The sequence below is a fragment of the Paenibacillus sp. J22FR21 genome, assembly GCF_056269135.1.
The window spans coordinates 1-230686 of record NZ_JBWDNJ010000007.1; the positions used below are offsets into that span (position 1 = coordinate 1).

Sequence of the window (230686 nt, forward strand, 5' to 3'; positions counted from 1 at the left end):
CAGGTTGATAGGTTCGAGGTGGAAGTGCAGCAATGCATGCAGCTGACGAATACTAATCGGTCGAGGGCTTATCCTACGAACATCTGCTCGGATGTTCAACTTCGGACAACAATCAGCTAATGAAAACCTTCGCAAAGGTTCGTATCCAGTTTTCAAGGCGTAAGCTTTGAACAAGGTTCCTGAATAACACTGTTCCCTGATAGCTCAGTTGGTAGAGCACTCGACTGTTAATCGAGTTGTCACAGGTTCGAGTCCTGTTCGGGGAGCCATCATGCTCTCATAGCTCAGTCGGCAGAGTGCATCCATGGTAAGGATGAGGTCACCGGTTCGATTCCGGTTGAGAGCTCCAGTGATTTTTTGCAAGATGGCCCGTTGGTCAAGTGGTTAAGACACCTCCCTTTCACGGAGGTAACAGGGGTTCGAGTCCCCTACGGGTCACCATTTTTTCTCTCTATCTCGGAGGCTTAGCTCAGCTGGGAGAGCATCTGCCTTACAAGCAGAGGGTCGGCGGTTCGATCCCGTCAGCCTCCACCAGTATACTGGGGATTAGCCAAGCGGTAAGGCAACGGACTTTGACTCCGTCATCCCTAGGTTCGAATCCTAGATCCCCAGCCATTTTAGTTTGAGTCATTAGCTCAGTTGGTAGAGCACCTGACTTTTAATCAGGGTGTCGTAGGTTCGAATCCTACATGACTCACCATTTTCACCTATTGAGAATGGAATTGGATATGCGCGCGTATGGCGGAATTGGCAGACGCACCAGACTTAGGATCTGGCGGGCGACCGTGGGGGTTCAAGTCCCTCTACGCGCATAACAAACAGAAGACCCTCGTTGAGGGTCTTTTTGTGTATAACTCTGTAGATAACTATCGCATAATCGGTGAAACACTTGCTATGACTGCATTACTTATCCACAATTTCGCCGAATGTTGTGACAATTTGCACGATAATAAACGGTTCTTCACAGAGTTGTGCATGGTGTGGGGATATAATTTCAATGGGCTCACGCTAACACTTGACGGATCTAGTGAGAATGATTATCATGATATAGTACAATAATGAGAAATATTATCAGAGCAGGACGGTTTGTTCTGCAAGGAGCTGTAAATAGATGAATTCATTCATGACTTCCAAACTCAATATCGGCTATGAGGAACGCCTTATTGTCGAGAATCTAAATATAATCATCCCTAAAGGTAAAATCACTGCGCTTGTGGGAGCCAACGGATCTGGTAAATCGACGATTCTGAAGACGATGGCTCGATTGATGTCCCCTTCTGCAGGAACGGTGCTCCTGGACGGCAAATCGGTGCATAAACAATCCACGAAGGAAGTGGCGAAGCAGCTTGCAATCCTGCCCCAGAATCCAACGGCTCCGGATGGACTGACAGTGGCTGAGCTTGTCTCTTACGGGCGTTTCCCTTATCAGAAGGGTTTTGGCTCGCTCAGCAAGGAAGACCGATCTGTCATCCAGTGGGCAGTTGAGAAGACGGGGATGACGGAATTCGCCGATCGACCAATTGACCGTCTATCTGGCGGTCAGCGTCAACGTGCGTGGATTGCGATGGCACTGGCTCAGCAGACAGATATGCTATTCCTTGATGAGCCTACAACATTTCTTGATATGACGCATCAGCTTGAAGTATTGGAGCTCTTGCAGCATTTGAATGAAACGGCTGGCAGAACCATTGTTATGGTCGTTCACGACTTGAATCATGCTTCGCGGTACGCCCACCATATGATTGCCATCAAGAGCGGTAATGTGGTTGGGGAAGGTACACCGGTTGCCGTTATGAACAAGGATGTCCTCCGTGAAGTGTTCAGCATCGAAGCGGATATCATTCTGGATCCTCGATCTGGCGTACCGCTGTGTTTACCGTATGCACTGGCTCGTACAGGAGCTCCTGCGGCGGTTCAACAAGAGATTCCACAGCCGCTCAGTATGTCGGTATAGCAGCTGTGAGAGCAGCGTCATAAGCGCGATACATCGCTGGTCATAGCAGTATGGCCGGCGATTGCAAAGGAATCATATTTTTTTTAATTAAAGGGTTGCTTTTCATAATTCAGCATGATATATTATTACTTGTCGCGCTTGAGATAAAGCGACTGCCACTATGCGGAAGTGGCTCAGCGGTAGAGCATCGCCTTGCCAAGGCGAGGGTCGCGGGTTCGATTCCCGTCTTCCGCTCCATTAGTGCCCTTAGCTCAGCTGGATAGAGCGTTTGACTACGAATCAAAAGGCCGGGAGTTCGAATCTCTCAGGGCACGCCATTCTTTAATTGCAGCATTACATAACGGGATGTAGCTCAGCTTGGTAGAGCACCTGGTTTGGGACCAGGGGGTCGCATGTTCAAATCGTGTCATCCCGACCATCTTCTTCTGCGGGTGTAGTTCAATGGTAGAACTTTAGCCTTCCAAGCTAATAGCGTGGGTTCGATTCCCATCACCCGCTCCATACAATTGATAATCAAAGCCTTGGTACTCCAAGGCTTTTTATTTTTATATAGTTTCACCCTTATTCTTCCATGCAGGAAAAAGCTTCAACCGACTGTTAATTTGTAGTATGATGGTTAAAGTTAAAAACCGACAATACGGGTTAAATGGGCTTATGTTGATGATTTTAAGACCTGAAATCTGAGAGTAAGTCGTATAAATACACATGGCAAGTAGAATTCATGCGTTAAATCCGAAGATTTGATTACGAGTGTTTTTGCTCCGTTACACACAAAGACTATGCTTACGAGGTGGTTTTGCATCATGCGAAACCTGGAGGAGGATTAGGGAATGTCGGAACATGCTGGAACGACTGTCACAAGCACAAGGCCGCAATCAAACAATTTACTTCGCCGAGACGTTCGGTTCTTGGGGAACATTCTTGGGGATGTACTTGTCCACCAAGGCGGTCACGAGCTGCTGGAGAATGTAGAGAAAATCCGTGAGATGAGTAAAGCGCTGCGTGCGCAATTCCTGCCGGAGCTGTATGAAGAATTCACTGCAGTTATTGATGCTTTGAATCCGGAGACGCGTCATCAGGTTATTCGTGCGTTTGCGATTTATTTTCAACTCGTTAATATTGCGGAACAGAATCACCGTATTCGCCGTAAACGCGATTACGAGCGTTCTGCCGGAGAAACGGTACAGCCAGGATCGATCGAGAGCGCCATTCAAGTGCTTAAAGATCAAGGAATTGATGTAGACAATGTTAGAAGCATTATTGAAGATATTTCACTTGAGCTCGTAATGACGGCTCATCCAACAGAAGCTACTCGCCGCGCCGTGCTTGATATTCATCAGCGCATTGCAGCGGATGTCGTGGAGCTGGACAATCCAACGCTGACTTACCGTGAGCGTGAGAAATTACGTGAGAAGCTGCTTAATGAAGTACTGACGTTGTGGCAAACGGACGAGCTTCGCGATCGTAAACCTACGGTTATCGATGAAGTTCGTAATGGCATGTACTATTTTGACGAGACCTTGTTCGAAGTGCTTCCAAGTGTTTATGAAGAGCTTGAGCGCTGCTTGGACAAGTACTACCCAGAAGAGCGCTGGCATGTGCCTACGTATCTCCGCTTTGGTTCGTGGATCGGCGGCGACCGTGACGGTAACCCTTCGGTAACGGCAAAAGTAACTTGGGAGACTTTAACGCTGCAGCGCGGACTTGTACTGGAAAAGTATGAGGAGCTGCTGAAAGAAGTTATGAGTCAGCTCAGCTTCAGCACGAATATCATTGAGGTTTCACAAGAATTGCTGGATTCGATTAAGAGTGATCGCGAGAAGATCGACACGCGCAGTGTGGATCTATGGCGTAACGATAAAGAACCTTACCGGGTTAAGCTCGGCTATATGCTGGAGAAGCTCGCTAATACATCGAAAGATGCACTTAAAGGCTCGGTTAAGCGCTATAACAGCGCGGATGAGCTGAAAGCGGATCTGTGTATCATCGATAGAAGCTTGCGTAATCATTTTGCTGATTATGTTGCGGATACGCACATTCGTAAACTGATTCGCCAAGTTGAATTGTTTGGCTTTCATCTTGCTGCACTGGACGTTCGTCAGCACAGTAAAGAGCATGAGAATGCGATGACTGAAGTGCTTGCGAACATGAATATCGTGAATAATTATGCGTCATTAACAGAAGACGAGAAGATCGAGCTGCTGCATAAGTTGCTGAACGATCCGCGTCCGCTGACTTCGCCGCATTTTGAATATTCCGATAGCACTCGCGAGTGCTTGGATGTTTATCATACGATTTATCGTGCGCAAGCAGAATTCGGTGTGAACTGTATCTCCAGCTACCTGATCAGCATGACGCAGGGCGCGAGCGATATGCTTGAAGTAATGGTGTTTGCCAAAGAAGTCGGTTTGTTCCGTAAGGAATCAAACGGCAACGTTCGCTGCACGCTGCAGGCAGTACCTCTATTCGAAACAATCGACGATTTGCATGCGGCACCTGGCATTATGGAGCAGCTGTTTGCACTGCCGATCTACCGACAAGCTGTTGAAGCGCGCGGAAATCTGCATGAAATCATGCTCGGATACTCCGACAGCAACAAAGACGGCGGCGTGGTTACGGCGAACTGGGAGCTGCGCGTAGCGCTTAATGCGATTACAAGTGCAGCGAAGAAATTCGACGTGAAGCTGAAGTTCTTCCACGGTCGTGGCGGAGCGCTCGGACGCGGCGGTATGCCGCTGAACCGCAGTATTCTTGCACAGCCTCCACATACGGTTGGAGGCGGTATTAAGATTACGGAGCAAGGGGAAGTACTGTCGTCCCGTTACTCGATGAAGGGCATTGCTTACCGCAGCTTGGAGCAAGCGACTTGGGCGCTGGTTACCGCTTCCCGTTTGGCGAAGTATCCGGAACAAGAAGCCGGAGCAACTGCAGAGTGGGAAGAGATCGCACGCGGCATCTCGGAGACGGCGCTCACGAAGTATCAGGATCTGATTTTCCGTGATCCGGATTTCATGACGTTCTTCAAGGAGTCGACACCTCTTCCGGAGGTTGGCGAGCTGAATATCGGTTCCCGTCCGGCCAAACGTAAAGGCAGCGACCGTTTCGAGGATCTGCGCGCTATTCCGTGGGTATTCGCTTGGACGCAAAGCCGCTACTTGCTGCCTGCATGGTATGCAGCCGGAACGGCACTGCAAGGGTATGTCGCAGGTGACGAGAAGCGTATGAACACGCTGCGCGTCATGTACGAGAAATTCCCGTTCTTCACCACATTAATTGACAACTTGCAAATGGCGCTTGCGAAAGCCGACCTGCAAATTGCCAAAGAATATGCCTGCATGATTTCAGACACGACGATCCGGGACCGCATCTTCACTCAAATCGAGGAAGAGTATGCCATGACATCTTCGTTCATTCTGCAAATCACAGGCCAAGCGGATATTCTGGATAACGTACCTGTTATCCAAGAGTCGATCCGTCTGCGTAACCCGTACGTAGATCCGCTGAGCTACATGCAAGTGCAGCTTCTGAAGGAACTGCGCGAGAAACGTGCCAACGGCGAAGCCGATGATCCGGAGCTGCTGCGTGAAGTGCTGCTCACAATCAACGGAATAGCGGCAGGACTTCGCAACACGGGCTGATGCACGACCATTGGTTTGGGTGACCGGTAGGTCACACAGCATTGGTCGACGACCATTGGTTTGGGTGACCGGTAGGTCACACAGCATTGGTCGACGATCATGGTTTGCACTAGCCTTCGGCTTGGGCAGCATTGGTCGAGATGTTTGTCCCCGAAGGGGGACAGTAGCATCCCTTTATCATATCGTGCATAACATTCATAAAAGGGGCTGGACGCCCGGACAGCTGTTGTCCGCCCGGGGTCCGGCTTTTTTTCGTTGTTATCCGGTCATCTGGTAAGGGAGGCGGCTGCGCATGAAGCGGGATCCGTTGTATTGGTTGTCCTTACTCTGCGTACTGATGGGGGCTGCGAGCTATGGGCTGCTGCCGGTTATTATTAAGAAGGCGTATGAGGACGGCTTTACGCAGGGGCAAGTGACCGTTCATCAGACGGGCATTGCGATGGTGTTGTTATGGCTGATTGCACTGGTACGGTGGAAGCGGTGGCAGAATCCTCTTCGAGGATCGTGGCTGAAGCTTGTTCTAATCGGTACATGCGGACTCGCGATGACGACGATTCTATATAATGCGGCGCTGCAGCGCTTGGACGCATCGCTCGCGATAGTATTGCTTTTTCAGTTTACATGGATTACCATCTTGCTAGACAGCATTCAGAAACGGACATGGCCCGGCAAGCTGCGTTTGCTTGCGATTGTTATCGTTATGATGGGTACCGTGCTTGCCGCCCAGCTGCCGGAGAACGGGCTGACCAAGGTGAGCGTCACCGGTGTGCTGGCAGGATTCTTGTCCGCCGTGTCTTATAGCTTGTTTATTTGGTGGACGGGGCAGCTTGAGGGGCAACAGGATACGGTTATACGCTCCGCTGTCATGGTCAGTGCGGGTTTTATACTCATTACGCTTCTCTATGGCTCTGGGGCCTTCCCAGCAGGTCGAGAAGCAGCACTGGTTGGCTGGGGATTGCTGCTTGGTACATTGGCCCAAGTCGTACCCACATTGCTGTTTAATATCGGGATTCCCCGCATTGGCAGCAGCATATCTGCCTTGCTCGGCGCTGTAGAGCTGCCGGTAGTGATCTTGACGGCATGGGCTATCCTTGGAGAGCCGCTCAGCTTAGGGCGGGTAGTTGGTATCTTGCTTATTGTAGCAGGGATCGGAATAGCCGAATTGTCGACCGGTAAACGGAAGGGGAACTCGGCGCGTTTGGAGGAGAAGCATTGAAATCAGTTGAGGCGAGATTAGCCAAGTTAGCTTTGAAAGGCGACCAACGGGCTTTTGCAGAGCTCGTGGAGCTTTATCAGGACAAGCTTTATCATATGTCATACCGAATGCTGTACAACCGCCAGGAAGCGGAGGATGTCGTACAGGATGTCTTCCTGCGTGTATACAAGAATCTAGAGCGTTACGATGACACGATGAAATTCTCAACCTGGATTTATCGGATCGCCACGAATTTATGTATCGACCGATTGCGCAAGAGGAAGCCGGTGTATTCCTTAGATGCGGAATCAGGTGAACACGAGGGTCTTGATGGTTACGCCATGATCCCAAGTGATAACCGTACGCCGGAGAGCGAGATGCTGTTATCGGATACGCAGCGAATCATTCATCAAGCCATTGAGACGCTGCCGGCTAAGTATAAGTCGGTTATGGTGCTTCGCTACTTAGAGGAGCTGTCCTTGCAGGAAATCGGGGATGTGCTTGATATGCCGGTAACGACAGTGAAAACCCGTGTCCATCGCGGACGGGAGTTCCTTCGTAAGAAACTGGAGCATAAGCTGTAGGCAGAAGCGGATGAAGCCGGCTGTTAAATTCTGGTCAAGCGCGGATATTCAAAAAAAGTGAAACATCGCCGCCTTGCACACGTAACGTATATTACTGTAACTAATGAAGAAAGGAATGGCTGCTATGAATTGCAACGTCGCCGTCATGCTGATGCATGATTATTTGGATGATGAGCTGCCTCACGATGATCTGGCTGAATTGAAACTTCATATAGATTCCTGTGAATCATGCCGCGTAAGGCTTGAGCAACTGGAACGGACGGAAGCGCTGACACATTCGATGATGGACACTCGCGTCACGATTTCGCCGCACCAATCCGCGCAGCTCACGAGTCGCATTATGGGCTCGCTGCCCGTGAAACGCCGTAGAATCGGTTTTGCCAACTGGATTCGGAATCATCCCGCCGTGTCGGTTGCCGCCGTATTTGCCCTTGTAATGTTCTCCAGCTTCCTCGCTATGTGGCAGCAGGATAACGATCTCACCGTACGCGGTGCGGATCTCGCACAGGTTATTATTGAAGGAGATACCGTTACTGTACCGGAAGGCGCCCATGTGAAGGGAGACCTTACGGTTGAGAACGGCAAAGCAAACGTACTTGGCGATGTAGAAGGCGATGTAACCGTGATTTCAGGTAAGTTGTATCAAGCCTCTACCGCACATATATCCGGAGAAGTGAAGCAGATTGACCAGGCGCTGGACTGGTTTTGGTACAAAGTTACGCATTCCATCAGCAGTTTGGCCTATTGATTTATGACTGCCTCCTCTTGCGGGAGGTTTTTTTGTGAAAAAAAAAGGATTTGCATCCCCGGTTCTAGAAAATAATAAAGTTAGAAATCCGATAAAAGAATTAAAATGCCCAGGCATTTGGTCTTTGGGGGTTGGCAGATGAACTATTTTGCAGATTTGACTTGGAAAGAATGGATCAAAGATCTTATTGATATTTCCGTTGTTAGCTACATTATCTATAAATTGATTCTGCTTGTCCGAGGAACAAGAGCAGTTCAGCTGTTGAAGGGGATCATTGTCCTGGTTGCGACATGGGCCATCAGCACCTGGTTCAATTTGTATACGCTCAAGTGGCTTATGAATCAAATGTTTACGTTCGGGGTCGTTACGATTCTGATTATTTTTCAGCCGGAGCTTCGCAGAGCGCTGGAGCAGCTTGGACGGGGCAGTCTGTTTAGCCGGTCCTCTGTAGTGGAGCGGGATATTAGTGATCGGATCGGAGAGATCATTAAGTCGCTTAATTATATGGCCAAACGCAAAATCGGCGCATTGATCGTCTTTGAACGCAATACCGGGTTATCCGACTACATCGAATCCGGAATCCAAATGGAATCCATCGTGAGCTCGGAGCTGCTTATTAATATCTTCATCCCGAATACGCCGCTTCATGATGGAGCCGTTATTATTCGAGGTAGTCAAATTATGGCGGCGGGCTGCTATTTGCCGCTGTCGGAGAACCCTTTTATCAGCAAGGAATTAGGGACAAGGCATCGTGCCGCAATCGGCGTGACCGAGGTGTGCGATGCCGTGTCGATCGTCGTCTCGGAGGAAACGGGTCAGATTTCACTTGCAGTCGGCGGGATGATCGTTCGCGACATTAAAGAAGAATCATTGATCTCGAAGCTGTTCGAGGAGCTGAACCCGAACTCCAAGGCGCGTGAGCGTCAAGGTGCGAAGAAACCTTTCTGGAAACGGAAAGGAGGCAATCAGCATGGATAAATGGTTAAGCCATCCGACGGCGATTAAGATCCTCTCGCTGATGATCGGAATCCTGATGTGGGCCGTTGTGCATTTCGATTCGGAGAAAACGCCCAATACGGTGGCTAATCTGACGGAAACACAGGAAATTGATGCGGTTCAGGTCACGCCGATTGGAATGGATGATAAGAATTATGCGCTTCGGCTGCTTGATCCGGAAGTCGTTCATTTGACGGTACAGGGCTCGAAGTCGGATTTTCTGATCGCTTCACGCAACAATGATTATCAAGTCACGGTCGATCTCAGCCAAGCAACGGAAGGACGAAAGGTGCTTCCGGTTAAGGTGAATTTGCCGCGCGGACTGGAGCTCATTGAAGTGCGACCAAGTAACGTGACGGTCGTATTAGAACGTATCGTTACGAAAGAATATGAAGTTACGGTTAAGACCGACGGTATTCCGGGTAAAGGGTACAAGATCGGTCAACCTGTTGTGAAGCCGAACAACCGCGTGCATGTGACACTGCCGAAGGATCAGATGGATTTGGTCGCATCAGTCGGAGGAACGGTATCGGTTGAAGGTGAAGAAGAGACGGTTAACGATAAGAAGATGAAGCTTATAGCTTACGATAAGGAAGGCAATGAGCTCACGGACGCAGTCATCAACCCGAGTGTGGTCGAAGTGGAAATTCCGATAACAAAGCCGTTTAAGAAGCTGCCGCTGCAGATTGGATTTACCGGAAAGCTTACGGACGGTTACGCGATTGCCTCCTTTAAACAGAGTGTGGAACAGATTACGGTATACGGACCTCAGGACGTGCTGGACAAGTATGATTATTATGACGGCATTACAATTGACTTGTCGAAGCTGACAGAATCAGGTACGATGGAGCTCGATGTTCCACAAATAGAAGGAATTGCCACAGTAGATCCGCTGACAGTCAAGTTCGAGTATTTGATTGTACCTGCCGAGACTAGAGTAATGTCACATTTGCCGGTGAAGATGATTGGTCTGTCGGAGGGCTTGAACGCCAAAGTGACGATGCCGCCAAACGGCATGGTTGATGCGATCGTGAAAGGGGCCTCGAACGTTCTGGCTCAGCTGCAGTCCAAGGATGTTCAGCTCATCGCAGACTTAAGCGGATTGGGGCCAGGCAGCCATGATGTTCCGCTTGAGGTACATCTGCCGCGGTTCGTCGATCAAGCACCAAATGCGCCGATAACGATTACGGTGGAGATAACAGACAGTACGGAGACGATTACCGATCCTGGCGGCGGGGGAGACTCCGGAGGAGATCCGGCGACGAACACGCCTGATTCCGAGGCAGTGAACGGCGGAGAAAATGCGATAACCGGAGATGAATCTGCCGGCGAGACTAAAGGTAATAGTGGCGGCGCAACGAATTCGAATGCAAACTCCAACACAGGAGCATCGGTGCCGTAGCGTGGTCAATGTTGAATGATGCCTATTTGAGAATAGATAAAGGGGATTTCAGTATAATGGGAAAATATTTCGGAACAGACGGTGTACGCGGTGTAGCAAACCGCGAGCTCACGCCTGAGCTTGCTTATAAAATCGGTCGCTGCGGCGGCTACGTTCTTGCCGGTCAGGCTGAGAAGCCGAAGGTTGTTATCGGGCTCGATACCCGTATTTCAGGTCCAATGCTGGAGGCATCGCTGATTGCGGGTCTGCTGTCCATTGGGGCAAGCGTTGTACGAATCGGGGTTGTATCGACTCCTGCAGTGGCTTACTTAACACGTGTGCTGGGTGCGGATGCGGGTGTCATGATCTCCGCTTCGCATAACCCGGTTGAAGATAACGGCATTAAATTCTTTGGCGGAGACGGCTATAAGCTCTCCGACGATACAGAGCTTGAAATCGAGCGTTTGATGGATGCGGAAGTGGATGAACTGCCGCGTCCGGAAGGCGGAGATATCGGTACGGTTACGGTGGATGATACGGCAAAACGCCAATTTATCGACTTCTTGAAGACGACGGTTACGCATTCTTTCACAGGGTTAAAGATCGTGCTCGACTGTGCGAACGGTTCCGCGCATTCCATTGCGCCTACTGTGTTCCGTGAGCTTGGTGCAGAAATCATTACGGTCGGCGCTGAGCCGAACGGCCTGAACATCAATGATGGCGTAGGTTCGACGCATCCGGAATATCTGCGTGAAGAAGTGCTGAAGCATGGCGCGGATTTCGGACTTTCCTTCGACGGTGACGCGGATCGGTTGATCGCGATTGACGAGAAAGGCGAAGAAGTCGATGGCGATTACATTCTGTGCATCTGCGGTGATGCCATGAAGCGGGCCGGCAAGCTGAAGAACGATACGGTCGTAACGACAGTTATGAGCAATATCGGTTTCTTCAAGGCTGCTGGCAAAATCGGTCTGAACACGGCACAAACGGCGGTCGGTGACCGTTACGTGATGGAAGAGATGCGCCGCGGCGGATTTAACTTGGGCGGCGAGCAGTCCGGTCATGTTATTTTCCTCGATTACAATACGACCGGTGACGGTATTCTCACTGCCTTGCAGTTGACGGACACGCTCGTTGGTTCCGGCAAGAAACTTAGCGAACAGCGAACATTGATGCGCAAATATCCGCAAGTGCTGATCAACGTGCGCGTTGCAGATAAGAGCACCTACAAGGATAATCCGGCGATTGCCGCGGTTATCGCTGAAGTGGAACAGGAGCTTGGCGACAACGGCCGCGTGCTTGTGCGTCCTTCGGGCACAGAGTCACTTATCCGCGTTATGGCAGAAGGTCCGGATAAAGAGCAAGTTGAGGCTTACGTAGCTCGTATCGTAGACACGGTGCGCGCAGAGCTTGGTGCAGAGTAGTAAATTGAGGCATTATCGTTCATAACTATTGGTGATCGGGCAACCCTAGACATACGCAGTTACTGCGAACGTCTGGGGTTGCTTTTTGCAAGGAATGGGATCATGCGAAGTAAGATAGGCTGTTGGATAATATGTGCGTTTTGTAAACGGTTACCTCAATTATTAGTTGCACCTCAGCATAAAAATGAATATAGTAGGAGAAGTATCATTCAGGAAGCGAAAGTGAGGATAGAGGTTGTAAGCATCGCAAAGCGCCAGAGCTTGCAAGGGTTTATACAACTGCTGCACGGTCCATTCGGAAATGGCCATGCAGGTAGTCGGGTGTATAAAGCGGCAAGCTGACGAGGTGGAGGTGTTCGGAATGTTCGGCGGGGACCTCCCGGTATTGCATTTAACCGTAAGCCGATACTCAAATAGACCGGGCGACCGGGCTGACAAAGGGTCGGTAAAATGCTCCATAGGATTTGTGAAGCACCTGCGGCAACGGAAGCCGGAGTGTGTCGATTTGAGATTGTAGATGTACACGGCAGTGGCAGCAACCCACAGAGGGGCTGTCTCTATTGCGTTGTGTTTTCGGACTTATTTCTTGTTATTTTTCAAAACGCACGGATGGTGCGCTTTCTTTCTTATTGTCTTTTTTTGATATTTCGAACCTTAGCAGGGACGATGCCGGCGAACGGAGGCGGCTTTGTGCCGACCCATTCTGTATTCATGGCAACCGTTGAAGCGGGGTAAACTACCCAATACGGAGGTCTATTCATATGTGTGGAATTGTAGGATATATTGGTAAACGGGATTCGCAGGATATTTTGATCGAGGGCTTGAAGAAGCTGGAATATCGCGGTTATGACTCGGCGGGTATTGCTGTTTTCACGAAGAACGGTCTTGAAGTGCGCAAGTCGATCGGTCGCCTTGCAAACCTGGAGCAGAAGTTAGACGGACAGCCGCTTGAAGGCTCCGTTGGTATCGGTCATACGCGCTGGGCTACGCATGGCAAACCGTCGGATGCTAACTCCCATCCGCATACAGACAACTCGCGTAAGTTCTCTGTCGTGCACAACGGCATCATCGAGAACTATCTGGATTTGAAGGATGAGCTGATCGCCAAAGGCTGCAAGTTCGTATCCGAAACGGACACAGAGGTTATTTCCCACCTGGTTGCCGATGAGTACGATGGCGATATCGTGAAGGCGGTACAACGTGCGGTTAAACGGATGCGCGGTGCTTTTGCACTTGGCGTATTGACCGAATATGAACCAGAACGTCTGGTTGCTGTACGTTTCGCTAGCCCGCTCGTTATCGGCGTTGGCGAAGGCGAGAACTTCATCGGATCGGATATCCCGGCTATTCTGGAGCATACGCGTAATGTGTACATTCTGAATGACGGAGAAATGGCGATTTTGACGAAAAACGGTGTCGAATTGATGACGACTGAAGGCGAATTTATTTCCAAGGAAATATTCCATGTCGATTGGGACCTGGTAACGGCGGAGAAAGCCGGATTCGATCACTTCATGCTGAAAGAAATATATGAGCAGCCAAAAGCTTACCGCGACACGATGATGGGCCGTATTTCGGATGATGGCCGTTCCGTGGAATTGAACGAAATCGGCATGACTGCAGACGAGATTCGTGCGATCCGTAAGATCCATATCGTAGCTTGCGGTACGGCGATGCACGCTGGTTTGGTTGGTAAAACCGTTCTTGAGAGCCTGGCTCGCATTCCGGTTGAAACGGATGTGGCGTCGGAGTATCGTTACCGTTCCCCAATCATTACGCCTGACACGCTTGTTATCGTAGTTAGCCAATCTGGTGAGACAGCTGATACATTGGCTGCCCTGCGTGAAGCTAAACGCTGCGGTGCACGCGTCTTGGCGATTACGAATGTCGTAGGCAGCTCGGTTTCCCGCGAAGCGGATGATGTGATCATCACGCAAGCAGGACCTGAGATTGCGGTTGCTTCGACGAAAGCTTACACATCTCAATTGATCGCGTTCTACCTGCTCGGTCTGTTCTTGGCGGAAACGCTCGGTACGAAGGACAGCGCGTTTATCGCTGAAGTAGTTACGGCGATGCACCAGCTGCCTGAGCAAGTGGAAAGCATTCTGGATAACGCGCCTGTACTGAAGCAAGTGGCAGAGAACCTTTCCAAGCACAACAACTTGTTCTTCATCGGCCGCGGCGTTGACTTTGCAGTGGCGCAAGAAGGCTCGCTGAAGCTGAAAGAAATCTCCTACATTCACTCCGAGGCTTATGCAGCGGGTGAGCTGAAGCACGGTACGCTTGCTCTGATCGAAGAAGGCATTCCGGTGATCTCGCTGATCACGCAAGAAGATCTGTACGAGAAAACACTTAGCAACATTAAAGAAGTGAAAGCTCGCGGCGCGCATGTGCTTGGCGTGATCAATGAAGGTTTGGAAGTAGAAGTGGCGAAGTCGGTTGATGAGCTCTTCGCGATTCCGAAGACGCTGCCTCTTCTCTCGCCGGCATTGTCGGTTGTTCCACTGCAGTTGATCGCGTACTATGCGTCGCTGGCACGTGGTAATGATGTGGATAAACCGCGTAACTTGGCGAAGAGCGTTACGGTGGAGTAGTGTTTAGCAGTAAGGTGACAACAATTACAGACTAATATAAAGGGCAACCAGAGGAGCATCACTCTGGTTGCCTTTTTTAATGGGGTCAAGTTTATGGCGGACTCTAAAAGTCAGCTTCTAATTTCTACAAAGTAATTTTACCGGCAGCCGTCACCGCCTCGTCAATCGTAAAGCAGGGCTTCATCCGGAAGGGCCGGGATCGAGTTCAGAAACTATGTTTAAGGTGGTACCGTTTGGTCTAGGTTTTAAAGATACGAGTCCGCCGACTACAGAAGTAATGAAGCGATCCCGTGCGGTAATGATGCGAGTACATCGGTTTATGAAAGCCAAGGACTGCTTTTGTTGTAATATACAATACAAATAAATAAAAAAAAATACATAACATATTGTCATCACCTTTTACATTTGTTATCATAATAACAACGCAATACAATTTATTACAAAACAATACAATTTTCGAGAGGATGATACTATGTTAAGTAAGTCGATACGATTAACAAAGGGGGACGTAATCGGTCTTCAGGAACTCATAAATCATGATCCTAGAATTGAAAAGGGAAAAAGTGAAGCGCTATATTATGCATTTAAAGATGCAGCTGCAAAGATTCCAGATTGGCGAGAAGTAGCAGCAACTAAATTTGAAGGTGATAACAATGTTGAACTTGATCCGAATGAATATTCAACTATTAGGACGTTTAATATTGAACAGGGGGATTTCAATGTAGTTGTGAAAAGCTTCAGGGATCAGTTAGATTTATCAAAGCCTAGAATTAGTTATATGACTAGGCTTTGTATTCTCGCCGCTAGAATGAGATTGAATGTGAATAAAACAACTGTACCCGTAGAAGTTATAAAGCTCAAGGTCGATGGCATTTCTCTAATTCGAAAGGTAGCCGAGTTATTAGAAAGTGATACCGAAGAAGCATGGGGGAAAATTACAGCTATCAAGAAAATTGTAGATGGAGGATTGGAGTGACAAATATAAATGAAGTGAGAGCTACCGTCCAATTGTTAGCAAAGCATGCCGATTATATTGCGTGGACAGAGTTTGGTGATAAAGGAAATTCTTGTTGCGGTCCATACAGATTGGATTCAGAGGATGAGATCAATAAAGATGCCCTCGCTTTAGCTGCGGTAAAAATGGTTGTACCGAAAGGGTCGTCAATTCACCACGATTTGACCAGATCTGTGGCCCGGGTTATTGGACTCAAGCGCGTTAAATATGACTGGCTAATTAAGCTTCTTGGAAGAATCGTTGCTGTGTCTGGTTCTTTTAATGCGTTTCTTGACATGCTTAAGCTTTCGATAGCAGTTAAAACTGCTATGTAACAACGTGGGCTAACCACAATAAGCAGTGTTGCTGAGGAAGTTTCTATGTCACCTCCAAGCATAGCCCCAATCTGAAGCCATTTCTGGAAGCGAGGAGACTTGATGTGGATAATAAAAGAGCAGAAATCACTTGCAATCGTTGTGGGAAAGCCAAGGAAGTTACTGATTATGGTTATGAGGACGACCAGTTTCATGAAATTGAGTTCGTATTCGGATATGGCAGCAAATTTGACACTGAGAGATGGAGCTTCAAGCTTTGTGAAGACTGTATCATAGAATATGTAAAGGCATTCAAGTACCAACCAACGAAGACAGCATATCTATAACATTAAGAAATTGTCATATCATGTGCGCAGCGAGACTATTGAATGCGGGGATGACTATGAAAAAAGAACTAGAAGAACACTTGGCGAATCAATTTTTTTTCATGAAAAGAGGAGAAAGTTATGAAGAACAGGAGGAAAGTGGCCAAATACACGATTTATTTGGTGCTTACGGATGTGAAGTTGGCAACGGGTGGTATGAGGTGCTCCGCGGACTTTGCACTGAAGTCAAAAAGTCATACGAAAGCGCGGGGTTGCCTGTAGACATTGTTGTTGATCGGGTAAAGGAAAAGTTCGGGAAGTTACGTTTCGATTACCATCTGATAGATAGTGGTATTAAAGCCGTTGATCCCTTTGATGATGGCGGTCTTCAGGCAAAATCCAAGCGTTCCGAGCTTCATCGGGATGTTAAGAATATTGTACGAAAATGGGAAGATGCATCAATGGCGGTATGCGAATCTTGCGGTGGTGCCGGCGTGTTGCGAAGGGATTTAAGGTGGGTACAGACCCTATGCGAACAGTGCTATTCACCACGGAAACAAAAAATCGACGAGTTGCGATCGAGAAAGGAGTAAAGTAATGGACAAAGTAAATGAAGAAGAAGTAGAAGTACAAGTTGATCAGGAGGCATTTGACTATTTTTATGATGAAGCCTTGTGTAACCTAAGTGAAGAGGATAAAGGTGAAGTGTTCGACGGCTTTGATGACTAATTAGGTTAGAGAGCCAAAGGATAGTCTAATACTATTTTTCTTTTAGATGATCACACTTAAGGGCCTGGGAGAGAATTCCCAGGTCCTTGTTGTATGCTGCGCTTATTTTTCGGAGTTGTTCCTAGTTTAAAATACTAGCAATATTGAACGATTAGCTAGTTTATACGAACTACAATTCGGTAACTCTAGTAGTACTACCAAAATGTCATGAGAGGAGCGCTAACTATTGAAATGTATCAATTGCAATTCGATAGATATCGGAAAGATTGGTCCTCATCAATATTTCTGTTGGAATTGTTGTATCGAAATGAGTCTCGTCGGTGAGAAGCTAGATGTGTATCAGGTAGAAAAGGATGGATCGCTTAGTTCATTGAATGATTTGTTCACGGCAGAAGAGGTTATTAATCCTGAAAATACAGAAACTCAGGATAAGATCGTTTTGTAGCGGAAGTATCCCCCAATCAGTTTGCTTGGTATCACGGCTTGCAACAAGCAGAATGAAGCTGTCGAACCGCTGCCTGTAAAAGCTACTTACACGGGTTATATCACCCAAAAAACCTCTGATCCAATTCTTGTAGCATCAGAAACAAAAATGACCGGTAGCGAGATGTATGGGGCCATATGGCTGGGGCCTCCGATATGTACTGCACATTTAAGGGCCTGGGAGAGCAGCATTCCCGGGTCTTTTTTTGTAATTTAGAAGACGATACTAACTTATTCGTAAAACAGCCCCGGCGAGAGGAGGGCTCGTGCAGAAGACCTACCCTTGGGGCGACGAGCTCGAGCCCGGCGGCGAGCACCGCTGCAACATCTGGCAGGGGACGTTCCCCCCACTTAAACGAGGCGGCCGACGGATACGCGGGAACCGCGCCAGTTCATACCTACGAGCCTGCGCGACAAGCGTTGAACCGGGCGCCTGTCTAGGCACATGCTCAAGAGTCCGACTAGAACTTCATGTTATAACGCCTATAAGTAAACCTAATAAGCCGCATAAATACTAACGTTCCAATAACAAACATTAATTTCCCTCATCAACTGCCATTATTGTGGAATCCGGAACGTCGAGGGTTTGAATGTGTTGTATGATTTGATCTTGTCTAACGACCAATCTTCTTCTATAATAAATCGTGTATGATACATTAAAGGGTCGGTGATCACTGTGAAAAAGGGTTTAAGCCGATATGTGCTTACCGATGAGATTTATGCTTTGCTCAAGAGACAGATTATGAATCACGAAATCCCTCCTGGCGAGAAGATCAATATTGATCAATTGGCTCGCGAGCTGGAGGTCAGTAATATCCCAATTCGAGAAGCGCTGTCCCGATTAACAGCTGAAGGATTAGTTCACATGGTGCCTTTCAAAGGCATGTACGCGACTGAGATGACGCTGCAAGAGTTGGATGAAATTTTTGAAATTCGAATGAACCTGGAAACGCTTGCTCTATCTAAAGCAGCACCTCTCATCCCCGACAACAGAATTAGAGATATCGTCCGGGACATGGAAGAATGGTCTACTAACAAGCCAACGGAAAACGAAGAGAAGCTTCAGCGGATTGCGGAAATGAATCGGAACCTTCACGGTTTACTTTTGCAATACTGCGATAACGAAACGCTAAAAAATCTAATCAACATGTATATTGAGCGCATACATAGATATTTATCGTTTATCCATAAAGAGATGGAGCTTCAAGTCATTGAAGAAGAGTGGGCGGAGCACATGCTTGTCGTCAATGCTTTGGTTTCCCGCGATTTTGATGGTGCAGCAAACCACCTTCTTCAGCATTTGAAAAACTCGCATATACGTACGAGAAACTTCTTCCTATAATTTTTTTTTTTTTTGAAATAAATCATACATGATTAATGATTAATTATTGTTGGGCGATTAGACGAGTTAGTGGGGAAAACGGCTATCGTGACCCGGAGAGGTCCACTCCTCAATTCGGTTTCATTACGGGCGTAACTCTTCCAGTAGATGGGGGAGCGTCACTCGGTTACTAATAGTTTCATACTTTCATATCCAATGAATGGAGCGGTTACAAATGAAAATTACGAATGTAGAAACGTTTGTCCTGCACGTACCGATCACACCTCCGATTACTGATGCCATTAACGTCGCGACGCATTGGGGCTTAGCTGGTGTCCGCATCTATACGGATGAAGGCTTTATCGGTTATGGATATACGGGAACTTGCGCCCATGGCGACGATATGATCGCCGATACAATTGAAAAGTATTACAAACCTCTATTAATCGGTAAAGATCCGTATATGGTAAAAGAGCTGTGGGACGAGATGCGCTTTGGTAAAATGCACTGGATTGGCAGAGCTGGAGTTACGCACATGGCACTCGCGGCGGTGGACATTGCGCTGTGGGACATTATGGCAAAAGCATCGAATAAGCCGCTCTGGCAACTGCTTGGCGGAGCGAAGTCCAAGCCGATTAAAGCGTACAACACGAACGGCGGATGGCTCAATTGGTCGAAAGAGCGCCTGCTGAAGGATGTGGCAGCGATCGTCGAGTCGGGCTTTACGGGTGTCAAAATTAAGGTCGGAAAGCAGGATCCGCGCGAAGATTACGACCGCTGTAAAGCGGTTCGCAAGTTAATCGGTGACGACATTATATTTATGATCGACGTCAACCAACAATGGAACATCAATACAGCGATGACGTGGGGCAAGAAGCTTGAAGAATTCGACCTGTTCTGGCTCGAGGAGCCGCTCAATCCGGACGACATCATGGGTCATAAGAAGTTGGCCGATGAACTGAACGTACCGATTGCGCTTGGCGAGCATGTTTATAACAAATACGCCTTCCGCGATTATATTCATCAAGGTGCCGTAGAATACTGCCAAGTAGATGTGACGCGCGTAGCCGGAATTACCGAGTGGCTGCAGGTTGCGGGACTGGCTGCATCTTACGATGTACCGATCTGTCCGCATGTCGGGGATATGGGTCAAATCCATCAGCATCTCGTTGCCTCCACTCAGAATGCGATAATGCTGGAGTATATCCCTTGGATTCGTCACATCTTTGAAGAGCCGGCTACCGTCAAGGAAGGATTCTACGTGCTGCCTGAAATGCCAGGTGCTTCAACGACTATATTGCCGATGTTCTTTGATGAATACCGTGTAAGGTAAAACGAAAGAAAAATGGATGAGTTCCCGATGGCTTCCTTCATCGGGAACTTTCCTAGATGGAAAGAACCCGAACAATGGGAAATTGTTCCGGGTTCTTTTAGTTACCTAATGGTCTTATTCAGCTTTTTCTGATCTTCCGGCAGCTTTGCGAACTTCTCGCGGTACATGTCCAGCACGCGCTGGTAGCCCATTCTGCCAAGCTCTTCTTGAAACGAGTTCCAGTCGCTATCCATGTTCAGCTCGCCCGTGACGAACTTGATCAGCTTCCCCGTTATCAATTTGTCTAGCGGGGTCATAATCTTCGTAATCGTGTTTAGCTCATCCTGCTTGAACGGAACAGCCGGCCCATCGAAGAATCCGATCCGGCTTGCGTTTTCGTTATAGGACTGCTGCGCTTCGAGCCCCAGTGCTCCCCAGCTTCGCTTATACTCCGCATCTTGATCGTAGGGCACCCATATACCGGTTCGGCCGTCGATACCTGGCTGCTGCGGCGGAACTGTCCCCGTCGGGTTCAATTTCGTTTGAATCTTGGACGTATACGTACGCTCCCCGTTAGCCCAAACGAACGTATCTCCTTCGATCCCCCAATTGACAAGCTCCATCATTTCAGCCGAATATTGAGCATCAAGCAAGCGGATCAATTCGTCGATATGTTTGGATTTAGCGTTGATCGCGATGACCCACGTTCCCTGCGTATTCGGGTACTGAACTTTCTCGAGTGCTTGAAGGCCGGTATCGGTAATGAAAGGGAGGACTGCTTTCAAGTTAAAGAAGGAATCTTGTTTTTTTCCTTTTTCCTGCCACCCGTCCATCTCTATAAAATAATCGTTAAATATAGCGAATGTTTTGCCCGATGTAATGTTTTCGAAATACTGCGACTCCGCGGTCGTTGCAAAATCGGGATCAATCAGCTTCGCCTCGTAAAACTTCCTGGCAAGCTCGACCGCCTTCTTGTAGTTGCTCTCCACAGGTCCGAACTTATAACTCAAATCTTCGTTATTGAAGTAAATGCCGTAATGCGTGTGATAGGCCATGAAGAAGCTTTCCAAGAGCCGGTTCGGCCCCCACCGATTCGAAATCGGCTTCGAATCCGGATACATGTTCTTGAGCTGCTTGAGCGAATCGTATAACTCATCGAACGTCTTCGGTAGCAGCATTCCGTTGCGATAGAAGATATCCGCACGCAGCATATAGCCGACCGGCATTTGCCCATACGTGTTGAAGCCGTCAATCCCATACAGCTTGCCATCCTCGGTGACGATGCTGCGGTAGATTTGCGGGTACTTGCTTATCCAGCGCTGCAAATTCGGCATCCGATCCAAGTAGGGCTGTAGATCGAGCAACATCCCTTGCGGACCGAACCGCTGCACCATTTCTTTGTCGATGATGAAGATATCCGGTTTCTCTCCGGACGAGGCCAGCAGCTGCTTGATGCGTTTGATATAATCGTTCACCGGAAACTGAATCCAATCGAACTTCAACTGCGTAAGCCGCTCGTACTCGAGGTCGATCATCGTATTTCGTTCCCTAGCGAAGGAAGGGACGGCCGCTTTAATTACGATCGGCGGCTCAGCTTGCTTGCCTTCAGCCTTCTTATCGAATACGACGAACAGACAAGCAGCTGCAAGCAGAAGTATCGCGGTCAGTAAGGGTACTAGGATGATTGTTCGATGTCTGTACAGCATATATCTCATCACCTCTCTGCTGCTGCTTGCTGATGCAGCGCTTGGTTGCCCTTGCGGTACTCGTTAGGCGTCACGGCTTCGAGCTTCTTGAACATGCGAATAAAGGCGTTCGCATTATTGAAGCCAACCTGTTTGCCGATGTCATTTACCGTAAGCGCCGAGCCAACCAAGAGTTTCTTCGCTTTATCGATTCTTAGTCCATTAATGTAGTCGGTAAACGTAACGCCTAGCTGCTTCTTGAAATATTGCGAAACATAGTTGGCATTCATGCTGAAACGATCGGCAATCATCGTCAAATTGGCCTCCGGCAAATGCTGCGCAATATAATCCAGCATCCCATTAATCGTCTTCGACGATTGGAGCTGGTTCTGGATATGAACGGATAGCGCGCGATAGATATCTCGGCATAAGGACTCCATGATCCGGGGATCTTGAACGGTGCCGATGTAAGGGATGACTTCGTCGGCAGGCATGTCAAATAAAGATTGATCGTCTATGCCGCGAACATAGACGATCTCGACCGCGAGATAGACCAGATCGCTCGCCAGCTGTTTGAGCGATTTAAACGGCATGTCCTGATTGTGCGCCTCCCCAAGCAGCTGTTCCAACAAATGAGCGGCGCCTTCCACATTTCCGTGATCCAAATGCTTGTATAGCATTTCTTTCTTGTCTGCCGCGAGATAAGCGCTAGCTCTGCCGCCTCGGGATTCATCCGCGTCCGTAAATAGGACGCCCTCTTTATTCACGCTTCGCAAATCCAAGACAGCACAAGCTTCTTTATAGGCCTTCGAGGTTTGCTCTAATTGATGAAATATCGGGCTGATGCCTACAGCTAGATTTACGCTTACAGGCTGATCCTCTAGGAATGCCGCGAATAAATCGCCTAACCGCTGAACACACGCATGTATGTCCTCCGCGTTATGTTCCTGTAAGAAGAGAATGCTCTCATGCTCTGAAATATCAAGCGCAGGTTTGTTGAAGTCGGCTAAACGCCGTTTCAAATCTGCAGGTGACCGCTCGCTCCAAGCGGAGAAGCCGACTCTGACGACCGCAAGGGCGAAGCAGTCCCCGCCCCGAAAAAAATCGTATTTCTGCTGCAGGCGGTCAATGTCTGCCTGATCAATCTGCTGATTCAGCGCACGGTAAAGCAAGATTTGCAGGAGCGAGGGCATGCTTTCCTGATGAAACTGCTGCAATGACGTCATATTTTCTTTTATATAATCGTATTCTGATCCGCCATGCTCGAAAGGGGACATTGCAAAGCGTTTCATCTGAATGACGATCTCCGCCAGCGGCGAATAGATGCCCCGCGTGAATACGGCCGAAATGAACGTCCCGATCAGCATGAACAAGACCATTACACCGATGGTCCAATATAGAAAATGGTTCGTTGGGCCGGTCAGCATGTGCTCCGGAGTCACGATCAGGAATCCAAGATTACTCCAGGTCGAATGTTGAAAAGACAGCATGTACCGTTCACTGCCGATTTTCACGGTCGATTCGGTGCTGCCGTCGGTCGCATTCAAGCGGAGTGACTTTGCATCGAACGTTTCGCCAAGCTTTTTGCGGTCTGTTGTGCTAATAAATCGGTTATGAAGCGTATCGACGAGGTAAATATCTCCCTTTTTCGTAATGTTCATGTCGTCGATCAATCGATAGATTTTTTGTTCGTCTATATTAATGGCCATGTAGCTGCGCGCATGAGCAAGGCTTTCGATGTTGAGAAGAAGCGGAACGATGCTCTTATATCGTTTCTCTCCGGAGTCGCCGCTCTGCGTCGTTACGTCGGTAGCGGGGAAGATGGAAGAATCGCTGCCACTCTCGGGCGCGTTGTTCCAGAAGGCTTGCGGGTAGTCCTTGTAGCGATAATGACGATTGAAATAAAAAGTCGGATCGTATGATCCGGAACCGGCCAGTACAGTATTAAGGTTCTGGAAATAGATAAAGGCATCATCGACTACATCATCGCTAATATACAGACCGTACAGCTTATTGCTCAATTCGTAAGAGGCGGAGCTATAGTTCTTTTGCGATTTGTCCGTCATGGCAACCAGATTGAGAAAATCGGTATCGGAGGCAATGCTATAGCCTTTGTCTTTAAGCTTGTTGAACAAGCCATCAAGCGACGAGGAGACAGCGCGCAAATAGTTCCGGTTCGATTCTTTCGCGTCGCCGATCATCCGGTAGTTCGAATAAACAGCTATCGTGGCGGACGAAACCATCAGCAGCACAGTCAGCACAAAAAAGCGCAGGAAAATGCTAACCAACGTCTTCTTCTTCATGCTAGCCGTCGCTTTGCGCGGAATCGACTTCAACAGTTGTATCATGATTTCCTCCTAGGACGAATAAAGGACAGACATGTAGGTCTCACCTTACATGATAAGAACGGATAGCGTCAAGAAGCTTATTTCGCCTAAGGTACCTAACAAAAGTTATATGGCCGAATCTAACATTTTGATGATGATCTAACATCTTTTAAATTGCGGTTGAAAACGGTTTCTCCTATCGTTAGGTCAGACAGCGGACGTTCGAAATGAACGATAACGGGTCTAAGCATAAAGAAGGAGGAATCGCGTCGTGAATCAGACGGCATCTGCGAAAGGCATAATGAAAGCGCGTTCCGGCACAAGCGGGCCAAACCGATTTTTGAGTGAATGCATGCAGCAAAAATATTTGTACCTCATGGTACTCCCCGGCTTTTTGATCGTGCTGGTGTTTGCCTACTTTCCAATGTACGGCGTGCTTGTAGCATTCAAAGATTACAACGTGGCAAAGGGAATATGGGGGAGCGAGTGGGTCGGTCTCAAATACTTTAAGCAATTTCTGGACAATCCAATGGCCTTGCGAACGATCAAAAACACGCTCATTCTCGGTGCGTACGGACTCGTATTCGGATTTCCCGCACCTATCATTCTAGCGCTGCTCCTTAATGAGATCAGGCATACGGCGTTAAAGAAGTTCGTGCAGACCGTCTCATATTTTCCGCACTTCATATCTACCGTCATTATCGTGGGGATGCTCAAAGAGTTTGCATCGCTCGATGGCTTGTTTAACCAGATTACGGGGCTATACGGCCTAGAACCAATTAACTTTATGACAGAATCGAAATACTTCCGCACGTTGTTCATCGGCTCGGGCATCTGGCAGGGGATTGGATGGGGAACCATTCTATACTTAGCCGCTCTCAGCAATGCGGATCCCACGCTTTACGATGTGGCATCGATCGATGGAGCAAATCGGTGGCAGAAGATCAGGAATATATCGATTCCGGCTATTATGCCTACGATTATCATTTTGTTCATTTTGTCCGTAGGTGGAATTCTAGGTACCGATTTCATGAAGGTGCTGCTCATGTACAACCCGAGTACTTACGAGAAGGCTGATGTAATCGATACCTATGTGTACAGATTAGGGATTGAAGGTGGACGATTCGAGTATGCGGCAGCCGTCGGATTGATGATATCGGCGGTATCCTTCCTATTCGTCCTCATTACGAATCGACTGTCACGCAAATACTCGGAAACGAGCTTATGGTAGGTGAATCGCATGGTATATAAATCAAGTTTGGGATCCCGTATTTTTGATGCGGTTAATATCGGACTCATGCTGTTGCTAGTGGTTGTAACAATATACCCGCTGCTCAATGTAATTTCGGTTTCCTTAAGTCACTCCGATTATATTTCGCTAGGGAAGGTAACATGGTTCCCAAGAGGGTTTAACACGATGGGATATAGCGTCATCTTCGAGAAGCCGATGCTCTACATCAGCTATCGCAATACGGTGCTTTACGCCGCGGCGGGTACACTGTTGACGCTGTTTCTGACATCGCTGATGGCGTATCCGCTCACGATTTCAAAATTTCAGCTCAAGAAAAGCATTACCGTATTTCTAGCCATTACGATGTTCTTCAGCGGGGGCATGATACCGACCTACTTGATCATCAAACAGCTGCATATGCTGAATACCTTCTGGGTTATGGTCGTGCCTGGCTGCATCAGCGCCTATAACGTTATTATTTTTCGGACATTCTTTCAAAATATTTCATCGGAGCTTCGGGAATCGGCTTATATCGACGGAGCGAATGACTTGGTCGTACTGTTCCGCATCTATTTGCCGCTGTCCAAGGCGCTGCTAGCCACCTTCGCCTTGTTCACTGTCGTGGCGCACTGGAATGTATGGTTTAATGCGCTGATTTATTTGAAGGACGAGAATCGGTATCCGCTGCAAATGTTCTTGCGCTCCATCATTTTCACGCAGCAGGAAGGGCAAAGCTCGCGTGTAAAGGAGATGATCCTGAACCGGCAGATCAATCCGAAAAACATCCAGATGGCGGCGATCGTCATCACCATGGCTCCGATTCTATGCATCTATCCGTTCGTGCAAAAGTATTTCGTCAAGGGCGTCATGGTAGGTTCTATCAAAGGGTAACGAGCTTCATCTCTGATTCTGTTGCATGCCCTATGAAGGGAGGTGAACGTTTCAACGAGCTTTGCGGCAGGGATAGAGAGTTGCATTTGCATTCCAATCCATTTCGTTCAACCTAGAGGGGGATCTAGTATGAAAAAATCGTTTTCGATCTTGAGAGTACTGATACTGATTACGCTTATATCGACTGTATTTCTAAGTGCATGCAGCAAATCGAATGATGGGAATACCGCTTCATCCAATAATTCCGAAGCGAACGCTCCCGCGAACGAAGCTTCCGCACCCGAAGAATTGAAGCTCAAGGTTGTGATCCCGCACTTCGGAGGCGATCCGACGGGAACGCTCATCCAGCAGCAATATGAGAAAGAAATCGAAGCCTACATGGGGACTAAAGTCTCGATCGAGTGGACGCGCATTCCATGGGGCGAGTACAGGGAAAAAACGCAAATCATGCTGACAAGCAGCGATATTCCGGACGTTATGCTCGTGCTCGGCAACGATAATATTGTCAAATACGGCGTGCAAGGTCTTTTCCTTGACCTGAACAAATATATCGATCAAGAAGAGAACTACAAAACCTTCGTCGACGCTACCGAGAACAAAGAACAATACTTGATGACCGAGAACAATCAATTGTTTGCCTTCTACGACGGTTATTCGAATCCTTCTGATGTAGAGCCAAGCCAATACGCTGCCGCCTACCGTCTTGATGTATTCGAGAAAAACAACATCAAAGTGCCGGCTACGCAAGAAGAAATGTATGCGGCCGCGAAGCAGCTGAAGGCGTTGTATCCGGATTCTTATCCGATCGGTCAAAGCGAACAGTATTTGGGCTACGACGGCATTCTGAACGCCAACCATACGTCGAGCGGCATCTACTGGAATGGCACGCAGTATGTATACGGACCGACTGAAGATGCGTACAAAGAGGGGCTCATGTTCCTTAACAAGCTTTATTCCGAGAAGCTGATCGATCCGGCCTTCTGGTCGGACGAGATCGATCAGGCGAAACCGAAAGCAACGAGCGGCAAAACGTTCATTTATCCGCAGCTGTGGTCTGGTTACGTTGCTGATTTCAATGCGAATAAGGAAGCGGGCGTAACATGGACGCTTGCGATGACGGCAGATAATCCAACATACGGTAAAGCGTGGAAGTACGACAGCGAGCCTAAAGGAAAAGGGCTGCGAAACGGCACTGGCCTCGTCATTTCCGCGAAGACGAAACATCCGGAGCAGGTCGTGAAACTGCTTGATTATCAATACAGCGACCAAATGATCGAGCTGTTGATGTGGGGGATCGAAGGCAAATCATACGAAGTGAAGGACGGACATAAGCAGTATCTTTCAGCGCTCAAATCCGCTCCGGACTTCGTAGACCAGCTCGCGAAGATGGGGGTTTCCGCATCCATGAGCACGCGTCCTGGCATCGTCTTTACGCCGCAAGAGAGAATCGCCGTTTATACTTCCATTCCGGATGTGCTGTTCTACCACGACGGCAAGGCGCAATTGGAAAACTATTATATGGCGTCGAATAACTATGGCGGCAGCGAATCGATCTCGCCGAATGACAGAGCGCCGAAGGTGATGCTGTCGAAAGACGAAACCGATGAAGTAGCGAATACGATGACGCCGATCGACACGTATGTCAAAGAATCAGCGGTCAAATTTATTAAAGGCGAGATGGGCTTTGACCAGTGGGATAACTACCTGGATACGATCAAGAAAATGGGAGACTTGCAAGCGATTCTCGATTTGCAGAATAGTAAAGTGAAGAAATAATAAGGCAAATAAACCATTTCCTCCTTTGATGCTTCCGAACAAGGGGGGATGGTTTATTTATACCGGGAGGCTGAAGCGATGAGCAAGCATGACTTGATAGTTGATCAACCAATCGCCAGATGGGATGAGGCGCTGCCTCTAGGCAACGGATTGACCGGTTGCCTCTTATGGGGAAATGGGAAGCCGCTCCGATTCAGCTTGGACCGCGGCGATATTTGGGATTTACGGCTGGCGCCTGAGGCGCTGGATAACGGGTTCACCTATGCGGAAATGATCGATTGCGTGCGCCGCGGTGATCAAGAGTCGCTTCTTAACCGGTTCGACAGCTTCTATGAGACTTATCCTTACCCGACGAAATTGCCAGCGGGCAGTCTGGAACTGCGCTTCAGCAAGCACGCTGACAAGATGAGGAGTTATCTTGCCTTAGAAGAAGCTTGCGCGCATGTCCAGCTTACGTTCGACGATCAGATTGTCGGTGTATCCAGCTTTCTGCACGCCTTGAACGGACTCGGTTATATCAGAATGACCGGGGCTGCGGAAACAGATGGACTTTTGGAAGTTCTGCCTCCGGATTACGCGGGTGCGTTTCAGGAAGAAAGCAACGACCCCGTCTTTGCTACAAGCCTTACTCGGCTGGGGTACCCGGCTGCGGCTAAACACTCGGAAGGCAGCTTGCAATGGTTCTATCAGCGAACGTGCCATGAGCTGGAATATGCAATTGTCGTTGCGCAGCGGAAGACCGATGACGGTACGCGAGAATGGGTTTATGCGATAACGGCCAATCATGACGGAGAGAATTGGTTAGAGAATGCCAAGCGTAAAGTAACGGACGCGAGTATGGATGGATTCGATCTTGCGTTCCGCGAGCATAGTGCTTGGTGGGGGCGTTATTGGGCGAAGAGCTCTATCTCGCTGCCGGACGCGGAAGCGGAGAAGCAGTGGTATTTGAACAACTATTTATTTGCTTCATGCTCGCGCAAAGGGGCGCCGCCGATGCCGCTGCAAGGCGTATGGACGGCGGATGAAGGGCTTCTGCCGCCGTGGAAAGGCGATTATCATCACGACTTGAATACAGAGCTTTGTTACTGGCACTATTTGAAGGCGAACCATCTGGAAGAAGGAGAAAGCTTTATCGATTTCTTGTGGGATTTGCGGCCTCAGGGCCATCGGTTCGCGCAAAGCTTCTTCGATGCCCCGGGTCTCAACCTGCCTTCGGTCATGACGCTTACTGCCGGAGCAATGGGCGGTTGGGCAATGTACTCCATGAGTATCACCAATATCATCTGGGTGTGCCAGGCGTTCGATCATTACTGGCTGTATACAGGAGACCGTGATTTTCTGCGCGATAAAGCTTATGTCTATTTCAAGGAAACCGCTGACTGCGTGCAGCGATGGCTAGTACCTGGCGAAGACGGCAAGCTGCGTCTGCCTGTATCGAGCTCGCCCGAGGTTCACGACAATTTGCTTGAGGCTTGGTTTGATCCCATGAGCAACTACGACCTCGCGCTTCTGATTTACTTGTTCCGTCGATTGAAGGATATGGCTGATTGGCTCGATCATGAAGCTGATGCCCACAGATGGGCGAACGTGCTAGCGGGTCTTCCAGAGCTTGCCGTTAATGAGCGTCATGTGCTGATGCTGAATCCGAAAGAATCGCTTCAAGAAAGCCACCGGCACCACTCGCACATGATGGCGATTTATCCTTTGCAGCTGCTTGACCATCGAGGATCTGAGCGTGATCGCAAAATCACCGATGCAACGATTGCGAACCTAGAGCGTCTCGGCAAAGGTCAATGGGTGGGCTATAGCTTCGCTTGGGCAGCTGCTTTCTATGCGCGGCAAGGCAACGGAGAAGCGGCGATTTATCATCTTCGTCAGATGTGGCAGCATACATGCTCGCCGAACGGTTTTCATCTGAACGGGGACTACAAGCGAGCAGGCGTCTGCATGTTTCATTATCGTCCTTTTACACTGGAAGGCAACTTCGCTGCCGTTAGTGCACTGCAGGAAATGCTTTTGCATACGGATGGAGAAACGATTCGCCCATTTCCGGCTATTCCACGCGATTGGGCAAAGCGAAGCGTCGAATTCCGCGATTTTCGCGGCGAGATGGGCGTGCTTGTTTCGGCTAGGCTTCATGCAGACAAGCTTGAATATGTCGAACTTCGTGCCGAACGCGAAGGAATCTTCCGCGTACAGAATAGTTTCGCTGGAGAAAGGCTGATGTTGCGAATTGGCTCTACCGATCAAGAGGTTCATTGCAGCAGGAACGAGATATTCTCGATCGCGCTGGTAGCGGGCGAAACGTGCATGATTACTTCACTCTAAGAGCGTTTGGACTATTTTCAAAGGAGTGGTGGGAATTATGATCAATCTGTTGGTCGTTGACGATGAACCGCTTGGTCGGATTCCGTTTTACATAAGTTCAAAAGAGGAAATAGTGGTAAATTCTTGAATCTCTACAACCGATAACAAGGTATGTGGTTCAATATCATATACTACGAATAGGACGTGTCATATGGTCAGAAAGCTTATCGGTTTGTTGCTTGTCTTCTGCTTGGTCGTAACTACCCCGCTTGTAGCGGGCGCTGCTTCTGTTAGTAAGCCGATTCAACTGGTAGTGAATAATAAACAGATTGCCGGCGTCAATCCGATTGTCAAATCGGGCGTGATGTATGTACCTTTTCGCAAATTATTTGATGCTATGGGGTATAAGGCGAAGTATGATCCGGGTACAGGGCAAATCTCTGGGACCGTTAACGGCGCTAACATTCTATTCTGGTCCGGCGATAATGTTATAGAATATGACGATGGCAGCTACCATTTAGACCATGTCATTCCTGTCATTAACGGACAAGTGTATATCCCTCTTCGCCAGTTTGGACAAATCGCGAAGTACTCGGTTTATTATAATCAATCGAAGCTCACCGTGAGTTTAAAGTCATACGGCTACGGTCAAGAGGCTGCTGTGAAAGAGCTCGTTACGAAGTATTACGAAACCTTTAGTCCCAAATTACTGACATCTGACAATCTAACATTGGGCTATATGAATCTAGAATACGATTATGAAGCGAATCAAGCAGTCAGCGAAATCCCGGTCCGCGACTTCAAAGTGAACATTGATCGAATTGAATATACTTCTGACAATGAAGCAACGCTTCAAGTCACTTATAGCAAGCGTACGGAAGAATTGAACCGTGAAGATGTGTTCGGGTACAACATTCGCTATGAAGCAGGACAATGGAGAATCGCGCACGAGGGCATGATCTTTAATAACATGGAAGCTCCGGAGGACATCGACCAGAAAGCTGAAGCCATCATGAAGAACCGCTTTAACGAGCAGAATGCCGTTTTGTCGGATCTAAGAACTTACTATATAGCGTACAACGCAGAGGACCTTAATCGAACGCTGCAATACACAGCTCCTTCGTTTATCAAACATTGGAACGACTATGTCTTGGGTCCAGAAACATGGGAAGACAGTCTGAAAGGGATTTTTGACCATAGCGAAGAGAGGTACAAGTTATCCGATGAACGAGTCGTCTTCCTTGGACAGAAGGAGGCTGTCGTCCAAGGGATGCTTAGTTGGAGCGATGTGACAGAAGACATTATGGAAGGCGACGATATATACGAAGCGCTTATTTATTTGGAATATGCCAATGGTCGCTGGAATTATAAAGAAGATATTAGCCTCGATCAAGACTTCGATCGTCGCGAAGAGGTTGTACTGTTCAAGTGATAGGGATAGCGAAAAGAGCAGAAGAGAACTTCTGCTCTTTTCTATACTCCAATTATTTCTTAACCACAGGCACCCAGAATTCGCCGTAGAACGTACCGTCCCCGTTATCTTTGCGATAAGTCGCATTTGGACCGCCGATGTAAGCATAATCAGTAACTTGGGCCAAGACTTCGCCAAAAGCGCGATAAGTCAGCTGATCAAACAAGGTTTCTTTGTCACCGTTTCCTGCAACCACGATGTACTCGCTCTCCGGAAACTCGATGGTGCGCGTTGCGTCAGCCACTGATTTTCTAGCTTCTACCGCGAAATAATTCCACGGTTTGCCTTGATAAACCTCGTTGACTGACCATTCGCGATCGTCCTTTGCGGCGTCTTTGAGTTTATTAAAACGTCCGTCAGCCTTAAGTTTGTCCCAAAACTCGGCTTTTTCTTGCTGCATCGCCGGCATGTCTTGGAAATTGGATTGGATGGAAAAACCATAAGCGGTCAATGTGAATGATTTTTTGTGATCAAGTGTGTAAGCTGTCATGTGCATGCTCCTTTTTCCAGAGATTAGCCTTCGACTTTTTTGACACGAAGCCACATTTCGCCGTAGAAACCACCGTTTTCATCTGTTTTGACGAAGGTTGAGTTACCGGGACCAACGTATTTGTAGTCTGTGATTTCTTCCAACATGCCGCTGAAAACTTTGCCTGTGATTTCATCAGCAAGGCGTTCTCTGTCAGCGCCTGTGCCAGGAACGACAAGGTAGTCGCCAGCTAGGAAATCGAGGACGATCGCGCCTTCCACGTCGAACTCACCCATCACGCCGAATCCGCGCCAAGCCTTGCGGTCGATGGCGAAGTTGATTTGATATTCTTGCCCGTCTGCGAGCGCGAGAAGTTCAGCAAGCTTGCCGGTTTCAGTGATTTCAGCTTTTTTCGCTGCCGTTTTGGCTGCATTGCCTGCCCAGTCGTTGTAGTCTTCAAGTGTAACACCGAAAGCAGTCATTTTGTAGTTTTCTGAGATGGTTTGGATGGAGTAGTTAGTCATATTATTCTCTCCTTTGGGGGATGTAGTTGTTTACAAGATTGATTCTAGATGCTGAATGTATCAAAAAATGATACCTTTTATTGCAGCATTTTTGATACACTAGAAGCATGAAAAAAACAGAACGAGTGAACCTAATCATGCGCTATATCAATAACCGTGCGCATTTTACGATTGCCGAGATCCAGCGGGAATTCAAGATTTCCCGCGCGACAGCGATTCGCGACATTAACGAGATTCAGGCTTTAGGTTTTCCGCTGACGACCGAGCTTGAGCGAGGTGGCGGCTACAACGTGCTGCAAAACCATTATCTGCCCGCAGCGCGCTTCACTCCGGATGAGCTGAAGGCGATTTTTATCAGCTTTATCGCCTCCAAAAATTCACAGCTGCCTTATCTGCAGAATCGCCGTTCCATCACGGAGAAACTCATCGGCATCGCGTCGCAATCCCAACAGGACGAGCTGATCGAGCTGAATAACATCTTGCTATTTGAGAATACCAATCCCGCCAATCCGAATCTGTTGGAGCTCGATGATGCGGCGCCTGCGGAGCTGAACCAGCTGATTTCGCTTGCTGTGCGGGATAAGCATTTGCGCGTGACGTATGAGCTGAGTCTCGGCTGGCCGCAGCTGTTGGATGTATATTTGCTGCATATCTTTAACTCGAACGCGCAGTGGCTGGTCGAGATTTATGATTTGGATACGGATGAGTTTCGTTATTTGCCTGTCGACATGCTGCGGGATTCGGCCATTTCGGAGCAGGCGATGAAGTTATCTGAGCAAGAGATCCTAAGCAAGAAGCTGCTTCGTGCACGCCAGTCCAATCTTGTTGTGAAGCTTGATACGACCGGGATTCAGCGCTTTAAGCGTATGCACCCGCCGGGGATCATTTTGTCCTTTACCGGGATGTTCCAGTCGAGTGGGATCTTCAATGTGCAGCTGGATGTGACCGATGCCGAAACGCTGGCGTATTATGCGGATTGGCTTTTGTTTCTGGGGAAAGGGACCGAGTTTGAGCGGATTCCCGATGAACTGCGCGTGATGTTGGAAGCGCGTTTAGCAAATTTAAGATTTTCATGAGTTTTTATCTGAAGGTTATTAATAATGTTCAGGTCCCGATGATGCGTTATGAATTATCGGGACTTTTGCTGCTTCTATTGGGTTAGGGAACGTTCTGGGGCTTGTTGGTATCGTATGTTTGATGACAGTTGAAAAAGTTGAAATCCTTCGGCAACTTTTACGTATACCTATTGCACATATGTATTTTCTAAAAGGGAAACTTACTGGCGTAGGGGGCGAATCAAGTTGGAATCATTGTGGTTGGAGTATGCATGGGCTTTACTTATTCTTATCGGTTTGGAAGGGTTGTTGTCGGCCGACAATGCGCTCGTGCTGGCGGTCATTGCAAAGCAGTTACCGGAGGAACAGAAGAAACGAGCGATCAATTACGGGATCATCATGGCCTTTGTCTTTCGCTTTGCCGCCCTGTTCGCGATATCCTTTATTGCGAATGTGTGGCAGGTGCAGGCGATCGGCGCCGCCTATCTTCTTTACCTGGGCCTAAAGCACATTATTCAAGAGCGATTCGGCAAAAAGAATAAAGATACGCACGCGGAAGAGAAGCAAGTAGCAGCAGGCAAAGGCTTCTGGCCAACTGTCGGCAAGATTGCGCTGGCCGATCTCGCTTTTGCGATTGATTCCATTCTCGCTGCGGTTGCGCTCGCGCTTGGCTTGCCGGATTCCCCGCTGAGAGAGTTCGGTGGCATGGACGGGGGGCAATTTATTGTTGTGGTGCTTGGCGGGGTTGCCGGATTGGTACTAATTAAATACGCTGCTGCTTGGTTTGTACAACTGCTCGGACAACGACCGGCACTCGAGACAACGGCTTATGCGATTGTTGCTTGGGTGGGGGTAAAGCTTGCTGTGATTACGCTTGCTCATGAGGATATCGGCGTTTTTGATCATCATTTTCCTCATAGCACGGGATGGACTGTAGTCTTCTATTCTGTCTTGGTTGCAGTTGCCGTTCTTGGTTGGTTTGCGCCCAGCAACAGAGTTTCAAAGACGAGCACTTTTTAATAAGGACGCATGGCAAGAATCCGCTGCTGCCGAGGACGGCTGCCGATGACACCTGTATAGGAAGGAATTAAATAGAGCTATGCGTAATACACCTACCGTTTCGAAGGAACTCCTTCAATCCTGCTTAAAGGAGCAGTATGAATGGACTCCTGCGACACTTGAGTTTCTTCCGCTGGGACTTGATTACAGCTCTGCGGTGTATCATGTGGTGAGCAAGCAGGGAACTGACTATCTGCTCAAAGTCACGTCTAAACCTTTATACGAACCTCAATATCGGGTTCCCCGATATCTTGGCGATCAGGGGATTACAGGTGTCGTGGCCCCCATTTCGACCAAGAGCGGTACCCTGTGGTCCTGTCTAGAGGATTTGATTGTCGTGGTCTACCCCTTTATCAAGGGGGATTCAAGCTTCGAAGGAATGTCGGCGGAGCAGTGGAATAAGCTGGGGACTACCTTACAACTAATTCACAGGATTAATTTACCACCTAAAGGATTGCAATCGCTCCGACAGGAGGCCTTTGATGCCACGGAATATGTTCGATGGATAAGTACCCTTGAGGATCAACTTGAACGCTTCGAAGGCGGAAGTCCATTGGATCGTACACTGCATGCTTCTTGGGTAGAGCATAGGTTGACGATACACTCGAAGTTGACCGCATTAGAAAAGCTGGCTGGGACGCTCCAATTGCGAAAGATCCCGCATGTCATCTGTCATGCGGATCTGCATCCGGCCAATGTGATTAGAGATCAGGCAGGGCAAGTGTTTGTTATCGATTGGGACGAGGTGATGCTCGCTCCCAAAGAGCGTGATTTCATCTTTGTCAGTCATCCGCATGACCAAGCATTCTTCCAAGGGTACGGAGCCGTAGAGGTGGATGAGGAAGTGCTCGCCTATTACCGCTTAGAAAGGGTCCTTCAGGATCTAATAGAGTGTGCTCGGAACGTATGGATCATGGATGATTTAGGAGAAGAAACGAAGGCCGAAGCCCTCAAATTGTTTCAAGATATCTTGGCGGCGGAGGAAGCTGCTAGGTAGGCCGCAGTATTCATCATATAAAAAACAGAACCTCCGGGACACCGTCGTCCCAGAGGTTCTTCTTTCTTCACTAAGTTATTCGACGGGTACCAAGCTGTCCAAAATCTCCTGCAGGCTCAGCTCGCAGGCTGCCATGGACGTGTCCGCGACGCCATAATACATCTTGACGACATCGCCTTCCACAAGCGCTCCGCAGGCGAAGACGACGTCTCCGAAGAAGCCTTTCTTCTCATAATCGGCGTCCGGCTCCAGAATGGGTTTACCCGAGCGGGCGATCACTTTGGACGGATCGTTCAAATCAAGAAGCACGGCCCCCATGCAATAGCGATGCTCGAGCGTCGCACCGTGGTATAGCTCCAGCCAGCCGCGCTCAGTTCTAAACGGTACGCAGCCGCCGCCAATGCGGCCGCTGTCCCACATGCCCTGGCGAAGACCGATCAGATGCTTGTGATTGCCCCAGTACAGCAGGTTGTCCGACTCGGCGATCCACATTTCCGGGTTGCCGGTGCTCTTGGTCGTCGGACGGTGAAGCGCGTAATATTTGCCGTTTACTTTCTCCGGGAAAATAAGCACGTCTTTGTTATCCGGCCCGAAAATCATGCCGTGGTAAGTGACGTTCACGAAGTCGGTCGTAGAAATCATCGACTCGCCGACGCCGACCGGGCTTACGGCTGAGTAGTAAATGTAATACGTGTCGCCGATTTGCGTAATGCGCGGATCCTCGATCCCGAACGTCTCTAGCGAGTTCGACGGATAATGGAACGGCTTCTCATCGACAGTGAAGCTATGGCCATCCTTGCTGCGCGCGATCCGCAGGTAGGAAATCGAGGTTAAATACTCGAAGGTTGCGCTATGCGACTTGTTCTTGATGACGCGCGGGTCCGAGAAGTCGTAGCGCTCATCATCAAGCCGAAGCTCGATCAGGTCCAGATCTTTCGTGGCCGTATTGTAAACCGGCGCCAGCACAGTGCCCGGGACGGAACTGATTGGCCGTTCCGCCACGCGCAGCAGCATAATAATTTCATTATTGTAAGACGCGATGCCGGCGTTGAACGCGCCGATGACCTCGAAATTGTCACGGTGCGGTTTCACGTCGAGCGGCGTAATTAGTGGATTTTCTTCATAACGGTATACGTTCATAACAATCGATAACTCCCTTATCAAGCAATTTCGTGTTCAAACCGCGCAAACGGATCTGCAATGGTTATCCGCTGCGCATCGGCGTCGCTTATGCCGGCGTACAGGACGGCCGTTCCATCCCCCTTGCGGACAAGACCGCCGCTGAAGACAACGTCCTGGAGATCCGGACGCTTCGACGGGCCGGGCAGAAAGGCGGAGCGAACCGCGATCAGCTCGATATCCGAGAAGGTTCCGTCGGCTGGATCGAAGACAAACGCCATCGGGTAATAGTGACGGTCCCCTTGATCGTCGAACGAGGCAATGTGGCCGAGTACGCCAACCAGACCGTTATGAAGCAGGTGGGCTTCATTAGCGCCGCCCCACTCCTCGTCGGCGAATTGTCCGTCCAGCAGCGGTGCTTCGTTGATTCGATCGACGGTTAGCTCATCCAGCGAGGCGATATGGGCGTAGCCGATTTTGCCGCGGCCGCCTTTGGTGCCTTGTGGACGCGTGAATACGCCGATTGAACCGTCCGCAAGCTCGACGAGACGGATATCCTTCATGCCGTCAGGCCCTTTAAAGAATGGCTGCAGCGCGGCGATGCTCTTGCCGCGGTAGAAGACGGTTCGCCATTTCAGCGCATCCGGCTTCATGGGATCCGGAAATATCTCCACGCCGCCGAGCACGAGCTCCCCGGCAATTCGCGTGAAGAAAGGATCTTGCAAGCGGAATGACGGCGCGCCGGCTCTAGGCGACCAGCTTCCGCCCTGCTGCGTGAAGAACAGGATATCCGAATGCTCGCTGTCGCGCGACTCTACGCGTCCTGCAATGACTTGTTCGCCTTCGTCCGTGAACGGTGCGGTAATATTGTAAACGTCCTTGCCTTCTAAGTCGTCGCCGCCTGTAAAGACGATCTTCTGTGCATCGCGCACCGAGGCTTCCGAGGATTGAAACGCTCGTAGAAGCTCTTCGCATGTTTTTGTAGCCGTTTTGTTCAAACTCAAGCTCTCCGACTCCTCTCACCCAAATAATTGCTATTTCAAGTTGAATTGCATGCCTTCTTGGAATTTCTTACCGAAGAAGATGAACAGAATGATGATTGGGATCGTCAGCAGCACGGATGCGGCGTAGAGCGGCCCCGGGTAGGTGCCGTACGGGCCGAACATTTGCGATAGCAGCACGTTCAGCGTTAGCTTATTGTCGCTGCGCACGATGATCATATCCCATAGCAGCTCCGTCCAGCGTTCCATAATGAGGAACAGGAAGATGACGGTCGTGATCGATTTGGACATCGGAAGCATGATGCGGTACATGATTTTGAAATCATTGGCGCCGTCCAGTTTGGCCGCTTCGATGAATACCGACGGGATTGCCTTGAAGAAGTTCGTGTACATGAAGATCGCCCACAGGCTGACCGCCTTAGGGAGAATCATCCCCCAGTAAGTGTCGTACAAGCCGACCTTCTGAACGATCAGAAACGTCGGAATGAGCAGAATAATCGCCGGGAAGAACATATGGAACAAGACGAAGTTGTTAATCGTGTCCCGCCCGCGGAAATTCAGCTTGGAAAGCGCGTAAGCAACCATGATGCCCGACATCATCATCAGGGCAGTCGAAGCGATCGACACGAGCACGCTATTGAAGAACGAGCTTACCCAAGGGCGTGTAATACCTGTCTCGCCGCCGGAAAACAGCCAATTGTACGATTTCGTCGAATACGAACTCGGTATGAATTTCTGGTCGACCTGGCTCCAATCCGCGAACGAATTAAGCACCATGTATAAATACGGGTAGACCATAATGAACAGAAGGATGACAGCCAGCCCATAGCGGACAGTCAGCTTGCTTTTACTGTTTCGGTTAGTCCCAACCATAGCGTTTCCCCCACAGTTCCAGCAGTTTACGGATGATGAAGATCGAGATGAAGGTTGCAATCGATGCGAGCAGCGCCACGGCGGATGCGTAGCCGGCTTTCAAGTTTTTGAAGGCTTGGTTAAAAATCTCCATCTGCCACGTGTTCGTAGCAAAATTCGGTCCACCGCCGGTTAATTGATACACTTCCGTGAAAATACCAAACGTGACGCCGAACGCTAAAATGAGCGTCGTATAGAATGCCGGGTAGAGCAGCGGCAGCGTAACGCGCCAAAATCGCTGCCGTTCCGTGATGCCGTCGATCGCGGCGGCTTCGTAGATCTCAGCGTCGATGCTATTCAGTCCCGAAGTCAGAATCAAAGCGTAATATCCCGTGAATTTCCACGCCAAGATCAAGCCGACGACGAACAACGCTGACATCGGAGTGCCGAGCCAGTCGATGTTTATGCCTGCCTTGCGAAGAACCGTATTGAGCGGACTCGAATAGGACAGGAATCCTTTCACAATCAGAGACGATACAACCCCGGAAGACAAGTAGGGCAAGAAGAAACCGATTAGAAACAGGCTCTTAAATCGTGGCAGGTTGTGCACGACGACCGCAACGCACAATGCGAGAACCGTTACGAGCGGGACGAAAATCATCATGAATTTGTAAGTCACCCAGAACGCGGCGTGCACGCCGGGCGATTTCAGGGCATCCGTAAAATTCTTAAGCCCAAGAAAGTTGTAATCCGGCGCGATCAAGTCCCAGTCCGTAAAGGAAAGGTAAAACGACCAGATCAGCGGGCCGAAGAAGAATATCAACGAATAAATGAGGTAGGGGCTGGTAAATAACCAGCCCAACCGATTGTTTTTTTGATCCATTAGGACAACTCCCTCTATTGAAGAGCGGCTTCAATGGCTTTCTTCATATTAGCCCAGCCCTCAGCTGGCGCGATTTCACCGCGTACCACCTTGTTGAAGGCTTCTTGACCGATAAGCGTTTGTAGGTCGTTATATTTTGCATTGTCCATCGGAGGCACGGCATTCGGCACATTCTCCGCGTATGGCTTCAATTCCGGATTCGCATCGAGCACGGTTTTGAACGATTCATTTGTTGTTAAATCGTCGCGTGCCGGCGGCAGTTTTGTTTGCTCCAGCCATTTCACGTCATTCTTCGGATCGGCGTAGACCCACTTGATGAAGTCAACAGCCGCTGTTTGCTGCGCTTTCGAAGCTTGGGCGAAGATGACGAGACCTTTCGTATCCGCGAACGTCTTGCTTGCAGCCGGGTCAGTACCATCTGGCACGATAGGCATGCTCAGCGCGAACGTTTCGTTTATTTTAAGTTTAGGGAACTTCTCTTTCCACATGTTGAACGTCCATGGACCGATATCGGTAAAGACGCCAACGCCGGTTTCGAAAGGATCTGTAACGGTTTGCGACAGAATGCCTTTTTCCTTACGCAGGTTATCTACGAACGTCAATACTTCCGTGCCTGCTTTGTCGTCACCGACAAATTTGCTGCCTTCGACGAAGTGGTTGCCGCCAGATGCTGCATTGTACAGCATGAAGAAGTCGAACCAACGTTTCCAAGCGGTCGGATCAGCTAGATCCGGTTTAGCCCATACGTATTTATCCGGGAATTTAGCTTTCAGCTTCTTGGTCGCATCCAGCATTTCACTATAGGTTTTCGGAACTTCATTAACGCCCGCTTGCTTTAGAATGTCGATGCGCCAGCCGAACAGCATCGGGTTGGAGTAGATCGGAAGCACATATTGATGGCCATCGGAAAACTTCCAAGGCTCAATCGTGTTTGTCATGTTACGGCCTTTGATGACGTCCTCGAATCCCGGCATCGATTCTAATGGAAGTAATGCTTTGCTGTTAGCCAGCTGAGCCGCGAATCCGCGGTTAATGTTCTCCGATATCGTAGGCGCGCTCTTACCGGCAATAGCCGATTGAATGCTCGCCTCAGAAGTAGGTGATTCTTTAATGGCACTAACGTTGATTTTTACTTTGTCATTGACTTTCTCGTAAGCTTTGGCTAAATCAGCCCAGTATGCTTGCTGAGTCGGGTTGGGAGCAGCCCAAAACTCGATTGTGGTTACGCCATTTCCTGAATCAGCGCCTTGATTTTGGTTATCGTTGCTTTTGCTGCCGCAGGCTGCGAGCATCGAACCGGCTATTGCGGTGATGAGTAGGGTGGAAGCGAGCTTTTTCATTACGTGAAATTCCTCCTTTGATGTGTAAACAAAATAAGTAATGAGGTTTGTCATGACTAAAGTAACGTTACATTATTTTTGTAAGCGCTTGTGTCATCAATTATTGATTATTTGTAACGCAAAGTCAAGTGATTAATTTGATTTCCAGATGCTCTGTCAAAGGACAAGATATTTACAATATTATTTTGTAACGTTACAATATAAGAAAGTGCTGCGCGGTAGGGAAGTCTAACCATTTGCTATGCTGCGTCGAAAGGGTGTTTTGGTCATGAAACCGAAAGTAACGATGCAGAATATAGCCGACGAGCTTAATTTATCCAAAAACTCCGTCTCGCAAGCCTTGACCGGAAAAGACGGCGTCAGCGAAGATACTCGCAAGCTGATTATCGAGACGGCCCAGCGGATGGGCTATGTATATAGCAAGGGCAAGAAGGAGATGAGCAACCTCCCGATGAGCGGCAAATTTGCGCTGATTGCCTCGGATTTTGCCTTTAGCATGCACAGCTTCTTTGGGCAAATCTATTTGAGCGTGGAGAAAGAAGTGAAGCAGCAGGGCTATGAGCTGGTCATTCAATCGATCGGCCCCGATGCCGTCAAGGAACTCCTTATGCCGCCAATCGTGCAGAATCGATCGGTAGATGGCATGATTATCTTGTCCCATATTACGACTGATTATATTAATGCCCTTCTGGATACAGGCATACCCGCCGTTCTGATCGACCATCATCACCCGCAAATTAAGGCAGACAGTATACTTACAAACAATCGTTTCGGTGCTTATGAAGCAGTCAGCCATTTGATCGGGTTAGGACACTCCGACATCGGTTTTGTAGGCGATATCGCTTTCTCGCCGAGCTACTACGAACGATTAGACGGCTATCGTATGGCGATGTATGAATATGGGCTTCCTATAAAGGAGGAATGGGTCCATACCTCGGCGCTTGAAGACGGCTCGTTCATTTGTTCCTATATAAAAGAGATGAGTGAACGGCCGACAGCTTGGTTTTGCGTCAATGACGGTCTCGGCTTCTTCCTAAACGCCGCGGTACAGCAGCAAGGTCTGTCGGTACCGGAGGACGTATCTATTGTAAGTTTCGATAACGGCTATCTGTCCCGTATCTCCACGCCGCCATCCACGACGGTGGAGGTTGACCTGAAGCTTTACGCTGTCAAAGCTGTTGATCGGCTGATAAAGCGCATTAATAATCCGGACGATCCCTATACGGAGCTGCTCCTGCCGACGCGATTGATTGTGCGTGGGTCAACCGGTGGGGTCCGCGCGGAGTGAGAGGTGAATGTGATGAACCCTAACAACACTCAAACGATAACACTCGGTATGGGGTGCTTCTGGGGCCCCGATGCTTTGTTCGGACAACTTGCGGGTATCACGAGAACGCGTGTAGGTTATGCCGGAGGAACGACCGATAACCCTGCGACGCGGCATACGGGAGATCACACCGAGATGGTCGAAATCGAATTCGATCCGGCTGTCGTAAAGTTGGAGACGATCTTGGATCTGTATTGGAACAGCCATAATCCGGCTAATATCAATAATTACAGAGATCGTTTGTACAATTCCTTGATCTTGTATCGCGACCCGGCACAGCTAAGTGTCATCCAGAAGGTTATGAAGAACAGAGGGGAACAAGGAAAAGGAGTGCCGGACACCGAGTTAACTCCATTTACCGTTTTTTATCCTGCTGAGGATCGAAATCAGAAGTTTTATTTGAAAAGATACCCGGATGCTGTAGACAAGCTGCGAACGCTCTTCAAGGCCGAGGATGACCTGACGAATGCAGCATTGGCTGCCCGGTTAAACGGAATTGCGAAAGGCTTCGCCAACATGGATACCATTGTCCAAGACATCCGGACTTGGCAGATCAGTAACGAGGAACAAGAGGAGATCATCCGGCTCATTAAGCAAATTAAATGGTAAATGTTGCAGTGAGCTAGGAGCGAAGAAAATTCTTTATTTCGGAGCGGGAGTATCCCAAGCGGTTTTCCAGTCATTAATGTGCTGAAATACACTCGAGAAGGATGCTCCCTTCTCCGTGATTGAATATTCGACGGACACAGGTACGGTCGGAAATACTTGGCGTTTGATCATTTGATGATCTTCTAAATTCCGTAAGGTATCGGTTAAACCCTTCGTATTGACGTTACCCAGATTTCTTCGCAATTGATTAAAACGTTGGGGCTCCTTCAGCAGCTCCGTTATGACTAGAAACGTCCATTTGCCTGAGAGAAATTGCAACACTTCAGAAATCGACTTGATGCAAGTTATCTCGAATTTCGTGGATTCCAAATGTATCAGCTCGCAATATTTTTTAGCTATTATCGGGTTTTTGTTGGGTTCTTATGTGACCGATTAATAAAGGGACAGCGCAGAAAGTCTGCGCTGTCCCTTTTAGATTGCAGATTATTACCCAGCTATAGGAGCTCCGGTCACAGGGTCCGTACTCGGATCCCAGTTCGGAAGAGGATCCATGCGGAATCGCGTCAGAACCGTACTGCTGATTTTCCAAACACCCTGTTCTTTTCTATATGATTCGCGGTATTGACCATACCCGTGATGTCCCGGATAGGCATCCTTCGCGTCAGGGAAAGTCAGCAAGTCATCCATAGCCCAAACGGCTGTGGCGTTATCCTTGTCGATGATCTCGATCTCGGGCATATAGCCGTGGTGAACCGTAGGAGCTCTATCCACTAGTTCCCCGATCATTTTCCCGTACGCTGCGCCGCCGCCTTTAGAAAAATCTTGGCCTTGTGAAATAATGAGGGCATCGGAAGTGAAGAGCTCCCCAAATTCCGTCCATTTCTTCTCATCAACATAACGGAAATAACGGGCTTTCAATTGTTTGATTTGTTCCCTATTCTCCAAACGCTCATATCGCTCTTCTAGTTCTGCGATTTTCGCAGCGAGTTGCTGATTGTTTTCCAACATATGAACACGTCCTTTGTTTGTTTTGTAGAAGCTTCTTCTTATATGAATTGAACGATATCCGCCATGGGACGTCTTGTCTTCGCGCGTTTCGGTTGGCTGGCCCGATAACCGAAAGCCGTCATCACGCTCAAGCCGAATTCGTCGTTACCGAGTAGTCCTTTCTTGCGCAGCAGCTCATTGACGGCATCCATATCGAAGCCTTCAATCGGACATGAATCGATGCCGATGTGCGCCGCTGCCGTCATCATATTGCCCATTGCCAAGTACGTCTGCTTCGAAGACCAGTCCAGCAGCTCGCGTTCCGAATTCAAATGAAGGTCGTCGTAGAACTGTGCGTAGGCTTGCTCCATGCTTTTATAAACTTCTATAGGCATACCCTTCACTCGGGTCATTTGATCCATGACGTAAGAATGATCATGAGTAAGTCCTTTTCTGGCCAAAATAATAACGAAATGGCTCGACGTTGGCAGCGATCGCATCGCACCCGATACATGCGGCGCGAGTTCTCCTCTGAATTCCGAATCTTGTACGACTACGAATTTCCAAGGCTCATTGCCTCCCGAGCTGGGAGAGAGACGGCCCGCCTCGAGTATGAATTGAAAATCCTCATCCGCTATTTTTCTCGCCGGATCGAATTCTTTGGTTGCATGCCTGAAATTAAAAGTAGACATCAAATCCGTTTTTTTTGCCTCGATATTCATTGCTAGAATTCACCTCACGAGTTGTTTTTTTAAGCTGGGCATTGAAGCTTCAATTGCCTTGGAGACCACTATAGCAGGTATAAATCTGTTGCATAAGGAGGCTATTATTATAAATCTAGTTTATAAAAGTAAAGCCAAGAGTCTATCTACCATAAGAAAGAAGGAGTGAAAATCGTTTTGCAGCGGAGGAGGAGGCATCGCACACGAAAAGGCCGAGGGAGAGTACCCACGGCCACTTAATAACTTAGGTTGTCTAGCGATCTTAGCGATTCGTTTTTTTGGTGACTACGCTGTCTAGCTGACAAAGGAATGAGGTGGGAAGGATCACCTGTCACGCCGATCGAAGATGACGAGTAAGGCGTACAACACGTTCGCTGCTTTCTGGTCTCAAATGACATATGACGTGTACTTCGTACAATTCATACGTTTCTTTCTCATGAATTTAGTGGGTTATGCGTATTTCAAATGCATGTTATACACGTTAATTACCTTTTTTCTCGGAAGGCTTCAGTTTGTCGTGCAGTTTGTACAACTCAAGGAGGAAGCCGGTCTTTTGTTAGGTTCGAAAGAATTAGTAGAGTTAATTAACGGGGTTTACTTCGTCGCGTTTACGATCCGGAAGAACGCGCGGATATCATCGATCATTAAATCCGGAGCATCAATTGCGGCAAAATGTGTGCCTCTGTTAAATTCGCTCCAGTGTACAATATTGTGGTTCTGCTCCGCATAACGACGAATCGCAACGTCGGATTGCTCAAATACGGCAACGCCTACAGGTGTTGGACTTGAAGCCTTAGGTGCCCAGGCACCGGGATCATGTGCACCTTCATAATACATGCGAGCAGAAGAGTTGGCCGTTCCAGTGAGCCAGTATAACATCAGATTGGTTAAGAATCGGTCTCGGTCAACAGCCCCCACAGCATCGCCGAATCCATAGAACATCTCGGATGTCCAGGCGAGCAGTCCGACCGGGGAGTCATGCAGCCCGTAAGCAAGCGTCTGCGGTCTGGTCGATTGAATCATGTTAAAGCCGAAGCGCTCGCTCATAAATTGACCCAGACGCGCGAGTCGGGCTTTTTCTGCATCAGTCAGTAACACGAACACGTCCTCTTCAACCTGTCCCATAGGGATGAACCCCATCGTGGCAGCATTGACATGCACACCTGTAACATGAGTTGCAGCTATCCGGCTTATTTCTGGGGCGATCATCGCACCCATATCGCCGCCTTGTACACCATAACGTTCATAGCCCAACCGATTCATTAATTCCACGAAGGCTTGGGCAGCGCGTCCGGATGTCCATCCTGCTTCCGTTGTAGGACCGGATAAACCAGAGCCAGGAATGGATGGTATGACTAGGTGAAAGGCGTCTTCTGCATTGCCGCCATGAGAGGTCGGATCGGTGAGCGGTCCGATAAGATCAAGAAATTCGACAGGTGATCCGGGCTACCCGTGAATGAGCAAGAGCGGCTTGGCATGGCTCTCTTGGGATGTAATATGGAAGAAATGGACATGGGCACCGTCAATAGTAGTCGTAAATTGCGGGAGTTTATTAAGACGTGCTTCCTGCTCACGCCAGTTGAAAGCTGTGCTCCAATAGTTCGACACGGCTGCGTGCCGTCACAGCATGCGTCGTAGATCGAACATTACGCCAACCAGAACCGCCAGCAGGAGCAGCAGGCCGACGAACCGCTTGTCCGCTCTCCCTCGGCGAAGACAGAGCAGCGCTTCAATCCCCGTCACGGCCATGGCCGTATACAGGATCGTATGAATTACAGGCACCAGCAGCAGGTAGGCTGCATACAGTCCGCCCAGCTGAATCGCCAAGAGCAGCAGCGGTAATGTGAGCAGCAGTCCGCCTAACTTTACCTTGAGGGAGTAGCCCTTTCGGTAAGCCCACAGCTGGAATATGCCGTGGCCGATGAACAGTACAGCATAAATGACAACGTGGTAAATACTCATATAATGCCGAGGCGCTTCAATGCTTCCAACGTGACCGTCTTGGCCGTCGACCCGCTGCTGTCTACATTGGCGGCGAACACCCAGTCGGTCTTCCCGAGCTCTACATAGCCCACATACCAGCCGAGGCCGTTGTCGGACAGCCGCGTCCCCGTCTTGCCATGTACCGTGTAGTTGTCCTGGTCGTTATCGATCATGATGCGCTTGACGGTTTTCTGCGTTTGCTCTTGGAAGGGCAGCGTCTCTTCCACCAGGTCTTCTATGAAGTCGACTTGCTCCTCCGCCGAGATCTTTAGCGAGCTGCTCAGCCAGAAGGTATCGATGCCCCCGCTAATATCCATATTGCCGTAATGAATTCGCTCCACATAACTCATCATCCGCTCGGTTCCGATGTCCCTGGCCATCGCCTGGTAATACCAGATTGCGGATGACCGCATTGCCGAGGCTAGTGAATGGTCTCGGTTCCATACCTCGAACGGACGGATGACGCCGTCCCACCTCTTAACGTCATATTCGTCCCGAACCGCTCCTACCTCGAGACCGATGAGAGCGTTCGGCACCTTGAACGACGACTCTGGCGTGAACCGCTGCCGGCTGCGCTCGGCATTGCAGACATAGACTCGGTCCGTCCTTAGGTTCTTGATGATCACGGTGCCCTGCACGTCATGGAACAGCTCCTGACAGGGGAGCTTCATCTCTTTGGGGGCAGCATGTACTGGCAATGCGGTAATGCCTATTGCACCCATGAACAGTAAGATGACGAGCGCCAGGACGACGTGGCTCAACTTGTTCCAAGTTATCAAATTGAATTCCTCCTTTGGCTTCCTCATAATGGAATAAGAGGAAGGCTCATGTCGACAACACTGAGTATAGAGGAATTAACGGCGGTGCTGCTTCGCCGTTTGCAGCGACTGTACCCATACAGTTGGCTGAGAGGAGTGCATGTGGAGATGCTGTATGAAGCGATTGTGGAACAGCTTTTGCAAGAGATGAAGGCCGGGAAGCGAAGGCCGGGGGACAAGCTGCCGTCGATCCGGGAAGGGGCGGAAGCGTTCGGCTGCAGCCGAAATACGATGATTCGGGCGTATAGGGAGCTCGAGCAAAACCACCGGATCTATGCCGTGCCGCAGAGCGGCTATTATGTCGCGCATCGCCGTCAAAGTGGGGAAGAGGCAAGAAGCTCAACTGAGGGGAAGGATGCCATCGATTTCGAATGGGCGGGTCCGGACCGAAACGCCATGCCGTACCGGGATTTCCAGCACTGCATGAACGAGGCCATCGAGAGGTACCGCGAGGACATGTTCACGTATTCGGAGGGGCAGGGTCTCGCTTCGCTGCGATTCCAGCTGGCCCGGCATTTGCGGGAACTGCAGGTGTTCACCATCCCGGAGCACATTTATGTGGTGACCGGCTCTCAGCAGGCGCTGCATCTGCTGGTGGGACTGCCTTTTCCGAATGGCAAGAGGAATATCGTCTTGGAACAGCCCGTGCATGTCGGCATGATTGAATCGCTGCGGGGCTATGATGGCGAAGTGTACGGCATCCCGTACGAGGAAGGCGGTATGGATTTGGAGCGGTTGGAAACGTTGTTTCGGGAAGGTGACGTCAAGTTTTTTTACACCGTTTCCCGTTTCCACAACCCAACCGGGTACAGCCACACGAACGAAGCCCGCAAGCGCATGGTGGAGCTGGCTCAGCGGTATGACGTGTATATCGTCGAGGATGATTATATGGGGGACCTCGATGACGATTCGAAGAACGATCCCATGTTCGCTTACGATCCGTCCGGAAGGGTTATCTATGTGAAAAGCTTCTCCAAAGTCATGCTTCCGGGCTTACGCCTTGGTCTGGCAGTGCTGCCGGATGGACTACGGAAGGATTTCCTGCGGGCGAAGGCTGCAGCCGACGTGCATTCGCCGCTGCTGACGCAGGGGGCTCTTGAGGTGTACCTCGAGAGCGGTATGTTCGCCGCCCACATCGGCCGGATGCGGAAGATTTACCGCCGTAAGGCGGTGCTGCTGCAGGAAGCGTACCGCAAGTATCTGCCGCCGGGAACCGCCTATACCAGATCAACCTCCGGCTTCTATACCACGATCGGCCTGCCGGCACCACTCCGGGCGCAGCCGACGGCCGAATACTTGCTGCAGCTCGGCGTGCGGGTCAATCCTGCTGCGCACATGTACCTGCCGGAGTTCCGGCAAGACGGTATCCTCCGGCTGAGCGTCTCGCAGGTAGAGGAAGGACTCATCCAGCCCGGCATCCGGGCAATAGGTGACGGCATTCGAGAGCTGCTTCGGCAACGCATGGAAGTAAGGTTTGTGAATCAAGGATAGGCACAAGCAGGAGATTCGGAGAGAGTAAATCAAATCTTATTCAAATTCGACAAAACTCATCGTATTCTCGCAGATAGTATGACACTCTTTTTTCACCGGACATCATAAGATGTAGGTACGCATAAGTTCCTACTTTCTCTATGAACAACATTGGGGGGATGGGCCGGTGGACGAGCAGTTTCTGAAGAGGTTGCATACATTGAATCGACGCGACGAGTTGAGATCCAGACTATTGATTGATGGAGCTAAGTTTATACTGGAACGAAACAAGAAGATGAGTTGGTTTGGGAGATATCTGAAAAATAAAAAGAAAGCCGCTACCCCAGTCAAGTACTAACGGGGAAGGCCGTATATGGTTCAAATAGAGAAACCCCGAAACGGCTGCTCATGCCGTGTTTCGGGGTTTTCTCATGCGATTATCGTTTAAGCGCGGCCCATCAGCTTATCGTCCGTTTGATCAACTTCGCCATACCGACACGGAGGTTGACGGTGGAAGAAACTTCGATGCCCTAGCGCCCATTGAGGATGCAGTGGCGAACATCGTCGATGGTCAGGCAATCGTCCCGCAGGATGTTGCGCACGACGCCGAATTGGACGGGGAGATGCGAATCGCTGCCGGCTACTATCGGTTTGCCGAGGCGTGCGGCGAAGACTTCAAGCTCCCGCCTTGTTCCTGTCTCACGTCCCCGCAATTCGCAATTTGCATTCCGTATCTCACACCTCACACCTCACACCTAGTAACCCAGTAATTCACATTCCGCATCGCGCATTCTGCGAAAATCTAACGAACCGTGGGGGCCTTATTTGGCCGAATTTCGGGACTTCGAAATTCTAACGAACAGTAGGGGTCTTATATTGGGATTATCGGCTTCGAAATACCCACATACGGTCAAATAAGGCCTGTACGATCCGTTAGAGATTTTTATGGAGGCATTATCGGTCAAATAAGCTTCGTACGGTTCGTTAGAGCTCTTCCGCATATAGAATCTCAAGGCTCAGCCCCTTAACAACCGCATTTTATATTGTAAGGGTTGTGACAGTGGTTATTTTTCATCAAAAGCCCTTGTTCATTCTCTAGCGGTTGCCAGAGAGCTTATTTGGGCATTTATCAATTGGAATCCACCATTTTACTGGAGATAACGTCTCTCACAACCGTTACCGTAGGAAAAGTCGATTTTTCCATGAAGTAGCCACGCTGACAACCGTTAGACTTTCTCGGGCAGCCTCCGGCAAAGATGCCGAATAGGAGCAAATGTACGGGAGCAGGATGGCGGGGAAGTGGGCATTGGGCATATGGCATTGGGAAGTGGGCATTGGGAAGTGGGCATTGGGCATTGGGCATAGGCAATGGGAAGTGGAAGTGGGTTAATGGTTCATATCGTTAATAAAGCAAGGCTCCTTCCTTTACAGGCAGGAGCCTTTGGTATGTTCGCTCGAAATAGTAAAGAATTGTAGATTCGAAGTCGGCAACGGATGATATTCGCGAGCCGAGCCCTCCCGTAAGATTAAGTTATCGGCGTTCAGGGCCCTGAATGCCGATTACCTTCTAAGGAGAATGGAGTGGTCTTTACGCAATGAAACGGCAATCCGTACTCATCAAATGGTTCTCTATGGCAGTAACCTTAGGTTTGATCATAAGCTGCTTTCCGATTCTGCCGGCGGCAGCCGCAGGGGATTCCGCAGCTTCGCTAACGGCATCTTACACGTACCACGGTGACCGTCTGGAAGATGCGAACGATGGCATTGTATCCTATGACGACGACCCCAAGAGTCGCTGGACTTCTTATGAATCCACCAACCCGCAGGATTGGGTACAGTTTGAATATGCAAGTCCCACATCCAAAAACACGGCGGGCGTTTATATTTTCGACGACGGCGGGGGCATCAAGGCTCCGAGCTCGTACGACGTCCAGTATTGGAACGGAACAGATTGGGCGAACGTTCCGAACGAAACGAAATCGCCGGCTGCCCCTACGGGCAATGAGCTGAATCTGGTTACTTTCGACTCCATAACCTCTGCGAAATTCCGTGTGCTCTTCACGCATTCCGGCTCGAAGAGCGGCGTGACGGAAATCGCCTTCGTTGATTCGAACACAGAGCCAATTCCCGGTGCGGAAGTATCGCCGCTTGGCAATGCATCGGCATCCTATACGTTCCGTCTCGATCAGGTAAGTCACGTTAACGATGGTATCGTGTCCTACGAAGCGGCTCCCGCGAATCGCTGGACTTCCTACGAATCTCCGAACGAAACCGACTGGGTGCAGACGAACTTTGGCACGTCGAAGCGGAAGGACGCGGTCGGCATCTATCTCTTCGCAGACGGAGGGGGTATCAAGCCGCCTGCTTCGTACGACGTTCAGTATTTAAATGGGAGTAATGAATGGGTGAGCGCTGCTAATCAAGTGAAAACGCCTGCCGAGCCTGCAGGCAATGCGCTTAACCTGGTTACGTTCACTTCGGTGGAAGCGCAGAAATATCGGATTCTCTTCACGCACAGCACAGCTAAGACCGGCGTTACCGAAATTCAGTATGTCGATTCCTCCACACAGTCGCTGCCGACGGAGCCTTCCGCGGGCACGGCGACGGCTTCTTACTCAAACAACGGCGATGACGCTGGCTTTGTCAATGACGGTATCATCTCGTTGAATGATTTTCCGCGTAACCGCTGGACGGCATACGGCTCTCCGAATAGTTCGGATTGGGTGCAGACGGAGTATGAGAATGCACGCTCCAGCAATATGGCCGGTGTCTATCTCTACGATGACGGCGGTGGTGTGAAATCCCCGGCGTCGTTCGATGTTCAATATTTAAGCGGCGGTGAATGGGTGAGTGTTCCCGAACAAGTGCGCACACCAGCCGAACCGGTTGCGGGCTTAAATCTCGTTGCTTTCAACACGGTGATTGCAAGCAAGTATCGCGTCGTGTTCACGCACCAAGGTGACGCCAAATCCGGGGCGACCGAAATCTCGTATGTCGACACGAACAAAGAACCGGTACCGACGGCACCTCCTGTTGTGATAGTCGAACCTGCGATCGAAATCATTTCCCCAACGATTGGTTCGAATGTGTCGGGCAATGTGACTATCGACTTCAAAGCCCCGGAGATGAAGAATGTATGGGCGAGAGTCTGGCATCAACCGGATGAAGCCAATCCGGATCCCAATGGCTATGACGCCTGGATCCAGAACGTTGCACCGGATGCGGAGGGAAATGGCTCGATCCAAATCGATGCCGACACCTTGCCGCATGGTCCACTGACCGTCATCTTGAATGCTTGGAATTCAGCGGAAGGTGATCCGAACTTCACAAAGTCCACAACGAGCTACTTGCAGCTGTATAACGAAGGCGGAGTCGTGTGGAAGCAAGGACTTCCGGCAGCGCCGCCGCAAACGGCAGGCATGCATGTACTGTTCGAGGATGATTTTACGGGCCCGTTGTCGGTATCCAAGACGGGTGAAGGCACGAGGTATGCATCGCTGAAGCCGGACTGGCCGAATGGCTCGGAGTTCGGCGAGGCGATCTTCGCAGATCCGACTGATGCGGTTAATCCGTTTGCCATTCTCGGTGACGATCATTTGCGTATTCGTGTAACGAAGGCTCCGGATGGTTACGTTGATCCGCAAGGCTGGAACCGCAAATATATCGGCGGATTGCTCTCTTCCGTCGGATTAGATGGAACCGGCATTGCCGCGACGAATGGTTATTTCGAAGCGCGAATGCAAATGCCTGCAGGCAAAGGAGCATGGCCGGCATTCTGGTTAATGTCCCAGAACAGTTCAGGTCCGGATCATCTGCCATCGACGGCTGAGCTCGATACGGTAGAAGCCTACGGTCACGATCCCAGCGGTGCATGCCAAGCCAAGCATTGGTGGTCAGGCAGCCCGGAAACGCATCAAACAAACTGCTCGGACGACAATTTCGCTTACGGCGACAACGCCTCGACATGGCACACGTATGGCACGCGAATTACCGATTCGGAAGTCATCTATTACATCGATAACGTCGAGGTATGGAGGCATGCGTCCTTCGAACAAGCCAATACGCCGATGTACTTCATGCTCAATCTGGCACTTGGCGGAGGCTGGCCGATCGATCTGGCGAAATACGGCGATCAAATCGACTTGTACGTGGATTATGTGAGGGTGTTTGAACCGAACGCAGTTGTTCAGCCTCCAACGTCCGGTTCATCTGCGCCTGCGCCAATTCCGGAAACGAAGGTAGTCGGAGATACGGTCGTAGTCGAACCTAGTGTATCGACGAATGCAACTACGGGAACGACGACGTTAGCCGTGAGCAAAGACGTATGGAAGCAAGCCCAAGACCTTGCAGCAGCAGCCAGCGGTATCCATAAAATCGTACTCGAAGCGCCTGCAGCATCCTCATCTCAACAAGCAGCTCCAACCTATGAGCTCAAACTGCCTGCCGACGCTTTATTGGGCGGTTCGTCGCTAGCGATTGAAGTGAAAACGCCGCATGCATCGGTCGAGCTGCCGGGCGATATGTTGAAGGGCCAGTCCATCGCTTCAACCGAGGTTTCCATTCAGATTGGCCGCATAGATACCGATACTTTGCATGCAGAGACGAAACAACTAATCGGCAATCATCCCGTTATCGAGCTGACCGCCCTGGATGGGGATAAGGCAATTTCGTGGAATAACCCGCTGGCTCCGGTCCGGGTCCGTATTCCTTATGTGCCGACGGCGGAGGAATTACGGAATCCCGAGCATATTGTCGTGTGGTACGTGGATGGATCGGGCCAAATCCATGCTGTGCCAAACGGACGTTACGATGCCGAAGCGAAAGCGGTCGTCTTTACGACAACCCATTTCAGCGCGTATGCCGTTGCTGATGTCCGGAAGACATTCGAAGACATAGGCTCATCGCCTGCGAAGCAAGCCATCGAAGTGTTAGCTTCCAAAGGCATTATTAAAGGAACGTCAGATCATCAATTCAGTCCGGAACTAACGATTTCCCGCGCGGATTTCGTCGTGCTGCTTTCGCGAATTCTGGAATGGAAAGGACAGAAGTCAGACGACAGCTTCTCCGACGTGTCCGCCACGGCCTACTACTCGGATGCCCTGCGCACCGCCAGAGCAGTAGGTATCGTCTTGGGCAGCGGAAATAACAAATTCAATCCGTCCGCTTCCATTACGAAAGTCGAAATGACGACAATCGCGAAGCGGGCATGGGCAGCTTCTCATCTCGATGCTGCAGCGATCGGCGGCCTGTTCGACCAGCTCGGCAATACGCCGACTCGCGCGGAGACAGCAGCGCTGCTCTATGATCTCTACCGCGCAAGAAGTTGAAATCGGTCGATCCGATGTCAACAACGGACGATAGGCTTGAGCATAAAGCTGTTTTATCATTAAGTATATAAGGAACGATCCCTTACGACACACATATAATCGGGGAGGCACAGTATGAACAAGAAGCTGCGCAACAGAAGCTTGACCGCATCCGTTGCTCTATTGCTGGCAGTTACGACCGCATGCGGCAATAATAGCGACAATGGCGGGACTGACACGAAGAACAACACCGCGACTACAGCTGAATCCACAACCACTAACGAACCGGCACAAGCCGAGAACGAAGCTCCGGCGGCGATCGATCCGAACGCCAAATACGATCCGCCGATCGAAGTAGCGGCTGTCCGCTACACAGACCCTACTTACAAATTCAAAGACGGCGACACGATCGAGAACAACGTGTGGACGAGAGCTTACGAGAGCGAGCTCGGCATCAAGATCAAGTACAAATGGATCGTTAATGGCGACCAATATGGCCAGAAGATGAACCTGACCATTACGTCGAACGATCTGCCCGACATCTTCCAGGTCGATTCCGTGCAATTCCGCCAATTGGCAGAAGGCGGCCAGCTTGAGGATTTGACGCAATACGTCGCGGACTACGGTTCCGAATTGACGAAAACCATGATTGACCGCGGAACCAACGCCAAGTCGGCGGCTATGTATGACGGCAAGCTGATGGGTATTCCGCCTGCCGAAGATTACCTAGGCGGAGCTCCGCTACTGTATGTTCGAACAGACTGGCTCAAGAAGCTTAGCCTGCCTGAACCGAAAACAATGGATGACTTCATTGCAATTGCCGAAGCCTTCACGACAAAAGACCCGGACGGCAACGGCAAGAACGATACTTACGGCCTTGCTGCTTCGAAGGACTTGTTCGGCGGATACCCGGACTTCTCCGGTTTCATGAACGGCTTCCACGCTTACGCGAACATCTGGATTAAGGACAGCTCCGGCAAGCTCGTCAACGGCAGCACGCAGCCGGAAATGAAGAACGCCCTCGCGAAACTGCAAGAGTTGTATAAAGCTGGCTTGATCGACAAAGAATTCGGCGTCAAAGACGGCGGTAAAGCAGCCGAGCTGCAAACGGCCGGCAAAGTAGGCATGAGCTTCGGCGCCATGTGGAATCCGCTGTGGCCGCTGCAAGACGGCGTGAACAAAGATCCGAACGCCGAGTGGGGCGTATTCCCGATTCCTTCCGTGGACGGAACGCCTGCCATGGCGCAATCCAAAGCTGATTTCAACGCCTTCTGGGTCGTCAAGAAAGGCGCCGAGCATCCGGAAGCCATCGTGAAGCTGTTCAATTTCTACAATGAGAAGATCATCGGAGAAACGGCTGAGCCTGCTAAATTCCACAGCGCAGACGGTATCGAATTCTTCAAATATGCACTGCTGCAAGGCGGCTTCGGAACACCGCAAGGTCTGCTGTCCGTGCATAAGAACGTGGTTACAGCGTTGCAAGCCAATGATGCAGCCAAACTGACGCCGGAAGAGAAGAGCTACTACGACAAGATCGTGCTGTTCAACGGCGGCGACAGAACGAACTGGGCCACGAACAAAGTATTCGGAGCCGGCGGCTCGTGGGATGTCATCGGAGCGAATTACGTCGATCAAAACTTGCTGATGAAGAGTGAGTTCTTCGGTGCTCCAACGCCGGGCATGACGGACAAACAAGCGATTTTGGATAAATTGGTATTGGAGAAGTTTACGAAAATCATTCTAGGTGCGCCGATCTCTGATTTCGACCAATTCGTATCCGATTGGAACAAACTGGGCGGCGAGCAAATTACGCAGGAAGTAAACGATTGGTACGCCAAAAAATAATAAACACCATGAATCATTAATCCTCATAAGTAATACACGCAATCGGGAGGTCGGGACTTGCTTCCGGCCTCCCTTCCTTATCTTGTGCCGGGAAGGCGGTGTCCGTAGATGTTGAAATCGAAAATGCGCCGACAGCTGCCTTTGCATCTGATGGTGGCTCCCTCGTTCCTGCTGGTGCTGGTGTTTAGTTACGGCCCGATCGCAGGACTCGTTATAGCGTTCCAGAAATTTTCCGTCGTGAAGAGCTTTGCCCACTCCCCGTTCGTGGGATGGGACAATTTTGACTACATGTTTAAGCTGCCGGACATTTGGCAGGTCATTGGCAATACGGTCTTCATCGCCGTGATGAAAATCGCAGCAGGGTTAGTTGTGCCGATTGTGGTGTCACTTCTGCTGAACGAAGTGCGTAAGCACACGTTTAAGCGTTCGATTCAAACGCTGATCTATCTCCCTCACTTTCTATCGTGGATTATTTTGGGCGGCGTTCTTATCGATATTTTGTCGCCGACTTCAGGTATTGTGAACCAATTTCTCGGCGTGTTCGGCGTCGAACCGATCTTCTTCCTTGGCAATGTGCATTGGTTTCCGGCCGTCGTTGTCATCTCGGACGTGTGGAAGGAGTTTGGCTTCAGCACGATCGTCTACTTGGCTGCGCTTGCGGGTATTAATCCGGCGCTTTACGAGGCAGCTGTTATCGATGGAGCAAACCGCTGGAAGCAGATGGTGCATATCACGCTGCCGGGCATGGCGCCGGTCATCGTACTTCTGGCAACTTTGAGCTTGGGCAACGTCTTGAATGCCGGGTTCGATCAAATCTTCAACTTGTACAGTCCGATCGTTTACGAAAGCGGAGACATCATCGACACGCTCGTGTACAGGCTCGGTCTTGAGCAAGCGCAATACAGCCTGGCAACGGCCGTAGGGTTGATGAAATCAGGCGTATCGATCGTTTTGATATCCGTTTCCTATTATCTCGCTTATCGCTTGGCCAATTACCGAATCTTCTAAATAAGGAGCGGAACAATGATGAAGACGACTTCCGTATCCGGAAAAGTATTCAATGGCTTCAATGCCCTATTTCTGATCTTGCTTGCCTTTCTCTGTTTGTTCCCGCTCGTAAACGTGCTGGCGGTATCGCTCAGTTCGAGTACTGCGGCGAGCTCCGGCGAGGTGTCGCTGTGGCCGGTGGACTTCACCTGGCAATCGTACAATTTCGTGCTGCAGAAGCCCGAGTTTATGAAGGCCCTCGGTGTCAGCGCAGAGCGGGTGCTGCTCGGGACGGCGCTGAACATGCTGCTGACCATTACGCTCGCATACCCGTTGTCCAAGGAATCATTTGCATTTAGAGGTAGATTGTTCTACGTCTGGTTCTTCGTCTTGACGATGCTGGTCGGTGGCGGAATCGTGCCTTGGTACCTCGTCATTCAGAAGCTTCATTTGTTAGGCACGATGGGAGCACTTATTCTGCCCGGAGCGGTGAACGTATTTAACGCCGTATTGCTCCTTAATTTCTATCGTGGTTTGCCCAAAGAGCTGGAGGAAGCGGCTTTCGTCGATGGAGCAGGACATTGGACGATTTTATGGAAAGTATATGTACCGCTGTCGATGCCGGCAATCGCCACGCTGATCTTGTTCTCCATGGTGGGGCACTGGAACTCATGGTTTGACGGTCTCATCTTGATGAATTCACCGGACAAATATCCACTGCAAAGCTATTTGCAAACCGTCGTCATTAATCGCGATCTCAGCCTCGTCTCGATGGTGGATGCGGAGGCGCTGGCGGACATCTCGGATCGCACGTTGAAAGGCGCGCAGATTTTCCTGGCTGCCTTGCCGATCATTTGCGTGTATCCGTTTCTGCAGCGATTCTTCATTAAAGGCGTTATCGTAGGCAGCGTGAAAGAGTAGAAGAGTTGAAGGTGAGAGGAGCTCCGGAGCGTATGGCAGGTTTAGCGAAAGGTGAATTTGAGCATCTGCGCACCCCGTATAAACGGGAAGTGCCGGTGCTTCAAGGTTCAGGCGAGGCAGGCACCTATAATGCGATGTCGGTGGATTGTCCGTTTGTTTTCTACCACAACGACAAGTTTTATATGATTCATATCGGCTTTGATGGATTAGGGTATCGGACGGCGCTTGCTGTGAGCGACAACTTAGTGGAGTGGAAGCACGAAGGCGTGATTCTGGACCGGGGGGAAGATGCCTCGCGCTGGGATTATGTAGGTGCGGCGTACTCTTGGGTACTGCTGGAGAATAATGATTTATACGAGCTGCCTCGCTTGAAGCAGGTCGACGGCAAGTACTGGATGATCTATCATGCCTATCCCGAGTTTGGTTATGAGGCCGGGGGAGCGAAGATGGGGCTGGCCTGGTGCGAGAGCGAGAGCCTGCTGGAGTGGCACCGTCTCGAAGAGCCGATCTTCTCGTATGAGAACGGCGGCAGCTGGGAGCGGGCAGGATTGTATAAGTGCTGCTTCGTCGAATTCGAGGGACGGTATTGGATGTTCTACAATGCCAAGGATCAACCGAATTGGCCATGGACGGAGGAGACGGGGTTGGCAGTGTCAGATGATCTGCTGCACTGGACGAGACTCGCCGGTGGAGAACCTGTTATGGGTGCGAAGCCGGGTTCGTTCTACAGCCAATACGTGAGCGACCCCCATATCCGGTTCGACAGCCGGACGGGCAATTGGCTGAACTTTGGTTTCGGGTTCGACGGCAAGCATGCGCAAGGGCTGCTTGCGGCATCGAAGGATTTAACGGACTGGGCCATCGTGAATGAGCCGTGGATTCCGCATGGCGAGCCGGGTGAGGTGGATGAGACTCATGCGCATAAGTCCTCGGTGATCTATTGGAATCATCGCTTCTATCACTTCTACTGCGCATGCCGCCCCGCTAAGCCCGGGGACGCGTCCATTGTAGCGGAGGGTGAAGGCGAATTCCGATGCATCATGCTTCGGACGAGTCTGCCCATAGCGTAAACTAGAAGCGCAGCCCGCTCAGGGCTGCGCTTTCAGCTGCCTGGAAAACCGCGAAAGCCTAGAAAGTCTGGAAAGTCTGGAAAGTCTGGAAAACCGCGAAAGCCTCGAGTCCTTCCCTGTTTGTAGAGTACCCCACGTTTCATTACGCAGGATTTCTTCATTTTCGGTTTATCTGAGAAGGGCAATATTTGTAACGGTTGTCAGCGTGGCTATTTCATGAAATGAACGACTTTTATTAATCTAACGGTTGTGAGGAACGTTATTCACTGCATAATGGTTGATTTCTATTGGAAAATGTCCAAATAAGCTCGCTTACAACCGTAATAAAATAATAGCGGGCATTTGAGGTCAAATAACCACTGTCACAACCGTTACAGGTTGGAAGATGAGTAAGCGCAGTCCGCCAAGGGCTGCGCTTTATTTGAGCTTGACCGGCCCGACCCCAAACAAGTAGAAAACGGTAGAGCGAAAGTAGCGAACGGCTGATGGCAGCGGCGCGCGGCTTCGCTATAATACACTTGCAGCCCAATTTAGCGAAAAGGTAGTGATGATTAATGACAAAGAAGAGATTAAGGCCCAAGCGAGCGTTCTTATCGCTCATAATTGTAAGCGTTCTCTTGTCTACGCTGTTCTCCGGCATGCAGGTTTTTGCGTATGACACCGGGGCCACTGTCACGGCGTCTTACACGTTCTTCATGGACGCGACGAGCGAGGTGAACGACGGAATCGTGTCTTACGATGATACGCCGAGCAACCGTTGGACAGCGTACGAATCACCGAACGCCACGGACTGGGTACAGACGGACTTCGGTTCGGCCGTAACGAGAAGCAGCGCCGAGGTCTATTTGTATGACGACGGAGGCGGCGTGAAGGTACCGGGTTCCTACAAGGTACAATACTTAAACGGCAGCACGTGGACGGACGCTGCCAGCCAAGTGAAATCCCCGGCTTCTCCGACCGCCAACCAAGTCAACACGGTAACCTTCACGTCCGTGTCGGCAAGTAAATTCAGAATCGTCTTCACGCACCAATCGGGCTCCAAGTCCGGTGTAACCGAAATCGCTTATGGCACGGGTTCTTCCACGCCTCCGACTGATCCACCAACTAACCTGCCATCATCGCTGCTGGCCGGAACATCCACGGCCTCCTATACGTTCCACATGGATGAGGTGGACGATGTCGATGACGGAACGATCTCGTATGTAAATTCACCGCATAATCGCTGGACCAGCTACCAGTCACCGAACGCAACCGACTGGGTGCAGAAGGATTTGAGCGCAAGCAGCGCCGTATCCCAAGCTGAAATTTATATTTATGATGACGGAGGCGGCGTGAAAGCTCCGGCTTCCTATAACGTTCAATACTGGAACGGGACAGCATGGACGAATGCGGCAAGCCAATCCAAGTCGCCGGCTGCACCGACAGGCGGTCAGGTGAATACGGTCACCTTCACAGCGGTTACGACCTCCAAGATGAGAATTGTCTTCACGCCGCAATCAGGTTCGGCATCCGGTGCGACGGAAATCAAGTATTTCGGCACCGGAGGTGGAACGACGCCTCCAACGGACCCGCCAACCAACCCGGGGACTTATCCGAATTACCAAGTGAGCGTCGTTTCGCCTTCCTACGGCGCTTCGATTAACGGCACAATTACGATTAAATTCTACGCTCCGGGCATGCAGAACGTATGGGCCAGGTCCTGGCACCAGCCGGACACCGCGCATCCGAACGCGAACGGCTACGATGCCTGGTTCCAGCGGGTAACACCTGATGCGAACGGTTATGGCGAAGTAACATTCCCGGCCGCTGACTTCCCGCATGGACCGATCTCGGTCATCTTGAGCGCATGGGATTCGCCTGAAGGCAATCCGAACTATGCGCACTCGGACAACTGTTATGTCCAGCTGTATAACGAAGGCGGTGTCACATGGAAACAAGGCATACCGTCCGCGCCTTCCCAAGCTTCAGGCATGAGCGTGCTTTTCCAAGACGATTTCACGAGTACATTGTCGGCATCCCGCACAGGCGCCGGAGCCACCTATGCAACCTCTAAACCGGACGCGCCGAACGGCACCGAATTCGGTGAAGCGATATTCGCCGATTACGGCAGTGCGAATGATCCGTTTGCGATCCTCGGAAGCAACTACTTGCGCATTCGAGCTAAGAAAGCGCCGGCCGGTACGGTTGATCCGATGGGCTGGAACCGCACCTACACCGGCGGCTTGCTGTCTTCCGTACGTACCAACGGTACGGGCGTCGCTGCAACTTACGGTTACTTTGAGGCTCGCATTCTGATGCCGGCAGGCAAAGGGACATGGCCGGCGTTCTGGCTCATGTCGCAGAACAGCATTTCGCAAAGCGTGCCATCGACGGCGGAGATCGATACGGTCGAAGCCTACGGACAAGATCCGAACGGCGCTTGCCAGGCGAAGCACTGGTGGGCCGGTAATCCGGAAATGCACGACACGCATTGTTCTTCCTCTAATTTCGCGTTCGGTGACAACGCGTCGACCTGGCATATATACGGAACCAAGATTACGCCGACCGACACGATCTACTACATCGACAACGTAGAGGTATGGCGCCATACGACGTTCGACCAAGCCAAAACGCCGATGTACTTCATGCTCAACCTGGCGCTCGGCGGCGGTTGGCCGATCGATCTCGCCAGATATAACAATCAAGTCGACATGTTTGTCGATTATGTCAGGGTGTTTCAATAAGTTCCAATAACTAAGAAAGCCGACGGTGATCGATCACCGGCGGCTTTCTTCTATGATGCGGATGCGCTCTCCCGATATTCATGAGGCGTCGCGTTCATTTCTCTCTTAAAGAACCTGCCGAAGGATGTCGCAGAATCGAATCCGACCTTCAAAGCGATATCCTGTATCTTCAGATTCGAGAACTTGAGCAGATCGCAGGACTTGGTCAGCCGAAGCTCGGCGATATATTCGGAAATCCCTTGACCGGTTTGCTGCTTGAACAGGCGAGACAAGTAGGTCGGATTCAAGTAGACGGTTTCCGCAAGCCGGACGAGCGACAGGTCTTCGTTCAAGTGGCTGTCGATAAAGGATTTCAGCTTGGCAATCAGCAGATGAGCACCGGCCTCACTCTCTTGATTGCGAATGTCGAGCAAGCGTCGGATGATGTCCCGCAAATAATCGAGCGCCTCTTCCCAAGAGGAGTGGGCATCCAGCGAAACGAGCTTGGTCAGCCAATCGGATGGAAACTCTTCCGTCCGTGGCTGGTGATTAATGGCGGATAACAGCATATAGGCGATGCCGTTGTACATTTCGTACAGAAAAGGATGATTGCCTGTCAGCTTGCGGGAGAGCGCGGCGAGCTCATCGAAATCGGCGAGCAGCCGATTCTCAAGCGCCATCTCGGAGGATAAGAGCTGCTTTAACCGACTTTGGGCTTTGATGATCGTCTCGTTGGTTTGCGGGCTTCCCGAGGAGAAGTTGCGATTGACGCCATCCGTCAGCAACATCTCGGTACGCTGGCCGAAGCCGTAGAACAAGATTTGCTTAAGCTCGGCGTATTTTAAGTGAATGTCGTCCCAGAGGACGGTCTCCGAGCTGGCTACGAACGAGACAGGAAGCTTCAAATATTGTTTGCAGGCGGCTTGTATGGTTTCCAGCTGGCCATGCACGAACCGAATCCATCGCGGACTGAGCGTCTCCCACTGACTGCTTGAAACAGGCTGGATAAACGTCACCATCGCGGACGAATCCAGCATGACGCTGAAAGCCCGGCATCCTGCCCAGAACTCGCCGGCAATATTTTGCAGCGCGTAATACATGAGCGTTTTATCCGAATCGGAATGAGACGAGGCAAAACGATCGACGCGCGAGATTAGAAGAAGCGGCGATACGGATGCGTCCATCGCCATCTTCAGCTCATCCATTCGCTCTTGCTTGGCAGGCGCTAAGCCGTGAATCAGCTGGCTCACGTAATCTCGCTGCAAGGGGGTAAGCGACTGCTGCAGCTTATGTTTGGCTTGGTCAATCCATTGGTTCATGGAGCTTGCACGCGACAGCTCGTCAATCGCCTTCTGAATGGCAGCTATGATCGCTTCATCGCCGTCCATCTTGAGCACATAATCGACGCCTCCGTTGCGGAAAGCGGTCTGGATATAAGAAAAGTCGTCGTAACCGGAGAGGAAGACGATTCTGCAGTCCGGCCACTGCTCCACAATCTTGGCTTGCAGCTCAAGGCCGTTCATCCCGGGCATGCGGATATCGAGCAAAGCGATATCGATCTTCATCATACCGAGCAGCCGCAATGCTTCTTCGGCCGAATGTACGCCATAGACGTCGAGCTCGAACGGTGCCTCTTCTCCCAATAGCTGCTGAAGCCCTCTTACGATAATCGGTTCGTTATCCACGATCAACAATCGGTACATCTCCTTATGCCGCCTCCTTAAATGGAATGATGATGGTCATTCGCAAGCCTCCGAGCGCACCCCGAGCCGCGAGCAGTTCGGCATTCTCGCCGAAATTCAGCCGAATGCGCAGCTGAACGTTACGCAAACCTTCGCTCTCGGACTTATATTCCGCGTCGGTCAATAGAGCAACAATATGCGCCAGTTCTTCTTCGTCCAGCGCCCCGTTATCCTCCACCGCGATTTCGGCATGGTCCCCGCAATCCTCGAAAGCGACAATGACGAGCCCTTCTTCCACTTGATCCTCTAATCCATGCTGGTAGGCGTTCTCGACAAGCGGCTGAAGCAGCAGCTTGGGCACGGCCAGCGAGCTGACGCGTTCCGGGACTTCGCCGAATTCGACGCGGACATGATCGTCGAACCGAATGCCTTGAATAGCCGCATAGGATCGGCAGAACTTGATCTCTTGATCGAGCGGCACGAAGTCGGCGTTCTTGGTAACGTATTTGAAGTATTCGCCCAGATGCTTGGAGAAGGCGACGACTTTGTCATTCTCTTGAAGTTTCGCCAGCCGGTGAAGGTTAAAGAAGCTATTGTACAAGAAGTGCGGATTAATCTGCGATTGCAGCTGCTTGAGCTCGGCAACCTTGATTTGGTATTGATGGACGTACGCTTCGTTGATCAGATCCTGGAGTCTGGACACGGTGCGGTTGTATTGCAAATACAAGTAATTGAATTCGTCTCTTGAACGGTAATTCAGCTGGGCGGAGAGATCGCCTTTCTCCAGTCCTTTAAATGCGCCGACAAGTCGCTTCAACGGCGTATGGATAAGCTGGTAGAGCCGATAGGAAAACAGCAGGATAAGAATCGGAGCGGCAATCGAGATGGCCCATAGCCATATCGCGTATTGTTTAAGCGGACCGATGAAGCTGCTTTCTTCCACGAAAATCGCGAGCGTAAGCCCCAGCTTCGATGACTTCTCGAAGAACCCGTAATACGTGGAGTCTCCATCCTCGATGATTTCGTAGCCGCTCTTCTGCCCGGCTTGTAGTTGTGCGTGAATAAGGGCTTGCAGCTTCTTGCGGTCGGAAGGCACGTTGCCGCTCGTCTCGCTCCAGGATAAACCCTCATCCATAAGCATAGCGCCGCCATTGCCGTCGATGAGGAAACCGGACAGCGAATCCTTGATGGCAAGGCTCGATATTTCGAGCGCAATGGTGAACCCGCGGCCGATGGCTTGGCTGTTCGGGTAGGGCAGACTCATCCATAGCCGGTTCTGGTAGAGAAGGAAGGGCGATTCGAACGTATCGGCCATTTGATTCAAAGCGGCTGCTTCCTCGTGGTTCAATTCATTGAAGGATAATGCTGATATTTTACGATCGAGCACGGGGAAGTTGACGAAGGCGTCCTCTACGTAAGGGCTCATATTCTTTAAAATCTGCAGTTTCTTCTGGACATTCCTGACCGCATTCGTATACTGCTCGCTGGTCATGATGATCGAAGAGTAGGCGAGGTTAAAGATGTCATCGTCGAGCGTATATTGCTGCTCCAATGTGACAAGAGGTCCGAAATCATCCTCAAGCGCGTTGATATAATAATTAACCTTGGCTTGCATCGAGCTGGTTATTTCGTTACGCACGAGACGCTCGCTGCGGATATTCATGAGAAGGCTGATGGTTACTAGCGGAATGATGATGACCAGAAAGGTCAGAACGAGCTTGGGGTAGAGGGTAAGCCGGCGCAGAAAGCTCATTCGGAACCTTCTCCTTTGGTGGATTTTCTCTTAAGTATAGCGTGTAAACGCTATCTTACAACGAACATTCCGAAAGAAGTTGAGGATGGTAGAGCGAAAGTAGAGAACGGATGATGACTTGGGACTTCGGCTCCAATCCGGCCGTCAGGATTCCTTTATTTTGCCGTATGTTTCGTAAGATATTGGGATTGTACCGCTATTCGCGCTGCATTAAATTGATAGATGTATCCAAATAAAAGGTTGGAAGGAGTTCATTATGAAAACGCTAACAACTTGTTTAGCACTCTTCATGCTTGTATGCAGTTTGTCCTTCGGCACGTCTACGCGCTCCAATGCAGACGCCACAGCAAGCTCCGCGAACGAAGTGGTTTACAGCTACGAAGCGGAAGCAGCGGGGAACACGATGACGGGGAATGCATCCATTGCCGACTGCAGCGTCTGCTCAGGCAGCAAGAAGGTGGGGGGCTTGTACCAAGGAAGCAGCATGCGGTTTACCAATATTGAGGTGCCGGAGGCCGGCTCGTATAACGTTGTATTCTCCTACATCTCCGGAGATCCGAGAAGCGCGGACATTAGCGCAAATGGCGGCACCTCCCGTCATATCGACTTCGACAAGACGGCAGACTGGAATACGTTAGGCACGTTAACCATTCCGATGACGCTTGTGCAAGGCAGCAACTACATCGACATTTCGGATGGCAGCGGGTACTCGCCTGATTTTGATAAAATCGAGGTTTATCCGATCGCACAAGGCTATGAGGCGGAAGCTTCCGGCAACACCTTGACGGGGAATGCGCAAGTATCGAATTGCGGTGCTTGCTCCGGCGGGCAAAAGGTAGGAAATCTCTATCAAGGTGCATCCTTGCAATTTAATGCTGTTAATGTCCCGGCGGCGGGCAGCTACAATGTTACCGTATTTTATATTTCCGGAGATCCGCGTGCTGCCGATGTGAGCACGAACGGCGGTCCGGCGCAAAATATTCTCTTCCAGAGCACGAAGGATTGGAATACCGTAGGCTCACAGACCATCAGCGTCAATCTGGCGGCCGGAAGCAACACCATTCTGTTCTCGGATGGAGGCGGGTATTCACCGGATATGGACAAAATCGTCGTAACGCCTGTAGAAGGCGGGCAAGTGCAGCCTTGTGAGCAGGTAACCACAGAAGCAGCGGCGCTTGGCGAACAGGTAGCCAAGAAGAAGTTCGGGTCGATCAAACTCTCTGAATATGCAGACGCGGTTGTCATCCAAAATGGCGACTATGCCGTTACTTACCGCACGGATAGCGGGATGGCGGATTATGCTTGGAAGGATAAGACGATCGCCAAAGGGGTATACAGCAAATTCGCAGAAAAGGCGAGCAGCTGCTACGACAGCCACAGCTTCTCCATGGCGGATGTGACCCCCGTGAAAGACGGCTTCGGCAAAGGCATAAAGGTGAAATTCGTCAACAGCCAAGAAGGCAGTCCGACTTTGAACCAATGGTACAGCTTCTATGAGGATAAGCCTTATTTCTTCACCAGAACAGAAGCGGTATCCGCTGCAGAATTGCAAACGAACTATATGGCTCCGCTCGTAACGAATTCAACCGGCGGCATCGATATCGGCAGCTATACGGACGGGCGGGTATTATCCGTTCCTTATGACAACGATATGTGGATTCGTCATCAAGCTGTGCCGATCAATTCAGCAGATACAAGTTATGAAGTGTCCGCGATCTATGATAATGCCAGCAGGAGCGGTCTTATTGTAGGTTCGGTGACGCACGATACTTGGAAAACGGGAATTCGCTTCACCGGCGAAAACAATCGCTTGAATCAGTTGGAAGTATTCGGCGGCGTGTCGACCGCGAAAACGCATGATTCGGTTGCTCACGGTAGCATTAAGGGAACCGTACTGTCATCGCCTACGGCATTCGTCGGCTTTTATGGCGATTATCGGAAAGGCATGGAAGAGTACGGCAAGGCAAACGCAGTGATTGCTCCGCCGCTTGCATTCGGCAAAAAAGTTCCCGAAGGCGTGCCTGTCGGCTGGAACAGCTGGGGTGCTTTTGGCAGCAATCTGACCTATCAGGATGTGCTGGATACGTCCGATTACGTGAAGCAGCATCTGCAGAAGGAAGGCTTCAATAATAAGAAGGTTACCTATATCAATTTGGATTCGTACTGGGATAATCTAACGGAAGCGCAGTTAGCGGACGTTGTGGCCAAGGTCCGCAAGAACGGGCAGAAAGCCGGCATCTACTGGGGACCGTTCGTCTATTGGGGCGACAATATGGAGCAGCAGGTGGAGGGATCCAGTTATAAATACGGAGATATCATCCTGCGTGATGAATCAGGCAACCCGCTGCCTAAATTGGACGGCGCTTATGCGATAGATCCGTCTCACCCGGGGGCTAAGGAGCGGATCGCGTATTTCCTTAACCGCTTTAAGAATCTGGGCTTCGAATATATCAAGCTGGATTTCCTCACCCATGGTGCCTTGGAAGGCAACCACTACGATCCTGCGGTCCAAACCGGAACGCAAGCCTATAACCAAGGTATGGCTTATGTAGATAGCCTCATCGCGGATAAAATGTTTATCAGCGCCTCCATTGCGCCGCTGTTCCCAAGCCAATACGCGCATAGCAGACGGATCGCTACCGACACGTTCGGCAGCATCTCCGATACGGAGTTCCAACTGAACGCATTGACGTATGGCTGGTGGCAGAACGGAACGATCTATCATTACACGGATCCCGATCATATGGCATTGTCCAGAGCGGGGTCGTTAATCGAGGCTAGAAGCAGAGTCAACTCCGCTGTTATTTCGGGTACGGTGTTTATGGATTCGGATAACGTTCACGATGCAAAAGCGCAGGAATACATGACGGCCCTGCTGACGAATAAGGCCGTGCTGGAAGTCGCTCAAATCGGAAAAGCATTCCGCCCGATCGAGGGGAATACCGGTGCTAAAGCTGCGGATGCCTTCGTGCTGAAAGATAAAGGCGATTATTACATCGCGCTCTTTAACTACGGCAGCACGCCTGTCGAGAGAACCGTAGATTTAGCAAGGGCCGGTTTGGACAGCGGTGCGGCTTATAAGCTGAAGGATCTCTGGACGGGCGCAGTTACCGGCGACGTTCAAGGCTCCCTGCAAGTGACGCTTGAGCCGATGGAATCGAAGCTATTCCGACTGACGCCTAAGAACTAAACGGAATTGGTGAACGATAGCGGATATGCCGCTCTCACGATCGTTGAAGCTCCAAATTTGCTCTATTCTCGCACGGGAGGGTCTTGGGTTTGATGATACTGAGAGTCGGGTTTCGCGACTCTCAGTTTCTTTTTGCGGCGTTTTTGCCGCTGAGAGTCGCTTTTTGCGGCTCTCAGCCCTCGGCGGGATCAGAGTCATGGTTTTCTTAATGCCTTTTTATAAAGCTCCTCTTAACGGAATCAGAATTTGAACTGCAGTGCCGATGCCCAGCCGGCTATAGATATGGACGCCATAGCTGTCTCCGAACGTCAGCTTAATGCGGCGGTCCACGTTGCGTATGCCGTAGCCGGAAGCTCCGTCACCTTCCTCATCACCGAGTATCCGTTGGAGCTTCTCCGGCCGCATGCCCATGCCGTCGTCGATGACATGGAGCACGAGCGTGTCCTCATGGATGCAAGCTTTTATGATCACGTTGATGCCGGCCTCGTCGTCCCATATCCCGTGATTGATGGCATTCTCGATAAAAGGCTGCAGCATCAGCTTGATCACCGGATAAGGCAGTGCGGCTTCTTCAATGTCATAGTGCACATGAAGGAGTCCTTCGAAGCGCAGCTGCTGGATGGCAATGTAGGACTTCGTCAGCCGCAGCTCCTCAGCGAAGCCGACAATGGTTTTTCCTTTGTTCAGCGAGATCCGATAGAACTTCGCCAGATGGGTAACCATGTCCTGAATGCGATTGTCATCGCTGCGCATCGCAAGCGAGGAGATGGAGGCCAGCGTGTTGTAGAGGAAATGCGGATTAATTTGCGCCTGCAGCATGCTCATTTCCGCTTCTTTCTTCGCAATCTCCTTCTTGTACACCTCATTAATCAGTTCCTTCATGCGCCTGGCCATCTTCGTCATGGCGAAGGATAACAGCCCGACCTCATCATGCCATGTCGATACGGCTTGGACATCAAAGTCTTCCGACTCAATTCGGCGTGTGAGCTGCAGCAGCTTCTCGATTCGAATCGTGAACCACCTGGCCGTTATGTAAATGAGGATAATGGATAGGATTAAGCTTGCGATGGCAATCGTGAACAACCGAGAGAACGCAATCTTCACATTCATTAGCAGGCTGTTATAGGACACGATAGAGACGGTTTTCCAGCCGTTATCAATGGAGTTATAAACGACAAAAACACGCTCGCCCTTATACATCCCAATAAAGCTGCCTGCCTTGCTGTTCCCCCAATCGCCCCGCACAAACTCCTTTAGATTGTGGTTAATCTTGCTTTTGTCCTTGCCGGAAATGATGGCTCCATCCTCAGAAACGATGAATAGCTCTTTGTTATTGTTTTCTTTTGCCATCAGGGCGTAAATGTCGACTTCAGGAATATCCATGGTCAGGATTCCGTAGGGATAGTTCAGGCTGTTGTTGTCCAGCAGACGAGCGAGCACGATGCGGGACGGTTTGCGCTCCTCGATGCCTTGTGTCACTTGATCGCTGGACGGATTGGTGGCCGGCATAACGGTGAACGTAACGCTGCCGTAAGACTTACTCGCCAAGCTGAACCAGGGGTAACGCATGAGGTCATTATCGGCGCGTTTAATAAACACCTGATCGGTGGGCAAAGTCAGATTGGTCGTGTAGACGGTCACACTGCTCAGATCCGTGTTGGTGACGAGCAGATTTCGGAACGAGCTGTTGATATATTCATAAGCATCGACGTATTGGTTATTGTTGGAATAATCCATGGTCAGGAAGTCGCGAAGACGGCTGTCCAGATACAAGGAGGAGGAGACTTTGGAATAGGAATCGAGCTTCATCTTCAGGTTGGAGCCAATCTGATCGGTCGTGGAGAGCATGTTGGAATACATCTGTCTGGTCAATTCGCTCTTCATCGTTTCGTAGGAATAGATGGCAAAGAAAATCAGGGGAATAACGGATACGAGCCCGAAGACGACGAACAGCTTGTTGCGCAAGTGCATGTTGAGAAAAGGTCTTATCAGCAGGCGATGAATGAGGCCGGGCACGAGCGTCCCTCCGAATCAGTAAATTTGTTTGCGATAGTGGTTGGGAGTCATGCCCGTTGTCTTATGAAAAATAGAACAGAAATAAGAGACGTTCTCATAGCCGACCAAGCCGGCGATTTCATGGATTTTGAGCGACTTATCGGCGAGCAGCGCGGTTGCTCGTTCCATTCGTGTCCCCGTAATCACCTCAAGAATGGTGCGTCCGGTCTTCTCTTTATAGATGGTGCGGATATAATTCGGCGATAAGTAGACTTCCTTCGCGATATCCTCGACAGTTAGCGGCTTGTGATAGGAACGTTCAATAATATCTTGAATATGCCGGGCGATATGCTGATGGCGGTCTTTGTCCTTCTCCGACAGGGCCATGATTAAGCTGTGGCAGACATGCAGGACATGCTCCCCGATCTCGTCCAGCGTTTGGCAATGGCTCATAATCTCCCATTCGCTGCTGAACGGGCCGACCTGAAGCTCATTAATCGCGCCGCTGAAATGCTGCTCCACAGCCGTGATGAGACGAACAGCCGCGGAACGGGCAAGATGAGGGTGTACATGTTTCTCTCGCAGCTTATGGATGAACAGGGCAACCTCCTGCTCCGTTTCCTCCGAGCGCTGATGCACGATGGTCCGGCAAAGTGCGGCTCGGTGCTCTTCGACCTCGACCTCTTCCGTAGACGGCATTTGGACGTCTTCCGCAGCTAACAATGCCCCGTTGCCGAAATAGAAAGCCTGCTCCGCAGCGCTGCGCGCCTCCTTGAAGAGGTGATAGGCATCCTCCAAACGATCGCTTGTTCGGGATAGTCCGATTGTAAGCGACACGGGGAAATCCGCCTCGATCAGCTTCTGTAATTGCTGCCAGTTCTCCCGTTCCCCGTCAAACAGAGAGTCCGGGAACACCCCGGCGAATGTGCGGTACTCCCAATCGATCAGCTCACCAATATAACCGAGCGCCATTAAACGGTTATGCACCGCTTCGCCAATACTACGCTCAAGCGGGTCCGGCATGCTCGAATCCACGGCAGCCCCGTCGTTGCGGCTCGGGCGGTCAATCACCAAGTAAGCGACTTTGAAGGGACCGCGCAATGGAGGCGTGGCAATGGAGTCCAGCTGCAGCAGCCTTTGCACCAATTCGGCGCGCCGATCCGGCGTTTCCTCCATGAGGAGCATGCGCAGCAGCTTCTCTTTGGCCATCTCTTCCGAGCGCTCCGTTAGTTTGGCTTCCTCGCATTTCTGTTTGACCTTCTCCATGAGATGCCGCAGCTCTTCCATGTCGATGGGCTTGAGCAGATAGCCGGATGCCTCGACGGCGAGTGCGGCTTTAATATATTGAAACTCATCGTGACCGCTGAGAAATACGATCTTGACCCGCTTGCGAACCTGCTTCGCGCGTTTTACAAACTCGAGTCCATCCATGATGGGCATGCGAACATCGGTCAGAATGATATCGGGATTAAGCTGCTGGGTTAACTCCAGTGCTTCTCGGCCGTTGCGGGCGGTCCCAATAACCCGTATCCCCATCGCTTCCCAAGGCACATAACTAGTAAGCGTTTCCAATTCTATCTTCTCATCATCTACGAGCAGTATCGAATGCATAGGTGAGCCACGTCCTTCCTATGTAAGAGCGGGGTGATCATTACTTGTTTTATTGTAGTCGGCCTACGGTATTTCAACAATGGCACAATATGAAATCCGGTGTTTTGGCGTATGAATTGGCGGATGTTTGCATGGAATGGCTGCGGAAAGCTCCCCTATAATGAGGATATTCCAGACGATAAGGCAGGGGGAGAGCTTAATTGAAAGCGCATATCGAACAACCGTTGCAGCGTGCGCCGCTGCTCGGAAAGACTAACGGAAAGTGGAAGCGTTTCCGTCAGCAGAAGTATTTATGGCTTATGATCATGCCCGCGTTTATTTGTACGCTGCTGTTTTCATATACCCCGATGTTCGGACTCTATATGGCGTTCATTAATTACCAGCCAGGCGGATCTTTCTTCGGATCTTTCTTTCACAGCGAGTTTGTCGGACTGCGGTGGTTCCAATACTTCTTCGACAACGGCGACTTCTGGCTGATTATGCGCAACACGCTGGCCCAAAGCTCATTAAGCTTGCTGTTCGGATTCCCGGCACCGATCATTCTTGCCATCGCGATCAATGAAATCAGCAGCGGGGCGTTCAAACGGATCGTGCAGACGATTTCGTACTTACCGCACTTCATCTCCTGGGTTATTGCAGCGAACATCATTGTCACGCTGTTGTCGTCGCAGGGGCTTGTGAATAAAGTGCTGATGCTGCTGCACCTCACCGATAAACCGGTCGGATTCTTCCAGAACGGGCATTATTTCTGGTGGATCATCGCTTCCTCTAATATGTGGAAAGACATGGGCTTCAACGCCATCATGTACCTTGCGGCCATTGCTTCCATTAATCCCGAGCTGTTCGAGGCGGCCAAGGTGGACGGCGCATCCCGTATGAAGCAGATGCTGTACGTGACGTTGCCCGCGCTTCGCCCGACAATCGTCATCCTGCTCATTCTGGCGGTTGGCGGCATTCTGAATGCCGGGTTCGACCAGCAGTACTTGCTGCAGAACAACCTGGTCTTGAAGTATTCCGATGTTATCGACACTTATACGTATAGGTACGGTTTGCAAAATGGGATGTTCTCCTATGGCGCGGCAGTAGGATTATTCAAGTCGGTGGTCGCTTTTATATTAGTGCTGCTGGTGAATAGGCTGGCGAAGAAAGTCAATGATCAATCGCTGTTCTAACATAGGGGTTTAGGGAGGAAAAGAGAGCATGAAAAGCAGGGAAATGGGAGACATGCTTTACTCCGGCGCGGTATACGCCTTTCTACTGGCAGTCGTATTCGCAACGTTCTACCCGTTCTGGAATGTGCTGGTTCTATCGGTCAACAGTGCGTCGGATACCATCAAGGGAGGCATCTACTTCTGGCCGAGGGAGCTTTCATTTACGAGCTATAAAGAGATTTTAACCGATGGTCAAATCATTCACGCCGTGTGGGTAACGGTAGCACGAACGTTGATCGGGACGCCGCTTACGATTCTGGTCATCAGCTTGCTGTCCTATCCGCTGAGCAATCGTGATTTGGTGCTTAGAAGGCCGATAACGTTGTATTTCATCTTCACGATGTATTTCGGCGGCGGATTGATTCCGTACTATATGGTGCTCAAGAATGTACACTTGATCGACTCGTTCTGGGTGTTTATCTTCCCGGGGCTGATGAATGTGTTCTATATGATTCTTGTGCGGACGTATATCGAACAGCTTCCGCAGGAGCTGACGGAGTCGGCTAAGATTGACGGCGCTAACGATTTGCAAGTGTTCATCCGTATCATTCTTCCTTTGACGACGCCGGTGCTAGCGACGATCGCCCTGTTTACGGCTATCGGTCATTGGAACGCTTGGTTCGATTCGTATGTGTTCACCTATAAGCCCAGCTTGAAAACCCTTCAAGCAGTGCTAGTTAAGATACTTAATCAGTACCAGACAGGCAGCATGGTGTCCGAAGCCCAGCAGCTGGCAGATTCCTCGAAGAGGCTGGCGGTATCGTCGGATACGATCCGTATGGCAGCGACTATGGTCGCAACACTTCCGATTGTGCTGGTTTATCCGTTCCTGCAGCGATATTTCGTTAAGGGCATGACGCTTGGCGCAGTCAAAAGCTGATTTCTCTCAAGTTATGAAAGGAGTGTGAGTGGAAGGCGGCTATTATGACGCACGGGCAGTAAATTATCGTTTTACCACGGAATGTCTATGGAAACGCTCATGAATCAACTATCATGTATTTGGGGGGAGCAACACGCTATGAACAAGAAACGTATATTGACAGTCATGCTCACAATCATGGTCTTTACGACGCTGCTTATCGGCTGCAGCAGTAAAGATAACAACACCGCAACGAACGAGTCCAATGATACCGCGGCTACTGCTGATTCTACTAATTCCACGGATGCGAACAATGCGGCGGCGGAAACGAACAGTAAACCTTCGGAGCCGATTACGCTTACCTTCTTCGATAAAAATACGGGCGATGCCTTCACGAACCCTGTAGCGCAAGAGGTTACCAAACGCACAGGCGTCTCTGTCGAAATTCAACAGCCGAGCGGCAATCCGTCTGAGAAGCTGAATCTGATGCTTGCCAGCGGCGACTTGCCGGATATTATCCTCATGGACCGCGGCAGCGATATCGTGAACAAATATATTGCAGCAGGCGCCATCATTCCATTGGATGATCTGATCGAGAACTTCGGAGCTGACGTCAAATCCCAATACGGCGAAGTCTTGCAAAAGACGCGTTATACGGACGGCAAAAACTACTATTTGTCCAATTGGTATGGCATGGATAACAGTCCGGTATTCGGCATTCAGATGCGCAAGGATCTATTGAAGGAGCTCGCGCCGGACAAAGCGGAAGGCGGCCAGCCGTTCACGACGGATGAATTCGAGCAGCTGCTGAAGGATTTTAAAGCGAAATATCCGAACATTGACGGCAAAGCTTCGATACCGCTTACTTTGAATGCGGAGAATATGGGCGCAGTCCTTGGCACATTCAAAGGCATGTGGGGGATGAAAGCTTACTACGAAGACGGGGGAAGCCTGAAGTTTGACGTCAAGGACCCGAAATACCGTGAAATGATACTCTACATGAACAAATTGTACCGCGAAGAGCTGATCGATCCGGAATGGGCGGTCAATAAATCGCAAACCTGGGAACAGAAGCTATCTAACGGTTATGTCTTCGCAACCGCTTCGGCCTATTGGGATCCGGGTAACGCGAACAACGCTTTGCTGAAATCCGGCGGCGCGGATAAACAGCTATTCTCCTATAAAGTAATTGCACCGGGCGTTGATCCGGGAGCGACAACGTTCGGTCCGCGCAGCCCACTCGGCTGGGATGCGATTGCCATCTCCAAGAACAACAAGCATCCGGAAGAAACGATGAAATTCATCAACTTCCTTGCCAGTGAAGAAGGACAGTATCTCCTCATGTGGGGGATTGAAGGCCAAACTTGGGATATGAAGGACGGCAAACATACGCCGAAGCCGGAAGTTCTTCAAGGCTTGAAGGAGGACTGGGCTGCTGAACAGAAGAAGACCGGTCTTCAGAAATGGACGTGGTTCGTCAAGAACGGACTGGGCAGCGACGGCACGCCTTATCACATCGGTGACAACAATCGCGGCGAAATCGACCTGATGGCGTTCAAGAATCTATCCGATACGGTATGGGATACTTCTCCATACGATAATCTCGGACCAGGGGGCGGTACTCCGGAATCGCTCAGCTACCAGAAGGTTCAGGATATCATGAAGCAATCGATCACGAAGATCATCATTGCGAAGAGCGAGCAAGAGGCAAACACCGGATTCGACAGCATGCTTGCGGAGATGAAGTCAGCCGGCGACGAGAATGTGGAAGCGATTATTACGGATAACTACAACAAGCGCCAAGAGCTTTGGAAGTAAACCGATTCGTGCGGGGGCTGAGTAACCCCCCGCTCAGGCTAGCTGAGAGTACGATAATCGTACTCTCAGTGATCCAAATTAAAATGCTGTTAAGAATTCGAAGGGCTGCCGTTTTCGGCGGCCTTTTGGCGTGCGCGGAACCGACGGACTTTCATCAGATTGCCGCAAGCTCTCTCATCGCAGAACCGTTTGGACCGGTTTCGAGTTTCGTCATAGTAAACCGCTCGGCAATCCGGATTATCGCAAATGCGCAAGCGGAAGGGTTCGCAATCTGTGAGTAGGTGGCCGAAGGAAGCGGCAACCTCCGCTTCGATGCGGGGCCAGCCTTTGTGCAACGGAGTACTCTCCAAACGAAATTGGGAGTTCGATTCCGTGATGTGCAGAATCATGGGGCCGCTCGATAATGCACGGTTCAGCCCTTCGAGATTCACGGGGTCCACGGCTTCGCGCGCCGTCAGCTTCTGGACGATACGGAGGATATGCCCTCGTAATTTCTTCAACTCATTTACTTCTTTGGCAGTCGGTGCTCCCGGATAAGGAAGGTTGTGAATCGTCAGCCATTGCTCTAACCATTCCGGCTTATCGAGCAGTTCCTCGGTATGATCGCTGCCTCTCCAGTCACGATAGTCGCTCCTCAGAAAGTCCTCCCATAATTGAAACATTCGCGTATACCCCCTCTTCATGTGAATTTTTCTTTATTGTAACACTCAAGTTTGCACTTAGCTAGTTACTAAATGTTCATCACCTATATTTGGATCCGATATTCATAGTTATTCTAAACCATGTAAAGTATAAATAACGGCTATGTTACGAATAGGCATTGTTATGGAGTAATAGGTGTGATATAAAGTGAGTTCCGGAGGTGTATCATGCAGAAGGCGATCGTCGTTTATTATTTTACCGATAAAAAGAATAACTTAAGCGAGTTGAATCAACTTCTTCAAGAAGGATGGAAGGTTGTATCTCAGAGTGCAATGTCAGGCGGGACAATGCCGACTGTTTATTCACTTGTTATAGTGGAGAGAAATTAGAACGAGAGTGAGTGATTCAACATGTACCCCATGCGCAATCAGAACCGCAGCTGTACGGATACAGACCAAATTCAGGCTTTTCTCCAGCAGGCTCAGACTGGATATCTAGGCTTATCCTCAGGCGATATTCCCTATGTCATTCCGCTCAATTATGTTTGGTTAAACAACGCCATTTATTTTCACGGGGCAGAAGAAGGCAGGAAGATCGATTATATCACACAGAACCCGCGAGCCTGTTTCACTGTCAGCGAGAGTTATGGGACGATCACGAACCCGGTACCGGCCGATACAGATACGGCCTATATGAGTGTCATTATCGAAGGAGCGCTGCTTCCGGTTCCGGATGTGAACGAGGCGATGGAGGCGATGCAGCTAATGCTGGATAAATATGTGCCCGGTTATTACGATCGACCGCTTGGGCGGGTTCATCTGGAACGGTATGTATCCAGCTTAGGCAGTAAAACCGCGATCTATAAGCTGCCTGCAGACTCGTTGTCGGCCAAAGAACAAGCAGCACCTTTGGAGCGTATGTTCTATGAAGGTAAAACCGTTCATCATGACCGGGCATAAGGAAGCGGGGGGTTAACGGTTGTCAGCGTGGCTATTTTATGAAAAGAAGCCCTTTTCAAATTTTAACGGTTGTGAGCGTCGTTATTCATGGTATAATGGCTGATTTCTATCGGAAAATGACATCATAAGCTCGCTGGCAACCGTTAGAAAATAAAGCGGGGCTTTATCGGCCAAATAGCCACTGTCACAACCGTTACAGGTTGGAAGATGGCTCGGTCGGCTCTTGATGGGTGTCGCGAGCGTTTGCGGGGCAGATAGAAATATCTGCCCCGTTTGAGTTACTTCGAGAGGGGGAGCTTGACCTCGAATGAGGTTCTCCCCTCGTCGCTGGCTGCGGAGATCGTACCCTGATGAAGCTCGACGATGTTTTTGGCGATGGCAAGGCCAAGTCCCGAGCCGCCCGTATTCCGCGAGCGGGATTGTTCGCTGCGAAAGAAACGTTGGAACAGCAGCGGAATGATGGAAGCCGGCAAAGTCTCGCCATAGTTTGCGATTTCGACGACAGCTTGTCCGTTGCCGCTCCAAGTCGTGATCTCGATACGCCGGCCGCTCTTGCCGTATTGGATGGCATTGACGATTAAATTCTCGAATACCCGAACAAGCTTGTCCCCGTCCGCATGGATGACAAGGGGATGGTCGGGAAGTATCAATTGGCACTCCATCCCCGCCTGTTCGAATTGCAAACGAAATTGACCTGCCAATTGTCCCATCAGCTCAACGAGATTGATCGGTGACGGTCGAAGCTTCATCCCGCCGCTTGTCCGCGTAAATTCGAACAGATCATCGATCATCGACTTCAGGTGCATCGATTTATGATGTGCGATTTGGACGTATTGCCGCAGCTCCACTTCATCCTGATAACGATCATCATTAATCAGACCTAAATACCCGACGATGGACGTCAGCGGCGTGCGTAGATCGTGGGAAACGTTCGTGACCAGCTCGGCCTTCGTTCGCTCGGCGCGCCGTTCTTCCTCGATGGACAGCTTCAGCTGTGCCGTCATTCGATTGATATTGTCGGCCAATGCGCCGAGCTCGTCCTCTCTGCGAATCGGAAGGCGGAAATCGAAATTCCCGCCGGCGATCCGTTCGATGCCTTGCGAGATTTCCATCAGATAGTGAATGGTGGAGCGGCTGAAGACGAAGAAATAGATAATCGTAAACAATAGGCCGGCTAAAGTAAATGAGATCGGAATGCCGAGCTGAGATCTCACCAAGTCCACGAGATTGGCGATGAAAGGGATATTGGTTTGGTAGGCGGCGATGGCGATCAAGCTTAGAAAAACGACCGTCAGGCTGGACGCAAGCGCGCTTAAGGCGAACAAATACAACATTTTGAAACGAAGGCTCTCCCACGGATTTTTACGGATCAATTTTGTACCCCACTCCCCAGACGGTCTGGATGAGCTTAAAGCCGCCCAGCTCGCTCTCCAATTTATCGCGAAGCTTGCTTATATGAACCATAACCGTGTTGTTGGACTCCATGAACTTGTCCTTCCACACCGCTTCGAATATCGCCTCCGCACTGAACACCTGCCTGGGATGACTCGCCAGCAAATACAAGATATCGAACTCCGTCGACGTCAAACTCACATTCCGATCCTCCACGGTCACGGCATGCAGCTTCTTGCTGATTTTCACCGATTGGATGAGAATTTCATCTTGCTCCTGTATCGGTTGTGTTTGCGTATTCAAATGCATGGACCTGCGCAGCAGCGACTTTACTCTGGCCAGCAGCTCAAGGGCGTTGAATGGCTTGACCATATAATCGTCAGCCCCCGTAGTCAGCCCCATGATCTTGTCCATATCCTCAGCTTTGGCACTCAGCATCAGTATCGGAATATTATCGTACTCCGCTCGAACCGTACGAACGACCTCCAGCCCATCCATCTCCGGCATCATGACATCGAGGACGAGCAATTGGACCGATTCCTTGGCGATCAAGTCGAGTGCTTCGCGACCGTTGCTTGCCGTCAGCACCTGGTAGCCTTCGTTAGTCAGGAAGATTTTGATCAGCTTGGCGATTTCCGGGTCATCGTCTGCGATCAGAATTTGAATCGATTTCATAGAAGAATCTCTCCGTTTGAATGAAGTTAACTACCGTGTTTGTAGCATTAGCTTATCAGATATCGTCTCCGCAACCTACCGCATGAATCCACAAATAAGAAAAACTTAAGGTTTCTTTTAAGGCGTTTTATGAACCTCTCCGGCTCGGGACGTTATCGTAGAGTGGCAAGACCATTTAACGATAACGAGGAGGTTCGTGCGAGATGGAACGACTACAACAAGCCGAACAACATATAGACGGTTATACGAAAATCAATGCCGTACGAGCCGCTAATGATGAGATCCACCAGGGGCATCTGGTCTTAATTAACCGTGAGCACCCAATCCGGGAGGAAGTTTCTACAGACCGTTTGCTGCCGCTGCGTTCGTTCCCGGCCATCCATACGCTTAGCGAGGATATGCTGCTGGATCGGACCTGCTTGCACCATTTGGCTGATTTAATTGAGGCTTGTGAAGGGATAAACGATATTATCGCGGTCAGCGGATATCGGACCCGAATGGAACAGGAGCAGATTTATCAATCCTCGCTAGTCGAGAATGGCGCGGAATACACGGCCTGTTATGTGGCATGGCCCAATCAGAGCGAGCATCAGACGGGACTGGCTATCGACGTCGGCAAGCGGAACAAGGACGACAAAGACGTGGATTTCATTGCACCGTCTTTCCCGGACAGCGACGTTTATTTGACCTTCAAGCAGCTTGCTGCCCGGTATGGGTTTATCCAACGCTATAAGGAAGGCAAGGAAACCATTACGCATATTTCTTGCGAGCCGTGGCATTTCCGTTATGTCGGTTATCCCCACGCTGCCATCATGGATCGCAACGATTGGTGCCTGGAGGAATACATCGATCAGCTCCGAAGCTACCCCTATGATGAGGGCCATCTTGTATTCGAGGATGAGCGTACTTACATTGAGATTTATTATGTACCGGAGGAAAGAGAGGGGCCGACGACGAGCATTCCCCTCATACCTTGCGAGCGTTACACGGTTTCGGGAAATAACAGCGATGGATTTATTGTGACGGCATTCCGGGATAAAGGAAGCCAAGCTTATGTCTAAACCAAATTTCGGCGGACTCGATTGGCTTAAATTTATCGTCGCTCTAATGGTCGTGGCTAATCATACAGGTCCGTTTCTCTCCTACAGCGCCACGGCTGATTTTGTTCTAAGCAATTTGCTTACGCGCATCGCCGTTCCGGTCTTTTTCATGACAGCCGGATATTTATTTTATCGCAAACTAACCGGGGATCCGGCGAAGGACCGTAAAACGCTGTACGGTTACATGCGAAGAACCGGGAAGTTATATCTGATCGCGATCGTGCTGTACATTCCGCTGAATGTGTATAAGGGTTATTTTTCGGATTCCTTCACCGTTTATTCGCTGATCAAGGACATTGTGTTTGATGGCACGTTCTATCACCTGTGGTATTTGCCGGCCTTAATGCTGGGTTTGTTGATTACTTACGTGATCTATCGGATGAAGTCCATGAACGCTATGCTGGCTGTCGCGGGCGGCTTGTACATCGTGGGACTGCTGGGGGATAGCTATTATGGAATCCTGCCAAGCGGCAGTGGAATCACTCAAGTGTACGCGGGCATGTTCACCGTGTTCGATTACACGCGTAACGGGTTCTTCTATGCCCCGATCTTCTTGGCGCTCGGCGCTTGGGCTGCCAAGCATCCGGCTCCGGCCAGATCGTCGATGGCCAATGCGACCTTGTTTGCCTGTTCGCTCGCCATGATGGTTCTCGAAGGCTCGGTGCTGCGCGCATATGATATTCCGAGGCATGACAGCATGTATATATTTGCGCTGCCCGCGACGTATTTCTTGTTCCATTGGGCGATGCAGTGGAAGGTACAGTCGAGCAAAACATTCCGAGAGTGGCGAGTATGGGTCTACATTCTGCATCCTATTGCGATCGTGCTCGTTCGCGGCGGGGCCGAGGCAGCGCATCTGGAACGGCTGTTTATTTCGAACAGTTTGCTCCATTTTGCCGCTGTGTGCCTGGTGTCGGTCGGGATGTCCGCCGCTGCGGTATGGGCAGTGGAGTACCAGCGGAAACGGAAGGACAGGCCAAGACGCTTTGTGCTGGAGCAATCCTAATGGGCTTGACTACAAATAAGAAATATTTAAGGAATCCTTTATGGCATGTTATAAACCTCCCTGGCCCGGGGCGTTATCTTAGAGATAGAGCAACGGACAAGAAACTTAGGAGGCATTACACATGAAAACAAAGCTGTACCTACTATACGGCGGTAAATCCGTCGAGCATGACGTGTCATTGAAAACGGCAGTTACCGTACTTCTTTCCATAGATGAAAGCCGCTTTGAGGTGTATCCGATTTACATTACGCGCGATGGCTTATGGTGCTCGCCCGGACATCTTTCCAAGGAAGGTTTAACGGTTGAGCAGTTGATCGCGCGGCCCTCGTCTACAGACACAGCCCGTTCAATCGGCGAAATATTGACGGGCGTGCTGGCACTTCCCGGACCTAAAGTCGTCATGCCGCTTCTGCATGGCCCGAACGGGGAGGACGGCACGGTGCAAGGTTTGATGGAGCTGCTGAACATTCCCTACGTGGGGAACGGCGTACTGTCGGCTGCCCTTACGCTGGACAAGGCGATGTCGAAGCAAGTATTGGCCCAAGCCGACATTCACCAAACCGAATATGTCGTATGCCGCTTCGAGGAGTGGAGAAGTGATGAGAAGGCGATCCTCTCCGGCGTCGAGGAGAGCATTGGTTATCCCTGCTATGTGAAGCCGGCTTCTCTCGGATCAAGTATCGGCATCAGCAGATGCTTAAACCGTCAAGAGCTGCTGGCCGGCATTCGGGAGGCGTTCTCTTATGATAAGAAGCTCGTGTTCGAACGCGAGGTGGCCGGCAGAGAAATTCAAGTGGCGGTCATCGGCAATGAAAGGCCGCTTGCATCGCTGCCAGGGGAATTCATCCATGACCATAGGTTCTTCGATTACGAATCCAAGTACTTCGATAAGCAGCTCCGAATGTCCATTCCCGCTGAGCTGCCGAACGGCTTGACCGAGCGAATCCGCGAGCTGGCGATCCGAGCCTATCAAGCTCACGGCTGCGAGGGTCTTGCTCGTGTCGACTTCTTCCTGGACAGAGAAGGCGATTTGTTCCTGAACGAGATTAATGCTTTGCCCGGATTCACGAATTTCAGCATGTATCCGGTGATGTGGGAACGTACCGACGGAACGACGTATGCGCAGCTGGTCGAGAAATTGATCGACCACGCGATTGACCGTCATGAGAACAAACAAACGATTCGATATTCGAAATAAGCGAGGTGGAAGGGATGCTAAGAGACACATGGGCTGAAATTAGTTTGAGCCGCATTCGCGAGAATATGCAGACCATTCGCCGTACCTTACATCCCTCCGTCAAGCTGATGGCCGTCGTGAAGGCGAACGGCTACGGACATGGCGACCTTGAGTCAGCCGCGGCGGCGGAATCGGCAGGGGTGGATTATCTGGCCGTCGCATACCTTGAGGAAGCCCTTCATTTGCGTGCCAGCGGTATTAAATTGCCGCTGCTCATATTGACTCCTATTAAACCTGAGTTGGTGCAAATGGCGCTCGAGCATGATTTAACGTTAACCGTAACCAGTGCCAAATGGTTTGCGGAGCTGCGGAAGCTGATCCCGTACGCCGCTTCGGCAAAGCTTCGTATTCATGTGAAAATGGACACGGGCCTTGGGCGGATCGGAATTCGAACGCAACAAGAATGGGACGAGCTCGTTCCGTGGCTGCGCGCGGAAGATGTCGAGATGGACGGCTTCTATACGCATTTTGCAACGGCAGGGCAAGCGGACACCGACTTTCTGGAGCAGCAAGTCGCGCGCTTTATAGAGATGAAGGAATGGGGCCGCTCGTCAGGCTTGGCGATCCGGCATTATCATTGTGCTGGCAGCGCCGCGGCATTGCGGTTTCCGCAGCTGGCGATGGATATGGTGCGGATCGGGGCGGCCATGTACGGCTTCTATCCGGAGAAGCTTGTGCGCTCCGTGAAGCTGGAGCCGGCACTAAGCCTGCATAGCCGCCTGATTCAAGTGAAGCAGCTGGCCAAAGGCGAATATCTCGGCTACGACAATTCGTACCAAGCCGAGGAAGACGAATGGATCGGAACGGTGCCGATCGGATATGCGGATGGCTGGAATCAGCGGATGCAAGGCTCGGATGTGCTCGTTGAAGGCCGGCGTGCCAAGATCGTCGGCAAGATCTGCATGGACCAGCTGATGATCAAGCTTCCGCGGCCTTGCCCGGAAGGTACACTGGTGACGTTGATCGGACGGCAAGGAGCGGAGCGCATTACCATCGCAGAGCTGGCGGAACCGCTTGGCTGCGCGCAGCAGGAGATATCCACGTCACTGTCTTCGCGCGTCACAAGAACGTATACCGAATACGAAGAAACGCGGACATTAGTGGACAACATGACGCTCGGACTATGGAATGAGCACATGGTCATCGGTCATGCTGAACATCAAATATGTAACCTATAAAAATATTATAGATAGTTACTTGCATTCGCTCTCGGCACATGATATAGTACTCCACGTAACCAATTAAGTTTATTTAAGTGGTTACATCGTGGTGTGGTAATCGTGTAAACCGAGTGTGAATGTTTTGCTATGAAGATTCGCTCTAACGCTTGACGACAATTTAATGCAGTTGATATTTCGTTCCCTCAAGAACTTTACTCTCCTGAGATTCAGGCCTGCGAAGCTGGGCTGCGCGTAGTTATCACAAGCAAATTTACATCAAGTCACTGCGCTAGTTTGCTCGGCCACCCACAAACTCAAATCAAAAGGAGATTATCAAATGACTATTCCACAAAGCATTCGTCCGTTTCACGTGAACATTCCGGAAGCGGAACTAACTGAATTGCGCAATCGCATCAACGCAACAAGATGGCCGGAGAAAGAAACGGTCTCCGATCAATCGCAAGGCACGCAGCTTGAAACGATGCAAGAGCTTGCTCGTTATTGGGCAAACGAATACGACTGGCGCAAAATCGAGGCGAAAATCAACGCCGTTCCTCATTTCCTTACGGAAATCGACGGTCTGGATATTCACTTCATCCACGTTCGCTCGAAGCATGAGAACGCAATGCCGATTCTCATTGCGCATGGATGGCCGGGCTCGATCATCGAGCAGATGAAGCTGATCGAACCGCTGATCAATCCTACGGAGCATGGCGCAAGCGCATCGGATGCTTTCCATGTCGTGATTCCATCGATGCCCGGATACGGGTTCTCAGGTAAGCCGGCAGCAACCGGCTGGGATCCGGAACGCATCGCGCGCGCTTATGGTGAATTGATGACGCGTCTTGGCTACGAGAAATATGTTGCACAGGGAGGCGACTGGGGTGCAATTGTTGTTGATGCTATGGGCGTTCAAGAGCCTAAGGGCTTGCTCGGCATTCACACCAATATGGCTAAGGTAATTCCGGCTGATGTTGATGCGGCGATCTGGTCCGGCAACCCGCTGCCGGAAGGTCTGTCCGATGAAGAGAAGAAAGCATGCGAGCAAGTTCGCGAGAATAAGTTCTATTATGCCTTCATCATGGGAACGCGTCCGCAGACACTGACCGGTCTGGTGGATTCGCCTATCGGTTTGGCAGCGTTCATGCTGGATCACGACTGGAAGAGCCTTGCCCTCATCACAAGAACGTTTGCCGGTATCCAAGAAGGGTTAACGCGCGACGATGTTCTCGACAACATCACGCTCTTCTGGCTGACGAACTCCGCGATTTCCGCGGCTCGTATTTACTGGGAGAACAAGACGTCCTTCTTCGCCGTACAAGGCGTCAAACTTCCGGTTGCCGTTAGCGTCTTTCCGGACGAGCTATTCGAAGCGCCGAAGAGCTGGACAGAGAAGGCTTACCCGAATCTGATTCATTACAACAGACTTCCTAAGGGCGGGCACTTCGCTGCTTGGGAGCAGCCGGAATACATGACGGAAGAAATCCGCGCAGGACTGCGGTCGTTGCGATAAACGAAGCTATATATGGAAGTAAAGGAGCTTGCCGCAAGGCAGCTCCTTTTTATTTTAACCCTGTATAAATAGGACATCACGTTATGGTTAAGACTAATTTCAAGGTTCGGTTAAGACAAGGAGTGCGGGATAGGGAGTTACAGACGATGCTGAAAGTAACAAACCGCTTGTGGATGAAATCTGTTTCGTTAAGATGGCTCTTCGGGCTAAAGCTCGTTTACGATCTCGTCCTGACCGGGATGTTTTATTTCGAGAACTCCATTACGGTCGTTTGGAAGCTAAGCTTCATCGTATTTTCTGTACTGGTTTTTTTATTCGTCAATTTCTTCTATTCCAGTTTGAAAAAGCATTGGCTATTATACCTTTTGGTCATCGATTTCTTGGTGTCTGCTTCATACGGCTATATCTACATCGGGGGCAAAATCCCCAACCATCTGTTTAATGGCATTACGGCACTAGCCATATTCATGTTCGTGAAGAATACGCGGCTGCTCATCGCATCCGGCGTGCTGCTGCTGTTTCTCTACTTGGCTGCAATGTGCACCATTGATTGGACGTTGTATCAGCATCTGAATGTATCGGGTTATTTCATATCCTCTTCGTTTATTGTGTTTGCGTGTATTGTGAGCTTTATGATTCATTTCTATAAAAGAGCAAGCGCAGATACGATGCAGCTGTATGATCAACTGAAGCAGTCCCACGAGCAGTTGAAGGAATATGCCCTCCAAACCGAGGAATGGGCGGCCGCCAGGGAGAGAGTAAGAATTACTCGGGAAATCCATGATACGGTCGGCCATAAGCTGACGGCATTGCTGGTTCAAATTCAAGTGGCTCATAAGCTCAGCAAGCTTGATGCCGTACGCAGTGAGCAAGCCTACCTGGAATGCGAGGGGTTAATCCGATCTGCTTTACAAGAGGTACGTCTATCCGTAAGGGTGATCAGAGATGAGTCTCATAGCTTGACTTCCTTCAATGAAAAGCTAACCAGCTTAGCGGAAGAGTTTACTAAATTCGCCAAGGTTCACACGGTCCTGGAGGTTAAGGGGACGCCGGTTGCGCCACTTCCGGGAAATCTTCAGTTAACTGTTTATCGCATCATTCAAGAATCCCTTACCAACGCTCAGAAGCATGGCCACGCGACGAATGCCGTCATTGTGTTAACCTATGCCGAAACTGGATTTTCATTGACGATACGTAATAACGGAGAGCGGCCTGTTGAACTCAAGCCGGGGTTTGGGTTAATGAACCTGCAAGAACGAGTGATGGAATGGAACGGAGAAGTCCATTTTAGGATGGATCCGGGCACGGACTTTGCTGTAGAAGTAACGTTTCCTTATTCCAAAACAGAAACGGAGCAACGAAGTTGAAAATCCTCATTGTCGACGACCAGCGCCTGATGAGAGAGGGGCTTGCGACCATCATTGGTCTGGAGCCGGGAATGGAAGTGATCGGGACAGCCGAGGATGGCAGGGATGCTTTTGCCCAAGTGGTGGAAAAGCAGCCCGACGTTGTGTTGATGGATATTCGTATGCCGGGCATGGATGGCGTGGAAGGATCGGAACTGATTCTCAAGCACTTTCCGGAGACGAAGGTGTTGATTCTGACGACGTTCGATGACGCGGAACTCATTTTGCAGGTTCTGGAGAAAGGCGTTCATGGTTACTTATTGAAGGACATGCCGTCGGAGGCAATCATCTGTGCGATCCAATCGGTATATAACGGCGGAACGGTGCTTCAACACGATATCACGGCTATGCTGCTCAAGGAATTAAAGAAAGTGTCGGATATGAGCCCTGATCCGGCGCATCCGCTAAGTAAATCGGAGCCTCATGAGCTGAGTCAGTTGACCGAGAGAGAGAAAGAGGTGATCGCATTATTGGGGAAAGGTATGAATAACCGGGAAATTGCCGGGTTGCTGCATCTTTCGGAAGGTACCGTGAAGAATCATGTATCCAATTTGATCGCGAAGCTGGGACTGCGCGATCGGACACAGGCAGCGATCTATGCAGTACGTCATCTTTTATAAGGAAGGGGCATGACTTTTGGCAGGTAAGCATGGAATTGTTCATGCGCCGTTCCTATGGGAGGGCTCTTGTCAGTTGCATTTCATGACTTTTCACAGCATTGCTTAATCCCCTTTCTTGATATAATACCTGGATGTTAGCAGAGAGGAAGGGACGTAATGAAAAAAGGTTGGTTTGAACTAGGCAAGGACAAGTGTGAAAAAGGTTATCTCCACGATGGCTCGGGCAGCTCGAAGACGTGGAAAATCCATATTTATTCGTATGAAGACGAAGACGATTCAACACCGGATGCCACTTTGATCTTGAATAAGACCGAAGGAAACGGCAATGGATATTTCTTAGTTGAGCTTTCCGTTACATATATAGGCCGAGCCACCATGTTTGATGAGGTCGTTGCGTTGGTCAATAAGCTGGATGCGCTCAGCAGCGATAACGATTCCCTTAGTTTGACGGAACATTTGATGGTTTGTCATGAGTTCTTTGATTGCGGGCGAAGAATGGAGCAATCCCATAATTGGAGTATTAGTATGCAGTCCCACTAAGCGGGGGCTGCATTTCTCGTTATCCAACATTAACCATATTATTTGATATGGATAGTTACTTGCTTTTCGTGTGTGCCCATGATATATTGTAACCAGCAAAACTAATATAGATAGTTACTTTATGAGGAGGATGTTGAATATGTACAGAAAAATTATCACTTGGACTCTTCTCGTTGCTCTTGTCGGCGGATCTATTTATGAAATAAATTGCTTCTTGAACTATTAAGATCCAGGCAGAGGTGAACGAACATTGTCATTCAAAAAGAGCATGTTGATTGTATTGGCGATGACCCTGGTATTGTTTATTGGTTATTCCGTCTATATGTCCCATCACAATAAAGAACTGGCGAAGGAGCAAGAGCTGTTAACGACGTATATTAAAAACTCGAATACGCCTTACGAAATCGCTGTTTTTGCCGGTGGATGCTTCTGGCCGATGGAAGAGGTTTTCGAGAAGGTGAATGGCGTCTTGCGTGTCGAGTCGGGATACACAGGAGGACATACGAAGAATCCCACCTATAATGAAGTGGGCTCTCAAACTACAGGTCATCTCGAGTCGGTAGAGGTACTCTATAATCCGCATCAACTGACTTATGAAGACCTTCTGCAGGTTTATTGGCGCAGCATTGACCCTACGGATGCGGAAGGCCAATTCGCCGATCGCGGCAGTGAATATCGAACCGCTGTGTTTTACAGCAGCAAGGAGCAGAAGGAACTGGCTGAAGCATCACGAGATGAATTAGCGGCATCCAAGAGGTTCAAGCAGCCGATTGTTACGAAGATAGCAGCTGCATCTACCTTTTACAAAGCTGAAACCGAACATCAGGATTATTACAAGAAAAATCCACTCCAGCATGGGCTGACCGAGCTCGCTTCCGGCCGCGACGCTTTCCTGAATAGCGCTTGGGGCAAGGATCGGGAAGTGAAATTGCATGCCAAGATCGGATTCAATCAAGCGTTCGATAAAGAGCAGAAGCTGAAAACGTTGACTAAGCATCAATTTAACGTCACTCAGAGGGATTTCGAGGATCCGCCATTCGAGAACGAGTATTGGGCCAATGAAGCGGAAGGGATTTACGTCGATATCGTTTCGGGCGAGCCTTTATTCAGCTCTCAGGACCAATTTGATGCCGGTACGGGCTGGCCTAGTTTTACTAAGCCGTTAGAGTCGAACAATATTGTCCTGAAACCGGATCCCGGGTTATTCTCGACTTCGACCCAAGTTAGAAGCCGGTACGCGGATTCCTTTCTGGGGCATATATTCGATGACGGGCCCAAACCAACGGGACTGCGATACTGCATAAACTCATCGTCGATGATCTTTATTCCGGCAGCTGAGCTTGATAAAAGCGGGTATGGCGATTATGCCGCACTCTTTGGAGAGGAGAAGCTGCCCAGTGAGACCTGAATTCGCTCTTCGCCAATTGAACAAACACATCAAGAAATTCATTCGTGTACTTCATCAATGTCCGCCGGAGAAACGAACCGTGATACCGGCAGGCTACAGCAACAATATCCACTGGCATTTGGGCCATGTTCTGGTCATCACGCATTTTGATGTTCTTGTTCTTTCGGGGGCGTCGGGCTTCTTCTCCTTGCCTGACCGCTATCAAGCTTTATTCGCCTATGGCACGAAGCCCGCGGATTGGCAGGGACAACCGCCAGAGTGGGACGAATTGATCGCCAAGCTCAAAGAATTGAACAAGCATATTCACGAGACATTGAAGGACAAACTGGACGAACCAGTGAGGGAGAACGTCCTGCACGCCGAGAATATCGGCGAGCTCCTCTACTTGTCCGCGATGCATATGCACTATCACCAAGGTGTTGTGTACGGCATGCTGAATTCGTTGAATGTTGATAAATAACGTACGGGGAGATGGCGAAATGAAAACGAACGCTAAGCAAGGCGAAGCTGTGAATTTTAATAAAGAAGAGAAGTTAAAGCAGCTAACCAAACAACAATATGACGTAACGCAGCGCGGTATAGACGAGAGACCGTTTGCTAACGAATACTGGAACAACGAAGAAGATGGCATTTACGTAGATGTCGTTTCCGGCGAGCCTTTGTTCAGCTCCAAGGACAAATATGATGCGTGTACAGGCTGGCCCAGCTTCTCCAAGCCGTTGGAGTCCGATAATGTCGTGCTGAAACGCAAAGGTTTCTTCTCCGGAACGGAGGTTAGAAGCCGGAATGCGGATTCCTTCTTGGGCGACGTGTTTAACGATGGGCCCGCGTCGACCGGAATGCGGTTCTGCATGAACTCCGCAGCCATGGAATTTATTCCGAAAGCCGATCTGGAGAAAAGAGGCTACGGCGCGTATGCTGCGCTGTTTAGTGAAGAATCCTAATTGTGATGCAGCCCCTATTCAATAGAGGCTGCTTATAGATAAAAGGCGACCGAAGTTCCTGACAAGGAATGAGGTCGCCTTATTGTCTTTCAACTAACATCCCCGCGGGGGCGAAGAGCGGGCCTCTAGGTTATCGTGCGAGTCGCAAAGCGGCGAGCACCTGATAACCATCCCATCTCTTCCGCGCGCCAAATGTAAAGCGTGTCCCGAATGGGACGAAAGCGATCCTACGCGCCAAACAAACTCGCGAGCGCTTCTCTGTAGCACCTACGTTAGTCAAATTCCGGGTGTCCAGAGGGACGGGTCCCTCGGGGTCCCCCTTTTAGGGGATTTAGGGGGTCATTTAAGTATTGACATCACCCAAAAAATAAGATATCTTTAATTCAAGATAATTAAATCAAAGACATCTGAGGGAGGTGAACGCTAATGTCATTCCAACTCGATGACGACCAAGCGGTCTCGCTTAAAACTTTCGTCGTGCTTTCCAAAGCCTACAGAACGGTGATGGATAAAGCCGTTAAAGATATGAAGCAATACGAGCTGTCATCTTCCGAATTTACGATACTTGAGGTGCTCTACACAAAGGGAAGAATTCCGCTCCAGCAGATTGGGGAGAAGATTCTGGTTACAAGTGGAAGCATCACGTACAACATCGATAAATTGGAGAAGAAAGGGCTACTTAAGCGAGTTCCATGTGAAGACGATCGCAGAGTCATCTTTGCGGAAATCACGCAAGCCGGGAACGACTTGTTTGATGACATTTTTCCCAAGCATGCTGCTTCCATCCACATGATGTCACAAAGTTTATCCCATGAAGAAAAGCTGACCCTTATTGAGCTTCTGAAGAAATTAGGGAAAGGCGTAGATAGTTAGAAGCTCCGTGCACCGCTTTTTTTTGCTTAATATCTTTAATTAAAGATTATTAAAACCAAAACATAATGGAGGTTGAACTTTAACATGTTAGCATTAGGATTGTTAATTATTCGCGTAGTAATTGGTTTGTTGTTTATCGGACATGGCGCACAGAAGTTGTTTGGTTGGTTTGGCGGTTACGGTCCGAAGGGAACGGGCGGTTGGATGGAATCGATAGGCATGAAACCCGGCGTTCTGATGGCTGTGGCAGCAGGGCTGATGGAATTAGTCGGCGGGGCACTCTTCGCAGCAGGGTTGTTCACACCGCTGGCAGCCGCGCTTATCGCATTAACCATGCTTGGCGCAATTGTAAAAGTACACGGGAAGAATGGTCTATGGGTAACGGCGAACGGTTATGAATACCCGCTTGTCGCACTCGCAGTTGTAGTCGGTGTTGCTTTTGCAGGAGCAGGTTCGTATTCGCTGGACGCCCTGTTGTTCAACTAATGCGCAGGTTAAATATCTTTAATCAAAGACTATTAAAATAAAACTATATGGAGGTATTAAGAAATGTTAGCATTAGGATTATTGATTATTCGCGTAGTAATTGGTTTGTTGTTTATCGGGCATGGTGCACAGAAGTTGTTTGGTTGGTTTGGCGGTTACGGTCCGAAGGGAACTGGCGGTTGGATGGAATCCATCGGGATGAAACCCGGCGTTCTCATGGCTGTCGCAGCAGGGCTGATGGAATTAGTCGGCGGTGCGCTCTTCGCAGCCGGATTGTTCACTCCGCTGGCAGCCGCGCTTATTGCACTTACCATGCTTGGCGCAATCGTTAAAGTCCATGGGAAGAACGGGCTCTGGGTAACGGCTAACGGATATGAATACCCGCTTATGGTTCTTGCGGTGGTGATCGGCGTAGCTTTCGCCGGAGCAGGTTCATATTCGCTGGATGCACTTTTTAACTAATCGCGTACACCTCATTATTTTCGAGAAATTGGCGGTATACTAACTGCAATAGCTACGGATTGTGCACGTCATTACAAATTAATCCAATGGGAGTGATTGTTCATGTCATTACAAACTGCCGGTATTCACCATATTACAGCCTTTGCAAGAGATCCGCAGGCGAACGTCGATTTCTACGCAGGTATTCTTGGCCTTCGACTTGTGAAACAGACGATTAACTTTGATGCTCCCGATGTGTACCATCTGTACTTCGGCGACAAAGCCGGAACTCCGGGCACAATCATCACCTTCTTCCCATGGCCGAATTCCCGTAAAGGCAAAGTTGGCGGCGGGCAAGTGGGGATTACCACCTATGTAGTTCCTGTAGGAGCGTTAAGCTTCTGGGAAGATCGTCTGAAAAGCTTCGGTATAACGACGACAACCGTTACGCGATTCAACGAGAACTATCTGCAATTCTCGGATAACGAAGGGCTGCAGCTTGAGATCGTGGAGCGTGAAGCGGGAGCAAACAACGAATGGTCCTTTGGCGGCGTTACTACGGATAAAGCGATCAAAGGTTTTGGCGGAGCCGTACTGTTTAGTACGAAATCAGCGCAAACGATACATGCTCTTGAGCATATTATGGGCATGACCAAAATCGGCGAGGATCAAGGGTATGCACGCTTCCAAGCCTCTGCAGATCTCGGCAACCTAATCGACGTACCTGTAGCGGATATGGAGTGGGGCGCAAGCGGCGCAGGTACAGTGCACCATATTGCATGGAGAGCGAAGGATTTCGAAGAGCATGCGCAGTGGCAAACGGAAGTGCTCAATTCCGGCTATCAGCCGACTCAGATTATCGACCGTCAGTACTTTAACGCGATTTACTTCCGGGAAGCCGGCGGCATACTGTTCGAGATCGCTACGGATCCACCGGGCTTCGCGAATGATGAGTCAGCGGATGCGCTGGGCGAGAAGCTGCAGCTGCCATCTTGGTTCGAACCGAAACGCGAGCAAATTCAAGCCAATCTGCATCCGATCAAGGTTCGTGAGTTGGAGGCGAATAAATAATGAAGCATATTTTTGAACAAGGAACATCAGAGGGTGCACCGACCTTAGTGCTGCTGCACGGAACAGGCGGAACGGAGAGAGACCTGATTTCACTGGGGCAGAGAATTTCTCCGGGTTCATCCTTGCTAAGTATTCGCGGCAATATTCTGGAGAACGGCATGCCACGCTTCTTCCGGCGATTGGCGGAAGGCATCTTCGATGAAGAGGATCTTGTTTTCCGAACGAAAGAGCTTTACGACTTCCTGGATGAAGCCGCAGCTAAATATGGCATTGACCGCAGCAGCTTCGTAGCAGTCGGATACTCGAATGGCGCTAACATCGCCGGAAGCCTTCTGTTCCATTATTCGGATGCTTTCAAAGGCGCGATCCTGCATCATCCGATGGTTCCGCTGCGTGGACTGGAGCTGCCTGACTTGTCAGGCACTCCGATCTTCATCGGTGCCGGAACGAATGACCCGATCTGCTCGGCAAGGGAAACAGAGGAATTGCAGCAGCTGCTCGGAGGAGCAGGAGCCGATGTTGCCGTCCATTGGGAGAACTACGGTCACCAGTTGACCGCCTCCGAAGTTAATGCGGCTACGAAATGGTTTCAAGTACATTTTCCGGCATGAGGAACGATATGATCTCCATAGATCCGGCAGCTCAAGGTGATCGAGATAATTATAAGCTCCTGATCGGCAGTGTCGTTCCGCGTCCCATCGCGTTTGTGACCACGCTATCGGAGCAAGGGGTATTGAATGGCGCACCATTCAGCTATTTCTCCATCGTTTCCAGCAATCCACCGCTGTTATCCATAGCTGTTCAGCGTAAGAACGGCGTGATGAAAGATACAGCACGAAATGCTGTTGCAACGGGAGAGCTTGTGATTCATATCGTGGATGAGACCAATGTGGCTGCCATTAATGAAACTGCAGCGAATTTGCCTCCGGATGAAAGTGAGATTTCATTAGCAGGGCTCACGGCGATTGAGAGTGAAACGGTTAAAGTACCGGGGATTGCAGAGTCCCAAATCAGAATGGAATGTGTGCTGGAACAGGCTTTGGAGCTAGGTGGAACGGGCGGAACACCTGGATGTGACCTGTTGATTGCGCGAGTGGTTCGTTTTCAGATCTCGGAGGAGATTCTGGAGAACGGAAGAATTGATGCGCAGAAGCTGGCACCTGTGAGCCGGATGGCAGGCAACTTCTACTCGTCGCTCGGCAGCCTGTTTGAGATTGAACGTCCGCAATAAAGGAGTGAGCCATCATACTGAATATCCTTAATCGAATTAATGAGCTGTCCAGGAAGCAAAAAGTTTCCGGCTTAACGGAAGCCGAGAAAGCAGAACAAGCCGATCTGCGCCAAGAATATCTTCGCATCTTTCGCGGCTCTGTAGGCAGTCTGCTGTTGCATTCCACGATCATCGATCCGGACGGCAATGATGTTACGCCGGAGAAATTAAAGCAAGAACAGGCAAGAAGAGCAGCGCACTAATTTATAATAAGGGGAGCAGCGAATCGCTGCTTCCCTTATTTATTTGGAATGCTTGTGTATGATTGTTGTGACTATTCTGTATGTTTATTATATGTTATAGGAAGAAACTCATGGAGGTGGAGGAATGGAAGCTCTGCAACGTAGCTAGGTATGAGCGGGGCTATCGAACGTACAAGCAGCTTTATGAGCGTAATCGGGACTTATTTCTTCCACCTATAGAATCGGAATAGAACGGAGTGTATCATTCATGAGCCAGCCCGTAGAGGTACCATGCGATTTGTTTCTAAACAGCCGTGAGAGCGTCCAATTCAATTGGGGTCATGTTCAGCGTTTGTCGTTGCAAGTTGCGATCGCGCAAGTGCCTGACGAAGAAGACTACGTGTCCATTGTTCAGCAGGATCAAGATCAAGATCATCATGAGCAGGTGCATAAGGAAATTATTCGCGTTTATTCCGGAACTTCGGCTGCCGTACAGCAGTCTTCAATTATCGTGGAATTTCGTACAGACGCACGTCCGAATCCGTTAACCTTATCTGTTCCGTGGGATGCAGTCGGTCGCGAGGGACATTCATTATTCCTCAGCTATAACGGTCACTCGGTTCGCTTCTATGTCGATGGCGTTCTGGTGGACGAAGATTGGCCGATGGGTACACTGCCGCTCGCGAATGTGGAGATCAGGACCGGTCAGGCCAGCGATAAACTCTATGTATGGAAGAATGCAATCACCCCTGAGAAACCTGCGGCGCAGCTCGAGGATCAATATCTTGGCGTGGAGCCAACGTCGATCCAGTATTGGAGGCCGCGTGGATACAATACCGGAGTCGGGGATTGCATGCCGTTCTTTGATGGTGAACGATTCCGTTTGTTTTACTTGTACGACCGTAGAGGTCATGCGAGCAAATGGAGTCTTGGCGCGCATCAATGGGCTCAGATAAGTACGCGTGATTTCAAAACCTGGGAGCATCATCCCATGGCCGTGGCCATTACAGCGGACTGGGAAGGTTCGATCTGCACGGGTTCGGTCATCGTGAAGGATGATAGGTATTATGCTTATTATGCCGTTAGGGCTACGGATGGTTCCCCGGCCAAGTTAACGTATGCAATCAGCACCGATGGATCGGAGTTCCACAAAACAGAGCAGTACATAGGGCTGTCCAATAAGTATTCGCTGGCATCTGTTCGGGACCCGCATGTGTTTCAGGATGAGGATGGCGTGTATCATATGCTGATTACAACGAGTCTGCTCGCGCCTTCTCGCAATCAGGGCTGCTTAGCCCATTTGACGTCAGAGGACCTCGTGAGCTGGACTGAGCTGGAACCGTTTATCGTACCGGGGTATCATGATGAGCCGGAATGCTCGGATTATTTTCAGTGGAATGGCTGGTATTATCTGATTTACAGTAATGACGGCGTTGCGCGGTATCGTTATTCCCGGGAGCCGATGGGGCCTTGGCTGCGGCCGGCGATGGATGTATTCGATTGCGTGCAATGGCGCGTGCCGAAGACGGCCGCCTATCATGATGGGAGAAGAGTTGTGGCGGGATTCCTTTCCACACCGGATAGGTACGCAGGAGAACTCGTTTTTCGTGAGCTTGTGCAGCATGCTGATGGTACATTAGGGTTCAAGCCCATGCCGGAACTGGCGACGGAGCCGGTTGCTACGCATGAGATTGACCAGGTAGCATTAAACGATTTCAACGGATTTATCGATCGCGATATTGATTTCGATGGGTTCGAAGGGGATCTGATCTTTTCTTGTCAGGCAACCCCTGGAAACCGCAACTTATATTACGGCTTATCCATTGCCGGACCAAGCGGATTCGAAGACGGTTATGATATTCGATTCGATCCTTCCCGCAGCAAAGTCGGCATTCACCGTGCCCATTGTTCCTCTTTGCTCGAGAATGAAGCTGCTTCGATCTATGGCGTCCAAGCCTTGCATGAAACCACCTCGATTGAGGTCGTGATCAAACAGAATTGGATCGACCTCTGTGTGAACGGCAATCGGACCCTAATTTCGAGATTTCAAAGACAGGCTCAAGCACCACTGAAACTGCGGTTATTCGTTCAATTCGGCAGCGCCACATTCGATGATATTCGGATTGGGGAACTCGCTTAGACCGTTGAACGTAAAGGAACAGGCGAAGTTTAAGAAATCCTTTAGATTTTCCCCCACTTCTTCTTAACAAGTTTTCTTTATCCTTAGATACATAAAGGGGTAAGGGGGCTTGGGAAATGAAGAAGTGGGTTTTTTGTTTTGTAATACTCGTATCGCTGTTGTTCGGCTACGGTGTCCGGGAGACCAAATTGAGCGCCGATAACGAAGTTCAACTGAATGAAAGCAAGCAAGCTCAAGAGGCATCGTCTCCAATGAGTGAGCTTCATATAGACGTAGATCAAATTTATAAAGGCGACTTATTGCTTGTGAATAAGGATCATCCGGTGCATCCGGAAAGTGAGGAGACCGGGGCGGTTAATTTGTCTCAGCATCTGGAGCTGGTGAATGGATTCCGTTTATTGGATAATGAGATTGAGCTGTCGCCAAGTTTGGCACGTAAATTTGCGGATATGGTCAAGGCTGCAAAGAACGATGGCGTGAGCCATTTTATCATCAACAGCGGTTATCGAAATCATGAGGAGCAGAATCTGCTTTATAATCAGAAGGGTGCTGATTACGCCCTGCCGGCAGGCTACAGTGAACATAATTTGGGGCTATCGCTGGATATCGGTTCGACCCAAGCGGAGATGAGTCAAGCGCTTGAGGGCAAGTGGCTGAAGAAGAATGCATGGCGATATGGGTTTATCCTGCGGTATCCTGAAGACAAAACGGAGATCACGGGCATTGAGTTCGAGCCGTGGCACTTCCGTTATATTGGTTTGCCGCACAGTGCTGTGATGGAGAAGAAGAACTTTGTCTTGGAAGAGTACTTGGACTACTTGAAGGACAAGAAGCGAATTACGATTACGATCGATGATGAAATCTATGAGATCTCTTATTATCCGATCACCGGGGATACCACCATTCCCGTACCGGCCAATGGCAGGTATGAGCTGTCAGGCAACAATAAGGACGGGGTCATTGTGACCACACAAATCAAGTAATGGAAGTATGAAACTTACGAGCATGCCTCATGCTAATGGAATCCAGGGAGGAACGAATGAAGTCGATCACAATTCTGATAGCAGATGATGAGGCGGAAATTGCCGATCTTATCGAGCTGCATTTACACAAAGAGGGCTACAACTGCATAAAAGTGACGGACGGGCATGAGGCGGTCGCTGCGATCCAGAAGCATCCCATTGACTTGGCGATTATGGATATTATGATGCCGAAGCTGGATGGCTACGAAGCAACAAGGCAAATTCGCGCTCATTATAACCTGCCGATCATCTTCTTAAGCGCCAAAACGACCGATCTCGATAAGATTACCGGACTCGTCAGCGGAGCGGATGATTATGTCACCAAACCGTTCAACCCCATGGAGCTGGTGGCTCGCGTGAACGCGCAGCTGAGACGATCCATGCTGCTGAATCAGCCTGCAGCAGCGAATCCACTGGTAGTGGAAGCAGGTGGTTTGCTGATCAATCCAGAGCAACGCAAAGTTGTTCTTTATGGGGAAACGATCGAGATTACGCCAAAAGAGTTCGATATCCTGTACCTGCTGGCCAGTCATCCGAAGAAGGTGTTCAGCGCGGAGCAACTTTTTCTCCAGGTGTGGGGTGAAGCTTATTTTGAAGGAAACAATACGGTCATGGTTCATATTCGTACCCTCCGGAAGAAGCTTGGTGAAGATGTTCGCAAGAACAAGCTGATCAAGACGGTATGGGGAGTGGGGTATTCCTTCCATGGCTGAGATGGTCCGCAGCTTCCGATTTAAGATGCTTCAGTACTTTGGACTGAGCATGGTTTTGTCAGGCGGCATTACTTATCTGCTCTATAAAGTGCTGCAGCTTTATTATTCGACTACCAAGCGGGAAAGCCCGCTCTTTAGGGTACGGACTTTTATCGGCGAAATCGGGGATATCAACTTTTTCATGATCGTTTTTATCCCGCTCTCCATTCTGTTTTTCTACCTCTTCACCAGCCGTTATGCGTCTTATTTTCGTGAAATATCCAGCGGAATCAATCAGCTTGCCAAGGGAGACTTCAACAATCGTGTACAGCTCTCATCCAATGACGAATTCGAGGATATCGCGCGGGACATTAACCTAGCCAGTGAGAAGTTGCAGGAAGCGCTGGAAAGAGGCGATTTTGCAGAGAACAGCAAGGAGCAGTTGGTCTTAAACTTGGCGCATGATTTGCGCACGCCGCTGACTTCGGTGCTTGGTTATCTGGATTTCATTCTTCGGGGCGATCAGCTGACAGCGGAGCAAATCAACCACTATACGAGCATCGCGTACACGAAGTCGCAGCGACTTGAGAAGCTGATTGACGAGCTGTTCGAAATCACGCGAGTGAATTATGGCAAGCTGCAGGTGGAGAAGAAGCCGCTTGATCTGAGCGAGCTGCTCATTCAGCTGAACGAGGAGCTCTATCCGGCGTTGGAGAAAAACAATCTAACTACGCGCCTGAATGTGGCTCCGCATTTGACTGTCATGGGGGACGGCGAGCTGCTGGCGCGCGTGTTTGAGAATCTGCTGACCAATGCCATTCGCTATGGCAGAGAGGGACGGTTTGTCGATCTCAACGGCCACATGGAAGCGGAGGAAGCCATCATTCAGGTGGTTAACTACGGCACCAGCATTCCTCCGGAGGAGCTGCCGTACATCTTCGATATGTTCTATACCGGCGATAAAGCGCGTACCCATCGCGGCGAAGGAAGCACAGGCCTTGGCTTGTCCATCGCGAAGAACATCGTGACGCAGCATCAAGGGACCATCACGGCACAGAGCGATGTCATTCGCACGCTGTTCGAGGTTCGTTTGCCGCGAAATATGGGAGCCGACGCGGGCGGGGAAGCTGAGTCTTTGTAGGAGGCGCGGTTGCTGGGCCTTGGGAAAAATCGCTTGATGAGCTCATTTCTACCCGAGGACCGACTCGATAAGCGGTATATCCGCTATCGGTGCCTCCAACTAGCTGGTTTTGATACTTTAAGCGGCATATCCGCATAACGGCTTCGGGAGAGACAATTACCCGGAATCCGTAAGCTGAGAGTTTGATTTGCGAACCCTCAGCCTTCATCGCGAGGGAGCTTGCTCCTGCAGAATTACGAAGGCGAAGGTTAATAGCATAGACACGCTCGCTCGCTTATGGGTGGGCTTTTTTTTATTTCGGAGAAGGACCATAAATTGACAACGCTTACATATAAATATGGTACAATCTAGTTGCTTGCCGCTCATTGATGAAATGGGTTTCATTGCTGTAGCGGGCGAGTTTATTGCTCTATTCCTGCTTATCGATTTGATTTGATCGTAAAGGGGGTGAGGCGAAGCGAAGGGACGGACGGAGAGCGGTCCACCTGAGTTACGTGATCAGTTACCTGATGAACATTCGAATGATGAGAGGAGCAATGGCGTAATGTTGAAACGAATTGGTTTGTCCATTTTCAGCTGGGTGGTGATGGTGACGATGATGGGATCGGGCTTGGGAGGCATGCATGTTCCCAAGGTAAGTGCAGCTGCTTATACAGCTGTCGTTAATCCAAGTGTTCAATATCAGACATGGGAAGGCTGGGGCACGACGCTCGCTTGGTGGGCGCACCGTGTCGGAGGTGCATCGGATTCGGTACGCAACGACTATGCGGATCGGCTGTTCAGCACGAGCGGGCTGAATTTGAACATCGTGCGCTACAATATCGGTGGCGGTGAGAATCCCGCCTATCCGAACCATATGGACTTGCGGGCGCGGATACCCGGCTTTAAGGCTTCGGCTACCGCTAGCTACGATTGGACGCAAGATGCCAATCAACGCTGGGTATTGAACGCCGCTAAGTCACGAATCAGCCCGAGCGAGTTCATTGCTGAGGCGTTCGCCAATTCACCTCCGTGGTGGATGACGAAGAGCGGCAGTGTTACCGGGAATAACAACGCCGACGAGAACCTGAAGGTGGATATGTATGATGATTTCGCGGACTATCTGACGACGGTTACGCAGCATTTTCAGACCAGCTGGGGCATTAATTTCCGCACACTCTCTGCCTTTAACGAGCCAAGCTCCAATTATTGGACGTTCGGCAATCGCCAAGAGGGCAACCGCATGTACGCCGCTAATCAGCAGATCATGATCGGTGAGCTGTACAACTCGCTGACTGCCAAAGGATTAACGACGGGCATCAGCGCGCCGGAAGAAACGAGTATCGACCTTGCGAGGGATACGATTAACAGTTACTCGGCGGCGACTAAGGCGAAGCTTGTGCAGTACAATTCGCATACGTACGGGGGCAGTGACCGTGTAGGCTTGAACACCGCAGCCGGCGGCAAACGGATCTGGAACTCCGAGCACGGTGACGGGGAAGCGAATGGAATCACGATGTCTCGGAATATTTTGTGGGATATCAAGTATATGAAAAATTCAGCATGGGTCTATTGGCAAGCGGTAGAGACACCGGGCGGCTGGGGGATGATCGAAACCGATCTGAATAATGCCAGCGCGAACCTCGGCACCTTCACCGTGAAGAAGAAGTACTATTCTATGGCTCAGTGGAGCAAGTACATCCGCCCAGGCTACAAAATTCTCTATATCGCCGATGGGGATTCCATCGCAGCGTATGACAGTACGGGAAGCAAGCTCGTCATCGTTACGGTCAACGACTCCTCTGCTTCCAACACGGTGACGTATGACCTGTCGCAGTTTACGAACGTGACGGGTTCGGTGACAGGGACTCGGACCAGCGGCACGGAGAATTTGGCTGCGGTTTCCGGTCTTACGCTCTCGAACAAGAAATTTACGGCGACGGTTCCGGCCGGTTCTGTCAGTACCTTCGTCATCACCGGCGTTTCCGGTGTCACTACGCCGACAATCGATACGTCAGCCTACTACAAGCTGGTGAACCGCAACAGCAGCAAGTTGATGGATGTTAGCCAAGCATCGCAAGCGGACGGAGCAGATGTTATCCAGTGGACAGACAACGGCGGCACGAACCAAATGTGGCAATTCGTTTCCGTCGGCAGCGGTTACTACAAGCTGGTAAATCGCAATAGCGGTAAGGCGCTCGATGTGTCGGGGCAATCGACTGCGGATGGCGGCAATATCATCCAGAATACAAGCGGCACCGGTCTTAGTCAGCAATGGCAGCCGGTGCTCGTCGGAAGCTATTACAAGCTGATCAACCGAAATAGCGGCAAACTCGCGGATGTCAGCGGCGCATCAACCGCGGATGGCGGCGACGTCATCCAGTACTTCGACAACGGCGGAACGAATCAGCAGTGGCAGCTCGTGAAAGTGAATTGATAGCGGAATGCCTTAGTATGGCTTCATCGTAACCATGCAGCCAGCAGCCGGACCTGATAAGGGTCCGGCTCAGCTAGGTGAGAAGCTAGCGTTTAGTATCTTATCGTTCTTCTACTAGATTCGGCCCACGTTTAATGCGCCTCCTACAAATAGAGCAAAAGCGAGCAACTCACACTCCGCATCTCGCGCTTCTGCAACTCATACTCCGCAACTCGCAATCCACATCTCACACTCCTGCATTTCACACTCAGCATCTCGTCTACCACATCCATAATTGCGCATCTAGCCAACCGCTTCTGACACCCCTCATCTGATTCGCGAACATCTAACGAACCGTGGAGGCCTTATTTGGCCGAAAACCGGGGCTTCAAGAATCTAACGAACTGTACAGGCCTTATTCTGGGAAAATCGGCTTCCAATTGCCTCGATACCATCAAATAGAACCTGTACGGTTCGTTAGAATTTTTTGGGAGCTATTTTCGGACAAATAAGCCCCGTACGGTTCGTTAAAATATTTCGCACTTCCCAAAATAGCAAAAACAGGCTGAGCATCTCAAAGCTCATGCTCAGTCAGGCACAGCTTGCGGAGAAACTCACGAATGTTCGTAAGACAGCAGCCTCGAGCTGCAAGGGGAGTCCCCTAACCAACACATGATGGTTGGATGGTTGTGACAGCCGGCCCCCAATTAAGCCGGAAGGGTTACTTTTTGGCTGCAGTGATGTTGCTGATTGCCTACCAATCAGAGCGGTAGTCTACCTTGAGAGAGATAGAGTCTCAGACTAGCGAATGATCATCTAAGCGGAGTATGATGGGAATATTGTGTGGAACGATCATAGGTTTTCAATAGGGGGAAGAATGCGTGTATATCGGTGTTGACGGCTCCAAAAATCAATGGGTAGCAGCTCTATTGGATGGTACAGAGGAAGAGACGACAATCCGCTATGTTCAGGTAGAACGTTTGGAAGAGCTCTGGGCCGAATTCGGCACGACCTGCCGGAAGCTGCTGATCGATATGCCGCTCGGGCTTAGCAGCAGCGGCAAACGTCGGTGTGATGAATTAGTTATGGATATGCTGGGTCCTGCCAATAAGAAGAGATGCTTCCATGCGCCAAGTTACAATGCGTTAGAGGAGTGGCGGCGCCTTACACGTGCAGAATCGGATGGCGAACCAGCACGATCGCCAAGAGAGAGGTACAACGCGATTAATGGCATTAATGTTACAGAAACGCAAATTAATCTGACCCCTCCCGGCTATGCATTGGTCCCCAGAATTGCGAATGTACGTGACTTCGTATTAAGCATCGCGGACCGTTCCGTGGTTTCGGAAGCACATCCTGAAGTTTGTTTCCTGGCTTTATCGAATCGTGGAAGCTTCTCGAGCAAGCATCATCTCCCAGGCTTATTCGAACGGCTCGCGGTTATTCAGGCCCATATCCCGAATTATATCAACGATGTCGCTAGTGGCGGAGACCCGGTCTGGAACAATGTTTCAGCTAAAATGGACGATGTCCTGGATGCGACAGTCCTTGCGCTGACCGCTCGATTGATGATGGAGAACCCGGCAAGTACAAGGCGTATCACGAACGAGCCGCCACTAAACGATCTGTCGGGCATTCCGATTGAAATCGTTTATGCGCAGCAGTAACAACAATCATAATTCCAATAGAACAGAGGTAAAAATCTTCAATTGACGCCTATTTGGCTGTAAAGTACGATATGCGCAAAGCACAATAGAGACATTGTGCTAATCCACTCACAAAGGGGGAAGATTGGTTACCTGTCGTGCAACGCAACGCAACGCAATGCAAGAAAGCTTCTATCCACCACGGGTCGACATGATTAAAACTCGATTGGGAGGTTCTATCATGAAAAGAAGCAGCAGGATCTCGGTTGTACTGATTATCGCCATGCTGGCTATGTTGATCTCGACGTTAGCCATGCCATCAAGTGTTAGCGCTTACAGTACGCCGAATACAAGAGGCGGAATAATGGGGCAATGGTATTTTGGGACGCAAGCAGAACTCAATACGGCCGCAGATAATGTCGTAGCCGCAGGCTTGAAGTGGGTGCGGTTGGATTTGAAATGGGACATTGTGCAAGCAGGCGGAGCTACCTCCTATGACTGGAGCTGGCCTGACAAAATGGTCAACACAGCGCTTAGCAGAGGGCTGAAGGTAATGCTCGTAGCCGGCTACACGCCGAGCTGGGCGAATGGCGGAAATTCGGATACCCGCTACTATCCGAATGCGGCGAACATCAACGCGTGGAAGAACTTCCTCGATCTTGCCGTAAGACGCTACTTGCCGCTTGGCGTAACGACTTATGAGTTATGGAATGAGCCGAATTACTCGGTGCAATCCAGTCCTTCTTTATTCGTCAGCAATATTCTCATTCCGGGATCGACTGCCATCCGTGCAGCTTCTACGGACTTGCAAGTACCGGTTACGATCGTTAACGGCGCACCGGCAAACCTCATCAATACATCGGGAATCGTGGATCCGTATGATTGGGTGACTGGGATTTATGCGAACGGAGGAAAGAACTATTTTGATGCGCTCGCGATTCATCCTTATTGCTGGCCTGCGGCTCCGACAACGCCGAGCGTATGGAACGCCCTTCTGCGGGCGAATGAAATTCATACGATTATGGCCAACAACGGAGACGGAAGCAAGCAAATATGGGCAACGGAATTCGGATACCCCACATCCGGTCCGAATACGGTAACGGAGCAGCAGCAAAGCGACTATATCGTGTCTGCCTTCCAAGTGTGGACGCAGTCTGCGTGGGCAGCTTGGACGGGGCCGATGTTTCTGTATACGTACAAAGATGGCAGCACCAATCTGAATGATCCGGAATCCAACTTCGGATTGCTGCGCAACAATAATACGTTTAAGCCTGTCATGAGCCAGCTTCTCTCGATTATGACGAACTCGCCTCCGCCACCTGCTCCGGCCACCTCAGGTTATGGCGGTACGACGCCGCCGCCTACGGGAGGAACGACGGTCTACGAAGCGGAGAACGGAACCTATGCCGGCGGCGGGCAGCAGCAGAATGCAACTAATGCGTCTAATGGCAAGGTTGTCGGTAATTTGAACAGTGTAGGCGCGTCTTCCCAAGTCAACAGTGTAAATGGCGGCGCAGGAGGGAATGCGACTCTAGTTGTCCGCTTCTCCAACGCGAATACGAATGCGAGAACGTTAAGCTTGTACGTGAACAATGTGAAAATCCAGCAAACCAGCTTCGCGCCAACGGGCAGCTGGAACACGTTCTCCAATACGGGCTCCATAACGATACCGTTGAATGCGGGTACATCGAATACAATTAAGATTCAGCGAGACTCCGCCGATAATCCGGCAGCGGATATCGACAGCTACACAGTTACAACGACGTCTTCCTCTTCGGGCCTCTTAATTAGCGGCTTTGAGAATACGGCGCAATGGGCAGGAGAGGCTACGCGAACAGCAGATACTACGAAGAAAACCGAAGGCGCTCAATCCATCAAGTTCCATTACACGGTGCCTTCGAGCGGCTGGGCTAACGGCTACTACACCATTAGCAGTCCTTATGTAGATATTGCTAACGCTACCAGTTTGAAGATCGATGTGTATCCGACAACCCAATCACCATCGGGGCAAACCGAACCCATTGTGTTGAAGCTCCAGGATCAAACAGGCGGCGTCATCTATGAGAACCGGCTGCCTAATTTGACGGCCAACCAGTGGAACACCGTGACCATCAGCTTGACCGGAATCGCCCAGGCCAATCGCCATCAAATCAACAATGTGAATTTATATGTGTGGTCCGGCTTTACCGCTCAACTTAACGGCAGAACGACGCTGGATTACTACTTCGATAATTTGAGAGTGCAGTAAGCAGGCAGGGTACAAAGTGTCATGAGTGGTGAGGGGCAATCTTCTTAATGTTCTGTCCTTTCGTGAGCAATGAGCGCATGCATTGTTGCATTCCAACTTTAACGGTTGTGACAGCGGTTAAACGGTATAAATTTAACCTTTTTATTTTCTAACGATTGCGAGCGAACTTATTTGAACGTTTTTCACTAGAAATCGATCATTTTGCTACAGATAACGTCTGTCACAACCGTTAGCGTTTCCAAAGGGCTCATTTTCATGAAATAGCCACGCTGACAACCGTTAAAGTTTTATTCAAGTTGTATCGACAAAAAAGTGGCTGTCGAGACGTTCTCGACAGCCTGAGAAGGTACAGTCCCTCAATAACGCTGAGGGACTGTACCTTTTATTCGATGCCCATTCTTTTCGCTTCGGCATTAACTTCATTAATCATCCGATCCAGCCCTTTGGCCTTGTAGCCGTCGATGATGGATTTCCATATCACCTCAACGGGCAGCTTGCTGATCATGACGCGAATCATATCATCGTTGTCGAAGATGGTGAACGTATCCTTCGCCCTCGTGGATAGGTTCGTCAGCCGCGGCTCGTATGCCTGCTTGCTCGTCATGCGCAAGGAGTAATCAATCAGTTCCTGCTGCGCATCGTAGGCTTCGGGCGAAATGCCGGAGAAATTGGGATCCAGCCCGAACATGCCATCCCAGTTGACCAAATTCGCGAAGGCTGTGAACGATGGATATTTTAATAGAATGTTGGTATTCGGATCGCTCTTCTGTATGGCATTTCCACTCTTTGTGTAATCGACATCGATCAGGCCGTAATGCCGCATCTCCAGAAATTCCGGAGAGTTCATGTAGTCGAACAGCTGCAGGATGCGGTCCATCTTAGCCTCGCTCACCTTAGACGAGATGTAACTCTCGGACCAGAAGGTTTTGAACACCGCACCGTATCTGTTGCCGTCCGTGCTCGGAAGAGGCTTGAGGAACCGGACACTATCGTAGAAGTCCTCATCCTTCGGGTGCAGCTTCTGCCAGCGATTCTTGTTTATATTGGAGTCCACGGAGCGGAACATCCCGGATGTGATGAGTGCCGCCACCTTGCCTTCGGCAAACTTATCAAAGCCCATATTGCCCCTGGTAATCGGCAGATCCGGATCAATCAATCCGTCCGTATAGAAATCTCGAAGCAGCTGCAAGGACTCGACAGCGTGTTTCGAGAATACGGCTGGAATAAAGCGCCCATCCTCCTTGATCCATTTAAAATCACTGCCGCTGCCGTCGCTTGTTGCAGCAGGCGAGCTGTACAGCCAGAACAATCCGCCCAGCAGCAGCTTGGAGACGGAGGTGAGACCTGTAATACGCTTGTTCTCCGGATCTTTATCCACAATCGCTCTTAGCATGGCCCGGAACTCATCCCATGTCTCAGGTTCTTTGGTAATGCCTGCTTGCTGAGCCAGATCCCAACGATAGGCAACCAATCGGTCCAGAACGTTATAGTCGGTGCTGTCGTAGGTTTTGCGCGGGATAAAGTACAGCTTGCCGTTGTCCTTCAGATCTTGAAATTCAGGCGTTGCCAAATACTTGGCCAAATACGGATAGGCGGATAAATCGCGGGGCAGCGGCTTAATGACGCCTTGATCTCTCCAATTGCGGTAGTACTGGGAATTCACGGCATCCACTGCGAAGATATCAGGCAACTGGCCCGTGGAAGCCCACATCTGAAACTGCTGCACGTAATTTGCGGTAGTAATGGCAATCGGTTTTATCGTGATGTTGAGCTTCTTCTCTAAGCGTTGGATAAGCGGGTCCTCTGCAAGCGAGTTATCCGTCAGCTCCCAGATCGCAACGGAAATATCCATATGCTCAGGCGGAGCAGAGGAAGCGGGCTGCGCCGGCAGTCTCTGCTGGCTGGTGTCGCGGCAGCCTACAGCAGTGGCAACCAGCAATACGATTGCCAGCAGAAGGGACAGCCGTCTCGTCACAATGTTCATCTTCATGACTCGCCGCCCCCGTTGCTCAGCATTCGATATTGCTTCGGAGTTTGCTGGGTGTTCTTCTTGAAGATGCGCGTGAAATAGAAGTAATCTCGGAACCCGATCGTTTCCGCAACCTCGCCAATCGGCAGATTCGTCGTACGCAGCAGGTTCTTCGCTTCTTTTAGTCGCACATTCGTTAAGTACTCCGTAAACGTCACTTTGATCTCACGCTTGAACAGCTGGCTTAAGTAGTTCGGATGCAGGTAGAAGATGCGCGAGATGCTCTGGATGGAGATATGATTGCGATAGTTTTCATTCATATATTTAATGATTTCCTTCAAGTTCGCGTGTTCGGTTTCGCCCTTCACAGGGCGGGATGCGCTTACAACAGATTCAGAGGCCCACTCAAGCTCGTCGTTTAGGCTCTCCTTCAAGCTTTCGATCATCTGATCGAAGCTCGGATAGAGATGATGCAGCTGCTCCTTACTGAAGATGTAATCGTCCTCGGACGAATGAGAAGCAGAATGAAAATAAACGATATTATAGATTCGGAGCGTATGGTAGATCGTGAGGCATAGCTTATTCGAAGGCAGACACATCTCATCCAGCAAGTCGTTGGCAAGGGTGAATTCACGCTTCGCTACCGCTCGCTCAAGCCTTCGGATCAGAAGCGCTGCTGTATCCTCCTTCGACTGCTGTTCCTCCCAATACAGATCCCGGCGATTATGAATAAAGAAATCCCAGGCACGCACCGTGCATTGTTCGATTCGCTGCATCATGCCCTCTAGATTCCGGTCTGACTGCTGGATGCCTATGCCAAGAATGCCGCCCTGCAAAGGCAATTGGATCGCTGCTAATAACGCATCCCGATCAGCCGCCTGCACCCAATAGACACTGCGGGAATTACCAAGATTAAGGCCGACATAATTCGTCTCCGCAAGGAACGTTAACCGGCCTTTGCCGCCGACGGTAACGAGAAGATAAATGGCATCTGAAGTGACGCCGGCATCCGTTAAGATTTCATGAAAAGAGGATTGTGCCCTTGCCGTAGCCGGATCATCGAGCAATTCCAGCAGCTTGCCTTCGCGCTTGTGTTTGATCTCATCCAGATTACCGGCTGCCGTTTGAAGCAAGGTATGGATTTCATGATCGTCGAAGGGTTTGAGGCAGTAGCCCAGCACGCCGTAATTCAAGGACTTCTGAACATAGGCAAATTCAGCGTAGCCGCTAATGACGATAATTTGAATATCCTTGTCCAGTTCTTTAATCTGCTTAATTAACTCAAGGCCCGATAACCCCGGCATGCGGATATCGGTAAACACGACATGCGGCTCGAGCTCTTGAATCAATTGAAGCGCTTTGGTGGCATTATTCGCTTTGCCCGCAACAGAGAAGCCGGACTTCTTCCAATCCACGCCTGCCGCCAAACTCTTCAGAACAAGATTCTCATCGTCCACGAGAAGTACTTTATACACGGATATCCCCTCCCTGTTGTACGTAGTGACTTGGCATCGTAAGGGTTATGCATGTTCCATGACCGGCTTCACTTTCGAAGGTGAGCCCATATTGAAAGCCATAAGCTAAACGAAGTCTATTATTCACGTTAAGCAAACCTATGCTGTCGCTGTCCGATGAATCCTGACCGTCACGGCTCAATGAGGAAGGTTTCTCCAACAATTTGCTTTGAATACGGTGCAAGGTTTCCTCATCGACGCCCATTCCATCGTCGGTGATGCGGAGCACGAGCGTCCTGCCATTCTCGACTTCACCGACGATCGTGAGGTTTCCTTTGGAGGTTTTCGGTTCAAGTCCGTGGAAAATCGCATTCTCCACGAGCGGCTGCAGAATCATTTTGAGCACCGATACTTGCAGGGCTTCGTCCGTGAAATGATAGGTAACGTCGAAACGATCCTCGAAACGAATCAATTGCAGATATACGTAAGACTTGACCGCATTCAGCTCCTGATCGAGCGTGACGTAACCGGAGCCTTTGATGCTGTAATGAAACAACTTGCCGAGTGCCTTAGTCATTTCGACGATTTGAGGAGCCTCTGCTTCCAGCGCAACACCTTTAATCGATTCTAACGTGTTATACAGAAAATGCGGATTGATCTGGCTGCGCAGATAAGCCGTGGCGGCTTTCTCCTTCTCGATCTCCGCCTCCAGCAGATGGGTGTTTGTCTCGACGAGGCGATGCGTAAGATTGTCGATCTCACTTAACATCCCGTTCAAATTCTCGGCGACCACGTTCATTTCCACATTGCCTTCCAGGTGAATGGTTGTTTTCAGATCTTTGATGCTGCCGGATTTGATGCCGTTAATGAATCGCACGAGCCGCTGAATGGGCTGCACGATATTATTCGTAATCACCGCGAAAGGCACGGCCATGAGTAGAATCGATAGGATAACGATGAGAATGCTGCGGTTACGCACGGAGTCGAGCTCCGCTAACAGCGCTTCTTGCGGAACGAAGCTGAGCACGGAAGCATTGATCTGGTCGAGCCGCTGGATCTGGATGGCACCCTTGACGCCACCGATAGAATCGGTCAGCTTCTGCTCACTATTATGCTGGCTGCTTAACGTACTAATTGTTCTGGTGATATCGGGCGAATTCGTCTCCGGATAGACACTGCCGAAGTGGTCGATGAGATAGAATCCGACGCCGGGCTCCGCCTTGCTCCTGTCGACATCGAAGAACATCGCCTCCACGTCGATAATGACGGCTATGTAGCCGATTCTGTTGCCATCCGTGCCGTTGCCGAGGTCGCTGGAATAGATATTCTGAGCGAACAGCATGCTGTTCTTTGAAGCGGAGCTGTAGTCATAGGCCTCCAAGCCGCTGACATACACGGTCTTGCTGGATTCGATTGCTTGGTTGGAGCGCTGCACGAAATCGATGCTGCCGTTAAGACTGTAGCGCATCCCGCTGGTACCGATTAAGACGATATCCCGGAAGCCTGTTCGGCCTGCCTTTAATGAGATGATCTTGCGGTCCAGTTCATTACTCATCTCGTACAGTAAGCTGGGGTCGTTCTGCGTCATGAATTTCTGCACGAAGGGATCGAACCCTAGGCTGAGAATAATCTGACTGATTTCATCGGTCTTCTGCGAGAGATTAAGCTTGAATTTACGAATGGTATCTTCGGTATATTGATTGTTGTTCTTAATTACAATTTGAGAGGTTTGGGTGTACAAGGAGTAAATAATCATCAGCATGATGATCACAATGAGTGCAACAGCCAACTGAAGCTGCGTCTTGATGCGCAATCTCGTTAAAATTCCCATGATAGCACCTGTCCGTATCGAGAGTGAAATGGAGTTTATGTAAATGAGTATACCATCATCGATTTCGAAAGAGTCGGTTTCAAGCAAAGCTCTTAGATTAATCCATATTCTTATAATTGGTTTACATACTTTTTGCTCTTCAAGTTGCCTATAGGAGGGGGCCGGTGTCTCCTCTCTGTTTGTTTGCGTTCCAAAGCAGGCTTAGTTTAATCCAGTTTTATCTAATCCGCGGTCATACTTAATTCGGAATAATGCGCCTATAATCACATTTGTAAGCCATTACATGCCGGGGGGAATTCACTTTGATCAGAAAGAAACCATTAGCCGCATTAACGTTAACGACGATGCTGGCGCTGTCCGTATTGTCGGGCTGCGGGAAATCAAACAACGATAACGCGACAACGAATGCTTCTGCGAATGACAAGGAATCTACGAACACCGCTGCAACTGCAAATACGAGCACGAATACGAATGCTGCCAATGCGACTACAGACGAAAGCACCGCAGCAGGCCTGGAGGGGAAGGTCGTCTTCTGGTCGATGTGGAGCAATGCGGAGCCGCAGGCGAAAGTCATTGATGAGGCTGTCAAAGAATTTGAGGCTGCAAACCCGAATGTGGATGTCGAAGTGAAGTATAACGGTCGTGACATTAATAAACTGATCAAGCCGGCTCTCGAAAGCGGAGAGCAAATTGATATCTTCGAGCAAGACCCGGGCTCGGCGCTCGGCAATCTGAAGGATCATGTATTGAAGCTTGACGAGCTCTTGGAGCAGCCGTCGATCGGTATCGATGGCAAGTCCGTGAAGGATTCCCTGCTTCCATCGCTGATGGACTGGGTCAAATCACTGGCTGCGCCGGCAGGTCTTGAAGAAGGCTACTATGCCATTCCTCAGCAGCCTTACGCGGTTCTGTTCTTCTACAATAAAGCCCTGTTTGCGCAAGCAGGCATCACTGCGGTTCCTACTTCATGGGAAGAGTTCCTGGCGGATTGCGAGCTGCTCAAGAAAGCAGGCGTAGAGCCGTTAACATTCGATGATGCTTACCGCGATCTCTTCATCGGCGGTTACCTCGGAAGCGCGATGGGCAGCGATTGGACCGACAGTCTGGTCAAAGACAAAACAGGCGAGATGTGGAAAGATCCGATCGTCCTCCAGTTTGCGAAAGACATGCAAATCCTGAATGACAAAGGATACTTCTCCAAGAAAATCGCAGGTAATAAGTATCCGGCAGGACAGCAAGATCTGGCACTGGGCAAAGTGGCCATGTACTTGAACGGCACTTGGCTGCCGAACGAAGTAGCGGCAACAGCAGGTCCTGACTTCCAATGGGGCTCCTTCCAATTCCCTGTCGTGGCGAACGGCAATGACAAGGGCGGCCAACAAGGACTTTCCTTCGGCGCACAAGGCTTGTTGATGAATAAGAACAGCAAGAACGTTCCTGCTGCATTCGAGCTAGTGAAGTACCTTGTCGGCAAGAAAGCGCAAGAGGGCATGTCGGCGCAAGCACTTGCGATTCCGGCTACGATTGACTCGACATGGCCTGCTCCGCTTGCGGAAGCTGCAGTTGCTTTCGGCAACGCGAAGGTTAACATGCCTTGGGGCTTCGGTATCGACAACGGCGGCGATTTCTCGAGCGGCACGGTTCTCCCGACATTCATGGAGCTGGCAACAGGCAAGATCAAGCCGGAAGCGTACGTGAGCAAAATGGCAGACCAAGCGAAAAAGTTCTATGAAGGCAAGTAAGGCTAAGTAACGCTATTGCAAACGGAACGCGGCGTTCGTGGGAGCGCCGCGTTTTACGAATTTGAGGGCTGACATGTTGCGGGGGTGCTGTCATGAGAATGAAAAAATCGATTATCGCGCTGTTCTTAGCGCCGGCCGTCATTATATATTTGGCTATTTTTCTCTATCCGACTTTGCGTACATTCGCTATGAGCTTCTATAATATCCCGACTCTCTCCAGCCGTATTGCGGAGTGGAAGTTTGTTGGCCTCCTGAATTACAAGGATGTAACGAGCAGCACTTATTTTATCGGGTCCGTCAAAAATGTTCTTGGCATATGGGCGCTTGGTGGCGTGCTGATCTTCACCTTTGCATTCCTCTATGCGGCCATCCTTACATCCGGGGTAAAAGGGAAAAACTTCTGGCGGTCGCTTATTTTCCTGCCGAATACGGTCTCCGCGGTGGTCATGTCCGTTGTATGGCTGCAGTATATCTACAATTCGAGTTTCGGATTGCTAACCTCCGTATTTAATCGCCTGGGCTTAACGGCGCTTGCCAATATACAGTGGACGGATAACGAGCATATTTACTATGCCATGATTATGGCGTTCAGCTTTGGTTCGATCGGTTATTTCATGCTTATCCTGAATGCCGGTATCAACCGCATTCCCGGCGATTTCTACGAAGTGGCTACGTTAGAGGGGGCGAGTTCGTGGACGAAGTTCTTCAAAATCACCTTGCCGCTGCTGCGGGATGTGTTTCGTACGACGCTGGTCTTATGGACCATCACGGCGTTCAATTTCTTCGTATGGTCGGCGACGTTCGGGCTCGATGATCCGCATACCGTTACACCGGGGTATTACATGTACCAGAAGGTGTTCGGCATGGCCAAAGGTAACTCCGTGCTGACCGATGGCGGGGCATTCAACGTCGGATCAGGAGCTAGTGTAGGCATCTTGATTACGTTAGCGACTCTGGTTGCATCTGCACTCATCAGCCGACTTTTCCCGAGGGACCGTTTGGAATATTAAGAGGAGGAGGAATCTTCATGCGTAGCGTAGCAATGCGAAAGAAAATGAATCTATTACCGGCTTACATTCCGCTCTATGGCTGGCTGATCTTCTCCGTCATTCTGTTCGGTTGGGTCATCCTGGCATCGCTGAGTTCAACGAGAGATATTTTCACGAATTCCTTACTGAAAAGCGGCATCCATTTCTCTAACTATACGGACTTGTTCAAGCAGCAGGACATTGGGCGATATTTTGCGAATAGTGTTATTTATACGGTTACGGCCTGCATCGGCATCGTCGTCGTTGCGGCTCCGGCTGCGTACATGCTGGGCCGAGCTCATTTCAAGGGACGCGGGCTGCTGAACATGATGTTCATGTCCGCGCTTGCGATTCCGAGTATTCTCATCTCGATTCCGCTGTTCTCGATCTTCGTGGAATTGAAGCTGACCGGCTCGATCATTACGCTGATTCTCGTTTATATTTGCACGAACGTACCGTTTGCCGTGTTTTTTCTCACCAGCTTCTTCTCCTCGGTTCCCAAAGAGCTTGAGGAATCTGCCGCAATGGATGGCTGTGGTCCGATTCGAGCGTTCATCCAAATCATTCTGCCGGTGGCACAGCCGGGCATCATTACGCTATCGATCTTCAACTTTCTAGGGGTGTGGAACGAATACTTCTTCGCGCTGATCTTCTCCAATGATGCCAATTCGCGCACACTCGCGTTATCGCTGCAATCCATCGTGTACGGGTATGCCAATACGGGCAATTACGGCGGTATCTTCGCGGCCTGTATGGTCGTGTTTCTGCCTAGCTTTATCGTGTATTTGTTCGTATCCAAGCGAATTATCTCGGGTTTGACTGTAGGCGCTGTAAAAGGATAAAAGCTGGGGAGATGATGGACCGCCATGTTGGTGACGACCGCAAGTCTGACGATTGAGGGAGCACGGCCGGAAGGGGAGAACCCCCTGCCGATGTTCAGAAATAAGAACGCGCATCGCGAAGTAACGGATAACGGCAGTCTGACGCCGGAACATATGCTATATATGGGGGACAATACCGGCGAGCGGTATTTGCCGTATCGGATGCAGGATCGGTATTCGAGGAAGCGCGATACGATTGAACTGAAGACGATTGTGCTGGAAAATGACATGCTGAAAGCTGTGTTTCTGCCGGAATACGGCGGGAGGCTGTATTCGCTGCAAGAGAAGGCAACGGGGCGTGAGATCCTGTACCGGAATCCGGTGTTCCAGCCGGCTAATTTAGCCATTCTGAACGCGTGGTTCTCGGGCGGGATCGAGTGGAATATCGGTCATGTAGGACATACGTTCACGACCAGTTCGCCGATGCACGCAGCCAAGCTCACCGATGATGCAGGAAACGAGTTTCTTCGCATCTACGAGTATGAGCGATGCAAGAATCTGTTCTGGCATATCGATTTTCATCTGCCGCCGGGTGCCAGGCAGTTAGGGGTCTATGTCCGTATCGTGAATGATCAAGCGGCGGCCGTGCCTATGTATTGGTGGACGAATATCGCGGTAGAAGAGACCGAGCGATCACGGGTGTTCTCGGGGACAGGCGATGTTATCTATATCGACCCTGCGCAGAAGGGCTATGGCGCTGACCGCATGCCGATTCTTCCATCTGTTCCGGGTGTGGACGTGTCCTATCCGATGGGATTCCCGTATGCGAGCGAGTATTTCTTCCAGACGCCTGCAGCCGAGAAGTCACCGTGGGAAGCTGTCGCCTATGAGGATGGCCGCATGTTCTTCGAGCGATCGACTTCAAGGCTTCGGTATCGGAAAATGTTCTGCTGGGGCAATCACGCAGGAGGCAGACGGTGGTGCGACTTCTTGGCGAAACCGGGCGAAGGCAACTACATCGAGGTGCAGGGCGGGTTCGCGCCAACGCAGCTGCATGACATCGAGATGCCTGCGCATTCCGTCTGGGATTTTACGCAAATGATTGGCATGCTGAGCGGTATCGATACGGAAGCGGCTTATCGGGAGAATTGGGATCAGGCACGTGAATATATAGAAGAGCAAGTCAGTCAGGAGCTCAGCGAGGAAGAGGTGTATGCCGCGCATGCGAAATATCAGGCGCTGGCGGGCAAAACGCCGGAATTGTCGCTGCATACGGGCTCAGGCTGGGGCGCGTTAGAGCGATTGCGGAGGGAGAGCGAGGGCGGTGTTGGCGTCCCGCAAGGCTTCCTCTTCACGGATGAGACGCTCGGGGCGGAGCAGGAGCCTTGGCTTGTCCTACTGCGGGAAGATTATCTTCCGGAGCAGGATGTTGAAGAGGTTCCGCCGTCTTGGATGATTCAAGACGCATGGATGGACAGGCTGAAGCGCAGCCTGGAGCACGCTGATAATCGTACGTGGACGGCACTCTTGCATGACGGAGTCATGCGTTATGAGAAAGGGCTGGACGCGGAGGCGATCGAAGCTTGGGAAGCATCGCTTCGTATGAAGCCTTCGGCATGGGTATACCGGAATTTAGCCGTGGTGATGAAGCAGCGTGGCGAGACGGATCGCGCGCTGGCTTATTATGAGCAGGCGTATGGTGTTTCCGGTCGTTTCCCGGACCGGGCATTCGTGGAAGAGTACCTTAATCTCGTGATTCAGAACAAGGATTACGAGGGGGCGTGGCGCGTATACAAATCGCTGCCGCCGGCATTCGCGAGCAGCGACCGCATTCAGATTATTGTAGGCGCTGTCGCGCTGGAGCTTGGGCATGATGCATTTATGGAGAAGCTGTTCGCCACCGAATTCGCCGTCATCCGCGAGGGCGAAACCTTGATCATCGAGCTGTGGTTTAAGTACAACGCCAAGAAGCTCGCTGCACAAAGGAACGTCGAGCTGACACCGGAGCTGATTGAAGAAGCGATGCAGCTTTGTCCGCCGCCGACCCATATTGATTTCCGGATGATCGGTTAAGGCTGGTGGGGGAGCAAGTGAGAAATGTTGCCGGAAAGGCAACATTTTATCCCCTCCTGGGGGCAAATACCGTGAAATGCTGCGTAAACTGCAACATTTCAGCGTGAATTTGATCCTAGGCGGCTGCAGAGACGAAAATGCTGCCTAACGGGCAACATTTTCGTCAACACAGGACCTTATCCTCGGAAATGCTGCACATTCTGCAACATTTGTGCAAACAAGGTGGGGCTAGGAACTGTAACGGTTGTGACAGCGGCTAAATGGCCTGAAAAGAACGTTTTTATTTTCTAACGGTTGCCAGCGAGCTTATTCGGCCATTTTCCGATAAAAATCAACCATTATGCAGCATATAACGATGCTCACAACCGTTACAATTTATAAAGGTGTTAATTTCATGAAATAAGCGCGCTGACAACCGTTAGAGATTCAGTAGGTGTTCTCACGTTCTCACACAAAACAAAAAGCAAATAGAAACCCGGCGTTATGGCTAACGTTGGGTTTTTCTAATCCGAGAACCCCGCGGCATGCACGCATTGGGGTTCTTTTCGCTATCTGCGCGTAATCTTATAAACCGCCTTAATAAACCCGCCAAACACCTCGTGGCTGTAGGTGAACCCGCGACTGAGGTAGAAGTTCAGCGCTGCATCATTACCATTGGATATATAGATGAAGATGATGTCCACATTCGGGGAGCTTTCCAGCCAGGCGATCGACATGTCGAACAGCCTGGAGCCAAGCTTCATCTCTCGGTAGCCGTCACGGATATACAAATTGTTCAAGCAGCCGACCTTAGTGGGCAGATCATCCCAATCCGGATAGAAGCCCTTGCCTCCGCGAGGAGCCCAGTCGGGGTAAGCATTCCTGCTGCTTTCGTCGAGCTGACCAATGGTCGAGAATACATAGCCAATCGGTTCACCGTCATCCTTCGCGACGATAACCTGACTTTCCGGCGCACGGTCATAGCTTCGCTTCATGCGGGTATCGAAATTCATCGCATCAAAAACTTCCGGCAGCATCGTTGCTTGGGTCTGCTGAAACGCCATCAGTTCATCGCAAAGCGCCCGGCATGGCTCAATATTGCCATCTTCTATCACTTCAATCGTTATGTTGCCCATCATTTCACCTCATTAATAACTTGACGGTTGTAGCCCAAATCCCTAGCCTTAGAGTATCACAGAACAGGTAATAGAACGCAATCGGCACCATTTCTTTAGAATACAAAGTAAAATCTATACTTCTTTACGTTTACGAAAACAACATGTCTTAGTAAAATGGATTAACTTTGAAAATACTACAGGAACAGAAACTTTCTGGTGACACGACTTGTAAGCGATTACAGTGATAGATAAACCAAAATCGGAGGCATTCCTATGAGAAAAGCGATTCTGGTTGACGATGAAATGTTTGCGCGCAAAGGGCTTGTAGGACTTATCCCTTGGGAGAAATGTGGCTTTCAGATCGTTGGCGAGGCTGAAGATGGGGAAGAAGCGCTCGCATTAATTGAGCGGCTGATGCCGGATCTCGTCATTACCGACATTCGTATGCCTGTGCTGGATGGGCTTGAGCTTATTCAGACGGTTCAGGAGCGAATCAGCAAGGAGATCAAATTTATTATTATCAGCGGATATGGCGATTTCAAATATGCACAACAGGCCGTTCGTTACGGCGTTCATGATTATTTGCTCAAGCCAATTGACGAGAACGAGCTTATGGAAACCTTAGGGCGGATTAATGAGATGCTCAATGAGCGACCGACGTGGCAAGAAGGCGGCAAGCTGCTTTTTCAAATCTCGCTGTTTGAACAGCTTCTCTCGGGAAAATCAGATGAGAAGCTGCTTGCGGATGCATCGCAATACTTGGGGCTGCCAATCGATAAACCGCTGCGATACATTGCGCTTGAGCTCAATAACGTCCCTTCCCGCTTGAGTGAGGAAGAGAAGAACGAACAGATTGGCGAGATAAAGGAAGCCGTCATTAAAGTAGTGAAGCGGCATGCGCCGGATCAAGAACCATTCATCTACATTCCGAGTCCCTACGGCCTTGGATTTCTGATTCCATCGGATCCAAGGCCGGATGGGGTGATGCGGCTTGCAGATGATCTGATCAGGGGGACGGCAGGAAGAGGCGAAGGCGTCACCAGTGTGTATGTTGGCGAGCGAACTGTCGGTCTGGATCAGGTGAAAGCTTCTTATATGACCGCGATGGAAACGATGAAATATAAATTCGCGCAGGCGCCTAAAGCGGCGATCCTCTATGACGACATCAAAGGCACGGCTTTGCAGTACAAGGAGATTGAGCAGACGCAATACACCGAGCTGATGGAGCGCTTGGAAGAGCATGACAGCGAGGCCATTACGAAGCTTGTGGATGCGATGTTTGCAGCCTTTCGCGAGCAAGGCTTCGCCTTGGAATCGATGCGCGCTTCGATCTCCAGATGCGTGCACGGCGCAACTCGGATTATCCAGACGATGCAAGGCGACGTGAATAAACTGGTGGCCTTCAATCCCATTATGCATTGGGATAACGAGCCTCGAACCCTAGAGAGTGTTAAGGGGCTGCTGATGGAATTCCTAACGGAATGTACGGCTTATATGGCGTCGCTGCGCAGCAAGATCGGGAAAGGCGAGATTGGCAAAATCAAAAGCTACATCGAGAGCCACTATGCCAGCAATATCAGCCTGAAGAGCATTGCCAAGCTCTTCTATATGAATCCGGTTTACTTAGGTCAACTATTCAAGAAGTCATATGGCATGTACTTCAATGAGTTTCTGCTGCAGATTCGGATTCAAGAAGCGAAGAGTCAGCTTCGTCAGACGGATAAGAAAATTTACGAGATCGCGGCTAATGTCGGATTCGGGAATGCGGATTATTTCGTCTGCCAATTCGAGAAAGTGGAAGGGAAAACCCCGACCGAATACAAAAATGCGATGATCGCAAAAACATAGAAGGCGCAGGAGGATTCACGTTCATGAGAATAAGCAGCGCCTTCCACAACATCAGGCTTCGAAGCAAGATGCTGATGATCTATTTTCTATCCGTGTTAATTCCGGTCGTGCTCACGAACGTCATCTTCTACAACATTACGACGAATAACGTGAAGAATCAGAAGATGAAGGATTTGTCGCTGGCCATTGAGCAGATGCGCAACGAGTTCATGTATCAGATCGATGCCGTAGTGGGCATCTCGTCCGTCCTTTATAACGATTCCATCATGAATGACTACTTGGATCAACGCTATGTCTATTCATCGGATTACGTCATGAACTACCACTCTTATATTACGGACATGCTGGAGAAATACGCACCTGTATACAGAGCGATTCAGAACATTACCATCTACACGAATAACGATACGATTATTTATGGCGGCTATGTTTCGCCAATCTCACAAATTAGTCCTGATGCAGAGTGGTATAAGCGGTTGGTAAGCTCAGGTACGGCCAATCCGATCCTCGTTCGCAATAACTTGTCGATCTCGATCACTGATCCCGGGATCAGCATTGTCAGACGAATGAGCAGCTCTGCGGGGCAGAATAATTTTGATAAAATCATCAAGATTGACCTGGATCCCGGCCTCATCAAGCAAGTATTAAGCAATGTAACGCTGGAGGGCAGCGTGTATCTGCTCGAAGGGGATACCGTTCAGTATTCGTCAGGCAAGAAGTACAGCGGAGAGGACTCGGAGAATGATGGCATTATTTTCGATGAAGGCTTTGCGAACAAGGAATATCTAATGAATTGGCATGTTGTGGGGAAATTCCAGGAGCGTGAGGTCTTAGTAGAGGTTCGGAAGTCACGGGAATTCGTTATTTATATGGCGCTCCCGAACATACTTGTTCCTACGCTCATTATCGTCTGGTTTACGCGCTCGCTCAATCAGCGGCTATTTCGCATCTTGAGGCAGATGAAGCGGGTGAAGAACCACAGCTTCGAGCTGATCGACAACGAAGAGACGAATGACGAAATCGGCCAGCTGACAACGGAATTCAACCGGATGACGATGCAGATCAAGAGTCTGATTCATGATGTTTATATGGCCGACATTCAGAAGAAGGAGCTGGAGCTTAGCCGCAATCAGTCGCAGCTGCATGCGCTCCAAAGCCAGATCAATCCGCATTTCCTGTTTAACTCGCTGGAGACGATTCGGATGCGGAGCTTGATGAAGTCCGAGGAAGAGACAGCCAAAATCATTCATCATATGGCGAAGATCTTCCGTAAATCTCTGTCCTGGGGCAGAGATATGGTAACGGTTAAGGACGAGCTCGATTTGGTCGAGAGTTTCCTGCAGATTCAGAAATACCGATTCGGGGACAAGCTGGATTACAGCATTGAGGTAGATCCGGACGCAGCCACAGAGAAAATTCCGAAGATGACGCTGCAGCCGCTTGTCGAGAACTCGAGCATCCACGGTATCGAGCCCTTGAAGAACGCCGGTTTCATCACGATCAGCGTGCGCAAATCTCCGGAGGGACTTCTCTGCGTGGTCAGTGATAACGGGGTGGGGATGACGGAAGAGAAACGAAAAGAGCTGCTGCAAAACCTGTATTCGACCGAGGAAGAGAGCGGGGAAAGCATCGGCATTCGCAATGTGTATTTGCGGCTGAAGATGTTTTATGGCGACCAGGCGACCTTCGACTTGGAGAGCAGCAAAGGGGCGGGAACGTCGATTCGGATCGAAATACGATCTCTTTAATTTACTAAGCGCGATATATAGTTTACCTGGTAAACAAAGATTGCTCTGCTTTGTATACTGAAGATGTTCAATTGAAGCGCTTACAAATTATAGAGCAGGAAGGGGACTTTTCTTTGAAAACGAGAAAGAAATGGCAACTAGGCATCATGTCGCTCACGCTGATGATGAGTATTGTCGGCTGTTCCAGCGGCAATAACAATGCAAATGAAAACGCTCCAAAGGAAACAGGCAATGCTGCTACGACTAACACAGACACAACTACGAACACAACTGAGGCAGCTGAGCCGGAGAAAGCGGAGCCGGTAACCTTCACTTATTTCAATGCTACGGCAAACAAAGACACAGATACGAATAAGACGGAAATCGGTAAAATCCTGGAGGATCAAACGGGCGTCAACTTCAAGATGGAGCATCTTGTAGGCGACTTGAATACGAAGATCGGAACGATGATCGCAAGCAACGAATATCCGGATATCCTGGCTCCTGATTCAGGCATCGATAAAGTGTTGGAAGCAGGCGCATTCATTCCGCTTAACGATCTTATCGATCAATACGGTCCAAACATTAAACGCGTTTACGGCCCTTACATGAACCTGATGAAAGCGGAAGACGGCAACGTTTACTTCCTGCCATTCAGTGCCATCGTAGGTGAATATAAACCAAACCCAACGATTGACCAAGGCGCATTCTGGGTGCAAAACCGCGTTTTGAAGGATGCCGGCTATCCGAAAATCAAAACATTCGACGAGTATTTTAACCTGATTAAAGATTATGCAGGCAAACATAAAGACGACAAATTGACGGGCTTCATGTCCCTGACGCACGACTGGCGCTTCTTTGCAACAACGAACCCGCCGAACCATCTTGCGGGCTTCCCGAATGACGGCGAAGTTCAAGTCGATATGACTTCGATGGATTCCAAAATCTACGCAGCTAACGATGATACCAAACGTTGGTTGAAGAAGTTGAATGAGTTTAATGCTGAAGGTTTGTTCGACAAGTCCTCCTTCGTAGACAACTACGATCAATACTTGGCGAAGCTGACTTCCGGTAAAGTACTTGGCTTCTTTGATTACGGCTGGCAGGTGAACCAAGCGCTGCAAACGTTGAAAACCGAGACGGTGAAAAACGGCGGCAACGACGATCTGGAGTATTTCCCGCTGCCAATCGTATTCGATGCAGGCGTGAAAGACCAATACATCGATCCGGCTTCCTTTGTTAACAACCGCGGAGTGGGAATCACGACAAGCGCGAAAGACCCAGTTCGTATTATTAAATTCTTCAATAACCTGCTTACGGACGAGAACCAGAAGATGGTACAGTGGGGCATTCAAGGCAAGAACTATGAAGTGGACGACAAAGGCAGATTGTACAGAACACAAGAAGAAATAGACAAGCTTAAAGATAACGACTACAAACGTCAAGTCGGTATCGGCTACTTCGAGTACTACTGGCCAATGTACGGTCAAGGCTCCACCTTCCCGGATGGCAATGCTGTAAACCCAGGCAGACAACCGGAAGTTGCACAAGCATCCTTTACGCCTGCTGAGAAAGATCGTCTTGCGAAATACGGCGTTCAAACGTACGCAGAAATGTTCGCCGCTCCGGATGAGCGTCCTTGGTACCCAGCATGGAGTATCGCACTTGAGCAAGGTTCGGATGCACAAATCTACACGGCTAAGAAACCAGACGTACAACGTAAATATTTTGCGAAAATCGTCCTTGCATCGCCGGATAAATTCGACGGTCTGTGGAACGAGTATGTAGGCGAAATTAACAAGCTTCCTGTAGGTGAGTACGAGAAAACGATGACTGAAAAAGTCAAAGAAAAAGTGGCAAAGATTAAAGGCTAATCAAGTGTAAGGGGGAAGGCCGGAGCTCGCATGCAGTACGGGGCCGGCCTTTCCTAATTTAGACGTATAGAACCGGGTAGGTATGGAGAGGAGTGATCGCAATGATAGAAACCAAGCAGCAGGAGATGACTGCCGATCGGATCCTTCTCGGTCAGAAATCCGGGATCGGATTATTTCTGCAGAAGCTTGTGAAGCAGCGGGCGTTGGTCCTGATGTCCGTTCCGTTCCTTATTTGGCTTGTGATCTTTAAATATATTCCGCTATGGGGCTGGTCGATCGCGTTTCAGAATTATAAGCCGGCGAAAGCCTTCAGCGATCAGAAATGGGTAGGTTTGAAGCAGTTTAAGTTTATGTTCTCCGATGACCGGTTCCTGGTGGTGCTTCGCAATACGCTTGCTATGAGCTTAATCAATTTCGTTCTCGGATTTGTAACAGCCATTATACTAGCCATTCTATTAAACGAATTAAGAAAAGTAGCGTTCAAACGGGTCGTACAAACGATCAGCTACTTACCGCATTTTATATCTTGGGTTGTCGCAGCTACGATTATTCAGACCATTCTCTCTGCTGATGGAGGGGTCCTCAATGAAATTTTGATGGGTCTTGGGTTCATCAAGGAACCGATTCTATGGCTTGGAGAAGGCAAGTATTTCTGGGGTATTCTAGGCGTTTCGGAAGTATGGAAGAACGTAGGCTGGAACACGATTATTTATTTAGCCGCTATGACCTCAATCGATCCTGCGCAGTATGAAGCTGCCGAGATTGATGGCGCTGGACGCTTCCAGCGTATCTTCCATGTTACGCTTCCCGGAATCAAACCTGTTATTATCATTCTTATTATTCTTAACCTTGGACAAATTCTAGAGACTGGCTTCGAGCCGCAATACTTGCTTGGCAATGGACCGAACCTCGATTATTCCGAGAATCTTGAAATCTTCATCCTGAAGTATGGTATGAACCTGGGCAACTATTCATTGTCCGTCGCAGCAGGGATATTCAAGACGGTTATCAGTGTCGTGCTATTGTTCTCGGCGAATTACCTTTCAAAACGGCTAGGCCAAGAACGATTGTTTTAAGGAGGAGAACAGCATGGCTAAATCGCAAGGAACTATGGCCCGTCATTCGTCGACAGGAGATCGGCTGTTCGATATCGCCAATTACACGTTCATGGTGATCCTCATGATCGTGACACTATATCCATTCATCAACATGCTGGCTGTTTCGCTCAACGATGCCGGAGACTCCATTAAGGGCGGCGTCTACTTATGGCCCAGAGTATTAACCTGGGAAAATTATGATTATGTGTTCAAGCAGGGAGAGATTTTGCACGCGACTATGGTTTCTGCTTCGCGGACAATTCTCGGGACGCTCATCTCTACCTTCTGTTCGGCGATGGTAGCTTATACGATCAGCCGTCCGGAATTTGTATTACGCAAATTCGTTACGCTGGCCTTCGTGCTGACGATGTATTTTAACGGTGGATTGATTCCGAACTTCTTGCTGATTCGCGAGCTTGGCCTTATGGGCAACTACTGGGTCTACATCATTCCGGGTATTGTCGGCGTATTTAACATCATCGTGATTCGTTCCTTTATTGAGACGCTGCCGGAAGGTATCCTGGAATCGGCAAGAATTGACGGGGCAGGCGAGTTTACGACGTTCCTCAAGATCGTCATGCCTTTGTCGATGCCGGTGCTTGCGACAACATCCTTGTTCACAGCAGTGTACCACTGGAATTCCTGGTTTGATGTGTTCCTGTACAACTCGTCGCATATTAACCTGAGTACGCTGCAATACGAATTGATGAAGATGCTCCAAAACTCGAATGCTTCGATCAGCTCTTCCGGCGGCAATATGGATGGCTCGGGCGGAACGGCAGCAAACTTCGTCACGCCGACATCCATTCGAGCTACGATGACGATTGTCGCGAGCTTGCCGATTGTAATGGTTTATCCATTCCTGCAGAAGTACTTTGTTAAAGGGATGACGCTGGGAGGCGTAAAAGGCTAATGGCGGCACATCACAATCTACTGCTTGCTTATGGTTATGACGCGAAGGATATCGAGGCAAAGGTTGAGCAAACGTGGGAGCTGCTGTTCGGCGATCATGAAGCGACGAGAATGTATTACCCGTCCGGTGACGATATGGGTTATATGCTCGATACCGGGAACCTCGATGTTCGGACGGAAGGCATGTCCTACGGCATGATGATGGCTGTACAGCTGGATAAGAAGGATGTATTCGATCGGCTTTGGAGATGGAGCTATCAATACATGTATATGACTTCCGGCGAGAACAAAGGTTATTTCGCCTGGTCCTGCAACACGGATGGAACGAAGCGCTCGAACGGACCGGCGCCGGATGGCGAGGAATACTTCGCGCTTGCTTTATTGTTCGCCTCCCATCGGTGGGGCGACGGCGCAGCGCCTCTGGATTACGGCGTAAAGGCGCGTGCATTGCTGCATGATTGCATACACAACGGAGAAGACGGCATCGGCTATCCGATGTGGAACCCGGACAATAAATTAATCAAATTCGTGCCTAACTGCGAATACTCCGATCCGTCGTATCATCTGCCGCATTTCTATGAGCTGTTTGCTCTTTGGGCTAATGAAGCGGATCGCCCATTCTGGAGAGAAGCGGCGGAAGCCAGCAGGGCGTTTCTGTTGCTGGCTTGCCATCCGGAAACCGGCTTAGCACCGGAATATGCCCATTATGACAGAACGCCTAACGATGATCGCGGGTATGGGCATTTCTTCAGTGATTCCTACCGGGTCGCAGCCAATATCGGACTAGAGGCGCTGTGGTTTGGCGCAAGCAAATGGATGACTCGGGAGGCAGAGCTTATTCAAGCCTTCTTCGCGGATAAGCATCCCGATGACTACCGGCGGTATACGATTGCCGGTGAGCCGTTCGAGGAGAAATCGCTTCATCCGGTTGGGCTGATTGCTACGAATGCAGCTGCATCGTTAGCGGCACCGAACGGCCTATATGCGAGAGAGAGTGTAGCGCTGTTCTGGAAGACGCCTGTTCGCGAGGGTGACAGGCGTTATTATGATAATTGCCTCTACTTATTCGCCTTGCTGGCGTTAAGCGGGAATTACCGAATATGGTCGGCAGAAGCAGCTGAATAAATGGATATGTAGTAGGTAGGGTCTCCTGTTACAGGAGGCTCTTTTCATTTCAGCGAATGAGAGGCAGGTTGTCGCAGCCATGAATAGAAGAAGAATAGAGAGCGGCTATGCATGTTGGCTTGATTATCAGCTTATCCGGAATGAAGCATTACGCAGTGAATATAAGAAGCGCTGCTCGCAGCTTGTGGTGATCGGTGATTCACCGCTGCTGCAAGCGGCGCGCAGAGAGTTGAAGCTTGCACTGGGCGTGATGCTTGGGGAAACGCCTGTTGAGGTCGAGGATGATGCCGTTGCTGAGGAGCTGAGCCTGCCGGTAATTGTGGTCGGTACAATCGGCAGCTGCGAGCTGCTGAACCCGCTTGCAAGTATCTATAATTTCAATGAACTAGGCGAGGAAGGTTATGTCATTCATGCTTCGGGTTCGGATGAGAATCGGATCTATCTGTCAGCTGATGCGGATAAAGGCTTGCTGTATGCGGTGTTCCATTTGATGCGGCTGTTGCAAACCGGGGAGAGTATCGAGAGGCTTGCCATTTGCGAGCTGCCGAGCAATGGTCTGCGTATGATCAACCATTGGGACAATATGGACGGATCGATTGAGCGCGGCTATGCCGGGAGAAGTATTTTCTTCCATGAGGGTCGATTTATCGGGGATCAGGAGCGTGTGCAGGACTATGCTCGGCTGCTGGCATCCGGTGGCATTAATGCCCTAACGATTAATAACGTTAATGTGCACAGCCAGGAATCGAAGCTCATTACCGACGAGTTTCTGCCGGATGTGGCGAAGACGGCGGCTATTTTCCGCGAGTATGGTATTCGTCTGTATTTGAGCGTGAATTATGCGAGTCCGATGGAGCTTGGCGGACTGAACACGGCGGATCCGCTTGCGCCGGAGGTAGCGGAATGGTGGCATGGTGCTGCGAAGAATATTTACCGCTACATCCCGGATTTCGGCGGGTTTCTGGTCAAGGCTGATTCCGAATTCAGACCGGGGCCGTTTACGTACGGACGGAATCATGCGGACGGCGCGAATATGCTGGCAGATGCGCTGGCGCCTTTTGGCGGCGAAGTGATTTGGCGTTGTTTTGTGTACAACTGCCTGCAGAATTGGCGAGATCGCAGCACGGATCGTGCTCGTGCTGCCTATGACCATTTCATGCCTTTGGATGGAACATTCCGTGACAATGTCATGCTGCAGATTAAGAACGGACCGATGGATTTTCAAGTACGAGAGCCGGTTTCACCGTTGTTCGGCGGGTTGCAGGACACGAACCAACTGCTTGAGCTGCAGATTACGCAGGAGTACACAGGTCAGCAGCGGCATGTATGTTTCTTGGTGCCGCAGTGGAAGGAAGTAATGGACTTTGATACGCATGCCCGTGGGGAAGGTTCTACGGTTGCGGAAGTAGCTGGCGGGCGGCTGTTTGGGAGAGCGCGCGGCGGCGTTGCGGCAGTCGCAAATATCGGGGATGATGCGAGCTGGACCGGACATATTTTGGCACAGGCGAATTGGTACGGCTATGCACGGTTGGCATGGAATCCGAAGTTAAGCGCAGAGCAGATTGCACGGGAATGGATTGCGATGACCTTCGGATTGGATTCAGAGGTGGAGCGTGTCTTGTTAGGCATGCTGCTAAGCTCGTACGGCATTTACGAGGACTATACGGCCCCGCTTGGTGTGGGCTGGATGGTCAATCCGAATCATCATTATGGCCCTAACGTTGACGGCTATGAATATTCCAAGTGGGGCACGTATCACTATGCGGATTGCCATGGCATGGGCGTTGATCGTACCGTGCGCAGCGGCACTGGTTACGCGGGACAGTATCATTCTCCGGTGGCGGAGCGGTACGAATCAGTGGCGTTATGCCCGGATGAGCTTCTGTTGTTCTTCCATCATGTTCCGTATTCGCACCGGCTTAAGAGCGGCAAGACGGTGATCCAGCATATTTACGACACGCATTTCGAAGGTGCAGCGCGTGCGGCTCAGCTGGTAGAGCAGTGGAATTTGCTAGCCTCGCTGGTTGGAAGCGAACGGCACGAGCAGGTACTTGATCGACTCACTCACCAAGCGGAGCATGCGGAAGAATGGCGCGATTGTATTAATACGTATTTTTATCGCAAGTCGGGGATTGCCGATGAACGTGGGAGGTTGATTTACTAGCTGTGATGCGAAAAGCTAATGCTGCAGGGATCAGGGATGTGCCTTCGGCCGCTGTTGATTGTGTGTTCTCTAGGATTAGAATTGGAGGTAACAACACACTATCAAAGGCGGCACGTAAACTCTACGGCACAATCCCTTTCACCCTTCCGCGGCTTTATAAATAAAGCCTAGAAATAAACCTTGGAGGAGAAGGGTGAGGAAGAAATGAAAATGGTGTTCCGCTGGTATGGGACCGGCAATGATACGGTTACGTTGAAGCAGATCAAGCAAATTCCAGGTGTGGAAGGTATTGTCTGGGCACTGCATGATGTGCCTGCAGGTGAAGAGTGGCCGATGGACAAAATCCTCGCCTATAAGGAACAAGCCGATGCTTATGGCCTGCATCTGGAGGTAGTTGAAAGTGTAAATGTCCACGAGGATATTAAGCTAGGGCTGCCAACTAGGGACCACTACATTAACAATTATAAGAAGACAATCGAGAAGCTGGCAGCGGTTGGCGTCAAAACGATCTGCTACAACTTTATGCCGGTATTCGATTGGGTGCGGACGGAGTTGTTCAAGGAGCTGGAGGATGGCTCGACGGCGCTTTTCTATGAGAAGGCTAAGGTCGATAGTATGGATCCCGGCGAGCTTGTGAGTCGTATCGCTAATGAGGTGGATTTTACAATGCCGGGCTGGGAGCCGGAACGATTAAAGCTGCTTGCGCCGTTATTTGAGCAATACAAGCAGGTGTCGGCAGAAGATCTGTGGAGCAATCTGCAGTATTTTCTGGAGCAGATTATCCCAACCGCGGAGCGTCATGGCATCCAAATGGCCATTCATCCCGATGATCCGCCTTGGCCGATCTTTGGCTTGCCGCGCATCATTAATAGCCGAGAAAGCATCCGCAGGTTACTGCAGCTTGTCGACAGCCCTTGCAATGGCGTGACGCTGTGCAGCGGATCGCTTGGCGCTAATCCGGCCAACGATATTGTGGCAATGGTGCATGAGTTTAAGGGCCGTATCCCATTCGCGCATATTCGGAATGTGCGCGTCTATGACAATGGGGATTTCATTGAAACCTCGCACAGGACCTCTGATGGAACGGTAGATATTGCAGGCATCGTGCGAGCCTATTTCGAGACAGGATTTACAGGTTATGCCCGTCCGGATCATGGCAGGCATATCTGGGACGAAAAATGTCGTCCGGGTTATGGGCTGTATGATCGGGCCTTAGGCATTATGTATTTGTGGGGCGTTTGGGATTCCATGCGTGCAGGCGAGGTGACGAAATGATAGGCATGAGTATACCGAAGCACGAGCATTTGCAGGGGAAGGTAGCTGTAGTGACCGGCGGTAGCGGCGTCCTGTGTTCCGCGATGGCGAAGGAGTTAGCGCGGCAGGGAATGAAGGTGGCTATCCTCAACCGTACGGAAGAATCGGGCCTGAAAGTGGTGGAAGAGATTCGCCGTGAAGGTAATGAAGCGATAGCTGTTGTCTGCGACGTGCTCGATGCTGCAAGTGTGGACGCGGCGGCTGTTGTCGTTAAGGAACAGTTGGGCTCGTGCCACCTGCTCATTAATGGAGCAGGCGGCAACCATCCGGAGGGTAGCACGACGAATGAGATTTTTAAAGCAGATGATGTAGGAGTCGAGGGCATTCGTACCTTTTTCGATTTAACGGAGAAGGGCTTCGGGTATGTGTTTGATTTGAATTTTAAAGGCACGCTGCTGCCTACGCAGGCTTTTGCGAAACAAATGCTTCAAGTCGAAGGAGCATCGATTATCAATATTTCGTCGATGAGCGCACCAAGCCCGATGACCAAAGTGCCTGCTTACAGCGCGGCAAAGGCAGCGATCGATAACTTCACGCAGTGGCTCGCGGTTCATATGGCAGAAGCGGGCATTCGGGTCAATGCGATTGCGCCGGGTTTCTTCCTGACGGAACAGAATCGGAAGCTGTTAACCCATGAGGATGGTTCGCTGACCGAACGTTCTCATAAGATCATCACTCATACGCCAATGCGTAGATTCGGAAAGCCGGAGGACCTGCTTGGTGCACTTGTTTGGCTGGCGGACGATACCGTATCCGGATTCGTCACCGGGGTCACGGTCCCGGTGGATGGCGGATTTATGGCGTATTCAGGCGTATAGGAGGAGGCGGCTGGGATGACGCTCATTGTTCAGGATGTGCTTGATGTTTTGGAGGCGACGGGAGTCGGTGAAGCTATTGGTTGTGGTGCGGATCAACTGCTCTTCGGTGATGCCGGGCAGGCTGTCAGTGGAATCGTCGTCACCTTTATCGCATCGCAGCAGGTGTTGGAGCAGGCGGTTTCGTTAGGTGCGAACTTGGTGATTTCGCATGAAGGGATCTTTTACAGTCATCATCATGACGGAGATAAGGTCGCGTCTATGGAGGGCACGGTGTACGCTGCTAAGAAACAGTTGATTGCCGAGCACGGCCTTGCTGTCTACCGCTTGCATGACGGATTACATCGGCAGCAACCCGATGGCATTATGGAAGGATTGCTTCAAGAGCTGGGCTGGGAGGCGTTCGTCGCGGAGCATCTCCCTGCTGCCTCGATTGTTGAGCTTCCTCCGCATACCGGCCTCGAAATTGCGGCACATGTGAAGAAGCGGCTCGGGATAGAGTCGCTCCGTGCCGTAGGTGATCTGTCTGATTCGTGTAGACGCGTCGGCTTGCTCGCTGGTTACAGGGGAGGCGGAGAGCTGGCGATTCCGCTCTATGAGCAGTACCAGCTGGATCTGATCCTGTACGGCGAAGGACCCGAGTGGGAAACGCCGGAGTACGTGAGGGACGCCGTTCACATGGGAGCGGCGAAGTCTCTCCTCGTTCTCGGCCATCTGGAGAGCGAGCAACCGGGTATGCGGCTGCTGGCAGATCGGCTTGGTGAATTGTTCGCGGCCGTACCGATTCACTATGTGAATGTGGATCGAGTGTTTGATGTGGTTTAGATGTGGGGCTGTCTCAAAAAGTGCGCAGGTGACTTTTGGGGCGGCCTTGTTTTTGTTGTGTTTGGTAGGTTAGCAAGGAAAAGAGTTGCTCCCTACCTGAGCAATGCGTTGTTCAAACGGTGGGCTTGGCGGAAGTATCGCGAATTTGGTGAAAGAGTGGCACCTATGACAACACAATGGTGGAAAGGAGGGGTACCGGCTACCGCACATGTGCGGTAAAAGCTGGTACTTAGCTAAAGAGAGGTACCGTCTACCGCACATGTGCGCCAAAAGCTGGTTTTCAGTGTAGGAAAGTTTCATCTAACCCTCCCATTTGGAAAAAAATGCAACACAGACGCTTGGAAGTTTGTTACTGTGTGAATAGGACACATCAAGGACTGATTGGGAGGGAAATGAATTGAAATTGCATTATCCGGGACCTGCACGAGTTTGGACGGAAGCGCTGCCAATTGGGAATGGCCGTTTGGGAGCTATGATTTATGGCAGTGTGGAACACGAACAGCTGCAGCTTAATGAAGACACGCTTTGGTCGGGGCCGAACCCGAGCTGGAACAATCCGGAGGCGCTTGCTGCCCTGCCGGAGGTTCGCCAATTACTGGCGCAAGAGAAGTATGTAGAAGCAGATCAGCTGTGTAAACGAATGATGGGGGCATACACGCAAGCGTATTTGCCGCTTGGCCATCTGCACCTTCTGTTCGAGCACGGTAATAATACGAGCGATTATCGCCGGGAGCTCCGCATCGATGAAGCGATTTCGGCGGTGAGCTATCGGATTGGTAATGTGTCGTATACGCGTGAATATTTTGCCTCACATCCGGATCAAGTGATCGTGATGAAGCTGACAGCCAGCCAGCCAGGCAAGATCTCCTTCCATGCCAAGCTGAGCAGTCCGCTTCGTCACCGTATGGAACAAGACGGAGCGTCCGATCTCATTCTGAGCGGCATCGCTCCCGAGCATGTTGCGCCGAGCTATCAATCTTCCGATAACCCGATTCGGTATGGCGATGAGTCGACGTCACAAGCCATCCGGTTTAACGGAAGGCTTGCAGCATCCGCAGAAGGCGGTACGGTGGAGGCAAGCACCGATGGACTTCGTGTAAGCGGCGCAACCTCGGTTGTCTTAGTCTTCGATGCGGCGACGGACTACGCGAAAGACGAGCAGCCTGCGCTACTCACCTCGCAGCGCGTTCATGCGGCACTGAGCCGTTCCTATGAGGAGCTTCGCGCTCGGCATATCTCGGACTACCAAGCATTGTTCAATCGTGTAGAACTGGATCTGGGCCCAGCATCGGAGTCGGACGAGCTGCTTCCGACGGATAAGCGGATTAAGCAAAACGGGGCAAATGACCCCGGACTAGTAAAGCTGCTATTCGACTACGGTCGTTACCTCATGATTGCTTCATCACGGCCGGGAACGCAAGCGACGAATCTGCAGGGCATATGGAATCAGGAAACAAGACCACCATGGAGCAGCAATTATACGATTAATATTAATACGCAGATGAACTATTGGCCGGCAGAAACCTGTGCGCTCGCGGAGTGCCACGAGCCTATGATCGATTTAATCGAGAAGATATCGAAGAGCGGCCGGGAAACGGCACAAATTCATTACGGTGCTCGCGGCTGGACGGCTCATCATAACACGGATATTTGGGGACACACTGCGCCGGTTGGTGATTTTGGAGAAGGTGACGCGGCATGGGCATTGTGGCCAATGGGCGGACCTTGGATGGCCCAGCATTTGTGGGAGCATTACGCGTTCAGCAGAGATAAAGCCTACCTGAGAGACAAGGCGTATCCAATCCTGAAAGAATCGGCTATGTTCTGCCTGGATTGGCTCATTGACGACGGTCAAGGAAGACTTATTACGTCACCATCCACATCGCCGGAGCATAAATTTGTGACACAAGACGGGCTATCCGGTGTTAGCGTGGCTTCCACGATGGATCTATCGATTATATGGGACTTGTTTACGAACTGCATCGAAGCATCCGAGGAGCTGGAGATCGATGCGGAGTGGAGAGTGGAGCTGGAAACAGCCCAGGAGCGCTTATTCCCCTTGCAGATTGGCAAGTATGGCCAGCTTCAGGAATGGTATAAGGACTTCGAGGATGAAGATCAATTCCATCGTCATGTCTCGCATTTATTCGGCGTCTACCCCGGCCGTCAACTGACCGAAGCAGGCACACCGGAGCTGTTTGCAGCAGCCCGCCGCTCACTGGAGCGTCGCGGAGATGAAGGAACCGGTTGGAGCTTGGGGTGGAAAACAGGACTATGGGCACGTTTTGGAGATGGCAACCGAGCGCTCAATTTAGTGAACAACCTGCTACAACTTGTCGATGAGTATGCCCAAGAAAACTATCACCGGGGCGGCGTATACGCCAACTTATTCGACGCGCATCCGCCATTCCAGATCGATGGCAATTTTGCCGCAACGGCAGGCATTGCGGAATTGCTGCTGCAATCCCATCAGGAGTATGTATGGCTGCTTCCGTCGCTGCCGGATGCATGGCGAAACGGGTCTGTTAAGGGCTTGCGGGCTCGCGGGGGATTCGAAGTCGGCATGATCTGGAAGGAAGGCAAAATGCATTCGGCCAGTGTGAAATCGCTTGTCGGTGGCAGCTGCACCCTGCGTTCTGAGTCGCCAATTACGATCACGGATGCAGAAGGAAACCTTGTCGCTGCCGAACAGGTAGACGGAGGTTTGTATCGATTCACAACTCATATAGACGGAAGCTACTCCATTACCGGGTAAGTTTCGAAGCCGCCGCGGGAGGAGGAAATGCCTCTTCGCCGGCGGCTTTTTTTAGCTGCGTCGCTGCCGATAGACCGCAGGCGTCATGCCGACAATCTGCTTAAACACCCGGTGAAAATAAGGCATACTCTCGAAGCCGCATGCTTCAGCGATGACTGCGATGGTATCATCCTTGCCTTGCAGCAGCTCCTTGGCTCTCACAATTCGTTTAACCGTAATAAACCCGGTGACGTTCATCCCTGTGCTCTGCTTAAATACACGGCTGAAATGCGCAGGGCTGACGGAGGCCATCTGACTTAGCTTGCTGAGGCTGACAGCATCCGTAAAATGCCGGTCGATATACAGTAAACTATCCTTCATCCAGCTTGGACCGATAAAGGCGGAGCTGGCTCTATGCTTCCTCTCGCCATCTATCTCCCGATTAACCGCCAGCAGCAGCTGCTCTAAACACAGAACAATAGCATGGCGATAGCCTGCTTGCGCTGTCCGCAGCTCAGCTTCAACCCCATCCAGTGCTCGCTCAACATGTTGTTGAAGCGCCGGAGTACATTCCATTTTGAAACTATGATGGGTACGGCTTTGCTCGAAACACGCCATATATGAAAATGATTCGCCCAGCGATATCCGGTCCATCAGAATGGGATGAAAGAACATAGCAGTGGACGTAACGGGATCCTCTTTGTCCGGGAATGCACGGTGAATGGTGTTGCCCGGAATGATGAAGAGATCACCTTGATTCATGTCATAAATCGTTCGGTCGATGAAGAAAGCACCCTTACCGCTGTACACGTAGACAAGCTCAAACCAATCATGCAAATGATCAGGCAGTTCGCGCTGCAGCGTCTTCCGATCCTTGAACGTGAAGGCGAAAGGGAATGAAGGCTGGGCATCGAACTGTTTGCGTATAGGCTTCATGTGCGAGCGCTCCTTTGTTGTCCGTATCTTTTCTAAGGATATATCAAATGAGGGTATAAATCTGCAATAATATGCACTTTTATGATCTCATCAGGGTGTTACATTTAGGTTAAGACCAAACAAGCAAAGGGGTTTGAATCGATGGGAACAAAGTTGGGGAGCGAGACTTTACCTGCTAAGCAGCGGCAAGCATACGAGGTTATGGAGCAAAGCCCGGTCACGGTGCTGCAAATTGGCGAAGGTAACTTTCTGCGCGGCTTCTTCGATTGGATGATTCATAGGTGCCAAGAGCAAGGCTTATTCCATGGAAGTGTGGCGCTGACGCAGCCAAGGCCGGGAGGTCGAGCGAAAATCAATACCCTGCAAAGCCAAGACGGTCTCTATACCTTAGTGACGCGGGGGCTGGAGAATGGGGAGCGAGTGGAGAATAAGGAGATTGTATCCGTATTCTCTACGGTATTCGACCCTTACAGCGACTGGCAGCAGCTCATCTCACTGGCGGAGAGTCCTGCCTTACGTTTTGTCGTATCCAACACTACGGAAGCCGGACTCGTCTACAATCCGGAGCCGCTTGTGGAAGGCGAACCGATTCAGTCATTTCCGGGCAAAATCGCATGGCTGCTCTATCGCAGATATTTGGCGCTAGGCGGCAACGGAGCCGAGGACAATGGACTTATATTCCTGCCATGTGAGCTGCTTGAACGCAATGGCGATGAGCTGAAGCGCTGCGTGCTGCAATATTGCGAGGATTGGTCGCTGCCGGAGCCGTTCCGGGAATGGGTATCGACGCATAATCGCTTCCTCAATTCACTAGTGGATCGCATTGTAACGGGCTATCCAGCAGGTGAGCAAGCGGATGAATGGTTCTCGGAATGGGGATATGAAGATGCGATGCTGACTACTGCAGAGCCGTATCACTTCTGGGCGATCGAAGCGGAATCGAAGCTTGACGAAGAACTGCCGCTGCGGCAGGCAGGGCTGAATGTACGTTGGGTTGATGATTTGCGTCCGTATCAGCTAAGGAAGGTACGCATTCTTAATGGCGCTCATACGCTCATGACCCCGCTTGCCTTGCTGCATGGCGAGCAATATGTCAGAGATGTCATGGAGAATCCGCAATTCGGAGTCTTCGTAAGGGAAGCCGTTGCCGCTGAAATCGTGCCGACGGTTGCCATGCCGGAAGAGGAATTAATGGCTTATGCGGAGGCCGTGTATGAACGGTTTCTGAATCCATTCATTAACCATCGTCTCGCGGATATTGCCATGAACAGCCTTAGCAAGTTCAGAACGCGGCTGCTGCCTACGCTGCTTTATTATACGGATCGCGGAGAGTCGCTTCCGCCGCGAATCGTGAAGTCGTTAGCCGCACTGCTGCGATATTACCAAGTCGTTCGAGAAGGTGAAGGTTTCACAGGTCGCACGCTTAATGGCGCTCCATATACGGTCAGGGACGATGCGGCATCATTGGAGCTTCTAGCCGGGAGCTGGTCTAGTAAACGCCCGCTTGAAGAGATTGTCGCTCTTCTGCTCAGCCACAAGGAGATTTGGGGCAGCGATTTATCTGCCATCAAAGGGCTGGCGGATGGAGTTACGGTATTCATTCGAGAGATGGAAGCGAGTCACGCAGCAAATAACGCGAAGTTAGGCAGGGGGCAGTTATGAAGGGAATCATCTGTGCGGAAGTAGACCGTTTCGAATGGACGGAGAGTTTGCCTGAGCCGGTACTGGAAGCGGGACATGCCATTGTCAGCATCAAACGAATCGGCATCTGTGGGACGGATCTCCACGCCTTCAAAGGCAATCAACCTTTCTTCTCTTACCCGCGTATTCTCGGGCATGAGCTTGCGGGCATTATTGAAGAGGTTGGCTATAATGAGCAGGGACTTACGGTCGGTGATCAAGTCAGCATTATCCCGTATTTGCATTGTGGCAGTTGCATCGCCTGTCGCAGCGGCAAAACGAATTGCTGCACGGATATGTCGGTGCTCGGCGTGCATCGCGATGGCGGCATGCGAGAGCGGATCTCGGTTCCGGTCGCTTGTTTGATCCCGGCGAATGAACTCACGCTGGACCAGACTGCTGTGCTGGAGCCGATTGCGATCGGGGCGCATGCTGTGCGCAGGTCAGGTCTTGCTGCGGGCGAGACGGCGCTGGTCATCGGGGGCGGACCGATCGGCCTCGGCGTGATGGCTATTGCCAAGCACATTGGGGCGAAGGTCATCGCGATGGATATCAACGATGATCGGCTTAGCTTCTGCGAGCAAGGGGCTGGGGCCGACGCGCTTGTAAACGCGCTGCAGGAGGAGCCGGTTCAGCGAATCATGGATGCTTGCGGCGGCGAGCTGCCCGCCGTCGTCTTCGATGCAACAGGCAATGCCAGATCGATGGGCGACTCGTTCCGTTATGTGGCCCACGGCGGCAGACTTGTCTTTGTCGGGCTGGTCAAAGCAGATATCACCTTCAGCGATCCCGAGTTTCACAAACGCGAGCTTACGCTGATGGCAAGCCGCAATGCAACGAGAGAAGACTTCGACAATGTCTTGGACGCGTTGTCCGCAGGTGCCGTTGATGTCAACCGCTACATCACGCACCGTGCACCGCTGGCCGAGATGATCGAGCAATTCCAAGGCTGGCTGAAGCCGGAATCGAAAGTGATCAAAGCGATGGTGGAGCTTTAGGTTATACAAAGCATGAACATGGGTTTTCCTTATATGACCTCCCCTAAATCAATTAGAAAAGGGGAGGTCATCTTGCATAATCACTCTATTTGCGGAGGCGATTGTTCTATGAAGAGAAAAGGGGCTAACGGTTCACGGGTTTTCCGTAAATTACTGATTTCTTATCTTATTGTGCTGATTCTCCCGCTAATTGCTGCCTACGCCTCTTATCGCACCTCAATTGATGTGGCCAAATTCGATTCCATCGAGAATAGCAGAGTAACCTTGAATATGAGCAAAGAGATACTAGAGCGGCGGTTGGCAGAGGTTGCCGGCTTTACGAAGCAATTAGCGGTGAATGCCGAATTAAATCAGCTCATCGTCGACCCGAAGCCGTATGATCCCAACAATGTGTATGGACTGGGACGCATGCAGCGCAGCTTAGTCAATTACAGCAGCACCAACGATTATTTGTCTAACTTCTTCATCTATCTGCGCAATTATAATGCCATTCTGACACCGAATTCCGTCTTCTTCCGGCCCGAGCACTATTATGAACTGAACCAGTTCGACGACATGAGCTTCGATGAATGGGAGAAGTCGTTCCTTATGCAGCCCCATTTTAATGAAATTGTGCCTCTACACACCTATGTCCGCAATGACGGAAACACAGCGCTGCGCAAAACTTCGGCCATTACCTTCCTCCAAACGCTTCCGATCAACAGCTTCAAAGAATCGATGGCTACCGTTGCCATTATTATTGATGAGACGAAGCTAGGGGAAACGCTCGATCATATTGTGCAGCAGTATGGCGGTTGGGCGGTCATTACGGACAATAAAGGGAAAACCATTATCGCCAAAGGAATTGATGAGGCCGACTACAAGAAGGTTTCGGTTATCCCATCCGGAGTGGAGGCGGATACCAGCCGATTCGATAATGGCAGGCTGCTTATTTCCATCCGATCGAATACGAATGGCTGGCTCTATACGGCAGGTATTCCGGAGCAAGCGTTAATGGGCAAAGCGAATACCATTAAGAAAGTAACGGGAATTTACACGTTGGCCGCCTCCATTATTGCCCTCGTCAGCGGACTGTTGCTCGCTTATCGTAACAGTGCTCCGATTCATCGGCTGCTGAGTACGTTTCGTGATCAGAATGGCCATTTCAGCGGCAGCTCCAAGAACGAATATGATTTCCTCGCAGGTAACATCTCCAATCTCATCAATGATAATCAAACCCTCAAGGCGGATTTGCATAACCAGCTGCCTTTGCTTCGCGATGCGTTCATTAAGCGGCTGCTAAACGGAGAATTCAGCTCCGTGCGAGAAATCGAAGCGATTTCGCTGCAAACCGGCATCAAAATTGAAAGTGATCAAGGGTATGTCGGACTACTGCGAATCAACGGCTATGGCGGGATGGAAAATGCAGATATCGTTCAAGAGCTAAGCGTGGCACGTTTAATTCTGAAGCAGTCTCTTCTGGAAGCTAGTCCGGAATTGCTTGTGACCGATATGGGCTTCGATAAGATTGCGATCATCTTCCCGCGAATGAACTATGATTTCGAACAGTTGCTGCTTCTCATGGATACGGTTTATACCCAATATCGCCTTTCGATTAAGGTCGGCCTTGGCTCTCTCTATTACAGCATGCTGCATGAGATGAGCCGATCCTTCAATGAAGCCCAGCAAGCGCTGGAGTTTGCTATCTATACCGGTGCGGAAGATATCACCCACTACAAGGACACGATCCGTGAGACGGAAATGTACGATTACTCCATCGAGGCCGAGCAGCGTTTGATGAATACGGTAAAAGCCGGTGATTCCGAGAAGGGGCTTGCTGTGCTGACCCAGCTGTTCACGAGCAATTTTGAAAAACGGGATCTCTCGTATGAGATGATGCAGCAGTTCACCATGGAGCTAAAGAGCACGTTACTGAAGCTGGTGGAGCAGAAAGTGGTGCAGGATGAGGTTGCAGCCGAAGAAATTAGGCATCGGATCATGCATGTCCAGGCAACAGGTGGAGCCAAACAGCTCAAAGGGCAATTAGAAGCCTTAATTACGGATATGTGCCACGATGTCGTTCGGAAAAAGTCGGTCATGGATCAAGAGACAATCGATGAGGTTATTCAATACATTAACAATCGGTACCCGGAATCGAATTTAACCTTGTATCAGGTTGCCGAAGCCATCGGTCGACCGGAGAAATATATCTCGCAGCTGTTCAGGGAATACACCGGCGAGAACCTATCGGACTACGTGGAGCTTATACGGATTGGCAAAGCGACCGAACTGCTTAATGAGCGGACAATGACGATCGATGAGATCGCCGTACATGTCGGTTACAACAGTACACATTCGTTTCGAAGAGCGTTCAAGCGGGTGAGAGGAATCTCGCCAAGTGCGTACAGACAAACCGCCGAAGCCCCGATATGACTGGGTTTCGGCGTGAAAACGCAAGTGTACGGTGCATGAAAGAAGTGAACCTTTACGTCGTTCGCCGCTAAGGGATATGATCAATCCCATAAAGTAAGCGGTTACAATTTAGCTTGAGAGGAAAGCGAGAGGAGAGGACAATTTGAGCATCGCGGCTCGAAGTTTTAGAAGACACTGGCAATTGTATCTGCTCGTGATTCCGCCGGTCGTTTATTTTATTCTATTTAAATATTTACCCATGGCGAACGCAGTGCTGGCTTTCAAGAACTATAACGTGATGAAAGGCATCTGGGGAAGTCCGTGGGTCGGTACCAAATACTTTGACCTGTTCTTCGGTAACCCGGCCTTCAAGACGCTGATCAAGAACACGCTCTACATATCGTTCTATCAGCTTGCTGTAGGATTTCCGATTCCGATCCTGCTCGCGCTTGCTCTGAACGAAGTGAAGAGCATGAGGTTCAAAAAGATCGTTCAGATGGTCACGTATGCGCCTTACTTTATCTCAACGGTGGTCATGGTATCGATGGTGATGCTGTTTCTGGCCCCGCGTCTTGGCATTATTAACATGCTTGCCAACCGTATGGGATTCGAATCCATCAATTACTTAGGTGTTCCGCAGCTGTTTCGCTCGGTGTTTGTCTTCTCTGATGTGTGGCAGTCCATGGGCTATGCGGCGGTCATCTTCCTAGCTGCCTTAGCGGGGGTAGATCCCTCCCTCTATGAAGCGGCGAAGGTGGATGGTGCATCTAGGCTGCAGAAGATCATCCATGTCGATATTCCCGGCATCATGCCCACGATGGTCATTATCTTAATCTTAAATGTTGGCAGCATTATGGCCCTGGGCTTCGAGAAAATGTATCTGCTGCAAAATCCGCTTAATCTCTCCGCCTCCGAGATCATCTCAACGTATGTTTACAAAATCGGTCTGCTCAACGCCAATTACAGCTTCGCCACAGCTGTCGGGTTGTTCAACTCTGTCGTGAATATGATTCTTCTGGTCTTCGTTAACACGATCGCAAGACGAATCTCCAGCACCAGCCTGTGGTAAACAACTGACACGGAAGGAGGGACATGGGTGATTACCGAGAGCCAGAACGCATCTCGCCGCATCGCAGCCGTATCCCGCAGCAATAAAATTATGGAATCCCTGGGTGACCGCATATTCCTGTCTCTGACCTACCTATTCCTGCTTGTTATTCTGATTGTGGTGCTCTATCCGCTGTTGTTCATTATAAGCTCTTCCTTCAGCAGCCCTGCCGCCGTATCTTCAGGGGAAGTGTGGTTATGGCCGGTTCACCCGACGCTTGACGGCTATATCACTGTATTAAAGAACAGCCAAGTCATAAGCGGATATGGGAACTCGATCTTCTATACCTTCTTTGGAACGCTAATCAGCGTGTCGTTAACGATTATGATTGCTTATCCATTGTCGAAGAAGACGTTCTTTGGCCGCAGCGGACTCATGATTTTCATTACATTCACGATGCTGTTCTCCGGCGGACTGATTCCTAGTTATCTGGTCGTCAAAGCACTCGGACTTATCGATACACGCTGGGCGCTGCTCATTCCTAATGCGATCTGGGTATGGCAGGTCATTATAACTCGGACGTTCTTTCAGTCCTCCATTCCCGAGGAGCTCTCGGAAGCGGCAGAGATTGATGGCTGCAGCGATATCCGATTTATTCGCAGCATTGTCATTCCACTCTCGAAGCCGATTATCGCCGTTCTTGCGCTCATGTATGCGGTTGGGCAATGGAACGCCTACTTCGATGCGCTGATTTATTTGAAGACGCAGGCACTCTATCCACTGCAGCTTGTTCTTCGCAGTATTCTGATTCTTAACAACGGTACAGGCAATGTAGATGCCGGTGAAATGGTGCTTCGTCAGCAGATGACCAACCTGATGAAATACTCGCTTATCGTGGTGGCAAGCTTGCCGGTGCTGGTGATTTATCCGTTTGTTCAGCGTTATTTTGTCCAGGGTATACTGATTGGCTCAGTCAAAGGTTAAGTACGGTACGTGTATTTCAATTAGGGGGGATGACGATGTAACGAGGCAGGCTTATCACATGTATAGGGGCATGGCAAAGAGATGAAGAAGAAAGGGAGAGGTTATTCATGAGAAAGAAGAAATCATGGTCGCTCTTAGTTGCTTGTGTCGTTATTCTTAGCTTGGTTGTGACTGCTTGCTCATCTTCCAATAACGGGAACGGAAATGGAAATGGAAATGGGAGTGGGAATACCTCAGATTCGGGAAGCGGGAATACCAATACAGAAGCAAATCAAGACACCACTACTGCCGGCCCGCCCGTGAAGATTAACGTATTTGCTCAACAAGGCACGGACATGGATCTTAAAACCAACAAGTTTACGAAGGAAATCGAAAGTAAATTCAATATCTCGTTCAACTGGACGACGGTACCGTTCGATGGGGCGGCGGAGAAGAGACAAATCTCGCTTGCATCCGGCGATTATCCGGACTTATACTTGCTCATTCCTTGGGTAGACCGGTTCTCGCAATCCGATCTGCTCAAGTTTGGCCAGCAAGGTGTTATTCTTCCTTTGAATGATCTCATCGATAAATATGCACCGAACATTAAGAATACACTCGACAACAATGCCTATTACAAAGCGATGAATACAGCGCCGGATGGCAACATATATGGATTAACCGGATTAAATGAATGCTACCACTGCTCATTCCCGAACAAAATGTGGCTCAATACCAAGTGGCTTGATAAGCTAGGACTGACGATGCCCAAAACAACGGACGACTTCAAGAAAGTGCTGGAAGCGTTCAAAACGAAGGACCCGAACGGTAACGGTAAAGCGGATGAGCTTCCGCTTAGCGGCTCGATTGAGGCTTATGGGGTGCACATTATCCCTTACTTTATGAATGGTTTTATTTACGACGATGACCGGACTTATCTGCAAATGAATGACGGTAAAGTTGAGACAGTAGCGAATAAGCCGGAGTGGAAAGAAGGGCTTGCTTTCCTCAAGTCGATGTATGGAGAAGGTCTTATCGATCCGGGCGCGTTTACGCAAAATGCGGAAGCCTTCAAGAAAATCGGCGATAATGCGGATGTGCAAATTTTAGGTGCCGGAGCGGGGATGCATCCTTGGATCTTCGTGGAATCCGCGCCTACTGCGCCTTATGTGAAGGACTACAATCCGGTGCCGCCGCTCCAAGGTCCTCATGCCAACTATGCGACGTACAACTATCCAATTGATCCGGGCGGAACCTTCGTCCTGACGAGCAAAGCAAGCGAAGAAGTACAAGTTGCGGCTGTCAAAATGCTGGATTATCTCTATACGCAAGAAGGAGCGCTACACGGCATCTTCGGCGAAGAAGGGAAAAGCTGGCGTCAACCGAAAGAGGGCGATGTTGCGCTGAACTCGGACGTGCAGCCGCTTTATGCGACAATTCCACTTGCAAAAGGGGAAGCACCGCGTAATGATCTATGGGGAGCAATGGCGCAGTACAACCAATTCAAAGCTTTCCGCGACTCCGAGGTGCAAGGTGTCGATATTTATGGCGAGAATGGCTACGAACGCCGCCTGTTCGAAGCAACGAAATTATATGACGGCAAGCAGCCGACGAATACTTTCCCGCACTGGGCGCTATGGGTGGATCCGGCCAGCGCTGACGAAGCCGGCATGATCCAAACGAACATTAAGAACTACATCGATCAAAATGCGCTGCAGTTTGTGACAGGTGCTAAGAGTCTAGATAAGGATTGGGACGATTATGTAAAAGGGTTGGATGACCTGAACCTGAAGCGTTACCTGGAGCTGATGCAAGCGTCTTACGATTCATCTACGATTGATAAGTAGTAGACACGCCTACGTTTGGCGCATGGTGAAGCCGTCTCAAAAGTGCGCGGAAACGCGCCTTTTGAGGCTTTTTTTGACGATGATTACAATCGAAGTCTCTCGAAAGAAGATTTCTCCAAAACGGTCATTATGGAGATCGGGCAGGAGCGATTTTTTATAAGTGGCAATGAAGCCAGCGGCGATAAACCATTTGTTGGGCAGGGCCGTACGATGGTGCCGCTGCGCACAGTCGCTCAAGCTTTTGGTGCTAGCGTAGATTGTGAGAAACGGACACAATAAATATTAAGAACATCCTCTGCATAGGTATGTAACAGAGGAGCGTGAATCAGGTGGACAAGAAGGTTAAACGCTATTTCCAATTGAAGCAGAAGCAGAAAGAAATCGAGCAGGAGCTGACCGAGCTGCGCGGAGAGATTTTGGTACACTGCGAGGATCAGGGTGTTTCGGAGCTGGAGACGGGGAAATACCGGGTGAAAGTCGTTCATCAGGAGCGCAAGGAATACGACGACATCAAGCTGTATGAATCGCTCGGTGATCCAGAAGTATGGCGGTTGCTGTCTAGGCCGGATTCTTCTAAGATAGCGGGCTTAATCAAATTAAACGTACTAAACGAAGAGAAGCTGAAGGATACGTATGCGGTGAAGAACGTCTCGCTGCTTCAAGTGGATAAGAAGTGAGCCTCGCCATCACCTATCAGGATAAGAGCCGGAGCCTCCAAGAACCACTTTAACTAGTGGAGCTGGAGGTTTTTTAACGCACCGCCAATGATTCGATTTCTCCCCCAATGTGGTAAATTAATAGGATATCTACAAACCAACCGATAGATTGGAGCAAGCAAAATGAATGTCACGACGTATTGGCTGCAAAACGTGCGGCTTGAGACGGGGTTCCAGCGTGAGAATGGAATTGTCTCCGGAACAGAGACGGCTATTGGCCACGTGCTGGTTGTGGATGGCCGAATCGAATCGATCTTGTTCGAGGCGATCCCTGAAGAGGATCAGCGTCCGAAGCGAGATGCGAAAGGAATGCTGCTGCTTCCTGCATTCAGAGATGCGCACATCCATCTGGATAAAACCTATTTCGGCGGACCTTGGCAGGCGGTGAAGCCGGCTCGGAGTATTTTTGACCGGATCGAAGAGGAGAAAATCTTACTGCCGAAGCTGCTTCCGGTTGCGGTAGATCGGGCGAAGCAAATCATTGAGCTGCTGCTCGGATTCGGGTCGACAAATATGAGAGGTCACGTCAACATCGAGCCGACCAGCGAGCTTAGAGGACTGGAAGTTGCTCAGCGAGCACTTGCCGCCTACGAAGGCAAACTGGGCTACGAGCTGGTCGCATTCCCGCAGCACGGTTTGCTGCGTTCGAATTCGCGCGGCTTGGTGAAGCAGGCGATTGAGCAGGGAGCCACACATGTCGGCGGACTCGACCCTACCTCTGTGGATGGCGACATGGAACAATCGCTGCATGCGATGATGGATCTTGCCGTTGAAACCGGTGCCGGCGTGGACATGCACCTTCATGAGCAAGGGGCAGCAGGTTATGAGACGATGCACCGACTTGCGGAGATGACGATTGATGCAGGCTGGCAGGGGCGGGTTACAGTCAGCCATGCGTTTGGTTTTGCGAGCGGGACACCGGCGCAAGCCGAGCAGCTGGCGGAACGTTTTGCGGAAGCGGGGATTTCGGTGGCATCCACGGTGCCGATTGGGGGATTGGTCATGCCGATTCCGATGCTGCATCGCAAAGGAGTGAAGGTGGATCTGGGAACGGACAGCCTTACGGATCACTGGTCACCTTTCGGCAATGGCGATAATTTGGAGAAAGCGGGCCGTCTGGCTGAGGTGTACCATATGTCGGACGAGTATTCGCTGACCCGTGCGCTTGGATTTATTACCGGCGGCGTGCTGCCGCTTAATGAACAAGGACAGCGCGTATGGCCGGCTGTTGGCGACGATGCTTCGGCCGTACTCGTTCAGGCGAGTTGTTCCGCGGAAGCGGTGGCCAGAAGAGCGCCGCGAATCGCTTCGCTGTATCGTGGCAACGTGGTTTCGGGAACACTGTAAGTAGAGCGGTAACCGAACGCCTATTTACTGTCAAAGGATTTTCTGTTATCATCTTTCCAATAATTAAACGCGATGACGAGAAGAGTAGGGAAACATCGTTCTTATACAGAGAGCTCCGGCAGCTGAGAAGGAGCAAGGGACATTTTCGCGAAACAAGCCTCTGAGCAGCATGTCGGAACCGCCGTAAGCGGGGATGGCAGGACGGGAGCTCCCGTTACAGAGCTAGAGTATAACCACCTGCATGGATACAGGCAGGCGGCGTACTTGAAGAGGTTAATATGGCGACATATTAATGAAGCTGGGGTGGCACCGCGATCGATAAACTTCGTCCCCAAGACTACATGTCTTGGGGGTGGAGTTTTTTTAGTTTTTGCAAATCGGAGTGTCAGTGTCACGTCATGACTTCATTAGGAGGCGTCAACCTTGGAAAACGAGAAGGAACATCATAACGAGAATTTTCTATATAAGCTGATTAGCGGAGAATTGGAGCGGGAGCCTTTCGGAAGAGCCATGTGCACGAGGTTCCCGCCAGAGCCTAATGGCTATCTTCACATCGGGAGCGCCTATGCGATTCATACGAACTATACGATGGCGCAAAGGTTCGGCGGCAGCTTCAATCTGCGCTTCGACGACACGAATCCGCTGAAGGAGGATATCGAGTACGTGAATGCAATTGTAGAGGATATCCGCTGGCTAGGTTACGATCCGGGCGAGCACATCTATTACGGCTCCGATTACTCGGAACAAATTTATCAAGCTGCGGTCACCTTAATTGAGCGGGGGAGAGCGTATGTATGTGAGCTAACCCCGGACGAGACGAGGGAGTATCGCGGAACGTTAACGGAGCCTGGGAAGAACAGTCCGTATCGGGGGCGGTCTATCGAGGAGAATTTGGCCCTCTTTGCAAACATGCGCAATGGCGACTATCCGGCCTCATCCATGGTGCTTCGTGCCAAAATCGACATGGCATCACCTAACCTCAATTTGCGCGACCCCGTCATCTACCGAATTATCCATGCAGAGCACTACCGGACGGGGAACGAGTGGTGCATTTATCCGATGTATGATTTTGCTCATCCGATTCAAGATGCCATCGAGGGAATCACCTACTCTCTGTGCTCGATCGAATTCAAGGACCACCGGCCGTTGTATGAGTGGGTTTTGGAGGGACTGGGAATCCAAGAGCCACCGCGGCAAAGGGAATTCGGGCGGCTTAGCCTAACAGGCGTTGTGACGAGCAAAAGATTCCTGAGGCAGCTTGTTACCGGCGGCTACGTAGACGGCTGGGATGACCCAAGGCTGCCTACGCTGCGCGGCCTTAGAAGAAGGGGCTTTACGCCGGAGAGCATTCGCCGTTTTATCGAGGAGATTGGCAGTATTCGCACGACTAGCACGGTAGATATTTCCTTGCTGGACCATTGTCTCAGACAGGAACTGAAGGAGAAGACGGTGAGTGTGATGGCGGTTTTGCAGCCGCTTAAGGTAGTCATTACGAATTATCCTGAAGGTGAAACAGAGCTGTTGACTTTGGAGAATAATAGCGAGAATGAAGCTATGGGGCGGCGTGAGGTTCCGTTCTCGCGGACGATCTATATCGAGCGAGATGATTTCGTGGAGGTGCCGCCGAAAGGGTATCACCGACTGAGCCCGGGAAGTGAAGTGCGGCTGAAAGGCGCGTACTTCATCCGCTGCGAGGAAGTGGTCGTAGATCCGGCGAGCGGCGAAGTTACAGAGCTTCGCTGCACGTATGATCCGCTTACGAAGAGCGGATCGGGTTTCACCGGACGCAAGGTGAAGGGGACGATTCACTGGGTTTCGGCAGCGCATGCGGTGAAGGCGGATGTTCATTTGTACGACAAGCTGCTGCTTGACGAGAGTGCGCCAACACGCGAGGATGGCAGTTGGGCCGATGCGATTAATCCGGCTTCGCTCGTACTCGTCAAGGACGCGCTGATCGAACCGTCGGTGCAAGATGCCGGTTCGGAGGAGAAGTTCCAATTTTTCCGCCATGGGTTCTTCTGCGTGGATCGGAAACATAGCGGCGGCCTTGAGGGGGCGCTTGTGTTTAATCGGATCGTGCCGCTGAAGGATACTTGGAATAAGAGGTAAGTGAAGAGATGCTCCTCCGTCATGGTGATGGTCATGGCAGGAGGAACATCTCTTTTATTGAGATCTATCGAAGAACTGTAAATGGGACATCTGAAGGCAGTTTTGCGCTAACGAATCCTGAGGGTCTTAATCCTACAGTAATAGCCATTTTTCAAATCTAACAAATCGTTGGGGCCTTGTAGTGAGGAAATCGAGCTAGAAAGGCTCTTTCCTATCCCTACAATCCGCGAACCAACCCGCCGTCGACCATTAACGCTTGGCCGGTCATGTAGCTGTTCGCTGGCGATGCGAGGAACGCGACGTAGCGGGCGAATTCAGCCGGATCGCCATAACGGCCTACGCCGACCTCATCCTCGTTCCGTGTACGCTGCTCCTCATACGTAACGCCGGCAGCCGACGCGCGCGACTCGTCCAGCGAACGGACACGGTCCGTCGCGAACCTGCCGGGCGCCGCCGCGTTAATGAGAATATTCCGCGGCGCGAGCTCGTCCGCAAGCGTCTTGATCAGCCCTTGCACGCCGAGGCGCAGCGAGTTGCTGAGCACGAGGCCGGGGATCGGCTGCTTGATCGACGTGGAGGATACGTACACGATCCGTCCGCCTTCAGCCGGGAAATGCGGCAGCGTATGCCGAACCAATCGGACCACGCTCATCACGTTCTGCTGGAAGGCGGACTCCCACTGCTCGTCCGTAATGCTGGCGAACGTTCCGGCCGGTGGGCCGCCTGCATTGCATACGAGCCCATCGATGCTGCCGAACCGCTCCACAGCTGCGGCCACAAGCGCTTCAATATCTGCGGGCGAGGAAACATCGGCTCGCACCGCAAGCACTTCCCCTCCGGTAGTCGAGCGGATATCAGCCGCAGCTGCCTCAATGGTTTCTGCGTTTCTGCCGCAGATGACCACGTTCGCTCCCTCCTCAGAGAGCCGAAGCGCGGATGCTTTTCCAAGTCCCTTGCTGGATGCCGTCACGATTACAGTACGATTGCGAAATCCTAAATCCATCTAACCATTCCTCCATTCTACTCGTTCACTTTAGTAACTAGCATGCAATATTTCCTTCTGCTTGTCGAGTGTGTCTGGTAATGTCCCGATTCACGGAGATACCTATCTTATGATTAAAGGGATTAAATATTCATGAGCTAAGCGATCGCGTAGAGCAGGAGAACGCCTTCAAATTGCAGAAGTATAGGGATACACAAAACATTTACATCGTAGAGGCACCGCACAAGGAGTTGAACGGGATATGAACCCTTATGAGTTTCATTTGCAAATCGGTCGGATGCTGGATGATATCGCAGACGGTGTCTTTATTATGAAAGCAGAGGACATGGAACTGACCTACTATTACGTGAATAAAGCGGCTACCCGTATGACGGGGATTACGATGGCAGATGTAGGGCAGACATTCTTCGAACGCAATAAGCCTGCAATGGCTGAATATTTATATAAGAAATACGTTAGAGTCGTGACGGAGCGGACGGATATTCGCTATGAGGATGGCGTCGTGATGCCGAATGGGACGATGAGCGGGGAATCGATGCTGTCGCCAATTTTCGGTGAGAGCGGCGAGGTCGAATATGTGATCTGCTTGACGCGCGATATTACCGAACGCAAGAATTACGAGAACCTGCTCTTCCACTATGCTTACCACGATGACCGAACGAAACTGTACAACCGCAGATATCTCATGGAAAAAATGGTGAGTGCCGAAGCGCTCTTTCTGCTCGACCTCGACTATTTTAAAAATATTAACGATACATTCGGCCACGATGCAGGAGATGCGGTGCTTGTGGAGGTTGCAACTCGTTTAAGTATCGTATTTAAGACGGACTATACGCTGGTTCGACTTGGCGGTGATGAATTTATCGTAGCTGCCGGGGTACCTGTAGAGCAGCCGGAGACGATGGCTTTTCTGATTATGGAGTTGTTTCGCGCACCTTTCCGAATTTACGACCAGCAAATTAAGCTGAACTGCAGCATCGGAATTGCGCTGAAGCAGGAGCAGGAAGACATTCAGACACTGCTCAAACAGGCGGACATTGCGCTCTATAAGGCCAAAGGAGCCGGTCGCAAAAGCTTCCACGTGTACGAGGCAACCTCCCGGTACGATCATGTCGAGAATTTCATCCATGAGCTTGCGTTGTCGAGCGCGCTTGAGCTGAAGGAATTCGAGCTGCATTATCAGCTGATTTACAGCCCGCAGCAAGGATGCGTGGTCGGCGCTGAGGCGCTGCTTCGCTGGAACCGAGCCCTTGTAGGGATGGTTCAGCCCGCGGAGTTTATTCCCATTACGGAACAAACCGGCCTCATTGTACCGATCGGCTATTGGGTGATCCGCCAGGCATGCAAGGATTGGCATCAGCTGGTGGAGGGTTACGGGGAAGAGATTGGCGTTTCCGTGAACATTTCGAGGGTGCAGCTTAGTGAGCCGGATTTTGTAGATCGGATCATTGAAATCGTCGAGCAGGAGAATGTCCCTCCGCAAGCGATCGAGCTTGAGCTGACGGAGAGTACGGTAATCAGCGATTCCGAGGGCATAAGACAGACGCTCGGTCGGCTGCGTTCCGTCGGTTTCAGCATTGCGCTCGATGACTTTGGCACCGGATACTCCTCGCTGAGTATGCTGACACTGCTGCCCATCGATACGCTGAAGATTGATCGCTCTTTTATCCAAGAGATGAATGAGTCTGTTCTGTCCGCCATGCTTGTTATGGCCGGTGCTTTGCGTTTGAAGGTAATTGCGGAAGGTGTAGAGGACGCGGGTCAGTATGAGATGCTGAAGGCGATGAGCTGCTGGGGCATTCAAGGGTATTACATCAACAAACCGGTTGCACTGGTCGCGCTGCAGCAGGTTCCGGTTTAATGGGCTGATTCCGGCAGCGAAAAAGAGTGGCTGAACGAGGGGAGACCTTGTTCAGCTGCTTTTTTGTTTGCTCTAAGTTCACGCTAACGAACCTTAGAGCAAGAGAGGTACCAGGAACCACACATTAGCCGAAAACCGGCTTTTGGCGCATATGTGCGGTACCGGTTACCTCTCTTCGGCGAAAATACACCTCGCCATAAAAAAAGCTGCCTCGAAACGCGCATGGCGCACGCTCGAGATAGCTTATGATTTGAGTCACGGCTTCAATAGCCTCAGGAGGCTTCTCAGTTTGTTAGCTCACAGCTTCGCTCGCACGTTGAAGCAACGCTGCAACGCGATGATTGCCTTGCTCGGTTGCTATCGAGGATGCTGTTTTTCCGTCCCCGGTTAAGGCATGAATGTCGGCCCCATGTGCAAGAAGCAAGGAAATGATCTCTTCGTTATCGTCATGAAAAGCTGCCGTATGGAGCGCGGTATGCCCATTGCTGTCCAGAATAGTAGCTTGAGCTTGATTGGAGAGCAGCAGCGAAATCACGTCCACGTTACGTTCCCCCGCGATAGCAGCATGCAGAGCCGTATTCGATGGAATGTAGGATACTTTGGAATGCGAGATGGCATTTACCGATGCCCCATGATCGAGCAGCGCTTGCACCGCATCTTTGTTTCCGAAATGCGCTGCGAATCCAAGAGGCGTTAAACCATCGTCATTCTCGGTGTCGGCGAGCTCCGGATGAGCTGTCAGTGTGGCAAGAAGCTGAGAAACTTCACCCAAACGAGCGGCTTGAAAAATATCCTCAATAAGTAATTTGTTTTCCATGATCAATCCTCCGTTTACGCGAATACATACCTAACCTCGATTATACTTTTTCTGGAAGCGAACTCTATATTCCTGCCCTGTTCCAGCTCAATAAAAAAACATTATTTTATTGTATACATTATGTATTTATTACGTAGACAATGATTTTTGCCTCATGGTATAGTGCAGAGGAAAGCATGACATGGACTCGAAAAGAGGGGAACTATGAGACAAGTTACGGTAGCGGATAACAAGGAGATCCTCCTTAACCGAGGACAGCCTTTCTTCTATTTGGCAGATACAGTGTGGGGGGTATTCTCGGCCGCGAAGCTGGAGGAGTGGGAGGTCTATCTCGAATACCGCCGCTTGCAGGGATTTAATGCCTTGCAAATCAGCGTGCTGCCGCTCGTGCATGAGACGGTCGCTGATGAATTGCCTTTTCGAGTTGGCGCAGATGGCAAATGGGACTTTATGAGCTGTAATGAGGCTTACTTCGATAAAGCGGAGAAGATGCTGCAGATGGCCTGCGAACGCGACTTCCTTCCCGTGCTTGTCGTGCTGTGGCACAACTATGTTCCCGGTACAGGCGTGAATAACATGCATCCGGAGTATACGATTCCGTGGGAGGCTGTTCAGCCCTACACAGAGTACATAGCGAAGCGGTTCGCGCGCTACAATCCCCTTTATTACATCAGCGGCGACACGCAGTTTGAGAACGAGCAAGTGACCTCCTATTACGAGAAAGCACTGCAAACCTTGAAGCGCTGCGCTCCCGAGGCCGTAACGGCGATGCACATGGGATCGCATCAGCACGACATTCCGGATCGGATTGTGCAATCAGAGGACTTGGACCTGTATATCTATCAATCCGGCCACTTGACGGAGACGCAGTCCGATTGTTACGAGCTCCCGGAGCAATTCATGGAGAAGACCATTCGTAGACCTATTCTGAATTCAGAGCCCTGCTATGAGGGGCATGGATATGGCAATCGATATGGCCGGTATGGTGCTTTTGATATTCGTCGCGCCTTCTGGTGGAGTGTTCTTGGCGGGGCCAAAGCAGGCTTTACCTATGGCGCGCACGGTATCTGGTCCTGGCATAGGAAAGGGACACCTTTTCATAATGAGCATTTTGCCAAAACACCGTTCGACTGGCGAGTGGCGCTGCGATTCTCAGGTGCGTGGGATATCGGCTATGCCAAAGAATTGTTCGAGCAGCATGCCATGTTCGAGCTTGTTCCGCGTAACGATTTGCTCGTCACCTCTTATCCGGAAATCCGCGTTGCCGGCAGCAGAGATTTAAGCATAGTGGTGATTTATGTTCCTTACAGCATTGATGTGGAGCTGTCATTAGATTTGACTGCGGAAGGCTACGCGGTGAAAATGATTGATTTGGATAGGCGGAATGTCCTGCAGTCAGCGGTTTCAACCACATCCGCCGCGGATGGTGTGAGCAACAGCAGGATTCCGATGTCAGATACGAATACGGACGTACTCATTATTGCGATCAAGGAGGCGACAACCAAGTGAAGGTGCTCATCATTGGCGGAACGGGAACGATCAGCACGGCGATTACGGAACAGCTGCTAAGGCGCGGGGATACGGAAGTTTGGCATTTCAATCGGGGCCGGGGGGAAGCACCTGCAGGTGTTCAGACGATTATTGGGAATAGGCGGGATTTTGCAGCGTTTGGAGAGCAGATGGCGGAAGCAGGGCGGTTCGACTGCGTTATTGACATGATTGGGTTTCAAGCGGATGAGGCGGAGAGCGCGATCCGTGCTTTCAAGGGTAAAGTCGGTCAGTATATCTATTGCAGCACGGTTGATGTGTATACGAAGCAGGCGGAGCGTTACCCGATTACGGAAGACGGCGAACGTGAGGCGCTGCCTTCTTTCCCGTATGCTTTCAATAAGGTGCTGAGTGAGAATTTGTTGATTGACGCTCATGATCCCGGCACGTTTCCCGTTACGATATTGAGGCCGGCTCAAACGTACGGCGGCAGCGGGACGGCTGTCCCCTCCATCGCGGATGGCAACTACAATATGAAACGGCTGCGTGAAGGGCGTCCGATCATTATTCATGGCGACGGCACTTCACTGTGGGTCGCTTGTCATCGGGATGATGTGGCGAGAGCTTTCGTGCAAGCTGTGGGCAACGAGGCAACTCTCGGCAAGGCGTACAATGTAACAGGTGAGGAATGGATGACGTACGACCGTTATTGGAGAACGGTTGCTGATGCGCTAGGTGCGCCTGAGCCGCGATTTGTTCATATCCCGACTGATCTTCTTGGCTTGGTGCTGCCGAAGAAGGCAGAGTGGTGCGTGGAGAACTTCCGGTACAATAACCTGTTTGACAATAGTGCGGCACGGCATGATCTGGATTTTCGCTATACCGTGAAGTGGGAGCAGGGGATTCGAGGCGTTATTGATGAGCTGGATAAGACGGGTGCAATCGAGGCAGCGGGCGAACGGCCTTGGTACGATGCGCTGGTAGAGGCGTGGTCATCGGCGGAAAAGCTGATGGCGGAGCGGATGGAAGGCTTGGACGGATAACGGATGTGTTAGCGTGGGTGTATGAAGGCGCGGGGAATTGAGGGCGTGAGGGCAGAAGGCGTGAAGGTATGAGGGCGTGTGAGGGCATGAAGGCCTTAAGTCGCAGGGGTGTGAAGGCCAGGTAGCTCCGCGGTCGTGCCGCAAAAAAGCGGCGCAGGGAGTTCCCCTAACGCCGCCACTTCCTATTCGTTGTCGTCCTCATCCGCGTAATACGTACACTTAAACCGCTCCGTACCCGGGTATTTCTCGCCGAGGCTCTCCACCGTGAATCGGCTGCTCCTGTAGAAGTCGACAGCTTCTTCATCTGTCTCAGCCAGAAGCACAGTGGGCTTCTCCAGCTCCAGCAGCTCCAGTATAATTCCTCTGCCGTAGCCTTTATACCGCTCCGATGGATCAACGGCGATATGGTCGATTACGATCGTATCGCTTCCCGCGCTGTGATACCCGATCAACCCGATAATATCATTCTCCGATACATAGCCGAGCAACTTAGCCGACGCATCGTCCTTATAGTGCTGAACCGCTCTTTCCAAATGCTCCGGGTCCGGAAATACTGACCAGCCGAGCAGCTCCTGAATCGCTTCCTCATCCAGTTTTGCTTTAATATCAATCAACATATGAGAATACTCCCTTTGCGTGGATTACTTTGTGACCAAGATTATACCACAACCGCAGGTGACATCGCTCCTCCTCTGATTCGGCGGTGAGAGTTCCATATTAGAACTCTCGCATCCACGCACAGGGCCTGATAGGTTAGTGTGGATGCTGAGAGTCGAATTTTCCGACTCTCAGCATCATTTTGGCGCAGTTTCGGCAGGAAGAGTAGGATTTTCCGACTCTCACTGGTACATGCGGAGGCAGGATGGTTAGTTGCGGTGGCGACGTTGCAATCACTTGCCGCTGCACAAAACAAGCCCATCTCCAAAGCTGCGCATCGCTTCGCGCTTGGCGAGATGGGCTCCCGTTACTTAATAGAGGCAATCTTTAATGCCTCTAAACGAATCCCTGCCGAGGCGCCGCCATAGATTGTAACGGTGCGGACTTCGCCGGGCAGCAGGTCGAAGTAATGATCGCTTAGCCGCACATCATCCGCCAAGTCAAAATGCACCGCATGCGCATAGGTGCGCGACTTCACCGTAACATGAAGGTCATTGCCTTCCGCACGGGAAGAGACGATGCAAATTTCCGCCTCGGGTAGACCAAGAGCGCGAATGTCCCCAGGCCGAAGCGTAGCCGGTTGAACTCTCTGCGAGGAGTCGCCAACGGGAATAACAGCCGCAAACATTCCGGCAGCGCCGGCAGACCTGCCAATCTCGCCAACTCCAGCACTCCCAGCAGTCCCGGCAGTCCCATCACCAGTCCCATCCCCAACCCCAGCCGCAGCCCCGGCAGATAAAGCCCCGCCGGAGAAACGATGCAACACACCGCGATAGCGCGCCGGGATGACCACGTCAATCTGCTCCGTCCGACGTATCTGGCCATCGAAGGAGAGGAAGCCACATTCAAGCATCTCCGTCAGCGGCTCGTCGGTTTCGTTCACTGCTGTTACTTCCACGATGCCGGAGGGCCCCTCCCGCAATATTAGCTTCACCGGGGCAAAAGCACGCCGAACGCCATAGTAGCTCAACTTCCGCCTCAGATAATAGTCCACGATCGTCCAGCCGACCTCGCCCCAGCAGTCATTGTACATCCAGAATAATGCACCGGAACAGAATGGTTTGCTGCGTATGGACTCCAGCGAATATTGGTACATCAGGCTTTGGCATAACCCGGCATAGAGTAAATATTCATCCAGCGACAGATCATCGCGTTCGGTATAATGCTTGCGAATACCGGCGCGGACGGTGTCTTTCTCGAATGTATTCGTATGCAGTCCCCAGATGCGGCTGCTCGTATCAATAGGCATTCCGTCGAAGTAAGCACTTATCGTAGATAAACGGCACGGTCCGATATAGCCATACTCTGAAACGAATTTCGCTTGCACTTCGTCATAAATTTCGGGTGTAATCCGCCGCTCCATATCCGGGTTCATCGTACCGTCATGCCAATGGTGGCGGTCTCCCATAGCGTTGCCGTTCGGATGCTCGCCGCCATAGGGAGAGCTGTTCCAATAAGGAATATGCGGGCAGTTGCTGCGAATCAGCGCCGGCGCAATCTCATTATAGATAACGGCTCCACCATAAAAATCAAGGTGCCGAGTACCGTTCCACCATTCATCGAAGCCCCAGTGGTTCTCATTGTTGCCGCACCAGAGCGCAAGGGAAGCGTGATTGCGCAGCCGCCGGGTCTGGTAATCGATTTCCTTCGTTACCTCTTGCTTATACCAATCGAGATGGTCCGGATACTTCCCGCAGGAGAACATGAAGTCTTGCCAGACGAGAATACCGTACGCATCGCAACGCTCATAGAAAATATCCCGCTCATAGAGTCCGCCTCCCCAGATGCGAAGCATGTTGAAGTTAGCTTCCCGCGCCTCAGCAATCAGCGTGTCATACTTCTCATCGCTCACTCTGGCAATGATAGAATCGGCCGGAATCCAGTTGCCTCCCTTGCAGAAGACAGGCACGCCATTCACTTCAAGGGTAAACTGCCGCTCCGGTTCGTCTTCGTTCGACCAGGAGGATGGGGTCATCAGCTCCGTGTTAATCCGAAGCGTTCGGATGCCGAGCTTAAAATCCGGATAAACAAACCGCTCACCGTCGCTTACGAGTGAAGCTTGAACGACATAGAGCGGCTGGCCTCCCATGCCGTTCGGCCACCACAGCTCGGCATCATGCACATCAACTTCATAAGTAAGGAAGTTAATACCCGAACGAAGACAGACCTGCTCGCTCACCTCAGCACTAATACTGCCGTTCGGGTGCAGAAGCCGCAAGGAAAGCATCGCTTCCCGCGTCTTAAAGGGATGAAGCTGTTCCGCCTCTATTTCAAAGCGAAGCCTCGCACTTGCCCCCACCTCCAGACTCGTCCCCACCCTCGCCTCCGATGCAGCCAGTGTCACCGCGCAGACGCTGCGAATGCTGACGATGCTATCCGCTTCGAGCCAAGCGCTGCCGGTGATGCCCGTCGTGGCAACGCGCGGCCCCCAGTCCCAGCCATAGACGAATTGCGGCTTACGTACGTTGGCGCGCCTGTCGTCGCCGCGTTTGCCAATGGCGTCGTTCTCCATTTCCGCGAGTGTCCCGGCAGTCATGACCATATCTTGAGCAGATACATGCTCAAGTCCCGATGTGACACGCACGAGCAGCGAGTTCTCGCCAACGTGCAGCAGAGAGTGTACAGCTGCTCGAAACGGGTAGAAGGCGCTGCGATGATGGGCGAGATGGATGCCATTTATCCAAATATCCGCCTCCGAATCCAGCGATTCCAGATGAAGCATAATGCGCTGCATAGCAAGTGTCCTCTCGTCAAGGGAGAAATGCTTCATAAACCACCACGACTTGCTCTCGGTCCATTCCGCAGCAAAGCAATAATCGGCGAGCAGCGGGTCTTTCACGAGGCCTTGCTCGATGAGCGGCATATGAATATCGCAGGGCAGCGAACCAACAGGCATCCAATCCTGCTGCTTGCCCAATATTCGGTAAGAATCACCGGGACCACACGATAAATCCTCAAACGTTAATTGCCAATCTTCATGTAAAGGAATTCGCAGCAAAGGCGGTTCATCTCCCTTTATACAATCAAATTTGTTAAAACTTTATTCTATTGTTAGCGTACCATTCGATAAATCAAAGAATCTTCATTCTCATTGATTCAAAATTGCGTTCTGTTGATATAATGAACATGACATGACAAGGGAGGTATGACCATGCTGCGTTTGACCGCCAGTGGCTTAATCGATGCGGAGCTTGAAACAGAGTTCTATTATCACCGTAAGCTGCAGTACTGGACGACCGTGCATGATCACGAAGACTTCTACGAATGTTTCCTGATTACGGAGGGAAGCGTCTACCACCTTGTTAATGACGTGAAACAGCTTATGACAGAAGGTATGTTTACTTTTATCCGTCCAACCGATATTCATAGTTATGAGCGATATGGCGATGAAGAAGTAGAACTGCTTAATATTAATTTTCGCAGTTCGATGGTAGAGGAGGCATTTGCCTATCTGGGTGAAGGTTTCAGCAGAGAACGGCTGACCGAGCCGCTGCTGCCGGCCCAATGTACGCTTTCGCCGGAACAAGCTGCATGGTTGATCGGGCAATACGAACGAATCAACGCCATGAGCGCGGATAACAAATCCGCCATTCGCTCCATGGCACGAGGTTTGCTGATCGAGCTGCTGGTGCAGCATTTTTCGCCTCCGCCCGCAGATGTCCATCCCGGTGCACCGAAGTGGTTAAAGGATCTGCTTAGCCAGGTCGGTACAAGAACACACTTGGTGGAAGGAACAGGCGCGCTTTATCGGTTGGCTCCGTATTCACAAGAGCATGTTTGCAGGGAAATGAGAAAGTATCTAGGTCTTACCCCAACGGCGTGGATGAATGAACAAAGGCTGCAGCACGCTGCGGTATGGTTGAAACAGGAGGAAGCGTCAATACTCGACATCGGGCTGGATTGCGGCTACAGCAGTCTAAGCTATTTCTACAAAATGTTTGCAGCCAGATTCGCCATGACGCCCGCAAAGTACAGGAAGCTTAATCGCAAGACGGCAATTCCGGTTCTTGGCGCGTCCTTATAGCTTTTTTAAACGAAATCATAACAGCGCTTACACGTGGGTTGCGCGCATAAACCTTCCTAAATACCTAACTGAATCGGAATCTACTAGGATGAATATAGGGATAGTATGAATTAAAATGGATTTTACATAGAATAGAAGGTCTATCGATACTATAATGGGTTATACAGCAAACATAAACTTGGGGGAAGCAGATGAAAACTACAGCGGTGAGTTTATTTCTGTGTGCATCAATCGTGTTAAGCTTGACAGCTTGCGATCGGAATGGTGCAGGTGAGGGCAATCAGTTTAGTGCTACTTATCATGAGGGCGACTCGAATGAAGAGAACAACTCAAATACATATGCAGATAGCAATGATGATGGGCCATTTACGAAGTATGAGAAGCCGATTACGATTACACTCGGGAGGCAAGGCATTGCCGGCAATAATTTGCCTAATGGAGATACGTTGGAAGACAACGAGTTTCTCAGCTACGTCGAAGACCGCCTCAATGTGAAGGTCAATTATGAGTTCTCCATTGAAGATGTGGATGATTATAATCAGAAGGTCAGTTTGGCGATCGCCAATAATAACATGCCGGATATGATGGTCGTCAATGAGCAGCAATTCAAGGAGATGGCAGGAGCAGACATGCTTGCCGATCTGACCTCAATTTACGAGACATATAGCTCACCGCTTATTAAAGACTACTATAAGTCGTTCTCGGGCGACCGTGTGCTGAACACAGGTCGTGTCAATGGCAAGCTGTACGGGATGCCGAATACGAACATAGATGGTACTTACCAGCTGCTGTGGGTTCGTAAGGATTGGCTGGGTAAATTGAAGCTTGCGCTTCCTTCTTCCTTGGAGGATATTCAAACGATTGCCCAAGCCTTCAAGGAGCAGGATCCCGATCAGAACGGCAAGCCCGATACGGTAGGCCTGCTTGGGGACAAACAGATCGTCGGGGATGCGGAGTTCTTCACTTTCGACCCGGTGTTTAACCAGTATCATTCGTATCCGAAGAGCTGGTTTAAGGATGCCGACGGCAATGTTGTGTATGGGTCAACAACTCCTGAGACGAAAGAAGCGCTCATGAAGCTGAGGGATATGTACAAGGCAGGTCTCATTGATAAAGAGTTTCTTACGCGCAAATGGCAGGACAATGCCGCGCTTGTATCCGGTGGTCGAGCGGGGATTCTGTTTGCGCCATGGTTTGCCGGCTGGATGCTGGCGGACAGCGTGAAGACCGATCCGAAAGCGGAGTGGGTACCGCTTGCTGCACCGCTTGATGGGGACGGCAAACGGAATGTAGTGCCTTCGGCACCATCGGGCACTTTCCTTGTGGTGAAGAAGAATGCGAAGCATCCGGAGGCGGCATTGAAAATGCTGAGCGTCCAATACGAAGGCATCCGTCTGATTGATCCCAAGTCGCATGAGCTATACAAGGATGAGATCGTCAGCTGGCTCAACTATCCACTGAATGTACAGCTGGACTTTCAAGATTCGTTAGCCCGCGATATTCCGATCTACGACAAGGTAGTGAAGGATAACGATCTGCAGGATATGCCGGCGAGGTTGATTAAACGTGTAAATTCGATCTTGAAGAACAAGAAGGAACCGAAGCAAGACATCACGGCTTTCGCGGATTCGCTCGCCTACTACACAGGCGGGGCTGTTACGGGGACCAAAGAAATAACGAAGGTGAATCCGATTTTCTATGGTACGACGGAAACGATGGTGAAGAAAGGGACAAGCCTTGATAATTTGGAAAATGAAACGTTCCTGCGCATCATAACCGGTGCGGCGCCAATCGAGGATTTCGATAAGTTCGTGACGACATGGAAGCTGTCCGGAGGCGACGAGGTCACGAAAGAAGTGGAAGAATCACTGGAATAGCCATTGAGGTAGAAGGTATCCATGCTTGCTTACGTACTTGTAAGCGTGGATACCTTTTTGCAAATAACTAAAACTTTCTATTTACTGGAAACTATTAAATCGCCATACTAGAAAACAGGGCAGCTGCACAGCATGTCCAATCACCCACATCATAGGAGGTTATAGGATGAAGAAGTTTTCTACTCTATTACCGAAAGCATGCTCCAAGATCGTGATTGTACAGTTGATTATGGCAATCGTACTCATGATGGCTCCGCCCGGAGCTGTTAAAGCCAGTTCCGGTTCTACGTATTGGACGCTTGCACAGGAAACGCATAATTTCACGGCAGGCAATTTGTTGACGACTTCCAATAGCTACCGAACCGAAATCGGGGACAATGCAACGACGCAGTGGTACAACGTAAGTCAAATCTATGCGGATGCTGCGATGCTTAAGCAAGGTGATTCACGGTACTTATCCTACATGAACAATACATACAGCTTTATGGGCAATATGTGGGATGTGACAAGCCCCATTGGCGGCTACTTCGCGCTGAGCAATCTGGACGGCACGGGTGCAGGCGGAGATAAATATGTCGATGACGCTTCCCTTGCCGGTGCAGCTTATTTGGACGCTTACGAGGTGACGACGGGGGTAACGCAGCATAATTATCTCAACTCGGCTAAGGCTGTGGCGAATTGGCTCATGTACAGCGGACTCTGGGATTCGACCGCAGGCGGCGGGTTCTGGTGGACGACGAACAAGACGACCCCTTACATGCAGATCAAGGGCTCGGAGGTCAACGGGCTCGCTTGTCAGCTGTTTCTCCGTCTCTATATGATTACAGGGCAGGCCTATTACAAGTCATGGGCAGATTCCATCAAGCTGTGGCTCGACACCTACATGTTCGACACCACTGCCGGCTTGTACAATTGGCAATATGAGCTCACGAACAATAGCGTGACCCCGGTTAAATTCACGTATGACAATGCCATTATGATCGAGGTAAATCTGCTCTATAGATCCATCACCGGGAACAATGCGTATTTGATGAGTGCGCAGAATATTGCCACCAAGATGAAGAATCAGCTCTGGAACACGCAGAATAGTACAGGTGCCTTCATCATCAACACTGCCGATCCCGTATTTAACCCATGCTACAGCGGCTGGGCTTCGCAATCCTTTATTAAGCTGTACCAAGCAGACGGCAACGTCAACTGGCTCAATACCGCGCAGCAAAATATCGACACCTTGAATGCCAAGCTGAGGGATACGACCAATTACGGCTACCATTACAGCTGGGATCCGGCAACGAACAATATCAAGGACAGCTCTTATCACACGGTCAGTCAGGCATGGATGCAGAGAATACAAATCATGTTGTCGCAATACCGTTAATGAGCAGGCGAATATAGATACACGAAGCCCCCTTGAGAACATTCTCAAGGGGGCTTCGCATGGGGTTTAAAAAATAGGAAGAGGTTCTGAACCAGGTTCAGGAATTCGAATTGATTTATATGTGAAGGGTATGCAGCTCCAGCACCTGTGCCAGAGGCGTATAGGCATAACCAAGATCGTCGGCTACGGCTTTGTACGTTACTTTGCCATTAATAATATTCGTGCCGCTTTGCAAAGCAGGGCTGTCTTGAATCGCTTGATAGGCACCTTTGCGAGCGATTTGCAGGGCATACGGTATGGTTGCATTGGTCAAACCAATGGTGGATGTCTGCGGAACAGCGCCAGGCATGTTGGCTACGGCATAATGAATGACGCCATGCTTCACATAGGTTGGATTGTCATGCGTTGTAATATGATCAATCGTCTCTACGCTTCCGCCTTGGTCAATGGCCACATCAACGATGACGGCGCCTTTTTTCATCGTTTTCACCATATCTTCGGAAACGAGGACAGGCGCTTTCGCTCCCGGAATCAGTACGGCGCAGATAAGCAAATCCGCTTCGGCAACGCTCCGCGCGATGTTATAGCGGCTGGATACAAGCGTTTGTACTTGATTGCCAAACAGGTCATCGAGCTGCCGCAGGCGGTTCGCATTCAGATCGAGAATCGTCACTTCCGCGCCTAAGCCGATGGCGATCTTCGCTGCATTCGTACCGACAACGCCGCCTCCGATTACGGTGACTTTGCCTCTGGCTACTCCCGGAATACCGGAGAGTAGAATGCCGCGTCCGCCTTTGGAGCGCTCAAGCAGTTGGCTTCCGATCTGTGCGGCCATCCGGCCGGCTACTTCGCTCATTGGCGTCAAGAGCGGAAGAGCTCCGCCTTCTTTGACCGTTTCATAAGCGATAGCGGTTACCTTCGACTGTACAAGTGCTTCAGCCAAGCTTGGCTCTGCGGAGAGATGCAGGTAAGTGAAGAGAATAAGATCTTCTCTGAAGTAAGGGTATTCGCTTGGCAGCGGCTCTTTCACCTTTATAACCATATCTGCTTGCTGCCAAACAGCGGCGGCATCCGTCAGGATAACAGCTCCCGATTGCTGGTACTCAGCATCCGTAAAGCCGCTTTCGTAACCGGCATTCGTTTCCACATAGACGGTATGTCCGTCTTGCACGAATTCCTTCACACCGGATGGTGTTACCCCTACGCGGCATTCATTATTTTTAATTTCCTTCGGCACGCCAATGATCATGATTGATCTCTCCCCATTCTTGAATGCGAACCTCTGAAATCTCACGTTGTTTGTTGTTCTTAGTTGCATTATAAAATGGATCGGAAGCATAAACATCATACAAAACATAAAGTGAATTGACAGATGAATAGACATTTATGTATATTGAGCCTACTAGTTATAGACAAAATGTCTAATATAAAGGTGATAAAATGGACACGATGACGTTTGGCATCAAACAGCTGCTCGAGAGGCCGATTTTTCGCGCTGCGCGGCTGGTTGCAGGACGGGAAGGGATTCATCATCCCGTCGGCTGGGTGCATGTACTTGAAATTACGAATGTGGCTCCGTATGTGAGTCCGAATGATTTGATTCTGACGACGGGTCTGTGGCTGAAGCAGAACGAGCAGGAACGGTTTGCCTATATGAAACAGCTGATCGACCAACAAGCAGCCGGACTGTGCATTGAGATGGGCACTACCGTTGATAACATTCCGAAGGAAATTGTGGAGCTGGCGGACCTGCATCATTTTCCGCTCATTGTGTTCGAGCAGCCGGTGCGGTTTGTGGAGATTACGCAGGACATTCATGCTCTGATTATTAACCGGCAGCATCAGTTTCTGAAGGAGCTGGAGGTCTACTCGCGAAAGCTGCAGCGTCTAACCCTGGAGAGTACGGGAATCGCGCAGATCTTGAAAGCCTTCCATGAGCAATCGTCTAGGCAGGTGCTGTATTTCTCGTCGCTCGATCACAGCATTTTCTACCCTGCATTAACGACTAAAGCATCGGGGCCGATTTCGAGCTTCCTGCAGCGGCAAATGGATACCAAGGCGCTCTCTGCCAAAGACGTCTCCATTCTGTCGATGAATGCACAGCAATTGCTCGTCGTGGAGCCTGTTATTTGCTTTGGTCAGACCTTCTCCTATGTCGGTGTGCTCCTGCACAATCGCGCCGAGATTACAGAGTCGTTGACGCTGCTGCTGGATTACACCACGAAGGCCGTTGCCGCGATTACGCTGCGCACCGAGTTTCTGGAAGAGAAGATGTCCCGCGACCATAATGAATTCATCCTGGATATTATGAACAACCGCATCGAGAACGAGGACCAGGCACAATCCCGAATGGGGCTTCGTCAGTTGAGCAAAGGCGAGTATTTGTTCGCCAGCGGCATTATCGAAATTCAGCATACGGCTGACATTGAACCGATTACCATTGAGGCAGATAAGCAGGATATGCTCATCTTGGTTCGACAGCTGCTGAAGAAGCACGGGCTGTACAATCTGGTGATGATCCAGAATAATCGCATCTATATGCTCTGCGCCAAAGACGCGCTGCATAAGGAATCGCATGTCAATTTCCAAGCGACGCTCATGCGCCTTGCGGAGGAATTACGAGCCTCTGCACATGAACCGACCAAATCCTTGAAGCTCCATGCCGGCTTCGGCAAGCTGCGCACGCAAATCGTGGAATCATCCAGAAGCTTCGAAGAAGCGCAGCAGGTTATTGATGTGGCTCGAAATGTAGCGACGCAAGAGGGCTGCATGTTCTATGACCGTCTTGGTGTGTACCAGCTGCTGAAGGCCGTTCCGAAGTTATCCTTCCTCGCTTCTTATGTGGATGACCATCTTGGCGAGCTTATCGCCTATGATAGGGAGCATCATCTGCAGCTTATCGAGACACTGGATGTTTATTTGGCTTGCATGGGCTCGAAGCAAGAGACGGCGGCGAAGCTTCACATCCACCGACAGACGCTCTATAATCGGTTAGAAAAGCTCAGCTTGCTGCTGGGAGAAGACTTCCTGGAAGCCGATAAACGGCGCTGTCTGGAGATGGCGCTTGTTGCCTATAAGCTGAAGTAAGGGGATGCGGGGAATGAAATCATCTAGGTTGTACTATGGCTGGGTAGTGGTCGGCATTGTGTTTCTGACGCTGCTCGTTTCGGCGGCGATTAATTCCGTACCCAGCGTTCTCATGCTGCCGCTCGAGAAAGAATTTGGCTGGGATCGCAGTGCGGTATCCGGCGCGATCTCCATTCGTATTCTGCTGTATGGTTTAATGGGGCCGTTCGCAGCGGCTTTCATGGCAAGATATGGGGTACGCAAAATTATGGTGATCTCCATGCTGCTGCTTATCGTCAGCTTATCGCTTACCCCGATCATGACGTCGATTTGGCAAATGACTTTGCTGTGGGGCATCATGGTCGGGATCGGCACCGGATCTCTGGCCAATGTGCTGGGGGTTACGATTGCGGGTCGTTGGTTCGTCACTCACAAAGGGCTTGTAATCGGCATGCTCACGGCGAGTGCCGCCACCGGTCAACTGCTCTTCCTGCCGCTGCTGGCTAAGCTGACGGAGGATATCGGTTGGCGGACTGCTGTATATACGGTTGTAGGTGTGCTGGCGGTACTGACACCGATCGTGGGAATCTGGATGCGCAACCATCCTTACGATGTTGGCGTATCCGCGCTCGGTACAACCGAAGTAGTGAAGCCTGTACCGTTTACCGGTAATCTGTTCTTCACCCCGATTCAAACCTTGCTCGGCGCTGCGCGGAACGGGACCTTCTGGCTGCTCGCCGGAACGTTCTTCTTCTGCGGCTTCTCCACAAACGGACTCATCGGGGCGCATCTGATTCCGGCTTGCGGCGATTATGGCATTCCGCTTGTAACTGCTGCGGGCCTGCTGTCGCTGATGGGGCTGTTCGATCTGGTCGGCACGACGTTGTCGGGCTGGCTGTCCGATCGTTTCGACAGCCGCTGGCTCCTATTCTGGTATTATGGCCTGCGCGGACTGTCGCTTATCTTCTTGCCCTATGCGCTCGGCATGGGCTATATGCAGCTGACCGTATTCGCAGTCTTCTACGGACTCGACTGGATCGCGACTGTTCCGCCGACCGCGAAGCTGGCTTCCGATACCTTCGGCAAAGAGAAGGCCGGCATGATCTTCGGCTGGGTTGTCGTGGCGCATCAAGCGGGCGCATCACTTGCGGCCTATGAAGCGGGACTGCTGCGCGTTTGGCTCGGCAGCTATACAGTGCCTTTCGTGATGTCCGGCTTTCTCTGTTTGCTGGCGTCGCTCATGGCGCTGCGTATTCGTCGTAACAGAGCTGCTTCGATTCAAGCAGCATCCTAACCTAAACGGATAAATCAAAGAAGCCTTCTTCCCGGCAGGGGAAGAAGGCTTCTTTGATTTATGTTGTCGATAATCCACCGGTCAGATCATTCCGATTCGCAGGTGATTCTACAGCGTTGCAGAGCCGCACTACTTCCTTCAGATGTGCGCCGGAAACAGGCGCGCTGGGTGAATCACTATTAACCGGTTGCTTAACAAAGTATAACCGATGCTGAATTTCATCGAAGAACTCCACTTGATCCATCTGAACGACGTAACATCGATCGACTTTCTTAAAACCTTCGCCTACTAAGAAGCGCTCATGCTCTTCAAACGTGGAAATTTGACTGTAAATACCTTCTCTTGTTTGATAATAGACCTCGCCGCGGTAGCTGCGCATGAGAAGAACGTCCTCAAGATCAATAGAAACGATATCAAACTCTTTTTTATTGTATCTTTTTACGACTGGAATCTTCATCGTGCACACCCTTTTTCTTCATTCATTTGGACACATATCTTCATATTACCATGTCTCAAAGAAATGGATATGACATTTTCTTGGAATTACCGATAGTTGGACAGTAAAAAAGAGACGCGGCTCGCAGGATGCGCGAAGCCGTGTCTCTCGTTAATGAATAGGTGCTGCTATTGGTGCATGTTTGTGTAAAGCTGCCAAGTAACGCCAAATTTATCCGTGACAACCGCATAGCCTGGGCTGAAATGCGTTTCAATTAGCGGCACGCTGACTTGACCGCCCTGTTCGAGCGAGGCAAATACTTGCTTGGATGTATCTACATCGTCCGTGCACAGGCAGATTGTAACTTGGTTGCCGAGCTGATGAGGCGTACCCGGGAATGCATCGGAGAACATAAGGTCTGTCTGGCCGACCTTAATTGTTGCATGGCCGATTAGATTCTTAGCTTCTTCCGGGAGCGGCATCTCCGGGTTCTGCGGCATCTCTCCAAAGGTTTGCATCATGACTACTTCTGCATGTAGAGCTTCTTGATAAAATGTAATCGCTTCCGTTGCATTGCCGTTCATAACCAGATAAGGGACCAACATTGTAATCATCTTATAATCGCTCCTTTGTAATTGAGGTGGCCGTATCAGTATGGCCAGTAACGTCATCATACAATACCGAACATATGTTTGCAATGTTGGTTTTTTTGGTAAGGGAAAAGGGATTCGATTATCTGGAAATTCATTATAAAATACCAATTAGTGGTTAGAATTATGATAAAATAAAGTACATGCTGCTCTGGCATAAATCAGCGGATAAGGAAGAATGAGATGACACCTAGACGCACAATTCATAAGAGTTGGTTGATCATGGTCTTGCTTATAAGTACATTATTCTGCTGTTCCGCATTCACATTTGCAGATGGACAAAGCTTGGCAGTACCGAGTAGTCACGGCTCAGTCCAGATGTTGGACAAGAACTGGTCGTTCTATTGGAACCGTTTACTAACACCGGATGAAATCCGCCATGCGAGAGCGGATCGGATGGTGAACCTTCCGTCCATGTGGGAGGATTATACAATTAATAATCAGAGGCTTGGCTCAGTCGGATACGCTACTTATGCCAAGACCATTCGCATAGAAGAACAGACGGGCAGCTGGGCGCTGGAGATTCCGCCTATCTACAGCTCATATCGAGTATGGATTAATGGCGAGGTTTATGAAAGTGTTGGTGTTCCGGGAACGTCTGCACAAGCTTCTGCAGCCGGTAAAGCGGTGAAGCTCATCTACTTTCATAAATCGGCAGCGGACATTCAGATCGTGCTGCAGGTCTCTAATTATGATAATGCTCAAGGCGGTATCTCGCAGCCACTCCGAGTTGGTGAAGCTTCGGCGGTTACGGGAAAGGATCAATTAAAGCTGGCTATTGAGCTATTTGTGGCCGGTGCTTTGTTTATTATGGCTATGTACCACTTCGGCTTATATGTTCGGAGGTTGAAGGAGCGCTCGACGCTTTATTTTGGCCTCGTCTGTCTGTTTGTAGCGGTTCGGAGTCTGTTCGGCGGACGGATTGTGATTGCCAGGCTGATGCCCTCCATGAGCTGGGAAACCATGCTTACCATGGAGTATTGCTTAATCTATCTGACCATGCTTGCCTTCGCATTGTTTATCAGCCGCTTGTATTCAGCAGAATTCATCAAGCTTGCGATCCCGATCATTGCTTGCGGCTGCACCTTATTCTTCATCTTGACTGTAACTAATTCCGCCTTTTACTTTACATCGCTGCTGCCCTATATTCAGGTGTTTCTGCTCGTGTATGTCCTTTATTTAAATGTAGTGTTCCTCTTGGCGATGGTTCGAGGGAGGGAAGGCGCGCGCATCGTATTCATCTGTCAGCTTATCATGGTTGCGGCTATTGTTGTAGATATCTTCGCGCAGTATGACTGGCTGCCGAATTACAATTTAACTCCGCTTGGCATCTTTTGTTTTGTATTTGCGCAATCGTTCATTCTATCCGTACGGTTCTCCACAGCGTTTGCATCCAGCGAGAAGCTGCTGAGCAATTTCAGAATGCTCAACTTCACCTTGGAGCAGAAAGTCCGTGAGCGAACGCTTGAGCTTGAAGAGGCGAACCGCGAGCTGGAGAAGCTGATATGGCTTGATGCCATGACAGGTATTGCGAATCGGCGCAAGTTCGATGATGTCGCGAAGAAGCTGTGGTCGAGTGCAGAAGGGACTCCTGTTAGTATGATGCTGATAGATCTCGACCACTTCAAAGGATACAATGACGCCTACGGGCACTTGGCCGGTGATGCATGTTTGAAGCAGGTTGCAATTGCGCTTCAAGAGCAAGCGAGACTTATGGGCGGAATGGCGGCAAGGTTTGGCGGCGAGGAGTTTGCCGTTATCGTGCAAGCGGATAGGGAAGCTGCAATCTATATGGCGCTTGAGCTGAGAGAGATAGTTCGGAAGCTGCAAATTCCCCATGCCGCATCAAAGACGGCTTCCTATGTGACAGTCAGCTGCGGCTGCGCAACAGGTAATACGGAGCAGTATGGATCTCTGCAGGCACTGATTCAGCAGGCAGACAATGCGCTTTATGCAGCGAAGAAGCTGGGGCGGGATTGTGTGCAGTTTGCGGCGGCGGAGTAAGTTTGGCTAATGAGAGATGACTTCTGAGGTAGATTTACTCGGTCATCTTTTTTTTGCATTGGCTGCGGCTTGGTGACAGACTTCATGTCACCAATAGGGTGATATAATGAGGTTGAAATGAGGGATGACAGTGAGGCGAATGGACCGACTGATGGCGATCCTCATCGCGCTGCAGCAAGAGCCGGCAACTGCCAAACGATTGGCGGACAAATTCGAGGTGACGAAACGAACGATTCTGCGGGACATGCAGTCGCTCGCCGAGATGGGGGTTCCCTTGTATGCGGTATCGGGTCCATCAGGAGGCTTTCGGTTGATGGAGAGCTTCCGGCTGCCGCCGCTGCAGCTGGATTCCAGCGAAGCCTTATCCGTCCTCTTCGCACTTCGCAGTTTGACGCGCATGGCGGATACACCGTTTCAGCAGGCGAGATGGACGGTGATGGATAAGCTGAAGGCCATTATGCCGGAGCAGACTTTGGCGCATATCGAGTCCATGCTTCATTATGTGGAGGTCGAAGTACCGCAGCGCAGCGTCAAATCCCCGTATTTGTCCGATTTATTGGCATACACCGCCGAATCGAGATGGCTTCGCGTGCGGTATCGTTCGGAGAAGCATACCCGCTCGTTAGAAGTGCTGCCTCGTAAAATGTATGCTGCGCACGGGTATTGGTATTGCGAGGCGTATTCGATTTCCCATAACGAGCAGCGGACATTTCGGGTGGATCGCTTCGAAGCGATGGAGCTCATGGAGGTGCCTGGCGAAGAGGTGGAGCAATTGGCTCGGGAAGCCGAGAGTCCGGTCGGCAGCGATGAGGGTACTACCCGCATTATTGCGGAGTTAACGTACCGGGGAGCGCTATTGGCCGAGCAAGACTTCCATATTGGCGACAACGTGAAACAAGTCGCGGATGAGCGTTGGGAGCTGGATTTTATGTGCCCGGCTTCGGAGTGGCAATGGGCGGTCAAGTTGTTCTATTCGCTTGGCATGGATGCTGAAGTGAAGGAGCCCCGGCATTTGCGGGAGGAGCTGCTTCGGATGGCAAGGCAAGTATGCGACAGATACAGCCAAGGAATAACAGTGGAGTAGGGATACCTATTATTGAGGAGGTTGTTCAGGATGGGAAATCATGAAATTCTCGAACGGGCACAATCATTTCTATACAAAAACGGCAGATTGATTGATCGGAGACGGTTCGAATATTTCTTCGAGAATGGTACGAAAGAGGCGGTCTTCAGCGCACTGCGCGCTTACCGGAATAAGGACGGCGGTTTCGGACATGCGCTGGAGGCGGATATTCGCTGCCCAAACAGTCAGCCTGTGCCGACAGAGGTCGCGCTGGCGATGATGGATGAGATGGACGACGGGTATGATTCGGATATGCTTGACGGTATTATCCGCTATGTGCAGAGCATTACGTTACCGGATGGCGGGGTTCCGTTCGTCTTTCGCAGTGCCGCGGCTTACCCGCATGCGCCTTGGTGGAATGCAGAGCGGGATGATATCGCTTCGATTAATCCAACCAGCCTGCTTATAGGCACGTTATATAAGCAGCAAGTACGGACGGATATTTGGAAGGAAGAATGGTTCCAGCGAAATACAGCTTATATCTGGCGTACGCTCGAGCAGGAGAAACCGCATGGTTTTCATGATGGCATTCAGTGGATTACGTTTCTTCAGCATACACCTGAACAAGAGAAAGCGGCTCCGTACCTAGCTTGGATAGAGGATTGGCTGCAGCAGCCCGGGATTATCGAACGAGATCCGGAGGCCGATGGTTATGTGCAGAAGGTGCTGGATTGGGCTCCGCAGCGCGGCAGTTATGCAGGCAAAGTGATTTCGGATGGTGAGCTCGATCGTCATCTTCATGCTTTGATTAAGCAGCAGCGAGAGGATGGGGGCTGGGGCATCAGCTGGGAGCCGGTAGGTCCGGGAGCGGAAGCCGAATGGCGTGGTTTCGTTACGGTGGAACGCTTAAAGACGTTAAAATCTTATGGCATGTTGTAAATCGTAAGCAGACATCCGAGTGGGAAGAGATAGCCTCCTGCTCGGATTTTCCTGTATGTATCTATGGTTTCATTATGGAAACAAGGGCACTTTCATGTGCCTACTTCTTGATAATCACCCTTTGTCGTATGATAAACCTATATAACTGACAAGGGGAGAATACAGATAATGAATATTGCATTATGGGTCGCTCAAATTCTATTAGGGCTTATGTTCTTGATGGCAGGGATCATGAAGACATTCCAATACGAGAAGGTTAGAGCGACCATGCCATGGGCAAAAGATTCTTCTCGGGGGCTAGTTCTTCTCGTCGGCTTATCCGAGCTGCTTGCGGCAATCGGGTTTATCGTGCCAACTGCAACGGACATTCTGCCATGGTTGGCCGGCGTTGCTGCTATTGGTATAGCGGTAATCATGGTACTGGCAATTGGGGTTCATGCCAGAAGAGGCGAGAACCAAGCGATTGTCATGAACGTCGTTCTACTGGCAATTGCTGTGTTTATTGCAATTGGAAGATTGGGTTCATAGGAGTATGGAAAGGCCGCTAATCTCCGGAGAAGGAGACTGGCGGCCTTTTGTTCGCTCATCTATTCGAGCAGTTCAGCTTGGTATTGCGCGAACAAGGCTTGCATCGCTTCCGGATCTCGCTGCTCCATCGCGTGAATCGCATCAATTAACGATTGAATGCGCTTGTTCATGATAATCAGATAACGTGCAGGCTCCGGCGCCGGATTCCAGAAAGTATACTTCACGCCGCGAGGGGCAATGACGGCACTGCCGCCGGCTGCCTCCACAACGGAGTCGCCGATCTGAATAGCCAGCTTGCCTTCAAGCACATACCACGCTTCATCATCTTCATGATGAACATGCAGCGGCGCAATGCGCATCGGTTCGGTGTCCGGCAGACAGCCTTCAGCGGTCCATTCGGCAATCACCAGATCAGCGCCGATGGCGGAGAGGGTTTGTCCTAACATAGGTAAAGCGGTGATAGGGGCGTTCTTTAATTCGGACATGATGGGCGGCCTCCTCCAGCATAAATTAGTCGTGCCAAAAGGTTATTCACATAGTTATCCCCAGTGTCAACAGCCTTCAACAGCAATACGTGTATAAGTATTGGGGACGTATAAACATATCCACAATTGAAGTTATCCACATCGGGATACAATATCGTAATCGTTTCCTTCTAATAAAGACGCTGTGCATACCCTTCTTCCAATCGTCGTGCAATGACCTCCGCATCCGAGCCGGGAAGCTTCGCATGGTCCGCGATCATTCGCGGAGCAGATGGCAGTGACTCCTTATCCGCCCACGAATCGGGGTTCCATAAACCCGCTCGAATAAAAGCTTTGGCGCAATGGATGAAACATTCTTCAACGTCTACAGCAATGCCAAGCAGCGGTTTACGGCCGTTATAGGCCATCTGCTCCAGAAGCTCATCGTCCCTTACGAGGAATGCTCGTCCATTAATTCGAAGCGTTTCCCCAAGTCCCGGAATCATGAAGAGCAAACCAATCTGTGGATTGGATAAAATATTCCGCAGCGAGTCCATGCGTTTATTCCCCGGTCGCTCCGGAATCACTAAGCGCCGCTCATTCTGGATCAGCACGAATCCCGGATAATCGCCGCGCGGCGAAACGTCGCAAGAGCCGTTGCTGTCCGCAGTCGAGATGACCATGAATGGAGAGCGGCTTATGAAATCGGTGCAATGATGATCCAGATGAGTAATCGTCTTACGACTCACGAGTTCGCTAGGGAATCCTATAAGCGCGCGCAGCTCCTCCTCGGTTTCAATTACGTCGTTATAAGCTTCATTGGCTTTCATAATTAGGTTCACACCCCTAGTAGTTGAACGGTATAATGAGTTAACATATATGCCGGACCAGAATGAATAGGCAACACCTCGAAGGAGTTGAGCCCGTTTGCACATTGCCATAGATTTGGATAATACCGTTCTGGACGCGACGGCAGCGCATGTAACCTATTATAATATGGCATCCGGAAAGGCGCTAACCGCCGCGGATATTCAAGATTTCTATATCTATCGCTCCTATGGTTGGAACCGGGAAGAACGAGATATCGCTTATGCGAAGCACGGCCACGATATTCATTGGCATTCGGCACCATATCCGAACGCAGCCGATATGCTGCAGCAACTCTCACTTGAGCATGAGCTGTCTATTATAACGGCAAGGCCAATGCTGTTCCGGGATGTTACAATAGATTGGTTGAACCGTCATAAGTTCACTTACAACAATATCTCATTCGCCGAAAATAAACTTGAAGCCTGCATAGCGGCTAATGTGGATATATTGATTGATGATGCGCCTCATTATGCGGAGGAGTTTGCTCGCATGCGTAAACCGATTATTTTGTATGATCAGTCTTATAATCGAGCGGTTACGAGTGAGTTTGTCCTGCGTGCCGCCGATTGGGCGGAAGTGAACCGGCATATTCAGCGTTTAGCCACGGGCTCAGGTAAATAGACAACTAGAATTGGAGAGAGAATACGAACATGCTTGCTGCAATGATTCATGGGTTTATATTGGCATTGGGATTGATTTTGCCGCTTGGGGTTCAGAACGTGTTTGTGTTTAATCAAGGTGCGGTTCAGAGTCGATTCCGCAAGGCGCTGCCTGTCGTAATAACGGCGTCGATCTGCGATACATTGTTGATCTTGCTGGCTGTACTCGGCGTATCGGTGCTTGTCCTGCAGTTTGTTTGGCTGAAGACCATTCTGTTCGCGGTGGGAATCCTGTTCCTTCTCTATATGGGATGGCTGACTTGGAGGAGCAAGCCGGCAAATCGGGACTCATCATCCGCCGAGGCTCTCGGAGCGAAGAAGCAAATCGCTTTTGCAGCGTCGGTATCGCTCCTCAATCCGCATGCGATTCTGGATACAATCGGCGTCATTGGGACAGGCTCCCTGCAGTATAGCGGTGCCGAGAAAGTGCTCTTCACGGTGGCCTGCGTAGTCGTTTCGTGGCTCTGGTTTACCAGTCTGGCCGCGGCCGGCCGACTAACGGGCAGCCTGGACAAATCAGGGCGAATCATGATTGCGCTGAACAAAGTTTCCGCTGTTGTCATGTGGGGGACGGCTGTTTATTTGTTTGTTACTTTGGTGAGTAAGTAAAGAGTGAGAGAAGAGGAAAGAACCGTCAGGGCAAAGGGCCTTGGCGGTTCTTCTTGTTCTGACTTTGAAAGGTAGTTAGGCGCGTAAATGTTGCAGCAAATGCAACATCCTACCCATCACACAGGTCAAAACCAGCCCTAATGTTGCATGAATTGCAACATTTTAATGAAATTAGGCAGCTAAGAAGCCATAGGAGGTGAAAATGTTGTATGACATGCAACATCTCCCCGATGATCCACTTTTGCGAAGGAAATGTTGCACAAAAGGCAGCATTTGAACAAACGGGGCCCCCACATTCGGTTAGGAGTTGCATAAAAGGGAACCACAAACGGATACGCCATACTTGCGAGGTGATCCAGCATTAGCTGCAGCTGCAGCTAAAGCTACAGCTGAGCCCGGCTATTCAATAGAGCCGCTTCTTCCTCCTCAATGCGTTTGGGATCAATGCGTTCGAATAACAGCGATAAGCTCTGAATCTGCTGATTAGCCGGAACGGTAATAAGGTTCCAAGCAGGCTGCCCGAGGGAGAGGAAGGTTCGGATACGCTCACAGGAGAAGGGGATGAACGGCTGCAGCAGATTGGCCAAATTCGCTATGATCCCTACGCAGGTATGAAGTGTAAAGCCGCAATCCTCCCGATTCTCCTTGATCTGTACCCATGGCTTCTGCTCATCGAAATATTTGTTGGCCTGCCGGATTTGAGCGAAGATCAGCTCCAGCGCTTCTTTCAAGCGGCCTTCTTCAATTAGAGCCCCGGACTCCAGGTACAGCTCCGTAAGAATCTGCTTCCACTCTTCGCTAAGCTCGCCTGCGGGAACGCGTCCATCGAATGATTTGGCGATAAAAGCGAGCGTGCGGTTCACGAAATTACCGAATGCGCCGAGCAGCTCCCCATTATGACTGTGGATAAACTCCCGCCAAGAGAAATCCGTATCCCGTCTCTCAGGGCCATTGGCGATGAGAAAATAACGGATGGAGTCCGGCTGATACCGGCTCATGATGTCAGGCACCCAGACCGCCCAATTGCGGCTGGTCGAGAACTTCTTCCCTTCCAGCGTCATGTATTCGCAGGAAATAATCCGATCCGGCACATGCAGTCCGCCTCCACCCAGAAGTACGGCAGGCCAAATTAACGTATGGAAGGGGATATTGTCTTTGCCATGCACATAATAAGCCGTTATAGTCGCTCCTCCATCCTTCCAGAAGGACTCCCAGCTTCCGCCGGTCTCAGCAGCCCACTGCTTACTGGCCGAGAGATAACCGCTGACCGCTTCGATCCAGACATAGATTTTCTTATCCTTGAAGCCTTCAATCGGTACATCGACCCCCCAGTCTAGATCTCTCGTTGCCGCTCGATCAAGAAGGCCTTCTTCTAAGTAACGCCTAGTCAGTTGAACGGCGTTCTCTCGCCATCCATGCGACTTGTCAGCATAGGCCGCCAACTCATCTTGGAAACGGGAGAGCGCGAGATAGTAGTGCTCCGTAGGTCGTACGGTAGGGGGATTGCCGCAAATTTTGCATGACTTATCCAATAGATCCGCTGGGTCGAGTATGGTGGAGCAAGCATCGCATTGATCACCTCTGGCGCGGCTCCCGCACACGGGACATATGCCTTCTACGTAGCGGTCCGGCAGAAACCGTCTATCCGTCTCGCAGTAGGTCTGCTGAATCGTTTTCTTATATAAATGGCCATTCTCGAGCAGCTTTAGGAAGATCTCCTGCACGACCTGATGATGGAAGGGCTGATCCGTCCGCGTATAGAGGTCATAGGTGAAGCCAAGCTGTGCGAAGCAATCGGCAAATTCCTGATGATAGCGGTCCGCAATATCACTCGGCTTGACGCCTTCTTGAATCGCTTGAACCGCGACAGGAGTGCCGTGACAATCGCTTCCTGATACGTACAAAACTTGCTCGCCCTTGGAACGGTAATAGCGTGCCAGAACATCTCCGGGTAATAAGCTCGCCAATCGCCCCAAATGCAAGGAACCATTCGCATACGGCCAAGCGCCGCCAATAAATACAGGTGCCATCCACATTCCCTCCTTTTATAGAAAACAGAAAACAGAAAAAGCCCTCGTCCCGAAGGGACGAGAGCTGTGCTCACGTGGTACCACCCAATTGTATGAACGCCTCGCAGCATTCACCTCTTCGGGTACGTCGCGGTTTGCGAGTATACCCTAGCACGGTAACGGGTGCAGGATCCGGCGCAGCCTACGCCCATTGAGGGTTCGGTGCTCAGCTCAGAGACCATATTCTCGCGGTTATTCTTTACCCCTTCGCACCGGCCGGGGCTCTCTGTTAAAGACATCAACGCGATACTCTTTCTCTTCACAGCTTTTATTTGAATATTCAGCTTATTCGAGATTATAGTACACAATATTTTCCAAGTCAAGAACTCTTATGAGGGTACAATATGCCGCTCCGAATCGAATTGTGCGAATTAGCTCTTGCGCCTATTTTCCATATAATGCTAGCATTTAGGATGGTAGACTTCCAAACAAAGCGGAGGGATCATAGCATGCTGCAGCAGCACAAGGATATGATTCAAATGAACAAAGAAGGCTGGAATAAAGTGGCGAATCAGTTTTTTGAAGGCTCATTCGAACGTCTATCCTATGGTGCCTACGCCCTCACGGAGGAAGAATTAAACTTGCTAGGGACGATAGCAGACTGCGCGATCGTCGAAGTAGGTTGCGGAAGCGGGCATACGTTGGAATACCTGGCCAACCGGGGAGCGCGCGAGCTCTGGGGCGTTGATTTGTCGGGTGCCCAGATTGAGACGGCTAAGCAGGTTGTCTCTAAATTGGACAAGCCGGTCGTCCTCATTGAAGCGCCTATGGAAGAGATGTCGGAGCTGCCGGAGAACTATTTTGACAAAGCGGTATCGATCTATGCACTCGGCTGGACTGTGGATTTGCCGCGGACGTTAAGTCATATTCACAGAAGCTTGAAGCCGGGCGGCATCTTCGTGTTTAGCTGGGAGCATCCCGTACATAGTGTGGTGGAATACAGCGATGAAGTGTTGAAATTCAGACGCTCCTATGTGTCAGAGAGCTTCGAACGGCATGAGGCTTGGCGAGGTACACCGATTGTGATGCACAATCGGAAGGTGAGTACGTTCATCAACGCCTTGATCCGCGCCGGATTCGTCATCGATGCTGTTATTGAAGAGTCTGAGGTGGATGAAGGAGACACGGTCAATCCGGCAAAATGGTACTCCGGAACAAAGGCACGCATCATCCCATCAACGCTCATTATTAAATGTCATAAATCCCGGGTCGAAGGAGAACCGAGCTAATGGATATTTTTATACTAGGCGCGTCAGGGATATCGTTCCTTCTTGTTGCGCTGCTAACTCCGCTGCTCATCTGGGGATTGCGCACGCTGAAGCTAACGCAGCCGATACGTGCAGAATTGCCGCCGGATCATCAAGCGAAACGCGGTACGCCGCTGATGTCGGGATTAATCCTGTTAATTGGCATTATGGTATCGGTCTACGTGCATCCCCAGCCGATGGTGCTGTTTATTGGCACAACGTTTGTTTTATTCGGCATCGTGGGGTTCCTGGATGATTTTCGCAAGGCTGCATTTCAAGATCCACAAGGCATTTCCGGCAAAATGAAGCTGGTCCTTCAGTTCACCTTTGCCTGTATGCTGCTGCTTGTATTGCTTCAGCAATTCGAGTTAAGCACCGATATTATGATATTTCGGGGCTTCTCGCTGGACTTACCGCCGTGGCTATATCTGGTGATCATGCTGCTGTTCATTGTGGGCTCGGCTAATGCCATTAACTTTACCGATGGATTGGACGGGCTGTTGATTAACGTTGCGATCCCGACCTTTTTCTTCTTCTTCGTTATCTCCGAGAGAGTCGAAGTGCAGACGTTCTCTCTGGTCATGATCGGTTGTCTGTTGGGACTGTTTATCTATAATATTTACCCTGCAAAAGCATTTATGGGCGATACGGGCTCACTTGCGATAGGCGGTTCACTCACCTTCCTAGCAGTCATCGAGAAGGTAGAGATTCTGATTCCGATTCTGTTCATTATCTATCTGGCCGAGCAGCTGTCTGTGATTCTGCAGGTGTGGTATTACAAGAAGACGAAGCTGCGAATCTTCCGCATGGCTCCGATTCATTATCATTTTAGCTTGAAATATGGGTGGAGCGAGAACAAAATCGTCATGATCTTCGGGTTTGTGTCGTGGCTGGCAGCGTTTGTTTCGTGGTTGCTGTGGAAATATGTGATGTGAGGATGCGAGAGGCTGCCGAGGGGCAGCCTTTCGTATTGTCACGTGGCGCGGATAGCTGGGATGGGAAGCAGATGTGATGCGTTAGCTGTTGAATGTTGCACAATGTGCAACATAATGGAGTAAAACTAGTCCAATTCTTGAAGATGTTGCACAATATGCAACATTCCCAACAAGAGAGGGCCTCTGGGAGCTCATCTGCTGAGAAATGTTGCATTCCATGCAACAATTGCAGCATTTCGTGCTTGGATCGTCTGATTTGTTGCATATTGTGCAACATTCCCGCCCGGAGCAAGCATGCAGCCAGCCGGGAAGAGCCCGCACAGAGCCGGCACGAAGAAGGACTGTCCCAAAAGTCGCGGCTGCGTACTTCTGAGTCAGTCCTTCTTGGCGTCATCTATTCCACGTAGCGGATAAACGACAGCAGCAGATCCTGCCGGTGGTCGCCGAAGTCGGCGCCGAAGAGGTTAAGGCCGCGGCAGTTGACCGCGTCCTCGGATACTTCCAGCCTGACGCGGATCGGCTTGTTGTATTGGAGACCAAGTGACGCAAGCGTCGTGCCTTGCGCCGTCACTTCGCCGTTCACTTGGCTGCCGGATGCGGTAACGCGCCACTCGGTCAGCTTGCCGTATTCGGTGCCGCTCTTCCATTTGTCCGGGGTCAGCTTGCCTTTGCGGTCGCCGAGATCGCCGGGGCTTGTCCATGTGCCGACAAGCTGATCGTTAATGAGCAGGGAAATATCGGAAGCCCAATCCATCTGGAAACCCGCTGTTTCAGAACACAGCTCCGCGCTGAACCACAGCTCATTAATCGCAACGCCGGGCGGCATCGGATTGGCAAAATAATACTCCACATAACCAGCCCCGGCGAACCAGATCAAGGAAGCCTCTACGCGTTCAGGCAAGTAGAAGGCACGAGGATCATCAACGGAGCCCAGCTGCGTGCAATCGCGAGTGACGATACCGCATGTAGGTTGAACGGAGCAGTGCGCGTACATGCCGATCGGCATGCGAAGTTCCTCCGTGCGAAGCAATCCTTCGCCGAGCTTGACGGGCAAATCCAATTGAATGGAGCGGCAGGTGACGGAGCAGATTTTCTCCCTGCTCGCACCGAGCGTGGAAGTAATGAGCTCGACGTTCTCCAGGATCTGCACGTTTACGGAAATGGTCGGCTGCGCGACGCCGAGCGCTTCGGCGAGTTGGCTGACGCTCATTGATTTCTCGCCCAGCGCTTCCAGGATGCGGACGCGAACGTCACCGGACAACGCTTTGGCCACATCGATCAGGCGGGTGGAGGGATATCGAATGGTATCTTGTTTGAGTTCACTCATGAGCAGTTTCAACCCTTCATCGTTCAGTTCTTTCTTTATCACCAGTGTACTCTATAATTGGTGTATTGTAAAAACATAATACGTATTGATTAAATCATATACGAATGCTAAAATGATGGCAATTCCAAATCCATCATCTGAAAGGTTGTGCTTCCCTAATGGCTGCTCAAGCTTTGAAATCTGCACAAACAGAAATGCCGCGTCCCGAGTACCCGCGTCCGGATTGGCAGCGTCAAGATTGGCTGAATCTGAACGGCGTATGGGATTTCCGCCTAGATACTGAAGAGAATGTAAGCGATTACGCGTCCCTGCAGCCTACAGCTCAATTTGATTCCGAAATTACGGTACCTTTCTCATGGTCCAGTCCGTTGTCGGGTATTGGCCGTAATGATACCGGTACAGGCTGGTATAAGAAGACTGTAGCGTGGGCGCCGGCAGAGAGCGAATCGCTCGTATTCGTGCGTTTCGGCGCCGTTGATTATCGCTCCGATGTATGGGTGAACGGCGTTCATGTCGGCTCTCATGCCGGCGGCTATGGCAGCTTCGAGTTCGAAGTCAGCACGGTGTGGAGAAACGATGCGGAGAACACGATCGTCGTACGCGCAGAAGACTTCGACCGCAGCTCGCAAGCACGGGGCAAGCAGGGATATGGCGAAATACGCGGAATCTGGCAGCCGGTATGGCTGGAAGCAAGACCGAAGGCATATATCCAATCGGCTAAGTTCATTACCAAAATAGACGGCACCGTTGAAGTGAATGCTGCGATTACTGCGCAGGAAGCCGGAGAAGCGACTCTGCTATTCAGCTTTGCTGATCAGTCGGTGCAGCATACAGCAGTTGTTCAGCTCGAGGCAGGCAGCAATGCGATCACTGTTTCCTTCACAGTAAGCGACCCACAGCTGTGGAGCCCGGAATCACCGTATCTGTATGAAGGTGAACTTACCCTCAGCAGCGGCACAAGCACCGATACCGTTTCCACGTACTTCGGTATTCGTGAATTCGGAACGGCATTGTTCGGTGACCGCTCCTACCGCTGGATTACGCTGAACGGCAAGCCGGTTTACTTGAACGGCACACTGGATCAGTCGTTCCACAAAACCGGTTATTTTACCTATCCAAGCGACGAAGAGATGCACGATGAAATTTACTTGCTGAAACGCCTTGGCCTAAATATGGTCCGTATTCATATCAAACCGGAAGAGCCGCGCAAGCTGTACTGGGCGGATAAGCTCGGTATGCTGGTTATGGAAGATATGCCATGCTTCTGGGGCAACCCTGATGAGACGGCGCGCGCTTCTTATGAGAGTGAAGCCAAGGAAATTATCGACCGTGACTACAACCATCCATCCATCTTCTGCTGGGTCATGTTCAACGAAACTTGGGGACTGAAGACCAACCCGCAAGGGGGCGGGTTAACGGGGGAGCCGGGCCAGCCGAGCTCGTATTTGCCGCAAACGCAGGAGTGGGTACGCGAAATCTACCACTGGGCCAAGCAGACCGATCCATCCCGGATCATCGAAGATAACTCCCCATGCAACTATGACCATGTCGAGTCGGATTTGAATTCATGGCATTTCTATATCAACGGCTATGAACAGGTGCGCGAGCATGTAACCGAGATCGTGGAGAAAACCTTTCCGGGCTCAGATTTCAACTATATCGGCGGCAACCTGCAAGGCGATGCTCCGCTCATCAACAGTGAGTGCGGGAATGTTTGGGGCTTTACCAGCGGCGCAGGCGACAGCGACCTTGCTTGGCATTATCGGTATATGCTCAACGAGTTCCGCCGCCATGACAAGATGTGCGGATTCGTATTCACGGAATTCCGCGATGTGACGAATGAGTTTAACGGCTACTACCGCCTGGATGGAACGGACAAATATTTCGGCTACGAGGAGTTTGTACCGGGTATGTCGATTGCCGATCTGCATACGGCAGACTTTATCGTCATTGACGCACCGCCATGTCAGACACTTCAAGCAGGCACGCAGGTTGCTGTTCCGCTGCTGCGCTCCAGCTATTCGGATCACTATCACGGACAACAGCTGCAGCTGAGCTATGAGCTGTGGTATGACAATCTCGGTATCCGCACAGTTGCTGATCAAGGTACAGTCGAGCTTAACTGGGATGGCTTCGGTGTAACAGCAATTGACGCGCCGCTTACCGTTACGATGCCGAAACAGGATGCAGTTGCCGTGTTGGCGGTATCCCTGAAAGACGCCTCCGGTAAAGTTGTAACGCGCAACTTCATTACGTTCGATGTGCGCAGCGGAAGCGAAGATGGCGTTTACGATGCAGAAGGCCGTTTCGTCAATGTACCGGTTACGTCATTCGTTGAGCAAAGCTTTACCTATCAGTGGAACGCAATTCAAGGCTTCAAAACAAACGGCGGCGGAGAAGGCCATTTCGTTTATGACATTAATCTGCCAAGCCAAGCCGAGCAGAACGTGATCCACCATATGGATATCCGTTTCGAAGCAAGCGCGAAACGACTGCTTGCTCGCAATGTGGAAGGGGCCACGGATCGCGCGCATACCATTAGCTTCATGCATGGAGCTAACGCAGACGTGGAGCGCAACAGCAACACGTACTACATGACAGATGAAGAGCGTCATGAATCCCGCATTCATGTTCTCATTGACGGAGAGCGTATCGGTTCGTTCCTGCTTCCGGATAACCCTGCGGATAGCCGGGGCGTTCTGTCCTGGCAGTATCAAGAGGTGCATAACAAGCTGGACGAAGCCGGATCCTTCGGTTACCTGTGCAACGTAACCGTGCCAAGCCGAATTACAGCGAAGCTTGATCGCAGCCGCAGCTTCAAGCTGACGTTCGAGGCCGAGCAAGGCGGTCTTGCCCTCTACGGACGAAATGCCGGTCGTTATCCTTTTGATGTCCTGCTACAATTGAGATAGTAGACGATTCACGACATTAAATGTGAAGAAAGCAATATGAACCAGACGAACAAGTCGTCCCACAACGGGACGGCTTGTTTTGTTAGGGAAAGCAACAATATTCCTACGTTCACCCAACAGGGTTCGCCCCTCTCTTTATTGAACACTTTACTAGATCCATATATATTTAGGGGGAACTTGGCATCCAGACCATCAGGCGCTCGCAAAAGTGAAGTCTGAAGCGGTGGCATAGCAGTCGGAGATCAGACACAGCCACGCATTAACTTGGAGGAGAGATCGTATGATGAAGGCGATCATCGTGGACGACGAATATTTTGTGCGCAAAGGGTTCAGGCATATCATTCCTTGGGAAGAGCTCGGGATCGAGATCATCGGCGAAGCGGCTAATGGCGAAATTGCCTTAGAGCTCATGAAACAATGCCATGTGGATTTGGTGCTCACGGATTTAACGATGCCGGTGATGAACGGGTTCGAGCTGATCAAGCAGGTTCGCGAACATTATCTCGGTACTTGGATTGCCGTCTTAACCTGTCATCAGGATTTTCATCATATTCAAGAGGCTGTGCGGCTTGGTGCAATCGACTATGTGGTCAAAACAGAGCTGGAGAACGATACCTTAAACAAATCCATAGCGCGTATCATCGAACGCATTCGATTGGAGGAGAAACGCAAGCTGGAGCTGCAAGAGCAGCACCAGGAGGAGGAAGAGCCGTGGGCGTTGTTCTTGACGCCTGTAATGAATGAGGTAAATTGGGAGCTGCCCTTGGAGTTAATGATGCCTAGCCGCAGGAGCCGGGCAATTACGATACAGAAGAAGGGGATTTACGTAAGGCGGGAAGACCTTCTGCAGAAATATACGAATATCGCAATGGTGTATGCCGCGATGGACTGGACGCAGTGGATTCCGGTCATGATCCGCGGCGTGCGGAATTTGCCCGAGAAGGTCATGGTGCAGCTGCTGACCCGGTATCGGGATGAGAAGCTGTTCTTCGATTTCCAGTCGCAGAAGACAGGCTACGAAATCGATTGGATCGAGCTGGAGACTAGGCCCGTCGCCACCGATGATGCCGTTATGCAGGTGCTGAAGCAGCAGTGGCGCTCCTATTACTGGGTGTACCATGACGGAGCTTTTCACGATTTGATGGACAAGGTGCGGGAACGCAAACCGGCGGTTTCCGTTTGGATCGAGCATCTGAGGAACACGGTCCTGCTCTGGCGGCATTTCGAATCGATCTCGGAGTCGACGGACTGGGCGGCTGCTTCCGAAGAGCTGCTGTTCTGGGAGCAATGGGCAGACTGGCTGGGGCTTGTCCGCTTACGGCTGCGCCATCATGAGCTATCCGAGGATGTATGCATCGGCATTCTGAGGGCGATGCAGATGATTTCAATCGATTTGCAAAGCAGCATGAACCAGACTGAGGTGGCGAAACGGATCAATTTGAACCGCAGCTATCTGAGCCGCTGCTTTAAGCAATATGTCGGCAAGCAGTTTCAAGATGTGCTGAACGACCTGCGCGTCGAGAAAGCTACCGAGCTGCTGGCTACGACGAATGAGCCCGTCTATCAAATTGCCGAGAAGACGGGCTTTCAGGATGAGAAATATTTTAGCAAATTTTATAAACAGCAGACCGGCAGGCTGCCCAAGCATGTACGCAAAGAATAAGTTTCGTACAGGGTGCAGACGAGTTTCGCACACGCTTCACGATGGACGTTCGCTACAATAGGATGATCAGCTCAATAGGAGAGTGAAACTATGCAGCAATCCACGATTCAGTGTCAGGCTCCGGCAGCGCAAATTGCAGCTTCCGAGCGTTATAAAGTACGTATCAACGGACAGTCGGTATTCGTTTACAGCAGTCAAGGTGCAGGTTATGCGATGCTGTCCGCTGAAGGCAAGGTCACGGTAGAAATCGAAGACAGCCAAGCGGCTGAGCAAGTTGTCGTTCGTCCGCTCCGCCATGCGATTCAGCCGGTTCAAGACGGCGGCGTGCTTCGTTTCGAGGCAGAGGCGCCGCTAAAACTGTCTGTAGAGTTCGATGATAACATACGAGAGCCGCTGTTTATTTGGATCAACCCGCTTGAACGCGAGGCACGTCCGGACCCGGCCGATCCATTAGTGCGTTATTTCAAAGGCGGAGAAGTCCATCAAGCCGGGGAAATCGTATTGTCGGACGGAGAGACGGTCTATATAGAGGAAGGTGCCGTCGTTCATGGACGAATTAAGGCTGAGAACGCATCGAACATTGCGATTCGCGGCAGAGGGATCTTGGACGGTTCGTTATGGAGAGAGGCCGAAGAGGGAAGCAAACGGCATCTGATGATGCTTCTTGCAGGCTGCAAGCAAGTGGCCATTGAGGGGATTTCGATTATTGATGGTCCAACCTGGCATGTGGTGCCGGCAGGCAGCACGCAAGTAGCGATCACCAATATTAATATCCTGACGTACGCGGGAACCGGTGACGGAATTGATATCGTTGGCTGCGAGGATGTGACGGTGGATCATGTGTTTGTCCGCTCTAAGGACGATTGCATCGCCATTAAAGCGGTCGATTATTTCCATAAGGCAGGCCTGCATGATGTGAAAAATGTACGTGTTACGCGATCGGTCTTCTGGAACGCGGAATGGGGCAATGCGCTCGAAATCGGTTATGAGACGCGCTGCGCTTCCATCTCCGAGGTTGAATTTAGCGACTGCGACATCATTCGCTGTGAATTCGAAGGCTACGAGTCCGGCGGAACCTTTACGATTCATAACGGTGACCGTGCGGATGTGCATAACGTGCTGTACAAGAATATCCGTGTAGAGGATTCACGCGAGAAGCTCATTGATATTAAAGTGCAGTTCTCTCAATACTCGAAGGACGCTGAGCGCGGTCATGTCCGCGACATTCGTTTCGAGGATGTTGCGATTGTAGGCGGCTTGCTTCCGGTATCCATTATTCGCGGCTATGATGCCGGACATATAATTGAGCAGGTTACAATTCGTAACCTGACCTATCAAGGAGAACCGCTTCGCGGCGCGAATGAAGCGAAGATGGTCGTGGAGCTCAGCAAGAAGATTGAATTCGTTTCGTAACTCTTATCGTTGATTAGGACCGTCTACCTATGCGTAGCGGTCCTTTTTGATTGGAAGGTAGATTTGCGTACGATTTCCAGCGAAGGAGGAGACAGATTTCACTGTTCTACCTACTATTTTCCATATTGGGAACTTCCGCGCCAAAATTATAATTAGAATTGCGGTCTCAGCATGTCATTCGAAAAATGAAGGGAAATGGTGAACATGGTCAGCATTAAGAAGTGGGTCTCGATAATAGCAGCCGTAATGATGGTTTTCTCGTTGGCTAGCCAAGTCGTGCCCGTTTTCGCAAACGCTTCCAATGAGCAATTTGCCAGTGATTTTAGCAGTGCCGAAGGTTGGACACTGGATCCTACGCTTTCGATCGCCAATGGTAAGCTGCATTCGGAGTCATGGAGTGCCTATCTGCAATCGGCGATTACCGATCAGAGCTTTACTGGTACCTACTCGATGCAAGTCGACGTCGAGGCCCCTTTGTCGAGCGGACATTGGAATGCCACGCGGCTGCTCTGGGGGTATCAAGATGCAAGCAACTATTACGAATTGCTCCTGGGTAATGCAAGCGTAGCGAACAATGCGACCAACGTTTCTTTGAAGAAAATCGTGAACAATGCAGAAACCAGCTTAGCGCCGGATATTGTGTTTGGAATAGGCGGCAAAACAACCACGTTGCAAGTTGTCCAAGAGGATGACGGACATATCTCCGTGAGCGCTCTTCAAGCGAATACGGTCACCAAGCTGTATGACCGGATCGAAGATCACACGTATAATGCAGGCAAAATGGCAATCGGTGTCCGAAGCAGCCCGATTGATTTCGATAACTTCCGTGTCGTTGCGGGTGTAGAACAATTGACGGCGCCGGAGCAGCCGGAAGTTCCGGTCGTAGAGACGCCGACTATGGCAGAGGGCAACTTCGAAGTGCAAGGGAGTGAAATTAAGGATCCGACTGGAAACGAGTTTATCGCCAAAGGCGTTAACGTGAACGGACCGCGCTGGCCTTGGTCTCGCCCGACATTGCCAGACGTCAGTACGATTGTAGACACATGGAAATTCAATACGGTTCGAGTGAACATGTTCCCGCGCATGGAGCATTGGAACATTACCAATAACATGGACTTGGACGGCATCGTGAATGCGTTCACCTCGAGACATGTCGTAACGATGCTCGAAAATCATGATTTTACAGGCTCATATCCGGGTGAAACCGGCGTTACGGAATCAGATGGCAGTTATTCCATGTCGGTAGACGAGCTCAAAGCGTATTGGGTCGATCTGGCTACGAAGTACAAAGACAACCCCTACGTCTGGTTCAACATCATGAACGAGCCGGGCCAAGCCGGTAAAGGGTATTCAACAAGCGAATCCATTGCGCGCTGGAAAGAAGTACATGAAGAAATTATTGCCGCGATTCGAGCGATCGGAGCGGAGAATATCATCGTACTGGATGGTCATTTCTACGGCCAAGAAGGTGGATTCAGAAACGGAACGGCTGACAGCGCGATATTGTCTACGGGCGAGCAGCTGGCAGCAACATACGATAATCTGGTGTTCTCGCTCCACATGTATGGCGAATGGTTTAATGGCCAGCAGCGGCTCGCGAACTATCTGGATGAAGCTGCAAGCAAAGGCCTGGCACTTATCATTGGGGAATATGGCGGAGGCGACAGCCAAACTACGAACGTAACGGCCGCGATGTTCAACGAAGCCGTTCAGCGTAATGTCGGTCGCCTAGTATGGGCATGGGAAGGCGAAGACCAATTCGATCTTACGGCCGGTACGACCAAAGGCGGAGGCTGGGAAGTCGATAAGCTGGACGGTTCGCGTCCGACAAATCTCAGCTGGTTAGGCGCACAGGTGTGGGATGACAATCATAATTCGTTGACGCTGCCGGTGACACTTAATCTACCTGTTATGGTTAATGGTAACTTCGAAGACGGCTTGACCGGCTGGCTGAACTGGTCGCGTGCCGAGCTTGCAGCAGGCGTTGGCATCGACAGCTCGAAAGCGTTCAAAGTGCCTGCCGGTGGAGCGGGTGGCGGCGGTCAATATGTTACGGTTAAGCCAAATACAACGTATACGCTGACGGTGTGGGGTAAAGTGAGCGGAGCAATTGTGGCGGATAGTGCGGATGCCGGCTTCCAGTACAAACCGACGGAGCAATCCCCGGATTCCGATCAAATCAAATTCATCTTGTCGTTTGATTCGACAGCTTGGACGAAGAAAGAAGTGACGTTCACGACGGGGCCAAGCGTTGCCGGAGCTAACGTATTCGTATGGAAATCAGCCGCAGGCGTGGATCTGCTGGTCGACAACGTGTCTCTTGCCGAACAGCCGCCAATCATTGTGAATGGCGATTTCGAGAAGGATCTGGATGCTTGGATGAACTGGGGACGTCTTGAAGCAGCGGCAGGTGCAGGAGTTGGCGGCTCGAAGGCACTGAAAGTGACAGCCGGAGGCGCCGGAGGCGGCGGACAGTTCGTAACGGTGAAACCGAACACGAACTATAAGCTGACGATTTGGGGCAAGGTGAGCGGAGCAACCGAAGCGGATGGCGCCGCGGCAGGTTTCCAATACAAGCCGACGGATCAGTCACCGGATTCTGACCAAATCAAGCATGTGCTGTCGTTCGACTCGACCGAATGGACGAAGAAAGAGGTCGTGTTTAAGACGGGAGCAAGCGTAGCGGCTTCGAACGTGTTTATTTGGAAAAACACAGCGGGCGTCGATTTGCTGATTGACAACGTTCAATTGGTGGAAACAGCGGAAGAACCGGGAGATGTGACGCCTGAACCGCAAGGCTTGACGCTGGATGCCGCTGTATTCAAGAATGAGGCGGGCGCAGTAGTAACAAGCGTGCCTGCAGAAGGCATGCTGCTCGCCGAAGTGACGGCAACGAATCATGGTGCGGCTCAGCCCGTGACCCTCGTTGTGGCGCTGTATAACAAGAAAGGTGTCATGAAGGCGATGTCCTCCGTATCGAGAACGTTGAAGGACGGCGAGACAACTACGTTCACCAGCGGCTTCGATCTGCCGAAACGCGCAGAGAAGTTTACGGTCAAGGTGATGATTTGGAATAACCTTCAGGACAAGGTGCAATTGGCGGAACCAATCGTCATGCTGCCAGTGACGAAGGATGACAAGAAAGAAGAGAAGAAGCAAGAGAAAGAAGACAAGAAGCAAGAGAAGGAAGACAAGAAAGACGAGAAGAATGATAAGGACGAGAAGAAGGACGATAAAAAGGGAAAATAATAAGCGAAGTGTCCCGGATTCCGCATGAGGGAGCGAGGCTGTCCCGGGAGTGGCATTATGCCACTCCCGGGACAGCTATTTTGATTGGGGGAATGGTTGGGATTATGCTGCAAGGCGTGGAAGGTGGCTTTCTCTGCACCATGGCGTTCTGACGGGGCATAAGAAGGTTTACACCGTCAAAGCGGAAGACCATACGACGAAATTATCGCTCGTATTGCTAGCTGGCATATACATGGCTGAGTGGGTGGAGCCGAAGTCCGGTGAGGTTATAGGCAAACATAGGCTTCAATGTATCAGTGACAGCTTAACCGTTGAAGCTCCGCTGTATGTCGTCGACATCGCACTTCGGATCATGCGCATTCACCTGTCCGATTAGCACAAATGTAACGGTTGTCAGAGAGCTTATTTCGTGGAAATATCGCGTATTAAACCGCTAACGGTTGTGACAGAGGCTATATGCATGAAAATGGTGGATTCCGACTGGAAAATGGCCAAATAAGCTCACTGGCAACCGTTAGAGCAGAAAAGTGGGCCAATTATGCAAAATAAGCGCTGTCACAACCGTTACGATTTTGAACGTGGTGGTCGGGGATCCGCAGCCACTGAGGGTGTGGATCTTTCACATGCCCGCATAATTAAGCATATTAATCACAAAAACGTTAACATGGTTACATTACAACATAGATGCAGAACAGGCGGGAATCTAGCATAGGAGGTAAGGAATGGGACGACATGTTCACCTTTGGAGATGAGCATTAAGCAGCAATAACTGTACGCACATACAAAAAGGCGGCGCCGGGGAATCTCCCTAGCGCCGCCTTTTCGGTTAAAGAAGTGTCATCAAGGATGGGCGGCAACCCAATCGACGATGGCGCGATATTTTGGCGCGCTTGCGTTGGACTGGCCCGTGAACGCTTTGGCTCCCCACGCGCCGCCGGAAGACCAAGAACCGGCATGTGCATAATGGTTATAGAGCACGAAATACGGAGCAAACTTATTCAGCATGTACGTGTATTCGGTGTAGATGTTCTGGTTGCCGCTCCATTGATCGGCATTGGTCAGCACATGCTGTCCGCCTTCGTAGCAGCCGAGCTTCACGTTATATTTCTGCGCGATGGCGACTGCAGTGAGTACGCGATCTGTAAAGGTAGCATCAATATCGGCGTGGAACTGACTTTGAATGCTGGCACTTGCACCGTCCAAGCCGCTGCCGACATAAGGGGCGATCGCGATCATATCGGCTTTCTGATTCGTAGGATTCCAAGTGGTACTATTCACGACATTCGCATATCCTTGATCAAAGATGTCATAGTTGCCGCTGAAGGAGGCGACCCGCACGACGCGTGCAGCCATTTCGGAGCCGTACACAGTCGCGAATTGGCTCCAGATCTGAACCGATCTGTAGAGGCTGAATGCGCCGCCTTGGTACCACTGATTGGAACCGGGCAATCCCTGTGCTACGCCTTGATCGAGCGTATATTGGAATTGTGCGAAGCCGCCGTTCCATGTCTCATTGGAGTATTCGACGTACACCTTCAGCGACGGATTGAGCTTCGACTTGATCAACGTTGCAAGCTGGTTGGCATAGTTGTTATCTGCCATATGCGGCAGGGTGACCCACATATCCTTGTTGGTTCGGTTACTGAGATCGATCATCCATTCGTAGGCAAGGCCAGCTCTGATCGGATCCGTTGGCCCGATGTAGCCGATGTCGCTGTTGACGGAATCATTCGGCAAGCGGCGCTGCGACCACGTTTGAACCTTGGAGTTATTGGTGCCGCCCCAATCCATGAAACGAAGCGTCGAATAAGGTGCGAGCTCGCTTATAAACGTCGGGTTCCACACATCATCGCCGTTTGCGTAGGCAGTGGCCCAGTTTACGGTCGTTTTGAACGGCGTTTCTCCGCTCCACGTGCCCATGAACCAGAAGTTCGTTCCGATCTTCATCGTTCCCGTACCGCCGCCCGGAGGGTTCGTGCCGCCTCCGCCGGTGCCGGTCGTAATAATCAGCTCCGGTTTCGTGCTGCTCTCCCGTGACTGGTACACTTCCCAGCCGCCAATGTTGGAGCTGAAGCCGAAGGTCATCGAGGAGCTGGCTGCGCTCAGCTTGCTCTGCACGGCCGCTGTAACGTCGAGTTCCACGTATCCGTTGGCCGTAACCGACTTGGTAGCGATTTGCGTGCCTAATGTTGGCTTCGCACCGCCTTCACTCCAGCTCTCGGTCGAGGCACCGCTTACGATCAGCGTATGGTTAGTGGCATGGCTGTTATGGTAAATACGAACCTTCGCGCTTGAAATGGTAGAAGAGATGCCGCTAAGCGAGAACTTGGTGAAGAGGTTGTTCCACTGGCTGACATTCAAGGTCGCATTCGTACCGGCAGCGACATCGCTCTGCGTATCCGTGTCAGCGACAGGATTCAGCGTAGAAGTTGAGCTCGTCGTATTCGGCGTAATGACGAGCACCGGTTTGTTGCTGCTTTCCCGCGATTGATAGACTTCCCACGAGCCGATATTCGTGCTGAAGCCGAAGGTGACAGAGGAGCTTGCGGTGCTTAATTTGCTCTGCACGGCTGCAGTTACATCAAGCTCGACGTACCCGACAGCGGACACGGCTTTCGTATTAATTTGGGAGCCTAATGCTGGTTTGGCAGAGCCTTCGCTCCAGCTTTCGGTCGAGGCACCGTTTACGATCAGGTTATGATTCGTGGTGTGGGTGGAATGATAGATTCTGACTTTCGCGCTGGCGATGGAACTTGGTACGCCTGACAGGCTGAATTTGGTGAACAAGTTATTCCATTGACTGATGTTCAATGTCGCATTCGTGCCGGCAGCAACATCGCTTTGCGTGTCTGTATCCGCTACCGGGTTTAACGTAATATCTGTCGCGGCCATTACCGTGGATTCGTCACGATACGCTGTGAATGACCAAATCAGGGCAATTGCCAGTACAATCGAAAGCCATTTCCGCATTACATATGCCTCCTTGAATAGTGGTGTAAGACTGCTTGGTTTCCTATGGATTTAAGCGCTTTCAACCTCCTTCAGTAAGAGGTTACCAAAGTGGATTTTTATGGTAAAGGCAAAGTTGTGTACTGGTGAGGGGGGAATTGTGTGCAGCATCGAAGCAGCAGTCGGGCTAATACCAGGTACTAGAACAAGATGGTACTTATGGGAGTCGAAGGTCCGCAGTATGATTAAGCCATAACAAATAACCGTTCAGGTTATACAGGAGGGCTATAAGCCATGATGGAAACGACGACAACGAATCGCAAAAACTTTTACCGTCGCCGCAATACACCGACGTACACATTTATGGCATGGGCAGCATTCGTGCTGGCATGCGGCTTCGAATTTGTGGGTATTTATACGCTGGAGCAGCCGCTGTCGGTCCAAGGCTATTATGCGGTAACCGGCGTTCTGCTCATCATTACCTCCTTCCTGCTGCAGAAGGTTGCGCGGGACAACGACGAAGATAATTTTCTCAAAGAGTTTAATCCGAGCTACCGCAGAAGAAACACATCGGCCTTCACCTTCCTCTCCTGGGCCGGCTTCGTGCTCGCGATTCTTGCTGAATATATCGGTCTCTACACCTTGGAAGAGCCCTTCTATGTAAAAGGCTACTACGCCATCGGCGGTGCATTCCTCATCGTGGCTTGTCTCGTCTTGCAGAAAACAATCCGTGACAACGAAGAGGATCAGCTGCATCTTAAAGAGACAGCGGAAGATCATACAGCTAATTTGTAGGCAACGGTCTAAGAAGACTTCCTTCACGAAATGTGAGGGAAGTCTTTTTATTAATAGCCGCATAATTCCGCATAAATCGAGGTGTAGGTTGGTGTTAAATAGCGATTCGTGAATGGTGGTAGGAGATCGTGTAAGTGAGGTGCATGAATTCCTATTTAATACAATCGCTCAGTATGTATTTTCGCATTTGTTACAGTTTACGGGACATCGGCGGCATGGCAGGATGGAGTTTGAGAGGAGGGGGCGCTGAACTTCGGAAGAGGCGGTATGTGAAGCAGGATTGGGCTAAGCAGACAAACGAGATTAAATCCATGAAATGAGGGATTGTTGAGGATGAGAAGTAAGAATGGCAAGAAGAATGGAACGTTGAAGGTGCGGGTCATGACGATTCTTTCTGCGTTATCGCTTATGCTTCCGATTATTCCGGCTACGTCAGCTTTTGCGGCTACACTGAATGTAACCGCTTACGGGGCAAACGGAAGCGACACGGCTGATGACTTGGCGGCTATTCAGAATGCTGTCAATGCTGCAGCAAGCGGCGATACGGTGCTGCTTCCAGCCGGTACCTATTATCTGTCTGCGAACGTTAACGGTAAATCCGGCGTCAAAATTGCGGGTGCCGGACGTGATGTAACGACGGTGAGAATGACATCCGGCTCAGCGTCCACGATGTTCTTCTACCTTCATAACGTGACGAACGCGGAAGTGGCCGATATGACGCTGGACGGCAACAGCAGCACGGTGTTGTTGTCCGCCGTTACATCCGAGTCAGGCGACAGCAACAAAATGCGCAACCTGCGAGTCAAGGATTTGGCCGCATCGGCCGGCTTCGGCCCTTTCGCACTCTATGCGATCGGATCCACTAATCTTGTAGTCTCCAATAACATCGTGACCAATACGGGCGTAAATTCGGATTGGGGTGGGGGCGTTCGTGCGGGCTGGGGTTCGAGCCATGCGCTGATCGAGAATAATACGATCTCCAATACCGGTCGCGGAGGGATTTTCGTCAATGATGACAGCCCTTATGCGACGGTGCGCGGCAATACGATTACAGGAACGGGCAAGAAGATGGAAGGGCTCGGCATCGAGCTGCATACCAACGTGGACTATTCCATCATCGAGAACAACAATGTCGACCATTGGATCAGCGCCGTGCGTTCCAAATATATTGCGGTTCGGAATAACATCGTGAAAGCAAATGACGGCTCGGTGGGCAACATGGGCCTTGAGGTCATGGTTGATCATGGCGTGACATCCGGCAACCTCGTGGATGGTGGTCAGCAAGTAGGGATGCAGCAGTCGCCTGGAACAGGCTATCAGCTGTGGAACTACAACACGGTCCAGAACATCGTCATGTGGGGCATGCAGCTCCAAGGCGCAGGCACCGGATTCACGGAGCAATATCAGTACTTCTACAAAAATACGTGGAAAACCGGTCCAACCGGCAATCCTGCCGCGGCCTATCCGGGCTATGACGGCAACGCGGTTCGGATTCATGGCGATACGAAGAATATCGTATTCGACAGCAACCAAATCCTCAATAACGGCCGCAAAGCCATTGAGATTACGACAGCCAGCGGAACAGATCGTATCAGCTTCATCAACAATACGATTACCGGCAATGGCGGTCCGTCCATTGACCAATATCCTTCCTCTGCAGCGGATCTGGAGTGGAGCAATAATACGGTAAGCGGCAATGGGACGAATACGCAGCTCACGAGCAGAGGCTTCAGCGATGCGAAGCCGGTCGCGAACTTCACGGCTCCGCTGACCGTACAGCTGGGACAGCCGATTACGTTTACGAATACATCCACGGACAATGGAACGATCGTTGAGAATCTGTGGGATTTGGGCGAAGGAATCCCGGTTACGACGGCAAGCCCGACTTATACGTATCAGAATGCCGGTACCTACAAAGTTATACTTGGCGTGTGGGATAACGGAGGAAGAGCAAGCGTGAAAGAACAGACGGTTACGGTCTTTACCGGACCGCCGGATACGACGGCTCCTACCGCTCCGGGCAGCTTGTCCGCACCTACGAAATCGAATGTAACGGTAGATCTATCGTGGACGGCATCCACGGATAATGTGGGTGTCATCGGCTACGACGTGTACAGAAGCAGTACATTGATCGGCTCTACAACGGGTGCAAGTGCAACGACGTTCAATGTTACGGGTTTAACGCCAAGCACCGCGTACAGCTTCACGGTCAAGGCGAAAGATGCTTCAGGCAACGTTTCCGCAGCAAGTAATACGCTGAATGTAACGACGGATGCCGGCGATACGCAAGCACCAACGGCGCCATCGAGCCTCGCTTCGCCAACGAAGAACGATACGAGTGTCAGCTTGTCCTGGTCGGCTTCCTCGGACAATGTCGGCGTAACGGGCTACAACATTTATAACGGTTCGACTTTGGCGGGTACGACTACCGGGGTAAGCGCGACTTCCTTCACGGTTACGGGCCTTGCATCGAACACTTCGTTTACGTTTACAGTTAAAGCGAAGGACGCATCGAACAATATCTCGGCGGCCAGCAACGCGCTAACGGTGACAACGGATCCTGCGGCAAACTGGGTGAATTGTGCCGGCGAGAACAATCCATGTAACTTCACAGGCACGAAGCAAGTTCGCTATGGGGTACCGGGCAGCTACGCATACGGAACGTTTACGAACACGGTCATGTGTTCCAACAACGGCTTCGGAACGGATCCGGCGGTGGGGCAATACAAGACATGTGACGTTAATCAAGCCGGCGGCACAGGCGGCGATACGCAAGCGCCAACGGCGCCGACAGGTTTGAGTTCGCCGTCGAAGACGTCGACAAGCGTTAGTTTGTCCTGGACGGCATCGACCGACAATGTAGGTGTCACAGGTTACAATATCTATAACGGAAGCACGTTAGCTGGTTCTACTACAGGTGCGACAACCTTTACCGTGAGCGGCCTCACTGCAAGTACGGCCTATACCTTCACGGTTAAGGCCAAAGATGCAGCAAACAACTTGTCGGCAGCGAGCAGCGGGCTGAATGTAACGACGAATGCGGCCTCGGATACGACGGCACCGTCGGCACCGACTGGTCTGAGTTCGCCATCCAAGACCTCGACAAGCGTTAGTTTGTCATGGACGGCATCGACCGACAATGTCGCCGTCACAGGCTACGACGTGTACAACGGAAGCACGCTGGCAGGCTCCACAACAGGTGCGACAACCTTCACCGTGAGTGGCCTCACTGCAAGTACGGCCTACACGTTTACCGTTAAGGCCAAAGATGCAGCAGGCAACGTATCGGCTGCGAGCAACGGGCTGAATGTAACGACGAACGCATCTTCGGACACGACGGCACCAACGGCGCCGACTGGTTTGACTTCGCCATCCAAGACGGATACGAGCGTCAATCTGTCCTGGACGGCTTCGACGGACAACGTCGGCGTCACCGGCTATAACATCTATAACGGAGCTGCTCTTGCAGGTTCGACAACAGGTGCAACGACGTTCACGGTAACCGGCCTGACCGGCAGCACTGCGTACGGCTTCACGGTCAAAGCGAAGGATGCGGCGAATAATTTATCCGCTGCCAGCTCCACGCTGAACGTGACGACGAACGCGCCGTCATCAGGAACGAACGGCTTGCTGGGCCAATATTATTCCGGTGAGTTTGGTACGCTGGCGCTGAGCAGAACGGATGCCACCATCGACTTCGATTGGGGCGGCGGACGGCCGACAGACGATGTGCCGGGTGAATGGTTCACCGCGAGATGGACCGGTAAAGTTCAACCGCAATACTCGGAGACCTATACCTTCTACACCCACACGGATGATGGCGTGCGTCTGTGGGTGAACGGCGTACAAATCATTAACAACTGGGTCGCCATGAACGGGGAACTCAGCGCAACCGTTACGCTGACCGCCGGTGTGAAATACGACATCAAGATGGAGTATATCGAGAACGGCGGCAATGCGCATGCTCAGCTCTCTTGGTCGAGTGCTTCGCAAGCGAAGCAAATCATTCCTACGGGCCGCTTGTTTACAAGCTAGCCGGCACTGGAACTGCAGTTTTGCTAGTGAAAAAGGGCGTTCCTTCAACTTTTGTTGAGGGAACGTCTATTTTTGTGCAGAAATTGGGAACGGTAAGGATGTAACCTTTTATCCACGGCTGCCGTCAATAGACACATACCTCATACGATAGCTCGTCCAATCTCACACCAAGGAGACTATACCAAATGAAAAAAATTACGATACTCATGTTGACCATTGTCATCGCCATTGTGCTGGGCGCTTGTGGAAACAGCAAGGACCAGAACGAGGGGCAGAATCAAGGGCAAAACCAGGGGCAAAACCAAGATCAGAATCAGAATCAGGAGCAGGTCGTCGGTTCGAAGCTGTCTGCGAAAGAGATGATTACCGAAATGACGAAACAAGCGGGGCAGCCGATGTTTATGGAGCTCGACAAGCTGACGTTAAAGCGGTTTTATCAGATAGATGCAGCACTCTTGGAGGATTTCAATGTGCGCATGCCGATGGCGAACCTGTCCGCGAATGAAGTCGCGATCTTCAAAGTGAAGGATGCCAAGGATATTCCTACCGTGGAAGCGGGAATTAAGAAACGGGCTGAGGAAGTGCAGAAGGAGTTCGAATCCAAGAATGCCGATCAATATGAGAATGCCAAGAACTACAAGCTGCTGACGAAAGGCAACTACGTGTTGTTTATCATCTCCAGCAAACAAGCCGACATGACGAAGGTTTACGAGAGCTTCTTCGAGAAGAATGGCGGCGTCTAAAATAAATCCGTCCATACGCAGCGGCGACTGGATTCCTCGCCAAGCATGCGTTACACTAGCGATATCGAATGGAAACGGCCTGACTTTGCCTGCCTAGGGCAAGTCGGGCCTAATCTGTGTCTACATACAGGAGGATTACGATGCCAGAACTAAATAGAGTATATACCGGAGATTGCAAGGTACTTCGATTCTTTGAAGAGCTGTCTACGATTCCAAGGGGATCGGGGAACGAGAAAGCGGTCAGCGATTTCATGAAGCAGTTTGCGGAAGCGCGCAACTGCACCGTGTTTCAGGATGAACGTCACAGCCTGATCATTAAGAAGCCAGCCTCGCCAGGGTATGAGCAGGCACCGGCAGTCATTTTCCAAGGCCACTTGGACATGGTTTGCGAGAAAAACAAATCGACCGAGCATGACTTCACCAAGGATCCGATTCGCTTCAAGCTGGACGGCGATATGATCTATGCGCAGGATACCACGCTCGGGGCGGATAACGGCATCGGGGTATCGTTTGCGATGGCGTTAATCGACTCAACGGATCTGGCGCATCCCGCGCTGGAAATTCTGCTGACGACGGAGGAAGAAACGAGCATGGCGGGCGCGGAGCATATCGACGCTTCGAAGCTGAGCGGGAAGATGCTCATCAACTTCGACTCTGACCGGGAAGGCGTGCTGTTCGTGAGCAGCGCCGGAGGCGCATCGGCGTTCCATACAGTGCCGATTGCTTGGCAGGATGGAGGCAGTGCCGGAAACAAGTCGTACACCATTGCCGTACAAGGGCTGAAGGGCGGTCACTCCGGTGACGATATCATTCACGAGCGCGGCAACGCGAACAAGCTGCTTGGTCGCGTGTTGGATGATTTGCGCCGGCATACGGCATTCGACTTGGCTGGCATTAGCGGCGGGATGAAGGTGAATGCCATACCTCGTGAGGCGGAAGCGGTTGTGGGCTTAAGCGAAGACGGGCTGCGCGTTACGGAAGAGCGGATTGCAGAGTGGAATCGTATTCTGCAGGACGAATATGAAGTATCGGACCCGGGCGTGAAGGTGACGATGGACGCAGGGAGCGGCGGCGGAGAGGCTGTCCGTTGGTTCTCGGAAGAGACGAAGCTGACGGTTATCCGTCTGCTCGCGTTGATCCCAAGCGGCGTGCTGAGCATGAACAAGGCGATTGAGAACCTCGTTCGGACGTCGACGAACATCGGTACATTGTCGACGCGCGAGAATGAGGTCGTCTTCGAGAGCCTCGTTCGCAGCTCGCATCGTTCCCAGCTTGATGCGGTGCTGCAGCAGATGGAAACGCTCGGCGAGGCAGTCGGCGTGACGTACCGGCACGATCATTATTTCCCGGGCTGGCCGTATCGCTCGGATTCGAAGGTGCGTGAGGTGTTCCAAACGGTCTACGAGCGCAAATACAGCAAGCCGCTGGAAGTGAAGGCGATCCACGCCGGCCTGGAATGCGGCATCTTTATCGAGAAAATGCCGTATCTCGATGCGGTGTCCTACGGACCGAACATGTACAACTTCCATACGCCGGAGGAGCATGTGTCGATCTCGTCCGTGGAACGGACTTGGGATTTCCTGCAGGATATTATGCGTGAATTGAAATAGTTGTTAAGGCGCGGGGAGAGCGTTCCCTTGCGCTTTTTTTTGTCCCAAGGTCGATCCGCCTCGGAATGTTGCGGCGGCTTGTCAAATGTTGCAGGATATGCAGCATTTTGCTGGAATTAGGTTTCAAAACTAATAAATGTTGACGGAAATGCAACATCTTGCAGTGCAGGTGGCTTGTACGAAGCTCATTGGGCTAATATGTTGCATATTGCGCATCATTTGCTCCTAATACCACTTAGATATGCTCCAAATGTTGCCTATTAGGCAGGATTTTCTTGCCACAATGTTAGATAGTATGAGATATTCGCTAGTAGAATAGGGGGCTGCACGAATGGAAGGTTTGGCCTTGGCTCAGAAGGAGCCGATCATGAAGAGCGAGCATTGCCCTGCATGCCAGGCGGAAATTCCGGCTTTTCCGGATTTTATGTCTTGGTGCGAGTGTGGGTGGAATCTGCTACCTTATCAAGGAGATACCGCACCGACCAGGTTTCGCACAACCTACGAGCGACTTGGCAGAAATGTGGGGAAGCGGATTTTAAAGGACATGGAGCAGTTGGAGCAGCTGCAGCCCAAACAGAGCTCTTCTCGCATTGCACTGATTCTGGTTGCTACATTAATTCACGGCCTGTCGTTTAGCTACTTTCTTCTATGCTTATATTTGTTGTGGGTAAGTTTTCACCATTACTTTACATTCATTCTTACGGTTCCCATGTTAATACTGCTGTGGTTACAGCGCCCTCGCATCCCGAAACTAAGCAAATTTGAGAAAGAGGACATCGTGCCGAGAGAACAGTTTCCCACGTTGTATTCGCTGGTCGATAACGTTGCTGATTATCTAAAGTTACCTCGAGTGGGCGGTATTATTTTGGATGAACAATTCAATGCTTCCTATAGGCAAGCAGGCTGGAAGCTGCGAAGCTATGTCACACTCGGACTTCCCTTCTTTAGCATCTTAAATCCGGTTGAGAAAACAGCACTTATCGGACATGAACTGGGGCATGGGGTAAATGGTGATTTTAACAGATACTTGTATATCAGAACGGCCTATGACACGCTGGTGCGGTGGTATCACTTCCTAAATCCGATGGGAGATTATACGTACCAATTTTCCTTTGTCGAAATCATCACCCAAATCACAAACCTGCTCATGAAGCTGGTTTCTTATATCCCCAGAGCACTTATTGAAGTCTTTATTCATGTCATTTACTATGAAGATCAGAAGGCGGAATATAGAGCGGATTACCTCGGGGCGAAGGTAGGCGGAACCGAAGGAGCGGTAGGGTTGGAGCGTATTCAATTCTGCCGAACAACCTTTGAGCTGTCGCTGCAACGCTTTGCGAGCAGAGGCCATAAAGGGAATTATTTTAATGAGTTAAAAGGGGCTGTCCGCAGCATTCCACAACGAGAATTTGAACGGATTAGGCGAGTGGGCATGCTGGAGGGATCCACCTTGAATAGTACGCATCCTCCGACTGCCTACCGGATGGCGGCGCTTTTGCAGCATACGCAGTTGGCTCCGGAGGCACTTCAGTTAACGGCAGAGCAGTGTAATCAACTTGATCGCGAGCTGAGCAAGGTAGAGGCGAAGCTGCAAGAGCGGCTTATTAGGGAATATAATAATCGGATATATTAAAAACGAAAAGCCTATCCAGTACCACGGTCGAACATAGTCCGTGGACAGCCGGATAGGCTTTCTTTATATGCAGTAGCAAGCTTACTTCGCCAGCTCCCCAAATCGGGAATAGACCGCGAGTGCCGGGTCAATCGGGACATCTGCGCGTTGTACATTGGCCGGGATGTTGATCGTTGGCGTCGGACGCGGCAGTCGGCCTTCGAACTGAGGCAGATATTGCTGCTGCGCAATCATCATCTCGGTCACCATCTCGCGGATTTGCTTCAGCGTGAGGACAGAGGATGTGAGGGGATCGAGCGCAACGGCTTGCACGACTGTTTCCGGGTCGCCGGTCTTCGCGGCAAGCACGGTCAGGCGCTGCACGTTGATGTTGGTCATGTTCAGCGCGGCGCATTGTGGAGGCAGATCACCATTGACCGTGCGATGCAGGCCGTTGCGGTCTGCGAAAACAAGGCCTTCGGCGCAGCAATCTTCCGGTAGGTTGGAGATCATGCCGTTATTGCGCAGATTGCCGCTGAACTTGAAGGTGTTCCCTGTTTCAAGTGCTTCGATGATATAAGCGCAGTATTCCACGCTGCGCGGCGGGAGGTCCACCGGCTCATCGGCAAGGACATCTTTCTCGCGGTATTTGTCCGCAACATACGTGCACCATGTGTAGTAGGCGCCGCTTTCACCGCCGAAGGACGGCTCGTCGCAGTAGAGATCAAGCGCCTCTTGGCTGGAGCGGAACCATGGCACGTACTCGGAGAGATGGCCGGTCGATTCGGTCATGAAATAACCGAAGTGACGGAATACCTCGCCGCGCACCTTCTCATTGACGTAGAATTCCGGCTCCTCGAATTTCTCACGCAGACGAGGGTACAGATCTTCTCCTTTGTGCGACAGCTTCGTAAACCAGCCCATATGATTGATACCTGCAGACACGTAGTCGATTTCCTGCTTTGGCACACCGACATAGCCGGAGATCAGATCCAGCGTAGTCTGCACGCCGTGGCAAAGCCCGACATAGTTAATCTTCGTCTCGCCAAGCGCCCAGCAAATCATCGCCATCGGATTGACGTAGTTCAGCAGCGTCGCATTCGGACACAGCTCTTCCATGTCACGGGCGACGTCGAGAATGATCGGAATGCTGCGCAGCGCGCGGAACACGCCGCCCGGTCCGAGCGTATCGCCGATGCACTGGTCAACGCCGTAGGAGAGCGGAATCTTGTAATCCTTCTCGAACAGATCGACGCCGCCGACCTGGAAGGAAGTAATGACGTAGTCGGCACCGCGCAAGGCTTCCCGGCGATCCGTCGTAATCGTAACCTTGGACTTCAACCCATTATGGGCAATCACCTTATCGGCAAAAGCCTTCACCTGCGTCGTCTTGCTCGTAGACGGTGCCATCAGCACAAACTCCGTCTCTTCAAGCACCTTCGTCGCCATAATGTCCAGCATCAGCGTCTTGCAGAACACAATACTGCCTGCACCAATGATCGCGATTCTTCTCATGGTCTCAGCTCCTCATTTTTTATCGGATTCAACCTGCAAACCTGCAAACCAAACACCACGCAAATTCTAACGAACCCTACAGGTCTTATTTCGGCAATAATAGCTGCGAAAATAATCTAACGAACCGTAGGGGTCTTATTTAGTCAAATTTCGAGCAAAAAACAAACTTTTGGAGGAGATTGCACCTGTACGGTTCGTTAGAAATTTTCAGGTGCCCATTTGGCCCAAATAAGGCCTGTGGAGTTCATTAGAATTTCCCAAAGGGGAAATGGGAGCTCTGTGCCGCCGCGCGCTCCGCATCACCGCGCGCCAAGCGCCCCCCTCAATCTCCGCCCTACAAATTCGCGGGCTGCTGCCCGTATGTGCGCGTCATAAAATCAATATAGGAGCGGGCGAGGATGAGATCCTCGAGCGCTTCCTTGGAGGTACATGGCGCAGGGCGATCGCCGCGTACGGCAGCGAGGAAGTTCAGCGCCTGATTGCGCATGGCCGAGACGTTCGGCATGATCGGCTGCACGATTTCCGGCGAGCCGAGTTGCGGATTGTCCTTGTAAATGGTCACTTTGCCGGCCTGCTGACGAACGAGCGGGGCAGGCAGATCAACGCGGACGAAGCCTTGCTCGAACGTCGCGATTACTTGCTCATGCCATTCGATCGACGTTTGGTAGGCAGCCATCTCAAGAGAGACGGTTACGCCGCTCTCGCTCTCGCCGACCAGCAGCACGCCGGCGCGATCGCCGAAGGTCAGCTTATAGTTCTCGCCCAGGAAGAAGCGGATCGCATTGACTTGGTGAATGTAGTAATTCACGAATGCATCGAGATCACGCGTCTGCTGATCCGTATAATCCGCCGGACCTTGCTCCAACACGAGCGATGGGTACGGCTCGCCGGCACTCAGCGGCATGTCGGCCCCGGCAATCCAGTCGCCCGGCGGCATCGCAACGCGAATGCTGCGCAGCTTGCCGTAGTCGCCGCTTGCGCGCCAAGCATCGACTTCCTTCTTGGCGCGTTCCATCGCCGGATCGGACCGCTTATGGTAGCCCACCATATGAAGCGTACCGGTTTCTTCGCTGATCCGCACCAGCTCCCGGCCGGCTTCCACCGTTAAACAAAGCGGCTTCTCGGTGAAGACAGGAATGCCGGCTCTTAGTATATCGGGAATAAGAGCAGGGTGATGCCGATACTGCTGCGGCGCCACGATTGCGTCCACTTTGGCCTGAGCGAGCAGCTCTTGATGACTCGCATATACTTCCGGAATCCCATAACGATCTGCTACTAATTTGGCGGATTGGGGCCGTACTTCAGCGAGCGCGACAACCTCGCACTGATCTCGCAATACCGCGTAGTTGCTGAGATGTGCCATCTGTCCCATGCCGCCGCCGCCGACGAATCCGATTCGTAATTTGCTCATTTGACTATCCCTCTCTTTTACCGTGATTTTCGAATAGATATAAGCCGTCCTTGCCCGGAGCGACGATGTCGGGATACCCGTTGCCGGTCAGATCCTGCACCCAGAAGTAGATGCCGGCGCCCGATGCCTCGCCTGCAGGGCCAAAGTCGATGACATGCTTCTTAAACTTTCCGCCTGTCAGCTTGTAATAGTAGATGCCGATCGGGTCATGCGCCCCCGGATCGCCGTCATTATGAGCACGATACCGCTTGCCCGAGATGAGTTCCAGCTCGCCGTCGAGGTCCAGATCAACGAGCCACAGGTCATGGAACTGGGAGCCCGACATATCGATTTCATGCTTCGTCCATGTTCGTGAACCATCCGCAGCCCGGCCTTGCTCATACCAATGCAACCCGTAATCGTGCGCTTGGCCGACGATCAGATCGATTAGTCCGTCGCCATTTACATCATGGCCGAGAACCGGCACGCTTGCGCTGCCGAGCGAGAACTCAGGATGGAAAGTCCATAGTCCGGCAAAAGGATCCTCCGGCTGCTCCAGCCAGCCGCCGGACAGCACAATATCCATGCGTCCGTCACCGTTAATATCGACAAATCCCATTCCATGGCCGCTTGCGCCTTCACTGATAACAACCTTCAGAAACTGTCCGGTTCCATGGCCTTCTGCATCGCGAACCAACTTGTAGAACGCCTGCGGCATCCCCGGCGTATTCGGGAAGATCTCCGGCACTCCGCAGCCGTCAATATCGTAATAACGAATCGTCTCAATGCTGCCGCATTTGTCGATATCGAATGTTTCCCAGTCTGTGCCGGTTTCGCCCGGATTGCGGCGCCAGCGAAGCGTCTCGCCCCACCATGCGCCGGTTATGATATCAAGACGCCCGTCGCCGTCGACATCCATCGGATAATCGGAGAAATCATCGTGATACTCCGAAATTTCCAGCACATCGCAAATAAAATGCTTCTTCTCATAGTCCGGTCCCTCGTACCAATAGGCACCGCTGACGATATCGGGAATGCCATCTCCGTTCACGTCAAACACAGCGCAAGCCTCGTATTTCTCTTCGGACAGCTGTCTCTTCTTGAATTGAAGCAAAGCACGCACGCTCCTTAGCAAACTATTTAATGTTGTACGACATCGGCTTTCTGGATTATGCTGAAAATAAATATGCAAACGCTATCTATATTAAGGTTATGTCATTCGGGCCAGAGAGACAATAAGTGAACTTGGGCGAAAAGATATTCATTCTTGCGTGAAGAAAGGAGGCAGCCGCAATGGGGGATTCGACAATATTTCGTAGACCGCCGTTGTTCCTGGCAGGCGGCTCATTTGACTTAAGCGGCGATCCGGATCGATTCCTGCTGGAGCTGCACAAGCATGATGCCAACAGCGAAATCTTGCTGATCGAAGAAGGCGAAGGGGAGTTTGAGATTGACGGAAAGAGCTACACAGCCGGCGCGGGAACGATGCTAGTCTACCATCGGGGCGTGTGGCATAAGGAGCAGTCGACGAAGCATCCTTTTCGCGCTATCTATATTGGGTTTAGAGAGCTGCAGGTGGAGGAGCTTCCTGCTGATTTCTTCCTCTCGCCTGCCGCGGCACCTATCATACATCTGCAAGATCAACTGCCGGCCATCCGCAATTTGATGCGCGATTGTATCTTAGAGTTTCGCAAGGGAGAGCCGGAATCGCAGACGATTGCGAATCATTATCTGGGTATTCTTTTCGCTAAATTAGCAAGGATCGCTCATTATAGCGATGCGGCAGACCGGGCACGGGTGCCCTCGAAGGAAGCGGTTTGGAAAGCGAAGCGGATCATGGAGGAAAACTACAGCGCCCCGGTCACGCTGGAATCACTTGCCGAGGAAACCTATATGAACAAATACCATCTGGCGCACCTATTCAAAAACGAGATGGGCGTAAGTCCGATCCAGTTTCTGATCTATTGCCGGATGGAGGCAGCGAAGCGGTATTTGCGCACGACAAACTTACAGGTCAAAGAAATTGCCGAGATCGTAGGCTATCAGAGCGAGCCGTCCTTCTATAATGTGTTTATGAAAGTGAACGGCGTCACGCCGCGGAAGTATCGGGATGGCGGATAGGGTATTGTATTCCTTGCTTTTTTATTGAAATAATGGAGATAGCAGTTTATCCGGGGCTAAGGACGTGAATGCGATGTTCAGATTATTCATCGTGGATGACAACAAATACGAACGGAACACCATCAAAGAATTGATCGATTGGACGTCGCTTGGCATAGAAGTAGTAGGACTTTTCGCGAACGGATTGGAAGCGCTTTCCCGTATGGATGACCTCAGACCTCATATCGTGATCACAGATATCGCAATGCCTCTAATGAACGGAATAGAACTGTCCGTCCGAATCAGGCAATCGCATCCGAACGTCAAAATCATCTTCGTCAGCTCCCACACCGATTTCGAATTTGCCAAATCCGCCGTCGAGCTTGGGATTTACGGTTATGTGCTTAAGCCGATCATGCCTGATGAATTGGAGCTGGCGATTCATAAGCTTCTTGCTGAATTTACGCAGCAGCATCGCGAGCAAATCGAGAAAGAGCGAATGCTGAAACAGCTGGAAGGGATGCTTCCGCTTGTGCAGGAACAATTTCTGAAGGAAGTGCTTCTGGGTAACTTCCGCAATAAAGAAGAAATCCTGGACAAGATTGAATTCCTCGCGCTCCCGATCGTCGATCATGCGAATATGAGCGTCATCTCCATGAATTTCCTACCCTCAGATAGTAAGCGGGAACACCGAAGCGCCAGAGATGCCTACTTTCTCTCCTACTCCATGAAGAACCTAATCTCCAAAGCCGGCAACGCCTCCAGATCGATGTATCCGGTCCAAATTTCGGCGGACGAGTATGCCGTTATTGTTTTCGATCTTGAAACCGACAGGCGAGACGTCATAGACGCGGCCGTTCAGATTCATACAGCGATCAACGGAGAGCTGGGCATCAATACGACAATGGGCATCAGCAGCAGCTCCCGTGAGCTGACCGAGCTTGAGCTCTTGTATCAGCAATCGCAGCAAGCGGTCAATACGCGGTTTTACAGTGGCAGCAATCCGATCATTCGTTTCGAGGAAATCGACGATCGTTCGGACATTCCTATGGAGGACATGCCGAGCTTGGTGGAAGTCTACCAGGATATGAAAGCACTCATGACGTTCGGAAACAGCCAAGACGTCGAGGAATTTATCGATAAGTACTTGAACGCCGCGAACGTGAGGCAAGGCGAGAATTACGTGAAAGGCTTCGCGCTGCTCTGTTCCCATCTGTCCGGTATCCTGTTCATGGAAGCGAACCAATCGATGAAGGATATTTTCGGCGACAACATGGCAGTGTGGGATAAATTGAACCGGATGAGCACCAAAGAAGAGGTCGTGCAGTGGATCAGACAATCATTCGAGGTCATTAAGGAGCGGGTAACCGATCGGAACAGCTCCAAGAATGTGAAGATCATCGCCGCCATCAAACAGATGATCCATGATCATTACCGCGAGCAAATCTCCATCGAGGAAATATCGAAATCCGTCTATTTGAGCGGGCGTCACGCCAATGGATTGTTCAAGAAGGAAACCGGACAGACCATCTTCGATTATCTGGTTCAATTCCGAACGGATAAGGCGAAGCAGCTGCTTAAGGAAGAGGGCAGCAAAGTGGCCGCAGTAGCGGAAGCTGTCGGTTATGTGAGTACATCCTACTTCATTCTGGCGTTTAAGAAAAACGTAGGCATGACACCGGCTGAATTCAAAAGCAAAGCCGCGCTTTAATGCTCATGTCCGTGAGATCGGGGGCGAAACCATGTTCAAACTGAATCGGTTGAGGTACCGGCACAAAGTCGCGGCGATTATATTCGTCTTTGCACTGCTACCGATGCTCGTGCTGGGTTCTTTCCTGACGAGCCGCATCTACAGCAGCAAGGTAAAGGATATTTTGGCCGAGAAAAGCTCCCAGCTTGAAAGCAGCGTTAACAGTGTGAATGCACTGCTGGACTCCAACATCAATAAAGTCGAATTTATCAACAGCAACTACTTCATCGTCAATTATTTAGAGACGAATATTGATCATAACCTTGTTCGCATCATGGATTTTAGCGAGTATCTGCAGAGTGTGATGAAGGCGGCCAAAACGGAGAATATCCAGTCGGAGCTGGTTATTTATGCGCTGAAAGACACGAATTACGACGGGGAATACATGCGGAGCATCGTGAATTTGGAGAATGAACAAGTCAATGCCACAACAACGCTCAAGGACAAAATCTTAAACGCTAACGATGGCGATCTCGTGTGGGAGATTAAAAAAGCGAAGCTAAACGTCCACTCTACCATTGAAGCCGATTACATCTATGCCTATAAGAAATTGATTTCACTCAACAAGCCGCTCGCCATTATTGAAATGCGCATCCAGCTGAATCAGCTTATCGGATTCTTCTCCTATGACATCCCGAAAGGGAGTTATATTAATTTCGAAGGGACCGGGTCGTATGGCGATTATCGGCTGAAGGCTGATGCCGGCATCAATCCGGGGTCCTCATTCTATGTGCTAAGCCTGCCATTACACACGCCGGTTGGCCATATTTCCTGGTATATTCCGAAGAGCCTCGTTTTCCAAGAGTTGAAGTGGTACTGGGTCTCCGTCGGCGTCATATTTCTCATCATCATCGCGATTCTCATCTTTACAGTCGAGGTCGTCTCTCATTACTTGACTAAGAGGCTCGAAACGCTGCTTCGCAAAATGAACAAAAACGTGGAAAGCCTCATAAGCGACGACGATACGGTACTGACCTATACCACCAACGATGAGTTTGAGCGAATGGGCAATTCTTACTTTGAACTGATCCAGAGAGTCAAAGAATATTATAAACGCATCACGGATTACGAGCTTGAGCGGAAGATGCTGGAGACGCAGCTGCTCCAGGAGCGTTTTAATCCTCATTTCCTCTACAACACGCTATCCACGATTCGGTCGATTAGCGGGGACAAGCAGGTGAAGGACGTCATCAACTCGATGGTCAAATATTACCGGATCGCCTTGAATAAAGGCAGCAGTATCGTGACGATTGTGCAGGAGCTGGAGATGATTGAACAGTATCTGCGGCTTCAGAAGTTCGCATTCGGTACTGAATTCCACTATGACATCGAATATGATGAGGGAATTGGTTACCGTCCTGTTCTCAAGCATCTGCTGCAGCCCGTCGTGGAGAATGCCGTACTTCATGGGTTAATTGGACGGGAGACGGGCGGCATCATTCGAATATTGGCTAAGCAAGAGGGCGACACTGTCGTATTCGCCATATCTGATAACGGAGCAGGTATGGAGCCTGCCCAGATCGAGCAGCTGCTCGAAGGCGAAGCTAACGAGTTGTACGGAGGTTATGGCATGAAGAACGTGAGGAAGCGGCTGGAGATTTTCTATCCGAAGCAGCACAAGCTGCAAATCCGCAGCGAGCCGGGCAATGGAACAACTGTAATCATTCAAATTCCTGTTCCTGTCGGCATCGACGAGGAAGTCCCGCTAGACATTGCCCGTTAAACCTGTGCGTCATGCGCAGGTTTTTTTTTCATCACATTCTCCTGATTCTTATATCACATCTCCATATATTAGCTTTAATTAAGCGCTTTCAATCGGTATGCTAAATCCAAGTCAACCAATCGCATGTAGGAGGGTGAGTTCAAGTGAAGGCGGTTACAACCAGGGAAGGAAACATCGCTGCACCACCTGTTATGACGTCTAAGAAACCAAACTGGAAGCGAAAAATGAAGAAGAGCTATTTTGCTTACTTATTAATGCTTCCTTCCGTTGTTCTGACATTCATCTTCAGTTACCTGCCAATGCCCGGTATCCTGGTTGCTTTTCAGGATCACAATATTTTCGCCGGATTGTGGAATAGTCCTTGGGTCGGATTGAAGCACATTAAAGAGGTGTTTCACGTCCCGATGCTAAGGCAGGCGATACTCAACACGTTAATCCTCAGCCTGCTCACGATTCTCGTCAGTTTCCCGGCTCCGATCATTCTCGCGCTCCTGATGAACGAGCTGCGCAACGGGCTCTTCAAACGAACGGTGCAAACGCTGAGTTACCTGCCGCACTTTCTGTCTTGGATCGCGGTCGTCGGCTTGACGTATTCGCTTCTTGATATCGATGGACCGATTAACGATTTGAAAATGATGCTCATCGGCGACGGTGGTGAGCGATCAATGTTCTTGTCTCATCAGGTGTTATTCGTTCCGATGCTGCTTCTGCTCAGCGTGTGGAAAGAAGTTGGCTGGGGGACGATCGTTTTTCTGGCCGCCATTACCTCCATCGATCCGAGCTTGTACGAGGCAGCCAAGATCGACGGAGCCAACCGGTTTCAACAGCATCGTTACATTACGTTACCGGGCCTCAAAACGACGGCGATCATCATGCTGATTTTCACGCTGGGATCGTTGTTCGGAAGCAACTTCGAGCTTGTGTACGGGATGCAGAATGCCTTCATTGACTTCCCCGTCATCTCTACAGTCGTCTATTCATCGGGGATCCAGCAAGGCAACTATTCGACGGCCGCTGCGGTTGGCTTTATTGAAGGCGTAGTTGCATTCTCCCTTATTATCGCCACCAACAAGATCGCCAAGAAGGTGTCCCAGATCTCGATTTTCTAAAGGAGCAGGCTCTTATGAATCATGAAACCACGTCATACAAAATATTCAAGGTCGCGAATATCGTTTTTCTATCGGTTCTCGTATTCGCGATGGTGTTCCCCTACTTGAACGTCCTGGCATTGGCATTCAATGATCCCATGGATTCTCAATTCGGCGGTATTACGATATTCCCGCGCGTGTTCACGTTAGATAACTTCAAGCTCCTGTTCGAGAATGACGAGGTTATCCATGCGCTTGGGGTTTCACTTGCGAGGGTAGCGGCGGGCACGGCAATCGCGGTTATCGTTCAATACGCCTGTGCTTACGCTTTTACGTTAAAAGATGTCTTCGGCAGAGGTGTCCTTCTCGTCTTCTTGATTATTCCAATGTACTTCAACGGCGGCTTGATTCCGACTTACCTGATCTACTCGGAGCTTCACGTGTCCAATACATTCTGGGTGTATATCCTTCCGGTAGGCTTCAGCCTATACAACATGGTCATCATCCGATCTTATCTGTACACCATTCCCGACAGCTTAGGAGAGTCAGCCCGGATCGACGGAGCGAACGATTGGACGATTATGACACGCGTCTATATGCCGCTGTCGATGCCGATCATTGCCGTCATGACGCTGTGGACAGCGGTCTACCACTGGAATGACTGGACTACGACACTCTATTACGTCACCGATCGCAAGCTGTTCACGATGCAATATATCCTCATGCAAATCTTGAAAGAAGGAGAACGTGTGGCCAAGCTGCTGGAAGAAGCCATCATCAAGGGGATCAACATCAATTCTACCGGTCAAGCACATACGACGCCGCAAGCGATAAGGGCGGCCAATATTATTATCACCACGATTCCGATCGTCATCATATATCCGTTTCTTCAGCGGTTTTTCGTAAAAGGAGTCACGCTCGGGGCCGTTAAAGAGTAGAACGAACCTTACTAACTTCCGGAGGTGGGGCAGGAACGTCAAGGACGTTGGCGACAGGAAATCCGATTCTAGTTAAGGGGTACAGCGAAGGAAAGGAGGATCTCAGAAAACGCTTTGTAGGCGAGTTGCGGGCTGATTCTCAACTTTCATGCAGGATGCCAAACCGATACCGATAAAATCAGGAGGCTAAACGATGAAGAATAGAACGAGAAAAACGCTTTCCGTGCTTCTCTCGGTGATCATGGTCGTCACCATAATCGCAGGATGCTCCAATAATGGCAATAACAATAATACGAACACCAAAAATGAACCGGCTGCCGCGAATACCAGCACCGATACAAACACGAGTACGGAGACATCGACTGAAACCGACACGACGAACACACCTGCAGAGCCAGCCGCATACTACGATATGCTCGACACTGTATCTGACAGCTCTGAGCTGCCGGACTGGACGGGCAAACAATTGAATTTGAAAGTTTGGTATACGCATGGTCCCGGTGACGCCAAACGTCCGGTCGCAGACAAAGACGTCGTTTCTCCGGAAATCAAACGTGTAACCGGCGTTTCCTTCGATAAAGACGGCTCGTTCGATAACGGCGGCCAAGATGCGAAAGTCAAAATGGGCTTGCTTAACGCTTCCAATGACTGGCCGGATATTGCCTTTGTCGACGGCGACATGGCGACTTTCCAAGACTTGATCAAAGCGGGTAAAGTGTATGATTTGACCGACGCGATCGCTAAGTACGCGCCGCACGTAGCGAAGCGGATGCCGTTTGATACCTTCCCTCTGATTGAAGAACAAATTACGAGCAAACATTTGGATGGCAATAAAATCTGGGGATTCCCGACGATGGTGGGTAATCCGGACGGGTCCATTAAGCAGCTCAATGCCGACTTTGTTCCTCCGAGTCCGCTAAACGGAGCGGGAGGCAACAGCTTTGTCTGGGTGCGTGATGACCTTCTGAAGATGCTTTATCCAAATGCCAAAACGCAGGATGAATTAGACGCGCTGTACCTCAAAAACGGCAAGTTCAGTCATGACGATATTTTCGATGTGCCAATTAAGTCGACCGATGATTTGGTCAAATTTATGTACGATATGCAGAAGCTGATCAAAGACAAGAACATCAAGGAAAACGGCAAAACGGTTCAAGTCAGTTACGCCTTCGGCGGCGGAGACAACTGGGCTTTGATGACTCAATTCTTCAGTTACCTATACCGCATGCCTGCAGGCAATACCTACTTTACTTACTACGACAAAGCAACGAATAGCATTCAGTACGAATTCCAACAAGACTGGTTCAAAGCCGGTATTGCGCAATTCAACAAACTTGTCCGTGACAAAGTCATGGATCCGAACTCGCTCCTCGAGAATAACGCTACCCATCTAGAGAAGCTGAACAATGGGCAATATGCAATGCCGTATCCGTACGAATCGCCGGATGCTGCTGTATTGAAGGCTGCGGGCAAACCGTACCGTTACAGAAAATTGTGGATTGATCAACCCATTGACCTCTCCAAAACGTTCATTCCGAGCGGGCAAAACGGTATCAACTTCTCGATCATGATCTTCAAAGACAAAGTGTCCGAAGAGGATTTGCCGCAAGTCATTCGTTTCTTGGACTACATGATTTCCGAAACGGGCGAGAAAATGTACGAGTGGGGTCCTAAGAGCGCAGGCTTGTTCGAAGAGAAGGACGGCAAACGCGTCTTCACGAACAAAGATTTAGAGAACGCCATGGTGTACACCGATCAAACGAGCGGCGCTCAGATGTCCTATAATTTATTTAATACGCGCATTGCCTCGACGGATGGCTACGGTTTCGCATGGCCATATTATCCTAGCTACATGTGGGGAGCGGGTCCTTTGGCTCCGTACAACAGCTATGACAGAGTTCCAAACGCCGGTGACGCGCTCGGTTTCTTCGACCCGGGTAATCTTGAAGGGCAAGCACAATCGAATTTTGAGACGAAGATCAACAAAGACTATGAAATTTGGAGCTTCTTCGGCAGCGTTCCTGAAGCGGATGCCTTCTGGAAAAACCGCGACGCCTTCGAGAAAGCATTGACGAAGACGATGGCGGCCAAGGACGACGCGCAATTCGAGTCGATGTGGAAGGATTTCCAAGCGCTTGCCGTTCAACAAGGCGCGGATCAGAAATCACTGGATGCCATGACCAAATACTTCAACGAGCAGAACAAAGATCTCTTGGATACGATTAAGTAATAGGTTGGCGTAGAAGGTGGGAGACCGGCGGGAGAGCGCCGGTCTTTTGCTTTTTATGGGAGGAGAAGGAACCTTTGACCGGCGTTACTCGTCTGGTGGTTAAGAAGACGGACCCGTAGGAGGACGTTATATGAAAGCGATGATCGTGATCATGCTAATGTTTGTGTTTACAGCTTGCGGAAGCTCTGGGGGTAAGAAAGCCGAGAAAGCTGCCATCGACCCCGCTCTACAGAAGAAGATGTCCGCACCGCGTCTGCAGTATAAGGACGATCAGTTTGAAATGAAGCTGAATATTGCCAAAACAACTTTCGCCAAAGATGAGCCGATCGTTTATTCAGCCAGTTTGACCTATATCGGTGAAGGTGATTCCATCACCATTTGGGGCGGCCATACCTATATTGGATTTACGATTACGGATGGGAAGAAGTTCAACATGGAAGGCGCCAACACGAGTGAATTAGTAGGAACTAAGCTTGCGAAAGGCAAGACGACCGATTATCCATTCTTCAAAAGCGGCGGTTATAGTGCGGATGATCCCGATGCCGACTACTGGCACACGTTCTATGCGGAGAAGGAGCTGCGGCTTCCGCCCGGCACTTACTATATCTCGGCGGTATGTGTTTTCTCGCTTACCGAGGAAGTCGTGGACAGCCATTACAATGGCGAGGTTTATACGACGATAACAGTGGAGTAGATTGAAGATTTAGTGGAAGTTATGACAAAATCGCGGAAAGGAAAATAAATACATCTGCAGGCTGCAATGATACATTTAACATGTAAGCACTACAGGTTACGGGGGTATCGGAATGGCCATTCATCGTGCAACACGCGGAAGTTTATCCAACTTGCAGCTGGAGCAGTACAATCGGGACGGTTATCTAATTTTGGAGGATCTACTCAGCGATGAGGATATGGCAGCGCCACGGCAGGCTATGTCTGATAAGGTATCCATTATTGCCGATGATTTGGTTGCGAATGGGCTGATCACGGACAAATTGGAGGACGAACCGTTTCAATATCGGCTCGCGAAGCTATTTGCCGGACTAACGGATAAGGACTTTCTCAAATTCGGACGCGGGTGGAGAGATCGGCTTGAGGGATACTACCATCTCTTGAGCAATCCCAAGATCATCGATGCCGTAGAGTCGCTGATCGGCGATGAAATCTTCGCAAGCCCAGTCTATAATGTGCGACCTAAAGTGCCACGCGTGGCGGCCGGTGCGGTGCCTTGGCATCAAGATAAATCCTACTGGCCGGATTCCAATGCGAATCCCGTCATCACCGTATGGATTTCATTCGTAGATGCCACGCTCGAGAACGGTTGTCTCCATATTAAGCCGCGCACCCAGAACGCGAAGCTGCTGGAATGGCACTCGGAAACGTACAGCGGCACAGGCTATACCGCGCTGCACGAGAACCAGCTTGGTTCTCGCAAAACGATCTCGCTGCCGGTTAAGGCTGGCACCGCCATTTTGTTCAACGATCGGCTGCTCCATATGTCGACGCCGAACAATTCCGATCATGTCCGCTGGAGCGTGGACCTGCGCTATCAGCCGACGGATCAAGACCCGATGCCGCAGCACGGCGCAGGGTTCCTGGCCAGAAGCAGCAAGTTCCCGGAGCGCGTTGCGACACTGGAAGACTGGATGGCCGAGCGGCCGGAGCATGAAGGCTAGACTAGACTCGAAATTCGCTTAAATACTTGAAAGGCAAGCCAGATGTGGCTTGTCTTTTTTTGGTTGAGTTACGGGGTTTAGTAGAAAGGTGGTGGAAGAGAAGTACTGGTTAGTTTTGAATACAAAAAAGGAAAATGCTGCCGGTTTGCGAAATAGGTAACAAGTAGAAAGCAGGTGTAACATGAACCGTTTTGCTGAGGCTAGGGAACAGGAAACGAAGTATCATGAAGAATTCTATAAGGAAACGGAGCTGTTTGCGCCCGGAACCTGGCTCGCGAAGCCGGTCCAAACCGTCATGAATTTGCTGCAGGAGCTCAGTCTAGCCGGTCCGAGAGCACTCCATGTTCTTGATCTGGGCTGCGGAGTTGGGCGAAACAGTATCCCGATTGCTCAGGCCGTCCAACCGACGGGCGGATCGGTCGATTGCGTCGATTTGCTCCCCATAGCAATTGAGAAACTAGAGGAATATGCGGCTCAATATGAGGTATATGATCATGCTATTCGAACAGTGGTAGCGGATGTGGAGCACTATGAGATTGCACAGCATGCTTACGACTATATCGTCGCTTGCTCTTGCCTGGAGCATGTTTCGAATCTCGACGCCTTTCAAACTGTCGTGCAGCGGATGATCCGTGGAACGAGAGATCAGGGGTTCAACTGTATCCTCATTAACACGGAAGTAGTGGAACACGATATCGAGCTAGGCGTGCAGCACCCCGGAGTAATAGAGCTGCCGATGAAGACGGAAGAAACGATCCATCTCTTGAAAGAGCTCTACCGGGATTGGGATATACGCATCGTGAGCGTTATCCCCCAGAACATCGCCGAGAGAAAGAATGGACGCGAAATCGAGTTTAGAAGTAATTGGCTGACTTTTGCCGCGCAGCAGCTTAAGCCCCGACAACATCCGGAGGAAGATTCCCGATGAACATAAGAGGTATCATTCTAGAAGGGTACTCCAATGCTGGCAAAACCTCACTGCTGCAGGCGATCAAGAAACTTCAGGCGCAGGATGAATCGGCTGAGAATAGTGTCATTGTCCTCGGCGAGCATTATTCGCAGGTGCTGAATTACGTCCAAGGATCTTACGAGAGTCTGTCGCAAGAGGCACATCTTCAGCTATTACGTAGCAGAGTCGACATGTTAAAGCAGTTAAATGATTGGGCGGTCTACCTGGGGCCGCATGCTCGGAAGTCGAGAGGGCTATTTTATGTGCTGGAGCGGTTTCACTTGAATCATCGGGTTGCATTTGCAGAGGAAGAGTGCACCGAGATTAATAGACTTGAAGAGGATTTGGCGGCGCTCGGCGCGAAGTGCGTGTTGCTCACGATTTCTCCGGAGGTGACGGAAGAACGGATCAAGAGCCGAGTTCCTTCACAATGGGTCGATAAGTCCGAGGCTGAAGTCAGACAAGCTTGCCAAGAGCTGCTGGAAACGCAGGAACAGTGCCGCATCCATGCGCAGCGCTCCAAAGTGCCTACAATGGAATTGAACACGGATAAGAAGAATTGGGATGAGCTTGCTAGACTCATTGTGGGTCAAATCTAATACGAAGACTTTCAACCCTGTTTAAGGAAGGTGCATAATGGAAAATAAAACCTACATGAAACTCGGCGCGATCTTTATGATCACAGGTGCCGCTATCTATACCCTTGAACGCTGCGTGAAGATGATTGCGTACGCAGTGGCGACCTCTAACAGCGCAAATATGGATTTGTATGCGAATCATCTCGGGGGCTTCGCTATGTTTTTCGGCAATTTCTTCGTTTGGTTCTTCTTGTTTATCGGGTTTGTGCTGCTGGCGTTCGGATTTCCTTCAAGAAAATAAGAGGAGGTGTTTGTACGTCATGAGCAGACCTCAATTGGTGCTGGACGTTGGAGGCGTATTGCTTACGAATTTCACGCCGGAATTCTGGGAAGAGGTGGCGGATCGTGCAACTGTCTCCTTCGACACACTGCGAACCGCATTCAAACGAGACATTCGTGAAGACTTATGGACAGGGCGGGTCGATGAGAATGCCTTCTGGCAGTGGCTGTATCAGCAAGATGCGGGGCTCGATGTGGAGCTTGCACGAGCAGGAATGGCCAACCATCTGAAGCAGCTTCCTGCCTTCCATCGCATTCCGGCGTGGAGTGAATACGCAGATATTCATCTACTGAGTAACCATCGTCATGAGTGGATTACCCCGTTGCTTGAGCCCATTCACAGCCATATAGCGAGTGTGACCATATCGAGTGAGGCCGGATGCTGCAAGCCGGATCTCTCTATTTATCGGATGGTGAGCTCTCGCATACAGCAAGCGGCGACCAATATCTTGTTCGTTGACGATGCGGAGCGAAACTTAAAGGCTGCAAGGGAGCTGGAGTGGGAGACACTATTGGCGGATCGAGATGGCATTTGGGTGGAGCAGGTTGAAGCGAGATTGCGAGCTGTCGTTTAATAGGTTCAGTATGAAGCTGAGAGACGAATTTCGTGCTCTCGGCTTTTTTATTGGCAGCTTTTCCTAATAGATTCTCCCAGATTATCCAGAGATGCTGCCTGTAAAGCAACATTCTATAGGGGACAGACACCTTACCTCTTGAATATCCTATCGTTTATAGCATAATAGAGGCAAACCCCACTAGCAGCTTACTAACCGAATAGGAGACTCCTCTATGAAATGGCTGACCTCGCATCTGCTAGATCCCATTCGCTCCAGGTTGTTTTACAAGATGCTCATCATCTATTCGCTGCTCACCTTAATTCCGTTAATTATTGTCAGCTCCACCTTCTACATTCGCTCCAGTCATCTCATCGAGAAGAAAGCTACCGAAGAAGCGCAGCAAGGACTGTCCGGCTCCGCCGAGAAGTTTGACGAAGTGCTTTATGCCGTTAAGAGCCAAATGCTGCCCATCAGCGAAAATGTACTCCTCCAAGCCATGTTCCGTAACGTCAAGAAAGGCCAAGTCAACGCGAGTTTAAACGCATCCGTCTCGGAGCTGCTGCAATCCGAGCTGGCTACAGCGAAGCTTAAGATCGGCGATTTTGTCGGCGACTTGTATGTGCTTGGCATCAACAATAAGGTGCTGTACAGCACCGATGCGAAGAAGCGGCTGCTCTACGCGGAAGCGTTCTGGGAAATGCCGTTCGAATTTGACCGAATGCCGGAATGGGCATTCTTTAATGACGATAAACGCATGGCCTGCGTGGTCAAAATCTTCGATGAAGGCCAGCGCCCCTCAGCCGATTCCGAGATCGGCCGTCTGATCATTACGCTCGATGCCGCCAAGGTGCGTTCGCTGTTCGTGGATTACGCCCCCGGAACCTTTTATATTACGAATGCAGATAATCAGATCATGACCGCCTCCCTGCAAAATCAAATCGGACATTTGCTCGACAGCCGCAAGCTGCAGAGCGAGCTGGTTATTCAGCAGAAGTCGCGTTACTCCGAATTTCAATATGTCCTGCTTGCGAACCCCGGAACCGGCGGGCTTGTGCAGAAGCAGGCTCTGTTCTCCATTGGCGTAACAGTTGCGGCATGGCTCGCGATTACGATTGTGACCTATGTCATCCTGCGTAGAATTACAATCCCCATCCAGCGTTTAACGCGGTTAATGCGCGCGGCGGAGCGGGAGGAATATCAGCTCATCAGCGGCATCACCACGACGGACGAAATCGCGATGCTCTGTAATGGCTTTAACAGCTTGGTGCAGCGGACAAGCCATCTGATTGAGACCAACTATAAGAATGAGCTACTGGTTCGCGAAGCTGAACTGAAGGCCATTCGCATGTACATTAATCCTCATTTCCTCTACAACACGATGGAATACATCAGCATCATGTCCCACTCACAGGAGAAAGCCAAGCATATCCCGCAGATGGTACAGCATTTATCCGGTATTTTCCGATTCTCGATTACGCCCGGCAATCAGTTTGTCGAGCTGGGTACCGAGATGGAGTTTGTGCGCAAATATCTCGAAATCCACCGTTACCGCTATGGAGAACGCCTGTCTTACACGATCGACCTGCCTGATATGTATCGCAAAATCGCCGTCCCTAAGCTTCTTCTCCAGCCACTGGTAGAGAATGCCGTCGTTCACGGTATCGACCGGCTGCCCGAAGGAGGCTCGATTTCCATTACCGTGAAGGAAGAGCAATATGAGCTGGTCATCGAGATTGAGAACAGCTCGCTTGGTAGCGTAGTACTGCTGGAGACCGCCGCCGGCAGCAGTGATTCCTTGCTGAAACATCCGAAGGGGCTTGGGACCGGCCTGGATAATGTGAATGCCAGGCTGCGGCTTCATTACGGGAACACCTACGGAATCACCTTGCTCCACCTTGAAGGAACAACAATGGCGAGGGTGCTAATGCCCATACAGATTTTGCAGGATAACGAGGAGGGCTGAGCACATGCGGATTATGATCGTGGATGATGAACGCGAGATTCGCGAATTTCTGGCGGGGATGGAAGGCTGGTCCTCGATTGGCTGCGAAGTGGCTTGGACGGCGGCTAATGGGGAAGAAGCGCTTGGCATGCTGAGCGCGTGCACGACGCTTCCGGATGTCATTATTACGGATATTCGGATGCCTGTTATGGACGGCATTACGTTTGCGGAGCATGTGCGCAGGAGGTATGCCGACATGCCGATTATTTTTCTCACAGCCTATCATGAGTTCGACTATGCGAGGCAAGCGGTAAAGCTGGGCGTATCGGATTTCATGACGAAACCCTTCCTGCCGGAGGAACTGATCCGCACGGTCGGATCGCTGCGTGAGCATGAGCCGATGCTGGCCGGCTGGCGTGAGCATGATCAGTTCTTTGAGCTGCTGGCAGACGAGCAGCAATCAGAGGCATATAAGCAGCAGTGGCTGCAACTAAGCGGTCTGCAGGATGGCGAGTTCATTCTGCTGTATGCCGAGCTTGATGCGCCGCGCGACTCGGATAACGAGCATTTCCCGTTTGCGGCGGCACATCTGCGCGGGCAAATCGAGACAGCCGCCGGGGGCATCGGCCTGCAGGGCTGGACTGCTTCATCCGCGAGCGGGATTTACCTGTTCGTGCCGCTAAGGCAGCAATCCGGCTTGAGCGCCGGCCGCGAGCCGTTAATGGCCTTCGCCAAGGAGATCACATCGATAAGCGGATCTCGCGCGATGTCATTGTCGGTTGGCATCAGCCAGACCTTCGTCACCTTCTGCCGGCTCCCGGAGGCGCTGCGCCAAGTGAAGAAATGCATGGAATACCGCATGCTGCTCGGCAAAAACTCCGTCATTGCTTACGATGCGATGGAGTCATTCCTGACGGAGAAAGAGAAGGAAACCGACGCATCGCTCAGTCGGATTGCGGATGCACTGCGCAGCAACGATCCCGAGGGAATCCGTGCACTCTTGAAGGACTCTTACCGCAGCATGCTCTCTGTCGGCGCAAGCAAGAAGGACATGCAGCATTATGCGCTTCATCTGATAGAGAAAGCAGAAGCGGCGCTGGCGGATCTCGGCATTCGTCCTTCCCACGGCATGTCTGTCGACATCCGCGAGAAGCTGATTAAAGCCGTGCTGCTGACTGACATTATGAAGGAGCTGGAGCGTCAGCTCATTGCCTATCAAGTCTTCATGCAGCAGGAGCTGCAGGATTCCCCGCTGAAGGTGATCTCGGATGTGAAGCAAATTATTCGTGAACGGTTCGCGGAGGAGCTGACGCTGCAGGCAGTGGCCAATAAGCTGAATGTCAATTATTCTTACCTGAGCCGGCTGATCAAGAAGGAGACCGGACACAATTTTACCGATATGCTGTGGGATTACCGGATCGAGGCGGCCAAGACGAAGCTGCTGCGCGAGGATCTCAAAACCTATGAGGTTGCCTATGCGGTAGGTTTTAAGGATACGGCCCATTTTAGCTTCATGTTCAAGAAGAAAGTCGGTCTCTCTCCGAGTGCCTATCGCGCGCATGTTAGGGGCGGACAAGGTCTCGTGGAGGAATAAGAAAGCAAATCCAGCATAGAAACGGTAAAATGCAGCTATCCTCTGGGCATCATGTAAGCGCTACACTTAACTTGTGAGATCACAGTAGACGAAAAGAGGGTGTTGGTGCAATGAAGCTCAAAGGACTATCAGCGCTGGCGGGTGTACTGCTTCTGACAACGGTCATGTCAGCTTGCGGAAATTCAAACAACAACGAAGGTAATACAGCGAAGAACAACAGCAGCACAACGACGGATACGAGCACAAATACAGCAGCCACCAATGATACCAGCACGAACGAAGCGGCTGCCGACGATGCAGCTGCACCGGCTGCCAATGACAAGGAGTTCACGATCCGCGTTGGCGCCTGGTTCCTCGATGATCGCCCGCATATGGTGGCTTTTAAGCAAGCTGTTGAAGAGGGCTACGCGAAGCTGTATCCGAAAGCGAAGATTCAATGGGATGTCGTGCTCGGCGCTACTTACTTCGACAAGCTGAAAGCACAATTCGCATCGGGCTCCGCACCGGATGTCGTGTTCTACCAAGGGGTAGATTTTGCAAAATCCGGCAACCTGCTTGACCTCTCCGCAGAGCCATGGGTTCCGCGTCTGAACGACGGCGGTCAGAAGGATTTCCAAACCCACGCAGACGGCAAAACATTCGGCGTACCAATGGGTCTATCCATCGGCGGCGGCGTTTGGTATAACAAGAAGATTTTCTCCGACCTTAGCATCAATCCTCCAAAATCAACGCAAGAGCTGTTCGACGCAGCCGAGAAAATCAAAGGCGCCGGCAAAACGCCGATCACGCTCGGCTTCAAGGATCAATGGACGGCACAGCTCTTCTTCACGAACTGGATGAGCTCTTACCAGCTGGCCGATCCTACGCTTGGCAAGAAAATTTACGACGGCGAAGTGAAGCTCAACGAAGATCCGCTCATTCAGAAGGTCTACACCAACTTTGAAACGATGAAATCCAAAGGCTACTTCAACAAAAACGCGATTAGCATCGACTGGCCGCAATCTGGGCAAATGTTCGCTTCAGGCGAAGCGGCCATGATCGTTCAAGGTCCGTGGATGCCTGGCGCCAATGCGGATAACATCTCCAAAGGCGGCTTCGAACCGTTCGATATCGGCTATTTCCCGCTTGCTAACGATGAAGGTAAAGTGGCAATGGGCCTCGGCAGCAACGAAGCGCTCGGTATTAATGCGAAGACCGAGCTGATGCAGGAATCCAAAGACTTGATCAACCTCATGACGACGCAAGACATTATCAGCCCGTTCATGAAAGGTGACGGCGCACTGACTTCCTTCACTGATGTAACGGTGAAATACGATGACCCGGCTATGGATGCCGTTCAAGAAGCGGTTGCCAACAGCACGGTTGTGACATCCAACATTACTAGCTACATTCCGGCAAGCGCGACAACAAACATGCTTGATTTGCTCACGAAGGTCGTATCCGGTATCAAATTCAACCCGGATGATCTGAAAGCCGCGCAAAGCAGCTTCGAGAAAGACAAAGCGACGGTATCACCGCCGGCAGAATAAGCAGTAAGTACTCCTAAGTAGGCATTAGCATCCACAGTATGATGAACACGTTCAGCCGCAAGGCTGAACGTGTTTTACAAAGTCCAACCTGAGTAGGTGAAGTCAAATGAGTTTGAATCGCAAGCAATACTGGATCGCCTGTTTGTTCCTCGTGCCGGCGCTTGCTATCTTCGGCATGTTCTTCTACTATCCGTTCCTGCAGAGCATCTACTATTCCTTTACCGAGTGGAACGGGATTAAGGCGCCGCGTTATATCGGACTCGACAACTACAAGTATTTGTTTCAGGATGTGCAAATGCTTGATGGCATGAAGAATACGCTCAAAATGGTGCTGTTTGGCCTCGTCGTACAGAACCCGCTGGCCCTTCTGCTGGCACTATTGCTCAATCGAAAATTTCGGACGCGCGGCTTTCTGCGTACCTCTTTCTATTTGCCGGTCATCATCAGTCTCGTCGTAACCTCGGTTGTATGGGGCGAGCTGCTGAAGTATGACGGCTTTATCAACGGCATTCTGCAGCCTATCATCGGCGAGGTTAATGTGCAGGATTGGCTGGGCACGGTGTACACGTCGTTCCCGACGATTATTTTGCTGACGCAGTGGCAGGCAATTGGGTATTGTGCTTTGATTTATCTCGCTGGACTTCAGGCGATTCCGACCGATATTTACGAGGCTGCGGATATCGAAGGCGCGAAGGGGTTTGCCCTGTTTCGCATGGTGACCTTGCCGATGCTGATGCCGTCCGTGACGATCGTGCTGTTTTTGACCATTGTAGGTGCGCTTCGACTGTTCGATCTGCCTTTCTTGCTGACGAATGGCGGGCCGGGTTCGTCCTCGTACACGCTGTTTCTCGCCGTCTATAATGCGGCCTTCAAGAACCAGACCTATGGGTATGCGACAGCTGCGGGTATCGTGCTGGCGGTCTTCATTATCATCGTGACCATTATTCAGCTCAGCATCACGCGGCGCAGGGAGGTTGAGCTATAGCATGGGACTGAATCGGAGACCCTCGATTGTGCTTGAGGTGCTGCTGTTTGCAGCGGCACTATGCTTCTTGTTCCCGGTTTTCTTCCTGGTGGAGATGAGCTTCAAGGAGCCGCGTTATTTCTTCAAACCTTACGAGCTGCCGCACAGCTTCTATCTGGACTATTACAAATCGGCTTTCACCGATATGGCGTTCTTCCGCGGGTTGTCCAATACGTTGCTGATTACAGCAGGAGCGCTTGGGCTCACCATTCTGGTAGCCTCGATGGCGGGTTATGTGCTCTCGCGCAGGCAGGAGAAGCTGTTTCGCTTCGCCTATATATTCTTCCTTTCCGGCATGGTTATTCCGGCGGTAGGCTCGCTCATTCCGCTCTTTACGATGGCGGTCGATATTCATCTGATGAATACGCGGACACTGCTCGTGCTGATCTATACGGCGGGATTCATCCCGTTCGCGTCGTTTCTGTATGCAGCGTTCACGAAGTCGATTCCGCGGGAGCTGGAGGAGTCGGCGAGTCTGGACGGCTGCGGACCGTTGCGGCTGTACTGGCGGATTATTTTCCCGCTGCTGCTGCCGGCAACCGGTACGTTTATCGTGACGAATGTGTACGGGGTATGGAATGATTTTCTGACCCCGCTCATCTTCCTTAACCAGCCGGAGAAAATGACTCTCATGCCGCAAATCGTCCAATTCATGTTCAACAAACAATCCGTCAACTACGGCCCCGTGTTCGCCGTCAGCGTGCTGGCCGTGCTGCCGCTCGTCGTGCTGTTCGCGTTTACGCAGAAGTACATGCTCCGCGGCTTAACCGCGGGAGCGGTGAAGGGGTAGGGGCGGCTCTGCGGTGGATGCAGCTGCGCTAACCGCGTGAAAGAGTAGCTCAGGGAGCCACACATGGGTGGAAAAGTAGCAGATTCGGCGAAAAAGTGGTTCTAGGGGCGACACATCGAAGGGAAAGTAGCAGATTCGGTGAAAGTGGTTCTAGGAGTAACACATCGGAGGAAAAGTCGCAGAAAAGAGATCAAGAGAGAGGTACCAGTTACCGCTCATTGGTGGGAAAGCGACGAAAAGAGATCAAGAGCGAGAGAGGTACCAGTTACCTCTCACTGGTGGGAAAGCGACGAAAAGAGATCAAGAGAGGTACCGGTTACCGCTCATTGGCAAGCAATGAGCAAGAAGCATACCAGGAGGTCTACATTAGCGAGAATGAGCTCAATTCGGAATAAGAAGCGTACCAGGAGGTCTACATTAGCGAGAGCGTCTAGTATATTCGCAGGAGGCGATGATTAGTTATGGCAGAGCATAACCAAGCGTACGAAGTAGCGGTGTACTATTTTCCACAGTGGCATCCGGATCCGAAGAATGAGGCGGCCAAGGGCGAAGGTTGGACGGAGTGGCCGTCGCTTCGGGTGGCGAAGCCGGTTTTCGAGGGGCATGAGCAGCCGAAGGTGCCGCTCTGGGGCGAGCTTGACGAGTCCGACCCTGCCGTGTCGGAGAAGCAGATTGATGCAGCCGCGGATCATGGCATCACTTCGTTTATCTATGACTGGTACTGGGATATGGGCGGCGGCGAAGGGCCGTTCCTGCATCGTGCGCTGGAGGATGGATTCCTGCAGGCGCCTAATCGCGACCGGCTGCGTTTTGGCATCATGTGGGCGAATCACAATGAGGTAACGCGTGAGCGATTCGATGCGATGACGGATTATTTAATTATCCGATATTTTAACGAGCCTAATTTTCTGAAGATCGAAGGTAAACTCTATTTCTCCATCTACGAGTGCCATACCCTGATCAAAGGGCTCGGCGGCATCGCGGAAACAAGAGATGCCCTGCAGTCCTTCCGGGAGAAGACGCGTGAAGCCGGCTGCGGCGAGCTCCATCTCAATCTGGTGGAGTGGGGGCTGAACGAGCTCAATCGCGAAATCATCGGACCCGACACGAATGAGCTGATTCGAACGCTAAACATTGATAGTGTTACTTCCTACGTTTGGATTCACCATGTGGAGCCGGCCTCGTTCCCGGGTTCTCCCTACGCAGATTGCGCGGCAGAAGCTGTCGCCAAATGGCCGGAGTTCCGCGATGCATTCGAGGTTCCATACTACCCCAATTCGACGATGGGCTGGGATCCCTCGCCGCGCTGCAGGCAAGATATTCCGCTCGTGCGCGGGGAATATCCGTATACGCCGATCCTGACCGGCAATACCCCAGATGCCTTCGAGGCGAATCTGCAAGAAGTGAAAGACTATCTCGATCAGTCCAACCTTGCCACGCGCATGTTCACCATCTATGCATGGAACGAGTGGACGGAGGGCGGCTACCTGGAGCCGGATACGATTCATGGCATGAAATACTTAGAAGCGATTCACAACGTGTTTGGCACATAACGCTTACAAACCTCTGATGGTTTCCATCGGAGGTTTTATCATTTGAGCTTCATAATTTGACCGCCAAGTAAAAACGTGTTATTTTAGTTCAAAGACTATTAATCAAAAAAAGTTGATCTATTGGCCTGTCCCTTATTCCAACAAGAAGGTGATTCCATTGAAGAAAGAGTTACCTGTAAATCAGTTCATTTTACCGTCCATTTCGTTTAGCGACTACGAGCGGAAATTTAAAGCGCTGGCCGATCAGAAGCGGCTGCAAATCTTATTCGAACTCTGTCAGCGCGGCAATACATGTGTGTGTGATTTGACCGAAATCGTTGATATGCCGCAATCCAAGCTTTCTTATCACCTTAAGATCTTGTTGGATGCTAACTTAATTACAAAAGAAACAAAAGGCACATGGAGCTATTACGAGCTTAATCCGACTGAAATCGGAGCCCTTCTTTCCGAGCAGCTGTGCTGCATTTTCAGACCCAAAGATCAGAATTCAGACTGTTGTTAAATTTTTTACGGACAATTAATCAAAAATAATTGATTTAACGAAGCTCGGAGGAAATCATGCTCGTCATTGCAATCCTTATCTTTCTTATCACGCTTACGTTTGTCATCTGGCAGCCTAGGGGACTAAACATAGGTTGGTCAGCAAGCGGCGGTGCGATTCTTGCGCTGATTTGCGGCGTGGTCGATTGGGCCGACGTCATTAACGTCACGAGCATCGTGTGGAATGCCACGCTTGCTTTTGTCGCGATCATCTTGATTTCACTTATTCTCGACGAGCTTGGCTTCTTTGAGTGGGCAGCGCTTCATATGGCGCGTCTGGCTAAAGGCAATGGCAAGCTAATGTTTGTCTACGTCGTTCTCCTTGGTGCAGCCGTAGCGGCATTCTTTGCTAATGACGGCGCCGCGCTCATTCTGACGCCGATTGTTCTTGCCATGGTGCGAGCGCTCAACTTCGATCAGAAGATGATCTTGCCGTTCATCATGGCGAGTGGATTTATCGCGGATACGACCTCGCTTCCGCTTGTGGTGAGTAACCTTGTTAATATTGTATCTGCCGATTATTTTGGCATCGGCTTCGTAGAGTACGCCGGCCGAATGATCATTCCGAATTTGTTCGCACTGCTGGCGAGCTTGGCGGTATTGATTCTGTTCTTCCGCAAGAGCATCCCCGGCAGCTACGATGTAAAGCAGCTCAGACAACCAGCCGATGCGATCAAAGACAGGAATCTATTTAAACTTTCGTGGGTTATCTTAGCAGGGTTACTGATTGCATACTTCGTAAGTCCGTTCATCCACGTTCCGGTTTCGGTCATTGCGGGAGTCGTCGCTGTTTTGTTTATGCTTGCCGCACGCCGCAGTCCAGTCATCCCTACATGGCAGCTTGTCAAAGGTGCTCCGTGGACGGTCGTGATTTTCTCCATTGGGATGTATGTTGTCGTCTACGGGCTTCGCAACGTTGGACTAATTGATGAGCTCGGCAGTGTCATTCAAGCGATCGCGGCAAAAGGATTATATATCTCCACAATCGGCATGGGTTTCCTTGCAGCGATATTGTCGTCCATGATGAACAACATGCCGACCGTGATGATTAACGCGCTTGCCATAGATGGAACCGCCACGCAAGGCGTAATCCGCGAGTCTCTGGTGTATGCCAATGTCATCGGCAGTGATCTGGGTCCGAAGATCACACCGATCGGATCACTCGCGACCTTGTTGTGGCTGCACGTGCTATCGCGCAAGGGTATTAAGATCACATGGGGCAACTATTTTAAAACAGGCATCGTGCTTACGGTTCCAACGCTCTTCATCACGCTGACAGGATTGTATCTCTGGCTTCGTTTACTAACAGGATAAGGGAGACTATAAACGATGAATAACAAACCGCTCGTATATTTCTTGTGTACAGGGAACTCATGCAGAAGCCAAATAGCACACGGCTATTTAGAGGCGCTTGGCGGCGATAAATACGAGGTGAAAAGCGCAGGCCTTGAGGTGCATGGCTTGAACCCGCGTGCCGTTCAAATCATGAAGGAAGCGGGAATCGATATTTCGCATCACACTTCGGATGTCATTGATCCCGACATCTTAGCTGCTGCGGATTACATCATTACCCTTTGCGACCACGCTAACGATAACTGCCCGGTTGTGCACAATGATAAAGCTGAAAGATGGCATTGGGGTTTCGAAGATCCGGCGAAAGCGACAGGTACGGACGAGGAAGTCATGGAGAAATTCAGAGAAGTACGCGGTTCGATAAGAGAGCGAATGGAGCAATTTGTGAGAGATGGCAAGTAGTCGATATGAAATCGGAGTTCCATTCGTCCCCACGGTGGAGTATACTCTTTTTTAACATTTGTGATGGGGGGGGGGCAGGACCATGTCTACGCAAAATAAATCCGATCGAGGCGAGCTCAAGCGAATTCTCCGCGAACTGGGGCATGAGGAGCTTGTGGAAATGTTGTCCGAGCGTATGTCCGGCTCGGACCTGAGCACGCTGCTGCTGGAAGTGTTCAGGCAGCGCACCGCCAAGCGGCAACCGAGCGAGCTGCTGCGAAGCTACAAGGAGAACCGCTTCGTGAAGCCGGCGGTCGTCGATCCGCTTGCGCTGAAGCAGCTGGAGCTCGATCTGCTGCGGATTGCGCAGCAGCATGCTTACGCGCCGGTACAGCTGTCGCCCGTTGCGCCGCTAGGATCCTGTTCCATCGTGGCGCCGGCCGATCAGAACAAAATCATCTCCGCCCTCAGAGGCACTGAGGTCGTCGCGGATGTGACCAACCTGCTCGCGCTCCATATCGCGGACGGCCTCAAGTCCGGGGACCTGAGCAACGCACAGGAGATGCTGCGTTATTGCACGACCCATCGCCATGTCCGGGCACAGAAATTCCCGAATGTCCCGGGGTTTCTGCCGCATTTTGGCCTCTATGCCATGGTAACGTCGGGGAAGGACAACGGCTCATACTCCTTCGAGAAACAGGCTGTCTGGGAGCATATTGCCGTTTACCGCGAGATGTTCCGAGCACAATTCGGAGGAGCGGAGATCGAAATTATCATGAACGCTCGCCCGGGCTATACGGATTCGGAAGGGCTGAACAGCCGCCTCATTCAACATATCCGAGAGCAAGCGCCGGAGCTGACAGTCACTGTTAATAGGGAGCCATCGGACAATGCCTACTACAAAGGGCTTCAATTTACGATTAAAACAACGATAGACGATAAAGTGCATTACATTGGCGACGGCGGTTTCGTCGATTGGACGCAGCAGCTAATGGGCAGCAAGAAAGAACGCATGCTAATCAGCGCCATCGGACTCGACCGACTGCTGCTTCCATAAACAACGCAAAAAGACCCTGAGCACATAGTGCCTCAGGGTCTTTCAATTCCATTATGCTTTAGCGGCAAGCGGTGCAAAAGCGCCGCGGTACGCTGCAATGATTTCATCTTCCCAAGTCTCGTTGTCGGAGTTCGGAATGCGATTCTCTTGCTTCATCACTTCGAACACTTGGCGCATCCCTTCTTCAAGGGAAACGGTCGGAATAAACTCAGGCACATCGCGCATCAGCTTCTCGCAGCTGTAGTAATCGTTGTGCATGAA

At 50.7% G+C, this 230686-nt stretch carries 181 protein-coding genes, 11 tRNA genes, 3 pseudogenes and 2 other annotated features (1 of these 197 cut by a window edge); of the genes and pseudogenes, 151 read left to right on the forward strand and 44 right to left on the reverse strand.

What is annotated here, in order from left to right; genetic code table 11:
• Positions 1 to 193: 193 nt before the first annotated feature.
• The 28 genes and pseudogenes from AC0YNS_RS23235 (at position 194) to AC0YNS_RS23370 (ending at position 20014) form a co-directional block, all read left to right on the forward strand.
• Positions 194 to 269, forward strand: a tRNA-Asn gene (locus AC0YNS_RS23235).
• Positions 270 to 273: 4 nt separating this feature from the next.
• Positions 274 to 349 (forward strand) — tRNA-Thr (locus tag AC0YNS_RS23240).
• A 17-nt stretch (positions 350 to 366) separates the two neighbouring features.
• A tRNA-Glu gene (locus tag AC0YNS_RS23245) sits at positions 367 to 441 on the forward strand.
• A gap of 17 nt (positions 442 to 458) precedes the next feature.
• Positions 459 to 534, forward strand: a tRNA-Val gene (locus AC0YNS_RS23250).
• A gap of 6 nt (positions 535 to 540) precedes the next feature.
• Positions 541 to 615: transfer RNA gene (locus AC0YNS_RS23255), tRNA-Gln, on the forward strand.
• Positions 616 to 624: 9 nt separating this feature from the next.
• Positions 625 to 700: transfer RNA gene (locus AC0YNS_RS23260), tRNA-Lys, on the forward strand.
• A 32-nt stretch (positions 701 to 732) separates the two neighbouring features.
• A tRNA-Leu gene (locus tag AC0YNS_RS23265) sits at positions 733 to 812 on the forward strand.
• A 299-nt stretch (positions 813 to 1111) separates the two neighbouring features.
• On the forward strand, positions 1112 to 1954 hold the full coding sequence (locus tag AC0YNS_RS23270; RefSeq protein WP_475783338.1) for an ABC transporter ATP-binding protein: 843 nt from the start codon (positions 1112 to 1114) through the stop codon (positions 1952 to 1954).
• 162 nt (positions 1955 to 2116) lie between these two features.
• Positions 2117 to 2191, forward strand: a tRNA-Gly gene (locus AC0YNS_RS23275).
• A gap of 3 nt (positions 2192 to 2194) precedes the next feature.
• Positions 2195 to 2271: transfer RNA gene (locus AC0YNS_RS23280), tRNA-Arg, on the forward strand.
• A 24-nt stretch (positions 2272 to 2295) separates the two neighbouring features.
• Positions 2296 to 2372, forward strand: a tRNA-Pro gene (locus AC0YNS_RS23285).
• A 9-nt stretch (positions 2373 to 2381) separates the two neighbouring features.
• Positions 2382 to 2455, forward strand: a tRNA-Gly gene (locus tag AC0YNS_RS23290).
• A 329-nt stretch (positions 2456 to 2784) separates the two neighbouring features.
• On the forward strand, positions 2785 to 5592 hold the full coding sequence (gene ppc / locus AC0YNS_RS23295) for a phosphoenolpyruvate carboxylase (RefSeq protein ID WP_475783339.1): 2808 nt from the start codon (positions 2785 to 2787) through the stop codon (positions 5590 to 5592).
• A gap of 292 nt (positions 5593 to 5884) precedes the next feature.
• Positions 5885 to 6808 (forward strand): EamA family transporter, encoded by a 924-nt coding sequence (locus tag AC0YNS_RS23300; protein WP_475783340.1) that lies wholly within the window; start codon positions 5885 to 5887, stop codon positions 6806 to 6808.
• Positions 6805 to 7371, forward strand: coding sequence for an RNA polymerase sigma factor SigW (gene sigW, locus AC0YNS_RS23305; RefSeq protein ID WP_090986482.1), 567 nt, complete (start codon positions 6805 to 6807; stop codon positions 7369 to 7371). The genes AC0YNS_RS23300 and sigW overlap by 4 nt, the downstream gene beginning before the upstream one ends.
• A gap of 124 nt (positions 7372 to 7495) precedes the next feature.
• Positions 7496 to 8119: an anti-sigma factor family protein gene (locus AC0YNS_RS23310; protein ID WP_475783341.1), complete on the forward strand. Its 624-nt coding sequence runs from the start codon at positions 7496 to 7498 to the stop codon at positions 8117 to 8119.
• Between the two features lie 138 nt (positions 8120 to 8257).
• The gene (gene cdaA, locus AC0YNS_RS23315) at positions 8258 to 9097 is read left to right on the forward strand and encodes a diadenylate cyclase CdaA (protein ID WP_090986478.1); all 840 of its coding nucleotides are present in this window, start codon (positions 8258 to 8260) and stop codon (positions 9095 to 9097) included.
• A complete protein-coding gene (locus tag AC0YNS_RS23320) occupies positions 9090 to 10517 on the forward strand; it encodes a CdaR family protein (protein ID WP_475783342.1) in 1428 nt (475 codons plus the stop codon). Before cdaA ends, AC0YNS_RS23320 begins: the two co-directional genes overlap by 8 nt.
• Positions 10518 to 10573: 56 nt before the next feature.
• The gene (glmM, locus tag AC0YNS_RS23325; protein ID WP_475783343.1) at positions 10574 to 11920 is read left to right on the forward strand and encodes a phosphoglucosamine mutase; all 1347 of its coding nucleotides are present in this window, start codon (positions 10574 to 10576) and stop codon (positions 11918 to 11920) included.
• Positions 11921 to 12681: 761 nt separating this feature from the next.
• Positions 12682 to 14514 (forward strand): glutamine--fructose-6-phosphate transaminase (isomerizing), encoded by a 1833-nt coding sequence (gene glmS / locus AC0YNS_RS23330; RefSeq protein ID WP_475783344.1) that lies wholly within the window; start codon positions 12682 to 12684, stop codon positions 14512 to 14514.
• Between the two features lie 472 nt (positions 14515 to 14986).
• The gene (locus AC0YNS_RS23335) at positions 14987 to 15490 is read left to right on the forward strand and encodes a hypothetical protein (protein ID WP_475783345.1); all 504 of its coding nucleotides are present in this window, start codon (positions 14987 to 14989) and stop codon (positions 15488 to 15490) included.
• Entirely contained in the window at positions 15487 to 15843 is a 357-nt protein-coding gene (locus AC0YNS_RS23340; RefSeq protein WP_475783346.1) for a hypothetical protein, read from the forward strand. Before AC0YNS_RS23335 ends, AC0YNS_RS23340 begins: the two co-directional genes overlap by 4 nt.
• 382 nt (positions 15844 to 16225) lie before the next feature.
• Positions 16226 to 16741, forward strand: a complete 516-nt coding sequence (locus AC0YNS_RS23345) for a hypothetical protein (protein ID WP_475783347.1) — start codon at positions 16226 to 16228, stop codon at positions 16739 to 16741.
• 4 nt (positions 16742 to 16745) lie between these two features.
• Positions 16746 to 16877 (forward strand): hypothetical protein, encoded by a 132-nt coding sequence (locus AC0YNS_RS23350; RefSeq protein ID WP_475783348.1) that lies wholly within the window; start codon positions 16746 to 16748, stop codon positions 16875 to 16877.
• A 226-nt stretch (positions 16878 to 17103) separates the two neighbouring features.
• Positions 17104 to 17322, forward strand: coding sequence for a hypothetical protein (locus AC0YNS_RS23355; protein WP_475783349.1), 219 nt, complete (start codon positions 17104 to 17106; stop codon positions 17320 to 17322).
• A 292-nt stretch (positions 17323 to 17614) separates the two neighbouring features.
• Positions 17615 to 17768, forward strand: a pseudogene (locus tag AC0YNS_RS23360) (SUMF1/EgtB/PvdO family nonheme iron enzyme); the annotation flags it as partial.
• Between the two features lie 268 nt (positions 17769 to 18036).
• Positions 18037 to 18702 (forward strand): GntR family transcriptional regulator, encoded by a 666-nt coding sequence (locus AC0YNS_RS23365; protein WP_475783350.1) that lies wholly within the window; start codon positions 18037 to 18039, stop codon positions 18700 to 18702.
• A 214-nt stretch (positions 18703 to 18916) separates the two neighbouring features.
• Positions 18917 to 20014: a mandelate racemase/muconate lactonizing enzyme family protein gene (locus AC0YNS_RS23370; RefSeq protein WP_475783351.1), complete on the forward strand. Its 1098-nt coding sequence runs from the start codon at positions 18917 to 18919 to the stop codon at positions 20012 to 20014.
• A 101-nt stretch (positions 20015 to 20115) separates the two neighbouring features.
• On the opposite strand, the gene AC0YNS_RS23375 is transcribed toward AC0YNS_RS23370, so the two are convergent.
• The gene (locus AC0YNS_RS23375) at positions 20116 to 21699 is read right to left on the reverse strand and encodes an extracellular solute-binding protein (RefSeq protein ID WP_475783352.1); all 1584 of its coding nucleotides are present in this window, start codon (positions 21697 to 21699) and stop codon (positions 20116 to 20118) included.
• Positions 21700 to 21707: 8 nt separating this feature from the next.
• Positions 21708 to 24026: a helix-turn-helix domain-containing protein gene (locus AC0YNS_RS23380; protein ID WP_475783353.1), complete on the reverse strand. Its 2319-nt coding sequence runs from the start codon at positions 24024 to 24026 to the stop codon at positions 21708 to 21710.
• A 280-nt stretch (positions 24027 to 24306) separates the two neighbouring features.
• Here AC0YNS_RS23380 and AC0YNS_RS23385 point away from each other — a divergent pair, with 280 nt between their 5' ends.
• The 5 genes from AC0YNS_RS23385 (at position 24307) to AC0YNS_RS23405 (ending at position 31642) form a co-directional block, all read left to right on the forward strand.
• Positions 24307 to 25236: an ABC transporter permease gene (locus AC0YNS_RS23385; RefSeq protein WP_475783629.1), complete on the forward strand. Its 930-nt coding sequence runs from the start codon at positions 24307 to 24309 to the stop codon at positions 25234 to 25236.
• 9 nt (positions 25237 to 25245) lie between these two features.
• Entirely contained in the window at positions 25246 to 26127 is an 882-nt protein-coding gene (locus AC0YNS_RS23390; protein ID WP_475783630.1) for a carbohydrate ABC transporter permease, read from the forward strand.
• A gap of 129 nt (positions 26128 to 26256) precedes the next feature.
• Complete coding sequence (locus tag AC0YNS_RS23395) at positions 26257 to 27903, forward strand: extracellular solute-binding protein (protein ID WP_475783354.1); 1647 nt, start codon at positions 26257 to 26259, stop codon at positions 27901 to 27903.
• 78 nt (positions 27904 to 27981) lie between these two features.
• Entirely contained in the window at positions 27982 to 30231 is a 2250-nt protein-coding gene (locus AC0YNS_RS23400) for a glycosyl hydrolase family 95 catalytic domain-containing protein (RefSeq protein ID WP_475783355.1), read from the forward strand.
• A 190-nt stretch (positions 30232 to 30421) separates the two neighbouring features.
• Positions 30422 to 31642 carry a copper amine oxidase N-terminal domain-containing protein gene (locus AC0YNS_RS23405; RefSeq protein ID WP_475783356.1) on the forward strand — a complete coding sequence of 407 codons (1221 nt, stop codon included), beginning with the start codon at positions 30422 to 30424 and terminating at the stop codon, positions 31640 to 31642.
• A gap of 52 nt (positions 31643 to 31694) precedes the next feature.
• Here the strand turns inward: AC0YNS_RS23405 and AC0YNS_RS23410 are convergent, their stop codons facing one another.
• Positions 31695 to 32171: a GyrI-like domain-containing protein gene (locus AC0YNS_RS23410; protein ID WP_475783357.1), complete on the reverse strand. Its 477-nt coding sequence runs from the start codon at positions 32169 to 32171 to the stop codon at positions 31695 to 31697.
• Between the two features lie 23 nt (positions 32172 to 32194).
• On the reverse strand, positions 32195 to 32674 hold the full coding sequence (locus AC0YNS_RS23415; RefSeq protein ID WP_475783358.1) for a hypothetical protein: 480 nt from the start codon (positions 32672 to 32674) through the stop codon (positions 32195 to 32197).
• A gap of 107 nt (positions 32675 to 32781) precedes the next feature.
• Here AC0YNS_RS23415 and AC0YNS_RS23420 point away from each other — a divergent pair, with 107 nt between their 5' ends.
• The 3 genes from AC0YNS_RS23420 (at position 32782) to AC0YNS_RS23430 (ending at position 35785) form a co-directional block, all read left to right on the forward strand.
• Positions 32782 to 33750 carry a helix-turn-helix transcriptional regulator gene (locus tag AC0YNS_RS23420; protein WP_475783359.1) on the forward strand — a complete coding sequence of 323 codons (969 nt, stop codon included), beginning with the start codon at positions 32782 to 32784 and terminating at the stop codon, positions 33748 to 33750.
• Between the two features lie 225 nt (positions 33751 to 33975).
• Entirely contained in the window at positions 33976 to 34749 is a 774-nt protein-coding gene (locus tag AC0YNS_RS23425; RefSeq protein WP_475783360.1) for a TerC family protein, read from the forward strand.
• Positions 34750 to 34828: 79 nt separating this feature from the next.
• Positions 34829 to 35785, forward strand: coding sequence for a phosphotransferase enzyme family protein (locus tag AC0YNS_RS23430; RefSeq protein WP_475783361.1), 957 nt, complete (start codon positions 34829 to 34831; stop codon positions 35783 to 35785).
• Between the two features lie 75 nt (positions 35786 to 35860).
• Here the strand turns inward: AC0YNS_RS23430 and AC0YNS_RS23435 are convergent, their stop codons facing one another.
• The 5 genes from AC0YNS_RS23435 to AC0YNS_RS23455 are packed head-to-tail and all read right to left on the reverse strand — an operon-like array spanning position 35861 to position 40980.
• Entirely contained in the window at positions 35861 to 36925 is a 1065-nt protein-coding gene (locus AC0YNS_RS23435) for a BtaManbiosPhlase (protein WP_475783362.1), read from the reverse strand.
• Between the two features lie 20 nt (positions 36926 to 36945).
• Positions 36946 to 37908: an MTP-1 family protein gene (locus tag AC0YNS_RS23440; RefSeq protein ID WP_475783363.1), complete on the reverse strand. Its 963-nt coding sequence runs from the start codon at positions 37906 to 37908 to the stop codon at positions 36946 to 36948.
• A gap of 30 nt (positions 37909 to 37938) precedes the next feature.
• Positions 37939 to 38778, reverse strand: a complete 840-nt coding sequence (locus tag AC0YNS_RS23445; protein WP_475783364.1) for a carbohydrate ABC transporter permease — start codon at positions 38776 to 38778, stop codon at positions 37939 to 37941.
• Entirely contained in the window at positions 38765 to 39640 is an 876-nt protein-coding gene (locus AC0YNS_RS23450; RefSeq protein WP_091223065.1) for a carbohydrate ABC transporter permease, read from the reverse strand. Before AC0YNS_RS23450 ends, AC0YNS_RS23445 begins: the two co-directional genes overlap by 14 nt.
• A 14-nt stretch (positions 39641 to 39654) precedes the next feature.
• The gene (locus tag AC0YNS_RS23455; RefSeq protein ID WP_475783365.1) at positions 39655 to 40980 is read right to left on the reverse strand and encodes an ABC transporter substrate-binding protein; all 1326 of its coding nucleotides are present in this window, start codon (positions 40978 to 40980) and stop codon (positions 39655 to 39657) included.
• Between the two features lie 268 nt (positions 40981 to 41248).
• Here AC0YNS_RS23455 and AC0YNS_RS23460 point away from each other — a divergent pair, with 268 nt between their 5' ends.
• Complete coding sequence (locus tag AC0YNS_RS23460; RefSeq protein ID WP_475783366.1) at positions 41249 to 42268, forward strand: LacI family DNA-binding transcriptional regulator; 1020 nt, start codon at positions 41249 to 41251, stop codon at positions 42266 to 42268.
• A gap of 12 nt (positions 42269 to 42280) precedes the next feature.
• Positions 42281 to 42916, forward strand: a complete 636-nt coding sequence (locus AC0YNS_RS23465) for a peptide-methionine (S)-S-oxide reductase MsrA (protein ID WP_475783367.1) — start codon at positions 42281 to 42283, stop codon at positions 42914 to 42916.
• A gap of 33 nt (positions 42917 to 42949) precedes the next feature.
• On the opposite strand, the gene AC0YNS_RS23470 is transcribed toward AC0YNS_RS23465, so the two are convergent.
• The 7 genes from AC0YNS_RS23470 to blaOXA form a co-directional block, all read right to left on the reverse strand.
• Positions 42950 to 43285 (reverse strand): winged helix-turn-helix transcriptional regulator, encoded by a 336-nt coding sequence (locus tag AC0YNS_RS23470; RefSeq protein ID WP_475783368.1) that lies wholly within the window; start codon positions 43283 to 43285, stop codon positions 42950 to 42952.
• A gap of 117 nt (positions 43286 to 43402) precedes the next feature.
• Complete coding sequence (locus AC0YNS_RS23475; RefSeq protein ID WP_475783369.1) at positions 43403 to 43924, reverse strand: nuclear transport factor 2 family protein; 522 nt, start codon at positions 43922 to 43924, stop codon at positions 43403 to 43405.
• A gap of 38 nt (positions 43925 to 43962) precedes the next feature.
• Positions 43963 to 44619, reverse strand: coding sequence for an NAD(P)H-dependent oxidoreductase (locus AC0YNS_RS23480; RefSeq protein WP_475783631.1), 657 nt, complete (start codon positions 44617 to 44619; stop codon positions 43963 to 43965).
• A 600-nt stretch (positions 44620 to 45219) separates the two neighbouring features.
• Positions 45220 to 45888, reverse strand: a complete 669-nt coding sequence (locus tag AC0YNS_RS23485) for a hypothetical protein (protein WP_475783370.1) — start codon at positions 45886 to 45888, stop codon at positions 45220 to 45222.
• 183 nt (positions 45889 to 46071) lie between these two features.
• Positions 46072 to 46233, reverse strand: a complete 162-nt coding sequence (locus AC0YNS_RS23490) for an epoxide hydrolase N-terminal domain-containing protein (RefSeq protein ID WP_475783371.1) — start codon at positions 46231 to 46233, stop codon at positions 46072 to 46074.
• 12 nt (positions 46234 to 46245) lie between these two features.
• On the reverse strand, positions 46246 to 46587 hold the full coding sequence (locus tag AC0YNS_RS23495; RefSeq protein ID WP_475783372.1) for a hypothetical protein: 342 nt from the start codon (positions 46585 to 46587) through the stop codon (positions 46246 to 46248).
• Positions 46584 to 47330: a class D beta-lactamase gene (gene blaOXA / locus AC0YNS_RS23500; protein WP_475783632.1), complete on the reverse strand. Its 747-nt coding sequence runs from the start codon at positions 47328 to 47330 to the stop codon at positions 46584 to 46586. Before blaOXA ends, AC0YNS_RS23495 begins: the two co-directional genes overlap by 4 nt.
• A gap of 105 nt (positions 47331 to 47435) precedes the next feature.
• Here blaOXA and AC0YNS_RS23505 point away from each other — a divergent pair, with 105 nt between their 5' ends.
• The 8 genes from AC0YNS_RS23505 to AC0YNS_RS23540 all read left to right on the forward strand — a co-directional run bounded on the left by AC0YNS_RS23505 (position 47436) and on the right by AC0YNS_RS23540 (position 61748).
• On the forward strand, positions 47436 to 48917 hold the full coding sequence (locus tag AC0YNS_RS23505) for an aminotransferase-like domain-containing protein (protein WP_475783373.1): 1482 nt from the start codon (positions 47436 to 47438) through the stop codon (positions 48915 to 48917).
• Between the two features lie 410 nt (positions 48918 to 49327).
• Complete coding sequence (locus AC0YNS_RS23510; protein ID WP_475783374.1) at positions 49328 to 49666, forward strand: hypothetical protein; 339 nt, start codon at positions 49328 to 49330, stop codon at positions 49664 to 49666.
• An 825-nt stretch (positions 49667 to 50491) separates the two neighbouring features.
• Positions 50492 to 54223, forward strand: coding sequence for a galactose-binding domain-containing protein (locus AC0YNS_RS23515; protein WP_475783375.1), 3732 nt, complete (start codon positions 50492 to 50494; stop codon positions 54221 to 54223).
• 114 nt (positions 54224 to 54337) lie between these two features.
• A complete protein-coding gene (locus AC0YNS_RS23520) occupies positions 54338 to 56047 on the forward strand; it encodes an extracellular solute-binding protein (protein WP_475783376.1) in 1710 nt (569 codons plus the stop codon).
• Positions 56048 to 56155: 108 nt separating this feature from the next.
• The gene (locus AC0YNS_RS23525) at positions 56156 to 57055 is read left to right on the forward strand and encodes an ABC transporter permease (protein ID WP_475783377.1); all 900 of its coding nucleotides are present in this window, start codon (positions 56156 to 56158) and stop codon (positions 57053 to 57055) included.
• A 15-nt stretch (positions 57056 to 57070) separates the two neighbouring features.
• The gene (locus tag AC0YNS_RS23530; RefSeq protein ID WP_475783378.1) at positions 57071 to 57955 is read left to right on the forward strand and encodes a carbohydrate ABC transporter permease; all 885 of its coding nucleotides are present in this window, start codon (positions 57071 to 57073) and stop codon (positions 57953 to 57955) included.
• A gap of 32 nt (positions 57956 to 57987) precedes the next feature.
• Positions 57988 to 59025, forward strand: a complete 1038-nt coding sequence (locus AC0YNS_RS23535) for a glycoside hydrolase family protein (protein ID WP_475783379.1) — start codon at positions 57988 to 57990, stop codon at positions 59023 to 59025.
• A gap of 554 nt (positions 59026 to 59579) precedes the next feature.
• Positions 59580 to 61748 carry a galactose-binding domain-containing protein gene (locus AC0YNS_RS23540; protein ID WP_475783380.1) on the forward strand — a complete coding sequence of 723 codons (2169 nt, stop codon included), beginning with the start codon at positions 59580 to 59582 and terminating at the stop codon, positions 61746 to 61748.
• A 50-nt stretch (positions 61749 to 61798) separates the two neighbouring features.
• Here the strand turns inward: AC0YNS_RS23540 and AC0YNS_RS23545 are convergent, their stop codons facing one another.
• A complete protein-coding gene (locus AC0YNS_RS23545; protein WP_475783381.1) occupies positions 61799 to 63430 on the reverse strand; it encodes a helix-turn-helix domain-containing protein in 1632 nt (543 codons plus the stop codon).
• Between the two features lie 4 nt (positions 63431 to 63434).
• On the reverse strand, positions 63435 to 65162 hold the full coding sequence (locus tag AC0YNS_RS23550) for a sensor histidine kinase (RefSeq protein ID WP_475783382.1): 1728 nt from the start codon (positions 65160 to 65162) through the stop codon (positions 63435 to 63437).
• Between the two features lie 256 nt (positions 65163 to 65418).
• Here AC0YNS_RS23550 and AC0YNS_RS23555 point away from each other — a divergent pair, with 256 nt between their 5' ends.
• Positions 65419 to 68352 (forward strand): carbohydrate-binding protein, encoded by a 2934-nt coding sequence (locus AC0YNS_RS23555; RefSeq protein ID WP_475783383.1) that lies wholly within the window; start codon positions 65419 to 65421, stop codon positions 68350 to 68352.
• A gap of 216 nt (positions 68353 to 68568) precedes the next feature.
• Here AC0YNS_RS23555 and AC0YNS_RS23560 read toward each other — a convergent pair whose 3' ends face one another.
• Positions 68569 to 70368: a cache domain-containing sensor histidine kinase gene (locus AC0YNS_RS23560; RefSeq protein ID WP_475783384.1), complete on the reverse strand. Its 1800-nt coding sequence runs from the start codon at positions 70366 to 70368 to the stop codon at positions 68569 to 68571.
• A gap of 15 nt (positions 70369 to 70383) precedes the next feature.
• Positions 70384 to 71958, reverse strand: a complete 1575-nt coding sequence (locus AC0YNS_RS23565; protein WP_475783385.1) for a response regulator — start codon at positions 71956 to 71958, stop codon at positions 70384 to 70386.
• Positions 71959 to 72257: 299 nt separating this feature from the next.
• Between AC0YNS_RS23565 and AC0YNS_RS23570 the strand changes: the two genes are divergently transcribed.
• From AC0YNS_RS23570 to AC0YNS_RS23580, 3 genes are all read left to right on the forward strand, one after another.
• Complete coding sequence (locus AC0YNS_RS23570) at positions 72258 to 73130, forward strand: ABC transporter permease (RefSeq protein WP_475783633.1); 873 nt, start codon at positions 72258 to 72260, stop codon at positions 73128 to 73130.
• A gap of 28 nt (positions 73131 to 73158) precedes the next feature.
• Positions 73159 to 74049 carry a carbohydrate ABC transporter permease gene (locus tag AC0YNS_RS23575; RefSeq protein WP_475783386.1) on the forward strand — a complete coding sequence of 297 codons (891 nt, stop codon included), beginning with the start codon at positions 73159 to 73161 and terminating at the stop codon, positions 74047 to 74049.
• Positions 74050 to 74187: 138 nt separating this feature from the next.
• Entirely contained in the window at positions 74188 to 75846 is a 1659-nt protein-coding gene (locus tag AC0YNS_RS23580) for an extracellular solute-binding protein (protein WP_475783387.1), read from the forward strand.
• Positions 75847 to 75935: 89 nt separating this feature from the next.
• Here AC0YNS_RS23580 and AC0YNS_RS23585 read toward each other — a convergent pair whose 3' ends face one another.
• The gene (locus AC0YNS_RS23585) at positions 75936 to 76508 is read right to left on the reverse strand and encodes a CGNR zinc finger domain-containing protein (protein WP_475783388.1); all 573 of its coding nucleotides are present in this window, start codon (positions 76506 to 76508) and stop codon (positions 75936 to 75938) included.
• Positions 76509 to 76715: 207 nt separating this feature from the next.
• Here AC0YNS_RS23585 and AC0YNS_RS23590 point away from each other — a divergent pair, with 207 nt between their 5' ends.
• Together AC0YNS_RS23590 and AC0YNS_RS23595 are read left to right on the forward strand one after the other, a co-directional pair.
• Positions 76716 to 76877: a hypothetical protein gene (locus AC0YNS_RS23590; protein WP_475783389.1), complete on the forward strand. Its 162-nt coding sequence runs from the start codon at positions 76716 to 76718 to the stop codon at positions 76875 to 76877.
• A gap of 21 nt (positions 76878 to 76898) precedes the next feature.
• Positions 76899 to 77447 carry a pyridoxamine 5'-phosphate oxidase family protein gene (locus tag AC0YNS_RS23595; protein WP_475783390.1) on the forward strand — a complete coding sequence of 183 codons (549 nt, stop codon included), beginning with the start codon at positions 76899 to 76901 and terminating at the stop codon, positions 77445 to 77447.
• 278 nt (positions 77448 to 77725) lie between these two features.
• Here AC0YNS_RS23595 and AC0YNS_RS23600 read toward each other — a convergent pair whose 3' ends face one another.
• Positions 77726 to 78820, reverse strand: coding sequence for a sensor histidine kinase (locus AC0YNS_RS23600; protein ID WP_475783391.1), 1095 nt, complete (start codon positions 78818 to 78820; stop codon positions 77726 to 77728).
• Complete coding sequence (locus AC0YNS_RS23605; RefSeq protein ID WP_475783392.1) at positions 78810 to 79514, reverse strand: response regulator transcription factor; 705 nt, start codon at positions 79512 to 79514, stop codon at positions 78810 to 78812. The genes AC0YNS_RS23600 and AC0YNS_RS23605 overlap by 11 nt, the downstream gene beginning before the upstream one ends.
• Before the next feature lie 203 nt (positions 79515 to 79717).
• Between AC0YNS_RS23605 and AC0YNS_RS23610 the strand changes: the two genes are divergently transcribed.
• From AC0YNS_RS23610 to AC0YNS_RS23730, 25 genes are all read left to right on the forward strand, one after another.
• Positions 79718 to 80575 (forward strand): D-alanyl-D-alanine carboxypeptidase family protein, encoded by an 858-nt coding sequence (locus AC0YNS_RS23610; protein ID WP_475783393.1) that lies wholly within the window; start codon positions 79718 to 79720, stop codon positions 80573 to 80575.
• On the forward strand, positions 80568 to 81620 hold the full coding sequence (locus AC0YNS_RS23615) for an acyltransferase (protein WP_475783394.1): 1053 nt from the start codon (positions 80568 to 80570) through the stop codon (positions 81618 to 81620). Before AC0YNS_RS23610 ends, AC0YNS_RS23615 begins: the two co-directional genes overlap by 8 nt.
• A gap of 121 nt (positions 81621 to 81741) precedes the next feature.
• Entirely contained in the window at positions 81742 to 82818 is a 1077-nt protein-coding gene (locus AC0YNS_RS23620) for a D-alanine--D-alanine ligase family protein (RefSeq protein WP_475783395.1), read from the forward strand.
• A 14-nt stretch (positions 82819 to 82832) separates the two neighbouring features.
• Positions 82833 to 84035: an alanine racemase gene (alr, locus tag AC0YNS_RS23625; RefSeq protein WP_475783396.1), complete on the forward strand. Its 1203-nt coding sequence runs from the start codon at positions 82833 to 82835 to the stop codon at positions 84033 to 84035.
• A gap of 319 nt (positions 84036 to 84354) precedes the next feature.
• On the forward strand, positions 84355 to 85530 hold the full coding sequence (locus AC0YNS_RS23630; protein ID WP_475783397.1) for an epoxide hydrolase family protein: 1176 nt from the start codon (positions 84355 to 84357) through the stop codon (positions 85528 to 85530).
• A 146-nt stretch (positions 85531 to 85676) separates the two neighbouring features.
• Positions 85677 to 86897, forward strand: coding sequence for a sensor histidine kinase (locus AC0YNS_RS23635; protein WP_475783398.1), 1221 nt, complete (start codon positions 85677 to 85679; stop codon positions 86895 to 86897).
• Positions 86894 to 87556 (forward strand): response regulator transcription factor, encoded by a 663-nt coding sequence (locus AC0YNS_RS23640; RefSeq protein ID WP_475783399.1) that lies wholly within the window; start codon positions 86894 to 86896, stop codon positions 87554 to 87556. Before AC0YNS_RS23635 ends, AC0YNS_RS23640 begins: the two co-directional genes overlap by 4 nt.
• 156 nt (positions 87557 to 87712) lie before the next feature.
• Positions 87713 to 88096, forward strand: coding sequence for a hypothetical protein (locus tag AC0YNS_RS23645; RefSeq protein WP_475783400.1), 384 nt, complete (start codon positions 87713 to 87715; stop codon positions 88094 to 88096).
• 250 nt (positions 88097 to 88346) lie between these two features.
• Positions 88347 to 89504 (forward strand): peptide-methionine (S)-S-oxide reductase MsrA, encoded by a 1158-nt coding sequence (msrA, locus tag AC0YNS_RS23650; RefSeq protein WP_475783401.1) that lies wholly within the window; start codon positions 88347 to 88349, stop codon positions 89502 to 89504.
• Positions 89494 to 89964 (forward strand): DinB family protein, encoded by a 471-nt coding sequence (locus tag AC0YNS_RS23655; protein ID WP_475783402.1) that lies wholly within the window; start codon positions 89494 to 89496, stop codon positions 89962 to 89964. Before msrA ends, AC0YNS_RS23655 begins: the two co-directional genes overlap by 11 nt.
• Before the next feature lie 19 nt (positions 89965 to 89983).
• On the forward strand, positions 89984 to 90448 hold the full coding sequence (gene msrB / locus AC0YNS_RS23660; protein ID WP_475783403.1) for a peptide-methionine (R)-S-oxide reductase MsrB: 465 nt from the start codon (positions 89984 to 89986) through the stop codon (positions 90446 to 90448).
• A gap of 426 nt (positions 90449 to 90874) precedes the next feature.
• The gene (locus tag AC0YNS_RS23665; protein ID WP_475783404.1) at positions 90875 to 91321 is read left to right on the forward strand and encodes a MarR family winged helix-turn-helix transcriptional regulator; all 447 of its coding nucleotides are present in this window, start codon (positions 90875 to 90877) and stop codon (positions 91319 to 91321) included.
• Between the two features lie 84 nt (positions 91322 to 91405).
• Positions 91406 to 91807: a DoxX family protein gene (locus AC0YNS_RS23670; RefSeq protein ID WP_475783405.1), complete on the forward strand. Its 402-nt coding sequence runs from the start codon at positions 91406 to 91408 to the stop codon at positions 91805 to 91807.
• A gap of 63 nt (positions 91808 to 91870) precedes the next feature.
• Positions 91871 to 92269 carry a DoxX family protein gene (locus AC0YNS_RS23675; RefSeq protein ID WP_475783406.1) on the forward strand — a complete coding sequence of 133 codons (399 nt, stop codon included), beginning with the start codon at positions 91871 to 91873 and terminating at the stop codon, positions 92267 to 92269.
• 102 nt (positions 92270 to 92371) lie between these two features.
• Entirely contained in the window at positions 92372 to 93319 is a 948-nt protein-coding gene (locus tag AC0YNS_RS23680; protein WP_475783407.1) for a ring-cleaving dioxygenase, read from the forward strand.
• The gene (locus AC0YNS_RS23685) at positions 93319 to 93930 is read left to right on the forward strand and encodes an alpha/beta hydrolase (RefSeq protein ID WP_475783408.1); all 612 of its coding nucleotides are present in this window, start codon (positions 93319 to 93321) and stop codon (positions 93928 to 93930) included. Before AC0YNS_RS23680 ends, AC0YNS_RS23685 begins: the two co-directional genes overlap by 1 nt.
• Before the next feature lie 8 nt (positions 93931 to 93938).
• On the forward strand, positions 93939 to 94550 hold the full coding sequence (locus AC0YNS_RS23690) for a flavin reductase family protein (RefSeq protein WP_475783409.1): 612 nt from the start codon (positions 93939 to 93941) through the stop codon (positions 94548 to 94550).
• 14 nt (positions 94551 to 94564) lie between these two features.
• The gene (locus tag AC0YNS_RS23695; RefSeq protein WP_475783634.1) at positions 94565 to 94792 is read left to right on the forward strand and encodes a DUF896 domain-containing protein; all 228 of its coding nucleotides are present in this window, start codon (positions 94565 to 94567) and stop codon (positions 94790 to 94792) included.
• 247 nt (positions 94793 to 95039) lie between these two features.
• Complete coding sequence (locus AC0YNS_RS23700; protein ID WP_475783410.1) at positions 95040 to 96911, forward strand: glycosyl hydrolase; 1872 nt, start codon at positions 95040 to 95042, stop codon at positions 96909 to 96911.
• A 116-nt stretch (positions 96912 to 97027) separates the two neighbouring features.
• Positions 97028 to 97894 (forward strand): M15 family metallopeptidase, encoded by an 867-nt coding sequence (locus AC0YNS_RS23705; protein ID WP_475783411.1) that lies wholly within the window; start codon positions 97028 to 97030, stop codon positions 97892 to 97894.
• A gap of 56 nt (positions 97895 to 97950) precedes the next feature.
• On the forward strand, positions 97951 to 98646 hold the full coding sequence (locus AC0YNS_RS23710) for a response regulator transcription factor (protein ID WP_475783412.1): 696 nt from the start codon (positions 97951 to 97953) through the stop codon (positions 98644 to 98646).
• On the forward strand, positions 98639 to 99766 hold the full coding sequence (locus AC0YNS_RS23715; protein ID WP_475783413.1) for a HAMP domain-containing sensor histidine kinase: 1128 nt from the start codon (positions 98639 to 98641) through the stop codon (positions 99764 to 99766). The genes AC0YNS_RS23710 and AC0YNS_RS23715 overlap by 8 nt, the downstream gene beginning before the upstream one ends.
• A gap of 544 nt (positions 99767 to 100310) precedes the next feature.
• Positions 100311 to 102182, forward strand: coding sequence for an RICIN domain-containing protein (locus AC0YNS_RS23720; protein ID WP_475783414.1), 1872 nt, complete (start codon positions 100311 to 100313; stop codon positions 102180 to 102182).
• A gap of 860 nt (positions 102183 to 103042) precedes the next feature.
• The gene (locus AC0YNS_RS23725; RefSeq protein ID WP_475783415.1) at positions 103043 to 103828 is read left to right on the forward strand and encodes a DUF429 domain-containing protein; all 786 of its coding nucleotides are present in this window, start codon (positions 103043 to 103045) and stop codon (positions 103826 to 103828) included.
• A gap of 220 nt (positions 103829 to 104048) precedes the next feature.
• Positions 104049 to 106055: a hypothetical protein gene (locus AC0YNS_RS23730; protein WP_475783416.1), complete on the forward strand. Its 2007-nt coding sequence runs from the start codon at positions 104049 to 104051 to the stop codon at positions 106053 to 106055.
• Between the two features lie 382 nt (positions 106056 to 106437).
• Here AC0YNS_RS23730 and AC0YNS_RS23735 read toward each other — a convergent pair whose 3' ends face one another.
• Genes AC0YNS_RS23735 through AC0YNS_RS23745 form a run of 3 tightly spaced genes read right to left on the reverse strand, consistent with a single transcriptional unit; the run spans position 106438 to position 111309 of the window.
• The gene (locus AC0YNS_RS23735) at positions 106438 to 108045 is read right to left on the reverse strand and encodes an extracellular solute-binding protein (RefSeq protein WP_475783417.1); all 1608 of its coding nucleotides are present in this window, start codon (positions 108043 to 108045) and stop codon (positions 106438 to 106440) included.
• Positions 108042 to 109499 carry a response regulator transcription factor gene (locus AC0YNS_RS23740; protein ID WP_475783418.1) on the reverse strand — a complete coding sequence of 486 codons (1458 nt, stop codon included), beginning with the start codon at positions 109497 to 109499 and terminating at the stop codon, positions 108042 to 108044. Before AC0YNS_RS23740 ends, AC0YNS_RS23735 begins: the two co-directional genes overlap by 4 nt.
• Positions 109492 to 111309, reverse strand: a complete 1818-nt coding sequence (locus AC0YNS_RS23745; RefSeq protein WP_475783419.1) for a sensor histidine kinase — start codon at positions 111307 to 111309, stop codon at positions 109492 to 109494. The genes AC0YNS_RS23740 and AC0YNS_RS23745 overlap by 8 nt, the downstream gene beginning before the upstream one ends.
• Positions 111310 to 111611: 302 nt before the next feature.
• On the opposite strand from AC0YNS_RS23745, the gene AC0YNS_RS23750 reads away from it, so the two are divergent.
• The 4 genes from AC0YNS_RS23750 (at position 111612) to AC0YNS_RS23765 (ending at position 116973) form a co-directional block, all read left to right on the forward strand.
• Positions 111612 to 113051 (forward strand): ABC transporter substrate-binding protein, encoded by a 1440-nt coding sequence (locus AC0YNS_RS23750; protein WP_475783420.1) that lies wholly within the window; start codon positions 111612 to 111614, stop codon positions 113049 to 113051.
• 92 nt (positions 113052 to 113143) lie between these two features.
• A complete protein-coding gene (locus tag AC0YNS_RS23755) occupies positions 113144 to 114061 on the forward strand; it encodes a carbohydrate ABC transporter permease (RefSeq protein ID WP_475783421.1) in 918 nt (305 codons plus the stop codon).
• Between the two features lie 17 nt (positions 114062 to 114078).
• Entirely contained in the window at positions 114079 to 114921 is an 843-nt protein-coding gene (locus AC0YNS_RS23760; RefSeq protein WP_475783422.1) for a carbohydrate ABC transporter permease, read from the forward strand.
• 24 nt (positions 114922 to 114945) lie between these two features.
• On the forward strand, positions 114946 to 116973 hold the full coding sequence (locus tag AC0YNS_RS23765; RefSeq protein ID WP_475783423.1) for a DUF5107 domain-containing protein: 2028 nt from the start codon (positions 114946 to 114948) through the stop codon (positions 116971 to 116973).
• Positions 116974 to 117521: 548 nt separating this feature from the next.
• On the opposite strand, the gene AC0YNS_RS23770 is transcribed toward AC0YNS_RS23765, so the two are convergent.
• Positions 117522 to 118091, reverse strand: a complete 570-nt coding sequence (locus tag AC0YNS_RS23770; RefSeq protein ID WP_475783424.1) for an N-acetyltransferase family protein — start codon at positions 118089 to 118091, stop codon at positions 117522 to 117524.
• 252 nt (positions 118092 to 118343) lie between these two features.
• On the opposite strand from AC0YNS_RS23770, the gene AC0YNS_RS23775 reads away from it, so the two are divergent.
• The 11 genes from AC0YNS_RS23775 to AC0YNS_RS23825 all read left to right on the forward strand — a co-directional run bounded on the left by AC0YNS_RS23775 (position 118344) and on the right by AC0YNS_RS23825 (position 134526).
• On the forward strand, positions 118344 to 119918 hold the full coding sequence (locus tag AC0YNS_RS23775) for a response regulator transcription factor (protein ID WP_475783425.1): 1575 nt from the start codon (positions 118344 to 118346) through the stop codon (positions 119916 to 119918).
• 23 nt (positions 119919 to 119941) lie between these two features.
• A complete protein-coding gene (locus tag AC0YNS_RS23780; protein ID WP_475783426.1) occupies positions 119942 to 121666 on the forward strand; it encodes a sensor histidine kinase in 1725 nt (574 codons plus the stop codon).
• Between the two features lie 146 nt (positions 121667 to 121812).
• Positions 121813 to 123519, forward strand: a complete 1707-nt coding sequence (locus AC0YNS_RS23785) for an ABC transporter substrate-binding protein (protein WP_475783635.1) — start codon at positions 121813 to 121815, stop codon at positions 123517 to 123519.
• A gap of 125 nt (positions 123520 to 123644) precedes the next feature.
• Entirely contained in the window at positions 123645 to 124595 is a 951-nt protein-coding gene (locus AC0YNS_RS23790) for an ABC transporter permease (protein WP_256209088.1), read from the forward strand.
• 13 nt (positions 124596 to 124608) lie between these two features.
• Positions 124609 to 125529: a carbohydrate ABC transporter permease gene (locus tag AC0YNS_RS23795; RefSeq protein WP_475783427.1), complete on the forward strand. Its 921-nt coding sequence runs from the start codon at positions 124609 to 124611 to the stop codon at positions 125527 to 125529.
• Positions 125529 to 126653 (forward strand): family 8 glycosyl hydrolase, encoded by a 1125-nt coding sequence (locus AC0YNS_RS23800; RefSeq protein WP_475783428.1) that lies wholly within the window; start codon positions 125529 to 125531, stop codon positions 126651 to 126653. The genes AC0YNS_RS23795 and AC0YNS_RS23800 overlap by 1 nt, the downstream gene beginning before the upstream one ends.
• 79 nt (positions 126654 to 126732) lie before the next feature.
• Complete coding sequence (locus AC0YNS_RS23805) at positions 126733 to 128817, forward strand: alpha-glucuronidase family glycosyl hydrolase (RefSeq protein WP_475783429.1); 2085 nt, start codon at positions 126733 to 126735, stop codon at positions 128815 to 128817.
• A gap of 204 nt (positions 128818 to 129021) precedes the next feature.
• Positions 129022 to 130092 (forward strand): mannonate dehydratase, encoded by a 1071-nt coding sequence (uxuA, locus tag AC0YNS_RS23810; RefSeq protein ID WP_475783430.1) that lies wholly within the window; start codon positions 129022 to 129024, stop codon positions 130090 to 130092.
• 5 nt (positions 130093 to 130097) lie between these two features.
• Positions 130098 to 130949, forward strand: a complete 852-nt coding sequence (locus AC0YNS_RS23815) for an SDR family oxidoreductase (protein WP_475783431.1) — start codon at positions 130098 to 130100, stop codon at positions 130947 to 130949.
• Positions 130950 to 130964: 15 nt separating this feature from the next.
• Entirely contained in the window at positions 130965 to 131771 is an 807-nt protein-coding gene (locus tag AC0YNS_RS23820; RefSeq protein ID WP_475783432.1) for a Nif3-like dinuclear metal center hexameric protein, read from the forward strand.
• A 397-nt stretch (positions 131772 to 132168) separates the two neighbouring features.
• On the forward strand, positions 132169 to 134526 hold the full coding sequence (locus AC0YNS_RS23825) for a glycoside hydrolase family 95 protein (RefSeq protein WP_475783433.1): 2358 nt from the start codon (positions 132169 to 132171) through the stop codon (positions 134524 to 134526).
• Positions 134527 to 134577: 51 nt separating this feature from the next.
• On the opposite strand, the gene AC0YNS_RS23830 is transcribed toward AC0YNS_RS23825, so the two are convergent.
• The gene (locus tag AC0YNS_RS23830; RefSeq protein WP_475783434.1) at positions 134578 to 135441 is read right to left on the reverse strand and encodes a helix-turn-helix domain-containing protein; all 864 of its coding nucleotides are present in this window, start codon (positions 135439 to 135441) and stop codon (positions 134578 to 134580) included.
• A 141-nt stretch (positions 135442 to 135582) separates the two neighbouring features.
• On the opposite strand from AC0YNS_RS23830, the gene AC0YNS_RS23835 reads away from it, so the two are divergent.
• The 10 genes from AC0YNS_RS23835 (at position 135583) to AC0YNS_RS23880 (ending at position 148540) form a co-directional block, all read left to right on the forward strand.
• Positions 135583 to 137103: a tagaturonate reductase gene (locus AC0YNS_RS23835; RefSeq protein ID WP_475783435.1), complete on the forward strand. Its 1521-nt coding sequence runs from the start codon at positions 135583 to 135585 to the stop codon at positions 137101 to 137103.
• Positions 137100 to 138119: a zinc-binding alcohol dehydrogenase family protein gene (locus AC0YNS_RS23840; RefSeq protein ID WP_475783436.1), complete on the forward strand. Its 1020-nt coding sequence runs from the start codon at positions 137100 to 137102 to the stop codon at positions 138117 to 138119. The genes AC0YNS_RS23835 and AC0YNS_RS23840 overlap by 4 nt, the downstream gene beginning before the upstream one ends.
• Positions 138120 to 138227: 108 nt before the next feature.
• Complete coding sequence (locus tag AC0YNS_RS23845) at positions 138228 to 140531, forward strand: helix-turn-helix domain-containing protein (RefSeq protein WP_475783437.1); 2304 nt, start codon at positions 138228 to 138230, stop codon at positions 140529 to 140531.
• A gap of 142 nt (positions 140532 to 140673) precedes the next feature.
• The gene (locus tag AC0YNS_RS23850) at positions 140674 to 141579 is read left to right on the forward strand and encodes an ABC transporter permease (RefSeq protein WP_475783438.1); all 906 of its coding nucleotides are present in this window, start codon (positions 140674 to 140676) and stop codon (positions 141577 to 141579) included.
• Positions 141580 to 141669: 90 nt separating this feature from the next.
• Positions 141670 to 142542 carry a carbohydrate ABC transporter permease gene (locus AC0YNS_RS23855; RefSeq protein WP_475783636.1) on the forward strand — a complete coding sequence of 291 codons (873 nt, stop codon included), beginning with the start codon at positions 141670 to 141672 and terminating at the stop codon, positions 142540 to 142542.
• A gap of 107 nt (positions 142543 to 142649) precedes the next feature.
• The gene (locus tag AC0YNS_RS23860) at positions 142650 to 144368 is read left to right on the forward strand and encodes an ABC transporter substrate-binding protein (RefSeq protein ID WP_475783439.1); all 1719 of its coding nucleotides are present in this window, start codon (positions 142650 to 142652) and stop codon (positions 144366 to 144368) included.
• A 15-nt stretch (positions 144369 to 144383) separates the two neighbouring features.
• Positions 144384 to 144647, forward strand: coding sequence for a stalk domain-containing protein (locus AC0YNS_RS23865; RefSeq protein WP_475783440.1), 264 nt, complete (start codon positions 144384 to 144386; stop codon positions 144645 to 144647).
• 50 nt (positions 144648 to 144697) lie between these two features.
• Positions 144698 to 145045 carry a hypothetical protein gene (locus tag AC0YNS_RS23870; protein WP_475783441.1) on the forward strand — a complete coding sequence of 116 codons (348 nt, stop codon included), beginning with the start codon at positions 144698 to 144700 and terminating at the stop codon, positions 145043 to 145045.
• A gap of 162 nt (positions 145046 to 145207) precedes the next feature.
• The gene (locus AC0YNS_RS23875; RefSeq protein WP_475783442.1) at positions 145208 to 146431 is read left to right on the forward strand and encodes an amidohydrolase; all 1224 of its coding nucleotides are present in this window, start codon (positions 145208 to 145210) and stop codon (positions 146429 to 146431) included.
• Between the two features lie 63 nt (positions 146432 to 146494).
• Positions 146495 to 146767, forward strand: a binding site (T-box leader).
• A gap of 87 nt (positions 146768 to 146854) precedes the next feature.
• Entirely contained in the window at positions 146855 to 148540 is a 1686-nt protein-coding gene (locus AC0YNS_RS23880) for a glutamine--tRNA ligase/YqeY domain fusion protein (RefSeq protein ID WP_475783443.1), read from the forward strand.
• Positions 148541 to 148757: 217 nt separating this feature from the next.
• Here the strand turns inward: AC0YNS_RS23880 and AC0YNS_RS23885 are convergent, their stop codons facing one another.
• A complete protein-coding gene (locus tag AC0YNS_RS23885; RefSeq protein WP_475783444.1) occupies positions 148758 to 149543 on the reverse strand; it encodes an SDR family oxidoreductase in 786 nt (261 codons plus the stop codon).
• Positions 149544 to 149784: 241 nt separating this feature from the next.
• Between AC0YNS_RS23885 and AC0YNS_RS23890 the strand changes: the two genes are divergently transcribed.
• Positions 149785 to 151404, forward strand: coding sequence for a putative bifunctional diguanylate cyclase/phosphodiesterase (locus AC0YNS_RS23890; protein WP_475783445.1), 1620 nt, complete (start codon positions 149785 to 149787; stop codon positions 151402 to 151404).
• Between the two features lie 292 nt (positions 151405 to 151696).
• Here the strand turns inward: AC0YNS_RS23890 and AC0YNS_RS23895 are convergent, their stop codons facing one another.
• Positions 151697 to 152221 carry an ankyrin repeat domain-containing protein gene (locus AC0YNS_RS23895; RefSeq protein WP_475783446.1) on the reverse strand — a complete coding sequence of 175 codons (525 nt, stop codon included), beginning with the start codon at positions 152219 to 152221 and terminating at the stop codon, positions 151697 to 151699.
• Positions 152222 to 152425: 204 nt separating this feature from the next.
• On the opposite strand from AC0YNS_RS23895, the gene AC0YNS_RS23900 reads away from it, so the two are divergent.
• The gene (locus AC0YNS_RS23900) at positions 152426 to 153730 is read left to right on the forward strand and encodes a glycoside hydrolase family 140 protein (RefSeq protein WP_475783447.1); all 1305 of its coding nucleotides are present in this window, start codon (positions 152426 to 152428) and stop codon (positions 153728 to 153730) included.
• Entirely contained in the window at positions 153727 to 154752 is a 1026-nt protein-coding gene (locus tag AC0YNS_RS23905; protein WP_475783448.1) for an NAD-dependent epimerase/dehydratase family protein, read from the forward strand. Before AC0YNS_RS23900 ends, AC0YNS_RS23905 begins: the two co-directional genes overlap by 4 nt.
• A gap of 182 nt (positions 154753 to 154934) precedes the next feature.
• On the opposite strand, the gene AC0YNS_RS23910 is transcribed toward AC0YNS_RS23905, so the two are convergent.
• Both AC0YNS_RS23910 and AC0YNS_RS23915 read right to left on the reverse strand, forming a co-directional pair.
• Positions 154935 to 155369 (reverse strand): GNAT family N-acetyltransferase, encoded by a 435-nt coding sequence (locus AC0YNS_RS23910; RefSeq protein WP_475783449.1) that lies wholly within the window; start codon positions 155367 to 155369, stop codon positions 154935 to 154937.
• A 347-nt stretch (positions 155370 to 155716) separates the two neighbouring features.
• Complete coding sequence (locus tag AC0YNS_RS23915; RefSeq protein WP_475783450.1) at positions 155717 to 158407, reverse strand: beta-mannosidase; 2691 nt, start codon at positions 158405 to 158407, stop codon at positions 155717 to 155719.
• 153 nt (positions 158408 to 158560) lie between these two features.
• On the opposite strand from AC0YNS_RS23915, the gene AC0YNS_RS23920 reads away from it, so the two are divergent.
• The 3 genes from AC0YNS_RS23920 (at position 158561) to AC0YNS_RS23930 (ending at position 162688) form a co-directional block, all read left to right on the forward strand.
• Positions 158561 to 159433, forward strand: a complete 873-nt coding sequence (locus AC0YNS_RS23920; protein WP_475783451.1) for an AraC family transcriptional regulator — start codon at positions 158561 to 158563, stop codon at positions 159431 to 159433.
• Between the two features lie 191 nt (positions 159434 to 159624).
• On the forward strand, positions 159625 to 161310 hold the full coding sequence (locus tag AC0YNS_RS23925) for an extracellular solute-binding protein (RefSeq protein ID WP_475783452.1): 1686 nt from the start codon (positions 159625 to 159627) through the stop codon (positions 161308 to 161310).
• A 166-nt stretch (positions 161311 to 161476) separates the two neighbouring features.
• Entirely contained in the window at positions 161477 to 162688 is a 1212-nt protein-coding gene (locus tag AC0YNS_RS23930) for a glycoside hydrolase family 76 protein (protein ID WP_475783453.1), read from the forward strand.
• Between the two features lie 115 nt (positions 162689 to 162803).
• Here AC0YNS_RS23930 and ald read toward each other — a convergent pair whose 3' ends face one another.
• A complete protein-coding gene (gene ald / locus AC0YNS_RS23935; RefSeq protein WP_475783454.1) occupies positions 162804 to 163937 on the reverse strand; it encodes an alanine dehydrogenase in 1134 nt (377 codons plus the stop codon).
• A gap of 191 nt (positions 163938 to 164128) precedes the next feature.
• Between ald and AC0YNS_RS23940 the strand changes: the two genes are divergently transcribed.
• Together AC0YNS_RS23940 and AC0YNS_RS23945 are read left to right on the forward strand one after the other, a co-directional pair.
• Positions 164129 to 165775 carry a PucR family transcriptional regulator gene (locus AC0YNS_RS23940; protein WP_475783455.1) on the forward strand — a complete coding sequence of 549 codons (1647 nt, stop codon included), beginning with the start codon at positions 164129 to 164131 and terminating at the stop codon, positions 165773 to 165775.
• Between the two features lie 13 nt (positions 165776 to 165788).
• Positions 165789 to 167048, forward strand: a complete 1260-nt coding sequence (locus tag AC0YNS_RS23945; protein WP_475783456.1) for an MFS transporter — start codon at positions 165789 to 165791, stop codon at positions 167046 to 167048.
• Positions 167049 to 167106: 58 nt separating this feature from the next.
• Here AC0YNS_RS23945 and AC0YNS_RS23950 read toward each other — a convergent pair whose 3' ends face one another.
• Together AC0YNS_RS23950 and AC0YNS_RS23955 are read right to left on the reverse strand one after the other, a co-directional pair.
• Positions 167107 to 167505: a LytTR family transcriptional regulator DNA-binding domain-containing protein gene (locus AC0YNS_RS23950; RefSeq protein WP_475783457.1), complete on the reverse strand. Its 399-nt coding sequence runs from the start codon at positions 167503 to 167505 to the stop codon at positions 167107 to 167109.
• Positions 167506 to 167672: 167 nt separating this feature from the next.
• Positions 167673 to 168098: a VOC family protein gene (locus tag AC0YNS_RS23955; RefSeq protein WP_475783458.1), complete on the reverse strand. Its 426-nt coding sequence runs from the start codon at positions 168096 to 168098 to the stop codon at positions 167673 to 167675.
• A 321-nt stretch (positions 168099 to 168419) separates the two neighbouring features.
• Here AC0YNS_RS23955 and AC0YNS_RS23960 point away from each other — a divergent pair, with 321 nt between their 5' ends.
• The 4 genes from AC0YNS_RS23960 (at position 168420) to AC0YNS_RS23975 (ending at position 172668) form a co-directional block, all read left to right on the forward strand.
• The gene (locus AC0YNS_RS23960) at positions 168420 to 170138 is read left to right on the forward strand and encodes a diguanylate cyclase domain-containing protein (protein ID WP_475783459.1); all 1719 of its coding nucleotides are present in this window, start codon (positions 168420 to 168422) and stop codon (positions 170136 to 170138) included.
• Positions 170139 to 170262: 124 nt separating this feature from the next.
• Positions 170263 to 171222 (forward strand): helix-turn-helix transcriptional regulator, encoded by a 960-nt coding sequence (locus tag AC0YNS_RS23965; protein ID WP_475783460.1) that lies wholly within the window; start codon positions 170263 to 170265, stop codon positions 171220 to 171222.
• A 30-nt stretch (positions 171223 to 171252) separates the two neighbouring features.
• Complete coding sequence (locus AC0YNS_RS23970; RefSeq protein WP_475783461.1) at positions 171253 to 172140, forward strand: hypothetical protein; 888 nt, start codon at positions 171253 to 171255, stop codon at positions 172138 to 172140.
• Positions 172141 to 172308: 168 nt separating this feature from the next.
• On the forward strand, positions 172309 to 172668 hold the full coding sequence (locus tag AC0YNS_RS23975) for a DoxX family protein (protein ID WP_475783462.1): 360 nt from the start codon (positions 172309 to 172311) through the stop codon (positions 172666 to 172668).
• A gap of 59 nt (positions 172669 to 172727) precedes the next feature.
• Here the strand turns inward: AC0YNS_RS23975 and AC0YNS_RS23980 are convergent, their stop codons facing one another.
• Both AC0YNS_RS23980 and AC0YNS_RS23985 read right to left on the reverse strand, forming a co-directional pair.
• Positions 172728 to 173153 (reverse strand): cupin domain-containing protein, encoded by a 426-nt coding sequence (locus AC0YNS_RS23980; RefSeq protein WP_475783463.1) that lies wholly within the window; start codon positions 173151 to 173153, stop codon positions 172728 to 172730.
• Between the two features lie 170 nt (positions 173154 to 173323).
• Positions 173324 to 173962: a pyridoxamine 5'-phosphate oxidase family protein gene (locus tag AC0YNS_RS23985; RefSeq protein WP_475783464.1), complete on the reverse strand. Its 639-nt coding sequence runs from the start codon at positions 173960 to 173962 to the stop codon at positions 173324 to 173326.
• 97 nt (positions 173963 to 174059) lie between these two features.
• On the opposite strand from AC0YNS_RS23985, the gene AC0YNS_RS23990 reads away from it, so the two are divergent.
• Together AC0YNS_RS23990 and AC0YNS_RS23995 are read left to right on the forward strand one after the other, a co-directional pair.
• Positions 174060 to 174623 carry a 5' nucleotidase, NT5C type gene (locus AC0YNS_RS23990; RefSeq protein ID WP_475783465.1) on the forward strand — a complete coding sequence of 188 codons (564 nt, stop codon included), beginning with the start codon at positions 174060 to 174062 and terminating at the stop codon, positions 174621 to 174623.
• 29 nt (positions 174624 to 174652) lie between these two features.
• Positions 174653 to 175270 (forward strand): LysE/ArgO family amino acid transporter, encoded by a 618-nt coding sequence (locus AC0YNS_RS23995; RefSeq protein WP_475783466.1) that lies wholly within the window; start codon positions 174653 to 174655, stop codon positions 175268 to 175270.
• A 383-nt stretch (positions 175271 to 175653) separates the two neighbouring features.
• Here the strand turns inward: AC0YNS_RS23995 and metG are convergent, their stop codons facing one another.
• On the reverse strand, positions 175654 to 177300 hold the full coding sequence (gene metG / locus AC0YNS_RS24000; RefSeq protein WP_475783467.1) for a methionine--tRNA ligase: 1647 nt from the start codon (positions 177298 to 177300) through the stop codon (positions 175654 to 175656).
• A 50-nt stretch (positions 177301 to 177350) separates the two neighbouring features.
• Positions 177351 to 177611 (reverse strand) — a binding site (T-box leader).
• 177 nt (positions 177612 to 177788) lie between these two features.
• Here metG and AC0YNS_RS24005 point away from each other — a divergent pair.
• Entirely contained in the window at positions 177789 to 178568 is a 780-nt protein-coding gene (locus tag AC0YNS_RS24005; RefSeq protein ID WP_475783468.1) for a class I SAM-dependent methyltransferase, read from the forward strand.
• Positions 178568 to 179521, forward strand: a complete 954-nt coding sequence (gene mraY, locus AC0YNS_RS24010) for a phospho-N-acetylmuramoyl-pentapeptide-transferase (protein ID WP_475783469.1) — start codon at positions 178568 to 178570, stop codon at positions 179519 to 179521. Before AC0YNS_RS24005 ends, mraY begins: the two co-directional genes overlap by 1 nt.
• 394 nt (positions 179522 to 179915) lie before the next feature.
• Here the strand turns inward: mraY and AC0YNS_RS24015 are convergent, their stop codons facing one another.
• On the reverse strand, positions 179916 to 180890 hold the full coding sequence (locus tag AC0YNS_RS24015; RefSeq protein ID WP_475783470.1) for an ArsR/SmtB family transcription factor: 975 nt from the start codon (positions 180888 to 180890) through the stop codon (positions 179916 to 179918).
• A gap of 116 nt (positions 180891 to 181006) precedes the next feature.
• On the opposite strand from AC0YNS_RS24015, the gene AC0YNS_RS24020 reads away from it, so the two are divergent.
• From AC0YNS_RS24020 to AC0YNS_RS24040, 5 genes are all read left to right on the forward strand, one after another.
• Positions 181007 to 183760, forward strand: coding sequence for a glycoside hydrolase family 2 protein (locus AC0YNS_RS24020; RefSeq protein WP_475783471.1), 2754 nt, complete (start codon positions 181007 to 181009; stop codon positions 183758 to 183760).
• 280 nt (positions 183761 to 184040) lie between these two features.
• A complete protein-coding gene (locus AC0YNS_RS24025; protein WP_475783472.1) occupies positions 184041 to 185423 on the forward strand; it encodes a response regulator transcription factor in 1383 nt (460 codons plus the stop codon).
• 90 nt (positions 185424 to 185513) lie between these two features.
• The gene (locus tag AC0YNS_RS24030; protein WP_475783473.1) at positions 185514 to 186836 is read left to right on the forward strand and encodes a glycosyl hydrolase family 28 protein; all 1323 of its coding nucleotides are present in this window, start codon (positions 185514 to 185516) and stop codon (positions 186834 to 186836) included.
• Positions 186837 to 187040: 204 nt separating this feature from the next.
• Positions 187041 to 190085, forward strand: a complete 3045-nt coding sequence (locus AC0YNS_RS24035) for a cellulase family glycosylhydrolase (RefSeq protein ID WP_475783474.1) — start codon at positions 187041 to 187043, stop codon at positions 190083 to 190085.
• 49 nt (positions 190086 to 190134) lie between these two features.
• Positions 190135 to 190461: a hypothetical protein gene (locus tag AC0YNS_RS24040; RefSeq protein WP_475783475.1), complete on the forward strand. Its 327-nt coding sequence runs from the start codon at positions 190135 to 190137 to the stop codon at positions 190459 to 190461.
• Positions 190462 to 190925: 464 nt separating this feature from the next.
• Here the strand turns inward: AC0YNS_RS24040 and AC0YNS_RS24045 are convergent, their stop codons facing one another.
• Complete coding sequence (locus tag AC0YNS_RS24045) at positions 190926 to 193055, reverse strand: CBM96 family carbohydrate-binding protein (RefSeq protein ID WP_475783476.1); 2130 nt, start codon at positions 193053 to 193055, stop codon at positions 190926 to 190928.
• A 342-nt stretch (positions 193056 to 193397) separates the two neighbouring features.
• Here AC0YNS_RS24045 and AC0YNS_RS24050 point away from each other — a divergent pair.
• From AC0YNS_RS24050 to AC0YNS_RS24075, 6 genes and pseudogenes are all read left to right on the forward strand, one after another.
• Positions 193398 to 193535 (forward strand): annotated as a pseudogene (locus AC0YNS_RS24050) (YiaA/YiaB family inner membrane protein); the annotation flags it as partial.
• Between the two features lie 54 nt (positions 193536 to 193589).
• Positions 193590 to 193829 (forward strand): annotated as a pseudogene (locus AC0YNS_RS24055) (YiaA/YiaB family inner membrane protein); the annotation flags it as partial.
• A gap of 333 nt (positions 193830 to 194162) precedes the next feature.
• Positions 194163 to 197864 carry a fibronectin type III domain-containing protein gene (locus tag AC0YNS_RS24060; protein ID WP_475783477.1) on the forward strand — a complete coding sequence of 1234 codons (3702 nt, stop codon included), beginning with the start codon at positions 194163 to 194165 and terminating at the stop codon, positions 197862 to 197864.
• 185 nt (positions 197865 to 198049) lie between these two features.
• Positions 198050 to 198607 carry a DUF4358 domain-containing protein gene (locus AC0YNS_RS24065; RefSeq protein WP_475783478.1) on the forward strand — a complete coding sequence of 186 codons (558 nt, stop codon included), beginning with the start codon at positions 198050 to 198052 and terminating at the stop codon, positions 198605 to 198607.
• 140 nt (positions 198608 to 198747) lie between these two features.
• A complete protein-coding gene (locus AC0YNS_RS24070) occupies positions 198748 to 200217 on the forward strand; it encodes an aminoacyl-histidine dipeptidase (protein WP_475783479.1) in 1470 nt (489 codons plus the stop codon).
• A gap of 331 nt (positions 200218 to 200548) precedes the next feature.
• Positions 200549 to 201850: a M48 family metallopeptidase gene (locus AC0YNS_RS24075; protein WP_475783480.1), complete on the forward strand. Its 1302-nt coding sequence runs from the start codon at positions 200549 to 200551 to the stop codon at positions 201848 to 201850.
• 81 nt (positions 201851 to 201931) lie between these two features.
• On the opposite strand, the gene melA is transcribed toward AC0YNS_RS24075, so the two are convergent.
• The 3 genes from melA to AC0YNS_RS24090 form a co-directional block, all read right to left on the reverse strand.
• On the reverse strand, positions 201932 to 203344 hold the full coding sequence (gene melA, locus AC0YNS_RS24080; RefSeq protein WP_475783481.1) for an alpha-galactosidase: 1413 nt from the start codon (positions 203342 to 203344) through the stop codon (positions 201932 to 201934).
• Positions 203345 to 203678: 334 nt separating this feature from the next.
• On the reverse strand, positions 203679 to 204755 hold the full coding sequence (locus AC0YNS_RS24085; protein ID WP_475783482.1) for a Gfo/Idh/MocA family protein: 1077 nt from the start codon (positions 204753 to 204755) through the stop codon (positions 203679 to 203681).
• Between the two features lie 4 nt (positions 204756 to 204759).
• Positions 204760 to 205848 carry an FG-GAP repeat domain-containing protein gene (locus AC0YNS_RS24090; RefSeq protein ID WP_475783483.1) on the reverse strand — a complete coding sequence of 363 codons (1089 nt, stop codon included), beginning with the start codon at positions 205846 to 205848 and terminating at the stop codon, positions 204760 to 204762.
• 179 nt (positions 205849 to 206027) lie between these two features.
• Between AC0YNS_RS24090 and AC0YNS_RS24095 the strand changes: the two genes are divergently transcribed.
• The 22 genes from AC0YNS_RS24095 (at position 206028) to AC0YNS_RS24200 (ending at position 230425) form a co-directional block, all read left to right on the forward strand.
• Positions 206028 to 206855: a helix-turn-helix transcriptional regulator gene (locus tag AC0YNS_RS24095; RefSeq protein ID WP_475783484.1), complete on the forward strand. Its 828-nt coding sequence runs from the start codon at positions 206028 to 206030 to the stop codon at positions 206853 to 206855.
• 73 nt (positions 206856 to 206928) lie between these two features.
• Complete coding sequence (locus AC0YNS_RS24100; protein ID WP_475783485.1) at positions 206929 to 208545, forward strand: response regulator transcription factor; 1617 nt, start codon at positions 206929 to 206931, stop codon at positions 208543 to 208545.
• A gap of 31 nt (positions 208546 to 208576) precedes the next feature.
• The gene (locus tag AC0YNS_RS24105; RefSeq protein WP_475783486.1) at positions 208577 to 210307 is read left to right on the forward strand and encodes a sensor histidine kinase; all 1731 of its coding nucleotides are present in this window, start codon (positions 208577 to 208579) and stop codon (positions 210305 to 210307) included.
• Between the two features lie 143 nt (positions 210308 to 210450).
• Positions 210451 to 211416, forward strand: a complete 966-nt coding sequence (locus AC0YNS_RS24110) for an ABC transporter permease (RefSeq protein WP_475783487.1) — start codon at positions 210451 to 210453, stop codon at positions 211414 to 211416.
• Positions 211417 to 211430: 14 nt separating this feature from the next.
• Positions 211431 to 212333, forward strand: coding sequence for a carbohydrate ABC transporter permease (locus tag AC0YNS_RS24115; RefSeq protein ID WP_475783488.1), 903 nt, complete (start codon positions 211431 to 211433; stop codon positions 212331 to 212333).
• Between the two features lie 193 nt (positions 212334 to 212526).
• Positions 212527 to 214563, forward strand: coding sequence for a type 2 periplasmic-binding domain-containing protein (locus AC0YNS_RS24120; protein WP_475783489.1), 2037 nt, complete (start codon positions 212527 to 212529; stop codon positions 214561 to 214563).
• 130 nt (positions 214564 to 214693) lie between these two features.
• On the forward strand, positions 214694 to 215257 hold the full coding sequence (locus AC0YNS_RS24125; protein ID WP_475783490.1) for a hypothetical protein: 564 nt from the start codon (positions 214694 to 214696) through the stop codon (positions 215255 to 215257).
• 112 nt (positions 215258 to 215369) lie between these two features.
• Positions 215370 to 216239 (forward strand): phytanoyl-CoA dioxygenase family protein, encoded by an 870-nt coding sequence (locus AC0YNS_RS24130; protein WP_475783491.1) that lies wholly within the window; start codon positions 215370 to 215372, stop codon positions 216237 to 216239.
• A 181-nt stretch (positions 216240 to 216420) separates the two neighbouring features.
• Positions 216421 to 217167 (forward strand): class I SAM-dependent methyltransferase, encoded by a 747-nt coding sequence (locus AC0YNS_RS24135; protein WP_475783492.1) that lies wholly within the window; start codon positions 216421 to 216423, stop codon positions 217165 to 217167.
• Positions 217164 to 217787, forward strand: coding sequence for a hypothetical protein (locus AC0YNS_RS24140; protein WP_475783493.1), 624 nt, complete (start codon positions 217164 to 217166; stop codon positions 217785 to 217787). Before AC0YNS_RS24135 ends, AC0YNS_RS24140 begins: the two co-directional genes overlap by 4 nt.
• 37 nt (positions 217788 to 217824) lie before the next feature.
• Entirely contained in the window at positions 217825 to 218067 is a 243-nt protein-coding gene (locus tag AC0YNS_RS24145; RefSeq protein ID WP_475783494.1) for a hypothetical protein, read from the forward strand.
• Between the two features lie 19 nt (positions 218068 to 218086).
• The gene (locus AC0YNS_RS24150) at positions 218087 to 218680 is read left to right on the forward strand and encodes an HAD-IA family hydrolase (protein WP_475783495.1); all 594 of its coding nucleotides are present in this window, start codon (positions 218087 to 218089) and stop codon (positions 218678 to 218680) included.
• A 214-nt stretch (positions 218681 to 218894) separates the two neighbouring features.
• On the forward strand, positions 218895 to 220625 hold the full coding sequence (locus tag AC0YNS_RS24155) for a sensor histidine kinase (RefSeq protein WP_475783496.1): 1731 nt from the start codon (positions 218895 to 218897) through the stop codon (positions 220623 to 220625).
• 4 nt (positions 220626 to 220629) lie between these two features.
• Entirely contained in the window at positions 220630 to 222198 is a 1569-nt protein-coding gene (locus AC0YNS_RS24160) for a response regulator transcription factor (RefSeq protein WP_475783497.1), read from the forward strand.
• Between the two features lie 110 nt (positions 222199 to 222308).
• Positions 222309 to 223727, forward strand: a complete 1419-nt coding sequence (locus tag AC0YNS_RS24165) for an ABC transporter substrate-binding protein (protein WP_475783498.1) — start codon at positions 222309 to 222311, stop codon at positions 223725 to 223727.
• Positions 223728 to 223833: 106 nt separating this feature from the next.
• Complete coding sequence (locus AC0YNS_RS24170) at positions 223834 to 224712, forward strand: carbohydrate ABC transporter permease (protein WP_475783499.1); 879 nt, start codon at positions 223834 to 223836, stop codon at positions 224710 to 224712.
• Position 224713: 1 nt separating this feature from the next.
• On the forward strand, positions 224714 to 225541 hold the full coding sequence (locus AC0YNS_RS24175) for a carbohydrate ABC transporter permease (RefSeq protein ID WP_475783500.1): 828 nt from the start codon (positions 224714 to 224716) through the stop codon (positions 225539 to 225541).
• 461 nt (positions 225542 to 226002) lie between these two features.
• On the forward strand, positions 226003 to 227094 hold the full coding sequence (locus tag AC0YNS_RS24180) for a glycoside hydrolase family 99-like domain-containing protein (protein ID WP_475783501.1): 1092 nt from the start codon (positions 226003 to 226005) through the stop codon (positions 227092 to 227094).
• 187 nt (positions 227095 to 227281) lie between these two features.
• Positions 227282 to 227596 carry an ArsR/SmtB family transcription factor gene (locus tag AC0YNS_RS24185; RefSeq protein ID WP_475783637.1) on the forward strand — a complete coding sequence of 105 codons (315 nt, stop codon included), beginning with the start codon at positions 227282 to 227284 and terminating at the stop codon, positions 227594 to 227596.
• Positions 227597 to 227652: 56 nt separating this feature from the next.
• Positions 227653 to 228948 carry an arsenic transporter gene (locus AC0YNS_RS24190; RefSeq protein ID WP_475783502.1) on the forward strand — a complete coding sequence of 432 codons (1296 nt, stop codon included), beginning with the start codon at positions 227653 to 227655 and terminating at the stop codon, positions 228946 to 228948.
• A 15-nt stretch (positions 228949 to 228963) separates the two neighbouring features.
• Positions 228964 to 229389, forward strand: a complete 426-nt coding sequence (arsC, locus tag AC0YNS_RS24195) for an arsenate reductase (thioredoxin) (RefSeq protein WP_475783503.1) — start codon at positions 228964 to 228966, stop codon at positions 229387 to 229389.
• Between the two features lie 82 nt (positions 229390 to 229471).
• Entirely contained in the window at positions 229472 to 230425 is a 954-nt protein-coding gene (locus tag AC0YNS_RS24200) for a hypothetical protein (protein WP_475783504.1), read from the forward strand.
• Between the two features lie 51 nt (positions 230426 to 230476).
• Here AC0YNS_RS24200 and AC0YNS_RS24205 read toward each other — a convergent pair whose 3' ends face one another.
• Positions 230477 to 230686, reverse strand: the 3' end of a protein-coding gene (locus AC0YNS_RS24205) for an NAD-dependent epimerase/dehydratase family protein (protein ID WP_475783505.1). It continues 792 nt past the right edge of the window; the window shows 210 of its 1002 coding nt (coding positions 793-1002); its start codon lies off the right edge, out of view; the stop codon is at positions 230477 to 230479.

Bases quoted from the DNA above. Each gene is read 5' to 3' on its own strand.
- AC0YNS_RS23270 (WP_475783338.1), top strand. From the start codon at position 1,112: ATGAATTCATTCATGACTTCCAAACTCAATATCGGCTATGAGGAACGC.
- ppc (WP_475783339.1), top strand. From the start codon at position 2,785: ATGTCGGAACATGCTGGAACGACTGTCACAAGCACAAGGCCGCAATCA.
- AC0YNS_RS23300 (WP_475783340.1), top strand. From the start codon at position 5,885: ATGAAGCGGGATCCGTTGTATTGGTTGTCCTTACTCTGCGTACTGATG.
- AC0YNS_RS23310 (WP_475783341.1), top strand. From the start codon at position 7,496: ATGAATTGCAACGTCGCCGTCATGCTGATGCATGATTATTTGGATGAT.
- cdaA (WP_090986478.1), top strand. From the start codon at position 8,258: ATGAACTATTTTGCAGATTTGACTTGGAAAGAATGGATCAAAGATCTT.
- AC0YNS_RS23320 (WP_475783342.1), top strand. From the start codon at position 9,090: ATGGATAAATGGTTAAGCCATCCGACGGCGATTAAGATCCTCTCGCTG.
- glmM (WP_475783343.1), top strand. From the start codon at position 10,574: ATGGGAAAATATTTCGGAACAGACGGTGTACGCGGTGTAGCAAACCGC.
- glmS (WP_475783344.1), top strand. From the start codon at position 12,682: ATGTGTGGAATTGTAGGATATATTGGTAAACGGGATTCGCAGGATATT.
- AC0YNS_RS23335 (WP_475783345.1), top strand. From the start codon at position 14,987: ATGTTAAGTAAGTCGATACGATTAACAAAGGGGGACGTAATCGGTCTT.
- AC0YNS_RS23345 (WP_475783347.1), top strand. From the start codon at position 16,226: ATGAAAAAAGAACTAGAAGAACACTTGGCGAATCAATTTTTTTTCATG.
- AC0YNS_RS23350 (WP_475783348.1), top strand. From the start codon at position 16,746: ATGGACAAAGTAAATGAAGAAGAAGTAGAAGTACAAGTTGATCAGGAG.
- AC0YNS_RS23370 (WP_475783351.1), top strand. From the start codon at position 18,917: ATGAAAATTACGAATGTAGAAACGTTTGTCCTGCACGTACCGATCACA.
- AC0YNS_RS23375 (WP_475783352.1), bottom strand. From the start codon at position 21,699: ATGCTGTACAGACATCGAACAATCATCCTAGTACCCTTACTGACCGCG.
- AC0YNS_RS23380 (WP_475783353.1), bottom strand. From the start codon at position 24,026: ATGATACAACTGTTGAAGTCGATTCCGCGCAAAGCGACGGCTAGCATG.
- AC0YNS_RS23385 (WP_475783629.1), top strand. From the start codon at position 24,307: ATGAAAGCGCGTTCCGGCACAAGCGGGCCAAACCGATTTTTGAGTGAA.
- AC0YNS_RS23390 (WP_475783630.1), top strand. From the start codon at position 25,246: ATGGTATATAAATCAAGTTTGGGATCCCGTATTTTTGATGCGGTTAAT.
- AC0YNS_RS23395 (WP_475783354.1), top strand. From the start codon at position 26,257: ATGAAAAAATCGTTTTCGATCTTGAGAGTACTGATACTGATTACGCTT.
- AC0YNS_RS23400 (WP_475783355.1), top strand. From the start codon at position 27,982: ATGAGCAAGCATGACTTGATAGTTGATCAACCAATCGCCAGATGGGAT.
- AC0YNS_RS23405 (WP_475783356.1), top strand. From the start codon at position 30,422: ATGGTCAGAAAGCTTATCGGTTTGTTGCTTGTCTTCTGCTTGGTCGTA.
- AC0YNS_RS23410 (WP_475783357.1), bottom strand. From the start codon at position 32,171: ATGACAGCTTACACACTTGATCACAAAAAATCATTCACATTGACCGCT.
- AC0YNS_RS23415 (WP_475783358.1), bottom strand. From the start codon at position 32,674: ATGACTAACTACTCCATCCAAACCATCTCAGAAAACTACAAAATGACT.
- AC0YNS_RS23420 (WP_475783359.1), top strand. From the start codon at position 32,782: ATGAAAAAAACAGAACGAGTGAACCTAATCATGCGCTATATCAATAAC.
- AC0YNS_RS23430 (WP_475783361.1), top strand. From the start codon at position 34,829: ATGCGTAATACACCTACCGTTTCGAAGGAACTCCTTCAATCCTGCTTA.
- AC0YNS_RS23435 (WP_475783362.1), bottom strand. From the start codon at position 36,925: ATGAACGTATACCGTTATGAAGAAAATCCACTAATTACGCCGCTCGAC.
- AC0YNS_RS23445 (WP_475783364.1), bottom strand. From the start codon at position 38,778: ATGGTTGGGACTAACCGAAACAGTAAAAGCAAGCTGACTGTCCGCTAT.
- AC0YNS_RS23450 (WP_091223065.1), bottom strand. From the start codon at position 39,640: ATGGATCAAAAAAACAATCGGTTGGGCTGGTTATTTACCAGCCCCTAC.
- AC0YNS_RS23455 (WP_475783365.1), bottom strand. From the start codon at position 40,980: ATGAAAAAGCTCGCTTCCACCCTACTCATCACCGCAATAGCCGGTTCG.
- AC0YNS_RS23460 (WP_475783366.1), top strand. From the start codon at position 41,249: ATGAAACCGAAAGTAACGATGCAGAATATAGCCGACGAGCTTAATTTA.
- AC0YNS_RS23465 (WP_475783367.1), top strand. From the start codon at position 42,281: ATGAACCCTAACAACACTCAAACGATAACACTCGGTATGGGGTGCTTC.
- AC0YNS_RS23475 (WP_475783369.1), bottom strand. From the start codon at position 43,924: ATGTTGGAAAACAATCAGCAACTCGCTGCGAAAATCGCAGAACTAGAA.
- AC0YNS_RS23485 (WP_475783370.1), bottom strand. From the start codon at position 45,888: ATGAATCGGTTGGGCTATGAACGTTATGGTGTACAAGGCGGCGATATG.
- AC0YNS_RS23495 (WP_475783372.1), bottom strand. From the start codon at position 46,587: ATGAGTATTTACCACGTTGTCATTTATGCTGTACTGTTCATCGGCCAC.
- blaOXA (WP_475783632.1), bottom strand. From the start codon at position 47,330: ATGGGTGCAATAGGCATTACCGCATTGCCAGTACATGCTGCCCCCAAA.
- AC0YNS_RS23505 (WP_475783373.1), top strand. From the start codon at position 47,436: ATGTCGACAACACTGAGTATAGAGGAATTAACGGCGGTGCTGCTTCGC.
- AC0YNS_RS23510 (WP_475783374.1), top strand. From the start codon at position 49,328: ATGCGATTATCGTTTAAGCGCGGCCCATCAGCTTATCGTCCGTTTGAT.
- AC0YNS_RS23515 (WP_475783375.1), top strand. From the start codon at position 50,492: ATGAAACGGCAATCCGTACTCATCAAATGGTTCTCTATGGCAGTAACC.
- AC0YNS_RS23520 (WP_475783376.1), top strand. From the start codon at position 54,338: ATGAACAAGAAGCTGCGCAACAGAAGCTTGACCGCATCCGTTGCTCTA.
- AC0YNS_RS23525 (WP_475783377.1), top strand. From the start codon at position 56,156: ATGTTGAAATCGAAAATGCGCCGACAGCTGCCTTTGCATCTGATGGTG.
- AC0YNS_RS23530 (WP_475783378.1), top strand. From the start codon at position 57,071: ATGATGAAGACGACTTCCGTATCCGGAAAAGTATTCAATGGCTTCAAT.
- AC0YNS_RS23535 (WP_475783379.1), top strand. From the start codon at position 57,988: ATGGCAGGTTTAGCGAAAGGTGAATTTGAGCATCTGCGCACCCCGTAT.
- AC0YNS_RS23540 (WP_475783380.1), top strand. From the start codon at position 59,580: ATGACAAAGAAGAGATTAAGGCCCAAGCGAGCGTTCTTATCGCTCATA.
- AC0YNS_RS23545 (WP_475783381.1), bottom strand. From the start codon at position 63,430: ATGTACCGATTGTTGATCGTGGATAACGAACCGATTATCGTAAGAGGG.
- AC0YNS_RS23550 (WP_475783382.1), bottom strand. From the start codon at position 65,162: ATGAGCTTTCTGCGCCGGCTTACCCTCTACCCCAAGCTCGTTCTGACC.
- AC0YNS_RS23555 (WP_475783383.1), top strand. From the start codon at position 65,419: ATGAAAACGCTAACAACTTGTTTAGCACTCTTCATGCTTGTATGCAGT.
- AC0YNS_RS23565 (WP_475783385.1), bottom strand. From the start codon at position 71,958: ATGCATTCGATACTGCTCGTAGATGATGAGAAGATAGAATTGGAAACG.
- AC0YNS_RS23570 (WP_475783633.1), top strand. From the start codon at position 72,258: ATGATCATGCCCGCGTTTATTTGTACGCTGCTGTTTTCATATACCCCG.
- AC0YNS_RS23575 (WP_475783386.1), top strand. From the start codon at position 73,159: ATGAAAAGCAGGGAAATGGGAGACATGCTTTACTCCGGCGCGGTATAC.
- AC0YNS_RS23580 (WP_475783387.1), top strand. From the start codon at position 74,188: ATGAACAAGAAACGTATATTGACAGTCATGCTCACAATCATGGTCTTT.
- AC0YNS_RS23585 (WP_475783388.1), bottom strand. From the start codon at position 76,508: ATGTTTCAATTATGGGAGGACTTTCTGAGGAGCGACTATCGTGACTGG.
- AC0YNS_RS23590 (WP_475783389.1), top strand. From the start codon at position 76,716: ATGCAGAAGGCGATCGTCGTTTATTATTTTACCGATAAAAAGAATAAC.
- AC0YNS_RS23595 (WP_475783390.1), top strand. From the start codon at position 76,899: ATGTACCCCATGCGCAATCAGAACCGCAGCTGTACGGATACAGACCAA.
- AC0YNS_RS23605 (WP_475783392.1), bottom strand. From the start codon at position 79,514: ATGAAATCGATTCAAATTCTGATCGCAGACGATGACCCGGAAATCGCC.
- AC0YNS_RS23610 (WP_475783393.1), top strand. From the start codon at position 79,718: ATGGAACGACTACAACAAGCCGAACAACATATAGACGGTTATACGAAA.
- AC0YNS_RS23615 (WP_475783394.1), top strand. From the start codon at position 80,568: ATGTCTAAACCAAATTTCGGCGGACTCGATTGGCTTAAATTTATCGTC.
- AC0YNS_RS23620 (WP_475783395.1), top strand. From the start codon at position 81,742: ATGAAAACAAAGCTGTACCTACTATACGGCGGTAAATCCGTCGAGCAT.
- alr (WP_475783396.1), top strand. From the start codon at position 82,833: ATGCTAAGAGACACATGGGCTGAAATTAGTTTGAGCCGCATTCGCGAG.
- AC0YNS_RS23630 (WP_475783397.1), top strand. From the start codon at position 84,355: ATGACTATTCCACAAAGCATTCGTCCGTTTCACGTGAACATTCCGGAA.
- AC0YNS_RS23635 (WP_475783398.1), top strand. From the start codon at position 85,677: ATGCTGAAAGTAACAAACCGCTTGTGGATGAAATCTGTTTCGTTAAGA.
- AC0YNS_RS23645 (WP_475783400.1), top strand. From the start codon at position 87,713: ATGAAAAAAGGTTGGTTTGAACTAGGCAAGGACAAGTGTGAAAAAGGT.
- msrB (WP_475783403.1), top strand. From the start codon at position 89,984: ATGAAAACGAACGCTAAGCAAGGCGAAGCTGTGAATTTTAATAAAGAA.
- AC0YNS_RS23665 (WP_475783404.1), top strand. From the start codon at position 90,875: ATGTCATTCCAACTCGATGACGACCAAGCGGTCTCGCTTAAAACTTTC.
- AC0YNS_RS23670 (WP_475783405.1), top strand. From the start codon at position 91,406: ATGTTAGCATTAGGATTGTTAATTATTCGCGTAGTAATTGGTTTGTTG.
- AC0YNS_RS23675 (WP_475783406.1), top strand. From the start codon at position 91,871: ATGTTAGCATTAGGATTATTGATTATTCGCGTAGTAATTGGTTTGTTG.
- AC0YNS_RS23680 (WP_475783407.1), top strand. From the start codon at position 92,372: ATGTCATTACAAACTGCCGGTATTCACCATATTACAGCCTTTGCAAGA.
- AC0YNS_RS23685 (WP_475783408.1), top strand. From the start codon at position 93,319: ATGAAGCATATTTTTGAACAAGGAACATCAGAGGGTGCACCGACCTTA.
- AC0YNS_RS23690 (WP_475783409.1), top strand. From the start codon at position 93,939: ATGATCTCCATAGATCCGGCAGCTCAAGGTGATCGAGATAATTATAAG.
- AC0YNS_RS23700 (WP_475783410.1), top strand. From the start codon at position 95,040: ATGAGCCAGCCCGTAGAGGTACCATGCGATTTGTTTCTAAACAGCCGT.
- AC0YNS_RS23705 (WP_475783411.1), top strand. From the start codon at position 97,028: ATGAAGAAGTGGGTTTTTTGTTTTGTAATACTCGTATCGCTGTTGTTC.
- AC0YNS_RS23710 (WP_475783412.1), top strand. From the start codon at position 97,951: ATGAAGTCGATCACAATTCTGATAGCAGATGATGAGGCGGAAATTGCC.
- AC0YNS_RS23715 (WP_475783413.1), top strand. From the start codon at position 98,639: ATGGCTGAGATGGTCCGCAGCTTCCGATTTAAGATGCTTCAGTACTTT.
- AC0YNS_RS23720 (WP_475783414.1), top strand. From the start codon at position 100,311: ATGTTGAAACGAATTGGTTTGTCCATTTTCAGCTGGGTGGTGATGGTG.
- AC0YNS_RS23730 (WP_475783416.1), top strand. From the start codon at position 104,049: ATGAAAAGAAGCAGCAGGATCTCGGTTGTACTGATTATCGCCATGCTG.
- AC0YNS_RS23735 (WP_475783417.1), bottom strand. From the start codon at position 108,045: ATGAAGATGAACATTGTGACGAGACGGCTGTCCCTTCTGCTGGCAATC.
- AC0YNS_RS23745 (WP_475783419.1), bottom strand. From the start codon at position 111,309: ATGGGAATTTTAACGAGATTGCGCATCAAGACGCAGCTTCAGTTGGCT.
- AC0YNS_RS23755 (WP_475783421.1), top strand. From the start codon at position 113,144: ATGAGAATGAAAAAATCGATTATCGCGCTGTTCTTAGCGCCGGCCGTC.
- AC0YNS_RS23760 (WP_475783422.1), top strand. From the start codon at position 114,079: ATGCGTAGCGTAGCAATGCGAAAGAAAATGAATCTATTACCGGCTTAC.
- AC0YNS_RS23765 (WP_475783423.1), top strand. From the start codon at position 114,946: ATGTTGGTGACGACCGCAAGTCTGACGATTGAGGGAGCACGGCCGGAA.
- AC0YNS_RS23770 (WP_475783424.1), bottom strand. From the start codon at position 118,091: ATGATGGGCAACATAACGATTGAAGTGATAGAAGATGGCAATATTGAG.
- AC0YNS_RS23775 (WP_475783425.1), top strand. From the start codon at position 118,344: ATGAGAAAAGCGATTCTGGTTGACGATGAAATGTTTGCGCGCAAAGGG.
- AC0YNS_RS23780 (WP_475783426.1), top strand. From the start codon at position 119,942: ATGAGAATAAGCAGCGCCTTCCACAACATCAGGCTTCGAAGCAAGATG.
- AC0YNS_RS23785 (WP_475783635.1), top strand. From the start codon at position 121,813: ATGTCGCTCACGCTGATGATGAGTATTGTCGGCTGTTCCAGCGGCAAT.
- AC0YNS_RS23790 (WP_256209088.1), top strand. From the start codon at position 123,645: ATGACTGCCGATCGGATCCTTCTCGGTCAGAAATCCGGGATCGGATTA.
- AC0YNS_RS23795 (WP_475783427.1), top strand. From the start codon at position 124,609: ATGGCTAAATCGCAAGGAACTATGGCCCGTCATTCGTCGACAGGAGAT.
- AC0YNS_RS23800 (WP_475783428.1), top strand. From the start codon at position 125,529: ATGGCGGCACATCACAATCTACTGCTTGCTTATGGTTATGACGCGAAG.
- AC0YNS_RS23805 (WP_475783429.1), top strand. From the start codon at position 126,733: ATGAATAGAAGAAGAATAGAGAGCGGCTATGCATGTTGGCTTGATTAT.
- uxuA (WP_475783430.1), top strand. From the start codon at position 129,022: ATGAAAATGGTGTTCCGCTGGTATGGGACCGGCAATGATACGGTTACG.
- AC0YNS_RS23815 (WP_475783431.1), top strand. From the start codon at position 130,098: ATGAGTATACCGAAGCACGAGCATTTGCAGGGGAAGGTAGCTGTAGTG.
- AC0YNS_RS23820 (WP_475783432.1), top strand. From the start codon at position 130,965: ATGACGCTCATTGTTCAGGATGTGCTTGATGTTTTGGAGGCGACGGGA.
- AC0YNS_RS23830 (WP_475783434.1), bottom strand. From the start codon at position 135,441: ATGAAGCCTATACGCAAACAGTTCGATGCCCAGCCTTCATTCCCTTTC.
- AC0YNS_RS23835 (WP_475783435.1), top strand. From the start codon at position 135,583: ATGGGAACAAAGTTGGGGAGCGAGACTTTACCTGCTAAGCAGCGGCAA.
- AC0YNS_RS23840 (WP_475783436.1), top strand. From the start codon at position 137,100: ATGAAGGGAATCATCTGTGCGGAAGTAGACCGTTTCGAATGGACGGAG.
- AC0YNS_RS23845 (WP_475783437.1), top strand. From the start codon at position 138,228: ATGAAGAGAAAAGGGGCTAACGGTTCACGGGTTTTCCGTAAATTACTG.
- AC0YNS_RS23855 (WP_475783636.1), top strand. From the start codon at position 141,670: ATGGAATCCCTGGGTGACCGCATATTCCTGTCTCTGACCTACCTATTC.
- AC0YNS_RS23860 (WP_475783439.1), top strand. From the start codon at position 142,650: ATGAGAAAGAAGAAATCATGGTCGCTCTTAGTTGCTTGTGTCGTTATT.
- AC0YNS_RS23875 (WP_475783442.1), top strand. From the start codon at position 145,208: ATGAATGTCACGACGTATTGGCTGCAAAACGTGCGGCTTGAGACGGGG.
- AC0YNS_RS23885 (WP_475783444.1), bottom strand. From the start codon at position 149,543: ATGGATTTAGGATTTCGCAATCGTACTGTAATCGTGACGGCATCCAGC.
- AC0YNS_RS23890 (WP_475783445.1), top strand. From the start codon at position 149,785: ATGAACCCTTATGAGTTTCATTTGCAAATCGGTCGGATGCTGGATGAT.
- AC0YNS_RS23895 (WP_475783446.1), bottom strand. From the start codon at position 152,221: ATGGAAAACAAATTACTTATTGAGGATATTTTTCAAGCCGCTCGTTTG.
- AC0YNS_RS23900 (WP_475783447.1), top strand. From the start codon at position 152,426: ATGAGACAAGTTACGGTAGCGGATAACAAGGAGATCCTCCTTAACCGA.
- AC0YNS_RS23910 (WP_475783449.1), bottom strand. From the start codon at position 155,369: ATGTTGATTGATATTAAAGCAAAACTGGATGAGGAAGCGATTCAGGAG.
- AC0YNS_RS23920 (WP_475783451.1), top strand. From the start codon at position 158,561: ATGCTGCGTTTGACCGCCAGTGGCTTAATCGATGCGGAGCTTGAAACA.
- AC0YNS_RS23925 (WP_475783452.1), top strand. From the start codon at position 159,625: ATGAAAACTACAGCGGTGAGTTTATTTCTGTGTGCATCAATCGTGTTA.
- AC0YNS_RS23930 (WP_475783453.1), top strand. From the start codon at position 161,477: ATGAAGAAGTTTTCTACTCTATTACCGAAAGCATGCTCCAAGATCGTG.
- ald (WP_475783454.1), bottom strand. From the start codon at position 163,937: ATGATCATTGGCGTGCCGAAGGAAATTAAAAATAATGAATGCCGCGTA.
- AC0YNS_RS23940 (WP_475783455.1), top strand. From the start codon at position 164,129: ATGGACACGATGACGTTTGGCATCAAACAGCTGCTCGAGAGGCCGATT.
- AC0YNS_RS23945 (WP_475783456.1), top strand. From the start codon at position 165,789: ATGAAATCATCTAGGTTGTACTATGGCTGGGTAGTGGTCGGCATTGTG.
- AC0YNS_RS23950 (WP_475783457.1), bottom strand. From the start codon at position 167,505: ATGAAGATTCCAGTCGTAAAAAGATACAATAAAAAAGAGTTTGATATC.
- AC0YNS_RS23955 (WP_475783458.1), bottom strand. From the start codon at position 168,098: ATGATTACAATGTTGGTCCCTTATCTGGTTATGAACGGCAATGCAACG.
- AC0YNS_RS23965 (WP_475783460.1), top strand. From the start codon at position 170,263: ATGACAGTGAGGCGAATGGACCGACTGATGGCGATCCTCATCGCGCTG.
- AC0YNS_RS23970 (WP_475783461.1), top strand. From the start codon at position 171,253: ATGGGAAATCATGAAATTCTCGAACGGGCACAATCATTTCTATACAAA.
- AC0YNS_RS23975 (WP_475783462.1), top strand. From the start codon at position 172,309: ATGAATATTGCATTATGGGTCGCTCAAATTCTATTAGGGCTTATGTTC.
- AC0YNS_RS23980 (WP_475783463.1), bottom strand. From the start codon at position 173,153: ATGTCCGAATTAAAGAACGCCCCTATCACCGCTTTACCTATGTTAGGA.
- AC0YNS_RS23985 (WP_475783464.1), bottom strand. From the start codon at position 173,962: ATGAAAGCCAATGAAGCTTATAACGACGTAATTGAAACCGAGGAGGAG.
- AC0YNS_RS23995 (WP_475783466.1), top strand. From the start codon at position 174,653: ATGCTTGCTGCAATGATTCATGGGTTTATATTGGCATTGGGATTGATT.
- metG (WP_475783467.1), bottom strand. From the start codon at position 177,300: ATGGCACCTGTATTTATTGGCGGCGCTTGGCCGTATGCGAATGGTTCC.
- AC0YNS_RS24005 (WP_475783468.1), top strand. From the start codon at position 177,789: ATGCTGCAGCAGCACAAGGATATGATTCAAATGAACAAAGAAGGCTGG.
- mraY (WP_475783469.1), top strand. From the start codon at position 178,568: ATGGATATTTTTATACTAGGCGCGTCAGGGATATCGTTCCTTCTTGTT.
- AC0YNS_RS24020 (WP_475783471.1), top strand. From the start codon at position 181,007: ATGGCTGCTCAAGCTTTGAAATCTGCACAAACAGAAATGCCGCGTCCC.
- AC0YNS_RS24025 (WP_475783472.1), top strand. From the start codon at position 184,041: ATGATGAAGGCGATCATCGTGGACGACGAATATTTTGTGCGCAAAGGG.
- AC0YNS_RS24030 (WP_475783473.1), top strand. From the start codon at position 185,514: ATGCAGCAATCCACGATTCAGTGTCAGGCTCCGGCAGCGCAAATTGCA.
- AC0YNS_RS24035 (WP_475783474.1), top strand. From the start codon at position 187,041: ATGGTCAGCATTAAGAAGTGGGTCTCGATAATAGCAGCCGTAATGATG.
- AC0YNS_RS24045 (WP_475783476.1), bottom strand. From the start codon at position 193,055: ATGCGGAAATGGCTTTCGATTGTACTGGCAATTGCCCTGATTTGGTCA.
- AC0YNS_RS24060 (WP_475783477.1), top strand. From the start codon at position 194,163: ATGAGAAGTAAGAATGGCAAGAAGAATGGAACGTTGAAGGTGCGGGTC.
- AC0YNS_RS24065 (WP_475783478.1), top strand. From the start codon at position 198,050: ATGAAAAAAATTACGATACTCATGTTGACCATTGTCATCGCCATTGTG.
- AC0YNS_RS24070 (WP_475783479.1), top strand. From the start codon at position 198,748: ATGCCAGAACTAAATAGAGTATATACCGGAGATTGCAAGGTACTTCGA.
- AC0YNS_RS24075 (WP_475783480.1), top strand. From the start codon at position 200,549: ATGGAAGGTTTGGCCTTGGCTCAGAAGGAGCCGATCATGAAGAGCGAG.
- melA (WP_475783481.1), bottom strand. From the start codon at position 203,344: ATGAGAAGAATCGCGATCATTGGTGCAGGCAGTATTGTGTTCTGCAAG.
- AC0YNS_RS24085 (WP_475783482.1), bottom strand. From the start codon at position 204,755: ATGAGCAAATTACGAATCGGATTCGTCGGCGGCGGCGGCATGGGACAG.
- AC0YNS_RS24095 (WP_475783484.1), top strand. From the start codon at position 206,028: ATGGGGGATTCGACAATATTTCGTAGACCGCCGTTGTTCCTGGCAGGC.
- AC0YNS_RS24100 (WP_475783485.1), top strand. From the start codon at position 206,929: ATGTTCAGATTATTCATCGTGGATGACAACAAATACGAACGGAACACC.
- AC0YNS_RS24105 (WP_475783486.1), top strand. From the start codon at position 208,577: ATGTTCAAACTGAATCGGTTGAGGTACCGGCACAAAGTCGCGGCGATT.
- AC0YNS_RS24115 (WP_475783488.1), top strand. From the start codon at position 211,431: ATGAATCATGAAACCACGTCATACAAAATATTCAAGGTCGCGAATATC.
- AC0YNS_RS24120 (WP_475783489.1), top strand. From the start codon at position 212,527: ATGAAGAATAGAACGAGAAAAACGCTTTCCGTGCTTCTCTCGGTGATC.
- AC0YNS_RS24125 (WP_475783490.1), top strand. From the start codon at position 214,694: ATGAAAGCGATGATCGTGATCATGCTAATGTTTGTGTTTACAGCTTGC.
- AC0YNS_RS24130 (WP_475783491.1), top strand. From the start codon at position 215,370: ATGGCCATTCATCGTGCAACACGCGGAAGTTTATCCAACTTGCAGCTG.
- AC0YNS_RS24135 (WP_475783492.1), top strand. From the start codon at position 216,421: ATGAACCGTTTTGCTGAGGCTAGGGAACAGGAAACGAAGTATCATGAA.
- AC0YNS_RS24140 (WP_475783493.1), top strand. From the start codon at position 217,164: ATGAACATAAGAGGTATCATTCTAGAAGGGTACTCCAATGCTGGCAAA.
- AC0YNS_RS24145 (WP_475783494.1), top strand. From the start codon at position 217,825: ATGGAAAATAAAACCTACATGAAACTCGGCGCGATCTTTATGATCACA.
- AC0YNS_RS24150 (WP_475783495.1), top strand. From the start codon at position 218,087: ATGAGCAGACCTCAATTGGTGCTGGACGTTGGAGGCGTATTGCTTACG.
- AC0YNS_RS24155 (WP_475783496.1), top strand. From the start codon at position 218,895: ATGAAATGGCTGACCTCGCATCTGCTAGATCCCATTCGCTCCAGGTTG.
- AC0YNS_RS24160 (WP_475783497.1), top strand. From the start codon at position 220,630: ATGCGGATTATGATCGTGGATGATGAACGCGAGATTCGCGAATTTCTG.
- AC0YNS_RS24165 (WP_475783498.1), top strand. From the start codon at position 222,309: ATGAAGCTCAAAGGACTATCAGCGCTGGCGGGTGTACTGCTTCTGACA.
- AC0YNS_RS24170 (WP_475783499.1), top strand. From the start codon at position 223,834: ATGAGTTTGAATCGCAAGCAATACTGGATCGCCTGTTTGTTCCTCGTG.
- AC0YNS_RS24175 (WP_475783500.1), top strand. From the start codon at position 224,714: ATGGGACTGAATCGGAGACCCTCGATTGTGCTTGAGGTGCTGCTGTTT.
- AC0YNS_RS24180 (WP_475783501.1), top strand. From the start codon at position 226,003: ATGGCAGAGCATAACCAAGCGTACGAAGTAGCGGTGTACTATTTTCCA.
- AC0YNS_RS24190 (WP_475783502.1), top strand. From the start codon at position 227,653: ATGCTCGTCATTGCAATCCTTATCTTTCTTATCACGCTTACGTTTGTC.
- arsC (WP_475783503.1), top strand. From the start codon at position 228,964: ATGAATAACAAACCGCTCGTATATTTCTTGTGTACAGGGAACTCATGC.
- AC0YNS_RS24200 (WP_475783504.1), top strand. From the start codon at position 229,472: ATGTCTACGCAAAATAAATCCGATCGAGGCGAGCTCAAGCGAATTCTC.